Source organism: Streptomyces durmitorensis, assembly GCF_023498005.1.
In the GTDB taxonomy this organism is placed as follows: Bacteria; Actinomycetota; Actinomycetes; order Streptomycetales; family Streptomycetaceae; genus Streptomyces; species Streptomyces durmitorensis.
Genome location: NZ_CP097289.1, coordinates 6,380,459 through 6,609,744, shown reverse-complemented (window position 1 = coordinate 6,609,744; position 229,286 = coordinate 6,380,459). Strand labels below are relative to the sequence as shown.

General features: G+C 71.3%; 197 protein-coding genes, 4 tRNA genes, 1 other RNA gene, 5 pseudogenes and 1 riboswitch (2 of these 208 running past the window's edge). Of the genes and pseudogenes, 113 read left to right on the top strand and 94 right to left on the bottom strand.

The genetic code is table 11. The annotated features are described in order from the left end of the window. On the bottom strand, positions 1-2,597 hold the 5' portion of the coding sequence (locus tag M4V62_RS29465) for a DUF3320 domain-containing protein (RefSeq protein ID WP_249590214.1). The gene continues 4,555 nt to the left of window position 1, outside the view; only the first 2,597 of its 7,152 coding nucleotides appear in the window; its start codon is at positions 2,595-2,597; its stop codon lies off the left edge, out of view. A gap of 29 nt (positions 2,598-2,626) precedes the next feature. Here M4V62_RS29465 and M4V62_RS29460 point away from each other — a divergent pair, with 29 nt between their 5' ends. Then, positions 2,627-2,755 carry a DUF6408 family protein gene (locus M4V62_RS29460; protein ID WP_249590213.1) on the top strand — a complete coding sequence of 43 codons (129 nt, stop codon included), beginning with the start codon at positions 2,627-2,629 and terminating at the stop codon, positions 2,753-2,755. Between the two features lie 53 nt (positions 2,756-2,808). Here the strand turns inward: M4V62_RS29460 and M4V62_RS29455 are convergent, their stop codons facing one another. The 4 genes and pseudogenes from M4V62_RS29455 to M4V62_RS43950 all read right to left on the bottom strand — a co-directional run. After that, positions 2,809-4,926 (bottom strand): DUF2075 domain-containing protein, encoded by a 2,118-nt coding sequence (locus tag M4V62_RS29455; protein ID WP_249593067.1) that lies wholly within the window; start codon positions 4,924-4,926, stop codon positions 2,809-2,811. Between the two features lie 177 nt (positions 4,927-5,103). Further along, a complete protein-coding gene (locus M4V62_RS29450) occupies positions 5,104-7,014 on the bottom strand; it encodes a DUF2075 domain-containing protein (RefSeq protein ID WP_249590212.1) in 1,911 nt (636 codons plus the stop codon). Between the two features lie 599 nt (positions 7,015-7,613). Then, positions 7,614-8,023: RNase P RNA component class A (gene rnpB / locus M4V62_RS29445), an RNA gene on the bottom strand. Positions 8,024-8,096: 73 nt separating this feature from the next. After that, positions 8,097-8,318: pseudogene (locus tag M4V62_RS43950) on the bottom strand (EamA family transporter); the annotation flags it as partial. Between the two features lie 154 nt (positions 8,319-8,472). Between M4V62_RS43950 and M4V62_RS29440 the strand changes: the two are divergent. Together M4V62_RS29440 and M4V62_RS29435 are read left to right on the top strand one after the other, a co-directional pair. Beyond that, complete coding sequence (locus tag M4V62_RS29440; protein WP_249593066.1) at positions 8,473-9,297, top strand: MerR family transcriptional regulator; 825 nt, start codon at positions 8,473-8,475, stop codon at positions 9,295-9,297. Next, entirely contained in the window at positions 9,294-10,103 is an 810-nt protein-coding gene (locus M4V62_RS29435; RefSeq protein WP_249590211.1) for a hypothetical protein, read from the top strand. Before M4V62_RS29440 ends, M4V62_RS29435 begins: the two co-directional genes overlap by 4 nt. Here the strand turns inward: M4V62_RS29435 and M4V62_RS29430 are convergent. Next, the gene (locus M4V62_RS29430) at positions 10,054-11,496 is read right to left on the bottom strand and encodes an RNB domain-containing ribonuclease (RefSeq protein ID WP_249590210.1); all 1,443 of its coding nucleotides are present in this window, start codon (positions 11,494-11,496) and stop codon (positions 10,054-10,056) included. The two genes, M4V62_RS29435 and M4V62_RS29430, sit on opposite strands and share 50 nt — an antisense overlap. 642 nt (positions 11,497-12,138) lie before the next feature. Between M4V62_RS29430 and yaaA the strand changes: the two genes are divergently transcribed. Beyond that, positions 12,139-12,945 (top strand): peroxide stress protein YaaA, encoded by an 807-nt coding sequence (yaaA, locus tag M4V62_RS29425; RefSeq protein WP_249590209.1) that lies wholly within the window; start codon positions 12,139-12,141, stop codon positions 12,943-12,945. 78 nt (positions 12,946-13,023) lie between these two features. Further along, positions 13,024-13,662, top strand: coding sequence for a bifunctional 4-hydroxy-2-oxoglutarate aldolase/2-dehydro-3-deoxy-phosphogluconate aldolase (gene eda / locus M4V62_RS29420; protein WP_249590208.1), 639 nt, complete (start codon positions 13,024-13,026; stop codon positions 13,660-13,662). Positions 13,663-13,745: 83 nt separating this feature from the next. Here the strand turns inward: eda and M4V62_RS29415 are convergent, their stop codons facing one another. From M4V62_RS29415 to M4V62_RS29400, 4 genes are all read right to left on the bottom strand, one after another. Further along, on the bottom strand, positions 13,746-14,933 hold the full coding sequence (locus M4V62_RS29415) for a bifunctional RNase H/acid phosphatase (RefSeq protein ID WP_249590207.1): 1,188 nt from the start codon (positions 14,931-14,933) through the stop codon (positions 13,746-13,748). Positions 14,934-14,945: 12 nt separating this feature from the next. Further along, positions 14,946-15,689: a zinc ribbon domain-containing protein gene (locus tag M4V62_RS29410; RefSeq protein WP_249593065.1), complete on the bottom strand. Its 744-nt coding sequence runs from the start codon at positions 15,687-15,689 to the stop codon at positions 14,946-14,948. Further along, on the bottom strand, positions 15,686-16,537 hold the full coding sequence (locus M4V62_RS29405; RefSeq protein ID WP_249590206.1) for a Nif3-like dinuclear metal center hexameric protein: 852 nt from the start codon (positions 16,535-16,537) through the stop codon (positions 15,686-15,688). The genes M4V62_RS29410 and M4V62_RS29405 overlap by 4 nt, the downstream gene beginning before the upstream one ends. 207 nt (positions 16,538-16,744) lie before the next feature. Next, a complete protein-coding gene (locus M4V62_RS29400; RefSeq protein ID WP_249590205.1) occupies positions 16,745-17,797 on the bottom strand; it encodes an ABC transporter substrate-binding protein in 1,053 nt (350 codons plus the stop codon). Positions 17,798-18,018: 221 nt separating this feature from the next. Between M4V62_RS29400 and M4V62_RS29395 the strand changes: the two genes are divergently transcribed. Beyond that, positions 18,019-19,155 carry a hypothetical protein gene (locus tag M4V62_RS29395; protein WP_425575085.1) on the top strand — a complete coding sequence of 379 codons (1,137 nt, stop codon included), beginning with the start codon at positions 18,019-18,021 and terminating at the stop codon, positions 19,153-19,155. 363 nt (positions 19,156-19,518) lie between these two features. Here the strand turns inward: M4V62_RS29395 and M4V62_RS29390 are convergent, their stop codons facing one another. From M4V62_RS29390 to M4V62_RS29380, 3 genes are read right to left on the bottom strand one after another with little or no spacing between them, the layout of a single operon-like run. After that, positions 19,519-20,472, bottom strand: coding sequence for a 3-oxoacyl-ACP reductase (locus M4V62_RS29390; RefSeq protein ID WP_249590204.1), 954 nt, complete (start codon positions 20,470-20,472; stop codon positions 19,519-19,521). Positions 20,473-20,489: 17 nt separating this feature from the next. Continuing rightward, complete coding sequence (locus M4V62_RS29385; RefSeq protein ID WP_249590203.1) at positions 20,490-21,566, bottom strand: Zn-dependent alcohol dehydrogenase; 1,077 nt, start codon at positions 21,564-21,566, stop codon at positions 20,490-20,492. A gap of 56 nt (positions 21,567-21,622) precedes the next feature. Next, positions 21,623-22,486, bottom strand: a complete 864-nt coding sequence (locus M4V62_RS29380; RefSeq protein ID WP_249590202.1) for a MaoC/PaaZ C-terminal domain-containing protein — start codon at positions 22,484-22,486, stop codon at positions 21,623-21,625. Positions 22,487-22,762: 276 nt separating this feature from the next. On the opposite strand from M4V62_RS29380, the gene M4V62_RS29375 reads away from it, so the two are divergent. The 4 genes from M4V62_RS29375 (at position 22,763) to M4V62_RS29360 (ending at position 26,308) form a co-directional block, all read left to right on the top strand. After that, complete coding sequence (locus M4V62_RS29375; RefSeq protein ID WP_249590201.1) at positions 22,763-23,680, top strand: ABC transporter ATP-binding protein; 918 nt, start codon at positions 22,763-22,765, stop codon at positions 23,678-23,680. Then, positions 23,680-24,402 carry an ABC transporter permease gene (locus M4V62_RS29370; protein WP_249590200.1) on the top strand — a complete coding sequence of 241 codons (723 nt, stop codon included), beginning with the start codon at positions 23,680-23,682 and terminating at the stop codon, positions 24,400-24,402. The genes M4V62_RS29375 and M4V62_RS29370 overlap by 1 nt, the downstream gene beginning before the upstream one ends. A 74-nt stretch (positions 24,403-24,476) precedes the next feature. After that, a complete protein-coding gene (locus M4V62_RS29365; protein WP_425575083.1) occupies positions 24,477-25,706 on the top strand; it encodes a sensor histidine kinase in 1,230 nt (409 codons plus the stop codon). Next, positions 25,703-26,308: a response regulator transcription factor gene (locus tag M4V62_RS29360; RefSeq protein ID WP_249590199.1), complete on the top strand. Its 606-nt coding sequence runs from the start codon at positions 25,703-25,705 to the stop codon at positions 26,306-26,308. Before M4V62_RS29365 ends, M4V62_RS29360 begins: the two co-directional genes overlap by 4 nt. Positions 26,309-26,374: 66 nt before the next feature. Here the strand turns inward: M4V62_RS29360 and M4V62_RS29355 are convergent, their stop codons facing one another. The 3 genes from M4V62_RS29355 to M4V62_RS29345 all read right to left on the bottom strand — a co-directional run bounded on the left by M4V62_RS29355 (position 26,375) and on the right by M4V62_RS29345 (position 31,301). Beyond that, positions 26,375-27,811 (bottom strand): MFS transporter, encoded by a 1,437-nt coding sequence (locus M4V62_RS29355; RefSeq protein ID WP_249590198.1) that lies wholly within the window; start codon positions 27,809-27,811, stop codon positions 26,375-26,377. A gap of 94 nt (positions 27,812-27,905) precedes the next feature. After that, a complete protein-coding gene (locus tag M4V62_RS29350) occupies positions 27,906-29,096 on the bottom strand; it encodes a lipid-transfer protein (protein WP_249590197.1) in 1,191 nt (396 codons plus the stop codon). 21 nt (positions 29,097-29,117) lie between these two features. Further along, complete coding sequence (locus M4V62_RS29345; RefSeq protein ID WP_249590196.1) at positions 29,118-31,301, bottom strand: acyl-CoA dehydrogenase family protein; 2,184 nt, start codon at positions 31,299-31,301, stop codon at positions 29,118-29,120. A gap of 274 nt (positions 31,302-31,575) precedes the next feature. Between M4V62_RS29345 and M4V62_RS29340 the strand changes: the two genes are divergently transcribed. After that, positions 31,576-33,309, top strand: coding sequence for an MFS transporter (locus M4V62_RS29340; protein WP_249590195.1), 1,734 nt, complete (start codon positions 31,576-31,578; stop codon positions 33,307-33,309). Between the two features lie 133 nt (positions 33,310-33,442). On the opposite strand, the gene M4V62_RS29335 is transcribed toward M4V62_RS29340, so the two are convergent. Continuing rightward, positions 33,443-34,087 carry a CatB-related O-acetyltransferase gene (locus M4V62_RS29335; protein WP_249590194.1) on the bottom strand — a complete coding sequence of 215 codons (645 nt, stop codon included), beginning with the start codon at positions 34,085-34,087 and terminating at the stop codon, positions 33,443-33,445. Positions 34,088-34,203: 116 nt separating this feature from the next. On the opposite strand from M4V62_RS29335, the gene M4V62_RS29330 reads away from it, so the two are divergent. The 5 genes from M4V62_RS29330 (at position 34,204) to M4V62_RS29310 (ending at position 38,451) form a co-directional block, all read left to right on the top strand. Continuing rightward, a complete protein-coding gene (locus M4V62_RS29330; protein WP_249590193.1) occupies positions 34,204-34,860 on the top strand; it encodes a class I SAM-dependent methyltransferase in 657 nt (218 codons plus the stop codon). A gap of 44 nt (positions 34,861-34,904) precedes the next feature. Next, positions 34,905-35,171, top strand: coding sequence for a hypothetical protein (locus tag M4V62_RS29325; protein ID WP_249590192.1), 267 nt, complete (start codon positions 34,905-34,907; stop codon positions 35,169-35,171). A gap of 101 nt (positions 35,172-35,272) precedes the next feature. After that, entirely contained in the window at positions 35,273-36,280 is a 1,008-nt protein-coding gene (locus M4V62_RS29320; protein ID WP_249590191.1) for an N-acetylmuramoyl-L-alanine amidase, read from the top strand. Between the two features lie 170 nt (positions 36,281-36,450). Beyond that, complete coding sequence (locus tag M4V62_RS29315; protein WP_249590190.1) at positions 36,451-37,323, top strand: hypothetical protein; 873 nt, start codon at positions 36,451-36,453, stop codon at positions 37,321-37,323. 117 nt (positions 37,324-37,440) lie between these two features. Then, positions 37,441-38,451 carry an LLM class F420-dependent oxidoreductase gene (locus M4V62_RS29310; protein WP_249590189.1) on the top strand — a complete coding sequence of 337 codons (1,011 nt, stop codon included), beginning with the start codon at positions 37,441-37,443 and terminating at the stop codon, positions 38,449-38,451. A gap of 141 nt (positions 38,452-38,592) precedes the next feature. Here the strand turns inward: M4V62_RS29310 and M4V62_RS29305 are convergent, their stop codons facing one another. Further along, positions 38,593-39,138: a hypothetical protein gene (locus M4V62_RS29305; protein WP_249593062.1), complete on the bottom strand. Its 546-nt coding sequence runs from the start codon at positions 39,136-39,138 to the stop codon at positions 38,593-38,595. Positions 39,139-39,255: 117 nt separating this feature from the next. Here M4V62_RS29305 and M4V62_RS29300 point away from each other — a divergent pair, with 117 nt between their 5' ends. Then, the gene (locus tag M4V62_RS29300) at positions 39,256-39,546 is read left to right on the top strand and encodes a hypothetical protein (protein WP_249590188.1); all 291 of its coding nucleotides are present in this window, start codon (positions 39,256-39,258) and stop codon (positions 39,544-39,546) included. Here the strand turns inward: M4V62_RS29300 and M4V62_RS29295 are convergent. From M4V62_RS29295 to M4V62_RS29285, 3 genes are read right to left on the bottom strand one after another with little or no spacing between them, the layout of a single operon-like run. Further along, entirely contained in the window at positions 39,540-40,622 is a 1,083-nt protein-coding gene (locus M4V62_RS29295) for a prenyltransferase/squalene oxidase repeat-containing protein (protein WP_249590187.1), read from the bottom strand. The two genes, M4V62_RS29300 and M4V62_RS29295, sit on opposite strands and share 7 nt — an antisense overlap. After that, positions 40,619-41,362 carry a class I SAM-dependent methyltransferase gene (locus tag M4V62_RS29290; RefSeq protein ID WP_249590186.1) on the bottom strand — a complete coding sequence of 248 codons (744 nt, stop codon included), beginning with the start codon at positions 41,360-41,362 and terminating at the stop codon, positions 40,619-40,621. Before M4V62_RS29290 ends, M4V62_RS29295 begins: the two co-directional genes overlap by 4 nt. Continuing rightward, the gene (locus M4V62_RS29285) at positions 41,362-42,726 is read right to left on the bottom strand and encodes a glycosyltransferase family 4 protein (protein ID WP_249590185.1); all 1,365 of its coding nucleotides are present in this window, start codon (positions 42,724-42,726) and stop codon (positions 41,362-41,364) included. The genes M4V62_RS29290 and M4V62_RS29285 overlap by 1 nt, the downstream gene beginning before the upstream one ends. A 221-nt stretch (positions 42,727-42,947) precedes the next feature. On the opposite strand from M4V62_RS29285, the gene M4V62_RS29280 reads away from it, so the two are divergent. Together M4V62_RS29280 and M4V62_RS29275 are read left to right on the top strand one after the other, a co-directional pair. Continuing rightward, positions 42,948-43,583 (top strand): TetR family transcriptional regulator, encoded by a 636-nt coding sequence (locus tag M4V62_RS29280; RefSeq protein ID WP_249590184.1) that lies wholly within the window; start codon positions 42,948-42,950, stop codon positions 43,581-43,583. Between the two features lie 262 nt (positions 43,584-43,845). Further along, complete coding sequence (locus M4V62_RS29275; protein ID WP_249590183.1) at positions 43,846-44,454, top strand: response regulator transcription factor; 609 nt, start codon at positions 43,846-43,848, stop codon at positions 44,452-44,454. A gap of 315 nt (positions 44,455-44,769) precedes the next feature. On the opposite strand, the pseudogene M4V62_RS43945 reads toward M4V62_RS29275, so the two are convergent. The 6 genes and pseudogenes from M4V62_RS43945 to M4V62_RS29245 form a co-directional block, all read right to left on the bottom strand. Continuing rightward, positions 44,770-45,096: pseudogene (locus tag M4V62_RS43945) on the bottom strand (ATP-binding cassette domain-containing protein); the annotation flags it as partial. Between the two features lie 1,250 nt (positions 45,097-46,346). Next, positions 46,347-48,080: an ABC transporter ATP-binding protein gene (locus M4V62_RS29265; RefSeq protein ID WP_249590182.1), complete on the bottom strand. Its 1,734-nt coding sequence runs from the start codon at positions 48,078-48,080 to the stop codon at positions 46,347-46,349. A 155-nt stretch (positions 48,081-48,235) separates the two neighbouring features. Continuing rightward, positions 48,236-48,364 (bottom strand): SapB/AmfS family lanthipeptide, encoded by a 129-nt coding sequence (locus M4V62_RS29260; protein WP_249590181.1) that lies wholly within the window; start codon positions 48,362-48,364, stop codon positions 48,236-48,238. 44 nt (positions 48,365-48,408) lie between these two features. Further along, positions 48,409-51,099 (bottom strand): class III lanthionine synthetase LanKC, encoded by a 2,691-nt coding sequence (gene lanKC / locus M4V62_RS29255; RefSeq protein WP_249590180.1) that lies wholly within the window; start codon positions 51,097-51,099, stop codon positions 48,409-48,411. A 205-nt stretch (positions 51,100-51,304) separates the two neighbouring features. Continuing rightward, positions 51,305-51,538 carry a ferredoxin gene (locus M4V62_RS29250; protein ID WP_249590179.1) on the bottom strand — a complete coding sequence of 78 codons (234 nt, stop codon included), beginning with the start codon at positions 51,536-51,538 and terminating at the stop codon, positions 51,305-51,307. Continuing rightward, positions 51,538-53,004, bottom strand: coding sequence for an aldehyde dehydrogenase (locus M4V62_RS29245; RefSeq protein WP_249590178.1), 1,467 nt, complete (start codon positions 53,002-53,004; stop codon positions 51,538-51,540). Before M4V62_RS29245 ends, M4V62_RS29250 begins: the two co-directional genes overlap by 1 nt. Before the next feature lie 226 nt (positions 53,005-53,230). Between M4V62_RS29245 and M4V62_RS29240 the strand changes: the two genes are divergently transcribed. The 7 genes from M4V62_RS29240 (at position 53,231) to M4V62_RS29210 (ending at position 60,999) form a co-directional block, all read left to right on the top strand. Next, positions 53,231-54,280 (top strand): Strvi_7410 family MBL fold metallo-hydrolase, encoded by a 1,050-nt coding sequence (locus M4V62_RS29240; protein ID WP_249590177.1) that lies wholly within the window; start codon positions 53,231-53,233, stop codon positions 54,278-54,280. A gap of 102 nt (positions 54,281-54,382) precedes the next feature. Next, positions 54,383-54,452: riboswitch (cobalamin riboswitch) on the top strand. 144 nt (positions 54,453-54,596) lie between these two features. Further along, positions 54,597-55,817, top strand: coding sequence for an SCO2321 family membrane protein (locus M4V62_RS29235; protein ID WP_249590176.1), 1,221 nt, complete (start codon positions 54,597-54,599; stop codon positions 55,815-55,817). Beyond that, positions 55,814-56,503, top strand: coding sequence for an SCO2322 family protein (locus M4V62_RS29230; protein ID WP_249590175.1), 690 nt, complete (start codon positions 55,814-55,816; stop codon positions 56,501-56,503). Before M4V62_RS29235 ends, M4V62_RS29230 begins: the two co-directional genes overlap by 4 nt. Positions 56,504-56,511: 8 nt before the next feature. Next, positions 56,512-57,681, top strand: a complete 1,170-nt coding sequence (locus tag M4V62_RS29225; RefSeq protein ID WP_249590174.1) for an energy-coupling factor transporter transmembrane component T — start codon at positions 56,512-56,514, stop codon at positions 57,679-57,681. Continuing rightward, the gene (locus M4V62_RS29220; protein WP_249590173.1) at positions 57,678-59,366 is read left to right on the top strand and encodes an ABC transporter ATP-binding protein; all 1,689 of its coding nucleotides are present in this window, start codon (positions 57,678-57,680) and stop codon (positions 59,364-59,366) included. Before M4V62_RS29225 ends, M4V62_RS29220 begins: the two co-directional genes overlap by 4 nt. Next, positions 59,363-60,196, top strand: coding sequence for an ECF transporter S component (locus M4V62_RS29215; RefSeq protein ID WP_249590172.1), 834 nt, complete (start codon positions 59,363-59,365; stop codon positions 60,194-60,196). The genes M4V62_RS29220 and M4V62_RS29215 overlap by 4 nt, the downstream gene beginning before the upstream one ends. Before the next feature lie 347 nt (positions 60,197-60,543). Next, positions 60,544-60,999, top strand: a complete 456-nt coding sequence (locus tag M4V62_RS29210) for an aggregation-promoting factor C-terminal-like domain-containing protein (RefSeq protein ID WP_249590171.1) — start codon at positions 60,544-60,546, stop codon at positions 60,997-60,999. Positions 61,000-61,125: 126 nt separating this feature from the next. Here the strand turns inward: M4V62_RS29210 and M4V62_RS29205 are convergent, their stop codons facing one another. After that, complete coding sequence (locus tag M4V62_RS29205; protein WP_249590170.1) at positions 61,126-62,295, bottom strand: steroid 3-ketoacyl-CoA thiolase; 1,170 nt, start codon at positions 62,293-62,295, stop codon at positions 61,126-61,128. 304 nt (positions 62,296-62,599) lie between these two features. Here M4V62_RS29205 and M4V62_RS29200 point away from each other — a divergent pair, with 304 nt between their 5' ends. Then, positions 62,600-63,844 carry a cytochrome P450 gene (locus tag M4V62_RS29200; protein WP_249590169.1) on the top strand — a complete coding sequence of 415 codons (1,245 nt, stop codon included), beginning with the start codon at positions 62,600-62,602 and terminating at the stop codon, positions 63,842-63,844. Positions 63,845-64,036: 192 nt separating this feature from the next. Continuing rightward, positions 64,037-65,659 carry a hypothetical protein gene (locus tag M4V62_RS29195; protein WP_249590168.1) on the top strand — a complete coding sequence of 541 codons (1,623 nt, stop codon included), beginning with the start codon at positions 64,037-64,039 and terminating at the stop codon, positions 65,657-65,659. Here the strand turns inward: M4V62_RS29195 and M4V62_RS29190 are convergent. Continuing rightward, positions 65,613-67,673: a bifunctional glycosyltransferase 87/phosphatase PAP2 family protein gene (locus M4V62_RS29190; protein ID WP_249590167.1), complete on the bottom strand. Its 2,061-nt coding sequence runs from the start codon at positions 67,671-67,673 to the stop codon at positions 65,613-65,615. The genes M4V62_RS29195 and M4V62_RS29190 overlap by 47 nt on opposite strands. A 628-nt stretch (positions 67,674-68,301) precedes the next feature. Between M4V62_RS29190 and proP the strand changes: the two genes are divergently transcribed. Continuing rightward, on the top strand, positions 68,302-69,618 hold the full coding sequence (proP, locus tag M4V62_RS29185; protein ID WP_249590166.1) for a glycine betaine/L-proline transporter ProP: 1,317 nt from the start codon (positions 68,302-68,304) through the stop codon (positions 69,616-69,618). Positions 69,619-69,774: 156 nt separating this feature from the next. Here proP and M4V62_RS29180 read toward each other — a convergent pair whose 3' ends face one another. Then, entirely contained in the window at positions 69,775-70,908 is a 1,134-nt protein-coding gene (locus tag M4V62_RS29180) for a serpin family protein (protein ID WP_425575081.1), read from the bottom strand. A 135-nt stretch (positions 70,909-71,043) separates the two neighbouring features. Between M4V62_RS29180 and M4V62_RS29175 the strand changes: the two genes are divergently transcribed. Continuing rightward, positions 71,044-71,712: an O-methyltransferase gene (locus M4V62_RS29175; RefSeq protein ID WP_249590165.1), complete on the top strand. Its 669-nt coding sequence runs from the start codon at positions 71,044-71,046 to the stop codon at positions 71,710-71,712. Positions 71,713-71,745: 33 nt separating this feature from the next. Here M4V62_RS29175 and M4V62_RS29170 read toward each other — a convergent pair whose 3' ends face one another. Next, a complete protein-coding gene (locus tag M4V62_RS29170) occupies positions 71,746-72,141 on the bottom strand; it encodes an FHA domain-containing protein (protein WP_249590164.1) in 396 nt (131 codons plus the stop codon). Positions 72,142-72,324: 183 nt separating this feature from the next. Here M4V62_RS29170 and M4V62_RS29165 point away from each other — a divergent pair, with 183 nt between their 5' ends. Beyond that, positions 72,325-72,642 (top strand): antibiotic biosynthesis monooxygenase family protein, encoded by a 318-nt coding sequence (locus tag M4V62_RS29165; RefSeq protein ID WP_249590163.1) that lies wholly within the window; start codon positions 72,325-72,327, stop codon positions 72,640-72,642. A gap of 78 nt (positions 72,643-72,720) precedes the next feature. Here M4V62_RS29165 and M4V62_RS29160 read toward each other — a convergent pair whose 3' ends face one another. Next, complete coding sequence (locus M4V62_RS29160) at positions 72,721-73,581, bottom strand: SAVMC3_10250 family protein (RefSeq protein WP_249590162.1); 861 nt, start codon at positions 73,579-73,581, stop codon at positions 72,721-72,723. A 204-nt stretch (positions 73,582-73,785) separates the two neighbouring features. Between M4V62_RS29160 and M4V62_RS29155 the strand changes: the two genes are divergently transcribed. Both M4V62_RS29155 and M4V62_RS29150 read left to right on the top strand, forming a co-directional pair. Beyond that, complete coding sequence (locus M4V62_RS29155) at positions 73,786-74,424, top strand: LysE family translocator (RefSeq protein ID WP_249593060.1); 639 nt, start codon at positions 73,786-73,788, stop codon at positions 74,422-74,424. Positions 74,425-74,526: 102 nt separating this feature from the next. Then, complete coding sequence (locus tag M4V62_RS29150) at positions 74,527-75,075, top strand: GNAT family N-acetyltransferase (RefSeq protein WP_249593059.1); 549 nt, start codon at positions 74,527-74,529, stop codon at positions 75,073-75,075. 61 nt (positions 75,076-75,136) lie between these two features. Here M4V62_RS29150 and M4V62_RS29145 read toward each other — a convergent pair whose 3' ends face one another. After that, positions 75,137-77,206, bottom strand: a complete 2,070-nt coding sequence (locus M4V62_RS29145; protein ID WP_249590161.1) for an MDR family MFS transporter — start codon at positions 77,204-77,206, stop codon at positions 75,137-75,139. 133 nt (positions 77,207-77,339) lie between these two features. Here M4V62_RS29145 and M4V62_RS29140 point away from each other — a divergent pair, with 133 nt between their 5' ends. Then, positions 77,340-78,317, top strand: a complete 978-nt coding sequence (locus M4V62_RS29140) for a peptidoglycan-binding domain-containing protein (protein WP_249590160.1) — start codon at positions 77,340-77,342, stop codon at positions 78,315-78,317. Positions 78,318-78,348: 31 nt separating this feature from the next. On the opposite strand, the gene M4V62_RS29135 is transcribed toward M4V62_RS29140, so the two are convergent. Together M4V62_RS29135 and M4V62_RS29130 are read right to left on the bottom strand one after the other, a co-directional pair. Further along, complete coding sequence (locus M4V62_RS29135; RefSeq protein WP_249590159.1) at positions 78,349-79,014, bottom strand: HAD-IA family hydrolase; 666 nt, start codon at positions 79,012-79,014, stop codon at positions 78,349-78,351. Positions 79,015-79,285: 271 nt separating this feature from the next. Then, on the bottom strand, positions 79,286-79,864 hold the full coding sequence (locus M4V62_RS29130) for a TMEM165/GDT1 family protein (protein ID WP_249590158.1): 579 nt from the start codon (positions 79,862-79,864) through the stop codon (positions 79,286-79,288). A 513-nt stretch (positions 79,865-80,377) separates the two neighbouring features. Here M4V62_RS29130 and M4V62_RS29125 point away from each other — a divergent pair. From M4V62_RS29125 to M4V62_RS29110, 4 genes are all read left to right on the top strand, one after another. Continuing rightward, positions 80,378-81,025 carry an HNH endonuclease family protein gene (locus M4V62_RS29125; protein ID WP_249590157.1) on the top strand — a complete coding sequence of 216 codons (648 nt, stop codon included), beginning with the start codon at positions 80,378-80,380 and terminating at the stop codon, positions 81,023-81,025. Between the two features lie 121 nt (positions 81,026-81,146). Then, positions 81,147-82,823, top strand: coding sequence for an alkaline phosphatase D family protein (locus tag M4V62_RS29120; RefSeq protein ID WP_249590156.1), 1,677 nt, complete (start codon positions 81,147-81,149; stop codon positions 82,821-82,823). Between the two features lie 141 nt (positions 82,824-82,964). Further along, positions 82,965-84,989 carry an FAD/NAD(P)-binding protein gene (locus M4V62_RS29115; RefSeq protein ID WP_425575091.1) on the top strand — a complete coding sequence of 675 codons (2,025 nt, stop codon included), beginning with the start codon at positions 82,965-82,967 and terminating at the stop codon, positions 84,987-84,989. Between the two features lie 61 nt (positions 84,990-85,050). Next, positions 85,051-85,500, top strand: coding sequence for a DoxX family protein (locus M4V62_RS29110; RefSeq protein WP_249590154.1), 450 nt, complete (start codon positions 85,051-85,053; stop codon positions 85,498-85,500). Positions 85,501-85,600: 100 nt separating this feature from the next. Here M4V62_RS29110 and M4V62_RS29105 read toward each other — a convergent pair whose 3' ends face one another. Then, the gene (locus M4V62_RS29105) at positions 85,601-86,158 is read right to left on the bottom strand and encodes a superoxide dismutase family protein (RefSeq protein WP_249590153.1); all 558 of its coding nucleotides are present in this window, start codon (positions 86,156-86,158) and stop codon (positions 85,601-85,603) included. Between the two features lie 279 nt (positions 86,159-86,437). Here M4V62_RS29105 and M4V62_RS29100 point away from each other — a divergent pair, with 279 nt between their 5' ends. Continuing rightward, positions 86,438-87,100: a DedA family protein gene (locus tag M4V62_RS29100; protein ID WP_249590152.1), complete on the top strand. Its 663-nt coding sequence runs from the start codon at positions 86,438-86,440 to the stop codon at positions 87,098-87,100. Here M4V62_RS29100 and M4V62_RS29095 read toward each other — a convergent pair. Further along, a complete protein-coding gene (locus tag M4V62_RS29095; protein ID WP_249590151.1) occupies positions 87,097-87,366 on the bottom strand; it encodes a DUF2277 domain-containing protein in 270 nt (89 codons plus the stop codon). The genes M4V62_RS29100 and M4V62_RS29095 overlap by 4 nt on opposite strands. 172 nt (positions 87,367-87,538) lie before the next feature. Between M4V62_RS29095 and M4V62_RS29090 the strand changes: the two genes are divergently transcribed. The 5 genes from M4V62_RS29090 (at position 87,539) to M4V62_RS29070 (ending at position 89,728) form a co-directional block, all read left to right on the top strand. After that, the gene (locus M4V62_RS29090; protein WP_249590150.1) at positions 87,539-87,886 is read left to right on the top strand and encodes a hypothetical protein; all 348 of its coding nucleotides are present in this window, start codon (positions 87,539-87,541) and stop codon (positions 87,884-87,886) included. 40 nt (positions 87,887-87,926) lie between these two features. Next, positions 87,927-88,238 (top strand): hypothetical protein, encoded by a 312-nt coding sequence (locus M4V62_RS29085; RefSeq protein WP_249590149.1) that lies wholly within the window; start codon positions 87,927-87,929, stop codon positions 88,236-88,238. A gap of 138 nt (positions 88,239-88,376) precedes the next feature. After that, positions 88,377-88,763 carry a hypothetical protein gene (locus tag M4V62_RS29080; RefSeq protein ID WP_249590148.1) on the top strand — a complete coding sequence of 129 codons (387 nt, stop codon included), beginning with the start codon at positions 88,377-88,379 and terminating at the stop codon, positions 88,761-88,763. Positions 88,764-88,772: 9 nt separating this feature from the next. After that, entirely contained in the window at positions 88,773-89,345 is a 573-nt protein-coding gene (locus M4V62_RS29075) for a hypothetical protein (RefSeq protein WP_249590147.1), read from the top strand. Next, positions 89,345-89,728 (top strand): peptidase inhibitor family I36 protein, encoded by a 384-nt coding sequence (locus M4V62_RS29070; protein ID WP_249590146.1) that lies wholly within the window; start codon positions 89,345-89,347, stop codon positions 89,726-89,728. Before M4V62_RS29075 ends, M4V62_RS29070 begins: the two co-directional genes overlap by 1 nt. Before the next feature lie 88 nt (positions 89,729-89,816). Here the strand turns inward: M4V62_RS29070 and M4V62_RS29065 are convergent, their stop codons facing one another. Continuing rightward, positions 89,817-90,107, bottom strand: coding sequence for a hypothetical protein (locus M4V62_RS29065; RefSeq protein WP_249590145.1), 291 nt, complete (start codon positions 90,105-90,107; stop codon positions 89,817-89,819). Between the two features lie 245 nt (positions 90,108-90,352). Between M4V62_RS29065 and M4V62_RS29060 the strand changes: the two genes are divergently transcribed. From M4V62_RS29060 to M4V62_RS29040, 6 genes and pseudogenes are all read left to right on the top strand, one after another. After that, positions 90,353-90,424: transfer RNA gene (locus M4V62_RS29060), tRNA-Val, on the top strand. Between the two features lie 52 nt (positions 90,425-90,476). After that, a pseudogene (locus tag M4V62_RS44085) lies at positions 90,477-90,578 on the top strand (DUF4097 family beta strand repeat-containing protein); the annotation flags it as partial. Between the two features lie 77 nt (positions 90,579-90,655). After that, positions 90,656-92,164, top strand: coding sequence for a hypothetical protein (locus M4V62_RS29055; protein ID WP_425575077.1), 1,509 nt, complete (start codon positions 90,656-90,658; stop codon positions 92,162-92,164). A 97-nt stretch (positions 92,165-92,261) separates the two neighbouring features. Beyond that, entirely contained in the window at positions 92,262-92,858 is a 597-nt protein-coding gene (locus M4V62_RS29050; protein WP_249590143.1) for a DUF4383 domain-containing protein, read from the top strand. 36 nt (positions 92,859-92,894) lie between these two features. Continuing rightward, the gene (locus M4V62_RS29045; protein ID WP_249590142.1) at positions 92,895-93,551 is read left to right on the top strand and encodes a bifunctional 4-hydroxy-2-oxoglutarate aldolase/2-dehydro-3-deoxy-phosphogluconate aldolase; all 657 of its coding nucleotides are present in this window, start codon (positions 92,895-92,897) and stop codon (positions 93,549-93,551) included. After that, positions 93,548-94,528 carry a sugar kinase gene (locus tag M4V62_RS29040; protein WP_249590141.1) on the top strand — a complete coding sequence of 327 codons (981 nt, stop codon included), beginning with the start codon at positions 93,548-93,550 and terminating at the stop codon, positions 94,526-94,528. Before M4V62_RS29045 ends, M4V62_RS29040 begins: the two co-directional genes overlap by 4 nt. A 24-nt stretch (positions 94,529-94,552) precedes the next feature. Here M4V62_RS29040 and M4V62_RS29035 read toward each other — a convergent pair whose 3' ends face one another. The 4 genes from M4V62_RS29035 to M4V62_RS29020 form a co-directional block, all read right to left on the bottom strand. Further along, positions 94,553-94,774 (bottom strand): FmdB family zinc ribbon protein, encoded by a 222-nt coding sequence (locus M4V62_RS29035; protein ID WP_249590140.1) that lies wholly within the window; start codon positions 94,772-94,774, stop codon positions 94,553-94,555. Between the two features lie 34 nt (positions 94,775-94,808). Continuing rightward, positions 94,809-95,654, bottom strand: coding sequence for an HAD family hydrolase (locus tag M4V62_RS29030; RefSeq protein WP_249590139.1), 846 nt, complete (start codon positions 95,652-95,654; stop codon positions 94,809-94,811). Next, entirely contained in the window at positions 95,651-98,182 is a 2,532-nt protein-coding gene (locus tag M4V62_RS29025; protein ID WP_249590138.1) for a phosphoribosyltransferase, read from the bottom strand. The genes M4V62_RS29030 and M4V62_RS29025 overlap by 4 nt, the downstream gene beginning before the upstream one ends. A 68-nt stretch (positions 98,183-98,250) precedes the next feature. Then, positions 98,251-99,417 carry an HpcH/HpaI aldolase/citrate lyase family protein gene (locus M4V62_RS29020; RefSeq protein ID WP_249590137.1) on the bottom strand — a complete coding sequence of 389 codons (1,167 nt, stop codon included), beginning with the start codon at positions 99,415-99,417 and terminating at the stop codon, positions 98,251-98,253. 181 nt (positions 99,418-99,598) lie between these two features. Between M4V62_RS29020 and M4V62_RS29015 the strand changes: the two genes are divergently transcribed. Continuing rightward, positions 99,599-100,531, top strand: coding sequence for a TerD family protein (locus M4V62_RS29015; RefSeq protein WP_249590136.1), 933 nt, complete (start codon positions 99,599-99,601; stop codon positions 100,529-100,531). A gap of 126 nt (positions 100,532-100,657) precedes the next feature. On the opposite strand, the gene M4V62_RS29010 is transcribed toward M4V62_RS29015, so the two are convergent. From M4V62_RS29010 to M4V62_RS28985, 6 genes are all read right to left on the bottom strand, one after another. After that, complete coding sequence (locus M4V62_RS29010) at positions 100,658-101,401, bottom strand: TerD family protein (protein WP_249590135.1); 744 nt, start codon at positions 101,399-101,401, stop codon at positions 100,658-100,660. 147 nt (positions 101,402-101,548) lie between these two features. After that, complete coding sequence (locus M4V62_RS29005) at positions 101,549-102,700, bottom strand: DUF475 domain-containing protein (protein ID WP_249590134.1); 1,152 nt, start codon at positions 102,698-102,700, stop codon at positions 101,549-101,551. Between the two features lie 64 nt (positions 102,701-102,764). Next, the gene (locus M4V62_RS29000; protein ID WP_249593058.1) at positions 102,765-103,340 is read right to left on the bottom strand and encodes a TerD family protein; all 576 of its coding nucleotides are present in this window, start codon (positions 103,338-103,340) and stop codon (positions 102,765-102,767) included. Between the two features lie 150 nt (positions 103,341-103,490). Continuing rightward, a complete protein-coding gene (locus tag M4V62_RS28995) occupies positions 103,491-104,066 on the bottom strand; it encodes a TerD family protein (protein ID WP_249593057.1) in 576 nt (191 codons plus the stop codon). Positions 104,067-104,206: 140 nt separating this feature from the next. Continuing rightward, positions 104,207-104,665, bottom strand: coding sequence for a peroxiredoxin (locus M4V62_RS28990; protein ID WP_249590133.1), 459 nt, complete (start codon positions 104,663-104,665; stop codon positions 104,207-104,209). Positions 104,666-104,853: 188 nt separating this feature from the next. Further along, complete coding sequence (locus tag M4V62_RS28985; protein ID WP_249590132.1) at positions 104,854-105,291, bottom strand: DUF3052 domain-containing protein; 438 nt, start codon at positions 105,289-105,291, stop codon at positions 104,854-104,856. A 424-nt stretch (positions 105,292-105,715) separates the two neighbouring features. Here M4V62_RS28985 and aceE point away from each other — a divergent pair, with 424 nt between their 5' ends. Both aceE and M4V62_RS28975 read left to right on the top strand, forming a co-directional pair. Then, entirely contained in the window at positions 105,716-108,448 is a 2,733-nt protein-coding gene (aceE, locus tag M4V62_RS28980; RefSeq protein ID WP_249590131.1) for a pyruvate dehydrogenase (acetyl-transferring), homodimeric type, read from the top strand. A 102-nt stretch (positions 108,449-108,550) separates the two neighbouring features. Then, a complete protein-coding gene (locus tag M4V62_RS28975) occupies positions 108,551-109,447 on the top strand; it encodes a potassium channel family protein (RefSeq protein ID WP_249590130.1) in 897 nt (298 codons plus the stop codon). Here the strand turns inward: M4V62_RS28975 and M4V62_RS28970 are convergent. Continuing rightward, positions 109,428-109,844, bottom strand: a complete 417-nt coding sequence (locus tag M4V62_RS28970) for a peptidase inhibitor family I36 protein (RefSeq protein ID WP_249593056.1) — start codon at positions 109,842-109,844, stop codon at positions 109,428-109,430. The genes M4V62_RS28975 and M4V62_RS28970 overlap by 20 nt on opposite strands. 239 nt (positions 109,845-110,083) lie before the next feature. Then, complete coding sequence (locus M4V62_RS28965; protein WP_249590129.1) at positions 110,084-111,694, bottom strand: MFS transporter; 1,611 nt, start codon at positions 111,692-111,694, stop codon at positions 110,084-110,086. Between the two features lie 175 nt (positions 111,695-111,869). On the opposite strand from M4V62_RS28965, the gene M4V62_RS28960 reads away from it, so the two are divergent. The 7 genes from M4V62_RS28960 to M4V62_RS28930 all read left to right on the top strand — a co-directional run bounded on the left by M4V62_RS28960 (position 111,870) and on the right by M4V62_RS28930 (position 119,767). Beyond that, positions 111,870-112,514 carry a TetR/AcrR family transcriptional regulator gene (locus tag M4V62_RS28960; RefSeq protein WP_249593055.1) on the top strand — a complete coding sequence of 215 codons (645 nt, stop codon included), beginning with the start codon at positions 111,870-111,872 and terminating at the stop codon, positions 112,512-112,514. A 245-nt stretch (positions 112,515-112,759) separates the two neighbouring features. Further along, on the top strand, positions 112,760-113,971 hold the full coding sequence (locus tag M4V62_RS28955; protein ID WP_249590128.1) for an alpha/beta hydrolase: 1,212 nt from the start codon (positions 112,760-112,762) through the stop codon (positions 113,969-113,971). 66 nt (positions 113,972-114,037) lie between these two features. After that, a complete protein-coding gene (locus M4V62_RS28950) occupies positions 114,038-114,919 on the top strand; it encodes a DUF4429 domain-containing protein (protein WP_249593054.1) in 882 nt (293 codons plus the stop codon). A 208-nt stretch (positions 114,920-115,127) separates the two neighbouring features. Beyond that, positions 115,128-116,492, top strand: coding sequence for a sensor histidine kinase (locus M4V62_RS28945; RefSeq protein WP_249590127.1), 1,365 nt, complete (start codon positions 115,128-115,130; stop codon positions 116,490-116,492). Then, the gene (locus M4V62_RS28940; RefSeq protein WP_249590126.1) at positions 116,489-117,160 is read left to right on the top strand and encodes a response regulator; all 672 of its coding nucleotides are present in this window, start codon (positions 116,489-116,491) and stop codon (positions 117,158-117,160) included. Before M4V62_RS28945 ends, M4V62_RS28940 begins: the two co-directional genes overlap by 4 nt. 163 nt (positions 117,161-117,323) lie before the next feature. Next, positions 117,324-118,541 carry an alpha/beta hydrolase gene (locus M4V62_RS28935; RefSeq protein WP_249590125.1) on the top strand — a complete coding sequence of 406 codons (1,218 nt, stop codon included), beginning with the start codon at positions 117,324-117,326 and terminating at the stop codon, positions 118,539-118,541. Then, positions 118,538-119,767, top strand: coding sequence for an acyltransferase family protein (locus tag M4V62_RS28930; protein WP_249590124.1), 1,230 nt, complete (start codon positions 118,538-118,540; stop codon positions 119,765-119,767). Before M4V62_RS28935 ends, M4V62_RS28930 begins: the two co-directional genes overlap by 4 nt. A gap of 133 nt (positions 119,768-119,900) precedes the next feature. Here M4V62_RS28930 and M4V62_RS28925 read toward each other — a convergent pair whose 3' ends face one another. Both M4V62_RS28925 and M4V62_RS28920 read right to left on the bottom strand, forming a co-directional pair. Then, positions 119,901-120,842, bottom strand: a complete 942-nt coding sequence (locus M4V62_RS28925) for an aldo/keto reductase (protein WP_249593053.1) — start codon at positions 120,840-120,842, stop codon at positions 119,901-119,903. A gap of 164 nt (positions 120,843-121,006) precedes the next feature. Continuing rightward, a complete protein-coding gene (locus M4V62_RS28920) occupies positions 121,007-121,600 on the bottom strand; it encodes a MerR family transcriptional regulator (RefSeq protein WP_249590123.1) in 594 nt (197 codons plus the stop codon). A gap of 135 nt (positions 121,601-121,735) precedes the next feature. Between M4V62_RS28920 and M4V62_RS28915 the strand changes: the two genes are divergently transcribed. Together M4V62_RS28915 and M4V62_RS28910 are read left to right on the top strand one after the other, a co-directional pair. Further along, on the top strand, positions 121,736-122,224 hold the full coding sequence (locus tag M4V62_RS28915; protein ID WP_249590122.1) for a GNAT family N-acetyltransferase: 489 nt from the start codon (positions 121,736-121,738) through the stop codon (positions 122,222-122,224). Positions 122,225-122,243: 19 nt separating this feature from the next. Beyond that, complete coding sequence (locus M4V62_RS28910) at positions 122,244-123,059, top strand: serine hydrolase domain-containing protein (RefSeq protein ID WP_249590121.1); 816 nt, start codon at positions 122,244-122,246, stop codon at positions 123,057-123,059. A 163-nt stretch (positions 123,060-123,222) separates the two neighbouring features. On the opposite strand, the gene M4V62_RS28905 is transcribed toward M4V62_RS28910, so the two are convergent. Further along, positions 123,223-123,888, bottom strand: a complete 666-nt coding sequence (locus M4V62_RS28905) for a pirin family protein (RefSeq protein ID WP_249590120.1) — start codon at positions 123,886-123,888, stop codon at positions 123,223-123,225. Positions 123,889-124,073: 185 nt separating this feature from the next. On the opposite strand from M4V62_RS28905, the gene fasR reads away from it, so the two are divergent. The 5 genes from fasR to fabF all read left to right on the top strand — a co-directional run bounded on the left by fasR (position 124,074) and on the right by fabF (position 128,981). Continuing rightward, on the top strand, positions 124,074-125,213 hold the full coding sequence (gene fasR, locus M4V62_RS28900; RefSeq protein WP_249593052.1) for a fatty acid biosynthesis transcriptional regulator FasR: 1,140 nt from the start codon (positions 124,074-124,076) through the stop codon (positions 125,211-125,213). Positions 125,214-125,302: 89 nt separating this feature from the next. After that, positions 125,303-126,250, top strand: a complete 948-nt coding sequence (locus M4V62_RS28895; protein WP_249590119.1) for an ACP S-malonyltransferase — start codon at positions 125,303-125,305, stop codon at positions 126,248-126,250. Positions 126,251-126,267: 17 nt separating this feature from the next. Further along, positions 126,268-127,299, top strand: a complete 1,032-nt coding sequence (locus M4V62_RS28890) for a ketoacyl-ACP synthase III (protein WP_249590118.1) — start codon at positions 126,268-126,270, stop codon at positions 127,297-127,299. A 97-nt stretch (positions 127,300-127,396) separates the two neighbouring features. Continuing rightward, on the top strand, positions 127,397-127,648 hold the full coding sequence (locus tag M4V62_RS28885; RefSeq protein ID WP_249590117.1) for an acyl carrier protein: 252 nt from the start codon (positions 127,397-127,399) through the stop codon (positions 127,646-127,648). Between the two features lie 70 nt (positions 127,649-127,718). Next, positions 127,719-128,981, top strand: a complete 1,263-nt coding sequence (gene fabF / locus M4V62_RS28880) for a beta-ketoacyl-ACP synthase II (RefSeq protein WP_249590116.1) — start codon at positions 127,719-127,721, stop codon at positions 128,979-128,981. A 75-nt stretch (positions 128,982-129,056) separates the two neighbouring features. Here the strand turns inward: fabF and M4V62_RS28875 are convergent, their stop codons facing one another. Then, positions 129,057-129,551, bottom strand: a complete 495-nt coding sequence (locus M4V62_RS28875; RefSeq protein WP_249590115.1) for a DUF3145 domain-containing protein — start codon at positions 129,549-129,551, stop codon at positions 129,057-129,059. Between the two features lie 293 nt (positions 129,552-129,844). On the opposite strand from M4V62_RS28875, the gene M4V62_RS28870 reads away from it, so the two are divergent. Together M4V62_RS28870 and M4V62_RS28865 are read left to right on the top strand one after the other, a co-directional pair. Next, positions 129,845-130,756 (top strand): SGNH/GDSL hydrolase family protein, encoded by a 912-nt coding sequence (locus M4V62_RS28870; RefSeq protein WP_249590114.1) that lies wholly within the window; start codon positions 129,845-129,847, stop codon positions 130,754-130,756. A 39-nt stretch (positions 130,757-130,795) separates the two neighbouring features. Then, a complete protein-coding gene (locus tag M4V62_RS28865; RefSeq protein WP_249590113.1) occupies positions 130,796-131,782 on the top strand; it encodes an aldose epimerase family protein in 987 nt (328 codons plus the stop codon). Between the two features lie 33 nt (positions 131,783-131,815). On the opposite strand, the gene M4V62_RS28860 is transcribed toward M4V62_RS28865, so the two are convergent. Then, entirely contained in the window at positions 131,816-134,269 is a 2,454-nt protein-coding gene (locus tag M4V62_RS28860; protein WP_249590112.1) for a glycoside hydrolase family 3 protein, read from the bottom strand. A 164-nt stretch (positions 134,270-134,433) separates the two neighbouring features. Between M4V62_RS28860 and M4V62_RS28855 the strand changes: the two genes are divergently transcribed. After that, positions 134,434-135,048 (top strand): TetR/AcrR family transcriptional regulator, encoded by a 615-nt coding sequence (locus M4V62_RS28855; protein ID WP_249590111.1) that lies wholly within the window; start codon positions 134,434-134,436, stop codon positions 135,046-135,048. On the opposite strand, the gene M4V62_RS28850 is transcribed toward M4V62_RS28855, so the two are convergent. Both M4V62_RS28850 and M4V62_RS28845 read right to left on the bottom strand, forming a co-directional pair. Further along, positions 135,049-135,432, bottom strand: coding sequence for a RidA family protein (locus tag M4V62_RS28850; RefSeq protein WP_249590110.1), 384 nt, complete (start codon positions 135,430-135,432; stop codon positions 135,049-135,051). It abuts the gene before it with no gap. A 48-nt stretch (positions 135,433-135,480) separates the two neighbouring features. Beyond that, positions 135,481-136,314 (bottom strand): NAD(P)-dependent oxidoreductase, encoded by an 834-nt coding sequence (locus M4V62_RS28845; protein WP_249590109.1) that lies wholly within the window; start codon positions 136,312-136,314, stop codon positions 135,481-135,483. A gap of 49 nt (positions 136,315-136,363) precedes the next feature. On the opposite strand from M4V62_RS28845, the gene M4V62_RS28840 reads away from it, so the two are divergent. The 4 genes from M4V62_RS28840 (at position 136,364) to M4V62_RS28825 (ending at position 140,937) form a co-directional block, all read left to right on the top strand. Beyond that, positions 136,364-137,392, top strand: a complete 1,029-nt coding sequence (locus M4V62_RS28840) for a LysR family transcriptional regulator (RefSeq protein WP_425575076.1) — start codon at positions 136,364-136,366, stop codon at positions 137,390-137,392. Positions 137,393-137,477: 85 nt separating this feature from the next. Then, positions 137,478-138,608, top strand: a complete 1,131-nt coding sequence (locus M4V62_RS28835) for a glycoside hydrolase family 113 protein (RefSeq protein WP_249590108.1) — start codon at positions 137,478-137,480, stop codon at positions 138,606-138,608. 67 nt (positions 138,609-138,675) lie between these two features. Further along, a complete protein-coding gene (locus M4V62_RS28830) occupies positions 138,676-139,578 on the top strand; it encodes an aminoglycoside phosphotransferase family protein (RefSeq protein ID WP_249590107.1) in 903 nt (300 codons plus the stop codon). A gap of 60 nt (positions 139,579-139,638) precedes the next feature. Continuing rightward, positions 139,639-140,937, top strand: a complete 1,299-nt coding sequence (locus M4V62_RS28825; protein WP_430626882.1) for a pyroglutamyl-peptidase I — start codon at positions 139,639-139,641, stop codon at positions 140,935-140,937. On the opposite strand, the gene M4V62_RS28820 is transcribed toward M4V62_RS28825, so the two are convergent. Further along, positions 140,918-141,748, bottom strand: coding sequence for an EI24 domain-containing protein (locus M4V62_RS28820; protein ID WP_249590106.1), 831 nt, complete (start codon positions 141,746-141,748; stop codon positions 140,918-140,920). The two genes, M4V62_RS28825 and M4V62_RS28820, sit on opposite strands and share 20 nt — an antisense overlap. A 145-nt stretch (positions 141,749-141,893) precedes the next feature. Between M4V62_RS28820 and M4V62_RS28815 the strand changes: the two genes are divergently transcribed. After that, positions 141,894-144,497 carry a M14 family zinc carboxypeptidase gene (locus M4V62_RS28815; protein WP_249590105.1) on the top strand — a complete coding sequence of 868 codons (2,604 nt, stop codon included), beginning with the start codon at positions 141,894-141,896 and terminating at the stop codon, positions 144,495-144,497. A 31-nt stretch (positions 144,498-144,528) separates the two neighbouring features. Continuing rightward, positions 144,529-145,710, top strand: coding sequence for a serine hydrolase domain-containing protein (locus M4V62_RS28810; RefSeq protein ID WP_249590104.1), 1,182 nt, complete (start codon positions 144,529-144,531; stop codon positions 145,708-145,710). 75 nt (positions 145,711-145,785) lie between these two features. On the opposite strand, the gene M4V62_RS28805 is transcribed toward M4V62_RS28810, so the two are convergent. After that, entirely contained in the window at positions 145,786-146,214 is a 429-nt protein-coding gene (locus tag M4V62_RS28805) for an organic hydroperoxide resistance protein (protein ID WP_249590103.1), read from the bottom strand. Between the two features lie 115 nt (positions 146,215-146,329). Continuing rightward, positions 146,330-147,376 carry an NADP-dependent oxidoreductase gene (locus M4V62_RS28800; protein ID WP_249590102.1) on the bottom strand — a complete coding sequence of 349 codons (1,047 nt, stop codon included), beginning with the start codon at positions 147,374-147,376 and terminating at the stop codon, positions 146,330-146,332. Positions 147,377-147,504: 128 nt separating this feature from the next. Between M4V62_RS28800 and M4V62_RS28795 the strand changes: the two genes are divergently transcribed. Further along, entirely contained in the window at positions 147,505-147,954 is a 450-nt protein-coding gene (locus M4V62_RS28795; protein ID WP_249590101.1) for a MarR family winged helix-turn-helix transcriptional regulator, read from the top strand. A 25-nt stretch (positions 147,955-147,979) separates the two neighbouring features. On the opposite strand, the gene M4V62_RS28790 is transcribed toward M4V62_RS28795, so the two are convergent. The 4 genes from M4V62_RS28790 to M4V62_RS28775 form a co-directional block, all read right to left on the bottom strand. Next, complete coding sequence (locus M4V62_RS28790; RefSeq protein ID WP_249590100.1) at positions 147,980-148,684, bottom strand: SCO2400 family protein; 705 nt, start codon at positions 148,682-148,684, stop codon at positions 147,980-147,982. 167 nt (positions 148,685-148,851) lie between these two features. Then, entirely contained in the window at positions 148,852-149,700 is an 849-nt protein-coding gene (locus M4V62_RS28785; protein WP_249590099.1) for an SMP-30/gluconolactonase/LRE family protein, read from the bottom strand. A gap of 39 nt (positions 149,701-149,739) precedes the next feature. Beyond that, the gene (locus M4V62_RS28780) at positions 149,740-150,996 is read right to left on the bottom strand and encodes a PucR-like N-terminal domain-containing protein (RefSeq protein ID WP_425575090.1); all 1,257 of its coding nucleotides are present in this window, start codon (positions 150,994-150,996) and stop codon (positions 149,740-149,742) included. A gap of 69 nt (positions 150,997-151,065) precedes the next feature. Beyond that, positions 151,066-151,218, bottom strand: a complete 153-nt coding sequence (locus M4V62_RS28775) for a hypothetical protein (protein ID WP_249590098.1) — start codon at positions 151,216-151,218, stop codon at positions 151,066-151,068. Positions 151,219-151,408: 190 nt separating this feature from the next. Between M4V62_RS28775 and pgfA the strand changes: the two genes are divergently transcribed. From pgfA to M4V62_RS28720, 11 genes and pseudogenes are all read left to right on the top strand, one after another. Next, the gene (pgfA, locus tag M4V62_RS28770; protein ID WP_249590097.1) at positions 151,409-152,443 is read left to right on the top strand and encodes a cell envelope lipid trafficking protein PgfA; all 1,035 of its coding nucleotides are present in this window, start codon (positions 151,409-151,411) and stop codon (positions 152,441-152,443) included. Positions 152,444-152,651: 208 nt separating this feature from the next. Then, positions 152,652-153,809 (top strand): glycosyltransferase family 4 protein, encoded by a 1,158-nt coding sequence (locus M4V62_RS28765; RefSeq protein ID WP_249590096.1) that lies wholly within the window; start codon positions 152,652-152,654, stop codon positions 153,807-153,809. Between the two features lie 79 nt (positions 153,810-153,888). Then, positions 153,889-154,608 (top strand): class I SAM-dependent methyltransferase, encoded by a 720-nt coding sequence (locus M4V62_RS28760; protein WP_249590095.1) that lies wholly within the window; start codon positions 153,889-153,891, stop codon positions 154,606-154,608. Next, positions 154,605-159,149 (top strand): DUF3367 domain-containing protein, encoded by a 4,545-nt coding sequence (locus M4V62_RS28755; RefSeq protein WP_249593048.1) that lies wholly within the window; start codon positions 154,605-154,607, stop codon positions 159,147-159,149. The genes M4V62_RS28760 and M4V62_RS28755 overlap by 4 nt, the downstream gene beginning before the upstream one ends. Then, a pseudogene (locus M4V62_RS28750) lies at positions 159,146-159,547 on the top strand (condensation protein); the annotation flags it as partial. The gene M4V62_RS28755 and the pseudogene M4V62_RS28750, both read left to right, overlap by 4 nt. A 714-nt stretch (positions 159,548-160,261) precedes the next feature. Continuing rightward, a pseudogene (locus M4V62_RS28745) lies at positions 160,262-161,317 on the top strand (condensation protein); the annotation flags it as partial. Further along, positions 161,314-162,048 (top strand): class I SAM-dependent methyltransferase, encoded by a 735-nt coding sequence (locus M4V62_RS28740; RefSeq protein ID WP_249590094.1) that lies wholly within the window; start codon positions 161,314-161,316, stop codon positions 162,046-162,048. The pseudogene M4V62_RS28745 and the gene M4V62_RS28740, both read left to right, overlap by 4 nt. 15 nt (positions 162,049-162,063) lie before the next feature. After that, positions 162,064-162,969 carry a hypothetical protein gene (locus M4V62_RS28735; RefSeq protein WP_249593047.1) on the top strand — a complete coding sequence of 302 codons (906 nt, stop codon included), beginning with the start codon at positions 162,064-162,066 and terminating at the stop codon, positions 162,967-162,969. After that, entirely contained in the window at positions 162,969-163,196 is a 228-nt protein-coding gene (locus tag M4V62_RS28730) for a Trm112 family protein (protein ID WP_249590093.1), read from the top strand. Before M4V62_RS28735 ends, M4V62_RS28730 begins: the two co-directional genes overlap by 1 nt. Next, positions 163,193-164,032 carry an FkbM family methyltransferase gene (locus M4V62_RS28725; protein WP_249590092.1) on the top strand — a complete coding sequence of 280 codons (840 nt, stop codon included), beginning with the start codon at positions 163,193-163,195 and terminating at the stop codon, positions 164,030-164,032. Before M4V62_RS28730 ends, M4V62_RS28725 begins: the two co-directional genes overlap by 4 nt. After that, entirely contained in the window at positions 164,013-164,639 is a 627-nt protein-coding gene (locus tag M4V62_RS28720; RefSeq protein WP_249590091.1) for a hypothetical protein, read from the top strand. The genes M4V62_RS28725 and M4V62_RS28720 overlap by 20 nt, the downstream gene beginning before the upstream one ends. Here M4V62_RS28720 and M4V62_RS28715 read toward each other — a convergent pair. The 4 genes from M4V62_RS28715 to M4V62_RS28700 form a co-directional block, all read right to left on the bottom strand. Next, the gene (locus M4V62_RS28715; RefSeq protein WP_249590090.1) at positions 164,558-165,778 is read right to left on the bottom strand and encodes a Cmx/CmrA family chloramphenicol efflux MFS transporter; all 1,221 of its coding nucleotides are present in this window, start codon (positions 165,776-165,778) and stop codon (positions 164,558-164,560) included. The genes M4V62_RS28720 and M4V62_RS28715 overlap by 82 nt on opposite strands. A gap of 220 nt (positions 165,779-165,998) precedes the next feature. Further along, a complete protein-coding gene (locus M4V62_RS28710; protein WP_425575073.1) occupies positions 165,999-166,883 on the bottom strand; it encodes an ATP-grasp domain-containing protein in 885 nt (294 codons plus the stop codon). 103 nt (positions 166,884-166,986) lie between these two features. After that, the gene (locus M4V62_RS28705; protein WP_249590089.1) at positions 166,987-167,721 is read right to left on the bottom strand and encodes an HAD family hydrolase; all 735 of its coding nucleotides are present in this window, start codon (positions 167,719-167,721) and stop codon (positions 166,987-166,989) included. 186 nt (positions 167,722-167,907) lie between these two features. Then, the gene (locus M4V62_RS28700) at positions 167,908-168,204 is read right to left on the bottom strand and encodes a hypothetical protein (protein ID WP_249590088.1); all 297 of its coding nucleotides are present in this window, start codon (positions 168,202-168,204) and stop codon (positions 167,908-167,910) included. Positions 168,205-168,424: 220 nt separating this feature from the next. Here M4V62_RS28700 and M4V62_RS28695 point away from each other — a divergent pair, with 220 nt between their 5' ends. Next, on the top strand, positions 168,425-170,122 hold the full coding sequence (locus tag M4V62_RS28695) for a serine/threonine-protein kinase (protein WP_249590087.1): 1,698 nt from the start codon (positions 168,425-168,427) through the stop codon (positions 170,120-170,122). Between the two features lie 376 nt (positions 170,123-170,498). Here the strand turns inward: M4V62_RS28695 and M4V62_RS28690 are convergent, their stop codons facing one another. The 3 genes from M4V62_RS28690 to M4V62_RS28680 all read right to left on the bottom strand — a co-directional run bounded on the left by M4V62_RS28690 (position 170,499) and on the right by M4V62_RS28680 (position 178,026). Then, complete coding sequence (locus tag M4V62_RS28690) at positions 170,499-171,734, bottom strand: acyltransferase family protein (protein WP_249590086.1); 1,236 nt, start codon at positions 171,732-171,734, stop codon at positions 170,499-170,501. Then, positions 171,731-174,112 (bottom strand): glycosyltransferase, encoded by a 2,382-nt coding sequence (locus tag M4V62_RS28685; RefSeq protein WP_249590085.1) that lies wholly within the window; start codon positions 174,110-174,112, stop codon positions 171,731-171,733. Before M4V62_RS28685 ends, M4V62_RS28690 begins: the two co-directional genes overlap by 4 nt. A 194-nt stretch (positions 174,113-174,306) precedes the next feature. Continuing rightward, positions 174,307-178,026 (bottom strand): S8 family serine peptidase, encoded by a 3,720-nt coding sequence (locus M4V62_RS28680; protein WP_249590084.1) that lies wholly within the window; start codon positions 178,024-178,026, stop codon positions 174,307-174,309. Between the two features lie 233 nt (positions 178,027-178,259). On the opposite strand from M4V62_RS28680, the gene M4V62_RS28675 reads away from it, so the two are divergent. The 4 genes from M4V62_RS28675 (at position 178,260) to M4V62_RS28660 (ending at position 185,814) form a co-directional block, all read left to right on the top strand. Next, positions 178,260-178,628: a CU044_2847 family protein gene (locus M4V62_RS28675; protein ID WP_249590083.1), complete on the top strand. Its 369-nt coding sequence runs from the start codon at positions 178,260-178,262 to the stop codon at positions 178,626-178,628. Then, complete coding sequence (locus M4V62_RS28670) at positions 178,585-180,558, top strand: VMAP-C domain-containing protein (RefSeq protein WP_283779170.1); 1,974 nt, start codon at positions 178,585-178,587, stop codon at positions 180,556-180,558. The genes M4V62_RS28675 and M4V62_RS28670 overlap by 44 nt, the downstream gene beginning before the upstream one ends. Positions 180,559-180,656: 98 nt before the next feature. Continuing rightward, positions 180,657-181,673 (top strand): AAA family ATPase, encoded by a 1,017-nt coding sequence (locus M4V62_RS28665; RefSeq protein WP_249590081.1) that lies wholly within the window; start codon positions 180,657-180,659, stop codon positions 181,671-181,673. Continuing rightward, positions 181,663-185,814 carry an SAV_2336 N-terminal domain-related protein gene (locus M4V62_RS28660; protein WP_249590080.1) on the top strand — a complete coding sequence of 1,384 codons (4,152 nt, stop codon included), beginning with the start codon at positions 181,663-181,665 and terminating at the stop codon, positions 185,812-185,814. The genes M4V62_RS28665 and M4V62_RS28660 overlap by 11 nt, the downstream gene beginning before the upstream one ends. A gap of 12 nt (positions 185,815-185,826) precedes the next feature. On the opposite strand, the gene M4V62_RS28655 is transcribed toward M4V62_RS28660, so the two are convergent. Further along, complete coding sequence (locus M4V62_RS28655; protein ID WP_249593045.1) at positions 185,827-187,104, bottom strand: MFS transporter; 1,278 nt, start codon at positions 187,102-187,104, stop codon at positions 185,827-185,829. Between the two features lie 235 nt (positions 187,105-187,339). Between M4V62_RS28655 and M4V62_RS28650 the strand changes: the two genes are divergently transcribed. The 3 genes from M4V62_RS28650 to M4V62_RS28640 are packed head-to-tail and all read left to right on the top strand — an operon-like array spanning position 187,340 to position 190,290. Beyond that, positions 187,340-188,377: a rod shape-determining protein gene (locus M4V62_RS28650; protein ID WP_249590079.1), complete on the top strand. Its 1,038-nt coding sequence runs from the start codon at positions 187,340-187,342 to the stop codon at positions 188,375-188,377. 51 nt (positions 188,378-188,428) lie between these two features. Then, a complete protein-coding gene (locus M4V62_RS28645) occupies positions 188,429-188,695 on the top strand; it encodes a CBU_0592 family membrane protein (RefSeq protein WP_249590078.1) in 267 nt (88 codons plus the stop codon). Continuing rightward, positions 188,692-190,290, top strand: coding sequence for a GAF domain-containing protein (locus M4V62_RS28640; protein WP_249590077.1), 1,599 nt, complete (start codon positions 188,692-188,694; stop codon positions 190,288-190,290). Before M4V62_RS28645 ends, M4V62_RS28640 begins: the two co-directional genes overlap by 4 nt. 6 nt (positions 190,291-190,296) lie before the next feature. Here M4V62_RS28640 and M4V62_RS28635 read toward each other — a convergent pair whose 3' ends face one another. The 4 genes from M4V62_RS28635 to M4V62_RS28620 all read right to left on the bottom strand — a co-directional run bounded on the left by M4V62_RS28635 (position 190,297) and on the right by M4V62_RS28620 (position 192,949). After that, complete coding sequence (locus tag M4V62_RS28635) at positions 190,297-190,530, bottom strand: hypothetical protein (RefSeq protein ID WP_249590076.1); 234 nt, start codon at positions 190,528-190,530, stop codon at positions 190,297-190,299. Between the two features lie 67 nt (positions 190,531-190,597). Further along, positions 190,598-190,924: a CocE/NonD family hydrolase C-terminal non-catalytic domain-containing protein gene (locus tag M4V62_RS28630; RefSeq protein WP_249590075.1), complete on the bottom strand. Its 327-nt coding sequence runs from the start codon at positions 190,922-190,924 to the stop codon at positions 190,598-190,600. A 27-nt stretch (positions 190,925-190,951) separates the two neighbouring features. Then, entirely contained in the window at positions 190,952-191,977 is a 1,026-nt protein-coding gene (locus M4V62_RS28625; RefSeq protein ID WP_249590074.1) for an NADP-dependent oxidoreductase, read from the bottom strand. A 279-nt stretch (positions 191,978-192,256) separates the two neighbouring features. Further along, a complete protein-coding gene (locus M4V62_RS28620; protein ID WP_249590073.1) occupies positions 192,257-192,949 on the bottom strand; it encodes an SDR family oxidoreductase in 693 nt (230 codons plus the stop codon). A gap of 131 nt (positions 192,950-193,080) precedes the next feature. Here M4V62_RS28620 and M4V62_RS28615 point away from each other — a divergent pair, with 131 nt between their 5' ends. Further along, positions 193,081-193,641 (top strand): TetR/AcrR family transcriptional regulator, encoded by a 561-nt coding sequence (locus M4V62_RS28615; protein WP_249590072.1) that lies wholly within the window; start codon positions 193,081-193,083, stop codon positions 193,639-193,641. 283 nt (positions 193,642-193,924) lie between these two features. Here the strand turns inward: M4V62_RS28615 and M4V62_RS28610 are convergent, their stop codons facing one another. The 5 genes from M4V62_RS28610 to M4V62_RS28590 all read right to left on the bottom strand — a co-directional run bounded on the left by M4V62_RS28610 (position 193,925) and on the right by M4V62_RS28590 (position 195,346). Then, on the bottom strand, positions 193,925-194,332 hold the full coding sequence (locus M4V62_RS28610) for a PIN domain nuclease (RefSeq protein ID WP_249590071.1): 408 nt from the start codon (positions 194,330-194,332) through the stop codon (positions 193,925-193,927). Next, entirely contained in the window at positions 194,329-194,562 is a 234-nt protein-coding gene (locus tag M4V62_RS28605; protein ID WP_249590070.1) for a type II toxin-antitoxin system VapB family antitoxin, read from the bottom strand. Before M4V62_RS28605 ends, M4V62_RS28610 begins: the two co-directional genes overlap by 4 nt. A 384-nt stretch (positions 194,563-194,946) precedes the next feature. Next, positions 194,947-195,020: transfer RNA gene (locus M4V62_RS28600), tRNA-Ile, on the bottom strand. Positions 195,021-195,195: 175 nt separating this feature from the next. Continuing rightward, positions 195,196-195,268: transfer RNA gene (locus M4V62_RS28595), tRNA-Asn, on the bottom strand. A gap of 5 nt (positions 195,269-195,273) precedes the next feature. Then, positions 195,274-195,346, bottom strand: a tRNA-Asn gene (locus M4V62_RS28590). Between the two features lie 179 nt (positions 195,347-195,525). Here M4V62_RS28590 and M4V62_RS28585 point away from each other — a divergent pair. From M4V62_RS28585 to M4V62_RS28570, 4 genes are all read left to right on the top strand, one after another. Next, positions 195,526-195,828, top strand: a complete 303-nt coding sequence (locus M4V62_RS28585; protein WP_249590069.1) for a YtxH domain-containing protein — start codon at positions 195,526-195,528, stop codon at positions 195,826-195,828. A gap of 62 nt (positions 195,829-195,890) precedes the next feature. After that, positions 195,891-197,315, top strand: coding sequence for a xylulokinase (locus M4V62_RS28580; protein ID WP_249590068.1), 1,425 nt, complete (start codon positions 195,891-195,893; stop codon positions 197,313-197,315). 201 nt (positions 197,316-197,516) lie between these two features. Next, positions 197,517-199,250 (top strand): ABC transporter ATP-binding protein, encoded by a 1,734-nt coding sequence (locus tag M4V62_RS28575; protein WP_249590067.1) that lies wholly within the window; start codon positions 197,517-197,519, stop codon positions 199,248-199,250. Then, the gene (locus M4V62_RS28570) at positions 199,250-201,169 is read left to right on the top strand and encodes an ABC transporter ATP-binding protein (protein ID WP_249590066.1); all 1,920 of its coding nucleotides are present in this window, start codon (positions 199,250-199,252) and stop codon (positions 201,167-201,169) included. The genes M4V62_RS28575 and M4V62_RS28570 overlap by 1 nt, the downstream gene beginning before the upstream one ends. Before the next feature lie 5 nt (positions 201,170-201,174). Here M4V62_RS28570 and M4V62_RS28565 read toward each other — a convergent pair whose 3' ends face one another. From M4V62_RS28565 to M4V62_RS28545, 5 genes are all read right to left on the bottom strand, one after another. Next, a complete protein-coding gene (locus M4V62_RS28565; protein ID WP_249590065.1) occupies positions 201,175-202,494 on the bottom strand; it encodes an RNA polymerase sigma factor in 1,320 nt (439 codons plus the stop codon). A gap of 353 nt (positions 202,495-202,847) precedes the next feature. Then, positions 202,848-204,755: a DNA primase gene (gene dnaG, locus M4V62_RS28560; protein WP_249590064.1), complete on the bottom strand. Its 1,908-nt coding sequence runs from the start codon at positions 204,753-204,755 to the stop codon at positions 202,848-202,850. Between the two features lie 43 nt (positions 204,756-204,798). Continuing rightward, complete coding sequence (locus M4V62_RS28555; RefSeq protein WP_249590063.1) at positions 204,799-206,061, bottom strand: NAD(P)/FAD-dependent oxidoreductase; 1,263 nt, start codon at positions 206,059-206,061, stop codon at positions 204,799-204,801. A 129-nt stretch (positions 206,062-206,190) separates the two neighbouring features. Next, on the bottom strand, positions 206,191-207,504 hold the full coding sequence (locus M4V62_RS28550) for a deoxyguanosinetriphosphate triphosphohydrolase (protein WP_249590062.1): 1,314 nt from the start codon (positions 207,502-207,504) through the stop codon (positions 206,191-206,193). Between the two features lie 79 nt (positions 207,505-207,583). Continuing rightward, positions 207,584-208,519, bottom strand: a complete 936-nt coding sequence (locus tag M4V62_RS28545; protein ID WP_249590061.1) for a sirohydrochlorin chelatase — start codon at positions 208,517-208,519, stop codon at positions 207,584-207,586. Positions 208,520-208,811: 292 nt separating this feature from the next. Between M4V62_RS28545 and M4V62_RS28540 the strand changes: the two genes are divergently transcribed. Together M4V62_RS28540 and M4V62_RS28535 are read left to right on the top strand one after the other, a co-directional pair. Continuing rightward, entirely contained in the window at positions 208,812-209,423 is a 612-nt protein-coding gene (locus tag M4V62_RS28540; protein ID WP_425575088.1) for a SanA/YdcF family protein, read from the top strand. 738 nt (positions 209,424-210,161) lie between these two features. Then, positions 210,162-212,327 (top strand): molybdopterin oxidoreductase family protein, encoded by a 2,166-nt coding sequence (locus M4V62_RS28535; protein WP_249590060.1) that lies wholly within the window; start codon positions 210,162-210,164, stop codon positions 212,325-212,327. A 62-nt stretch (positions 212,328-212,389) separates the two neighbouring features. Here M4V62_RS28535 and M4V62_RS28530 read toward each other — a convergent pair whose 3' ends face one another. The 3 genes from M4V62_RS28530 to cutA all read right to left on the bottom strand — a co-directional run bounded on the left by M4V62_RS28530 (position 212,390) and on the right by cutA (position 213,688). Beyond that, positions 212,390-212,686, bottom strand: a complete 297-nt coding sequence (locus tag M4V62_RS28530; protein ID WP_249590059.1) for a DUF6355 family natural product biosynthesis protein — start codon at positions 212,684-212,686, stop codon at positions 212,390-212,392. A 211-nt stretch (positions 212,687-212,897) separates the two neighbouring features. Next, the gene (locus M4V62_RS28525) at positions 212,898-213,335 is read right to left on the bottom strand and encodes a gamma-glutamylcyclotransferase family protein (RefSeq protein ID WP_249590058.1); all 438 of its coding nucleotides are present in this window, start codon (positions 213,333-213,335) and stop codon (positions 212,898-212,900) included. Beyond that, positions 213,332-213,688: a divalent-cation tolerance protein CutA gene (gene cutA / locus M4V62_RS28520; protein WP_249590057.1), complete on the bottom strand. Its 357-nt coding sequence runs from the start codon at positions 213,686-213,688 to the stop codon at positions 213,332-213,334. The genes M4V62_RS28525 and cutA overlap by 4 nt, the downstream gene beginning before the upstream one ends. 129 nt (positions 213,689-213,817) lie before the next feature. Between cutA and M4V62_RS28515 the strand changes: the two genes are divergently transcribed. Both M4V62_RS28515 and M4V62_RS28510 read left to right on the top strand, forming a co-directional pair. Continuing rightward, positions 213,818-214,534 (top strand): hypothetical protein, encoded by a 717-nt coding sequence (locus tag M4V62_RS28515; RefSeq protein WP_249590056.1) that lies wholly within the window; start codon positions 213,818-213,820, stop codon positions 214,532-214,534. Beyond that, positions 214,531-215,826: a sensor histidine kinase gene (locus tag M4V62_RS28510; protein WP_249590055.1), complete on the top strand. Its 1,296-nt coding sequence runs from the start codon at positions 214,531-214,533 to the stop codon at positions 215,824-215,826. Before M4V62_RS28515 ends, M4V62_RS28510 begins: the two co-directional genes overlap by 4 nt. Before the next feature lie 62 nt (positions 215,827-215,888). On the opposite strand, the gene M4V62_RS28505 is transcribed toward M4V62_RS28510, so the two are convergent. Beyond that, entirely contained in the window at positions 215,889-216,545 is a 657-nt protein-coding gene (locus tag M4V62_RS28505) for an NADPH-dependent FMN reductase (RefSeq protein ID WP_249590054.1), read from the bottom strand. A gap of 620 nt (positions 216,546-217,165) precedes the next feature. Between M4V62_RS28505 and M4V62_RS28500 the strand changes: the two genes are divergently transcribed. The 3 genes from M4V62_RS28500 to M4V62_RS28490 all read left to right on the top strand — a co-directional run bounded on the left by M4V62_RS28500 (position 217,166) and on the right by M4V62_RS28490 (position 219,663). Next, entirely contained in the window at positions 217,166-217,951 is a 786-nt protein-coding gene (locus tag M4V62_RS28500) for an aminotransferase class IV family protein (protein WP_249590053.1), read from the top strand. 308 nt (positions 217,952-218,259) lie between these two features. After that, positions 218,260-218,820, top strand: coding sequence for a GVDTG sorting domain-containing protein (locus M4V62_RS28495; RefSeq protein ID WP_249590052.1), 561 nt, complete (start codon positions 218,260-218,262; stop codon positions 218,818-218,820). 126 nt (positions 218,821-218,946) lie between these two features. Continuing rightward, complete coding sequence (locus M4V62_RS28490; protein WP_249590051.1) at positions 218,947-219,663, top strand: class F sortase; 717 nt, start codon at positions 218,947-218,949, stop codon at positions 219,661-219,663. A gap of 84 nt (positions 219,664-219,747) precedes the next feature. Here the strand turns inward: M4V62_RS28490 and M4V62_RS28485 are convergent, their stop codons facing one another. From M4V62_RS28485 to M4V62_RS28475, 3 genes are all read right to left on the bottom strand, one after another. After that, positions 219,748-220,530 carry a sulfite exporter TauE/SafE family protein gene (locus tag M4V62_RS28485; RefSeq protein WP_249590050.1) on the bottom strand — a complete coding sequence of 261 codons (783 nt, stop codon included), beginning with the start codon at positions 220,528-220,530 and terminating at the stop codon, positions 219,748-219,750. A gap of 110 nt (positions 220,531-220,640) precedes the next feature. Then, entirely contained in the window at positions 220,641-220,832 is a 192-nt protein-coding gene (locus M4V62_RS28480; protein WP_249590049.1) for a hypothetical protein, read from the bottom strand. 41 nt (positions 220,833-220,873) lie between these two features. Beyond that, a complete protein-coding gene (locus M4V62_RS28475) occupies positions 220,874-222,364 on the bottom strand; it encodes a ferredoxin reductase family protein (RefSeq protein ID WP_249590048.1) in 1,491 nt (496 codons plus the stop codon). A 572-nt stretch (positions 222,365-222,936) separates the two neighbouring features. Between M4V62_RS28475 and M4V62_RS28470 the strand changes: the two genes are divergently transcribed. The 5 genes from M4V62_RS28470 to M4V62_RS28450 all read left to right on the top strand — a co-directional run bounded on the left by M4V62_RS28470 (position 222,937) and on the right by M4V62_RS28450 (position 228,632). Continuing rightward, positions 222,937-224,193: an NAD(P)/FAD-dependent oxidoreductase gene (locus tag M4V62_RS28470; RefSeq protein WP_249590047.1), complete on the top strand. Its 1,257-nt coding sequence runs from the start codon at positions 222,937-222,939 to the stop codon at positions 224,191-224,193. A gap of 1 nt (position 224,194) precedes the next feature. Then, complete coding sequence (nirB, locus tag M4V62_RS28465) at positions 224,195-226,804, top strand: nitrite reductase large subunit NirB (RefSeq protein WP_283779115.1); 2,610 nt, start codon at positions 224,195-224,197, stop codon at positions 226,802-226,804. Further along, the gene (gene nirD / locus M4V62_RS28460) at positions 226,801-227,124 is read left to right on the top strand and encodes a nitrite reductase small subunit NirD (protein WP_249590046.1); all 324 of its coding nucleotides are present in this window, start codon (positions 226,801-226,803) and stop codon (positions 227,122-227,124) included. Before nirB ends, nirD begins: the two co-directional genes overlap by 4 nt. Before the next feature lie 71 nt (positions 227,125-227,195). Further along, positions 227,196-227,780: a TetR/AcrR family transcriptional regulator gene (locus M4V62_RS28455; protein WP_249590045.1), complete on the top strand. Its 585-nt coding sequence runs from the start codon at positions 227,196-227,198 to the stop codon at positions 227,778-227,780. Positions 227,781-227,855: 75 nt separating this feature from the next. Further along, entirely contained in the window at positions 227,856-228,632 is a 777-nt protein-coding gene (locus tag M4V62_RS28450) for an SDR family NAD(P)-dependent oxidoreductase (RefSeq protein ID WP_249590044.1), read from the top strand. A 233-nt stretch (positions 228,633-228,865) separates the two neighbouring features. Here the strand turns inward: M4V62_RS28450 and M4V62_RS28445 are convergent, their stop codons facing one another. Beyond that, positions 228,866-229,286 carry the 3' portion of a hypothetical protein gene (locus M4V62_RS28445; protein ID WP_249590043.1) on the bottom strand. 146 nt of this gene lie beyond the right edge of the window, so only the last 421 of its 567 coding nucleotides appear in the window; the start codon falls outside the window, past its right edge — the gene reads right to left on this strand; the stop codon is at positions 228,866-228,868.

The window sequence follows — 229,286 nt, the reverse complement described above, 5'->3', positions numbered from 1 at the left end:
GTCGCGAGGGCTTGGGCGGAGACCACCTGGTTGCGTCGGGTGAAGAAGTCACTCAGCGCATCGGCGACGACCCCGACCGCCGCCTCCTCCGCCCGCACGGGACCTTCGGGGACCAGCCACTGCTCGGGAGGGCGGTGTTCGGTACCGGCCACGGCGATCACGTCACACAGATGGCGTGCTTCCTCGGGGCTGCTGGGGTGCGCGAGCCCGGTGCGGTGGCTGACGCGGGTCAGATTCTGCAGGGTCCGCTCCAGCACGCCGGCGGTCGCATCGAACTCCCCGGCGAACTGTCGCGCTCGCTCCTGCATGAGCTCGGTGAGGTCGAGGCCTCGCGGCGCCATCGCCGAGAGCGACTTCTCGGCCTCCCCCGGCTCAGCCGTCAGCCTGGTGGAAAGCTCCTGCCACCGCTCGCCCACCGTCGCCCGGACGGCGGTGCTCGTACGCTGCGCCTTGCGCAGTTCCGCAAGGAAGGCGTCGACCCGGTCGTCCACCTCGTCGGCAAAGGCATCCGTGGTCAGCCACTCTTCCGGCACGGGACTCCGCGTGTCGAGCAGCCGCAGGAGCGCAGCCAGACGGTCGATCCCGCTCTGGTCGGTGATGGGCGCACCATCAAGCGCGAGGTCCCGGTACCGGTCGACCGCTGTCGCGAGCGCGTCCCGCGCTGCCTGCGCCTGCTCAAGCACCGGACGTGGATGCGGCAGGCCGGCTCGCAGGCCGCGCCAGGGGAACGACGGGTCGGCGACCGCCTCCCAAGCATCGGAGATGGCTCTCGTCGCCTCGACGATCAGGCGGAGGTCCTCGGCACTGAGCGTCTCCGCGCGAAACGTCGCGCCTGCCCCCGTGGCCGGGTCGTCGCCATGGCTCAAATAAGCGACCGGCGCATCGGACAGGCGGCCGACTTGGCCGAGCACATCGTGCAGGGTTCGTTCCAGCGGGTCGCGGGCCTCGTTCATCGCTTCGGCATAAGCACTGAGCGCAAGGCGCAGTTCCCTGGCCTGCGCCAGGGCCTGCTGTGACAGTTGCGGTGCACGCGGCTCCTCCGCCAGGGCCCGACCCAGCTCCTGGGCCACCGCCTTACGGCTGGTGTTGTGGCTGTGGAGGGGCAATGCGTACGAGTCGAGTCCGACCGCCTTCAGCCGGGCGAGGACGACGTCGAGGGCCGCCGCCTTCTCACTGACGAACAGCACGCTCCGGCCCGCGTGCATCAGACCGGCGATCATGTTGGTGATGGTCTGGCTCTTGCCTGTGCCGGGCGGACCGTCCAGGACGAACGACTGTCCGGCCACGGCCGCGGCGACGGCCTGCCGCTGCGAGGCGTCGGCGTCGAGCACCAGCGGGCTGTCCTCGGGCGGGCTCAGTTCGTCGATCCGGTCGAGCTGGATCTCCTCGAAGTCGAAACGGTCGGAGGCCAGTCCGGAATGTGGGCCGAGTGCCATCGCCCGTATGAGGTCACTGCCGAGGACGCAGTCCTCGTTGTCCAGCAGGTCCTGATACATCGACTCCTTGTGGGAGGCGAAGAGTGCGAGCACCACACGCTCGGAGATCTGCCATCCGGCCTTGCCCGCCACCGCGGCTCGCGCGGCGGAGAGCACCGCCTGCAGGTCCGAGGGGCCCTGTTCGACGACCGGAGTCCAGTCGATGTGGAACTGCTGCAGCTTTACTTTCAGGGCCGGGTTGAGGCGCGGTTCCTCATCATCGCTCGCCTTGAGGCGGATCCGGCCGTTGCGCGTGCGCTCGACGACCACCGGCATAAGGATCAGGGGGGCGTCACTGGCTGTCTCCGCTCCGTCCTCGCGCCAGCGGAGCATGCCTACGCCGAGGTTGAGGGTCCACAGGCCATAGTCGTTGAAGAGCTGCGTCGCTTTGGCACGGAGACTGTTCAACGCGCGCAGGAGGGACGGCGCGGTGTTCTTCTGGGTGACGATTCCGTCAGTGCGGTCGCCCTTCTTCGCGAGGACCACATCGCCGGATCGCGAACCCTCGCCGGCCTCCGGCTCCTCGTCCGGGAGCGGCGCGAAGTCCCAACCACGGGCCAGCCCTTCGACAAGCTCCCGCGCGGATGGGTTGGCAATCTCCAGTGTCGCCGACTTGGTGTGGCGGAAATTGAGCAGCCGGTTGCGGCCGCTCAAGTCCACCAGCGATGTGCGCCAGCTCTCAAGCATCGCCTTGAGGCGATCGAGTTCCTGGCTGTCCCCGAAGCTAACCGAGTTCGTCACGCTGATCCCTGAGTTGTCGCTTCTGGGCCAACGGAGCACGGCGTCGGCGGCAGTCCCCTCTGCCACCAACGCAAAGCGCGGCCACCAACGTCCGTACTGTCCCGGTGGCCGCACAAGTCCCGCTGATCCCCCCTGGACGCGAATAATACGGTCAGCACACCAATGCGTGAAGCGATAGTTACGGAACGGTTCAATCGCTGCTACGGCATGCCCATCTGCAACAACTGGTGCATGTACTAACGTGGTTACCCGCTGCGCACCTTCCCGGAGGGTACGTCGACGGTGTTCCAGGTGCCGGTCCTCGGCGATGAGCGACGAGTGGTTTCCACCGCGTACGTACGCGGTGTGACTGCGGATGCCCGGTAGGGCGATCCCTGCCATTCCCAGCTCACGCTCTGGAGTGGAAACCGATGAATACCGTTGAGTACAAGCCTGCACGTCGCGACCGGTTTCGTCAGATTCTGGTCGACGTCACGGTAGGAGTCGCCATCAATCTGTTGGTGGCGGCCCTGATCGCGGCAGCACGCCTGGTCTTCTGACCGGCAGGTGGCGGGCCCGGGAGAGCCCGCCACCCCACACCCTGGCCCCCGTATCAGAAGAGACGCATCTCCCCGGGCGGGGTGTTCTCCTTCTGGCGCCTCCTGCGGCGGCGCTGTCCTCGGCCGGGTCGGGGCAGATGCGGCTGGCGAGCCTGCTCCGGCAGGTTCTCCCAGGTGGGTCGCAGACCGTGTAGCTGGACCTCGCCGACGAGTCGCTTCAGGTAATTCCGGGTCTCCTCATCCGTGGAGTAGAGCACGGTCGCCCGGCTCGCCCGGGTCATCAGCACGTGGTACGCGTGCCGTACGAGACGGGCGAACTCGTCGTCGTCCACGCTCTTCGGCTTCACCTTGGGATCGAACGATCCGGGAACGGCGACCCGCTTGACCTCCACCTCCTTGTCCACTCGCTCCTTGCCCCGACGGAACACCCAGCTGTCGCCCCGGCGCACCATGTCGTCGCCCATGATCACGCCGCACCAGTCCCACTCCAGTCCCTGCGCGGTGTACACACAGCCGATCTGGCCGAGGCCGTTCTCGTGCACAGACCAGATCTTGGAAGGCGGGACGGTCTTGTTCTCGCAGAAGGATTCGCTGTCCGCGTTCCACGGCCGGTGCCAATCACCGATCCGGACGTCGGGCTCGAGCCGCTTCTCCTTGCCCAAGGGCTTCGTCCAGGGCCAGCAGTATCCGGCGACCATGCGCGCGGACGCTCCCGCCACGGCCTCGGAGCGAATGATCCGCTCGAGCTCCTCCGGGCTGTCCACTACCTCAACGTGCATCAGCCCGTCCGGGGTCCACTGCTCCGGCTCCGCGTCCAACACCCCTAGCGCTCCACGCACCCAGCGGATGTAGGTGTCGCTGCCACCGCACCGGAACTGTTCCCACAAGGGGCAAGGGACCAGCTGGGCGCCGTAGCGCCGTGCAGCGTCCTCCACGAGAGCGGCGGTGCCGACCTCCTGCGGGCGCACTGACTGCCCCTCGTCCAGGAAGAACACCGTCAACCGGGAGGCATCGAGGAGTTCGTCCACCTGTGGCTTGGTGCCATAGTCCTCGGGATCCCAGAAGCGATTTGTGGAGCGATCGCGCAGGCGGTGGGCCTCGTCGCAGATCAGCACGTCCAGAGGCGGATCGGGCGGGGTGACGAAGTTGCTGAAGTAAGTGAAACTCTCCTTGAACTCCCGGTCGCCATAGCCGACATGCTCCTGCAGGGCGCCATTGAACGCTCTGCTGCCGCTCGCGTACTTGACCGTGCGGCCCTCCGCCTCCAGTTCGGCCTTGAGCTGGAGGCCGATGGCGCTCTTGCCGGTACCGGCACCGCCGGTGACGAGGAACACCACCCGTCGCTCGTCGGGGAGGAGCGCCGGCCGCTGTGGATCGGGGAGCACCTTGGCGGCAGTGTCGAGGATCTGGTCCGCGACCTTCTTCTGACGTCCACGCAGGGTGAAGACCGTGTCCTCGCCACTGGAGCGAATCATGGCGTCGAGCAGAGGGGTGTTACGCAGACCCATGCCCCGTAGCAGGATTTCGGCCGCCGAGTCGGCACCGTCGGCCGCGAAGCTGCTCCGCAGGTCCGACAGCAGCTGGGCGCGACGGTCACTCGTATAGACCCGGGCATAGGAACCGGTCGGCGCGTCCACGCCGACCAGTGGGAGCACCGAGGCGTCGGTGGCGTTGTGCAGATAGGCGAAGCCGCCACATTCGAAGTTCAGTCCGTGCAGCGGCCCTCTGCCACCCGTGAAAGCCGCGTGATACTCGCGCAGTTGCAGCGCAGGATGCTTCTTCTCTCCCATGCCGGGGACATGCACCAGTTCCGCGGTGGCTCGCTCCACCCTGGTCACCGTCGACCAACGCTTCAGCTCGACGAGTTGAACGGACAGCCCGCGCTCTTCGGGATGATGGCCCACGAGGACGACATCGATGAGCCGCGGATCCCCAGCGCGGTCTGCCTCGTCGAGGGTGGCAGCGCATTCGACGACCATCTCGACGTTCCCGCGGTCGGCGGCGACCAGATCCTCGGCAAGATGCACAAGGCTCTCCGCCCAGGCGGAGCGTTCGGTCAACGAAGCGTCGGTGTTGAGGAAGTGCTTCCACCTCGCGGCGAGATGGGGCACCATACGGCGTCTTGAATTCAGGGTCAGCAGATCCTGCGCTGCCAGTTTCAGCAGGAGCATGGACACGAGGTGGATCCCCCAGGGCACGAGTGACTCGTGCGGATGGGGGCATGTCCACGTGGGAAGCCCGTCGGACCGCAATGACACTTCGGATCTTAGGGAGTTGACGCTCCGCCGCGACGCACATGACACGTCGGTCGGCTGGAAGCACGGAGATCATGGCTGGATATCACGTGCTCATCGCCGCAGAAGGGGCCCCTCGACCGCGGCAGGCCGTGGCTCCGGTCGGGCAGACACCAATTCCCGCAGCTTTTCCCGCGTCTCCGGATCGGTCGAGTAGACGATCGTGCCGACCATGCCTCGAGTCAGCAGAACCTTGTACGTGTTCCGAATAAGACGGTCCACATCGGTGTCGGGTACGGACTTCTTGAAGACCGGGTCCTTGGAGGCGGAGCGGTCGGTGATCCAGCGGTTGCCCCGCCAAACCAAGTCCGGGCCGATGATGACGCCGGACCAGTCGTACTCGAACCCCTGGGCGGTGTAGACGCAGCCGATCTGCCGGAAGCCCGCGGGGTCGGTGGCCCACAGCGCGGACGGCGGCGCGCCGGAAACCGACCGGTCGCCGCGCAGATTCCAAGGCCGCTCCCAGCCCCCGATGACGACGTCGAGAGGCAGGGGGACGCCGGGCTTGGGCTCGGGAGACCACCGCCAGCAGTAGCCCGCAGACATCCGGGCACCGTATTTCTCGCCACGCCGGGCATCGAGGAACGCCTCCAGCTCTTCAGGGCTGTCGGCGACCAGTAATTGCATGCGGTCATCGGGCTCCCACCCGACCGGCCCACCGGGCTCCAGGCCGAGGAGTCGGACCACCCAGCGCAGGTAGGCGTCGCTACCTCCGCAGCGGAACTGGCTGTCCAGAGGAATGACATTGCAGTCAATGCCCCGTCTGGCCGCGGCCTCACGGATTTCGTCCACGGTGCCCATCTCACCGGGGCGCACCACTTGGTGCTCGTCGAGGAAGAAGACCGGTGCGTGGGCCACGTCGATGAGCTCGTCGATCTGTGCTCTGCCGGTCCGCAGTGCCGCGCGGGTGTAGCGGTTGGCGGACGTCTCGCGGATGCGGTGCGCCTCATCACAGATCAGAGCACCCAGGCTGTTCTTCTCCGTAGTCATGAAGCTGTTGAAGTACTTGAAGAGATCCTGGACTTCCCGCTTCCGGGAACCGGCCACCTTGCGCATCGTCTTGGTGAACGACTGCGAGCCAGTCGCGTGGACCGCGGCCACACCTCTTCGGTAGAGCTCGCCAAGCAGTTGGAGCGCGATCACGCTCTTCCCGGTTCCGGGGCCGCCGGTGACGATGACGACTTCCTTGTGGTCAGCGCGCTTCGCCCTCTCCACCGCGTTGAGCACCATGCGGTAGGCGACCTGCTGCTCGTCGAGGAGGACGAACTGCTGTCGCTCCCGCACCTCCTGGGCTGCCACGGACATCAGTTGCTTCGACGGTGCGGTGGCGCCCGCGAGCAGTTCATCGGCCGCGTGGGCGCCAGGGTGCTTGCCACTCAGCTTCGACCGGAGGTGGTCCAGGAACGCACCGCGACGCTCCCCCGTGAAGAGCCGTCCCCGCCCGTCGCGCTCGATCTCCCGCAACCCTGACACCCCGAACTCGGTGGAGTTGTGCAGGAAGGCCACTCCGTGGATCCGCTCGCCATGCTCGGCCACCGCGCCATTGAAGTTGACCAGGTACTCGCAGTATCGCCGCACCTGTTCGATCGGGTTGAGCACCGGATGCGCGTAGGCGTCGACATGACACAGGGTGGGGTCGTCCTCGTGCGGAGTCACCTGGCTCCACTGCTTCAGCTCGACCACAACGTAGGACGGCTCCTGCGTGACCGGGTGCAGGCCGGCGAGGACGACGTCGGCGCGCTTGCTGTTCAGCGGTAGCGCATACTCGAGCATGACCTCGACGTCGCCCAGGCCAGCGTCGTTGAGCGCGGCGGTCAGAATAGGGATGCTGCGCTCCCAGGAACGCGCCTCCGAGGTTCCGGGCTGGTAGCCGTGCATGTGAAGAAACTGGTCGGCAAGGTGTAGGAACAGCGAACCGTCGAGTGCCATGACGGCGACCGTTTTCGCGGACGCACGGAACAGCAAGGACTTCCCCCAGGCAGCACGAAGTGACTCGTGCGGGTGGGGGCATGTCCTTCGAGACTCCACCGGAGTGGAACGGAAGCCCGTCGGGCCGCGTTGGCGATGTGTCTGAGGGTACCTGGCGGTACTGCCGGTCGTATCGGTGGTCGGAGTAGCGGTAGCTGATGCCGTGCCCGGCCTCTCCTACCGACGCCCGGACCGGAGTGCACGGCCTCTGGCCGCTGGAGTCAGCGTCGTCAATCTCGGTGGCGTCCGTGTCATCCAGCGGATGCGGACGGTGTCGGGCTTTCTGAGCACGAGCTGCCGCTTCGGAACGGGAACCTCTGCCACTCGTCGGGCGCATCGCTCCGTCGGGGTGCGGGCGAACTCTGTCTCGTGGCGGGCCCGTCGCAGGCCACACCGACCTGGGCTACCTTGCCCTGCCTGAGCAGGGGAGAAGAGTTCGGTCCGCGAACGGCCAGCGCAGAGGCTTGCCTGCTCATCTACGTCAGGGACTTTTCAGGGCCTTCAGCGCTGCCCGAGGAACTCTCCACGGCCTAACGCAGCAAATGGGCCTCCGTCGCAGATCGGAACTCCATCCAAGGCAAAGCCGCAAGTGGCGGCAGACGAGTCGGGCTGTACGCCGGGTTCTGTCGCCCGGGCGCCTCGCGGCGGCCGGGGAGACGGCCATCCATCTAGGGTCCGCATTGCTGCGGACCTCGTGCGGTCTACCCGCGGACTCGGGCGGGCAGCCCTCGATCATCCGCGCAGGGTCCTGTTTCCAGGGCCCCTCTTGACCTTGCTCCAGGTGGGGTTTACCTAGCCGCCTGAGTCACCTCAGGCGCTGGTGGTCTCTTACACCACCGTTTCACCCTTACCGGAGACCGAAGTCCCCGGCGGTCTGTTTTCTGTGGCACTGTCCCGCGGGTCACCCCGGGTGGCCGTTAGCCACCACCTTGCCCTGTGGAGCCCGGACGTTCCTCGGGAAGAGCCCCTGGTGAGGGGAGCTTCACGCGGCCGTCCGCCCGGCTCGTCTGCCGTGCCGACCATGCTACCCGGCGTGTGCCGGAGCTCCGCCCCGCGGACGCCCCTGTCGCCAGGAACGAGCCCGCCAGGATGAGCGTGAAGGCCGCCACGATGCCCGCCGCCCGGGGTTCGGAGAGGAACACGACGCCTGCCGCCACCGCCACCGCCGGGTTCACGTAGGTGAAGACGACCGCGCGGGTCGGGCCCGCCTCCCGGATCAGTTCGAGGAAGACGACGAAGGCCAGGGCCGTGCAGATGACGCCGAGGCCCGCGAGGGAGGCAAGAGTGGCGGGGCCCGGCAGTGTCGTCTGCCAGGTCGCCGCCTCCGCGGGCCGCAGCCCCGCCTCCAGGAGTGCGCCCGCCCGGCGGGTCCCTCCGCGCCGTCGCTTGACCTTGCCGCAGCGTCAACGTTTCTACTGGCCTCATGAACGGGATGCGAACGGCCTCATGAACGGGATGCGGATCGGGGAGCTCGCCGGGATCGTCGGCGTCACCACGCGGGCCATCAGGCACTATCACCACCTCGGGCTGCTGCCCGAGCCCGAGCGGCGGTCCAACGGGTATCGGGAGTACGGCCTTCGGCACGCCGTCGTGCTCGCGCGGATCCGGCGGCTCACCGAGCTGGGGCTCGGGCTCGCCGAGGTGCGGGACGTGCTCGCGGACGACGCGGGGCGCGAGCTCGCCGAGGTGCTCGCGGAGCTGGACGCCGACCTCGCACGGCAGGAGGCCGCGATCCGTGAGCGGCGGGAGCGGCTGCGGGTGCTGCTCGACGACGCGGAGCGCGGGGTGCTGTCCGCCGAAGGGCCCGTATCGCCCGAACTCGGGGATTTCTTCGCCGAGTTGGCGCGCTCCACCGCCGGCCGCGACGGGCCCGAGTCCGCGATGGCCGCGAAGGACCGGGAGCTGCTCGCCCTGATCGACACCACCGCACCCCGGGAGGACCGGGACCGGCTCCTTGCCGCGATGCGCCCGGCCCTGACCACGCCGGGAGCGGTGGAGCGCGCGCACGAGGTGTACGCGCTGCTCGACGCGCTCGCCGACGCCGACCTCGCCGACCCGCGTACGGAAGCCGCCGTGGACGAGGCGGCCCGGGCGCTCGCCGACGCGCTGCCCGACTCCCTCCTGGAGGAGCTGGGCACGGAGGGCGTGCGGGCCGTGGCCGACGGGCTCGGCCGCGGCGAGGACCGGTTCCTCGAAGCCTTCTTCTCCGACTTCGCCCCCGCCCAGGCCGAAGCCGTACGCCGCGGGATGCGGCTGCTCGGCGAGCGGGGTGCCCGGTGAAGGGGCTTGTGCGGGGCCTCGCCTGGGTCGTCGTACCCGTCGAACTCGTCCTTGTCGTCTGCCTGTTGGCCGGGGCCTCGCTCCCCGCGGACGTACTCGTCGGCGTGGAAGCCGTCGCCCTGGTGCTGATCGCCGTCGAGGGTGTGGGGCTCGCCCTCATCTACCGGCGGGGCGGGCGCGCGGCGGTCAGGGACGTCGTGCCGGAGCCGGTGCGCAGGATCGTGGGGCACGAGCTGCGGGTGCTCGGCAGCCTCGCGCTGTGGGTGGCCCGGCGGCGGCACGGGGTGCGGGCGGGGGATCTCGCCTTCGGGCACGCCCGCGACCAGGCCGCGATGCTCTACGGCTTCGTCTTCGTCTGCGTGGTGGAGACCGTCGGGATGGCCGTGCTGCTGCGCGACTGGCCCGTGGCGCACGCGGTGATGCTCGTCGTCGACGTCTACACCGTGGTCCTGATCCTTGGCATCCACGCCGCCTCCGTGACCCGGCCGCACGTACTGACGAAAGACGCGCTCCGCGTACGTCAGGGCGCCCACCGGGACCTGCGGATACCGCTGGAGAGGATCGCCGCCGTGCGCGGTGAGCGGCGCTTCACGCACGAGGCCGCCGACGGGGTCATCGACCTGCCCGTCGGCTCGCAGACCTCCCTCACCCTGGAGCTGACGGAGCCCGTCACGGCGGTCGGATTCCTCGGCAAGCGGCGCCCGGTGACGACGGTGCGGCTGCACGCGGACGAGCCGGAGCGGCTCCTGAGCGCCCTCAGGCAGGCGCGAACCGCACCTTCGCCGTCCCCGGCTCCGCCTGCGTGAGCCGCACCCGCAGCCGCTCCCCCAGCGGAAGGCCGCCCGTGCCGCCCTCGATGCGGGCGACGATCGCGGGATCGGTCAACTGGACGGTTCCCGCGTCCGGTTCACTCTCCTGGACGTCCACCACCACGGCGTCGAAGAGCTCACCGACCCGGTCCTTGAGCAGCACCGCCTCGACGATGTCCACGCACTCGCGCTCCACGGTGTTGGCGCGCCGCGTCCCGTCCGCCATCTCCTTGGGCAGCTCGGGCAGCGCGGCGAGCACCCACTGCGGCGGCTCGTCCCCGGCGACCGCGGCAAGGCACAGCTCGGCGGCGTAGCGGTCGACGAGGCGGCGGAGCGGGGCCGTGCAGTGGGCGTAGGGCGCGGCGACGGCGGCATGCGTGGTGAGCTCGGGGACGTCGCCGCCGCTGAACACGGTGTATCCGGCGCCGCGCAGGAGCGTGGTGCACTCCTGGAGGAACGCGGCGTGGTGGGGCTCGTGCGGGTCGAGCGAGCGGACGAGCTCGGCGTACGGGACGTGGTGCGGCCAGTCGACCCGCAGGGCCTGCGCGGTGCGCCGGAGCCGGCCGACGGCGCCGTCGGGGGCGGTGGGCAGGGTGCGCAGGATGCCGGCGCCCGACCGGATCATCAGCTCCGCGGCTGCCATGCCGGTGAGGAGGGAGATCTGGGCGTTCCAGCCGTCGGCGGGCAGCGGGGCGCGGAAGTCGAGTGCGTACGCGCCGTCCCGCTCGACGATCTCCTGCTCGGGCACGTTGAGGGAGATGCCTCCCCGCTCGACCTCCAGTTGCTCGCGCAGCCGCCCGATGTCGCCGAGCAGCGCGAGGGCCTCCTCGGCGGTGCCGCCGTCGATGGCCCGCTGCACACCCTCGTAGTCGAGCTTGGCACGGCTGCGTACGAGGGCGCGGCGCACGTCGGTCGAGACGGCACGTCCCTCCCCGTCGAGGTCGATCGTCCAGAGCACCGCCGGGCAGTCCTGGCCCGGCAGCAGGCTGGCCGCGCCCTCGCTCAGCGAGGTGGGGTGCAGCGGCACCTTCTCGTCCGGGAAGTAGAGGGTGGTGACGCGCCGGTGGGCCTCCGTGTCGAGCGGCGCGCCCGGTGTGACGTACGCGGCGACGTCGGCGATGGCGTACCGCACCCGGAAGCCGCCGCCCTCGCGCCGGGACAGGTGCATCGCCTGGTCCAGGTCGACCGAGGTGGGCGGATCGATGGTGAAGAAGGGGATGTCGGTCGCGTCGTGCGCGGGGAGGCGGGGGTCGGCGACGGCCCGCTCCGCGTCGGCGAGGACATCCCCGGGGAAGGCCTCGGGAACGTCCAGCTTCGTACGCAGCTCACGCAGCGCGCCCCGCAACGGAGCTTCGGCTGCGCCGGTCACGCGGAGGTGGCGACGGGGCATGGACCGAGCGTAGGCCGCGGGGGGCGGGGCGGCACGGTGGGCGGGGCGGCGCGGGGGCGCGGCACGGGGGGCGGGGCGGGGGGCGGGGCGGCACGGTGGGCGGGGCGGCACGGGGGGCGGCGCGGCACGGGGGCGGCGCGGCACGGGGGCGGGGCGGCACGGTGGGCGGCGCGGCACCGGGGGGGGGCGGCGCGGCACGGGGGGGGGCGGGACGGCACGGGGGGGGCGGGACGGCACGGGGGGCGGGACGGCACGGTGGGGCGGGACGGTGCCGGTCCGTGTGTGGGTGCGGGGCCGCGCCGGTATGTCCGTCCTCGCTATCGTCCGGTGGCCGCGTTGTTGCTTCGGCACCGGAGTGCCGCGAACCGTGCTCCGGGCAGACATACCGGCACGTCCCCTCGCGCGCGCTCCCGACTGCAGCCAATCGTCGGTCGCTGCGGGGCAATCGGGCGGGTGGGCGGGAAAGCTCGTTCGTGCAGGAGCGGATGCGGGGTGACGGGCGGGTGGGTGGGAAGGGCATGTTCGCGCGCGGGGAAGGCTGCGGGGAGGACGGGCAGTGGCGGCGTGGGCGAAGCTGGGGCGCGGAGGCGATTACCCTGGCGCGGGGCCGCATCCCCTCCCGTGACCCTCCGAAGGAGACCCATGCTCGTCCTGCTGCCGCCCTCCGAAGGCAAGGCACCCTCCGGCCGCGGCGCCCCCCTGAAGCCGGAGTCGCTCTCCCTGCCGGTGCTCGCGGACGCGCGGCGGGCCGTGCTCGACGAGCTGGTCGAGCTCTGCGTGGCGGACGAGGACAAGGCCCGTGACGTACTCGGACTGAGTGAAGGTCTGCGCGGTGAGGTCGCCAAGAACACCGAGCTGCGGACTGCCGGCGCGCGCCCCGCGGGGGAGATCTACACCGGCGTCCTGTACGACGCCCTTGACCTCGCCTCCCTGGACGCCGCCGCCAAGCGCCGCGCGGCCCGCTCGCTGCTTGTCTTCTCCGGACTGTGGGGCGCCGTCGGCGTCACGGACCGCATCCCCTCCTACCGCTGCTCGATGGGCGTCAAGCTGCCGGGCCTCGGCGCGCTCGGCGCCTACTGGCGTACGCCGATGGCCTCGGCGATGCCCGAGGCGGCGGGCGACGGGCTGGTCCTCGACCTGCGTTCATCGGCGTACACGGCCGCCTGGAAGCCGAAGGGCGAGGTCGCGGACCGGACGGCGACGGTGCGGGTGCTGCACGCGCAGACCGACCCGGCGACCGGGGTCGAGAAGCGCTCCGTCGTCTCGCACTTCAACAAGGCGACGAAGGGCAGGATCGTCCGCTCTCTGCTGGAGACCGGCACGCAGCCGAAGGGCCCGGCGGAGCTGGTCGAGGCGCTGCGGGACCTCGGGCACGTGGTGGAGGCGCAGGCTCCGGCGAAGGCGGGCAAGGCGTGGGCGCTCGACGTGGTGGTGCGCGAGATCCACTGATCTGCGCCACGGGCCCGCCTGTTGCAGCATGCGCAACGCCCTTTGCGCATGCTGCGTACGCCGAGGCAGGATGCTCCCATGACTTCCCCCTCCGCCGCGGCCTCCGCCTCCGTGCTCGATCTCGCCCCCGTCGTCCCCGTAGTCGTGGTGGAGGACGTCGCCGACGCCGTGCCGCTGGCGCGCGCGCTGGTCGCGGGCGGGCTGCCCGCGATCGAGGTGACGCTGCGGACGCCCGCCGCGCTCGACGCGATCCGGGCCATCGCGGCGCAGGTGCCGGACGCGGTGGTCGGCGCGGGCACCGTCATCTCGGCCACGAATGTCGCTGACTCCGTGGACGCCGGGGCCCGCTTCCTGGTCAGCCCGGGGTGGACCGACACGCTGCTGGCGGCCATGAAGGCGTCCGGGGTGCCGTTCCTGCCGGGTGTCTCGACGACGTCCGAGGTCGTGGCGCTGATCGAGCGCGGCGTGCACGAGATGAAGTTCTTCCCGGCGGAGGCCGCGGGCGGAACCGCCTACCTCAAGTCGCTCGGCGGCCCGCTGCCGCAGGCCCGCTTCTGCCCGACGGGCGGCATCGGCCTCGCGTCCGCGCCGTCGTACCTCGCCCTGAAGAACGTCGGCTGCGTGGGCGGCAGTTGGATGCTGCCGGCTGACGCGGTCGCGGCGAAGGACTGGGGCCGCATCGAGGCCTTGGCCCGCGAGGCCGCCGCCCTGCGCTGACGCGGGCCCCGGGGCCTGACGCGAGTGCACCCCTGCGGGTGCGTCGTGGCTGAGCGCGCAGTTCCCCGCGCCCCTTCGGGCGCTTACCGCAGGTGTGACGTGTCGTTGAGCAGCCGTACGGACGCGTTGCCGTCCCCGTAGTACGCCACCGCCGAGACGGACGCGGCCGAGAGCTCCATGCGGAACAGGGACTCCGGCGGCGCGCCCAGCGCCAGGCGCACCAGCGTCTTGATCGGCGTGACGTGCGTGACCAGGAGGACCGTGCGGCCCGCGTACTCGGCGGCCAGACAGTCCCGCGCCGCCGACACCCGCTCGGCCACCGCGGCGAAGGACTCGCCGCCCGGCGGCGCCGCATCGGGCGAGGCGAGCCACGCGTTCAGCTCCTCGGGCTGGCGCGAACGCACCTCGCCGAAGGTCAGGCCCTCCCAGGCCCCGAAGTCCGTCTCGCGCAGCCCGTCCTCGATGCGTACGTCGAGGCCGAGGCGGGCGGCGACGGCCTGCGCGGTCTCCTGGCAGCGCTTCAGCGGCGAGGAGACGATCGCCTGGATCGTGCCCCGCGCGGCGAACGCCGCCGCCGCGCGTTCTGCCTGCTCCCGGCCCACGTCGGAGAGGGAGGGGTCGGAGCCTCCGCTGCCGGAGAACCGCTTCTGGGGGGTCAGCGCGGTCTCGCCGTGCCGCAGCAGCACGAAGGTCGCGGGGGCACCCAGGTCGGCGGCGCCCCAGCCGACGGGCGGCGCCTGCGCGGCCACGTTGCCCGCGGCCCGCACGTCCGCCCCCGCCGTGCCCGTCGTGCCCGTCGTGCCCGTCGGCGAAGCCATCGCGTCCAGCTCGGCCGTCGAATCCGACGCCGACCACTGCTCCCCGCGCTTGCCCGCGTCCATCGCCTCGTTGGCGAGACGGTCCGCGTGCTTGTTCTTCTCGCGCGGGATCCACTCGTACGTCACCTGGGACGACGGGAAGACCCGCGCGGCCTCGGCGGCGAGCGGCTTCATGTCCGGGTGCTTGATCTTCCAGCGGCCCGACATCTGCTCGACGACGAGCTTGGAGTCCATGCGGACATGGACCGTTGCGGCCGGGTCGAGCTCGTGTGCCGCCTTCAGGCCGGCCACGAGTCCCTTGTACTCGGCGACGTTGTTCGTCGCGACGCCGATGTACTCCGCGACCTCCCGCAGGGTCTCCCCCGTGGTCGCGTCGATGACGACCGAGCCGTAGCCCGCGGGTCCCGGGTTGCCCCGCGACCCGCCGTCGGCCTCGACGATGAACTCCCGCACGGCCACGGTCCCTTACAGACCCGACTCGGACGTGCGGACCAGGATGCGGCTGCAGTTCTCGCACCGCACGACCGTGTCGGGGGACGCCGCCTTCACTTCGTTGACCCCGGTGATGTCCAGCTCGATGCGGCAGCCCTCGCAGCGCCGCTGGTAGAGCTTGGCCGCGCCGATGCCGCCCTCCTTGACGCGGAGCTTGTCGTAGAGCTTGAGCAGGTCGGCCGGGACCGAACCGGCCACGACCTCGCGCTCCTTGGTGACCGTGGCGGCCTCGCCGTCGATCTCCTCGAAGGCCGCGTCACGACGGGCCGTCGCGTCGTCGATCTTCGACTGGACGGAGGAGACACGTTCCGCCAGCTCGGAGACGCGCTCCTGGGCGGACTCGCGGCGCTCCATGACCTCGAGGACCACGTCCTCCAGGTCGCCCTGGCGCTTGGCGAGCGAGGCGATCTCACGCTGGAGGTTCTCCAGGTCCTTGGGGGACGTCACGGCGCCGGAGTCCAGGCGCTGCTGGTCGCGGTTGGCGCGCTGGCGCACCTGGTCGACGTCCTGCTCCGCCTTGGTCTGCTCGCGGGAGCAGTCGCTCTCCTCGGTCGTCGACGCGACGTGCAGGTCACGCAGCTGCGTGAGGTCCTTGTTCAGCGATTCGATCTCGGCGTGCTCGGGCAGGGACTTCTTCCGGTGCGCCAGCTGCTGGAGGCGTACGTCGAGTGCCTGGACGTCGAGGAGTCGGATCTGGTCGGCGGGCGCGGCGTTCAGTTGGGGGCTCCTGTTGTGTCGGTATTCGAGGCCGCGTGGGCGGTCCAGGGGTCGGTGACCGTCTTGGAGACGTGGACGCGAAGTCCCCATCCGTGACGGTCGGAGATCTGATCGAGCTGCGCGGCGGCCAGTTCGCACCACGGCCACTCGGTGGCCCAGTGCGCGGCGTCGAGCAGCGCGAGCGGAGTCTGTGCGCGGGCCTCCGACACCGGGTGGTGGCGCAGGTCGGCGGTGAGGAAGGCGTCCACGCCGGACGCGCGTACGTCGTCGAAGAGGCTGTCGCCGGAGCCGCCGCTGACGGCGAGGGTGCGGATGAGCTGCTCCGGGTCGCCCGCGACCCGGATGCCCTGCGCGGTGGCGGGCAGCCGCTCGGCCGCGCGGGCGGCGAGTTCGCGGAGCGTCAGGGGGTGTTCGAGCTCGCAGATCCGGCCGAGGCCGCGGCGGCCGTGCGCGTCGGCCGGGTCCGGTACGAGAGGTCGGACGATCCGCAGGTCGAGCGCGCCCGCGAGGGCGTCGGAGACGCCCGGGTCGGCGCGGTCGGCGTTCGTGTGCGCGACGTGCAGCGCGACGTCGTTCTTGATCAGGTCGTGGACGACGCGGCCCTTGAAGGTGCCCGCCGAGACCGTCGTCGTGCCGCGCAGGTAGAGCGGGTGGTGGGTGACCAGGAGCTGGGCGCCCAGCTTCACCGCTTCGTCGACGATCTCCTGGACGGGGTCGACAGCGAAAAGGACCCGGGAGATCTCCGCTTCGGGGTCGCCGCAGACCGTGCCGACCGCGTCCCAGCTCTCGGCCAGTTCGGCGGGCCACAGGGCGTCGAGGGCGGCGATGACTTCAGACAGACGGGGCACGGGGAAAGGCTACCTTCCCGCTGCGCTCGGCATGTCGTACGTTACGCACCGCTACGGGCTGCTACTGAGCGCCCCGTAAGGGGAGCGGGGAACTGCGCGAGCAAGCGAGCAAGCGAGCAAGCAAGGAAAAGCCGCAGACGCATCTGCTCGGTGCTCGGCAGTCGCGTCTGCGGCTCTTCTGTGGCTGAGCGCGCTTCCCCGCGCCCCTTACGGGGCCAGGTCGGACCTGAGGTCGTCAAGGACCGAATTCGCCGCCGTCACGCCAAGACCCAGGTACCACGTCTCGTCCGGGACGTCCTTGGCCTGGCCCTTCTTCACCGCGTCCAGCTTCTTCCAGAGCGGGTTCTTCTCGGCGGCGGAGCGGCCGGTCTTCTTCGCGTCGCCGTAGACGCCGGTGAAGATCCAGTCCGCGTCGGCGTCGTCGATCTTCTCGGTGCTGATCTCCGTGGCGAGGTCGTTGACCTGCTGGTTCTTCGGGCGGGGCAGGCCGGTGTCGTCGAGGATCGTGCCGATGAAGGACGCCTTGGCGTAGAGGCGGACGCGGTCCGGCATGTAGCGGAGCATCGTGATCGTCGGCTTGTCGTCGCCGAGGTCCCGGCCCAGGGACCTCGCCTTCTCCTCGTACGCGGCGAGCTCCGTCTTCGCCTTGGCGGTCTTGTCGAGCGCGGCCGCGTTCAGGAGGTAGTTCTCCTTCCACGTGAAGCCGGGGCGGATGGAGAAGACGGTCGGGGCGATCTTGGCGAGCTGCGGGTAGAGCTTGGCGGCGCGCAGTTCGCTGCCGAGGATCAGGTCCGGCTTCAGGTTCGCGATGGCCTCCAGGTTGAGGGCGTTGATCGTGCCCACGTCCTTGGGGTCGCCCGCGTCCTTCTTCAGGTAGCCGGGGATGCCGTCGTCGCCCTCGGTGGGGGCGTAGCCGACGGGCTTGATGCCGAGCGAGACGACGTTGTCGAGCTCGCCGACGTCCAGGACCACGACCCGCTTGGGCTGCGCCTTGAGCTCGGTCTTGCCGCGGGCGTGCGTGATGGTGCGCGGGAAGACGCCGGCCTTGGCCGTGGTGCCCATCTTCGCGGTCTGCTCGGCGGCCTTGGAGAAGTCGTCGCCGCCCTGGGCGACGGCCTTGCTGCCGCTGCCGTTGTCGGACTTGCCGTCGCTGTCGCCGGACCCGCAGGCCGCGAGGGAGAGCGCGCCGGCCACGGCGAGGGCGAGGGCGGCGGTGGCGCGGTGGCGGCGGGGTCGTACGGACCGTACAGAGACGGACATCGGTGCTCCATGCTCCAGGGGGTGTGCCGCGGCGGCCGCTTCCGCAGGCCCGCGACCACTTAGGTTCGCCTTACTTTAAGCGCGCCCTCCCCACCCAGCACAACCACCCCCGACCCCTCAGGCGAATCGGTACTTCGCCACCCTTCTGTGTGAAGCGGGCAGCCACAGATGCCACGGCAGCGCGTGCGAAAACTAGCTTCGGGGCCCGGAGGTACCCCCACATGACAGCGCCCACGCTTGAGCCCGAACCCATGACCGCGCCGACGTCCCCGCCGATGCCCCCGCCGACGTCCCCGCCGATGTCCCGCCCGGCGCCCGCGACGCCCCCAGTGATCACCGCCAACGGCGCGTACGCGGCCCGGCTCGCCCACGACGGCGGTTCCTGGTTCCCCGAGCGCTGGACCCTCGACTCCCCGGAGCCGTACGCGGTGCCACTGCCCGGCAACCAGCCAGAGGAGCCCGGCACGGAGGTGCTCCCGATGGCCGACGGACGGGTCCTGATCCACCGCGTCGTCGACGGACGGCACACGTTCGCGCTCCTCTACCCGACGGGTCCGGAGACCGGCGAGGTGCCGCTCGGCGCCGTGGAGTGCGGGGAGTCACGGCTGACGCTCCTGGCGCCGTCACCGGTCGGCAGCCACGCGTACGCCCTCGCGGTGGGCGCGGGGTCGACGGCCCTGTGGATGGTGGCGGGCGGCGCCTTCGGGCCCGAGCACGTCGCCGAGATCCCCGGGCGCTGTTCGGGCGGGGTCTGGCTGGACGGCGATGGCCGGATGCTGGCCCTGGACCGGGAGTTGGGCGGCCGGGTCAAGGCGGTCGCCGTGGACCTGGAGCGGGGCGGCGAGGTGTCCCCCCTCCTCCAGATCGCCGACGAGAGCAACGACCGGCTGCTGCTCGCGGACGCCGACAGCGGACTGCTCCTGATCCGCTCGGACGCGCCGGGCCACGACCGGCTCGGCTGGGGCGTCCTCGGCGGTACGCGCCCGGTGCGTTTCCCCGAGTGCCTGCACCTGCCCGACCTCGCGGTGACGCCGTTCGCCATCCAGCCCGAGCAGACGCTGATGCCGGAGAGCTGCGCGGTGGCGCTGCGGATCGACGGGGCGGCGGGCAGCTGGCTCGGCCTGTGGCGCCCCACCGACCGGCGGCTGCATCAACTGGCGGCGCCGGAGGGGTGGTTGGCGGGCGCCGGGTGGTGGACGCGGGAGGGGGCGCTGCGGCTTCCGTATGTGACGGGGGCGGTGCCGTGCGGGGTCGCGGAGGCGGAATTGCCGGCTCCGGAGGCGCCGCCCGCGGTGGTTGCCGCGCGGCCTGTTCCGTTGCAGCAGGCACCCCTCACGGGGCGTACGGGCGTTGGTTAGACTCGCCCGGCCACATCGAACGATCTTCTTTACAGAGTTACCGGTTTACGGGGTGAGTGTGTTGATGAGAACCGAGATCAGTACGGAGACGGAGCGGAATCCCGAGCCGCGGGAGGCGGCGGGTACCAGCGGTGCGGGTAGGCATCGAGGGCCTGTGGCCGAGCATGATGAGGTGGCGGCGCCGCGGGGCCGCCATCGTCGGCAGGGCGACGGGAACTGATTTCTTTCCCCAACCCCGCCCCTTCCCGAGAACCCGCTGGCGCGGGGGCCTGCCTGGGGCTCTGCCCCAGACCCCGTACAAGATGGCCTCAAACGCCGGCCGGGCTGGATACATCCAGCCCGTCCGGCGTTTGAGGACAACCATCACCCCCGCTTCAGCCCGAGCACCTCCGCCGCCGCGAACGTCTCGTTAGCAGGCCGCCCCGCGTAGTAGGGGGACAGGACCCCGTCCAGCTCCTCGTACGTGAAGACGTCCTTCGCCGTGTCGAACTTCGCCGCCACCTTGGGGCGTTCGACCACCGCGACCATGCCGCCGTGGACCACCAGCAACTGGCCGTTGACCCCGGCGGCGGCAGGCGAGGCCAAGTAGCCCACCAGCGGCGCCACATGCTCGGGAGCGAGCGCGTCCAGTTCGCCCGCGTCCGGTTCCTGGAACCCCGCGAAGACGTCCTCCGTCATCCGTGTCCGCGCACGGGGGCAGATGACGTTCGCCGTCACCCCGTACTTGCCGAGCGCCAGCGCGCTCGACGTCGTCAGGCCGACGATGCCGCCCTTCGCCGCCGCGTAGTTCGGCTGGCCCGCCGAGCCCGCGAGGAACGCCTCCGACGACGTGTTGACGATCCGGCCGTACACCGGCTCCCCCGCCGCCTTGGACCGCTCACGCCAGTGCACGGACGCGAAGTGCGTCGTGTTGAAGTGGCCCTTGAGGTGGACGTGGATGACCGAGTCCCACTCGCTCTCGCTCATCGAGAAGATCATCCGGTCCCGCAGGATCCCCGCGTTGTTGACCAGGATGTCGAGCTTGCCGTACGTGTCGACCGCCAACTGGACGAGCCCGCGCGCCTGTTCGTGGTCCGCGACGTCGCCCAGGTGCGCGACCGCCTGCCCGCCCGCGGCCCGGATCTCGGCGGCGACCTCCTCGGCGGGCGTCGCGGACGCCTCGCCCGAGCCGTCGCGGCCCGTCTTTCCGAAGTCGTTGACGACGACGCTCGCGCCGAGCCGGGCGAGTTCGAGGGCCTCCGCACGGCCGAGCCCCCGGCCCGCGCCCGTCACGATCGCGGCCAAACCGTCCAGTGGCCGTGGCAATGGCTGTGCCATCAGGGATCGAAGTCCTCTCAGATCTCGATGCACGTACGCAGCGCGACGCCCGTACGCATCTGGTCAAGCGCTTCGTTGATCTCGGAGAGCGGCACCCGGTGGGTGATCAGGCTCTCCAGGTCGATCCGGCCCGCGCGCCACAGCGCGATGGCCCGCTCGTAGGACCGCAGGACGTCGCCGCCGCCGTACATGGACGGCAGGATCTTCTTCTCGTCGAAGAACAGCTCGAACATGTTCAGCTGGAGGTTGTCGTCCATGGCGCCCGCTCCGACGATGCACAGCGTGCCGCCGCGCCGCGTCGTCTCGTACGCGGTGCGGGCGGTGGCGGACTTGCCCACGACCTCGAAGACGTAGTCGAAGCCCTCGCCCGCGGTCACCCGCTGCTTGGCGTCGGCGAGTTCGTCAGGTGCGACCGCCTCCGTCGCGCCGAACCGCAGCGCGGCCTCGCGCCGGGACGCCACCGGGTCGACGGCGATGATCTGCGCCGCGCCCTTGAGCCGCGCGCCCTGGATCGCGGAGATGCCGACGCCGCCGCAGCCGATGACGGCGACCGACGAACCGGCCTCCACCTTCGCGGTGTTGATGGCCGCGCCCAGCCCCGTCGTCACCCCGCAGCCGATCAGGGCCGCGATGTCGAAGGGCACGTCGTCCGGGATCGGCACGGCGCAGCCCGCGTCGACCACGACCTCCTCGGCGAAGGTCCCCGTGCCGGCGAAGCCGAAGACATCGCCGTCCGGGCGCTTGAAGTTGGGGGTGCCCGCGTTCATGAAACCGGCCAGGCACAGCTGGCTCTGGCCGCGCTTGCACGCCGGACACGTGCCGCAGGCGGGCAGCCAGCACACCAGGACCCGGTCGCCCTGGCTGATGCCGCTCACGCCGTCGCCGACGTCGATGATCTCGCCCGCGCCCTCGTGACCGGGGATGAACGGCGCGGGCTGCGGCAGTACGCCGTTCATCGCGGAGACGTCGGAGTGGCACAGGCCGGTGGCCCGCACCCTGATCTTCACCTTGCCGGGGCCAAAACCCACCGTCTCGATGTCGTCGAGGACCTCGAGTTTGTCCTGGCCTGTCTCGTGCAGTACGGCTGCGCGCATGGTGCGGCTCCTCTCGTACGGAACTCAGGTCGTACGGAACTCAGGCCGTACGGAATTCAGGCGTGTTCGACGATCGTGTCGGCGAGGACCGGCGCGTCGTCCCGCTCGACCGCCGTCACCGCGACCTGGACGCGGCCCTCCGTCCCCTGAGGGCGCCACATCCGGATCCGCAGGGTCTCCCCGGGGAAGACGATCCCGGTGAAGCGCGTGCTGTAGCCGCGTACCCGCGACACGTCACCGCCGAGCACCGTGTCGACGACGGCCTTGAGCGTCATCCCGTAGGTGCACAGGCCGTGCAGGATCGGCCGGTCGAAGCCCGCGAGCTTGGCGAACTCGGGGTCGGCGTGCAGGGGGTTCCAGTCACCGGAGAGGCGGTAGAGCAGCGCCTGCTCCTCGCGGACCGGGCGCTCGACGGTCTTGTCGGGCTCGCCCTCCGGGGCCGGGACGCGGGTGGAAGGGCCGCGTTCGCCGCCGAATCCGCCTTCGCCGCGTACGAAGATCTGCGCGTCGCTGGTCCACAACGGCCCCTCACCGTCGGCCACTTCGGTGCGCAGGACGAGGATCGCGGCCTTGCCCTTGTCGTACACGGCGGCCACCTTGGAGGTGGTGACGGCCTTGCCCTTGACCGGGATCGGGCGGTGCAGCGTGATGCTCTGGCCGCCGTGCAGGACCGCGGCGAGGTTCACCTCGATGCCCGGTGACGAGAGCCCGCCGACGACGCCCATGCCCGCGCCCGCGACGGTGGCGAAGCTGGGCAGGACGTGCAGCTTCGACTCCAGGGTGTAGCGCAGCTCGTCGGGGTCGGTGGCGGGGACGCCCGCGCCGAGGCCCAGGTGGTAGAGCTGGATGTCCTTGTGATCCCAGGTGATCTCGGCCGACCTGGGCTCCGCGGCCAGTGCTTTCGCGGCGTCGATGGGCATGTGGTGGCAGCTCCTTGGCCGGTCTGAAGACCTCGGTGCGGCCGTCCGCACCGTCGGTCGCACCGAGGTCGCAACAGGGCCGGAAGGAGCCCGTTCTAGAACGCGTTCCAGTCCGGCGATCCCATGTATAGCCGAGCGTCCGGTAGTTGTGAAGACTCCTGACGTCACGTCAGATACTCCCGGTGCACCGCTGTTCAGGCGTGTGACATTTGTACCGGCCGAGTCCGTACAACCACATCTGCCGCCGCACCGCCCCGGGTTCGTAACGTCACAGCCATGACGAATTCAGTGCCCGCCGAGCGGGCCGTGGCGTTCTCCGGCGTGGTCAAGGCCTTCGGGCCGCTGCGCGCCGTCGACGGCGTCGACCTGGAGATCCTGCGTGGTGAGACCGTCGCCCTGCTCGGCCGCAACGGCGCGGGCAAGTCCACGGCGATCTCCCTCCTGCTCGGCCTCGACGCCCCCGACGCGGGCCGCGTCGAGCTCTTCGGCGGACCGCCCGCTGACGCCGTGCGCGCCGGGCACGTGGGCGCCATGCTCCAGGAGGGCCGCCTCGTCCCGCGCGTCACCGTGCGCGAGCTCGTCTCCTTCGTGGCCGGGCGCTATCCGGCGCCGCTGCCCGTCGGCGAGGCCCTCGCGCTCGCCGGGATCGAGGAGCTGGCCGGGCGGCGCGTCGACAAGCTGTCCGGGGGCCAGACGCAGCGGGTGCGGTTCGCCCTCGCCCTGGCCGGTACCCCCTCGCTGATCGTCCTCGACGAGCCGACCGCCGCTCTCGACGTGGAGGCGCGCCAGGCGTTCTGGGCGTCGATGCGTGCCTACGCGCGGCGCGGCCACACCGTCCTGTTCTCCACCCACTACCTGGAGGAGGCCGACCGGCACGCGGACCGCATCGTCGTCATGGACCACGGCCGGATCGTCGCCGACGGCACGGGCGAGCAGGTCAAGCGGTCCGCGGGCGGCAGCACCGTCTCCCTCGACCTGGCCGGGAGGGGCACGGAGGGTCTGACGCTGCTGCCCGGTGTGGTCGCCGTCGAGGTGCGCGGGGACCGGGCCCGGCTGCGTACGGAGGACTCGGACGCGACGGTGATCGCGCTCGCGCGGCTCGGTGCGATCCGCGGCCTCGAAGTCACGGCGGCCTCGCTCGACGAGGCGTTCCTGGCCCTGACCACCGCTCCTCTCACCCCGGAGGCCGTGTGATGTTCGCCTACCTCGGGCTCGAAGTGCGCAGAACGCTCCGCGACACCGGCTTCGTCATCGGCGGCATCGCACTCCCGGTGCTGATGTACCTGCTGTTCACCAACATCGGCGGCGGCTCGGACCACGAGCGGTGGAAGACGACGTCGATGATCGGCATGGCCGCGTACGGGGCCGTGATCGCCGCCCTGAACACCGGCACCGGCGTCGCCGAGGACAAGACGACCGGCTGGCTGCGGCAGCTGCGGGTGACGCCGATGACACCGCGCGAGGTCGTGACGGGCCGGGCCCTGACCGGTGCGGTGACCGTGCTCCCGGCGATCGTGGCGGTGTTCGCCGCGGGCGGCCTGGTCAACGGCGTACGCATGGCGGCCTGGCAGTGGGCGGCCGCCGCGGTGCTGCTCTGGCTCGGCTCGCTGCCCTTCACGATGCTGGGGCTCGGCAACGGGTACCGCCTGACCGCGCAGACCACGGGCGTGGTGAACACGGCCTGCAACCTGGGGCTCGCGGTGCTCGGCGGGCTCTGGTTCCCCGTCGACCTGTTCCCCGGCTGGCTGCGCACCCTGTCCGACTACACACCCACGCACCGCTTCGCGGAGCTCGGCACGTCCGTGACGGACGGCGGCGGCATCGCTTTCGGCACGGTCGCGGTGCTGATCGCCTGGCTGCTGGCGTTCGGTTCGTACGCTGTGACCTCGTACCGCCGGGCGGCGCGGACCGTATGACGACTCCGACTCCGACTCCGACTCAGACTCGGACTCCGACCCCGACGACGCGTCAGGGCACGACAGGAGAAGCGATGCCGGTGAACGGCTTCTGGCAGCGGCACACACGTCTCGCGGCCTGGAAACAGAGCAGCAGGGAGCAGCTCGCCGAGATGCGGGCGAAGGAGAAGTCCGGGCGGAGCAGGCCCGAGGACCTGGGTCCGCCCAACGGCTTCGCGATGCTGCCCTGGCTCCTGATGGGGATGGGCTCCTTCTCCAACCTCCTCCAGGGCAAGACGGGCAACCCCTGGCTCGCCGGCCTCGGGCTCCTCGTCTTCAACTCCCTTTACATCAACGTGGTGTTCCGCGCCTTCAACAAGCAGGCGCGGGAGGCGCGCGTCACCAAGCAGTCGCTGCTCGCGCTGACCGCGGTCACCTTCGCCCTCGCCATCGGCTACGGCGGCAGCTGGCTGATGTTCTTCCCGCTCCTCGGCCTGGCCACCGGATCAGTGCTGCGGGGCAGGCAGCTCGTTCCCGCGGGGTTCGCCCTGAGCATCTCGGCGGCGGTGGTCGGCGGGCTGCGGGAGGGATGGGACGCGGCGGGCATCGCGTACGGCACGTTCCTCTCCGTCATGGTGACGGCCGCGATCCTGGCCCTGGCCGAGACGGTCAAGGAACTGCGCACCACCCGCGAGGAGTTGGCCCGCACCGCCGTCGAGAAGGAACGGCTGCGCTTCTCGCGGGACCTGCACGACCTGCTCGGCCACACGCTCTCGGTGATCGTGGTCAAGGCGGAGGCCACGCGCCGCCTCGCCCCCCGCGACCTGGACGCGGCGCTCGGCCAGGTCGCCGACATCGAGTCCGTCGGCCGCCAGGCCCTGACCGAGATCCGCGAGGCGGTCACCGGCTACCGCGAGGGCAGCCTCGCCACGGAGCTCGACCGGGCCCGCGACCTCCTGGACGCGGCGGGCATCGAAGCGGTCGTACGCCAGTCGGGACCGCCGCTCGCCCCGCAGACGGCGGCGCTGCTCGGCTGGGTCGTCCGGGAGTCCGCCACGAACGTCGTACGCCACTCCAAGGCGACCCGCTGCGAGATCGAGGTGACGGGCACCGCCGAACGGACCCGACTCCTGATCACCGACGACGGCCGCGGCGTAGGCTCGACAGCGCCCGGCAGCGGGCTGAAAGGCCTGGCCGAACGCCTCGCGGCGGCGGGCGGCTCCCTGGAGTCGGGCCCCGCACCACGCGGCGGTTTCCGGGTCACCGCGGAGCTGCCGGTCACCGAGTTCAGCACCGGCCCCGTTGTGGAGGAGCGCACCCCATGATCAGAGTCCTGCTCGCCGAGGATCAGGGCATGATGCGGAGCGCGCTCGCGCTGCTGCTCGGCATGGAGCAGGACATCGAGGTCGTCGCGCAGGTCGGCGCGGGCGACGAGATCGTGGACGCGGCGCTGAACTCACGCCCCGACGTGGCGCTCCTCGACATCGAACTGCCGGGCCGCAGCGGGCTCGACGCGGCGGCGGACCTGCGCGACGAGTGCCCCGAGTGCCGGGTCCTCATCCTCACGACCTTCGGCAGGCCCGGCTATCTGCGCCGGGCGATGGAGGCGGGCGCGGTGGGCTTCCTGGTCAAGGACGGCCCGGTGGAGGACCTGGCGGAGGCGATCCGCCAGGCGCTGCGGGGCGAGACGGTGATCGACCCCGCCCTCGCGGCGGCGGCCCTGAGCGCGGGTCCCAGTCCGCTGACGACGCGCGAGGCGGACGTCCTGCGGGCCTCGGTGGACGGGGCGACGGTCTCCGACATCGCGGAGAAGCTGCACCTGTCGGAGTCGACGGTGCGGAACTATCTCTCGGCGGCGATCGGAAAGACGGGGACGCGGAACCGGATGGAGGCGGTACGGGAGGCCAGGCAGCGGGGTTGGCTCTGACTGGCCCCTGGGCCTTGAGCCCTGGGCCTCGCGCACCGTCGATCACCGGCTCCGCCGAGTTCGTCCTCAAACGCCGGACGGGCTGGAATTCCCGTCCCGCGGCATCCACAGCAGCAGCACCAGCACGCCCCCCAGCAGAATGAACCCACTGGTCCGGAACGCCAACGCGTACCCGGCCGTCAGCGCCTCCGGAGTGGTCGACCCGCCCATCCGCGACGCGGAGACCGTGGAGAGCACCGCGAGCCCCAGCGCACCGCCCATCGTCCGCGAGGTGTTGATCAGGCCGGAGACGAGCCCCGCGTCCCCGGGGTCCGCCCCGGACGTCCCGAGCGACGCCAGCGGCGTCGTGGCGAGCCCCGCGCCGAGCATCATCACGATGCCGGGCAGCATGATCGACGTGACGTAGCCGCCGTCCGCGGTCATCAGGGACTGCCAGCCGAAGCCCGCCGCCGCCACCAGGATCCCGAGCACGGAGACGTTCTTCGCGCCGAGGACCCGCATCAGCCGCGGCGCGAGCTTCGAGCCGACGACGACCGTCAGCGACGAGGGGATCAGCGCGAGGCCCGCCTTCAGCGCCGAGTAGCCGAGGACGTTCTGCGCGTACAGCGTCATGAAGAACCACATGGCGAACATGCCGCCGCCGCACACGAACATCGCCGCGTTCGCCGCCGAGACGGACCGCACCCGGAACAGCTTCAGCGGCATCAGCGGAACCTTCGTCCGCGCCTCGACCAGGAGGAAGAGGGCGAGCAGCGCCAGCCCCGCGGCCAGCGGCACCAGGGTCGCCGAAGCCGTCCAGCCCTCCTCCTCCGTCTGCACGATCCCGTACGCGAGCGTGGCGAGGCCCGCCGTCACAAGGACCGCGCCCGGCACATCGAGGCGGCGTGCCTCGCCGGCCCGGCTCTCGGTGAGCCAGGCCACGCCCGCGACGACGACCAGCGCGCCGATCGGCACGTTGATCAGGAGCACCCAGCGCCAGGAGAGCACGTCGGTGAGGACCCCTCCGACGAGGCCGCCCGCGGCGCCGCCGCCCGCGCCCACCGCAGACCAGGTCCCGATGGCCCGTATCCGCGCGGGCCCCTCGGGCACCGCCGAGGTGAGGATCGTCAGGGTCGAAGGGGCCAGGACCGCCGCGCCGAGCCCCTGCACGGCCCGCGCCACGAGCAGCTGCCACTCGGCCTGCGCGAGGCCGCCCGCGAGCGAGGCCACCGTGAAGAGCCCGAGCCCGACCAGGAACATTCGCTTGCGCCCGAAGAGGTCACCGGCCCGCCCGCCGAGCAGCATGAAACCGGCGAAGGCGATCGAGTACGCGTTGACCACCCACTGCAGTCCGACGGCGCTCATGCCCAGGTCGGAGCGCATGGACGGCAGCGCGGTGTTCACCACCGACACATCCAGGACGACCAGGAACTGCCCGGCGCAGGCGGCGAGGAGCACCGCCCACACCGGTGCGGACTTCCGCGGGGTCGCGGCTATGTAAGTGTCAGGGGGCGTTTGGACCATGACGGGCATGTTCTCAGGAATTGCGTTCCCCGTGCATCGGGGTTTCGACGCAGGAGGCCTCGGCCGCGGGTCCTAGGACTCCGGCCTCCTCCGACTACCCCTTCCGCAGCAGCGTCACCACCGCCGCTCCCCCCAGGCCGATGTTGTGCGCGAGCCCCACGCGCGCGCCCGCCACCTGCCGCGCCTTCGCCTCGCCCCTCAACTGCCAGGTGATCTCCGCCACTTGGGCGATTCCCGTCGCGCCGAGCGGATGCCCCTTGGAGATCAGGCCGCCCGACGGGTTCACCACCCAGCGCCCGCCGTACGTCGTCGCCCCGCTCTCGACGAGCTTGCCCGACTCCCCCGCCGCGCACATGCCAAGGGCCTCGTACGTCAGGAGCTCGTTGATGGAGAAGCAGTCGTGCAGCTCGACGACGTCGACGTCCTCGATGCCCAGGCCCGACTTCTCGTAGACCTCCCGCGCCGCCGCCCTCGACATCGGCTGCCCCACGACGTCGATGCACGAGCCCGATGCGAAGGACTCCCCGGTGTCCGTCGTCATCGCCTGCGCCGCGATCTCCACGGCCCGCTCCTGGAGGCCGTGCCGCTCCACGAAGCGCTCCGACACCACGACCGCCGCCGCCGAACCGTCCGACGTCGGCGAGCACTGCAGCTTGGTGAGCGGGCTGTGGATGGTCTTGGCGGCGAGGATCTCGTCGACCGTGTACTCGTCCTGGAACTGGGCGTACGGATTGTTCACCGAGTGCCGGTGGTTCTTGGCGCCCACCGCGGCGAGCTGCGCCGGTGTCGTGCCGTACAGCTCCATGTGCTCGCGTGCCGCGTCGCCGAAGATCTGGGCGGTGGGCGGGGTCATCTCGAAGCCGTGGCGTGCCGCCATCACGCCGTAGTGCCGGGCGACGGGAGACGTCTTGAAGTCCCCGCCGTCGGACCCTCCGCCCAGCGCGCCGCGCGCCATCTTCTCGAAGCCCAGCGCGAGCACGCAGTCGTTGATGCCGCCCTCGACGAACTGCCGCGCCATCATCAGCGCGGTCGAGGCGGTCGCGCAGTTGTTGTTCACGTTGTAGACGGGGACGCCGGTCAGGCCCAGTTCGTACACGGCCCGCTGTCCTGCCGTCGATGCCTGGAAGCAGTACCCGACCGGGACCTGCTCCACCTGCTCGTAGGAGATCCCGGCGTCGTCGAGCGCCTTGGTGCCCGCCTCCTTCGCCATGTCCCAGTACTGCCAGTCCCGCGTCTCGGGCTTCTCGAACTTTGTCATGCCGACGCCGACTATGTACGCCTTCACTGGCCAGCTCCTTCAGATGAATCAGATGATGGGGCGCGGCTCGGGGTCCCTCGGCAGGCCGAGGAGCCGCTCCGCGACGACGTTCAGCTGCACCTGCGTGGTCCCGCCCGCGATGGTCAGGCAGCGCGACATCAGGAAGCCGTGCAGCGCACGCTCCCCGGCGCCCTCGCGCACCGCGCCCGCCGGGCCGAGCAGTTCGAGTGCGAGCTCGGCGACCTTCTGCTGATGCGGGGTCTGCACGAGCTTGCGGACGGAGGCCCCGGCCCCCGGCTCCGCGCCCGCGACCTGCCGCATCGTCGTGCGCAGGCCGATGCAGGCGAGCGCGTGCGCCTCGGCCGCCAGCGCGCCGATCCGCGCGCGGTGCGCCCCGTCGAGCTCACCGGCGCGCGCGATGAGCGCTTCGAGCCCCGTGTCGAAGGTCAGCTGGTCGGCCATGTGGACGCGTTCGTTGCCGAGAGTGTGGCGCGCGACCCGCCAGCCGTCGTTCACCTCGCCGACGACCGCGTCGGCGGGCAGCAGGACGTCGTCGAAGTAGACCTCGTTGAAGAGGGAGTCCCCGGTGATCTCCTTCAGCGGGCGGATGTCGACGCCCTTGGCCCGCTTCATGTCGATGAGGAAGTACGTCAGGCCCTTGTGCTTGGGAGCCTCGGGGTCCGTACGGGCAAGCAGGATCCCGTGGTCGGCCCACTGCGCCGCGCTCGTCCACACCTTCTGCCCGTTGATCAGCCAGCCGTCCTCGACCCTTTCCGCCCTCGTCCGCAGCGACGCCAGGTCCGAACCCGCCCCGGGCTCGGAGAACAGCTGGCACCACAGCACCTCACCCCTGAGCGTCGGCGCCAGGAACCGCTCCCGCTGCTCGCCCGTCCCGAACGCGATGAGCGAGGGCACCACCCAGGTGGCGATCCCGAGATCGCTGACGCGCACCCCGGCGGCCGCCAACTCCTCCTGTACGGCGAGCTGTTGGACGGGGCCCGCGCCGAGCCCGTACGGCTCGGGCAGATGCGGCGCCGCATAGCCGGTCGGCGCGAGCGCCTTGCGGGCTGCGGCCGGGTCGAGCCCCCGGGCCTGCGCGATGCCCTCGCGCGCCTGCTCCCGGTACGCCTGCGCCTCCTGGGGCAGCTCCATCCGCAGCTCGCGCCGCGCCCCGCCCTCCGCGAGCCGCACCGCCCGCAGCCGGTGCGCGTCGCCGGTGCCGAGCAGCTGCCGGGCAACCAGGGACCTGCGCAGATACAGGTGCGCGTCGTGCTCCCAGGTGAAGCCGATGCCGCCGAGGAACTGGATGGCGTCCTTGGCGCAGGAGTACGCGGCGTCGAGCGCGCCACCGGCGGCGAGCGCGGCGACGAGGCCCCGCACCTCCGGGGGCTCACCGGCCGCCCGCGCCGCGTCCCATGCGAGCGCCCGCGCCTGTTCGAGGCGCACCAGCATGTCCGCGCAACCGTGCTTGACCGCCTGGAACTGCCCGATCGGCCGCCCGAACTGCTCGCGCACCTTGGCGTACTCGGTGGCGGTCTCAAGCGCCCAGGCCGCGACACCGCACGCGTCGGCGGCGTACACGGCGCACGCGAGATCCCGTACGAGCGCCGCGTCGACGTCGAGCACACGCCCGGCCGGGACCTCCACCCCGTCCGCCGTCACCTCGGCGGTGGGCCGCGTCGGATCGGCGCCCTCCTGCGTACGCACGGTCAGCTCGGCCGCGTCGACGGCGAGCCACACCGTTCCGCGCGCGGACTCCGCAGCCAGGATCAGGAGGTCGGCGTCCGCCCCGCAGAGCACGGGCGGCGCGGTGCCGTCGAGGACGCAGCCGTCCGCCACGGACACCGCGGTGAGCGTGCCCGCGCCGAGCGCGACGGCGCCGATCCGCGCGCCGGACGCCAGGTCGGCGGCGAGGTCCAGGGCTCCGGCCCTGTGCAGCACGATCGAGGCGAGGGAGCTCGCCAGGTAGGGCCCCGGGAGCGCGGCCCGCCCGGCCTCCTCCAGGGCGACGGCGAGGTCCACGAGGTCGCCGCCCCCGCCGCCGCACTCCTCGGGCAGGTGCACCGCGAGCAGCCCCTGCTCGGCGAGCCCGTCCCAGTGGGCGGGCCTGCCGCCGGTACCTGGCGGCGCGTCGAGCAGTTTGCGTATCTCCTCGGGCGGCATCGCGCGGGCGATCCAGCCGCGCACCGCCGACGCCAACTCCCGCTGTTCCTGCGTGATTCCGATGCCCATGCGCGTCCTCGCCGGTAGCAGCTTCCGGGACGGCGACAGACTAGAACACGTTCCAATCTGACGGAAGGTCAGATACGGGTCGGCTTCCTGGCCGACTTCACCACCGGCTTCACCGCCCGCCGCGGGCACCCACCCGTCCGCCCGTAAGCGCCCGGTTAACAACAGGTCAAGACTTCCCCTCGTACGACATCCGTCGGAATAGTCGCCCCAGGAAACAGGTTCGTATCCCACGTACCCCTGCCAGCCCTTGCACCGCCCCCGGAGGCCCCACGTAATGACGCAGTCGACGACCCACCAACGCGGCACCCGCGGAGTCGTCCCCGTACTCGCCTTCGCCGGCATCGTCGTCGCGGTGATGCAGACGCTCCTGGTGCCGGTCATCAAGGACCTGCCGACGCTGCTGAGCACCACGCCGTCGAACGCCACCTGGGTCATGACGGCGACCCTGCTCGCGGGCGCCGTCTCGACCCCGATCATGGGCCGCCTCGGCGACCTCTACGGCAAGCGCCGCATGCTCCTGACGAGCCTGGCCGTGATGGTCGTCGGATCCCTGATCTGCGGCTTCACCGACGACCTCGTCGTGATGATCGTCGGCCGCGCCCTCCAGGGCTTCGCGATGGGCGCCATCCCGCTCGGCATCGGCCTGATGCGCGACGAGCTGCCCCGCGAGAAGCTCGGCTCCGCGATGGCCCTGATGAGCTCGTCCATCGGCGTCGGCGGCGGCCTCGCGCTGCCGCTCGCGGCACTGACCGCGCAGCACGCCGACTGGCACGCCCTGTTCTTCGGCGCGGCGGGCCTCGGCGTCATATCGATGCTCCTGACCGTCCTCTTCGTGCCCGAGAGCACCGTGAAGGCCCAGGGCACGTTCGACGTGGCCGGCGCGCTCGGCCTCTCCGCGGGCCTGGTCCTCTTCCTCCTGCCCATCACCAAGGGCAGTGACTGGGGCTGGACCTCGGGCATGACGCTCGGCCTGTTCGGCGCGGCGGCGCTCGTCCTGGTCCTGTGGGGCGTGATGGAGCTGCGCCTCAAGGCGCCGCTGGTGGACCTGCGCACCACGGCCCGCCCCGCGGTCCTCTTCACCAACCTGGCCTCGATCATGGTCGGCGTCGCGTTCTACGCGATCTCCCTGGTGCTCCCCCAGCTCCTCCAGCTGCCGACCGCCACCGGCTACGGCCTCGGCCAGTCCATGGTCGTCGCGGGCCTGTGCGTGGCGCCGCTGGGCCTGACGATGATGTTCACGGCCCCGGTCTACGCCCGCCTTTCGGCGAAGTACGGCCCGAAGGTCACCCTCATCCTCGGCATGCTGATCATCGCGATCGGCTACGGCGCGGGCCTCGGCCTGATGAGCGCCGCCTGGCAGACGATCATCATCGCGGTCGTCGTCGGCGCGGGCATCGGCCTCGCCTACTCCTCGCTCCCCGCGCTGATCATCGGCGCGGTCGACCCTTCGGAGACGGGCGCGGCGAACGGCCTCAACACGTTGATGCGCTCGATCGGTACGTCGGTGTCGAGCGCCGTGATCGGCATGGTCCTCGCCAACACGGCGGACCACGTGGGCGGCGTCGCGATCCCCACGATGACGGGCTTCCGCACGTCCTTCCTGATCGCCACGGGGGCGGTGGCCCTGGGCCTCGTCCTCGCCCTGTTCCTCCCCTCCGCCCGCCGCTCCGTCAAGACCCAGCTCCGGGCCAGCAGCGAGGAGGACGCGAACCTGCGCGCCGCGACGGAGGCGCTGGCCGGTTTCCACGGCCGGGTACTGAGCCCCACCGGGGCGCCGGTCGCTCGGGCGAAGGTGACGCTGATCGACCGGCGGGGGCGCCAGGCGGGGGCGGCGCTCACGGATGAGGGCGGCCGCTATGCGCTTGCGGTGCCGGGCGACGGCTCGTACGTCCTCGCGGCAACGGCCGCCGGGCACGCGCCGCTGGCCTCGGCGGCGGCGCATGGCGGGGACGACCGGGCGGTGGAGATGGATCTGCTGCTGCCGGGTGGGAGTGAGGTGCTGGCGTAGGGGCAGTGCCCTGCAAGATGGCCTCAAACTCCGGCCGGGCTGGAACTATCCAGCCCGGCCGGAGTGTTTCAGCCCGTCCGGCGTTTGAGGACGAACTCGGCGAAGCCGGTGATGGCGGCCACCAAGGCTGCCGCTAGGCCCGCGGGGCGACCTTCTCAAGGTCATCGATGGTCCCGGACATCACGGTCCGGACATGCTCGGTGAGGTGCTCCGCAGGCCAGTCCCACCACGCCACAGCCAGCAGCCGCGCAACCTCGTCCTCGCTGTACCGAGTACGGATCAGCTTCGCGGGATTCCCCCCGACCACCCCGTAATCAGGCACGTCATCCACCACGACAGACCCAGAGGCGATGACCGCCCCGTGCCCGATCCGCACCCCGGGCATCACCATCACCCCGTACCCGAACCAGACATCGTTGCCGACAACGGTGTCCCCCCGCCCCGGCAACCCGCTGATCAGATCGAAGTGCTCGCTCCACGAACCGCCCATGATGGGGAACGGGAAGGTCGAGGGTCCGTCCATCCGGTGATTCGCGCCGTTCATGATGAACCGCACCCCCGTCCCGAACGCACAGAACTTCCCGATACGAAGCTTCTCGGGCCCGTAGTGGTAAAGGACGTTGCGCGCCTCGAAGGCCGTCGCGTCGTCCGGATCGTCGTAGTACGAGTACTCCCCCACCTCGATCAACGGAGACTTCACCAGCGGCTTCAGAAGCACGACACGCGGCTGGTCCGGAAAGGGATGCAGCACTGTCGGATCAGCCGGTACACGTTGCATGGACAAGCGCCTTCCACTCCTCATTTACGGCCCCGCCTCGGTCAACGGCCGGGCCATGCGGCAGCATAGGGCGGCCCGCAGAACGAACCCACCCCATTTCCGACCGGGAGAAACCCATGACGGCCGCCCCCCAGCCCAAGCCGGAGATTCTCGCCGCCTTCGAAGCGGCCAAGGGCTTCATGCCGGCCGGCGAGGGCCTCGCCCTGTACGCGGCGGCGGCCGAAGCGGCGGCGCTCGGACTCCCGCTCCTGGAGGTCGGGACGTACTGCGGCCGCTCCACCATCCTGCTCGCCGACGCCGCCCGCGAGGCAGGCGTCACCGCGATCACGGTGGACCACCACCGCGGCAGCGAGGAGCAGCAGCCGGGCTGGGAGTACCACGACCCGGAGACGGTCGACCCGGAGGTCGGCCGCATGGACACCCTCCCGACCTTCCGGCGCACGCTCCACCACGCGGGCCTGGAAGAGCACGTGATCGCGATCGTCGGGCGCTCGCCGCAGGTGGCGAAGGCGTGGGGCGGGGCACTGGGTCTCGTCTTCATCGACGGCGGCCACACGGACGAGCACGCGACCGGCGACTACGAGGGCTGGGCACCGCACATCGCCGATGGCGGCCTGCTCCTGATCCACGACGTCTTCCCGGACCCCGCCGACATCATGACGGGCCAGGCCCCGTACCGCGTCTACCTCAGGGCACTGGAGTCCGGCGCGTTCACCGAGGTCTCGGCAACCGAATCGCTGCGCGTCCTGCGGCGGACGGGACCGGGTATCTGACCTCGCATCACCCACGGGAACGGCTACACGAGCGGAGAACGGCTTTGAGCAGCGCATGGCTCATCTACAGCGGAGCCCTGGTGGTGCTCCTGTCCGCGGTCCTCATGATGTTCATGGGCAGACCGGTGACACCTGCCTGGCGTGACACGACATCGATGGCCTGCGGCGTCATCACCTTCGCGGTGGTCTGCGCGCTTGCCCTGCTCATCGGCGCACCGGCCCAGGTGGCCGTCTCGGGGGCATGCTTCTGGATGGCGGGTGCCATCACCGGCACGAACGCGGTGCGCGGCCGTATCGGCTCACCCGGCTGACGTCGCGCGCGGCCCGGCGCATCCGTGATCCACCGCTTCACGCCCGAGCACCACCCCCAGGGACACTGCGGAGCAAGTGAACGGCCCGTAAGGTGGCTGTCGTGTCGTACGTAGGTCCGGACAGCCAGCCCCCTCGCCCGCCCCGCCGTTTCAGCGGCGGCCCTCTCACCGTGACGCTCGCCGCGCTGGTGCCGACGTGCCTGGCGGGGTGGCTCATCTACGAGGCGACGAGCGGTCCCGGTGGGAGCGAGCCCCCGAGAACGCTCCCCTCCACGAGCCAGTCCGCGCAGGGTTCGGTGTCCGCCGTGCCGTCCCCCTCGAAGCCCGAGAAGGACGACAAGGGCGACGAGGACGACAAGGGCAAGGGGGAGGAAGCCGACGCCAAGCCGAGCACGACGAAGCCGCCGAAGTCGTCGAGCCGCCCCGCCGCATCCGGGCCTCTCAAGGGCAAGGTCGTCGTCGTCGACCCCGGCCACAACCTGGGCAACGGCAAGCACACGGCCGAGATCAACCGCCTGGTGAACGTCGGCACGCACCGCAAGGAGTGCGACACCACCGGCACCTCCACCAACAACGGTTACAGCGAGGCCCAGTTCACCCTCGACGTCTCGCGCCGTCTGCGCACGCTGCTGGAGAAGCAGGGCGCCACGGTCAAGTTCACCCAGGACGGCGACCCCCCCTGGGGCCCCTGCGTCGACGAGCGCGCCCGTATCGGCAACGACGCCCACGCGGACGCCGTCGTCTCCGTGCACGCCGACGGCTCGGCGGCGGGCAACCGCGGCTTCCACGTGATCCTGCCCGCGTCGGTGAAGTCCGGCGACGCGGACACCTCCAAGATCGTCGTACCGTCACGCGCCCTGGGCGAGCGCATCGCGGGCAAGTTCGTGAGCGCGACGGGCAGCGCCCCGTCCAATTACATCGGCGACGGCACGGGACTCGACGTACGCAAGGATCTGGGCGGCCTCAATCTCTCCACCGTCCCCAAGGTCTTCATCGAGTGCGGCAACATGCGGGACGCGAAGGACGAGGCGTTGGTCACCAGCGGCGCCTGGCGGCAGAAGGCCGCGCAGGGCATCTCCGACGGAATCGTGAGCTTTCTGCGCGGATAACGGGTTGGTCGGCCGGGGATAACGGGTCGGTACGTCTTTATGCCGAGCAGACACCCCACCCGTGTGAACGATAATGTCCTCCGTACGATGGGGGGCCATCCCCGCGCTCCGCGCCGCGACCTGGGGCGAGCGACGCCTCCACCGACGAGACGACTTACGAAGGACCTGAAGTGAATATCCGCTCTCTCACTCGAGGCGACGGCGTGGTGATCGGGGCAGCGGTGTTGCTCTTCATCGCATCGTTCCTCGACACCCTTGACGCCGACGGCGGCGACAGCGACAAGCTTCCCAACGCCTGGGAGAACGGCAACCTGCTGCTGAGCGTGTACCTGCTCGGGATCATCGGTGCCGCGCTCATCGTCGTGGGCCGTGCGCTCCCGCAGCCGCGCAAGGTCGCGGGCCTTGACCTCGGCCAGCTCGGTGTCGCCTTCACCATCGCCGCCGCTTGGAGCTCGCTCGGTGCGATCTTCGACGCCGACCAGTCCTACGGCTTCTTCTTCGACAGCAGCCTGGGCGGCGGCTCCAGCGGCCCCGAGGCCGGTATCGGCCTCATCCTCGGCCTGATCGCAGCCCTGGTCCTGGCCGCCGCCGCGGTCGCGACCGCGCTGGTGCCGGCCCTGAAGGCGCCGCTCATGGGCGCCCCGCGCCCCGTCACCCCCCAGCCCTACGGCGGCCAGCCGCAGGGTGGTTACGGGTACCCCGGTGCCCAGGGCCAGCCGCAGCAGGGTCAGCCCTACGGCGCCCAGCCCGGTCAGCCGCAGCAGGGTCAGCCCTACGGCGCCCAGCCGGGTCAGCCGCAGCCGGGGCAGCAGACGCCGCCTCCCGGGCAGGCGCAGGCCACCGGTGACTTCTCGCCGTTCTGGTTCGCCGTGCCGGTGCCGCGTCCGCTGTACGCGGAGGACGGCTCGCCCACGCCGATCGCCGAACTGGCGCCCGGCACCTGGTACTTGGCCGTCGAGCAGCGCGGTCCCGGCCTGGTGGCCCAGACGCAGGACGGCCGTCGTGGCGTGCTGCAGGACACCACGGGGATCCAGCGCGGCTGATCTCCGACGCATGACGCACCTCGCGGCCCCTCGCCCTTCCGGGCGGGGGGCCGTTGTCGTACAGTCGCCACCCTGCACTGAACTGACGGGGCGTCAGAACGGATCGAGGGGTTGCGCATGCGCCTGGGACTCGCACTCGGTTACTGGGGGCGCGGCCCCGACCCCGGGCACGTGGAGCTCGCCCAGGAGGCCGAGCGGCTCGGCTACGACTCCGTGTGGACGGCGGAGGCATGGGGCTCGGACGCCTTCACCCCGCTGACCTGGATCGCGGCGCAGACCTCGCGGATCAAGCTGGGTACGGCGGTCGTGCAGATGGCGGCGCGCTCGCCGGTGACGACCGCGATGCACGCGCTGACCCTGGACCACCTGTCCGGCGGGCGGATGATGCTCGGGCTCGGGCTGTCCGGGCCGCAGGTGGTGGAGGGGTGGTACGGGCGGGCGTTCCCCAAGTCGCCACTGACCGCCACGCGGGAGTACGTGGATGTCATCCGCCAAGTCCTGCGGCGGGAGGGGCCGGTGGCCCTGGAGGGCCGCTTCCACTCGCACCCTTACCGGGGCGATGACGGGAGCGGTCTGGGCAAGCCCCTGAAGCCGATCACGCATCCGCTGCGGGCGGATCTGCCGGTGCTTCTCGGCGCGGAGGGGCCGAAGAACATCGCGCAGACGGCGCGGATCGCGGACGGGTGGCTGCCGCTGTACTGGTCGCCGATGCGGGCCGATGTGTACAAGGCGTCGCTCGCGGATGCGCGGGAGGGATTCATGGTCGCGCCCATGGCGCGGGCGAAGGTCTGCGACGACGTGGCGGAGGGCTTGCTTCCGGTCAAGGCGATGCTGGGGTTCTATATCGGCGGAATGGGGCACTCCGCGCGAAACTTTCATGCGGATCTGATGGCGCGGATGGGGTTCGAGGAGGAGGCGCGGCGGATTCAGGAGCTGTTTCTGGCGGGGCGCCGGGAGGAGGCGGTCCTGGCGGTGCCGGATCAGTTCGCGGATGAGATCTCGCTGGTGGGCCCTCGGGCACGGATCGCGGAGCGGCTGGAGTTGTGGCGGAAGGGTCCGGTCACCGATCTGCTGGTCCTTGCCCCGGACGCGCAGACGCTGCGGGTGCTGGCGGAGCTGAACGGGTAGGGAGGGCGGTCCCTGCGGGGCTTTCCCCACTGCGCCTATTGGCGCGCTCCGCTCGCGGGCAGATTTCCAGCCCGTCCGGCGCTTGAGGACGAACTCGGCGGAGCCGGTGATTTGACGGTGCCCGAGGCTCCGGAGCCAGGCTCAGCCCTTTGCCAGCTCCCCCGCCGACGGCACCTTGTCCTTGACCTCTGCCCCCGCGCTGTTGCCCGCGTCCTTGACCGAGTTGATGACGTCGTCGAAGGAGTTCACGACCGAGTCCGTCGAGTCCCCCTTGCGAAGCTTCGAGGGGAGGCCCTTCAACGCGTCGATCCCGGCGGTCAGCGGAGCCACCGCCTTGGCCAGCGTCGGGTCGCCCTGAGCGTTCTTCGTCGCCGCCTTCAGGCGGTTGTAGGCGAGCGTCCCCGCGAGCCCGGCCTTGATCAGGGCGAACTTCCGCCCGTCGGCGCCCTTCTTGAACTTCCCCGCCCGGAAGGGCTTCACGATCCACTGGTAGGTCGCCCCGGCGGCGATCCCCGCGTTCGCCACGAACCGCGTCTTGGCGAACTTCTGCTTCTCCGCGGAGCTGGAGGCCGACGGAGCGGACGCCGCGTCGGCGTCGTCACCGCCGCACCCTGTCGTCCCCGCGAGCAGGGCCCCGCACAGCACAGGGGCGACGAGGGACCGGCGTACGGCCGCGGCGGAGAGCAACACGGGGACCTCCAGAAGTGGACAGCTCTCCCGGCAGCCTCACCCCGCCCGGCGGGACCCGCCACCTGGGCGAGTCCGTACGGGTTTCAGCCAAGCGCAGCCTGGTATACGGACCCCATGGCGACCAGAAGCGCACATGGCAGCACCGCAGCGAGGGTCATAGTCATCATCGCGGATGTGATGGCCATCATCCTCGCCCTGTGGATCCTGATGTACCTGTTGGACGCGAACCGCGCCAACGACCTCGTCCAGTTCGTCCACGACGTGGCCCGCTGGCTAGCCGGCTGGTCACACGATCTGTTCACCTTCGATGAGGCATGGGCCCGAGTCGTCTGCGGCTACGGCCTGGCGGCCATCGTCTACGTCTTCGCAGGCCACGCCATCGCAGGACGGCTCCGCCGCTACTGAGCCGTCCCGCAGCACTCCGGCGCGAGGCCCACCGGCAGGCGTTCTCCCGAGAACACCGCGCAGGTGGCCTCGTCGCCGCCGAGTGCCGCCACCGCGAGCAGCAGCGAGCCCGCCGTCCACGTCGTCAGTTCCTCGGGCCAGATCGCCTTGTCGTCGAAGACGTAGCCCGTCCAGTAGAGGCCTGACTCCGGGTCGCGCAGGTGCTGGATCGACTGGAGGATCTCCAGGGCACGGTCCGATTCACCCAACACCCAGAGGGCCAGGGCGAGTTCGGCGCTCTCGCCGCCCGTCACCCAGTTGTTGGGGATGACGCAGCGCACGCCGAGGTCCGGCACCACGAAGCGGTCCCAGCCGTCCTCCATGCGGGACTTGGCCTCCGCGCCCGTCAGCGCGCCGCCCAGGACCGGGTAGTACCAGTCCATCGAGTAGCGGTCCTTGTCCAGGAAGCGCTCGGGATGGCTGCGTATCGCATGGGCCAGCGCGCCCGTCGACAGCTCCCAGTCCGGCTGCGGCTCCTCGCGCTGCTCGGCGATCGCCAGGGCGCAGCGCAGCGCCTGGTGGATCGATGAACTGCCCGTCAGGAGTGCCTCGTCGACCGGCGCCCCGTCAGGCTCCCGCTTCCAGCCGATCTGACCGCCCGGCTGCTGGAGTTCGAGGACGAACTCCACCGCGGCCACCACCGTCGGCCACAGCCGGTCCAGGAAGGTGTCGTCGCCGGTCGAGAGGTAGTGGTGCCAGACGCCCACGGCGATGTACGCGCAGAAGTTCGTCTCGCGGCCCCGGTCCGCCACGTCGTGCGGATCCCCGTCGGCGTACGCCGCGTACCAGGATCCGTCCGGGTTCTGGTGCCGCGCAAGCCAGTCGTAGGCGCGGGCCGCCGCCGCGTGCTCGCCCGCCGCGTCCAGGGCCATGGCGGCCTCGGTGTGGTCCCAGGGGTCGAGATGGTGGCCGCGGAACCACGGGATCGCGCCGTCCTCGCGCTGGACCGCCAGAATCCCGCGGACCGTTCGCGTGGCCTGATCCGCCGTCAGGACGCCTGGCAGGACCAGGTGTTCCGTCCGCTCCGGGCTCGTCACGCTTCGGTCTTCGCGTCGGTCTTCGGCAGGTGCGGCTTCGTCGCGTACGCCACGAAACTCTTGCCCACGACCGGGTTGAGCAGCTGTTCCGCCACCTTCGTCGCCAGCGGCTTCTTCATGATGTCCCAGACCAGGAGCTTGTGGTACGCCCTGACCGGCAGCGCCTTGTCGTTGTCCACGCCGAACACGCACTTGAGCCACCAGTACGGCGCGTGCAGGGCGTGCGCGTGGTGCGTGCCGTACGGCTTCAGGCCCGCTTCCCGCATCCTGCCGAGCAGTTCGTCCGCCTTGTAGATGCGGATGTGGCCGCCCTCCACCTCGTGGTAGGCGTCCGACAGGGCCCAGCAGATCTTCTCCGGGCCGTAGCGCGGGACGGTCACCGCGATGCGGCCGCCCGGCTTCAGGACGCGGACCATCTCGGCGAGCACCCCCTTGTCGTCCGGGATGTGCTCCATCACCTCGGAGATGATCACGACGTCGAACGAGGCGTCCGGGAAGGGGAGGTTGAGCGCGTCGCCCTCCATCGCGGTGGCGGTCGCGCCCGCCGGTGCCTCGCCCGCCTCCTTCATCGCGGCGAACCACTTGGCGACCTCGCGGATCTCCTCGGCGTTCTGGTCGAGGGCCACCACCTGGGCCCCCCGCCGGTAACACTCGAAGGCGTGCCGGCCCGCGCCGCAGCCCAGGTCGAGGACGCGGTCGCCCGCGGCGAGCGGGAAGCGGGTGAAGTCGACGGTCAGCATCAGCGATGGCTCCCGGAGTACGTCGGGGTGGTGGCCGGGGGGCGGCCGGATTGCGGGGCCGCGTTTTTTCCGGCGATCGCCGCGCGGTACAGCTCTGCGGTGCCCTGGGCGGCGCGGGCCCAGGTGAACTTGGCGAGAACGCGCTCGCGTCCGGCCGCGCCGAGGCGGACCCGCAGCTCGCGGTCGCCGAGCAGCCGGCTCAGGCCCGCGGCGAGCGCGCCGGGGTCGGCAGGCGGCACGGCGAGGCAGGTCTCGCCGTCCGGGCCCGCGACCTCCGGGATCGCGCCGCCGGTCGTCGCGAGCAGCGGCGTACCCGTCGCCATCGCCTCGGCCGCGGGGAGCGAGAAGCCCTCGTAGAGAGAAGGGACGCAGGCGACCTCGGCCGAGCGGACGAGGTCCACGAGCTCTTCGTCGGTGATGCCCTTGACGAACTCGATGGCGCCTTCGAGGCCGTACTTCTCGATCGCCTGCGCCACAGGGCCGTCCTCGGCGCGCTTGCCGACGACGACGAGGTGGGCGGCGGGGTTCTCGGCGCGGACCTTGGCAAGCGCCTCGACGAGGTGGACGAGGCCCTTGAGCGGGACGTCGGCGCTGGACGTCGTGACGATCCTGCCCGGTACCTCGGGGACCGCCGGGTCCGGCGAGAAGAGGTCGGTGTCGGCGCCGATGTGCACGACGTTGATGCGGTCGTCGCGTACGCCGAGGTGGTCGATGATCTCCTGGCGCGAGGTGCCGGAGACGGTGAGCACGGAGGGCAGGCGGCGGGCCACGCGCTTCTGCATGCGGGTGAACGCGTACCAGCGGCGCACGGACATGCGGCGGCGCCAGTTGGGTGCCGCCTCCAGGTCGAGGCGGCGGTCCACGGTGATGGGGTGGTGAATCGTCGAGACGAGCGGGGCACCGAGGTCGCCCAACAGGCCGTAGCCGAGGGTCTGGTTGTCGTGCACGACGTCGAACTCGCCCCGCCTGGAACGCAGATGACGCCGGGCACGCAGGCTGAACGTCGCGGGCTCGGGGAAGCCGCCGGTCCACATCGTCGCCACTTCGAGCGCGTCGACCCAGTCGCGGTACTCGTCGCGCCCGGGTGTGCGGAAGGGGTCGGGCGAGCGGTAGAGGTCGAGGCTCGGGAGCTCGGTGAGCTTGAGGCCTTCGAGACCCTCATCCAGGACGGGGTAGGGCTGTGCGCCGATCACTTCGACGCTGTGGCCCAGGCGGGCCAGCTCGCGTGAGAGGTGACGTACGTAGACGCCTTGTCCCCCGCAGAACGGGTTTCCCTTGTACGTGAGGAGAGCGATGCGCAACGGACGGTCACCATCGGCGTCCGACCCCGTCCGGGGGCCCGCCTCCATGGCCTCAGCGGTCACTCTCGGCCCCCTTCTCCCTGCGGTTGTCCGCGAGGTTACGCCGGGACGGTAATCTAGAACAAGTTTCAGACTTGATCGCTGAATGATCGCTGAACGAGCTTTGAATCTACCGGCAGGTAGCCGCGCTGTAAGGCCCGGATCAGGTGATTCGCGCCACGGCGGGTGCCCTGCCATGCTGGCCCACCACATGACCGGACCCGCACGACGGAACAACGGGACATATGACAGCGGAAGCCAAGGCAGCGGAAGTCGCAGCAGCTGATCCGGCGTCGCCGCCCCTGACCGAGCGGCAGGAGGCGCGCCGGCGCCGCATCCTGCACGCGAGCGCCCAACTCGCGAGCAGGGGCGGGTTCGACGCGGTGCAGATGCGCGAGGTCGCCGAGTCCTCCAGCGTCGCCCTCGGCACGCTGTACCGCTACTTCCCCTCCAAGGTGCATCTCCTGGTCGCCACCATGCAGGACCAGCTGCAGCACATGCACACGACGATCCGTAAGCGTCCGCCCGCGGGCGAGACCCCGGCCGAGCGGTGCGCCGAGACGCTGATGCGGGCCTTCCGCGCCCTGCAGCGCGAGCCGCATCTGGCGGACGCGATGGTCAGGGCACTGACCTTCGCCGACCGCTCCGTGAGCCCCGAGGTGGACACGGTCTCGCGGCTGACCACGGCGATCATCCTGGACGCGATGGGCCTGGAGGACGCGCCGACCCCCGAGCAGCTCTCCGCGGTCCGGGTCATCGAGCACACCTGGCACTCCGCGCTGATCACCTGGCTCTCGGGCCGGGCCTCGATCGCACAGGTCAAGATCGACATCGAGATGGTGTGCCGCCTGATCGACCTGACGACTCCCGAGGCCTCGTAGCGCGTCGTCCGTCGCTCGCGGCCCGCCGCTCGCCGTACGTCACTCACGTCCCGTCGCGCATTGCCGGGGATCTCGCCGCTCGCAACCCCTCAATCGGTGCACGGGGGGCGCACACCCGCCTGGCAATTGCGCCCCTGAGCCTCTCCTGGTCCCGCTTGGCCAGTTCTCCGCGTCCGAATCCGCGGTCGGCGCCGTATGAATGGTCTACGTGCTGAATGAAGCGACGGGGCCCGAAGAATACGGGGACCTGGAGGAGCGAAACGTGATCCGGGTACTTCTCGTGCACGACGCCTGTCTGCTGCGGTCGGCTCTGGCGGAACGCCTCGCCCGCGAGCCGGACCTGGAGGTGTTCCATGCACCATGGCACAGCGCCCGCGACAGCATCGGCGCGGTGCGTCCCGACGTCTGCGTGGTCGATCCCGACGGCGACACGACCTACCCGTCCACCGAGTTCGGGGAGCAGTCCCACCCGGTGAACGGCGGGCTCGGCAGCCCGCTCCTCGTCCTGGTCTCCGGGAACCGGCCAGGGCTGCTCCGGCGCTGCATGGAGGCGGGCGCCCTGGGCTATGTGGACAAGGCGAGCCCGCCGGACCGGCTGCTCACCGGCATCAGACAGGTGGCGGGCGGACAGCGGTTCGTGGACGAGTCGCTGGGGTTCGGGTTCCTGAAGGCGGCTCAGATGCCGCTGACCCACCGGGAGTTACTGGTGCTCTCACTCGCCGCCGGCGGCGCGCCCGTCGCCGAGATCGCGCACCGTCTGCATCTGACCAACGGGACGGTGCGCAACTACATGGCCGCCATCACCCGCAAGACCGGGGCCCGCAACAGGATCGACGCCATACGCATCTCGCGCGTGGAGGGCTGGGTGTGACGCCCCGTTGGGTGATGTCCCATTGGGTGTCGTCTCGTTCACCGGGCCCCAGTTGCCGGAGAGCTCACGGTAGAGCGGGGAGGTCTTGAGGAGCTCCTCGTGGCTGCCGCACAGGGTGTACGTCCCGTCCATCACCAGGATCCGGTCGGCGCGGCGGGCCGAGCTGATGCGGTGGGCGATCACCACGAGGGTGCCGCCGGGCCGCGCCGCGAACGCCCGCTCGGCGCGGGCCTCCGCCACCGGGTCGAGGTGGCAGGTGGCCTCGTCGAGCAGGGCGAGGGGCGCGTACGAGACGTAGGCGCGGGTCAGCGCGATGAGCTGGCGCTCGCCCGCGGAGAGCGCGGCGGGGTCGACCGTGGCGTCGAGCCCACCGAGCCGCTCGATCACGCCGCTGAGCCCGACGGCCAGCGCGGCGGCCAGCAACTCCGCGTCGCCGACGGCGTCCACCCGCAGATACTCCAGGTTCTCCCGCACGGTCCCGCTGAAGACGTAGGCCTCCTGCGGGATCAACACCCGCCGCCCGACGGCCTCGTGCCCCCGCACGGACCGCCCGCCCACGCGGACGACACCCTCCCCGGGCTCGAAGAGCCCCGCCACGAGCCCGGCGAGCGTCGACTTCCCGATCCCGCTGGGTCCGACCACGGCCAGGTGGCCGCCCCGGGGGACGGTGAGCGACAGATCCCGTACGACGGGCTCGGCGAGGGGGCCGTAGGCGAAGGTGACGCAGGAGAGCTCAAGGGCGGGTGCGGGGCGCCCATCAGGGGCCGGCTGGGCCCCGGGAGCAACGCCGCCATCGTTCACCGAGTCGTCGCGAGCAGGCCGCGCGTCTTCCCGCCGCGCGAGGTCCGCGCGCCGCTCATCGCCACCCGCGACCGGATCGGGAGCGGCGGCTGCCGGGGCGCCGGCCGTCGGCGGGGTCCACGTCACGCGGCGCAGGACGATCGCCAGGCGGGAGCCGCTCGCGCCCAGGCCGTGGATCAGGTTGTGCAGGGCCGGGAGCAGGGCCTGGGTGACGTAGGCGATCGCCCCCACCAGGGCGCCCGGTGTCACTCCGCGGTCCAGGAGCCAGGGGGCCGTGACCAAGAGCAGGACGAGCGGCAGCTGGCCGCCGGTCGCGAGGGCGGCCGTGCGCAGGACGCCCCAGCGGGCGAGGGATCCGGCCGCCGCGTACTCCGCTGCGACACCCCGGTCCAGGTCCTCGGCCACGTCCTGCTCCGCGCCCGCGGCCGCGACGTCCCGCAACCCCGGTGAGACCGCGCCCAGTTGGGCCGCGATGCCCTCGTCGGCGACGAGGAACCTCTCCTGACGCCGGGCCAGCGGGCGCAGGCTCACCACGAACAGGGCGACACCGGCCACGAGCGGCGGCGCGACCACCAGGAGCAGGAGCGGCGCCAGCGAGAACAGACCGATCAGCGCGCCCGCCGCCGTGAAGACGAAGGAACGGGAGACGAGGACCAGGCCCGCGAACGTGTCCCTGGCGATCTCCACCTGCTGGGTCAGCCGGGACACGGAGGCCCCGTCCGCGTCCCGCAGCCCCCGGCCGACGACCTGCCGCACCAGGGTGTCCCGCAGCGGCTCCACCAGATCGGCGACGGCGCGGTACACCCGGCCCGTGCCGTACGCGGCCACGACCACACCGAGCCCTGCCGCGCCGAGCCATCCGAGGCCGACCGCCTCGCGCCCGGCGAGGAATCCGTCGTCCAGGGCGCGCGCGAGTGCGTATCCGGTGAGGAAGGTCTGCCCGGTCTCCAGGACAGACCAGAGCGCGAGCCGCAGCACCACCGGCCATCTGCGCCACAGGAAGCGGACGCCTCGGTGGTAGGTGCCCTGCGGGGCCGGGGACGGCTGCACGCGCTTCACCGGCGCCACGCGCCTGACGCGCCTCACGCGCCTCACGCGCCGAACACCTCCCGGTACTCCGGCCGCTCCCACAGCTCCGCATGCCTGCCCACCGCCCGGATCCGGCCGTCGTGCAGCCACGCCACCACGTCGGCGCGGGCCGCCGTCGCCGCGCGATGGGCGATGATCAGGCGGCTGCGGTGCGGGGTGTGGTGGAGCACGGCCTCGGCGATGTGGTGTTCGGTCACCGTGTCCAGGCTGGACATCGCGTCGTCCAGGATCAGGATCCGCCCTCCCCGCGCGAACGCCCGTGCAAGGCCGAGGCGTTGGGCCTCGCCTCCGGACAGCGGCGCCTGCCCGCAGGGCGTGGCGTAGCCGTCGGGGAGGCGGGTGATGAAGGGGTCGGCATGAGCGGCGCGGGCCGCCTCGCGGATGCGGGGCGGTGCCGGGCGCGGGGCTCCGAAGCCGATCGTGTCCTCCAGGGTGGTGCCCAGCAGCGCGGGCCGCTCGAAGGCGTAGCCGACCTCGCGGCGCAGCTCCTCGCGGCTGAGTGAACGCAAGGGCACGCCGTCGAGGCGTACGTCCCCTTCGTCGGGGTCGGCGAGCCGGCCCGCGACGGACGCGAGGAGCGACTTGCCCGCGCCGGAGCGCCCGACCACGGCGAGCGTGCCACCCGCGGGCACCGTCAGATCGACGCCGTCGAGCACGGTGCGTCCGCCGCGGGTCACCTTGATGCCGCGCAGCTCCAACAGGCCGTCTCCCGCAGGCAGTTCGTGTGTCCCGTACGAGGTCGCCGGTTCCGCGAGGATCTCGCCGAGACGGTGTGCCGCCGTCCTCGCCCGTGCGATGCCCCCCAGCTGTCCGACGAGCATGCCGATGCCGGTGGCGAGCACCGCGTACCGGGAGGCGGCCAGCAAGTCCCCCACGGTGATGTGGTGTTGGAGCAGCTGATGTCCGGCCACCGCGACGACCGCGAGCTGGAGGAGCGGTGCGACCGTGACGGCCTGGGCCTGGGAGCGGCCCTGGACCCGCCACATCCGGTGGCCGTGCCCGGAGAGTTCGGGCAGCTGCGCGAGGACGCGGGCCGCTTCCTTGTCCTCGGTGTGCGCGGCCGCGATGGTGCGGACGCCTCCGATCGCCTCGGACAGGCGGCCCGCGATGTCTCCCTGGACCCGCTGATAGCTCGCCACGCAGTCGGATGTGGCACGGGTGAACGCCCACAGGAGCAGGACGAGTACGGGGACTCCGGCGATGAACGCCACGGCGAGCCAGCCGTTGATCAGGGCGAGGGCCACCACGGCACCGACGGGCACGGCCAGGGCGGAGAGGAGCGCGGCGAAGGTGGCGGGCGCGATGCCCGCGTGTGCCGCGTTGTCGATGAGGCGTGCCACCAGGTCGCCGTGGGCGAAGCGTGCGGTGGTGCGCGGGCCGACGGCGAGCACATGGCGCACCACACGACCGCGCAGCCAGGCCGTGGTGCGGGCGTTGGTGGTTCCGGTGAGGACGCCGTCGAGGGCGTCGAGCAGGGCCATCGCGCCGATGAGCCCCGCGCACGCGAGGATCCAGCGGGTGGCGCCGCCCCCGCCTTGGCCGGTGGTGTGGCCGGTCAGGACGGCGTCCAGGGCGCGGCCGATCGCGAGCGGCAGGAGCAGGCTCCCTCCCGCGCCCCCGGCGGCGCACAGCACCAGGGCCGTGCAGCGGGCCGCGCTGTGGCGGGTCGCCGCGCGCAGCAGTCCCGCGTCGGAGGCGGGTGGCGGAGGACGGAGACGGGGGGTCGTGGTCGCCATGCGGTCCGGGTCCTCGCAGTCCTCGTGTCCGTGGCCGGATGTCCATGGCCGGATGTCCGTGACGGGGCGGCCGACGCCGGCGGACCCGGGCGGGCCCCCTCGAGAGGGCGCCGCCCGGGCCGTCAGATGCCGTACCGCTCATGCGCGCAAGCGCGTCACAGACAGATGACCAGGCTGACCTCGCTCCAGCACAGCAGCAGGCTGGCCGTGCTCTGGCCGCCGCCACCGCCGCCGCCACCGGTCATCTCGTCGGACTCCATGCTCTGCAGGTCGAGAAGCGCCATGATCTTCCCTCTCATTTGGGGACGTATTGTCCTTATGGGTGGTGTCACGACCCCGCTGCGTGGCGGGACCGGCTCTGGGGCTGCCGCCGGGGCGGCGGCAGGAAGGGGACGTGCGCCTCGCCGTCGCCGAGCGCGGCCGACAGGGCCACGAGGGCGCCCGCCGTGCCGGTGTTCAGGTCCATGGACAGGCGCATCATCTGGTTGCCGGGGAAGGCGAGTTGGCCCTCGTACGACATGGAGAACCAGCCGAGCGCCGCGATCTGCTCGGCGATGTCCTCGGGCTCGACGCCCGGCGCGGTGGTCCGGTTGAGGTGGAGCAGGAGTCCGGCCCGCCCCTGGTACAGGCCCGGCTGCACGCAGAAGCGTGAGCGCGCCGCGGCCAGGATGCCCGGCCGTGCCGCCTCGAACTCGGCGTCGTCCCGGTGCGCGAGGTAGTCGTCGATGACCATCCCGATGCCGACGCTCCCGTCGCCGAGGTACGGCATCGTGCGCCAGCCCTCGTCGACGCCGAGGCTGCCGTCCGGACGCGCCACGCACCGGGCCAGATCCGCGCGCAGGGCCCGCGCCGCGAGGTCGAGGAGCGCGGGGTCGCCGCTGCGCTCGTGGAGCCGCAGGAAGAGGAGTGCGGGGCCGGTGGCCCCGTGCAGCAGCCCGGCCCGCGGCCGCCCGCCCGGAGTGCTTTCGACGGCGAGCCGCTCACCGAGCAACTCCGCCGCCTTGAGCGCGTGTTGGGCGAGTTCCTCCTCGCCGGTGGTGTGGGCGAGGGCGTCGAGGGCGAGGCCGAGTCCGGCGAGGCCGCCCTGGAGGTCGGAGGAGAGCCGCTGCCAGTTCTCCTGGAGGACGAGCTCCATCAGGTCGAGGGCGCGGCCGTGGTGCCCGAGCCTGCCGAGTACGTGGGCGACGCCCGCGAGGCCGTCGTGCAGCCCCAGGGGGGTGCCGGGGCGGACGCGCTCGGTGTGCTTCAGGAGCCAGCGCTCACCCTCCTCGTAGCGCTCGGCGCCGCTCTCGTCGAGGGCGAGGAGCACTCCGGCCGCGCCGTGCGCGAGGCCGAGGCCGCCGCTGTCGGCGAACTGGGCGATGTCGCCGGGGAAGAGGCGGTCGTCGCGCTCGGGGGTGGCCGATGCGAGGATCGCCTTGACCATCGAGTCGCGGCTGTAGGGCCAGTCGGCCGGGTCGACGAACACCGTGGACGTGCTCGCCGCCGTGGTGGCGCCGGTCCCGCTCCGCTCCGGGCCGCCCCCGTCCAGGGCCATCGGCGCTCCCGCGTCGAGGACCGGCGCCTGCTCATCGGTGCCGCCGCGCTCGATCTCGGCCACCGCGTCGGCCAGGAACTCCGCCGGTACGTCCGGGAATTCGATGGCGATCATCTGGGCCAGATGCGCGGCCTTGCCCCGGTCGACGGCGAGCAGCGAGGTGACCGGCAGGAAGAGGGCGAGCCGCAGGCATGCGAGGGCGTAGCGGTCGACGCCCGTGCCGGTGCGGTCCGGCGGCGCGACGAATCCGGGGTGCGCCATGACCTGGCGTCCCGAGTCACCCACGGAGCCTGCCGCCTCGAAGTCGAGGAGGGACACGGTCTGTTCGTCGGGCGCGACCATGATGTTGAAGAGGTGGAGGTCGTTGAAGACGACGCCGCGCTCGTGCACGGCGGTGACGGCCTCCTCTACGCGGCGGTGCATGCGCAGCGCCCAGGCCGTGTAGTCGGCGATGTCCTTGGGGTCGGGCCTACTGACCAGGAGCGGATGCCGGTGGGCGAAGAAGGAGTTGAGGGTGGTGCCCTCGACGAAGTCCATGACCAGGAAGCGGTGGTCGCCGAGCAGGAACCAGTCCCGGACCTCGGGAGCGACACCGAGGCCCGACAGCTTGTCCAGGGCGGTCTTCTCGCGTTCGAGCCGGGCGACGGCGTCGGCGCCGTCGGCGGCGAGGCCCGCGTGCGGCCGGCCCTCCTTCAGGACGACCTTGCGGCCGTCGCGGGTGTCGGTTCCCGCGTAGACACCGCCGCCGTTGGAGAAGTGCAGGGCCTTCTCGATGCGGTACGGCAGGTCGCCGACGGTCGTCGTGTTGCGGGCGGCCAGCTGGGGTTCGAGGAACGCGGGCAGCGTCACCCACTCGGGCACCCGGAAGGCCGGGTCGCGGGAGTCGGGCACGAGCACGCCCCGGGCGTCCTCGATGGCGGGCACGAGCGTGCCCTTGCCGTTGTCGCACATGCGCCGCGTGAAGGCCCCGTATCTGACGTAGAGCGGCCCTTGTTCCCAGCGCAGGTCGGTCAGGATGTAGGGACCCTCGAAACCTTCGAGCAGCTTGCCCAACTCATTCAGGACAGCGTGCAGTTGCTCCTCGTCGGCCGGGTAGATCGTGGCGAATTTGCCACTGTTGTCGCGCCCCGCGTACTTGCTGTTGCGCAGGTGCAGGAGGTGGGCGGCGGGCACGAACTTGAAGGGGACGGAGCGCTCCACGCAGTAGTCCCAGATGATCGCGCCGATGCGGTCGGCGTTGCCCAGGGTCGCGGAGGCGTGGACCTTCCAGCCCTGCTGAGGGGCGGGGCGCGCCTCCCCTTCGGCGTCGACCGGGACGATCGAGAGCCAGTCCCCCGCACGCACCGAGCGCCAGCCGTCCGGGACGGCGCGCTCCGCCGTCGCGTACGGGGCAGCGGCGGCGGTGCCGCCCACGGACAAGCGGTCCGGAGTCTCGTAGAAGTACCTGTCGGCCAGACAGTAGACCTCGTACCGCTTGTCCACGGCGTCCCCTCCCCATGTCGTCTGGGTCAGAGAGTTCCAGGCCGCAAAGGGGACGGACAGTCACGGATGTCATCGATCGGGCATGCGGAACGCATGGGTAAAGTCCTGTTCGCACACGTTCGAGCGCACATAATGAACACAGGACCCACACAAACCGGTGCGGACGGCGTCACGGGAGTAAAGCCCGTTGCCGGTGCGAACTCCGCTACTCCTCCGGCGGAAAAACGACCTCCCCGCTGCCGGACAACGTGATGGTGATCGCCTCGACCGGGCACCCCTCGGCCGCTTCGAGCACCTTCTCGTTGGCGTCGGTCTCGGGGTCCGCGGGGTGCGACTGGCGGGCGGAGTCGAGCGCGAAGCCGCCCGGCGCCGTGATCACGCACATCCCGGAGCCGATGCAGACCGACCGGTCCACCTCGACGTGCCAGCGGTCACCCATCAGGCACCCGCCCCTTCGTAGCCCGCCGGGAGATGGATCATCTTGTGCTCGAAGTACTCGCCGTACCCCTCGGGCCCGAACTCCCGTCCCAGACCGGAGTTCTTGTAGCCGCCGAACGGGCCGAGCATGTCGAGGCTGAAGGTGTTCACGGAGTACGTCCCGGTGCGCACCCGCCGCGCGATGTCGATGCCGCGCTCCACGTCCGCCGTCCAGACGCTGCCGCTGAGCCCGTAGTCGGAGTCGTTGGCGATCTTCACTGCCTCGCTCTCGTCGCCGTACGGAAGAAGGCAGATGACCGGGCCGAAGATCTCCTCGCGGGCGACGCGCATCGAGTTGTCCACGCTGCCCAGGAGCGTCGGCTCGACGTACCAGCCGTCGTCGAGCCCGGCCGGACGGCCGCCGCCCGTCAGGATCTTGGCGCCTTCCTCCTGGCCGATGCGGATGTAGTCGAGCGAGCGCTGCTGCTGGCGCTGGGCGACGAGCGGGCCGAGTTCGGTCTCCGGGTCGAGCGGGTCGCCGATCTTGAGCGCGGAGGCCGCGGCGGCGAAGGCCTCGGCGAACTCGTCGTAGCGGGAGTGGGGCACGAGGATGCGGGTCTGGGCCACGCAGGCCTGGCCGTTGATCATCCAGGCGAAGGGGACGATGCCCGCTACCGCGGTCGCCGCGTCCGCGTCCGGCAGGATCACCGCGGCCGACTTGCCGCCCAACTCCAGGGTCACGCGCGTGAGATTGCGGGCCGCGACCTCCATGACGCGCTTGCCGGCGCCGACGGAGCCGGTGAAGGACACCTTGTCGATGCCGGGGTGCCCGACGAGGTACTCGCTCACCTCGCGGTCCGCCGAGATGATCGAGAGCACGCCCTTCGGCAGCCCCGCCTCGGTGGCGATGTCGGCGAGTATGTACGCGTCGAGCGGCGCCTCGGGCGAGGTCTTGAGGATCACCGGACACCCGGCGAGCAGCGCGGGCGCGAGCTTGGCCGCCGCGGTGAACTGGGGGACGTTCCACGGGACGACGGCCGCCACGACACCCACCGGCTCGCGCCGCACGAGGATCTTGCCGAGGGCTCCGTCGCGGGCTTCCTCGTACGTGAAGTTCTTGGCGACCGTGAGCGCCGAGTCCCAGACCATCATCGCGGCGAGGGCCTGCACCATGATGCTGGAGGTGTACGGGGTGCCGTTCTCGGAGCTGATGACACGGGCGATCTCCTCGTGCCGTACGGCGATCGCGTCCTTGATCCTGGTGATGACCTCGATCCGCTCGTCGAGCGTCATCCGGGGCCAGGGCCCCTCGTCGAACGCCTTGCGCGCGGTGGCGACGGCCCGGTCGACATCGGCGGGCGCGGCGTGCGGCACCCGCGCGAAGACCTGGCCGGTGTGCGGCGAGATCACCTCGATGACGTCCTTGCCGAGGGGGTCCACCAGCTCCCCGCCGATGAAAAGCTGTCCGTGTTCCACGAGCTCGGTCATGGCTGACTGCCTCCTGCGGGATTCCGCCTGCGCGGCACGCTTTCTGACACTGTTTCAGGACTGTGTTTCAGAACTGATACCAGTTCTAGTTCCAGTAGTCCACGGAGAGCAAGGTGCAAGTAGCCTGTCGAAACAGTCGACTTGGGCGATCATTGGAACTAGTTCTAGTTATGGTGGTGGGGGCCGTGGTCGTGGCCGCGCAGCCGACGAGAGATGAGGGCTCCCGATGACGCAGGTGACCGACCCGCAGGTGACCGAGCACGGCGGGGGCGTGTGGAGCATCAAGGTCCCGATCCCGGACAACCCCCTGGGCTTCACGCTCGTCCACCTCCTGGACACCGACGCAGGGCCGGTCCTCGTCGACACAGGCTGGGACGACCCCACGTCCTGGGACGCGCTCGCCACCGGCCTCGCCGCCTGCGGCACGTCCCCCGACGCGGTGCACGGCGTCGTCATCACCCACCACCACCCCGACCACCACGGCCTGTCGGCCAAGGTCCGCGAGGCGTCGGGCGCGTGGATCGCGATGCACGAGGCGGACGCGTCGGTCGTACGCCGCACGCGGTCCGGGCCGCCCGCGCGCTGGTTCGACTACATGGTGGAGAAGCTGACGGCCGCGGGCGCCCCCGCCGACCACCTGGGCCCCCTCATCGCCGCCCGGGACGCGGGCCGCGCGCCCCGCCTTCCCGGCATGGCCGCCGCGCTCCCCGACCGCGACATCACTCCGGGCGAGCTGCTCGAACTGCCGGGGCGCAGGCTCCGCGCGATCTGGACGCCCGGCCACACCCCGGGCCACGTCTGCCTGCACCTGGAGGAGGAGCACCCGGCGCGACTGCCCGGACACGGCCGCCTGTTCTCCGGCGACCATCTGCTCCCCGGGATCACCCCGCACATCGGCCTGTACGAGGACCCGGACGACGAGACCGTCACGGATCCGCTCGGCGACTACATCGACTCCCTTGAGCGCATCGGCCGCCTGGGGGTCGCCGAGGTGCTGCCCGCCCACCAGTACGCGTTCACGGACGCCCCGGCCCGCGTGCGGGAGATCCTGGCCCACCACGAGGAGCGCCTCACCGACCTGCTCGCCCTCCTCGCCGAGCCCCTCACGCCCTGGCAGCTCGCCGAGCAGATGGAGTGGAACCGCCCCTGGGCCGAGATCCGCTACGGCTCACGGAACATCGCCGTCTCCGAGGCCGAGGCCCATGTGCGGCGCCTGGTGAAGCTGGGGCGCGCGGAGGCGGTGGGCAACGATCCGGTGCGGTACCGGGCGGTGTGACCTCCGGCCGGGACGTGGGCCCCTCCTGCCGGGGGCCGGGCGCCCCGGGCCGCTCCCCCTACGGGCCGGTAGAGTGGCCCCGTCGTCATCATGCCCGTACGGGGGGAAGCCGGTGCGAATCCGGCGCTGACCCGCAGCCGTATACCGCGTCGAGCGGTGAGCCGGAATGCCCGGTACGAAGCGTGACCGGCTCGCGTCGTCGGAACCTCCGGCGACCGGCACCGTCGAGGTATACGGAGCCGGAGCCGCCCGGTGCCCGTGCCCGCTACGCGCCCGTGCTGCCCCGCTCCCCGCAGGGAGAGGCACCCGCCGCATCATGAACGTTCGCCGCAGCGCAGCGGTCCTGGCCGCCGTCGCCGTGTTCGGTTCGGCCGCCGCCCCGGCCGCCTTCGCGGAGAGTGCGTCACCGTCGCCCTCCGCCGCCCTTCCTTCCGGTCTGTACGGCGACGCGGACCCCAAGTTCGACGGGGTGTTCCGGCAGTCGTACGCCCTGCTCGCCCAGGACTCGGCCGGTGTGAAGCCCGCGGCGAAGTCCGTCGACTGGCTCACGGGCCAGCAGTGCGCGAGTGGTGGCTTCGCCGCGTACCGCGCCGACGCGGGCGAGCCGTGCGACTCCAAGACGATGTTCGACAGCAACGCGACGGCGTCCGCCGTGCAGGCGCTCGCCGCGCTCGGCGGTCAGGACAAGGCCGTCAAGAAGAGCGTCGGCTGGCTGAAGTCGGTGCAGAACAAGGACGGCGGCTGGGGCTACGGCCCCGGCATGGACTCCGACGCCAACTCCACCGGCATCGTGATCGGCGCACTGACCGCGGCGGGCGAGAAGCCGCAGTCGGTGAAGAACCAGGACGGCAAGTCCCCGTACGACGCGCTGCCCGCCCTCTCGATGAGCTGCGGCAAGGACGGCGGCGCCTTCGGCCTCGCCGACATGAAGACGGGCAAGCTCTTTCCGAACGCGGACGCCACGGCGGCCGGTGTCCTCGGCGCCCACGGCAAGGGCCTGATCGTGGACCCGGCCAATAAGGAGGCCGCCACTCCGAAGTGCGCGAAGGCGGACACCGCCGAGCAGGCTGCGGCGAACGGCACCGGTTACCTCCTGAAGACCCTCGCCAAGACCGACGACCACCTGATGTCGGCGTTGCCCGGCACCAAGGTCCCGCCGGACGTGGGCAACACCGCGGACTCCGTGCTCGCGCTCGCCGCGGCCGGCCAGCAGAAGCAGGCCGAGAAGTCGGCCCAGTGGCTGGCGAAGAACTCGGCCGAGTGGGCCAAGAAGTCAGGCCCCGCCGCCTACGCCCAGCTGATCTTCGCCGCCCACGCCGCGGGCATGGACCCGCGCGACTTCGGCGGCGCTGACCTGGTCAAGCAGCTCAACGCGCAGGGTCCGGCCCCGCAGGCGACCGACCAGGCCGCCGACGAGAAGAAGGACAGCGACGACGGCAGCGGCGTGAGCATCTGGTGGATCATCGGCGTCGGCATGGTCGCCGGTATCGGCATCGGCTTCCTGTACAGCGGCAACAAGAAGAAGCAGCAGCTGTGACGCGGGGTCGCGCGCGGTGCGGACGCCTGGTGATCGGGGCGCTTCTCGCCGCCCTGTTCGGTGTCCTCGCCGCCGCCCCCGCCCAGGCCGCCGGCTACCGCTACTGGTCCTTCTGGGACCGGGACGGCGCGAAGTGGGCGTACGCGAGTCAGGGGCCGAGCACCGCCCACCCCGACGACGGTGCCGTCCAGGGCTTCCGGTTCTCCGTGTCCGAGGACTCGAAGGACGCCGCGAAGCCGCGCGGCGCCGCGGACTTCGACGCCATCTGCGCCAAGACCCCCGCCAAGGACGACCGCAAGCGGATCGCCCTGGTCGTCGACTTCGGCACGCCGGGTGACGCCCCCGACGGCGAGAGTCCGCCGAAGCCGCGTACCGCCTGCGCGCAGGTGGCCGACGACGCGACGAGCGCGGACGCCCTTGCCGCGGTCGCCAAGCCGCTGCGCTACGACAGCAACGCCCTGCTGTGCGCCATCGCGGACTACCCGAAGTCGGGCTGCGGGGAGCAGGTCGCGGGCAACGGGCAGTCCGAGAAGGCGGAGAAGAAGCCGACCGCGGGCGAGTCGAGCGAGTCCGGCGAGGAGAAGGGCGACTCCGGTGGCCCCTCCGTCGGCCTGATCGCGGGCGTGGCCGCCATCGCCCTGCTCGGCGGTGCCGCCGTCTGGCAGGCACGCCGCCGACGCGGCTGACCCGCACGATGAACGATCACCCGAGCACCGCTCCCGGTGCGCTGCGGAGGCGTCTGGCCCCCGAGGCGCACCGGAGCAACGCGCTGCACCCGGGCGCCTGGTGGGTGTGGGCGCTCGGGCTCGGCGTCGCCGCGTCCCGGACCACCAATCCCCTGCTGCTCGGTCTCCTCATCGGGGTCGCGGGCTATGTCGTCGCGGCGCGCAGGACGTCCGCCCCGTGGGCCAGGTCGTACGGGGCCTTCGTGAAGCTGGGCCTCTTCGTGATCGCGATCCGGCTCGTCTTCGCCGTCGTCCTCGGCTCCCCCATCCCCGGCAGCCATGTCGTCGTGACGCTCCCCGAGGTGCCGCTGCCCGACTGGGCGAAGGGCGTGCGGATCGGGGGCCGGGTGACGGCCGAGGGACTGCTCTTCGCGCTCTACGACGGGGTGCGCCTGGCCGGTCTCCTCATCTGCGTCGGCGCCGCCAACGCCCTCGCAAGCCCGGCCCGGCTGCTCAAGTCGCTGCCGGGCGCGCTGTACGAGGTGGGGGTCGCGATCGTCGTCGCGATGACGTTCGCGCCGAACCTGATCATGGACGTGCAGCGGCTTCGTGCCGCGCGGCGCCTTCGCGGGCGCGCCGACAAGGGCATCCGGGGGCTGCTCCAGGTCGGGCTCCCGGTCCTCGAAGGCGCCCTTGAGCGGTCGGTGGCCCTGGCCGCCGCGATGGACGCGCGCGGCTTCGGCCGCAGCGCGCCGGTCCCCGCCGGGGTGCGCAGGACCACGGCCGTCCTGACTCTCGGCGGTCTGATGGGCGTCTGCGCGGGAACGTACGGCCTGCTCTCCGAGGGAGGCACGGGCTACGGCCTGCCGGTCCTGGCCGCCGGGCTCGTCGCCGCCCTCGCGGGGCTTCGCCTGGGCGGCCGGCGCTCCGTGCGCACCCGCTACCGCCCCGACCCCTGGGGCGTGCGCGCCTGGCTCGTCGCCGGGTCGGGCATCGCGGTGGCGGGCCTGATGATCTGGGCCGCCTCGTACGACGCGTCCGCCCTGCACCCCGGAATCGTGCCCCTGACGGCGCCGACGCTGCCGCTGTGGCCCGCCGCGGCGATCCTCATCGGCCTCCTGCCCGCCTTCGTGGCGCCGGTGCCCGCCGATTCCGCCGCTCCCGTTCCCGCCCCCGCTCGCACCAAGGAGCCCTCATGATCCGCTTCGAGGATGTCTCCGTGACGTACGTAGGGGTCGCGGAGCCCACCGTGCGCGGGGTCGATCTCGCCGTGCCCGAGGGCGAGTTGGTGCTCCTCGTCGGCCCTTCCGGGGTCGGCAAGTCGACGCTCCTCGGCACGGTGAGCGGGCTCGTGCCTCACTTCACCGGGGGCACGCTGCGGGGGCGGGTGACCGTGGCGGGGCGCGACACCCGTACGCACAAGCCGCGTGAACTCGCCGACGTCGTCGGCACGGTGGGCCAGGACCCGCTCTCGCACTTCGTGACGGACACGGTCGAGGACGAGCTCGCGTACGGGATGGAGTCGCTCGGACTCGCCCCCGAAGTGATGCGCCGCCGGGTCGAGGAGACCCTCGACCTGCTCGGCCTGGCCGATCTGCGCGACCGCCCCATCGCCACGCTCTCCGGCGGCCAGCAGCAGCGCGTCGCCATCGGCTCGGTGCTCACGCCGCACCCGCAGGTCCTCGTCCTCGACGAACCGACGTCGGCCCTGGACCCGGCCGCCGCCGAGGAGGTCCTCGCCGTACTGCAGCGGCTCGTCCACGACCTGGGCACGACGGTCCTGATGGCCGAGCACCGCCTGGAACGGGTCGTGCAGTACGCCGACCAGGTGCTGCTGCTCGGGGCGCCGGGCGAGGCTCCCGTGCTCGGGGATCCCGCCGCGCTGATGGCCGTCTCGCCGGTCTACCCGCCGGTGGTGGGCCTCGGCCGTCTCGCCGGCTGGTCACCGCTGCCGCTGACGGTGCGGGACGCGCGGCGCAGGGCGGGCGCGCTGCGGGAGCGCCTTGCGCTCGCCGGAGCCGCAGCCGGGCCGCGCGAGGAGGCCGGGGCTGTGCCTCCGGTGGCGGGCCGGCCGAGCCTCTTCCGACGTACGAAGCAGACCGACGCCCCGGAGGCGGCCGCCGCGAGCGTCTCCGGCCTTGCCGTCCGCCGGGGCCGGGTGGAGGCCCTGCGCCGCGTGGACCTCACCGTCCGCGCGGGCGAGACGGTGGCCCTGATGGGCCGCAACGGCGCCGGGAAGTCCACGCTCCTGTCGACCCTGGTGGGGCTGCTCGAACCGGCGGCCGGGTCGGTCCGCGTCGGCGGCGCGATCCCGCACCGCACGGGCCCCCGCGAACTGATCCGCCACGTGGGCCTGGTCCCGCAGGAACCGCGTGACCTCCTGTACGCGGACACCGTGGCCGCCGAGTGCGCGGCGGCGGACCACGACGCGTCGGCGGCGCCCGGCACCTGCCGCGCCCTGGTCACGGAGCTGCTCCCCGGCATCGCGGACGACACCCACCCCCGCGACCTCTCGGAGGGCCAGCGCCTCACCCTGGCCCTGGCGATCGTCCTGACGGCCCGCCCTCCCCTTCTCCTTCTTGACGAGCCGACCCGTGGCCTCGACTACGCGGCCAAGGCCCGTCTGGTCACGCTCCTGCGCGGTCTCGCCGCCGAGGGCCACGCGATCGTCCTGGCCACGCACGACGTGGAACTGGCGGCGGAACTGGCCCACCGGGTGGCGATCCTCGCCGACGGTGAGATCGTCGCGGACGGCCCGACCCCGGAGATCGTCGTCTCGTCCCCGTCCTTCGCCCCGCAGACCACCAAGATCCTGGCCCCGCAGCGGTGGCTGACGGTCACGGAGGTACGGGACGCGTTGGGTGCGGGAGGCGATACCGCGTGACCTCCTCTCCTGCCGCCCGTCAGGCCCGGCCCATCCGCCTGGGCCCGCGCTCCATCGGCGCCCTCGCGCTCGTCAGCGCGGTCGGTGTCGTGGCCTTCGGGTGGCCGCTCATCGCGGGCAGGGACTCGGGCCTGAGCGCGCACGCCCAGGACGCGCCCTGGCTGTTCGCGGCGCTGCTGCCGCTGCTGCTCGCCGTGGTCGTGGCGACCATCGCCGATGTCGGGCTCGACGCGAAGGCCATCGCGATGCTCGGGGTGCTCGCCGCCGCCGGGGCCGCGCTGCGGCCGCTGGGGGCGGGGACGGCCGGGATCGAGCCGATGTTCTTCCTCATGGTGCTCAGCGGGCGCGTGCTCGGACCCGGGTTCGGGTTCGTGCTCGGTGCGGTGTCGATGTTCGCCTCGGCGCTGCTCACCGGCGGTGTCGGGCCGTGGATGCCGTTCCAGATGCTGTCCATGGGGTGGGTCTGCATGGGCGCGGGGCTGCTGCCGGGCCCCGACACCCTGCGCGGGCGCGGCGAGCTGTGGCTCCTCGCCGCCTACGGGGCAATCTCGTCCGTCCTGTACGGCACCGTCATGAACCTTCAGGGCTGGCCCTACCTCGGCGGCCTCGCGACCGGCGTCTCCTTTGTGCCCGGCGATCCCGTCGGCGAGAACCTCGGCCGCTTCATCGCGTACTGCCTGGCGACCTCGCTCGGCTGGGACCTGCCCCGAGCCGTCGTCACCGTCCTGCTGAGCCTCGCTCTCGGTCCCGCCGTCCTGAAGGCGCTGCGCCGGGCCACGCGCCGGGCCGCCTTCGAGGCCCAGGTCACATTCGAGGGCCCGAAGGCGTAGCCAGCCGTCGGCTCTCCGTGACCGAAAGGGTCCCTTCGCGGTGAGGCGGCCCACAGGACCTTGGTCCTCTACTAGGCGGGGTCGTAGATCATTTGTCTTGACGCGGACGCGCCAATATGCGCCCTGACCTGGGGATTGAGAGCCACGTCACACGAAGGACCTTCCGCGCACATGCGACATCCACTAGTAAAAGGGGTCATTGCGGAGACGCGGCAGCCCTGTTTCTCTGGATCGAGTCGCACGGCGCCGACGGCCTCAGGGCCCAGGGCGCCGACGCATTCCACCCGCCACACTCCCGTGGCCCACGGCGTGCCCGCGACACCATGTCCCCCACGGAAGGTCACGCTTTGTCCGCCACGCTCCTGAGCCGCATCGCCACCCCGAAGAAGGCCCTCACCGGTGCCGCCCTGGCCGCCGCCACGACCGGCATGGTGCTCATGGCGGGTCCGGCCCAGGCCGCCGCCCCGACCGAGGCGAAGGCGGCCGCTCCGGCCGCCGCTCCCGCCGCGGCTCCTTCCTCGGCCCAGGCGATCGCGAAGAAGATGATCCCGGACGCCGCGCAGTACCAGGCGTTCAGCAAGATCGTCGAGCACGAGAGCCACTGGAACCACAAGGCGACGAACTCCTCCTCCGGCGCCTACGGCCTGGTCCAGGCCCTGCCCGCCTCGAAGATGGCTTCGGCGGGCTCGGACTGGAAGACCAACCCCGAGACCCAGATCAAGTGGGGCCTCGACTACATGAACGACCGCTACGGCAGCCCGACGGGCGCCTGGGCCCACTGGCAGGCCAACGGGTGGTACTGAGCCTCGGCTCTGCCGCCTGAACGAAGCTCTGCGCACCGCGCATCACCGGCTTCGCCGAGTTCGTCCTCAAACGCCGGACAGGCTGGAATTCCCAGCCTGTCCGGCGTTTTCGGCTTCCGCGGCGGCCTACAGCCGCTGAATGATCGTCCCCGTGGCCACGGCCCCACCCGCGCACATCGTGATCAGCGCGAACTCCTTGTCCCGGCGCTCCAGTTCATGCAGGGCGGTCGTGATGAGCCGAGCCCCGGTCGCCCCCACGGGATGCCCCAACGCAATCGCACCCCCGTTCACGTTCACCTTCTCCAGGTCCTGCTCGAAGACCTGCGCCCAGCTCAGGACCACCGAGGCGAAGGCTTCGTTGATCTCCACGAGGTCGATGTCCTTCAGGGACATCCCCGCCTTGCCCAGGACCGCCCGCGTCGCGTCGATCGGCCCGTCCAGATGGAAGTGCGGATCGGCGCCCACCAGGGCCTGCGCCACGATCCGCGCCCGCGGCTTCAGCTTCAGGGCCCGCGCCATCCGCTTCGACGCCCACATGATCGCCGCCGCGCCGTCCGAGATCTGCGAGGAGTTGCCCGCGGTGTGCACGGCGGTCGGCATCACCGGCTTGAGCCGCTCAAGACCCTCCATGGACGTGTCCCGCAGCCCTTCGTCCCGGTCGACGAGCCGCCACATGCCCTGCCCCGCGGCCTGCTCCTCCTCCGTCGTGGGGACCTGGACGGCGAACGTCTCGCGTTTGAAGCGCTCCTCGGCCCAGGCGGTGGCGGCGCGCTCCTGCGAGATGAGGCCGAGCGAGTCGACGTTCTCCCGCGTCAGACCCCGGTTGCGGGCGATCCGCTCGGCCGCCTCGAACTGGTTGGGCAGGTCGACGTTCCACTCCTCGGGGAAGGGCTTCCCAGGACCGTGCTTGGAGCCCGAGCCCAGCGGTACGCGCGACATCGCCTCGACGCCGCAGCTGATGCCGACGTCGATGACACCGGCGGCGACCATGTTGGCCACCATGTGGCTCGCCTGCTGCGACGAGCCGCACTGACAGTCCACCGTCGTCGCCGCGGTCTCGTACGGAAGGCCCATCGTGAGCCAGGCCGTGCGCGCGGGGTTCATGGACTGCTCCCCGGCGTGCGTCACCGTGCCGCCCACGATCTGTTCGACGCAGTCCGCGTGGATGCCCGTGCGGCCGAGGAGCTCGCGGTAGGTCTCGCCGAGCAGATAGGCGGGGTGGAGATTGGCGAGCGCGCCGCCGCGCTTGCCTATGGGGGTGCGTACGGCTTCGACGATGACAGGTTCCGCGGCCATGGGCGTCCTCTCCATCCACATCCCGCGGGAGTGTCCCGGCACCCGCGCGGAGAACTAGTACGCGTTCTAGTTCTGCATGCAGTCTGCTGAGCCCGACCCCACCGCCGCAAGGGGCTTGCACGCACCTTGCGCACTACCTGCACGAAAGCGGACCCGTCGCGGGCCTTGCCACTTGTAGAACCCGTTACTACCTTGCGGGGCATCTCCTGATGGACCGTCAGAACAGTCGGAACACAGAGCCACGCCCCAGCACCACGACTCAGCACCACGACTCACTACCGGAACTGAACTCCTGGAGTTGCCGATGCCCTGTCCAGCGCTGCCCGACGGGTTCGACTTCACCGACCCCGACCTGCTCCAAGAGCGCGTGCCCCTCCCGGAGTTCGCCCAGCTGCGGCAGACGGAACCGGTGCGCTGGATCGCCCAGCCGCCGCGCATCTCCGGCTTCGACGACTCGGGGTACTGGGCCGTCACGCGGCACGCGGACGTCAAGTACGTCTCCACGCACCCGGAGTTGTTCTCCTCGAACCTCAACACCGCGGTCATCCGGTTCAACGAGACGATCAGTCGGGACCAGATCGAGGTCCAGAAGATGATCATGTTGAACATGGACCCGCCCGAGCACACCCGGGTCCGCCAGATCGTGCAGCGCGGCTTCACGCCCCGCGCCATCCGCTCCCTGGAGGACGCCCTGCGCGACCGCGCGGGCTCCATCGTCGAGACGGCCCTGGCGAACGCCAAGGCCGACGGCTCCTTCGACTTCGTCACGAACGTCGCCGTCGAGCTCCCCCTCCAGGCCATCGCCGAGCTCATCGGCGTGCCCCAGGACGACCGGACGAAAATCTTCGACTGGTCCAACAAGATGGCGGCCTACGACGACCCCGAGTACGCGATCACCGAGGAGGTCGGCGCCGAGGCGGCCATGGAGATCGTCTCGTACGCGATGAACCTCGCCGCCGCCCGCAAGGAGTGCCCGGCCAAGGACATCGTCAGCCAGCTGGTGGCCGCCGAGGACGAGGGCAACCTCTCCTCCGACGAGTTCGGCTTCTTCGTCATCCTGCTCGCGGTGGCCGGAAACGAGACGACCCGCAACGCCATCACCCACGGCATGCACGCCTTCCTCACCCACCCCGAGCAGTGGGAGCTCTTCAAGCGCGAGCGCCCTCAGACCACCGCCGAGGAGATCGTGCGCTGGGCGACCCCCGTCGTCTCCTTCCAGCGCACCGCGACCCAGGACACCGAGCTCGGGGACGTGACGATCAGGAAGGGCGACCGCGTCGGGATCTTCTACTCCTCGGCCAACAACGACCCCGAAGTCTTCGACGAGCCAGGGAAGTTCGACATCACCCGCGACCCGAACCCGCACCTGGGCTTCGGCGGCGGAGGCCCGCACTTCTGCCTCGGCAAGTCGCTCGCGGTCCTGGAGATCAACCTCATCTTCAACGCGGTCGCGGACGCGCTGCCCGATCTGCGACTGGTCTCCGACCCCCGCAGGCTCCGCTCGGCCTGGCTGAACGGCGTCAAGGAACTGCAGGTCAGCACGGGCTGACCTGCTTGCCAGGGAGGCAGGGGCGACTCCCCCCTACGCCCTGCCCCTGCCTCCCCCTGGCGGCATCCGGGGCCAAGGCCGCATCCGGGTGGCATATCCGGCCAGGTGCGGTTCAAAGCCAACGTTTCCGTTGCGTTACGCGTCTTGAGAAGTAAACGTTGCCTCTCCAAGACTTCGAACGGAAACGGTGCCGTGGCCTCCGCCGGTTTCTCCCTCGCGCCATCGGGCAGCACGCCCACGGAGCGGAAGACCTCCCTCCGCGCCTTCTGCCGACGCCACCGGATCCCGCTCCTCGCCACCCTGCCCACGCTTCCGCTGTACGCGGTGTGGGCAGCGTGGCTCGCCACCGGCGGCGGCGACCTGGCGGCCCAGTACGCCTGGGCGCGCTTCGCCTCCGAGCACGGGGCCGCCGCGTACGGCCTGTTCTGGTACGGCGGCATGCACACCGCCAACTACTCCCTGATCTCGCCCTACTTGATGGCCGCCGTGGGCGTGAAGACGGTGACGGTGGTGTCGGGCGTCGCCGGTGCCTGGCTGGTCGCCGCGCTGGTCGAACGCACCGGGATGCGGCGCCCGCTGTGGCCCGCGGTGCTCGCCTCGCTCGCGGTGTGGTGCAACGTCGCATCGGGGCGCACGACGTTCGCGCTCGGCATCGCCTTCGGGTTCGCCGCGTGCCTGATGCTCGTGCGGGAGCGGCGCGTGGGGGCCGCCGTGGTGTGCGGGGCCCTTGCCGCCATGTCCAGTCCGGTGGCGGGGCTCTTCCTCGTGGTGGCGGGCGCCGCCTATTTCCTCGTACGCGACTCGGTGCGGGCCGCGGCGCTGATCGCGCCGCCGGTGCTTGTCGTGGGCGCGACCACCGTCCTTTTCCCGTTCACCGGCGAGCAGTTGATGCCGTTCGACCGGATCTTCCCGCCCGTGGTGTTCAGCCTGGCGCTCATCGTGGCGGCTCCGCGCGAGTGGCGGGTGCTGCGATGGGGGGCCGGTGTGTACGCGGCCGGGACGGTCCTGACGTATCTGATCCCCTCCCCGATCGGCACGAACGTGGAGCGCCTTGCCGAGCTGCTCGCGCCCGCGGCGCTGCTCGGCGCGCTCCTGATGCCCGCGCTGACCCGCGTACGCAAGGCCGTGCTCGTCGTCGCGCTCGTGCTGTCCACGGCCTGGGTCACGCAGAAGACGGCGGACGATCTGACGGTGTCGACGACCGTGCCGAAGTGGGCCGCCGACACCCAGGGCGTGGTCGCGGAGCTGGAGCGGCTCGGCGCCGACCGGGGGCGCGTGGAGGTGGTCCCGGCCCGCAACCACCGCGAGGCCACGGCGCTCGCCCCGTACGTGAACATGGCGCGCGGCTGGAACCGGCAGCTCGACATCGAGCGCGGCCGGCTCTTCTACGACGGGTCGTTCTCGGCCGCCACCTACCGGGCGTGGCTGGACAAGTGGGCGGTCGGCTATGTGGTGCTGCCCTCGGGCAAGCCCGACGGGTTCGCCGAGGACGAGGCGGCGCTCGTGGCGAGCGGCCCGAAGTGGCTCGAACCGGTGTGGCGGGACGCGCACTGGCGGGTGTTCCGGGTGAAGGACCCGGTGCCGATGGTCTCGAAGCCCGCGTCCGTCGTCCGCTCCACCGGCTCGGCCATGGTGGTCCGCGTCCCCACGAGCGAGCCGGTGACGCTGCGCCTGGTGTACTCGCCGTGGCTCCGGGCGGAGGGCGCCTGTCTGAAGCGGCAGGGCGACTTCACCCGGCTCACGGTGTCCGCCCCGGGGACGTACAGGATCAGCTCGGGGTACGGTCCTTCGCCGAGTCCTTCGTCATGTCGATGACCGGCTCCGAGCCCGTCGCCACCTTCAGGGTCCTGCTCACCCGGGGCCCGGCCAGGAGGTAGCCGATGCCGAAGCCCGCGCCGACGACGGTCGCGCCGCCCACCGCGTCCAGGACCCAGTGGTTCCCGGTGGCGACGATCGCGGAGACCGTGAACAGCGGGTGCAGCAGGCCGAGCGCCTTCATCCACCACTTCGGCGCGAGGGCCACGATGACCACACCGCACCACAGCGACCAGCCGAAGTGCAGCGAGGGCATCGCCGCGTACTGGTTGGTGAGCGCGGTCAGCGTGCCGTAGTCCGGCTGGGTGAAGTCCTGCACGCCGTGGACCGTGTCGATGAAGCCGAGGCCGGGCATCAGGCGGGGCGGGGCAAGGGGGTAGAGCCAGAACCCGACGAGCGCGAGGAGCGTCGCGAAGCCGAGCGCGGAGCGTGCCCAGCGGTAGTCGGCGGGGCGCCGGGCGTAGAGCACTCCGAGGACGGTCAGCGGCACCACGAAGTGGAACGACGTGTAGTAGAAGTTGAAGAACTCCTCGAGCCAGTCGACCTTCACCACCGCGTGGTTGACCCAGTGCTCGATGTCGATGTGCAGGAACTGCTCGATCGAGTAGATCTGCTCGCCGTGCTGCTCTGCGGTGGCCCGCCCGCCCGAGTTGGTGCCGCCCGTCGCGGCGAGCCGCGCCTGCTGGTAGGCGGAGTAGCCGACGCGGATCAGGAGCAGTTCGAGGAGCAGGTTCGGCCGGGTCGTGACCCGCCGCCAGAACGGGAACAGCGGCACCCAGCTCCAGCGCGCGGGCACGGGCTCGGCGTAGTCGGTGGGGATCGGCTCCTGGTACTGCGGGGCCGCGCGGGAGAGGAACGGCACGACGGTGGCGGCGGCGAGCGCGGCGATCAGCACGACGTTGTCGCGGATGGGCTCCACGACCGGCATGTTCGGCAGCATCATCTTGGCCGGAAGCGTCGACACCAGGACGACGGCAACCGGCCACATGTACCGGTCGGACTGCTTCTTGCCGGCCCGGCCGACCACCGCGAGCAGCACCCACAGGAGCTGGTGCTGCCAGGTCGTCGGCGACACCACGACCGCGACACAGCCGGTGATGGCGACGGCGAGCAGGAGCTGCCCGTCCTTGGCGTAGTGGACCGCACGGCGCAGGCCGAACCAGACGACGGCCGCGCTCAGGACGACGAAGAGGCCGATCTCAAGGGGACCTTCGAGGCCGAACCGGAGCAGCGCGCCGTGCAGCGACTGGTTGGCGACACCGTCCGGGCTCGCACCCAGACCTGCGCCCGCCAGGTGATGCACCCAGTACGCCCAGGAGTCGTGCGGCATCGCGGCCCAGGAGACGGCGGTGACGGCGAGGAAGGTGGCGCCGGCGGAGGCCGATGCGCGCCTGCGGCCGGTGAACCAGAACAGGGCGGCGAAGAGCAGGATGGTGGGCTGCAGCGCGGCCCCGATGCCGATGAGGATGCCGCTGGCCCGCTCCCCGCGGACCGCGAAGCACCCGAGCAGGACGAGCAGCACGGGAATGATGCTGGTCTGGCCGAGATACAGCGTGTTGCGCACCGGGAGCGACAGCATCAGGAGGCAGATCGCGATGGGCGCGGCGAGCAGCGAGGTGCGCCGGGAGACCGGCTGCGGCAGGGCACGGGCGGCGACCAGACCGAGGATCACGACCAGGATCAGCGTGCCGAACGTCCAGCCCCAGCCGAGCGCCTGTTCGGCCGCGCGGGAGAACGGCTTGAGCACGAGTCCGGCGAACGGGGTGCCGGTGAACTTGTCCGCGTCGTAGAAGGAGCCGTTCACGTGCAGGACGCCGTCCGGGCCGATCCAGGTCTCCAGGTCGGTGAGCCGCTCACCCTTCGGTGTACGCAGGACGACGGCCGCTTGCCGTACCGCGAGTACGGCGGCGATCAGCCAGAGGGCGACACGGACCGCCCCGATCCGCGCCTTCGGTGTGCCGGTCGTCCCGGTCCCAAAGGCATTTCCCGGTCCTCCGTGCTCAACGTTCGCCACTCGCCGTCGGCCCTCCCGCCCCGCTCGTCGTCTCTGCTCGGTCCCAACGTCCGGTCGGCTCCGGGAGTTCTCCGTCGGCCCCGAACTGTGCAGTCGGCTGCTCCGAGAGGTGCAGTCGGCTCCTGAGGGCTCGCGCCCTCGGATCAGGCCGCGCCCTCAGATGAGGCCGCGCCCTCAGATGAGACGCGCGCAACCCGCATTTCACCTGTCAGCCACACCGCTTTCTACCGGCTTTTGTGCAGACTTCCTAACCGCCGGTTTCGTCCCGGACACCGCCCGCTCTCCACGAACTGTCCACCACCCGTCCATGAGATGAGCGACCGGACCCCCTGCCGCGGTTCCCCGAACAAGGCGCGACATAGATCACAAGGGCACCTTCTCGCCACCGTCACAAGCGGAACCATTTGCCCTGGATAGCGGCACTTTACGAACGGCATGCGGTTGACCCGGCACCGAACGTAACGATGCCACCTACACCTATGGTCGTTCGCGGGCCGCCCCTCGCTGGGCGGCTCTGTCCTTGTCGTCAACCGAGAGGCAGGCGAGCGAACCCTTGCCGGCAGCCGCACCCGTCGCACCCGTAGCTCCGCAGACCCAGGCCCCTCCGTCCGCGCCCACCCCGGCGGACGTGACCGTCGTCGACCCGGCGCTGGTCAAGCGGGCGGTGAAGGCGGCCGCACTCGGCAACGCGATGGAGTGGTTCGACTTCGGCGTCTACAGCTACATCGCCGTGACGCTGGGCAAGGTCTTCTTCCCCTCGGGCAACCCCACGGCCCAGCTTCTCTCCACCTTCGGCGCCTTCGCCGCGGCGTTCCTGATCCGCCCGCTCGGCGGCATGGTCTTCGGCCCGCTCGGCGACCGCATCGGCCGCCAGAAGATCCTCGCCCTCACCATGATCATGATGGCGGCGGGCACGTTCGCGATCGGCCTGATCCCCTCCTACGCCTCCATCGGCGTGGGCGCCCCGATCCTGCTCCTGGTCGCGCGCCTGGTGCAGGGCTTCTCGACCGGCGGTGAGTACGCGGGTGCGTCCACCTTCATCGCCGAGTACGCCCCCGACAAGAAGCGGGACTTCCTCGGCAGCTGGCTGGAGTTCGGCACGCTGGCCGGTTACATCGGCGGCGCGGGCCTGGTCACGCTGATGACGGCGCTCCTGTCCACGGACGACCTGCTCTCCTGGGGCTGGCGCATCCCGTTCCTGATCGCGGGCCCGATGGGTCTGATCGGCCTCTACCTGCGGATGAAGCTGGAGGAGACCCCGGCGTTCGCGGCGGAGCTCAAGAAGGCGCACAAGGACGAGCAGTCCCGCCCGAAGGTGCGCCTGCGCGAGATGGTCACGGGCCAGTGGAAGTCGCTGCTCCTGTGCATGGGCCTGGTCCTGGTCTTCAACGTCACGGACTACATGCTGCTGTCGTACATGCCGAGCTATCTGACGAGCGAGCTCAAGTACGACGAGACGCACGGCCTCCTGGTCATCCTCGCCGTGATGGCGCTGATGATGTGCGCCCAGCCGTTCGCGGGCGCACTGACCGACCGGGTGGGCCGCCGCCCGGTGATCGCGGCGGGCTGCGCGGGCTTCCTGCTCCTCTCCGTCCCCGCCCTGCTCCTGATCCGCCAGGGCTCGCTCTGGGCGATCGGCCTGGGCATGGCGGCGCTCGGCCTGCTCCTGGTCTGCTTCACGGCCTCGATGCCGTCGACACTCCCCGCCCTCTTCCCGACCAAGGTCCGCTACGGCTCGCTCTCCATCGGCTTCAACATCTCCGTGTCGATCTTCGGAGGTACGACACCGCTGGTCGTGACGGCACTGATCGGAGCGACGGGCAACATGATGATGCCCGCGTACTACATGATGGCCGCGGCCGTGGTGGGCGGCGTCGCGGTGTGGTTCATGAGGGAAAGCGCGGGGCGTCCGCTGCCGGGTTCGCCGCCGGCGGTGGAAAAGTAGCCCGTCCGGCGCGTTTCAGCCCGTCCGGCGCTTGAGGACGAACTCGGCGAAGCCGGTGATGACGGCAACCAAGGCCCCTGCGCCGAGCGGCCCGCGGCGGAGCCGCCAATAGATGCAGCCGGGAAGGGGCGGGGTTGGGGACAAAACATCCCGCCCCTACCCCGGCACCCCCGCCTGCCAAGCAGTAAACAAGGGCACTTCCCCCGCCCCGTCCAGCACCACAACCCCGAACGGCCGGTTAAAGGCGATCCACTCGATCCGTCGAGGGACATACGCACCGCCAGGCGCCATCGGCACAGCAGTAACCGCCGCCGCCTCAACCCCCTCCTCCGCGACCTTCACCACCGCCTCCTGCACCACCTGCGATATCGCGAGCCGCTCCGGCGACATCCCGGAGAAGTCGGCTCCCTCGCCCATGGCCCACCGCACCCCCAGCGCGGCCAACTGCTCCGTCGCGTCGATCCGCGTACGCAAGGACATCCGCGGCACCGCCATGTTGATCTGCTCGGCGTCGATCCCGGTCCACCGCCCCTCCGGCGCCCAGGCGAGCGGCAGCACCTCGGCGGCCCCCGCCCCCGGCTCACCCAGCACGAACCGCACCCGCGCAGGCGCCCGCCCGCCCTCCGCCCGGCATTTCAGCTCGACGACGCTCGCGCCGCCCACCGTCCAGGCGCAGTTCAGCGGAACGGGCCGGTGCATGGTGGGCACCCGGTGCCGCACGCCGAGCGCGTCCGTGAAGTCCTGGTCCCGCGTGCCCGCCCCCTCGAAGGGGATCTCCCAACGCGCCTTGAGCGCAAGCGCGTTGACGAGAACGAGCAGCACATCCGGAGTGATCACCACCGGCAGCCGCTCGATCAGACCGCCCGTCGCCTCCCGGACCCACGCGTCGATGCCGTCCGGATCCATCGGCCCGAACCCCACGTCCGGCAGCGCCTCCCGATAGGCGCGGTACACCGGAACCCGGCTCCACACCCGGGTGGCGACGGCCACCGCGTCCGTGCCGGCCAGCGCCCGCGCGGCTCCCGTGACCACACCGGCGGCCTCCTCACCCGCGACGCCGAGCAACTCCCGCAGCTCCCCGGCGGTTTCCTCCCGCGCGCCCACCGCGACGGCGGCCAGCGCGAGCCACAGCCCGGCGGGCGAGCAGGCGAAGTCCCCCGCACCCGCGCCACCCCCTTGCCCCTGCCCCTGCTCCTCTCCCTCTCCCGGCGAAGCCATCAGCGGCAGCCACCGATCGGCAAGCCCCCGGATCGCCACCGCGGGCAACAACTGCCCGGTCCCGTACGTCATCCCAACCCCCCGCAGCTCACAGCCCGCGTCCCGCCAACACAGCCCGACCACCCCAGTATGCGAGTCCCCACTGACAATCGACCCCCGCCCCACTAACATCGTTAGCGAACCTAACGAACCCTCGGAAAGGCCCTCATGACCCAGCAGCAATGGACCGCGGTCGACACCTACTTCACCGATCTGCTCACCCCCAGCGACGAGGCCCTGACCGCGGCCCTGCACGACAGCGACGCGGCCGGTCTGCCGCAGATCAGCGTCGCGCCGAACCAGGGCAAGCTGCTCCAGCTCCTCGCCCAGATCCAGGGCGCGCACCGCATCCTCGAGATCGGCACGCTCGGCGGCTACAGCACGATCTGGCTGGCCCGCGCCCTGCCCGCGGACGGCCGCCTGATCACCCTGGAGTACTCCCCGGTCCACGCCGACGTGGCCCGAGGCAACCTCGCCCGCGCCGGCCTCGACAAGCTCACCGAGGTCCGGGTGGGCCCGGCCGTCGACTCGCTCGCCGCACTGGTGGCCGAGGACGCGGCCCCCTTCGACCTGGTCTTCATCGACGCGGACAAGGTCAACAACCCGCACTACGTGGAGTGGTCGCTCAAGCTCACCCGCCCCGGCAGCCTCATCATCATCGACAACGTCGTACGAAGCGGCGAGGTGGCCAACGCCGACAGCACCGACCCCGGCGTACTGGGCACGCGCAGCGCACTCGACATCATCGCCGGGCACCCGAAGTTGAGCGGCACGGCGCTGCAGACGGTGGGCACGAAGGGCTACGACGGCCTGGCACTGGCCCGCGTACTGGACTGAGCAGAAGCCCCCACCCCTCAGCCCTCTCCGCCCTCAACCCTCCACATAGAAGCCGACGTTGACGCTGCGAGGACCACCGGCCCGGTCCTGGACGACGACGTCACCGGACCCGCCCCGGGCCAGCGGCGCCGTTCCGCCGTACTCAAGAGGCGCCGCCACGCCGTCCACCGTGAGCCGCACCTCCGACGCGGGCTGGGGATGCGACCCGCGCAGCCAGGTGACGGTCCAACCCCCGTCGGTCCCGCAGCGGAACTCCAGATGGGTGCGCGAGACGAACAGCCAGTCATCGGGCGGCACAAGGCGGCAGCGGCCGGGATCACGCCCCACCCGCAGCACGGAACCCGGCGCGCTAGGGGCGTCGGCCATGAGCATGCCCGCCGTCGCCCCCTCGTCCGCCCCGGACAACAGGGCCATGGTCAGCTCCAGCACGTACGCCCCCACTCTCGACGACCGGACACGCACCCCGGAACGCACCCCGACCCGCTCCGCACCGCGCCGCCGCATCCTAAAGCGCCCCTCGCGCGAAAGCACGGGACCTTGGAACAATGGACGCATGACCGAGCGAACGCCACCCGGACCGAGCTCGTCGGGGGCATGCGCGAGGATGGGCGCATGAGCATCGTGAAGATCAATGTGCTGACCGTTCCCGCCGAGCAGCGGGAAACCCTTGAGAAGCGCTTCGCCTCCCGCGCCGGCGCCGTGGAGAACTCCGACGGCTTCGAGTGGTTTGAGCTTCTCCGCCCCATCGAGGGCACAGACGACTATCTCGTGTACACGCGGTGGCGTGACGAGGAGTCGTTCCAAGCGTGGATGGAAGGCCCGATGAAGCCGGCCCACCAGGGCGGCGGCGACCGTCCGAAGCCGGCGTCAAGCAGCGCCGCGGTGTGGTCTTTCGAGGTCGTGCAGCAGGCAGCGCCCAAGAGCCAGTAGCTCTCTCAGCGGTAGTCCATCGAAGGCGCTGCGATGTTTCGCGTCGTCCTGCACCATGAATGTGACGCTGCGGATTGGTTACGGCTCCATCATTCGCTCCACGTACAGCGGACTGGCCACCAGGTATTGTGTGAATTCTCGGCGAGGACGGCCGAGGTGAATGTGCGCTGACACGCGGGCGTACCCCTGGACCCACGAAGCTGTCTCGGGAATCACCTGCCGGTCGATGGAATGCACCAATTCCTCAACGCCGCGTTGGAGCTTCTCGCTTGGGCGCCGGGACTCGATAGAGTCGCTCAGGGGCAAGGTTGCCGTGAGGCTCAGCATGGGGTTTTGCGTGTCTCGCAATTCCCCCAGCAGTGATCTTGCCTCAACATTCGCCTCGAGGTTCGCGTCATGGAGTGCAGCCAGCCGAGCCATGAACCACGTTGGATCGCTTGGACTGCGCGAGTCCCGGAGCCCTTCGAGGAATGCATCGAACCTGGCTGCACTTTCTTGCCCTACCTCCTCCTGCGTGGGAAGGGAGGCATCAACTACTGCCGACTGGGCGGCAATGAGGTTTGTGATTGACCCATGCAGGAGAAGTCGGCAAGGGGAAGAGCGCGGGTAGCCCTGCTCGTACGCACCCTCTGGATCCACGAAGAGCAGTGCGCCCTTTCCCTCGGCAGGAATGTTGACATAGTTAAGTGGCGCCTCAAACCAAATCCACTGCCCCGCCTGATGTCGCGCTGTCTGAAACCACCGAGCGTTTAGTTCAATGTGTTCAACCACTCGTTCGAAGTGCTTGGCGCGCGCCTCGATCGGGTCAGTTGTTCGCGGTGACAGGTTCAACTCCCCGAGCGGCGTAACGATCTTGGCACTTTCAGGCCCTCGCCACCGTCGCGGCTTCGGCATGAACTGTTGCAGCTTGCTGTCAGACAAATAGATGAGCTCGCGCACGAGGTCTCCGGGGCTCGAAATTCTCCTCCGCCATGCCATAACTGTGCACGAGACGCCGACCCGTGTCAGGGCAAACTGAAAGCAGCGCCGGTGAGCCCGATGAAGTCGGCGCACCAGGGCGGCGGCGCGGCCGGCGGCGAGCGGCTGGGCCGGGCCCGGAAAAGCGATACCGGCGCGGCGCGCTCCCGTGGTGCGATGGGCCCCATGATGTCCACCGACCGGATACTCGCCTTCGCGGCCATGTCGTTCCTGCTGATCGTGATCCCCGGGCCCAGCGTCCTGTTCGTGATCGGGCGGGCACTGGCGCAGGGGCGTCGGGCCGCGTTGACCACCGTCGTGGGGAACACGATCGGCGCCTACGTCCTCGTCGTGGCCGTGGCCCTCGGAGTCGGGTCCGTCGTGGAGCGCTCGATCGTCGTCTTCACCGCCCTGAAGCTGCTCGGCGCCGCCTATCTCGTCTACCTCGGGGTCAAGGCGGTGCGCCAACGCGCCTCGCTGCACGCCGCGTTCACCGGTGAAGGCCCTGCGCACAGCGGGCTGCGTACGTTGTGGGAGGGGTTCGCGGTCGGTGTGGCCAACCCCAAGACCATCGTGTTCTTCGCCGCCGTGCTGCCGCAGTTCGTCGACCGGGAGCAGGGGCACGTCATGCTCCAGATGCTGGTGCTCGGGCTCGTCTTCAACGCCATCGCCGTGACCTGCGACAGCGTGTGGGGCCTGGTCGCGTCCACCGCGCGCGGCTGGTTCGCGCACTCGCCGCGGCGCCTTTCGATGATCGGCGGGGTCGGCGGGCTCACCATGATCGGGCTCGGCGTCAGTGTCGCCGCCACCGGGCGCAAGGACTGAGGCCGGGAGTGAAGGCCCTCAGGGCTTAATTCGCTTGCGGGCCACGGCAGTCGCGTCCCGAGAATGGCCTCCATGAGTAGTCACATGGGTCACATGGGTCACATGAGCCACGTCGAGAACAGTCCCGCAGAGACCGCCTCCTGGGCCGTCGCCCCCGAAGCCGTCGACTCCCCTGTCGCCTCGGCGCTCTGGCGCGCGTACTACACCGAGGTGAGCGACCGGTACTACCTCCTCCACGAGAAGCGCAGGACCGCGCCCGAGGAGCTGGAGCGCGAGATCGCGGCGGAGACCGGCGCCGACCTCCGCCCGCCCACCGGCGTACTCCTTGTCGCCCGGCATGAAGGCGAGCCCGCGGGGACCGCCGGGGTGCGGCTCATGGGCGACCTGAAGGGGACGAGTACCGCCGAGCTCAAGCGCGTCTTCCTCCGCGAGGACATGCGCGGCAAGGGCGGCGCCGCGCTGCTCCTCGCCGCCGCCGAGGACGCGGCCCGCGCGCTCGGTGCCGGGCAGCTCATCCTCGACACACGCCTCGATCTGGTCGAGGCCAGGGCGCTCTACGCACGGCACGGCTACGAGGAGAGCGAGCCGCTCACCGAGCGGATGTACGCCGAGTGCTGGTACGTCAAGAGGCTGGCCCCGGCGGCTGGTTGAGGGCCGTCGAGCGCGGACGTGAGGACACGCGAGCGCGGACGGAGCGGCGTTGCGGCGCCGCTCAGGCCGCAACGCCGCGCTGAGGAGGCCTGCCGTTGTACGGCCGTTCGGCGTCCGAGCCGCACATCTCGGCGCCCAGTTCCTCGACGAGCTTGACCAGGTCGGTGGGCCGGTCGGGGCCCCACCAGTCGCCGAGCAGCTCGGACAGGGATTCCTCGCGGGCCTTGGACAGCTTGGCGACCGCCGTACGGCCCTCGTCGGTCAGGGTCAGGCCCATGCCCTCCCGCCGGGCGAGACGGCGCTCCTCGACCTGGCGGGACGCCGCCGTGATCACGTGCAGCGGGACGGTGCTGCGCTCGGCGAGCGTCGCCGGTTCGACATGGCCGTGGCGGTGGATCCGCAGCAGGAGCCAGCTGGCCGCGGGCAGCAGGTCGTAGCCCGCGCGCTCGGTGATGCGCACATAGATCTCGCGGCGGCCCTCCCGCGTGCCGAGGACCGAGAGCGCCCTCGCCACCTCGTCGTACGACGAACGCTCCACGGGATTGCTGGCGAGCGTCTGCGTCGTGTCGGGCGCCGTGACCGAGCCCCGCAGCTTGTCCTCGCGCAGGAACCAGGCGAGGACGAAGGCGACGAGCGCCACCGGAGCCGCGTACAGGAAGACGTCCGTGATGGACGAGGCGTAGGCGTGCACGACGTCGGGGCGCACCGCCGCGGGGAGTTCGGCGATGCCCCGCGGGTCGGCCTTGAGGGAGTCCGCGCTGATGCCGGGCGGCAGCTCCTGTCCCGCGACGGCGTCGGAGAGCTTGGTGACGAGGCGGTTGGCGAAGATCGTGCCGAAGATGGCGACGCCGAACGAGGCGCCGATGGAGCGGAAGAACGTCGCGCCGGACGTGGCGACGCCCAGATCCCCGTACGGCACCGCGTTCTGCACGATGAGCACCAGGACCTGCATGACCAGGCCGAGCCCGAAGCCGAAGACGAAGAAGTAGGCGCTCATCTCGCCCGTGCTGCTGTTCTCGTTCAGCTGGTGGAGGAGGAGCAGGCCCAGGGCCGTGATGCCGGTGCCCGCGACCGGGAACACCTTCCAGCGGCCCGTACGGCTGACGATCTGGCCGGACCCGGTCGACGAGATCAGCATGCCGATCACCATCGGCAGCATGTGCACGCCCGACATCGTCGGCGAGACGCCCTGGACGACCTGGAGGAACGTCGGCAGATAGGTCATCGCGCCGAACATCGCGAAGCCGACCACGAAGCTGATGATCGCGGAGAGCGTGAACGTCCTGACCCGGAACAACTTCATCGGGATGACGGGTTCGGCCGCCTTGCGCTCGATGGACACGAAGGCCACGGCGAGCAGGACGCCGAGCACCGCGAGGCCGATGATCTGCGGCGATCCCCAGGCCCAGGTGGTGCCGCCGAGCGAGGCGACGAGGACGAGGCAGGTGGCGACGGCCGCGATCAGGAAGGTGCCGAGGTAGTCGATGGTGTGCTTCTGCGAGCGCACCGGGATGTGCAGGGCCGCGGCGATGACGACGAGGGCGACGACGCCGATGGGCAGGTTGATGTAGAAGACCCAGCGCCAGCTGAGGTGCTCGGTGAACAGGCCGCCGAGCAGCGGCCCGAGCACGCTCGTCACACCGAAGACCGCGCCGAACAGGCCCTGGTACTTGCCTCGTTCGCGCGGCGAGACGATGTCGCCGACGATCGCCATCGACAGGACCATCAGACCGCCGCCGCCGATGCCCTGGAGCGCGCGGAAGCCGATGAGCTGCGGCATGTTCTGCGCCATGCCGCAGAGGGCCGAGCTGACCAGGAAGATCACGATGGCCAGCTGGAACAGCTTCTTGCGGCCGTACTGGTCGCCCAGCTTGCCCCAGAGCGGCGTCGCCGCCGTCGCGGCGAGCAGATACGCCGTGACGACCCACGACAGGTGCTCCATGCCGCCGAGCTCGCTGACGATGGTGGGCAGCGCGGTCGAGACGATGGTCTGGTCGAGGGCGGCGAGCAGCATGCCCAGCAGCAGCGCGCCGATGGACACCAGTACACCGCCGTGCGCGTGCTCGTCCGGTGGCCCGGGGACGGGATCTGGCTCCGGCCCCGCGGGGCGGGCGCTGACGTCCTGCGTCATGGACACCTCCTGAGAGCTCCCGCGTCTCCCGCGGGGCCTCTCCCTCTCCATCCTGGTCCGTGCGACCCGTTATGGCCTGTTGAACCGGCGATCTGCATAATCGCTGGAGTTCTCTAGGGGTGGGGTACGAAGAGTGAGCAGCGCGGAGGAAAGACGTCCGGAAGGCGCCGATGGCGGCCGGGACGGTCAGCGATGTCCCGAATGCGGTACGTCGCGGGAGCCGGGCAGCGCGCCTGCCTGCGGCTGTACGGAGCGGGCGGCCGACGCGGCGCGGGACGCGAGGTCCGCGGACGCGGCCGCCGCGGAGGACTTCGATCCGCTCCGGATCCGTCCGTATGTGACGCTGCCGGAGCCGGGGCCCGCGGAGGGTTCTGCGCCCGAACCGGGGCCTTCTCCCGCGGCCGTTCTCCCGCCGGAGGCGGCGGCCCCACCGCGGTCGGCGGACGTGGGGCTCTTCGCGGCGGGCGCCGCGTCGCAGGACGGCCCGCTCCCGCCCCCGCTGCCGTACGACGACGGACCGGAACCGCGGCGCGGCCGCAAGGGCCTGTACGCGGGCGTGGGCGCGGCGGTGGCCGTGGTGGCCGTCGCGGTGCTCGCCACGTTCCTGCTCACGCCCGACAAGCCGCAACGGGACGAGGCGCTGCCGGACGCGCCGACGCACGCGGTGGACGCCCCGTCCGGCTCCGCCACGGAGTCGGAGCCGAGGACGGCCACCCCGTCGCGCTCCCGGTCCGCGACGGCCGAGGCGAGCCCGACCCCGTCCGCGCCTCCGTCCCCGTCCGCGTCCCGCACGGCGTCCGCGTCGGCCAAGCCGAGGACGACCCCGCCGCCGAGCCGCTCGACGGCACGGGCGACGGGTTCGGTGGAACCGGCCCCGCCGTCGGCCGACGGCGTCCTGAGGCGCGGCGACAGGGGCCCGGAGGTCAAGGAACTCCAGCAACGCCTGCGACAGCTGTACCTGTACATGGGCGAGCCCAACGGCAACTACAACACCCAGGTCGCGGACGCGGTGACCCGCTTCCAGTACGCCCGGGGGACGCAGGGGGACGGGCAGGGGGTCTACGGGAGGGAAACCCGGGCGGCCCTGGAGAGAGAAACGTCGGAGCCGTAGCGACCCGCGGGACGGGTCGGCGCGAGGCGGGTCAGCCGAACGTCAGCCGAAGCGCTCCACCGGCAACCGGCTCCACCCGAACCTGCGTCAAGTCGGCAACCTGCACAGTGGGCTCGAACTCCCCCGCCCGGGGGCCGACCCCGACGACCCGCATACCGGCCGCACGCCCCGCGGCGATCCCGGCCCCGGAGTCCTCGAAGACAACGCAGTCAGCAGGGTCGAACCCCAGCTCGGCAGCCCCCTTGAGGAACCCCTCGGGATCAGGCTTGCTCGCCCCCACGCTCTCCGCGGTGACCCGCACGGCGGGCAGCGGCAGCCCGGCCGCGGCCATCCGCCCCGTGGACAGCGGCACATCCGCGGACGTCACGAGCGCGTGCGGCAGCCCTTCGAGGGACGCGAGGAAAGCAGCGGCTCCCGGCACGGGAACGACACCCTCCATGTCCGCGGTCTCGGCGGCCAGCATCTCGCGGTTCTCCGCGTGGTTCTCCTCCATGGACCGCTCCGGCAGCAGCACCGCCATCGACGCGTATCCCTGCCGCCCGTGGACGACCTTGATGACCGCGTCGAAGTCGAGCCCGTACCGCTCGGACCAGCGCCGCCAGCAGCGCTCGACCACCGCGTCGGAGTTGACGAGAGTTCCGTCCATGTCGAGGAGGAGGGCCCGGGCGGTCAGAACAGAGGCGGTCTCAGCCGTCATCGACGTACTCCAGAACACAGAGGGAGATCCGCGGAGGAAGGACCGCGGAGGAAAGATCGCGGAGGAAAGATCAAGGCAGCTCCGCCCGCCGGTCAGGGAACACGGGCGGAGCCACTTTGTTTCTCCACGATACAAAAAGGGGCCACGAGACGCCAGCACCGCAGGTCACACCCCTAACAGGGCCCCGGCCAGACCTGGTCAGACCCGACCAGACCAACCAGACCGGCTAGACCGGCCAGTCCGCCCAGACCGGCCAGACGCCTCACGGCGCTCAGGCAATCGCCTCGTACAGGCTCCACACACCGAGCCCCGTCATCAGCAGCGCCGCGATCTTGGTGATGAGCGAGAGCGGCACCCGCTTCATCAGCGCCTTTCCGCCGACGATGCCGAGCCCGGCGACGGCCCACAGCGCCAGCACCGCGCCCAGACCCACGGAGAGCGGGTCGTCGTACCGCGCGGCCAGGTTCGCGGTCATGATCTGCGTCAGGTCGCCGAACTCCGCGACCAGGATCAGCATGAAGCCCGCCCCGGACACCTTCCAGAAGCTCTGGTCCTTGGGCTCGCGGACCTCTTCCTCGTCGTCGCCGCCCTTCAGGAGCAGCATCGCCGCGCCACCGAGGAAGAGCACACCGGTGAGCGCGTGAAGGAGTTGCTGCGGCAGGAGCGTCAGTACGCTGCCCGCCGCCACGGCGAGCACGACATGGACGACGAAGGCGGCGGCGACCCCGACGAAGACGTACGAGGCGCGGTAGCGCGTCCCGAGGACGAGCCCGGCCAGCGCTGTCTTGTCCGGGAGTTCGGCAAGGAAGACGACGCCGAACACGAGCGCCATCACGCTGATGCTGATCAAGGTTCCTCAATCGGTCGGGGCTGCCCCACCGAGAGCCATCTGTACCTCACGTACGACACCTCGGCACGGCAGCACACACGGACGTACACGGTCATGTACGTCGGGCACTGCTTGCCGAAGGTCTCGCTGGCCGACCACGTCGATGACGGGGCCTGCCTCCGGGCGCCGGCTCAGGCGAGCTGAGCAGTATGTCGACGGTCCGGCGAAGAGCTACTCCCCTTCTGCGCCATCCATCGTACGGGACGTCCACGCACCCCGGACCAGGGCCTTTCGGCCCCTCGGAAAAGTGATCCGGGCCACAACCCAGAGCCGCTCACAGGTGGCCGTCGGCACCCCCGCGGGCCCTCTCGTCCAACTTCCGCACAGATGACCGGACATGACACAGCGCCAGAACTCTTGAACTGACCACCTGATTGACGCGACCCTGTCACCTGACGCACATCCACAGGAAACCCCACCGCGTCAGCATGGCCGCCCCAACGGTCAACATCCCCCCACGACAAGGGAGTTCGTATGTCCGCTGTCTACGCGCGTCGACGCCTCGCCACTCTCACCGCCCTGACCGCCCTCGCCTCCGCGGCGGCCCTCCTCACCGGCGCCCCCGCCCAGGCCGCTCCCCCGGCCCCGGTCTCCGCCGCCACCGCCCGCACCTACCTCGGCCAGCTCACCGAGAAGGCCGAGGGCTCGTCCGACGGCTACAGCCGCGAGAAGTTCCCGCACTGGAAGACCCAGTCCGGCGCCTGCAACACCCGCGAGGTCGTCCTCAAGCGCGACGGCACGAACGTCCAGCAGGACTCCAGCTGCGCGGCCACGTCGGGCACCTGGAAGTCCCCGTACGACGGAGGCACCTGGACCGCGGCCTCGGACGTCGACATCGACCACGTCGTCCCGCTCTCCGAGGCCTGGAAGTCCGGCGCGAGCGGCTGGACCACCGCCCAGCGGGAAGGTTTCGCCAACGACCTGACCCGCCCCCAGCTGATCGCGGTCACCGACAACGTCAACCAGAGCAAGGGCGACCAGGACCCGGCCGAGTGGATGCCGCCCACCGCGTCGTACCACTGCTACTACGCCCGGATGTGGGTGGACGTGAAGCACCACTACAACATGACGGTGAACCCGGAGGAGAAGACCAAGCTGTCCTCGGTGCTCAGCGGCTGCTGAGGTCACCGGACTCTCCACGGCTGCCGAGGTCACGGGCCTGTAACCAGCGGGAATCCCCGGAACCTCCCCACCGGCCTCCGTCGTTCCGTACCGTACGGGGCGACGGAGGAGAGTGATCATCGTGGCACGGCTGCGCCTGGGTCCACTGCTGAGGTATGTCGACGGTTCGACGGCGACGGTCTGGGTCGAGGCCGACCGCCCGTGCACCGCCGAAGTGCGGTGCGCCGACGGCGCCAAGGGCACGGCGAACACGTTCCAGATCGCGGGCCATCACTACGCGCTCATCCCGGTCACGGGGCTGCGTCCGGGCTCCGAGACCGCGTACGAGGTGCGGCTCGGCGACAGCGGCGGCCCCGTGTGGCCGCTGCCGGACTCCCCCTTCCCGCCGAGCACCATCCGCACGCCGGGCGAGGGTGACGACGCGGAGCTCCGTGTCACCTTCGGGTCCTGCCGCTGGGCGGCGCCGCCGAGCGGGGAGCACGACCCCGTCGGGCCCGACGCCCTGGACACCCTCGCCGCCAGGATCGCCACCGGCACGGCCGCCGACCGCCCGGACGTGCTCCTCCTCCTGGGCGACCAGGTGTACGCGGACAACACCTCCGAGGCCACGCGCCGCTGGCTCGCGGCCCGCCGGAACCTGAACGACCCGCCGGGCGACCAGGTCGCGGACTACGAGGAGTACACCCACCTCTACTACGAATCGTGGCTCGACCCCGAGGTGCGGTGGCTGCTCTCCACCGTGCCCAGCTGCATGATCTTCGACGACCACGACGTCATAGACGACTGGAACACCAGCGAGGCCTGGCTGGCCGAGATGCGTGCGACGCCCTGGTGGCGCGAGCGCGTGCTGAGCGGCCTGATGTCGTACTGGGTCTACCAGCACCTCGGCAATCTGTCGCCCGCCGATCTTGAGCGCGACGAGCTGTACGCCACGCTGCGCACGACGCCGGACGGCACGGACGAGCTGCGCGCCTTCGCGTCCGCGTCGGACGCCGATCCCAGGGCGACCCGGTGGAGCTACCGCCGCGACTTCGGCCGCGTACGCCTGCTCATGGTCGACACCCGGGCGGCCCGCGTCCTGGACGAGCAGAACCGCGCGATGGTCGACCCGGAGGAGGCCCGCTGGCTGCGCGAGCAGGCCCTCGACGGCGCGGGCGGGGCGGGCGGCGCGGGCGGCGCGGGCGGCTGCGACCACCTCCTGGTCGGCACGTCGCTGCCCTGGCTGCTCCCGCACCTCATCCATGACGCCGAGGGCTGGAACGCCGCGCTGTGCCGTGGCGAGCGCGGCGAGCGCTGGGCCCGCTTCGGCGAGAACCTGCGCAGGCGCTCGGACCTGGAGCACTGGGCCGCGTTCCCCGCGTCCTTCGACGCGCTGACGGCCCTGATCGCGGAGGTGGGCACGGGTGCGGGCGCCCCCGCGACGGTGTGCGTGCTCTCCGGCGACGTCCACCACGCGTACATCGCGGAACCGACCTGGCCGGGCGGCGGCGGTCCCGACGCCCGCGTCCTGCAGCTGACGTGCTCCCCGGTCCACAACTCCATTCCCGCGTCGATAAAGCTGGGCTTCCACTTCGGCTGGAGCAGGGTGGGCCGGGCCCTCGGCCGCCGTTTCGTGCGGCACGGGCGTACGGAGCGGGCCGCCATCAATTGGCGCAAAACAGGCGGGCCTTGGTTCGGCAACCAGCTCATGACGCTGACGCTGCGGGGCCGTTCGGCGCAGGTGCGGCTGGATCAGGCGCAGGTCGTGAAGGGCGTGGGCGTACGGCTGCAAACGACTCAGGAGTCGCGGCTCTCATAGCCCCGCAGCTCTCGCATGACCCCCTTAATTCCCATAGCCGCGCAAAGGCGACCGGCGTCCGGATCGAGCCACGTGACACAGGCCACACCCGTCTGGTGATCCTCTGTTCCGGGGTTCGACTTCGGGGCTTCCGGCGGCATGATGAGGCGGACCGTCCGCTTCCATCGTCCCCTCCGATGCCCGGGAGTCACGCCCTTGTCCGCACCATCCGCAGCGACCGCACCGGAACATGACGTTGCTGTCGCCGTCGTCGGCGCGGGGCCCCGCGGCACGAGTGTCCTGGAACGCCTCTGTGCCTCGGCAGCCGAACTCCTGCCGCCGGGGGCACGGCTCACGGTCCACGTCGTCGATCCCTCTCCCCCGGGCCCCGGACGCGTCTGGCGGACCGCACAGCCGGCCGAGCTGCTCATGAACACGGTCGCCTCACAGGTGACCCTCTTCACCGACGAGAGCGTCGACTGCGCCGGGCCGATCCGGCCGGGGCCGAGCCTGTACGCGTGGGCCGCCGCGGGGCACGCGCCGGGGCTCGGCCCGGACGACTACCCGACCCGCGCCTGTTACGGCCGCTATCTGGAGTGGGTCTTCGCCGAGGTCCTGCGCCGGGCCCCCGGAACGGTCCGGGTCGAGGTGCACGCGGCGCGCGCCGTCCGCCTCGACTCCGCGGACGGCACGGGCGGCGGCGCCCAGTCCCTCGTACTGGACGACGGCCGTGAACTCTCCGGGCTCGGTGCCGTCGTCCTCGCGCAGGGCCACCTGCCCACGGTCAGCGACGAGGGGCAGGAACACCTCGCCGCGCACGCCGCGCTGCACGGCCTGCGCCACATACCGCCGGCCAACCCCGCCGACGTCGACCTCTCGGCCATCGCCCCCGGCGAGCGCGTCCTGCTGCGCGGACTCGGCCTGAACTTCTTCGACCACATGGCGCTCCTGACGCAGGGCCGCGGCGGACGCTTCACCCCGGCGCCGGGGGGCGGTCTGCGGTATCAGCCCTCGGGGCACGAGCCGAGGCTGTACGCGGGTTCGCGGCGCGGCATCCCCTACCAGGCGCGCGGCGACAACGCGAAGGGCGCGTACGGCCGGCACGAGCCGCTCGTCCTCACCCCCGACGTCATATCCCGCTTCCGCAAACGCGCGGACAGCGGTGACGCGCCGGACTTCCTCGACGAGATCTGGCCACTGGTCGCCAAAGAAGTGGAGACGGTCTATTACACGGCCCTCGTCCAACCCGCCGCACGGGCAAGAGAGTTCCAGGACGCCTTCCTCGCGGCGCCGCACCGAGGCACTCAAGAGGCCCTGATCCTGGACGAGTTCGGGATCCCCGAGGCCGCGCACTGGTCCTGGGACCGGCTCGCACGGCCGTACACAGGCCACATCTTCCGCTCCCCGGACGACTTCCGCGCCTGGCTGATCGCCTATCTGCGCGAGGACACCGCGCAGGCCGCGCTCGGCAATGTCGCGAGCCCGCTGAAGTCCGCCCTGGACGTGCTGCGCGACCTGCGCAACGAACTCCGCCTGATCCTCGACCACGGCGGCCTGACCGGCTCGTCCCGCCGCGAGCACCTGGACCGCTGGTACACACCGCTCAACGCCTTCCTCTCGATCGGCCCGCCCCGGCGCCGCATCGAGGAGATGACGGCCCTGGTCGAGGCGGGGGTCGTCGAGGTGCTCGGCCCGCGGCTCGCCGTGCGGCCCGGCCCCGACGGGACGTACCTCGCGCACTCCCCCGACGTACCGGGGTCGGATGTGTCCGTCACCACAGTCATCGAGGCCCGGCTCCCCGAACCGGACGTGCGGCGCACCGCGGACGAACTGCTCGGGCGGCTCCTGCGGACGGGCCAGTGCCGCGCCCACGTCGTCGACGGCTATGAAACCGGAGGCCTCGACGTATCACCCCGCCCGTATCACCTGATCGACCGTCAAGGTCGTTGCCAGGCAAGGAGGTTCGCGTTCGGAGTGCCGACGGAGGGCGTGCACTGGGTGACGGCTGCGGGCGCCAGGCCGGGCGTCGACTCGGTGACCCTGTCGGACGCGGACGCGGTGGCGCGGGCCGTACTCCGGACGGCGGCGAGGACGGGGGAGATCCCCTCCCCGAGGGGAGTGGTCCCGTCCGCGAGGGAAGCGGAATCGCCCGAATGGCCAGATGTTGAACTTGCAAGCATTGATTAGGTTCCCCTAACCTTGGGCCTCCGCTCGGTTACCGTCCCCGAAAAACCGAAGGAGACCCCCCATGACTGGACGTCTCAACAACGCCCAGCCCTACGCCCTCGGGCTTTTCCGCATAGTCATCGGCCTGCTCTTCGCCTGCCACGGCGCCGCCTCGCTCTTCGGCGTGCTCGGCGGCGCGATGGGCGGCGGCACGGTCGACGCGGGCACCTGGCCCGGCTGGTACGCGGCCGTCATCCAGCTGGTCGGCGGCGGCCTGGTCGCCCTCGGCCTCGGCACCCGCGCCGCCGCGTTCATCTCGTCGGGCTCGATGGCGTACGCCTACTTCAAGGTGCACCAGCCGGAGGCCCTGTGGCCGCTGCAGAACGGCGGAGAGGCCTCCGCGATCTTCTGCTGGGCCATGCTCCTGCTCGTCTTCACCGGCTCGGGCGCGCTCGGCCTCGACCGCCTCTTCGCCTCGCGCGGCGAGCGCGAGGACAAGGCGACTTCGGAGCGGACGCCGGTGGCCGCCTGACGCACCGGCGAGCGCGCACGCGCACCCGCCATGTTCCACGTGACGGCGCCCCCTCCCTCGTACGCGTACGAGGGAGGGGGCGCCGTCACGTTCGCGGACTTCAGCCCACGGGAGCGAACGGCACGGTGAAGCACGCCACCCGGTCACCCGCGCCGCCCTGCTCGCGGTGCAGGACGACGGATCCGGCCCCGCCCGGACGGAACTCCCAGTCATGGCGGGCGCTCGCCGCGCCCGAGCCGCCTCCGCCCGCGGTGAAGTCCAGCCAGACCTCGTTCTCCGGATTGACGTAGGCCGGGTCCTCCGAGGGCTGGACCGGGTCCACGCGGTGCTGGTAGTGCCCGCCCGCCGCGGCCGGGTCGGCGCCGCACTGCTTCTGGTGCACGTGCGCGCCGTACGCGTACCCCGGCTTCATCCCCTTCACCCGGACCTTGACCCTCATGTCGCCCGGCCTGCCGCGCTGCTCGACCTCGATCGAGGAACCGGCGGGGACGAGCTTCGTGTCGTACGTGATCGCCGACGAGGGGATGAAGGCAGCGGGCGGCGAGAACCGCGCCCCGACCCGCATCTCGTGACAAGGCGGCCCGTCCCCGCCCCCCACGCCACCGCCCGCTGCGAGCACCGCCGTCGCAACGGCCCCGGCGAGCATTCCTGCCACCATCGCCCCGCTCCTTCCGTACCGTCCGTTGACCCTGCTGGTGTTGACCTTGCTGGTGTCTCTGTTGGCTTGCTGGTGTCTCTGTTGGTACGGGACATCGGCGCCGTACGCCCCATCGAGCGCGGCAGGCGGGTGAACGTGATGTAGCGAACATATGAGCCCCCCGTGGATCTCCGGCGAAGAGCGCGGCGTACGCTGTACAGCTGTCACCAAGCCGCCCCTGCCGCTCCCCCGCGACGTCGCGGCAGTCACGTCGTCGACCGGGGAGTTCGGGGAATTTCGGTGCTTGAGAGTCTGGGCTCACTGACCAGCAGCCCATGGATCTACGCGGTAGTGGCACTTTCGGTGCTCTTCGACATCGTCGTGCCCGTACTGCCGAGCGGGGTCCTCGTCATCACGGCGGCCACGGCGGCCGCCGCAGCAGGCACGGCGGGCACGGGCGCGGGGAACGTCGCGCACGAGGTCCCCGACATCCTGATCCTCATGCTCTGCGCGGCCACCGCATCGGTCCTCGGCGACCTGGCCGTCTACCGCCTCGCCTGGCGCGGCGGCGAGCGCCTGGACCGCGCCATCGCTCGCTCGCGCCGCCTGACCACCGCGCAGGAACGACTCGGCACGGCGCTCGCCCGGGGCGGCGGCGTCCTGGTCGTCATCGCCCGCTTCGCCCCCGCGGGCCGCTCGATCGTCTCGCTCGCGGCGGGCGCGGCACACCGCAAGGTGCGCGAGTTCCTGCCCTGGTCGGCCCTCGCGGGCGTGGCCTGGGCCGGATACAGCGTCGCGCTCGGCTACTTCGGCGGACAGTGGCTCGGCGCTTCGTGGCTCGCCACGGGCGTCTCACTGCTCGCGCTGTTCGCGGCGGGCGCGGGCGCGGCCTTCCTGGTGCGACGGCCGCGTACGACGCCGGCGTCACCGGCGGCGACAGCGGCGACAGCGGCGGCCAGCTAGGCGGCCGGGGCTTCCGCGGCCGCCGGCTCTGCCCCGGGCTCGGCTGCGCGCGGCTTGGCCCCCCGCACCTCGATCCCGGCGAGCAGTTCGGCGGTGGCTTCGGCGACCGCGTCCACGGCGCGGTCGAAGACCTCGCGGTTGTGCGCGGCCGGGGCACGGAACCCCGAGACCTTGCGCACGTACTGGAGCGCGGCGGCCCGGATCTCCTCCTCGGTGGCGTCCTCGGGGATGGCGGGCGGACGGAGGGTCTTGATGCTGCGGCACATGCTTACAGCTTGCCGCGCGTGAGGCGCGGGCGTGAAGTCGTACCGGCGGAAGCGCCGGATCCTCCGGAGTCCCCCGAAGCCCCCCGGAGTCCCCCGAAGTCCCCCGAAGTTCACCCCACATCACGCGTGGCGGCTCTCGCCCTCGAAATTCGAACAGGAGTACCATTAGCGGGTGCCTGCAACCCCTGCATACGACTTCCCTGACGACCTCCTCGCGGGCCAGGAGGAACTGCACCAGGTCCGGGCCGAACTCCTGGCCCTCCTGAAGCGGCTCCCCTGGTCGGTCACGCCTCTGGACGGCTTCAGCGACGACCACGGCTGGCGCAAGGTGGAGCGACCCGCCTCCCCCGGCTGGACCCCGGACGAACAAGCGGAAGTGGAGAAACTCCGCGCGAGGGAAAGGGAGTTGGCGGTGTTCGTCACCTGCCATCGCTTCTGGGAACAGGTGACGGGCCCGGACGCCGTGGCGGCCCGCGCACGGCTCAAACACATCCACGAGAAATCCATTGACACCGGGTGACAGCGGGCGTTGACTCCAGCTACGCCAAGGAGGTGCTGCCATGAATGTTCTGTTGGTCGTCCTGCTCCTTGCACTGGTCGGCCTGGGTTTCAGCCAGCCACTTCTGTGGCTGGCCGCAGCGGCGCTCGTCTTTTTCATGGTCCAGCAGTACGACCGCGGGGGCTCGGGAAAGAGCAGCAGCGGAAGCAGCGCGGGCGGAAGTGGCGCAGGCGCCGGTGCCGGAGGCGGCGGTGGGGGCGGCGGAGGCGGAGGCGGCTTCCCCAAGACCTACCGCGACTACCGCATCCGCAAGGAACGCCAGGAGCGCTGGGACCGCAGGTACAAGCGCACGCACCCGGGCTCGGGCCGCTGAGCGGTGCGGCCGCCGCCGGGCGGCCGTGCCCCTCCGATACGACTAGTCATCATTCCGGGTGACACGGCGCTTACCTGCGCAAACGCTGGGGATTGAGGTCATGCACAACGCATCGACCACCCCCGGGAGCCCACGCGCATGCGCTTCAGAACCGCCGCAGTCACCGCCGCTTTCGCGGCCCTCCTGACCGCGGCCGCCCCCTCGGCCACCGCCGAGTCCCACACCACCGCGCCGCGTGCCGCGACGGCACCCGGCCAGGTCTGCTTCTGGTCCGAGCCAGGAATGATGGGCCACGCCTGGTGCTACGGCCCGCCCGGCTACGCGGAGGCCGAGAACGGCACGCAGCGCCACGCCTACTCCTTCGAGTCACGCGCCAACGGCAGTGTGTACGCCATCAGTTACGGCCCCGGAAGCGGCTGCGTCTACCGGGAGATCCGCAAGGACGACTACGACGAGAACTGGACGGCCTGGGCCAGAAAGCTGGACGGCGTCAGCCACGAAACCATGGGCTGCGAGCCGGGCTGACACAGGCACATGCCCCAGCACCCTCACCGCCCCCGCCGTCGGTCCCTGGCCGCCCTGCTCCTCACGCCCGCCCTCCTCCTGAGCGCGTGCGGCCAGGCGCCCACCCCTCGCCAGCTCCCACCGGACGACATCATCAGGTCGGCCCAACAGCAGCTGACGGACCGCTGCTTGAAGAGGCAGGGCCTGACTCCGCCACGCCCGCACAACGGCGCCGAGGCGAGACCCGGCGCGGGCGAAGCCTCGGTCCGCACGGCCCAAGTACGCACGGCTGCGGCCCTGTTCGGCACGGGCCGCACGGAGCTGTTCCTCGAACTCCCCACCGGCTACACCGTGCGCGCCCACACGGACGGCTGCCTCGCCGCGGCCCAGCGCACGCTCTACGGCGACCAACGGCGCTGGTTCCAGGTCTCGACGATCGCCAACAACCTCAAGCCGGAGGCGACCTACCGCCACCGCACCCTGGCATCGGTCCGCGCCGAGCACCGCGAGGAGCTCGCCGACTGGCGAACCCTGCGCGCACGGGCCCTGCATCGAGCCAAGGCGCAACTCAGCGCCGACCAACAGAAAGAGAAGCACGCCTGATGACCATCAAGCATAAATCCACGGCCCTGCTCGCCGCCACGCTCCTGGCCATCGGCACCGCGGTGACCACGTCGGCCGCGGCCCAGGCGGCCTCGTGCCCGAGCGGCCAGTTCTGCGCCTGGACGGACGCGGACTTCGGCGGCCAGCGCACCAACTGGTCGGGCGACGACCACGACTGGGAGGACCCCATCCAGGACGAGGACTCCTCCTGGGCCAACCACGGCATCTCGGGCCCCGGCATCAAGGACCACGTCCAGGTCTACGAGAACCCGGGCCTCGCCGGCTTCGGCACGGTCTGTCTGGCCCCCGGCCAGGAGATCGCGAGCCCGAGCGGCTGGGCCAACGACAGCGGTGACTCCCACACATGGAAGATGGAGTGCTGACTGCCCCCGCCCCCTACGGTGCACCCCTGCCCCCGGCCACGGGGTGCACCGCCCCCCCCCTGAACTCCGTCCCGCCGAATCAGCCGAATCAGCCGATCGGCATCCCCGCGGGAAGCCCACCGATCATCGAGGCCGGCCCCTGCACCGCGTCGTCGACCTTGGCCGTGGCAGAGGCGGGGTCCGCCTTCAGCTCGCCGTGGGCCGCATCGACGTCGACATCGCTGAGGGGGTTCTTCAGGTCCTGCGTCGCCTTCGCGGCGGAGTCCAGCATCTGCGTCTCCCCACCGGCGGGCGGCTGCGGCGCGGCGAACGCGGGAGACACGGCCCCCAGCGCGAGCCCGACGCCGACGACACCAGCAGCAGCCTTGACGATCTTCACGAGAAGAATCCCTTCCGGCAGGGCCCGACGGCAGCACGACGGTCGTGCGCCCGGAGCATCCACAGACCGGACACCCACACGGCCCTCACCGGATTCCCCAACTCCCCCGCGATCCCCGAGGTTCTGCCCGACCACCCGATCGATCACGGAAGTCCCCCACGCCGGACCCGGAACCCGGCCCTGGGGCCGCCCCCTATGGGTTTGCCGGGCGGGGCCACAGGCAAGGTAGGCTGTCGAAACATCCCGGGCGCGTAGCTCAGTGGTAGAGCGCTGCCCTTACAAGGCAGATGTCGGCGGTTCGAAACCGTCCGCGCCCACCCGGACGAAGACCCCCGGCCGATCACGGCCGGGGGTCTTCGGCGTGCGGCCGACGGAGCCGTGGATGTTTCCGTTCCCCGCGACCGTGGTAGTCCGCACCTCGTGTCCGCCCGCAGCGAAGACGGCAAAGTCACGGTGCGCAGCGCGAACTAACCGGCCCGTGTGTTCGTCATTAACCGGTGGGAGAATGTGACACCGGGCAAGGCGGATGACAGCACGGGAGAGGGATAGTGACGGCGACACCTTCGCAGCCGTACACACCGGACACGTCGAGCAAGCAAGTCATGCCGGATGAGGATGTACGTCGCTGCGGGAGCGTGCGGCCGTTTCCCTGCCCTGACAGCCGTCCGGACAACCGCCCGGACGACCGCCCGGACAGCCGTCCCCGCCGCCGAGACGGCCGACAGCCTCGCGGGACAGCCCTCCGTGATGCCGTGGCGCTCGCCCTTCTGCCCCTCCCCCTTCTTGCCCTCGCCCTCCCCGCCGCCTTCGCCGGCGGCGGCACCCGGCGGTGGTTCGGCGGGCGCGGGGAGAGCGTGCGGGCCGACGCCCAGGCCGCGAAGGACGCGGCGGCGGCTGCCTTCTACGAGTTGGACACCGCCCAGCGGGATCTGCGGATCTCCATCGAGACCATCGTCGCCGTCGACTCCACGCCCGCCGCGCAGCGGGCCGTCTCGGACTTCGAGGCCATCGGGCGGCGGATCGACGAGGCCAGCCGTCAGTACATCAGCGCGGTCGACGCGCACGACCTCGACCGTGATGACCTGGAGGCGTCCGTCGCCGCCCGCGCGCGCACGGAACTCACCGAGGCCAAGGGCGAGCTGGACAAGGCCAAGCAGGACCTGGACCGGTTCCAGCAGGGGCTCGGGCCGCTGCTCGACAAGGCGGAGACGCAGCTCGCCCGCCTCGCCCCCGCCGTCGAGCGCGCCCGGCAGACCCTCCTCGCCGCCAGCAACGCCCTCGACGCGGTGCGGGGCGCCGGGCTCAAGGCCGATGATCTGGCCGCCCGCCTCGCCGCCCTCGGGCCCGAGCTGACCAAGCTCAATCAAGGGGCAGGACAGCACGGCGTGCCGGAGACGCTCCAGCGCGCCGACCGCGTCCTGCGCGACGCCGAAGCCGTCCGCGCCGAGGCCGAGCGGCTGCCCGAGCGGGCCGCCGAGATAGACCGCCGTCTGGTGTCGCTGCGTACGCGCGCCCAGGCCCTGACCACCCGCAGCGGACAGGTCGACCCGGTCCTCAGCGAGCTGCGGCGGCGCTTCACGGCCGCCTGCTGGCAGGACCTCCAGCGCGTGCCCGACCAGGCCGCGGAGAACGTACGGCAGGCGGAGACCAAGCTCAAGGAGGCCAAGCAGGCGCGCGAGGAGCAGCGCTGGCCGGACGCCACATCGCTGCTCTCGACGGTCCGCGCCCTGCTGAACTCGACGGACGAGGCGGTCTCGGCCGCAGGCGACCGGCTCCAGCGGCTCAACGCGGTGGCGAAGGACCCCCAGCACGAGATCGAGCGCACCCGCTTCGCGATCCGTGACGCCCAGCGCCTGGCCATGGCGGGGCGCCAGACCCCGGAGCAGCGGCACGCGCGCCCGCTGGACGAGTCCGTGGCCCGCCTGGACCGCGCGGTGTCCTCCCTGGAAGGGCGCCACCCTGACTACTGGCACTTCCTGACCGAGACCGAGGCCGTGCGGCAGGCGGTGGGGCGCGTGGTCACCCAGATCCGGGAGGAGCGGGGGCAGGGGGCCTGAGGGCCTCGGTCCGTCCCTGGAGTGCGGTCCGCGGCTCGCGGGCGGATCCTGGAGTTACGTACAGAAGCGGCCTCCGCGCGCACCAAGGGAGGCGGACATGGCCACGCATGTACTTCACCCAGGGGCGAAGCGGCCCAGGCGGCGCGTCACACTGAACGAGCACCTGCCCGTCGACCACCGCCTCAGCACGGTCTACCGCGTCGGCGCGGGTCTCATGGGGCTCGTCCTGCTCGCGTTCGGCATCCTCGGCCTGATCGACAAGGTCGGCTTCTTCGACACCGGGGGCGACAAGGTCGCCGGTCTGAACACGAACGGCGCGCTCAGCGTCCTGTCGATCTGCGTGGGGCTGCTCCTGTTCGTCGGCATGGTGGTCGGCGGCAACTTCGCCTCGACGCTCAACATGGTCCTGGGCTGCGCCTTCATCCTCAGCGGCTTCGTGAACCTCGCCCTCCTGGACACCGGCCTCAACTTCCTCGCCTTCCGCATCCCGAACGTCCTGTTCAGCTTTGTGGTGGGCGTCCTGCTGATGATCTTCGGGATGTACGGCAGGGTCGGCTCGGCCCTGCCGCACGACAACCCCTACTGGCGGGCGCGCCACCCCGAGCACGAGCAGGTGCGGCACGCCGGGCACGGGCGGGGCCGTGGGGCTCACCCGCCGGAGCGGGCTCACCCCCCTGAGCAGGCGCAACCCTGAGCGGGCACGCCGAACGCCCTGTGCGAGCCTTGGGGCATGTCCGACCCCACCACAGCCCTCACCACCGCCTTCAGTGCGGCCCTGCGGACCCGGCGCCTGGTCGCCATCGTGCGCGGCACGGACGCGGAGGCGTCCTTCCGGACCGTCATGACGCTCGTCGAATCCGGTGTCCCGCTCGTCGAGGTCTCCCTCAGCGGCGCCGACGCACTGGGCGTCCTGCGCCGGGCGCGCACCGAGCTGGGCGAGGCGGCCTGGCTCGGCGCGGGCACGGTCCTCACCACGGACGACGCGCGGCGAGCCGCGGACGCCGGTGCCAATCTCATCGTGACGCCGGGCCTCGGCGCCGGGGTGGACGAGGCCCTGCGGCGTGAACTGCCCGTCGCCGCCGGGGTGTTGACCCCCACCGACGTGATCGCGGCGAGCGCGGCCGGCGCCACCGCGCTGAAGATCTTCCCCGCATCGACGATGGGCGGCCCCGCGTACCTCAAGGCGCTGCGGGCCCCCTTCCCCGACCTGCCCTTCGTGCCGGTGGGCGGCGTGGACGCGGCCGCCGCCGAGGAGTATCTGGCGCTCGGCGCGGTCGCCGTGGGCGTCGGCTCCCCGCTCATCGGGGACGCGGCGGACGGCGGCGACCTGGACGCGCTGCGCAAGCGCGCGGCGGAGTTCGTGGCGGTCGCGGGAGCCGGTCGATGAGCGGCGTCAGCGGCGCCGCCGATGTCCTGACCCTGGGCGAGACCATGGTCGCCCTGCGCGGCAGCGGACCGCTCAAGCTGGGCGGTTCGATGGACGTGTCCATCGCGGGCGCCGAGTCGAACGTGGCCATCGGCCTGGCGCGGCTCGGCCACGCGACGCGGTGGGCGGGTGCCGTCGGTGACGACGAGGCGGGCGAGCTGGTGCTTCGTACGCTGCGCGCCGAGGGGGTCGACGTCGGCGGCGTGACCCGCGATCCGGACGCGCCCACGGGTCTGATCCTCTTCGAGCCCCGGCTGCCCGAGGTGACCCGCGTGCACTACTACCGTGCGGGTTCCGCCGGTTCACGCCTCACGGCGGCCCCGGTCGAGCGCGCCTTCACCGCTCCCGGCGGCGCGCCCCGCGTCCTGCACCTCACCGGCATCACCCCGGCGCTCGGCCCGTCCGCCCTCGACGCGTGCCGCCGCGCCCTCGAACTGGCCCGGGAGCACCGCACGACGGTCTGCCTCGACGTCAACTTCCGCTCACGGCTGTGGAGCGACGAGGAGGCGGCCGGGGTGCTGCGCTCCTGGATTCCGTACGTCGACGTCCTCATCGCGTCGGACGACGAACTGCCGCTGTGCGTACCGGAGACCACAGCCGCCGGTGAGGCCTCCGCCCTGGCCGATGAGCTCCGCGCGCAGGGCGTCCGCGAGGTCGTGGTCAAGCTCGGCGCCGACGGGGCCACCGCGTACACCGGCGACGGCGAGCTGTACGCCCCCGCGCGCCCGGTGCGAGCGGTGGACGCCGTGGGCGCGGGGGACGCGTTCGTCGCCGGGTACCTGTCGGCGCTGCTCGACGGGGACGACGTGGCGAGACGTCTCGACCGGGCCGTGACCACGGGTGCCTTCGCCGTGGCGTCGCACGGGGACTGGGAAGGGGCGCCCACGCGGGCCGAGCTCGGGCTGCTGGGAGCTGGGCCCGGGACCGTGGTGCGCTAGCGGCGCCCTTGGGGAGCCTGTCGGTCAGCCGCAGCAGCCGCCGCCACAGCAGCCGCCTCCGCCGCCACCCGGGGCGGGGGCAGGGGCGGACGCCGAGGCCGAGCCGCCGACGGCGACCGTCGACAGCAGCTTCACCGTGTCCTCGTGCCCGGCGGGGCAGGCCGCGAGGGCGGCGGACTCGGCCATCGGGCGGCTCAGCTCAAAGGTGTCGCCACAGGAACGGCAGCGGTACTCGTATCGGGGCATGGGCCAAGGCTAGCGGCAGCGGACCGGCCGGAGGTCAGCCGTTGGCAGAACCATGGCGAAGGGACCCCCGGCCATGGCGCAGGAACCCCCGCAGGATCTCCTCCCCCGCCGCGACGCCCCGCTCCGGAAGGACCGTGAGCCCCGGCGCCGTCCAGCCGGTGTCGGCCAGCTCGCCGTGCCCCGGCCGCCACGAGCGGTCGGCGGCGAGCAGCAGATCGGCGTCGAGGAGCGAGTCTCCTGCGGCGAGGATCTCGTCCGCGTCGATGCGGCGCGCCACTTCCCGCACCGCCGCGCTCTTGGTCAGCGGCTTCGGCACGGCGTAGATCTTGCGGCCCTGCAGCGAGACGGTCCAGCCGCGGCCCTGCGCCCACTCGGCGAGCTCCTTGACCCACCCTTCCGGGAGCAGGGAGCGCTCGACGACCAGATAGGCGAAGAGGTCCTCGGCCACCCGCTCCTTGAGGAGCCAGGCCGGGTCGGCGGTGCGCACCATGTGCGCGCGGACCTCGTCGAGCGAGGCGCACTCGGCGGCGAGGCGGCGGCCGACGTCCGCACGCCACTCGGGGTCGGACACCCCGTCCACCAGCAGGTGTCCGCCGTTGGCGCAGATCGCGAACTTCGGTGCGGGGCCCGGCAGATGGATGCGGCCGTACTGTTCGCGCGTACGCGTGGTCGTCGGCACGAAGACCGTGGCGCGCCCCACCTCGTCGAGCAGCCCGGCGGCGGTCTCGGTGACGTACGACAGCGGCTTGCTCTCGTACACCTCGACGCAGAGCAGGCGCGGCGCGTCGGCGTCGGGCATGGTCAGGCCGAGGGCGGCGGCGGAGTAGATGAGGGTGCGGTCGAGGTCGCTGGCGACAAGCACCGTGCGGGAGGTACTCACTTCGCGGCCACCGCCTTGCCGTCCGTGCCGGTGGCTCCGCGGGTGAACTGAGGGTGGATCAGTCCGACGCAGGTGTAAGGGAGTTCGTCCACTTCCTCGACCGGTACGCCGCGCTGCTCCGCGAGGAGCCGTACGTGATCGAGGTCGGCCCCCGCTCCCGCGCGCGCCAGGATCTTCCAGGGGACGCGCCGCAGCAGCACGCGCGTCGTCTCGCCGACGCCCGGCTTGACCAGGTTCACGTCGTGGATCCCGTACTCCTCACTGATCCGCTCGACGGCGGCCCAGCCCTCCCAGGTCGGGGCGCGGTCCGCCGCGAGCAGCTCCTTGACCTGGGCGTCGACGGTGTCGGCCACCTCGTCGAAGCGGGCCGCGATGGCGTCGAGGAAGTCGAGGGAGACGTCGCCGTCGGCGAGTTCGCGGTAGAACTTCGCGCCGTGGAAGTCGTCGGGTCCGACCAGGTCCGCGCGCAGCACGGTGCGTGAAATCAGGCCGGACACCGTCGAGTTGAGGCAGGCCGAGGGGATGAGGAAGTCCTCGCGGGTGCCGTAGGTGCGCACGCATGAGCCGGGGTCGGCGAGCACGGCGATCTCCGGGTTGAAGCCGGTGGGACCACCGGCCTCCTCGAACTCCCGCACGGCGTCGGCAAGTTCACGTGTGATCGCCCCCTTGCCCGTCCAGCCGTCGACGAAGACGACGTCGGCCGTGTCGTGGTGGGCGGCGAGCCAGCGCAGCGCGTTGGCGTCGATGCCGCGGCCGCGCACGATCGACACGGCGTAGTGCGGCAGGTCGAGGCCGTGCCGGTGCTGTGCCCAGCGCCGCATCAGCACGCCGACGGGCGTGCCCGCGCGGGCCAGCGAGACGAGGACGGGGCGCGGTGGCCGTTCCGCGAGCACGGTCTCGGTGACGGTGCCGACGGCCTGCGCGATGCGGGCGGCGGAGGTGGCGAGGGCCGCGCGGAACAGCTCTTGGTACTGCGGGCTCGGCTGGTACTCGACGGGCAGCGATTCGGCGTAGTGCGCGCCACCGCTCTGTATCGCCTCCTCGCGCTCCTCGGTGGGCGCCTCCAGGCGCACGTCCGAGAGATCCTGGAGCAGCCAGCCGACGTCTTCGGCCGCGTACGAGGAGAAGGCGGGGCCGCGGAGGGGCTCGGGCAGCATGGAGGGCCTTTCGGGGTCGTGCTGAGGGGCGAGCTCAGGGGCTTGCTCGGGGACGTACGAGGGCACGACGGCGAGCAGCACCTGCGGGGCATGCGCGGCGAGCTGCGCCAACAGTCCTTCGGGGGCGTGGAGTTCGGGGCGGTCGCCCACGGAGTCGACCACTGCGACGATGGCGTCGAAGCCGCCGCCCGCGACGTTGTACGCGTACCGCTCGCCGGGTCCGTCGGCGGGGGCGTCGTGCGCGGGGAAGACGAGGCGGCTGCGGATGGCGTAACCGGGGTCGTCCACAGCGAGGACGGGTGAGCGGGTGGTGGTGGAGTAGCGCACGTCCGCGGTGCGGGCGGCGGCGTCGGTACCGGCGGCATCGGCATCAGCGTCGGCGGCGGCTTCGGCGGACAGACGCTTCTCCAGGGCCACGCCGAGGGCCAGCGGCGCGTACATCAGCTCTTCGAAGCCGAGCACGAGGACGCGGGCGGGACTCTGTGCGTCCGGAAGCAGCGCCTCCGCGATCCGGTCCGCCATCCCCGGCAGCGCCGCCTCGAGCGCCGCCCGGTGCTCGGGCGCGAAGCCGTGGCGTCCGCCGTCCGGCACTCCGGCGGGCCAGGCGAGGTCGACCCGGGTGACCGAGCCGCCCTCCCGGCGCGGGGCGGGGAGCGCCGAGGCCTCGTACTCCTCGACCAGCGCCTGGCCCTTCTCCAGGACCCCGTCCGGCAGGCTGACCGTGCCGGAGGCCATCGTGATCAGGTCGACCCGCGCGCCGATCTCCCGCGCGAAGTCGGCCAGGCGGCCCTGGTCCTGCGGGGAGCGCATGTCGACGAGCGCCACGATGACGTACCGCTCGCGCGGGAACAGCTCGTGCAGGGCGCGGATGGTGTTGAGGACCGTGTTCCCGGTGGAGAACTCGTCGTCGACGAGGACCAGCGGGCCGTCCCTGGTGAGTAGCCGGGGGTCCTCCGGGAGCAGCAGATGCGAGGTCGCGTGCGAGTGGGACTCCTCGAAGCCGCCCGCGCTGCGCACCGAGTCGACCGGGCGGCGCGTGGAGTGGAGGTAGGGCGCGAGGCCGATGCCGTCCGCGACGCAGTGGCCGAGGCCGGTGGCCGTCTCCGCGTAGCCGAGGACGACCGCGCGCCGGGCCTGGGCGTCGCCCAGGAGCGCGCGCGCCCGCACACCGAGGTCGTGCCCGGCCGCGTACACGACGGAGGGGCGCTGTGGCACGTGCTTGCCGAGGACGTTCGACACCAGGAGGTGCGCCCGCTTCGGGTTGCGGCGCAGGGCGAGGCCGAGCAGGTCGCTCAGCCCCGCGTCCCCGGCCAACTCCACGCCGAGCCGCTCGGCGACCCATGTCCCTGACCACACCACGTCGTCGTTCACAGTCCTCGCACAGTCCTTAGGTTCCTTACGTTCTTCGCCGTCGGCCGGAGAGCCCGGCGAGGCGGTGGTCAGCCGGAGAGCCCGGCGGTGAGCAGCTCCACGAAGCCGATGTCCTCGCGCGCGACGCCGAAGACCTCGGCGCGCTGGAGGGTCCGCTCGGCCCACGCGCGGTGCGGCTTCACCTCGTTCATCTTGTTCGTGTACGCCGAGCGCATGACCCCGCCGCCGCCCCGCTCCGGGCGCAGGATGTCCTCGGCGTCGCTGAACTCCTCGTGGCTGACGACCGAGAGCGCGTGCACGGGCAGGACGTGCGAGGGGTGGATGCAGGTCTTGCCGAGCAGGCCGTTGGCCCGGTCGAGCTCGATCTCGCGGAGCAGTCCGTCGATGTCGTGCTCGATGAGCGCCTGCCGCAGCTCCTCCGCCCTGCCCTCCAGGAAGGGGCTCCGGCGCAGCTGCGGCTTGAACATCCTCTCCTGGACGCGGAAGTACTCCCACACGGGCCCGGTCACGGTGAAGCCCGTGCCGTCGGCCCTGCCGAGGTGATTGACCACGTCGGCGATGACCGAGGCCACGATGTGGACGTCGTACGCCGTCATGTGCGGCGGCCTGCGCAGTCCGTACGCCGAGCAGAAGTCGGTGACACCGAGCCGCAGCGCGAGCACCCGCTCGCGGTACTTGTCGACGGTGCGGGCGATCCCGGCGAGGGTCTCGGCGCGGCTCTCCAGGTGCAGCAGCTCGGGCGATTCGAGGACGGGCATCGCGAAGAGCCGCCGACCGCTCGCGGCCTCCGCCACGGCGAGCGACTCCAGGAAGGCGACGCCGCGCTCCTCGGTGAACTTGGGCAGTACGAATCCGGACAACAGCCGGATGCTGGGTCCGAGGCGGTCGGCCAGGTCGGCTATCTGCTCGGGGGCCCGGACCCGGATGAACAGGAGCGGCGGCTGCGCGCCGTCCCGCTCCGCCAGGTCGGCGAACTGTCTGACCAGGTTCTCCTCGGCGCCGATGACCTCCGCGTCGTCGATCGAGTCCTCAAGACAGAGCACCATCGAGATCACGCCACGCCCGGCCTGTTTCAGGATGTCGTCGGCGAGGCGGGGGCGCGTGGCGGGGCTGTAGAGCGTGGCCCCCAGGGCGGCGGCGAGCAGGCGCGGGGAGGAGTCCGCAGTGAAGGTACACGGCTCCCGATGGAAGAGACGCTGTCGCACCTCTGGGGCTATATGCCCGAAATGACGCATGATTTCCCCTGTACTCGTCGGCGCGATCCGACGTGATGTGGCCGGTAATAGTACGTAGGGACGGGTGTCAAGGGTTCCCCATGGGCATGAAATTCAGGTAACCCGGCCATGTCAGACACACAGGCCACACACCGTCACCCCCGCGTTGTCCCGTCCAGGACCGGGAAGGCAGGATGACCGCATGACGCACGCGATGTTGAAGGGGTCGAACGTCCCGCTCGAAGCCACGGCCGTCCGCGCAGTGCTGCGCTGGACCCCCGGGCAGGGCGTCCCGGACGTCGACGCGTCGGCTCTGCTCCTCGGCGCCGACGGCCGCGTGCGGTCCGACGAGGACTTCGTCTTCTACAACCAGCCGCGCCACCCCTCGGGCAAGGTCTGGCGGCTCGGCAAGAAGCGCGTCTCCCAGGGACTCTCCGAGGGCCTGACCGACACGATCCAGACGGATCTCGCGGGCCTGGATCCCGCCGTGAGCCGCGTCCTGCTGGTCGCCTCCGCCGACAACATCGCCTTCGAGAACGTACGCGCGCTGCGCATCCTGTTGTACGACGCCGGCGCGGGCGAGGCCGAACCGCTTGCGTACTTCGACATCACCCCGCAGACGGGCGCCGAGACCTCCCTGATCTGCGGCGAGCTCTACCGGCGCGGTGACGTCTGGAAGTTCCGCGCCCTGGGTGAGGGATATCTGAACGGCCTGGAGGGTCTGGCCGGCGACTTCGGCATCTCCGTGGACGAGTCGGAGGCGGTGCCCGAGCCGACGACCGAGGCCTCGCTCCCGCAGCCGTACCCCCAGCGCCAGCCGCTGCCCGAACCGGCCACGCAGGCTCAGGTCACGCCGACCCCGGCCACGCAGGCTCAGGTCACGCCGACCCCGGCCACGCAGGCTCCGGCTCCGCAGCCCTTCCCCGCACCGGCCCCGCAGCCTTCGTACGGCTACCCTCCCGAGCCCCCGCGCCACCAGCCCGCCCCGCAGCCGTCCTACGGCTACCCGCAGCACGCGCCCGCCCACGCGGCGCCGGTCCCGCAGCCCAGTTACGGCTATCCGCAGCCCGTGGCCGCGATGCCCGACCCGAACTTCCGGCTGCCGCCCCAGGGGCCGCAGTTCCTCGCACGCTGAGGGCTCGGGGACCAGGACGATCCCGGGGCCGGGACCGGGACCGGGGCTGGGACCGGGGCCGGGGCTGGGACCGGGGCCGGGACCGAGGCCACGTCGAGTCTGGAGTGAGGACACCGCGCGGCCCGCTCAGGTGCCGCCGACCTTCGACTTGTAGCCACGGCCCCACTGCAGCCCCCAGCCGTACAGCCGGTCGAGTTCGGCCTGGAAGCCGTACACGAACTTCACCTCGCGGCGCACGATCAGCTCGTCCTTGACGTTCTCCAGCGTGAATATCGCGCAGGAGCGGGCCTGCGGCTGGCGCTCGTCCAGGTCGATCTCGATCCGCGGGCCGTTGCTGGGGTAGAGCGTCACCTTGGCGTGCGTGCGGTCGAAGGCCGGCGTCTGGTCGTAGATGTAGGCGAAGAACAGCAGCCGCTTGATCGACTCGCGCTGGTCGAGGTTCACGTAGATCGTCTCGCCGGACGGCGAGCCGAACCGGTCGTCGCCGCTGAGCTTCACGAACGGCGGGCCGTTCAGGTCACCGAAGAAGCTGCCCAGCGGCTGCACGACGCCCTTGGCGCCGTCCACCGTCTCGTACAGACAGCCGAGGTCGAGGTCCACGTTGACCACGCCCTGGGTGTGCGCCTGCACCACGTCCGGCTGGAACATCTTGAAGGGGTGGCGCAGCAGGCCGCCGCCCTTGGGCTTGCCGATGATGTCGGACGTACGCATCTGCCAGGAGAGGTTGACCCGGAGGTTGCCGGTGGCCGCGCCCTGTTTGTTGAGCGAGACCGTCGGGTGCCGCTTGGTGAGTTCGATGGAGTTGGTCGCGGCGCTGCCCGACTCGTAGTCCATCGAGCGCCCACGCCAAAGACCGTCCCAGAAGGACATCGCCGCCCCCAATAAATGCCGGAGCCCCATGGGCCCGTTACGAATGCCACGGGGCGGCCAGGAGGACTCGTCCTCGCTGGCCGCCCCGTTCAGAAGCGTTCCTCACTCGGCCCCGGGTCACACGCCGGGAACGCGTCGGACCCGAAGTCACACGCCGGAAGAGACCTCGGTCTTCTCACCCGATGAGCCCGAGTCGTTTCCTTCGGCCTGTGCCAGCGCCTTGTTGCGGCGCACGGACGACCAGAAGGACCAGGCGATCAGGACGACGCCGACGAGGCCGGTGATGACCTCGTGGATCTCGTACTGGATCGTGACGATCAGGATCACGGCGAGGGCGCCGATGGCGTAGTGCGCGCCGTGCTCCAGGTAGACGTAGTCGTCGAGGGTGCCCTGGCGGACCAGGTAGACGGTGAGCGAACGGACGTACATCGCGCCGATGCCCAGGCCGAGCGCCATCAGGACGATGTCGTTGGTGATGGCGAAGGCGCCGATGACGCCGTCGAAGGAGAACGACGCGTCCAGGACCTCGAGGTAGAGGAACATGAAGAACGCGGCCTTGCCGGCCATGACGACGGCAGGAACCTTCTTGCCGCTCTTCCTGGCCTCTTCCTCCTGCTCGTGCTCGCGTTCCTCCTCTTCCTCGAGTTTGTTCTCGAAGAAGCCCGACAGACCGCCCACCACGAGATAGGTGATGAGGCCGGCGACGCCGGAGAGAAGCACCGTCTCGGCCTTGTTCACATGCGCGCCACCGTGCTGGTGGGCCTGGGTGGCGACGGTCATCGCGGAGATCATCAGCACGATGAGCGCGATGCAGGCCGACAGCATGTCGATCTTGCCGAGCTTGGCCAGCGGGCGCTCCAGCCAGCCGAGCCACTTGATGTCACGGTCCTCGAAAATGAAGTCGAGGAAGATCATCAACAGGAACATGCCACCGAACGCGGCGATCGACGGGTGAGCGTCGGTCACCAGCTGCTGGTAACGGTCCTTGTCGTTGAGCGCGAGCCGCACGGCCTCGATGGGGCCGATCTTGGCGCTGATGGCCACGATCGCGACGGGGAACACGAGCCGCATGCCGAAGACGGCGATCAGCACACCGATGGTGAGGAAGATTTTCTGCCAGAAGGCACTCATCTTCTTCAGGATCCCGGCGTTGACCACCGCGTTGTCGAAGGACAGCGAGATCTCGAGGATGGACAGGATCGCCACGATCCCGAAACCTGTCCACCCCCCGTAGAACACCGCCGCGACCAGGCCGAGCGCGGTAACCGCGAACGACCAGCCGAAGGTTTTCAGAAGCACTGGCTACCCAATCGTGTGTGTACGGGCTCCCGTTTAGCGGTCTCCCCCGCGCCGGTCCCCAGCTTTACGAAACATTGACCCCGAAGTCTAGAGCGATGCCCCGCAGTCCAGACGCGTACCCCTGCCCAACGGCGCGGAACTTCCATTCGCCGCCGTAGCGATACACCTCTCCGAAGATCATCGCAGTCTCCGTGGAGGCGTCCTCGGAGAGGTCGTAGCGCGCGAGCTCCTGGTGGTCGGCTTGGTTGACCACACGGATGAAAGCGTTGCTGACCTGGCCGAACGCCTGGCCACGATTGTCCGCGTCATGGATCGAGACCGGGAAGACGATCTTGTCGCAGGTGGCGGGCACCTTGGAGAGGTCGATCAGGAGCGACTCGTCGTCCCCGTCACCCTCACCCGTGAGGTTGTCGCCGGTGTGTTCGACAGAGCCGTCCGGGCTCTTGAGGTTGTTGTAGAAGACGAACCACTCGTCGCCGAGAATCCGGCCCGAGTTGCACATCAGCGCGCTGGCGTCGAGGTCGAAGGGTGCTCCGGTGGTGGAGCGCGCGTCCCAGCCGAGGCCGATCAGGACCTGTGTGAGGTTCGGTGCGGCCTTGGAGAGGGAGACATTGCCTCCCTTGGCGAGCGTGACGCCCATGATGTGGTCCTCCCCGTGGTTCGAGAGCAAGAATTCCCTGGGCTCCCCTGGGTGGTCGGGAGCGGGTCCGGGAGCAAGAGTGTTGAGCGCGTCCGGCGCCGCACTCGTGGTGTGCGGCGCCGGACGACAAGGCGGAGGGTGTTGCTCGGCTCAGACGTTGACGCCGAAGTCCTGCGCGATGCCGCGCAGGCCCGAGGCGTAGCCCTGGCCGACGGCGCGGAACTTCCACTCCGCTCCGTTGCGGTACAGCTCGCCGAAGACCATCGCCGTCTCCGTCGAGGCGTCCTCGGAGAGGTCGTACCGCGCGATCTCCGCGCCGCCCGCCTGGTTCACGACGCGGATGAACGCGTTGCGGACCTGGCCGAACGACTGCTGGCGGGTCTCGGCGTCGTAGATCGAAACCGGGAAGACGATCTTGTCCACGTCGGCCGGAACCGTCGCCAGGTTGACCTTGATCGCCTCGTCGTCGCCCTCGCCCTCACCGGTGGTGTTGTCACCGGTGTGCTCGACGGATCCGTCCGGGCTCTTCAGGTTGTTGAAGAACACGAAGTTGCCGTCGCTGCTGACCTTGCCCTCGGCGTTGGTCAGGATGGCGCTGGCGTCGAGGTCGAAGTCCGTACCGGTGGTGGTACGGACATCCCAGCCCAGGCCGACCAGAACCGCGGTCAGGCCGGGGGCCTCCTTGCTCAGCGATACGTTGCCGCCCTTGCTGAGGCTGACTCCCACAAGTCCTCCCAAATTGATGTCCAGGGGCGGGGAGCCCCAGTCGTGCTTTGCCATCGGATCAACGAGTGGATCCTAGTGACCGGTTCCCGGCCGCCACAGGCTCTGCACCCGAAGAATCACAGGGTGTCACCCCTGAGGAATCACAGGGTGTCGAGCGCCTTGACGTACTCGTCGAGGTCGCGGGCGTCCGGCAGACCGTTGACGACAGTCCAGCGCACCACGCCCTCCTTGTCGATGATGAAGGTGCCGCGCACCGCGCAGCCCTTCTCCTCATCGAAGACCTCGTACGCACGCGACGCCTCACCGTGCGGCCAGAAATCGGAGAGCAGCGGGTACTCCAGGCCCTCCTGCTCGGCGAAGACGCGCAGCGTGTGGATGGAGTCGTTGGACACCGCGAGCAACTGTGTGTCGTCGTTGACGAACTTGGGCAGCTCGTCGCGCAGCGCGCAGAGCTCGCCCGTGCACACGCCGGTGAACGCGAACGGGTAGAAGAGCAGCACCACGTTCTTCTCGCCGCGGAAGTCCGACAGCTTCACGGCACGGCCGTGGTTGTCCTTCAGCTCGAAGTCCGGCGCTTTGGTGCCGACCGCGATCGCCATGAGTACGCATCCCTTCGATGGGGCTGTTCGGGTGACGACCACCCTACGCAACGGGCGTTTCGTCCGATCACCCCGCAGGGCGGGACTTTCCCCGCGGCCCGCGCGCACGCATGAGCCCCCACCGGCATGCGTCGGTGGGGGCTCACAGCGATTGGCTCAGTCGACTTCCTGCTGCCTGAGCGGCAGCTTCACCGCTTCTTGGCTGCCGCCTTCGGCGTGACCAGACGGCTGCCCGTCCAGTCCTTGCCCGCGCTGATGCTCTTGGTCTGAGCGAGGCCTGCGGTCTGGGCTGCTTCGTTGATGTCGCTCGCCTCGACGTAGCCGTCGCGGCCGGTCTTCGGCGTCATCAGCCAGAGGTCGCCGCCCTCTTCGATCAGCTGGGTGGCGTCAACCAGCGCATCCGTCAGGTCGCCGTCGTCCTCGCGGAACCACAGCACTACAGCGTCAGCAGTGTCGTCGTAGTCCTCATCGACGAGCTCGCTGCCGATCACCCCTTCAATGGCCTCGCGGAGCTCCTGATCGACATCGTCGTCGTAGCCGATCTCCTGGACCACCTGCTCGGGCTGGAAACCCAGCCTCGCGGCAGGGTTGGTCCGCTCCTCCGCGTGGTCCGCGGTCGCGCTCACGGCTTGCCTCCTGATCATGTTTTCGGGAATGCCTTCATCCACGCGCGTGCGCGGGACATTGGCGGTAGTCCACACGGGCGGACCGGATCGCGCAAGTACCCGGCCGTCAAGACCGCTGAAACGGTGACGTTCCCGGCCGTGTCGCCGCAACTCAAGGCCCACCTGCCAGATCCTTCTCCGCTCGCACTTCGCTCGTACTTCGCTCGTACGACGCCGATCGGAACTGAGGTCCGAACGGCCTTACGAACCGGCTAGGCAGGATGGGCGTATCGTTGCGATTTGGTCGAGCCTACCCCAGGGCCGCCGGGCGGAGGCCTCGGTTACCTCTCAGTAGAGATGACGATTCCGCCCACGCGGTACACGATGGGGAACGTCTCACAGCCAGGCAGAACCCAGGCGAAAGCCCCAACAGCGAAGGAACAGCGTGGCTTCCGGATCCGATCGCAACCCGATCATCATTGGCGGCCTGCCGAGTCAGGTCCCGGACTTCGATCCCGAAGAGACCCAGGAGTGGCTCGACTCCCTCGATGCCGCGGTCGACGAACGCGGCCGCGAGCGGGCCCGCTACCTGATGCTCCGGCTCATCGAACGTGCGCGCGAGAAGCGTGTGGCTGTGCCCGAGATGCGCAGCACGGACTACGTCAACACGATCGCCACCAAGGACGAGCCGTTCTTCCCCGGCAACGAGGAGATCGAGCGCAAGGTCCTGAACGCGACCCGCTGGAACGCCGCGGTGATGGTGTCGCGCGCCCAGCGTCCCGGCATCGGGGTCGGCGGTCACATCGCCACCTTCGCCTCGTCGGCCTCGCTCTACGACGTGGGCTTCAACCACTTCTTCCGTGGCAAGGACGAGGGCGACGGCGGCGACCAGATCTTCTTCCAGGGGCACGCGTCCCCCGGTATCTACGCCCGCGCCTTCCTCCTGGACCGGCTCTCCGAGCAGCAGCTCGACGCGTTCCGCCAGGAGAAGTCGAAGGCACCGAACGGGCTCTCGTCCTACCCGCACCCGCGTCTGATGCCGGACTTCTGGGAGTTCCCGACCGTCTCCATGGGCCTCGGCCCGCTCGGCGCGATCTTCCAGGCGCGGATGAACCGCTACATGGAGGCGCGCGGCATCGCCGACACCTCCAAGTCGCACGTCTGGGCCTACCTCGGCGACGGCGAGATGGACGAGCCCGAGTCGCTCGGCCAGCTCTCCATCGCCGCCCGCGAGGGCCTGGACAACCTGACCTTCGTCGTCAACTGCAACCTCCAGCGCCTCGATGGCCCGGTGCGCGGCAACGGCAAGATCATCCAGGAGCTGGAGTCGCAGTTCCGCGGCGCCGGCTGGAACGTCATCAAGCTGGTCTGGGACCGCAGTTGGGACCCGCTGCTCGCGCAGGACCGCGACGGCGTCCTGGTCAACCGGCTCAACACGACGCCCGACGGCCAGTTCCAGACGTACGCGACCGAGACCGGCTCGTACATCCGCGAGCACTTCTTCGGCGACGACCACCGCCTGCGCGCCATGGTCGAGAACATGTCCGACGAGCAGATCCTGCACCTGGGCCGCGGCGGCCACGACCACAAGAAGGTCTACGCGGCGTACGCGGCCGCCAAGGCCCACAAGGGCCAGCCGACCGTCATCCTGGCGCAGACGGTCAAGGGCTGGACCCTCGGCCCGAACTTCGAGGGCCGCAACGCCACGCACCAGATGAAGAAGCTGACGGCCGACGACCTCAAGGGCTTCCGCGACCGTCTGCACATCCCGATCACGGACAAGGAGCTGGAGGGCGGCGCCCCGCCGTACTACCACCCCGGCCGTGACTCGGAAGAGATCCAGTACATGCACGACCGCCGCCAGGGCCTCGGCGGTTATGTCCCGACCCGAGTGGTCCGCTCGAAGCCCCTCCAGCTTCCCGAGGACAAGACGTACGCGACCGCGAAGAAGGGTTCGGGCCAGCAGTCGATCGCCACCACCATGGCGTTCGTCCGCATCCTGAAGGACCTCATGCGGGACAAGGAGATCGGCAAGCGCTTCGTGCTGATCGCCCCCGACGAGTACCGCACCTTCGGCATGGACGCCTTCTTCCCGAGCGCGAAGATCTACAACCCGCTCGGCCAGCAGTACGAGGCCGTCGACCGCGAGCTGCTCCTGGCCTACAAGGAGTCCCCGACCGGCCAGATGCTGCACGACGGCATCTCGGAGGCAGGCTGCACGGCGTCCCTCATCGCCGCGGGCTCGGCCTACGCCACCCACGGCGAACCCCTGATCCCGGTCTACGTCTTCTACTCGATGTTCGGTTTCCAGCGCACCGGCGACCAGTTCTGGCAGATGGCCGACCAGCTGGCCCGCGGCTTCGTCCTCGGCGCCACCGCCGGCCGCACGACACTGACCGGCGAGGGCCTCCAGCACGCGGACGGCCACTCGCAGCTGCTCGCCTCGACCAACCCGGGCTGCGTCGCCTACGACCCGGCCTTCGGCTACGAGATCGCGCACATCGTCAAGGACGGCCTGCGCCGGATGTACGGCCCCGACAGCGAGGACGTCTTCTACTACCTCACCGTCTACAACGAGCCGATCCAGCACCCGGCCGAGCCCGCCGATGTGGACGTCGACGGCATCCTCAAGGGCATCCACCGCTTCAAGGCGGGCGAGCAGGGCGCCATCCCGGCGCAGATCCTCGCCTCCGGTGTCGCGGTCCCGTGGGCGGTCGAGGCCCAGCAGATCCTCGCTTCGGAGTGGAACGTCAAGGCGGACGTCTGGTCGGCGACCTCCTGGAACGAACTGCGCCGCGAGGCGGTAGACGTGGAGCGCCACAACCTCCTGCACCCCGAGGAGGAGCAGCGCGTCCCGTACGTGACGCAGAAGCTCTCCGGCGCCGAGGGCCCGTTCGTGGCCGTCTCCGACTGGATGCGGAGCGTCCCCGACCAGATCTCCCGCTGGGTCCCCGGCACGTACCAGTCCCTGGGCGCCGACGGCTTCGGCTTCGCGGACACCCGCGGTGCTGCCCGCCGCTTCTTCCACATCGACGCGCAGTCGATCGTGGTCGGTGTGCTGACCGAGCTGGCCCGCGAGGGCAAGGTCGACCGCTCCGTACTGAAGCAGGCCATCGACCGCTACCAGCTCCTGGACGTCACGGCGGCCGACCCGGGCGCCGCTGGGGGCGACGCCTAGCCCTGCGGGGCGGGCCTGAGCGATTCCTGTAGCACGTAGGTCGTTCGGAGGGCGGTGGGGCAGTGGCTCCCGCCGCCCTCCGGCGTTTCATACGATGCGCGCATGGAAGCGCCCATAAAGCACCCACCGGCACAGCTCCATTGGGAGCGACGCACCCAACGTCCGCTCCTCGTGCTCGCGGTGGCCTTCGCCATCGCCTACGCCGTGCCCATCGTGGTGCCCGACGCGAGCAAGAGCGTCGCGACCACCTGCACGGCGGTGGAGTGGATCGTCTGGGCGTCGTTCGCCACGGACTACCTCGTACGCCTCTACCTCACCGACCACCGCAAGCAGTTCGTCCGCTCGCACTGGCTCGACCTCTGCGCTGTCCTCCTCCCCATGCTGCAGCCGCTGCGGTTGCTGCGGCTCGTCTCGACTCTGCTGCTGGTCGGGCGCCGGGCCCGGATGGCGTCTCAGATTCAGCTGACGACCTATGTCGCCGGGGCCGTCGTGGGCCTCCTCATGTTCGGTTCGCTGGCCGTCCTTTCGGTGGAGCGGGAGTCACCGAACGGCAATATCAAGACCCTTGGCGACGCGGTGTGGTGGTCCTTCACCACGATGACCACCGTCGGCTACGGAGATCACGCGCCGACGACCGGGCTCGGCCGCATCCTCGCGGTCGGCCTGATGCTCTCGGGCATCGCGCTTCTTGGTGTGGTCACCGCCAATATCGCGGCCTGGTTCATCTCGCGCTTCGACCGGGACGATGTCGAGGAGCGGCGCCAGACCGCGGCGATCGAGGCGCTGACGACGGAGGTTCGAGCGCTGCGGGCTCAGGTGACGGCGCTGTCGGGCGGGGTACCTCAGCCGGCGTCTGCTGAGGTACCGCGATCGGAACCGGCTGAGGTTCCGCGACCGCCGTCGGAGGAGATTCCGCGGTCGGCGCCGCAGGAGATTCCGCGGTCGGCGCCGGCCCCGGAAGGTCCTCCTGTGCCTCCGGTCAGTTCTCCCAGACCTTGAACGCCCGCACGCGATAAGGCGATTCGGGGAGCCAGGTGCCGCCACCTGGATACGTGTCGAACTCGCCGGTCTCGCCGCACTCCGCGGATTGATACGTGGTGACCGGACGGCCCGTGCGATTGGCGAGGGCTTGAGCGCTGCCCCCCTCCGGCAGCGCTACACAGCTCTCGATGTCGATCTCGGACAGCTCATACGTCTGCCGGGCGCCCTTGAACTCCGCCTTCTCCCATAGACAGAGCTCCCCCGGCCCGCAACCGGCGAGCGTGGGTGGTGCGGCGGCCCCCGCATGCTTCGCGGGTGTCGCGAGATCGGCCTGTGGGGACAGTGTCGTGGCACCGGCCTGTGAGGGGGCAAGGATCACCGTGGCGAGCGCGGCTGCGGCAAACGTCGTGGGCATGGTCGTACGCATCTGCTTCAACTCCCGTGTCGTGTGGATCACTTGTCAGAACTGTGACCCACTCGCTAGCTCCGTCGGAAGGGGTACGGATGTGCGTCACCCAGATAGGCGAAAGCCCCCCAGTTGGACCCTGAGGGGCTTTCCCTGATGCGTGCGCGCCAGGCAGATGCTTGCTCGACGTACGCGTTAGATATGTCCGGAAATGCCTTTTGGTGGCCCGGAATCCAGAACGCCTTCGGCTAGATGTGTCCGACTCCGGCGCCCGCCTCGGCATTGGCGCCCCGCTTGGTCAACGTGGCGACCAGGGCCGCGACGACCGCGACGACACCGGCGACGGTGAAGGCCAGCCCCATGCCGGACACGAACGTGTCGTGCGCGACGGAGGTGATCGCCTCGGCGACCGGCTCCGGCGCCTTCGGCGGGACCGGCGCCCCGCCCATCTCGACCGCGGCGGACGCCTGGTCGAGCTGCTCCGGCGTCATGGGCGGGAGCTTGGCGTCGGCCCAGTTCGCAGGGAGGTCCTTGTCGACCCGGGCGGCCATCACCGCGCCGAGAACCGCCGTGCCGAGCGCGCCGCCGACCTGCATGCCGGCCTGCTGGAGACCGCCTGCCACGCCGGACAGCTCCAACGGGGCGTTGCCGACGATGACCTCGGTGGCTCCCACCATCACGGGCGCGAGGCCGAGGCCCATCATGCCGAGCCAGAGCGACATCGGCAGCGTCGCGGTGTCCGTCGTCATCGTGGACATGCCGAACATCGCGACGGCGGTGGCCACCATGCCGCCGACGAGCGGGACGCGTGGGCCGAACTTGGTGATGAGCGCACCGGCGATCGGCGAGGACACGATCATCATGGCTGTCAGCGGCAGGAGGTGCAGTCCGCTGTCGACCGGGCTCATGCCATGCACGTTCTGCAGGTAGAAGGTGACGAAGAACAGCCCGCCCATGAAGGCGAAGGCCATGAGGACCATCAGGACCGTGCCTGCGGACAGCGGTACGGACCTGAACATGCCCAGCGGGATGAGCGGTTCCTTGACCTTCGTCTCCCAGAAGGCGAAGAGCGCGAAGAGCACCACCGCGCCCGCGAGGAACAGCAGCGTCCTCGTCCCGCCCCAGCCCCACTCCGAGCCCTTGATGAGGGCCAGGATCAGCGCGAACATGCCGCCCGACAGCAGGACGATGCCGGGTATGTCGAAGGACTTCGGCGCGTTCTCCGCGCGGTGGTCCTTGAGGATCACCAGGCCGAGGACGAGAGCGATGACGCCGACGGGCACGTTGATGAAGAACACCGACTGCCAGCTGACGTGCTCGACGAGCAGGCCGCCGACGATGGGGCCGCCCGCGGTCGATGCGCCGATGACCATGCCCCAGATGCCGATGGCCATGTTCAGCTTCTCGGCGGGGAAGGTGGCGCGCAGCAGGCCGAGCGCGGCCGGCATCAGGAGGGCTCCGAAGAGGCCCTGGAGCACGCGGAAGGTGACGACCAGGCCGACGCTGCTGGAGAACCCGATCGCGCCGGAGGCCACGGCGAAGCCCGCCACGCCGATCAGGAAGGTCTGCCGGTGGCCGAACCGGTCACCGAGCTTGCCGGCGGTGATCAGCGCGACGGCGAGCGCGAGGAGGTAGCCGTTGGTGATCCACTGGACACCGGCCATCGTGGTGCCGAGGTCCTTCGCGATGGCCGGGTTGGCGATCGCCACGATGGTGCCGTCCAGGGCGACCATCATCACGCCGATCGCGACGGAGAAGAGCGTCAGCCAAGGGTGGCCGCGGAGCCCCTTGGCCGGGGTCGGAGCGGACGATGGCTCCGGCGCCTTGTCCGCCTTGTCGACGGTGATCTGACTAGTCATGCATCGAGGCTAGTGTCAGTCGCTGACAGTTGACAAACTGTTTCACAAGTCGGTAACTGTCACGTAGCTCACAGATATGGTGAGCTGGTCAGAACGGCGGAAAGAGGGACATGGCGTGAGGACCGGGCAGCGAGCGGCGGGCCCCGCGAAGCCGCGGGCCGAGGCCTCTGGAGACATCTCCGGCGAGCCCTCCCGGCCCGGACTGCGCGAGCGCAAGAAGCAGCGCACCCGTGACGCACTTCTGCGCGCGGCGCTCGAGCTCTTCACGACCAAGGGGTACGAGGAGACGACGGTCGACGAGATCGCCGAAGCCGTCGACGTCTCCCAGCGCACGTTCTTCCGCTACTTCACCAACAAGGAGGAGACCGCCTTCGCCGTGCAGGAGATGGTGGAGCAGCGGTTCGTGGAGACATTGCGCGAACGCCCCGCAGACGAAACGCCGTTCGTCGCCCTGCGCGGAGCCGTGATCGGCGCCTGGGACGCGATGGGCCGGTCCATCGAAGAGGTGGTCCCCGTCGAACTCCACATGCGCACCTATCAGATGATCGAGTCCACCCCTTCCCTGCTCGCCGCCCACCTGCGCCGCTCCATCGAGATGGAGGAAGAGATCGCGCGAGTGATCGCCGAGCGCGAGGGGCTCGACCTGGACACGGACCCCCGACCACGCGTGGTGGTGGCCGCGTTCAGCGGAGTGATGCGCGTGACCGGGCGGCTCTGGGGTGCGGGCGAGGACTCGAGCGTGGAGTCGATCCGCGCGATCACCGAGACGTATCTCGACCACCTGGGACCCGCGTTGGCGGAGAACTGGCGCGCAGAGTGACGGTGCGCGCACTCCGTGTCGGACTGCGGAGCAGATCAACCCGTCGAACAAATCAACACGCTGAGTGACTGATTGATGCGCCGTCAGTAACGGCGCGCTCCGAGTGCGCTGCGCGCATGCTCCGCCTACGGAGTGTGATGAAAGTGCTCAGAGTGCGCCCGCTTTGCCTCAATTACCCCACAGGAAACGTGATCTGTCTCACCCGGTGCACGGTAGGCATCACGATTCTCCTAGGGTGTTCCGTAGTGACTTCCTTCGACTCCTCCCCTCAACTCAGCGCCTGGCGCGCACTGCTTGCGCTCGCCGTGGTGTTCGTCATGCTGGCGACCACGGGCTGGACCGCGGTGCGCCACCACAAGGACGCCGCATCGCCGCTCGCGGCCTCGCTCTCCGCCTGGGAGCAAGGGCACATCAACGGACGGGCCCTGCCCGACGCCACTGCCCCGGCCGGCAAGCTCGCTCACTTCTTCGCCTCGCTCAGCGCGCAACAGCGCACCCGACTCGCCACCCGCTATCCCCTTGCGGTAGGCAACATGAACGGTGCCCCTGTAGAGCTGCGATATCGCGCGAACCACATCGCCCTTGATCAGGCGCGCAAGACCGAGCGAAAGCGCATGCACGACAACCGGCTCTCCCCTCTCGGGCAGCAGGAGGCGGAGCGCAGAATGAAGCGCTTCGGCGTGATGATGCATCCGGGTCGGCAGGTCCTGTCCTTCGACCCCATGGGGTCGGGTCGTATCGCCGAGGTCTTCGGAGACCTCGACCAGGCGTCCCGGGTGTCAGTCGTCGTGCCCGGAGTGGACACGAACCTGCTGACCTTCGAGCGGACGAACCGCAAGTACTCGGCGCCTGTCGGCATGGCCAAGGCCCTGTACCGCGCGGAGCACTCGGCGAGCCCACGCGCGCGTACCGCCGTGATCGCCTGGGCCGACTACACCGCGCCCATCGGCCTCGGTGTGGACGCGGCCACGTCCATGCGCGCGGATGAGGGCGCGATCCGGCTCAATTCATTGGTGCGCGGGCTTCCGGGGCACTCGCCTGTCGCGCTGTACTGCCACAGCTACGGCTCCGTTGTGTGTGGGGTCGCGGCACGACAGCTGCCCTCCCGCGTCTCCGACATCGCGGTCGCGGGCAGCCCCGGCATGCGCGCCGACACGGCGTCGCAGCTGGGCACCGGTGCCCGGATCTGGGCCACCAGGGACGGCGACGACTGGATCCAGGATGTGCCAAACATGGAGGTCGGCGGGCTCGGCCACGGTGCCGACCCCGTCTCCCGGGACTTCGGAGCGCGGGTGCTGTCCGCACGGGGCGCGATCGGCCACACCGGCTATTTCGAGCCGGGCACGGAGAGCCTCAGCAACTTCGCCGACATCGGCACTGGTTCGTACCGCTCAGTGCGGTGTGCGAGCGGGGATGACGCGTGCCGGAAGGAATTTTCCGGCACGACAGTGGCCTGACGCGCGTAGAAATCGACAAAACAGCGGCACGCCGCAGGAGGGACGGAGGCGCGCGTGCCGCCTACGATGAGCCGCATGGGTGACGTACTGGCCGGATTTCATGCCGCCTGGGAGTTCGAGTCCGACTCCGTGCTCATCCGCTTCGAACGGGGGATCCGCACGCCGAAGCTCCTTCAGGCGCTCGGCGAACGCCGCATCCCGCACGAGGCGATCGCAGCGGTGACACTTACTCCCGGCAAGCGAGGGACGGTCGTCCTGCACGCCGTGCCGAGACCGGGGGCGGATCCTCTGATGGAGGCGGCCGCGGGCCAGCTCAAGGACGGCTGCGACCCGTACCGGCTCGTGCTGCCCGCCGAGCGCGAGACGCTCGCCGAGTACTACGCGGACGAGCTGCGGGCCCAGCTCACTCAGGATGACTGCGGGCCTCCGGACCGCTACCTGGTCGCCGCACCGGAGACTCCGCTGCAGTTCAAGGCGTACGACGGGAAGGCGTCCTTCGACGGCAAGTCGGTGGCCTTCCGGTGGTTCTGGACGGGTGCCTCGTCGGCCAAGTGGAAAGCCGGCGATCAGAGTTTCCTGGTCACGGACCTGAGCGGCGTCGAATGGCGCTCCCCCGAGGTCTTCGAGGGCCATCTCCGGCTGCTGCGCCGTGAGACCCCGCTCGCCCAGCCCGCACAGGCGGACCAGGACCCCGCGGCCGTCGTCTTCGGCCTCGGGTACGGCCCGGTGCACGAATCGCTGCCTTTCGCGGCGTCGGTGCTCGCCGCGGTGCGGGCGTCGGGTCCGGCCCTGACGCCCGGCACGGTCCCGGGCACCGCCCCGGTGACCCGCCGCGACCCGGCGGACATCGCGGAACGCATCCGGCACCTCGGTGAGCTGCACCAGGCGGGCCTGCTCACGGACGAGGAATTCACCACGAAGAAGGCTGAGCTGCTGGCGGAGCTGTGACCTGGGCCGGGCGGGGCAGAGCGCGGGCTGGGGCTGAGGCTGGGGCTGGCGAGCCGTGGTCCGCGGTCAGGGGCATGGGTCATGGGTCATGGGTCATGGGTCATACCTGGGTATCGCGAGAAGCCCGGTTCCTACCCGGGTATGAGGTGCAGGTCAGCTCCGCGGTACGACGGCGCACGGCGTGCGTCATGTCTACGCTGATCAGGCCATGAGCAGCTCATCGACACCACCGGACCAGGATCCCCGCACACCGGCCGCCGAGCCGGACAGGCGTGGGGTCACCCTTCAGCGTGCGGCCGCGGGCGTCCGCGAAGGGCTCGGCAGGGCAGGGACCTTCCTCTCGACGCCCGCGGGGCGGACCGAGCCTCTCCTCGCCCGTGCACCCAAGCGCTGGATGCGGCTGATGCCCATCATCGCCGCGCTGGGCTTCGTCGCGACACTCATCCCTGTCACCACCCAGGTGCTGACGAACGACTACGGGGTGAACGGCGGTCTGGCGGGCGCCTTGGGCGTCGCCCAGGCCGCACCGCTGCTGCTGGCGGTCAGCCGTCCGTTGGCCGCCTGGTGCATCCTGATCGTCGCGGATGTCATCGGGGCGATCGTGACGCTGTCCATGGGCCACGACCGGCCCGCCCCCTGGACAGCCATGATCATCGTGGGTTACGTGGTCGTGTGCCTCCTGCTGTCCTTGCGCGAGAGCCGCCGCACGCTCCTGGGCATCTGGCTCGTCACGGTCGTCGTGAGCCTCGTCCTCGGTGCGTTCCGCGACGACGGCGGCCAGGACACCAGCGTGCTGCTGATCGTGCTGAGCGGTGTCGCGCTGCTGCTCGGCGCCTTGCTCCGTGAGCGTGGCGACGCACAGCGCAGACTCATCGAGCAGGAGACCATCAGCGAGGCCGAGCGCGCCCAGCGCACCCTCCTTGAAGAACGGGCCCGCATCGCCCGGGAGTTGCACGATGTCGTTGCCCACCACATGTCGGTGATCACGGTGCAGGCGGACTCCGCGCCCTACCGCCTCGACGGCCTTCCGGACGCGGCACGTGAGGAGTTCGGGAGCATCGCGGCCAGCGCCCGTGAGTCCCTCACCGAGATGCGGCGGCTGCTCGCGGTGCTGCGCAGTGAGGACACACCGGGTGAGCGGTCCCCGCAGCCCGGGCTCAGCAGGCTGCCGCATCTGGTGGAAGCGACGGTGCGCGCCGGCATACCGATCGATCTGTCCCGCCCCGAACTGTCCGTGCTCACACAGCTGGCCGACGTCACACCGGCCGTCGACCTTTCCGCGTACCGCATCGTCCAGGAAGCCCTGTCGAACGTGATGCGGCACGCGCCGGGAGCGCACACCACCATCACCGTGACCCTGGACGAAGAGCATCTGCTGATTCTCGTGGTCAACGGCCCACCCACCGAGACACCCGACTCGTTGGAGCACAGCGGCACAGGTCACGGACTCGTCGGCATGCGCGAACGCGTACGGTTGGTCGGCGGCACGGTCGACGCCGGGCCGCTGCCCGACGGTGGCTTCCGTGTGGCGGCCCAACTGCCCCTCCTGAAAAAGGACTCCGGAACCGCATGACCATCCGCGTGATCATCGTCGATGACCAGAACATGGTGCGGGCCGGGTTCGCCGCACTCCTTGCGGCCCAGAGCGACATCGACGTCGTGGGCGAGGCGCCGAACGGCAAGGTCGGAGTCGACGTCAGCCGCAAAACCCATCCCGATGTCGTCCTGATGGACGTCCGGATGCCGGAGATGGACGGACTCGTCGCGGCACGCGCCCTGTTGGACCCACCGCCCGGGGTGGTGCACGTGCCGAAGGTCCTGATGCTCACCACCTTCGACGTGGACGACTATGTGTACGAGGCGCTGCGCGCCGGAGCCTCGGGCTTTCTCCTCAAGGACGCCCCGCCCGCCGATCTGATCTCGGCGGTACGCGTGGTGGCGGCGGGCGACGCGCTGCTCGCTCCGTCGGTGACGCGCCGCCTGATCACGGACTTCGCCAAGCAGCGGCCACGCAATGACCAGTCGCTGCGGCTGAACGGCCTGACCCCGCGTGAGACCGAGGTATTGGTGCTCATCGCACGCGGCCTCTCCAACCAGGAGATCGCCGAGCACCTGGTACTCGCCGAGCAGACGGTGAAGACCCACATCGGCAAGGTCCTCTCCAAGTTGGACCTGCGGGACCGCGCACAGGCCGTGATCTTCGCCTACGAGTCCGGTCTGATCACGCCCGGAGAGCAGTAGACCCCTCGCTCAATCCCTCACTCCTATACCGCGGTATGAGGTCCACATACCCCGGTATCACCTGCGAGTTGGCTCCCCAGTGTGAGGTGCCGCCGGGCACCGTCTCCCTACTTTTCCCCTCGTCACGCCGGAGCGTGCCACGAGATGGGGAGGGAGACGGGCCATGCGCCTTCGTTCTTGGAAAGCCCGCAGGAGCTGGAAGACCCGCAGCAAGCGGACGCTGATCGCCGCGGCGCTCACGACGACGATCGTGGCCGGCACGGCCGGTTGGGCCGTCGGCAACGAACAGCAGCCGCTCACGGGCCCGCCACCGGGCACGCAGGCCTGGCGCGCGGACCATACGTGGGGGGTTCGGCTGCCGGATCCGGCGACCGCCTCCCCCGCCCGAGTCGCCGCGTTCTTCGACTCGTTGAGCGAGGCGCAGCAGCACAGCCTGGCCACCCGGCACCCCTCGGTCGTCGGCAATCTGGACGGCGCCCCGACCGCCCTGCGGTTCGAGGCCAACTCCCTTTCCCTGAAAGCCGAGCGCGCCCGCGAGCGGGCCCGCCTGAGCGACCCGAGCCTCACCCTGCAGGACCACGAGCGGGCCCGCTCTCTCGTCACGCGTTACGAACAGCTCCTCGCACCCGATCGCCAGATACTCGCCTTCGATCCGCGCGGCAGAGGACAAGTGGCTGCGGTATACGGGGACTTGACGGGCGCCAAGCACGTATCCGTTGTCGTGCCGGGATCCGACATAGATCTGAGCACCTTCGACCGCTCGACCGACGAGTACGGCACACCGGCCGGGATGGCACGCTCCCTGCACGCCGCGGCGGGCAACGACACAGCCGTGGTGGCCTGGGTCGGATACACCACTCCGGTCGGCCTCGGCCCCGACGCCGCGACGGGACGGCTCGCGCAGGCCGGCGCGCCCCGACTCGCCCGGTTTGTGCAGGGCCTGACAGCCTCAGGCACCCCACGCCCCGCGGTGTTCTGCCACAGCTACGGCTCCGTGGTGTGCGGCTTGGCGGCTCCACAACTGACGGCGTCCGACCTGGTGGTGCTCGGCTCCCCCGGCATGCGTGCGGACAGCGTGGCCGATCTGCACACCTCCGCCCGCGTCTGGGCGGCCAAGGACGACAGCGACTGGATCGGTGACGTGCCGAACGTCGAGCTGTTCGGCCTCGGCCATGGCGAGGACCCGGCCGACCCCGCATTCGGCGCCCGACGGGTTCCCGCGGAGCGAGCCGAGGGCCACACCGGCTACTTCGCCCCGGGGACGGATTCCCTCAAGGCCTTCGCCTCCATCGCGGAGCCCACTGCCCACGGCACACCGGACAACGGCACCGCCCTGGCTGCGCCTGCCGCCGACGCCCGCCCGATCGGAGAGCGGCCATGAGCCTCACCCCGCTGACCACCCTGCGCAGCACGGCGTCGGCGATCGACGCCAAGACACCCGCACATCGCGACCGGGCCATAGACGGGCTGCGTGCGCTCGCCCTGCTCGCCGTGCCGACCGGACACTGGCTGCTCGGCGGATTCACCCTCGATGCGGGCGGCGCGCTACACAATGCCAGTCCCCTGGCTTCGTTCGGATTCTTCGCGCCGCTGAGCTGGGTGCTGCAGATGCTCGGCATCTTCTTCCTGGTCGGCGGCTATGCCTCCGTCCTTTCGTATCGCCGGGCGGCGGCGCGCGGCGAGTCCACGGGGCGTTGGCTTCGCGGGCGGGTGGCGCGACTCGGTCGTCCGGTCCTCGGGGTGACCGCCGTCTGGGCCGCGTTGATCCCTGTGCTGTACGCGATGGGGGTGCCGGGCACGACACTGCGCACGGGGTCCACGCTGGTGATACAGCCGCTGTGGTTCGTCGGGATCTATGCGGTGATCACCGCGCTCACCCCATGGTGTATCAGGGCGGCCGAGCGACTCGGTGCCTGGGCCGCGGCGCCGCTGCTCGGCTCGGTCGCCGTCGTCGACTTCCTGCGCTACGGCCCGTTCGGGGACACCATGCCGTCCTGGCTGAGCCTGTTGAATCTGCTGCCCGGCTGGATGTTCGCCTATCAACTGGGCGTCAGCTGGGGCGAGAAGAAGCTGAGCAGGCGCGGTGCGTGGCTGCTGCTCGTCGGAGGGACGGCCCTCTTCGCCGCACTGCTGCTCGTCCTCCACTATCCGGCGTCGATGGTCGGCGTCCCGGGTGAGGCGCGGACGAATTCGCATCCCCCGTCGCTGCTGGTCCTGGCGCTGGCCGCCGCGCAGAGCGGTGCGGCGATCCTGTTGCGCGAGCGGATCGGCAAGTTGCTGCGCAGGCCAGCCCTGTGGGCACCGGTCGTCGTGATCAACCTGTCGGCGATGACGATCCTGTGCTGGCACCAGACGGCGATGCTCGCAGCGGCCGTGCCCGGCTCGTTCCTCGGCGGCACGGTGCCCGGGTTGACGGCGGGCCCTGACACCTGGGGCTGGATAGCCGCCCGGATCGCCTGGCTTCCGGTCTTCGGGGCGCTCCTGCTGCTGATAGGCCGCTACACCCGCGGCTTCGAGGCTCCGTGGAAGCGGGCCACGTATGCGCGCCGGGCACTCACCAGCCTCCTGGCGGCGGGGTTCGCGGTCTTCGCGCTGGGGCTGGCGTGAACAGCTGGGGCTGGCGTGAACAGCGGAAGCGTGTGGGCGCCTCCCCCATGGCCCCACGCCCCCACGCCCCCCCCGCCCCACCCTGCGGAGCGAGCCGGCAGTCCTCTGCTCGTTCCTCCCTACTCGCTACTCGTTACTCGCGGCCCGCCGAAGTGAAGGTCATGTCGGCGTAGCGGTCGCCTGCGACCTGGGCGGCGATGGGGTCCAGCAGGGCCAGTTCGGAGGAGGTGAGTTCGAGGCGGGTGGCCGCGGTGTTCTCCTCGACGCGGTTGCGCTTGCGGGTGCCGGGGATGGGGACGACGGCCAGTCCGTGGGCCTGGGCCTGCTGTTGGACCCAGGCGAGGGCGACCTGGCCCAGGCTCGCTCCATGGGCTTCGGCGACAGTACGGACGGGCTCGAGGAGGGCGGCGTTGGCGGCGGCGTTGTCGCCGGTGAAGCGGGGCTGCTGGCGTCGGAAGTCGCCCTCGCCGAGCTCCTTGTCGGCGCTGACGAACGAGCCGGTGAGGAAGCCGCGGCCGAGCGGGGAGTAGGGGACGAGGGCGACACCGAGTTCGGCGGCGGCGGGGACCACGCCCTGCTCGATGTCACGGCTGAAGAGCGACCACTCCGACTGGAGGGCGGCGATGGGGTGGACGGCTTGGGCGGCGCGGAGTTCGGGGCCGGTGACCTCGCTGAGGCCGAGGTGCTTGACCTTGCCCGCGGCGACCAGCTCGGCCATCACGCCGACGGTTTCCTCGATCGGCACCCCCGGGCTGCGGCGGTGCATGTAGTAGAGGTCGATGACGTCCACGCCGAGGCGTTGGAGGCTGGCGTCGATGCAGGCGCGGATGTACGCGGGGTCGTTGTTGATGATCCGCTTGGTCGAGTCGTTCGGGTCGACGGCCAGGGCGAACTTGGTGGCGAGCACGACCTCGTCACGGTGTGCCTTGAGGAAGGGAGAGAGGAACTTCTCGTTCTCACCGGCGGCGTAGGCGTCGGCGGTGTCGTAGAAGGTGACGCCCAGTTCGAGGGCTCGCTCCAGGGTCGCCCGGGCCTCATCGGCGTCGGTGGGGCCGTAGGCGAAGCTCATGCCCATGCAGCCGAGTCCCTGGACGCCGACCTCCGGGCCGTCCGTCCCGAGCTGCACCTTCGCGATCGGGGCAGGGGTCGTACCGGCTGTGCCCGCGGTGCCCGCTGTGCCGGTCGTCGCAGCCGGCTCGGGGGTCTGGGGGGTCTTCGGCGTCTCTGCGGTCATCGGTTTCAGAGCCTCTCCGACGCCGGGCGGGCGTCAGCGTAAAAGTTGATCTTGTAGTCGAGCACGGCGAGCGTGTCCTGGAGCTCCGATATGCGGGTGCGGACGTCGCGGCGGGTCTGTTCAAGGAGTTCGTGGCGCTCGGTGAAGGTGTGATCGCCCTCGCGCACCAGCTCGGCGTAGCGGACCATGTCCGCCACCGGCATGCCGGTCAGGCGGAGCTTGCCGACGAAGGTGAGCCAGTCCAGATCGCGGTTGCGGTAGCGGCGCTGGCCCGTGTGGGAGCGGTCGATGTGGGGCATCAGGCCGATCCGCTCGTACCAGCGCAGGGTGTGTGCGGTCAGGCCGATGAAGGCGACGACCTCGCTGATCGTGTAGTGGTCCTGCCCGCTCGGGCGGGGGTGCGCGGTGGGTGCCGAGGCGCAGGCATCCGCCTTGGTGTCGGCACTGTCGGCACTGTCGGCACTGTCGGTGCTGTCGGTGCTGTCGACGCTCTCGGCAACGCCAGGGGTACTCGCGGTACCGGCGACACCGGCGGGCGCTGCGGTTGCGGCCTGTGAGGGGGCCTGTGTGCGGGCGGTCTCGGTCTCCATCACCGTCATGACCACCACGCTAGAACCTTGGAGTGCGCTCTAAGCAAGCAGAACCGGGAGGAAATCCGGGAGGAAGTATGTGACGGAAGCAAACCCTGGGAAAATCGGAGGACGCTGCTTCGTGTGGTGACTACGGTGCCGATCATGAGTGTTGTGCGTCGTGCCACGCCAGACGATGTCGAGGAACTGATCAGGCTGCGGCAGGTGATGATCGACTCGGTGTTCGCCACCGGCTCGGCGGCCGCCACGGAGTCCGACACCAGCTGGCATGCCGAGTCCCTTCAGGTCCTGCGGGACAAACTGGCCGATCCGGAGGGTGATTTCGCCGCCTTCGTCGTCGACCGGCCCGGTCGGCCCGGGAAGCTCGCGGCGCTGGTGGTGGGGACGCTGGAGTACCGCATCGGGCGGGCGGGCAATCCGCGGGGCGCCACGGGGTGCGTGTTCAGCGTCGCCACCGATCCGGATCAGCGGCGGCGGGGGTATGCGCGGGCCTGTATGGAGGTACTCCTTGACTGGTTCCGGGAGCGTGGTGCGGGGAGCGTCGATCTCAATGCGTCGGCGGAGGCGGAGCCGTTGTACGCCTCGCTCGGCTTCGTCCGCAAGCCCGACCCCTCGATGCGGTTGAGCCTGTAGGGCGCTTAGGCTCGTACGTATGCAGAGCCTGGCGTTGATCGAGAACTGGCCGGTCCCCACCGCTGCCGCCGCCGTCGTCCGCGCGGACGGCACGGTCGTCGGGACGCACGGACCCACCGCGCACCGTTTCGCGCTCGCTTCGGTGACCAAGCCGCTGGCGGCGTACGCGGTGCTCGTGGCGTACGAAGAGGGGGCCGTCGAGCTCGATGAGCCCGCCGGGCCCGAGGGGTCGACCGTGCGGCACCTCCTTGCGCACACCAGCGGCCTTGCGTTCGACGAGCACCGGGTGACGGCACCTGCCGGGACGCGGCGGCTGTACTCGAACGCGGGGTTCGAGGTGCTCGGGGATCATGTCGCCAAGGCGACGGACATTCCCTTCGGGGAGTATCTGCGGCAGGCCGTGCTCGAGCCGTTGGGGATGGGGGCCACCTCGCTCGACGGGGGCGCTTCGCCCGCCAAGGACGGGGTCTCCACGGTCGATGACCTGGTGAAGTTCGCCGCCGAGGTGCAGGCGCCACGGTTGCTCGATCCGCGGACGGTGGCGGAGGCGATGTCCGTGGTGCATCCGGGGCTCAAGGGTGTGCTTCCCGGGTACGGGCATCAGAGTCCCAACGACTGGGGTCTCGGGTTCGAGATTCGGGACTCCAAGTCGCCGCACTGGACGGGGAGTTCGTCGTCGCCTCGGACGTTCGGGCACTTCGGGCAGGCCGGGACGTTCCTCTGGGTCGATCCCGACGCGGGGGCGGCGTGTGTCGCTCTGGCGGATCGGGCGTTCGGGCCGTGGGCCGTCGAGGCGTGGCCTCCGTTCACGGACGCGGTGCTCGCCGAGCTCTGAGGCGGCGTTCTCGGTGGCCTCGCGGGCCCCGGCCTCGCGTCGCACCCCGCAGCACGGATACCGCAAGGAGCATCTCCGCAGCCCGGCGGTGGCGGGGTGCCGCCGCTGTGCCCACCCGTGCCGCCCCAGCGGCACGACTGCCCACAGCGGGGTGCCGCTTCCCTCAGCCCTCCGCCATCTCCCACACCAGCATCTCCGCCGCGCCCTCCTCCGTGGCCACCGCCTCCAGGCCCTCCGCAGCCGTGATCCGGGCCGCGTCCCCCGCGGCCAACTGCTCGCCGCCCAGGCGCACTTCACCACGTACCACGTGGACGTACGCGAAGGGTGCGTCCGGGATCGCGGTGCGCTCGCCCGCGCCGAGGCGGCGGACGTGCAGGAGCGCGCCCGCCGCGGGGACCGCGTACGGAGTCGAGTCCGCGATGCCGTGGACCACCTCGTAGGACGGTTCTCCGCCGGGCTTCAGGGGGGACAGCCACATCTGGACGAAGACCAAGGGGGCATCGCCGTCGTTGCGTTCCACATGGCGGACACCGCCGGCCGCGCTCAGGTGCTGGACGTCCCCGGGGCCCACGACCGAAGCGTGCCCGGCCGAGTCGCGGTGGGTCAGCTCGCCCTGCGCCACCCAGGTCACGATCTCGGTGTGGCTGTGCGGGTGTTCGTCGAAGCCCGCGCCGGGTGCGAGACGCTCTTCGTTGCAGGCCAGGACCGCGCCGAAGCGGAGGTTGTCCGGGTCGTAGTGCGGCCCGAAGGAGAAGGCGTGGAAGGTCTCGATACCGGCACCGGGCTCCCCGCCGCGGTACCGATCGCCGGAGCGCCGTACATCAATCACACACCCCACGTTAGACCCGGCACCGCACGCCCCCGTCCCGATAAGGCAGTCTTGTCCCCGTGCCCGAACCCTCTGCGAACGAAGCCCGCCCGGACGCCCATCAGGCAGCCCACGAGGAAGCCGCGCGCCACGAGGAGGCCGCCCGTCAGGACGCGCACCGGAAGGCCCACGCGCACTCAGCCACGCTGAAGCGCCTGGAGCAGTCGGCCGGCAGCCTCGCGGCGCAGGCCATCGCGCGCATGGACGAGACGCTGTCCTGGTACCGGGCGATGCCTCCGGAGAACCGCTCCTGGATCGGCCTGGTGGCGCAGGCCGGCATCGCCGCCTTCACCGAGTGGTTCCGCCATCCCGACGCTCCCCAGGCCATCTCCACCGACGTCTTCGGCACCGCCCCGCGCGAGCTGACCAGGGCGATCACCCTGCGCCAGACCGTCGAGATGGTGCGTACGACGATCGAGGTGATGGAGTCCGCGGTCGACGAGATCGCGGCCCCCGGAGACGAGTCCATCCTCCGCGAGGCGCTCCTCGTGTACGCCCGCGAGATCGCCTTCGCCACCGCGCAGGTCTACGCGCAGGCCGCCGAGGCACGCGGTGCCTGGGACGCCCGTCTGGAATCGCTCGTCGTGAACGCCGTGCTCTCCGGGGAGGCCGACGAAGGCGCGGTGAGCCGGGCCGCCGCGCTCGGCTGGAACTCCCCCGAGCACGTCTGTGTCGTCCTGGGCACCGCGCCCGACGGCGACAGCGAGCTCACCGTCGAAGCCATCCGCCGCGCCGCCCGGCACGCCAAGCTCCAGGTCCTGACCGGGGTGCTCGGCGACCGCCTGGTCGTCATCGCGGGCGGCAGCGACAATCCGCTGCAGGTCGCGAAGGGTCTGATCGGTCCGTACGCGGCCGGTCCCGTCGTCGCCGGACCCATCGTCCCCGACCTGCTCGCCGCCACCCGGTCCGCGCAGGCCGCGGCCGCCGGACTCAAGGCGTGCGCCGCCTGGCAGGACGCTCCGCGTCCCGTCCTCGCGGACGATCTCCTGCCGGAGCGCGCGATCGCGAGCGATCCGGCCGCGCGCGACCAGTTGGTGGAGGAGATCTACAGACCACTGGAGGAAGCGGGCTCCGCGCTCCTGGAGACTCTCAGCGTCTATCTGGAACAGGCCAGCAGCCTCGAAGGCGCCGCCCGGATGCTCTTCGTGCACCCCAACACCGTGCGCTACCGGCTGCGACGTGTGACTGACGTCACCGGCTGGTCGCCATCGGACGTACGCTCCGCATTCACGCTGCGGATCGCGCTGATCCTGGGGCGTCTGGCCGACGGGGATCTCCAACCGTAGGATTTTGTCGAGCCCCTACAATTCCCCCAGCGGTTCTTCGTCCCTGTCCCCACGGGCGGCTTGCACCGTCCACAAGAGAGAGTGTGAGAGTGCTCGTACTCGTCGCTCCCGGCCAAGGCGCTCAGACGCCCGGCTTCCTGACTCCCTGGCTCGAACTCCCCGGCGCGGCCGACCGCCTCGGGGCGTGGTCGGACGCCATCGGCCTCGACCTCGCCCACTACGGCACGCAGGCCGACGCGGACGAGATCCGCGACACCGCCGTGGCCCAGCCGCTCCTTGTGGCCGCCGGTCTGCTCTCCGCCGCGGCACTCGGTGACGCCCTGGCAGCGAACAAGCCCGGCGCGGTCGCGGGACACAGCGTCGGCGAGATCACCGCGGCCGTGTATGCCGGTGTGCTCAGCGACGACGCCGCGCTCCGCCTCGTCCGCACCCGGGGTCTGGCCATGGCCGACGCCGCGGCGATCACGGAGACCGGCATGGCGGCGCTGCTCGGCGGCGACCCCGAGATCACCGTCCCGCACCTGGAGAAGCTCGGCCTGACGCCGGCGAACGTGAACGGCGCGGGGCAGATCGTCGCCGCGGGCACCGCGGAGCAGATCGCGGCGCTCGCCGAGGACAAGCCCGAAGGCGTCCGCCGCGTCGTACCGTTGAAGGTGGCCGGCGCGTTCCACACGCACCACATGGCTCCCGCGGTCGCCACGCTCGAAGAGGCCGCCAAGGCCCTCGACCCGGCCGACCCGGAGCTGACGTACGTCTCGAACCGCGACGGCCAGGCCCTGACGACCGGCTCGGACGTCCTGTCCCGCCTGGTCGGCCAGGTGGCCAACCCGGTGCGCTGGGACCTGTGCATGGAGACGTTCAAGGAACTGGGCGCCACGGCGATGATCGAGCTGTGCCCCGGTGGCACGCTGACCGGTCTCGCCAAGCGCGCTCTGCCCGGCGTCCGGACGGTGGCCCTCAAGACACCCGACGATCTCGAAGCCGCATCTGAGCTCATCGCCGACACCGCATCCGCCGCCGACGCGGCGGGTGCCTGAGAAGGAGCCAGGAGAGCATGTCGAAGATCAAGCCCAGTAAGGGCGCCCCGTACGCGCGCATCATGGGTGTCGGCGGCTACCGCCCGACCCGTGTCGTGCCCAACGAGGTGATCCTCGAGACGATCGACTCGTCCGACGAGTGGATCCGCTCCCGCTCCGGCATCGCGACCCGCCACTGGGCCTCCGACGAGGAGACCGTGGCCGCGATGTCCGTCGAGGCGTCCGGCAAGGCGATCGCCGACGCGGGCATCACTCCGGAGCAGATCGGCGCGGTCGTCGTGTCGACCGTCTCGCACTTCAAGCAGACCCCCGCCATCGCGACCGAGATCGCGGACAAGATCGGCGCGGGCAAGCCCGCCGCGTTCGACATCTCCGCCGGCTGCGCGGGGTTCGGCTACGGCCTGACCCTCGCCAAGGGCATGATCGTCGACGGTTCCGCGGAGTACGTCCTGGTCATCGGCGTCGAGCGGCTGAGCGACCTCACCGACCTGGAGGACCGCGCGACGGCCTTCCTGTTCGGCGACGGCGCGGGCGCCGTGATCGTCGGCCCGTCCAAGGAGCCGCACATCGGCCCCACCGTCTGGGGCAGCGAGGGCGACAAGTCCGAGACCATCAAGCAGACCGTGGCGTGGAACGAGTTCCACGTCGGCGATGTCTCGAAGCTGCCGCTCGACAGCGAGGGCAACATCAAGTTCCCTGCGATCACGCAGGAGGGCCAGGCGGTCTTCCGCTGGGCCGTGTTCGAGATGGCAAAGGTCGCCCAGCAGGCGCTGGACGCGGCCGGGATCACCGCGGACGACCTGGATGTCTTCATTCCGCATCAGGCCAACGAGCGGATCATCGACTCGATGGTGAAGACTCTGAAACTGCCGGAACACGTCACGGTCGCCCGTGATGTGCGCACCACCGGCAACACGTCGGCAGCCTCGATTCCGCTCGCGATGGAGCGGCTTCTGGCCACCGGCGAGGCGAAGAGCGGCGACACCGCGCTCGTCATCGGCTTCGGGGCGGGTCTCGTGTACGCCGCCACGGTCGTTACCCTCCCCTAGGCATCACGTCCGGATCATCCGATCCGTACGGCATCAACCAACCTGCCGCTGCCGCGGCGGGCGCCACACCCTCTGGATACATAGAAGGAGCGCCAACATGGCCGCCACTCAGGAAGAGATCGTCGCCGGTCTCGCCGAGATCGTGAACGAGATCGCCGGCATCCCGGTCGAGGACGTCCAGCTGGACAAGTCCTTCACCGACGACCTGGACGTCGACTCGCTGTCCATGGTCGAGGTCGTCGTCGCCGCCGAAGAGCGCTTCGACGTCAAGATCCCGGACGACGACGTCAAGAACCTCAAGACGGTCGGCGACGCGACCAGCTACATCCTCAAGCACCAGGCCGCCTGACCAGGCTGCTCTGCTGTCGCCACCCGGCGGTGGCGCCGCTGATCCCCTCAACACCGTGGAGAAATTTCCTGTGAACTCGACCAATCGCACCGTGGTCGTCACCGGTATCGGCGCAACCACACCGCTGGGTGGCGACGCAGCCTCGACCTGGGAAGGCCTGCTCGCGGGCCGTTCCGGTGTCAGTCTTCTCGAACAGGACTGGGCGGCCGAGCTTCCGGTCCGCATCGCGGGCCAGATCGCGGTCGAGCCCGGCGAGGTCATTCCGCGTCCGCAGGCCCGCAAGCTGGACCGTTCGGCGCAGTTCGCGCTGATCGCGGCCAAGGAGGCCTGGGCCGACGCGGGGTACACCGCGAAGGCGGGCGAGGACACATCCGTCGACCCCGACCGCCTCGGCGCGGTCATCGCCTCCGGCATCGGCGGCGTGACCACCCTGCTCGACCAGTACGACGTGCTCAAGGAGAAGGGCGTACGCCGCGTCTCCCCGCACACCGTGCCGATGCTGATGCCCAACTCCCCGGCGGCCAACGTCGGCATCGAGCTGGGCGCCCACGCGGGCGTGCACACCCCCGTCTCGGCGTGCGCCTCGGGCGCCGAGGCCATCGGCTACGCGATCGAGATGATCCGCACCGGCCGCGCCGACGTCGTCGTCGCGGGTGGCACGGAGGCGGCGATCCACCCGCTGCCGATCGTCGCGTTCGGCAACATGATGGCGATGTCCAAGAACAACGACGACCCGCAGGGCGCCTCGCGCCCCTACGACGTCGACCGCAACGGCTTCGTGCTCGGCGAGGGCGCAGGCGTGATCGTCCTCGAGTCCGAGGAGCACGCCAAGGCCCGCGGCGCGAAGATCTACGCGGAGGCCGTCGGCCAGGGCATCTCGGCCGACGCCCACCACATCACGCAGCCCGAGCCGTCCGGCAACGGCATCGCGGCGGCGCTGCAGAACCTCATCGACACGACGGACCTCAAGCCCGCCGAGATCGTGCACGTGAACGCGCACGCGACCTCGACGCCGCAGGGTGACGTCGCCGAGATCAAGGCGCTGCGCAAGGCGTTCGGCCACGATGTCGACCACATGGCGATCTCCAGCACGAAGTCGATGACCGGTCACCTGCTCGGTGGCGCGGGCGGCGTGGAGACCGTGGCCACGGTCCTCGCGCTGAAGAACCGCATCGCCCCGCCGACGATCAACATCGAGAACCTCGACCCCGAGGTCGACGCGGACGTCATCCGCGACGAGGCCCGCGCACTGCCCGAAGGCAGGATCGCGGCGCTGAACGACTCGTTCGGCTTCGGCGGCCACAACGTGGTGCTCGCGTTCCGGACCGTCTGAACCGGCCGCAGGCAACCGAACCGCAGGTAACCGAAGGGGCCCCCACCGTCTGGTGGGGGCCCCTTCGCGTACGCATCACACGACTTGGTGCAACCACCGCACCGGAGCGCCCTCACCCGCGTACCGGAAGGGCTCCAGCTCGTCGTCCCAGGGCTTGCCGAGCAGCTTGGCGAGCTCGGCCTCCAGGTTGCTCTCGCCGCCCTTGGAGCGGGCCAGGGCGGCGCGCAGGCGGTCCTCCGGGATCAGGATGTCGCCGTGGATTCCGGTGACCGCGTGGAAGATGCCGAGCTCGGGTGTGGCGCTGTACCGCTCGCCCTCGGCCGTGGGGCACGGCTCCGACGTGACCTCGAAGCGCAGCAGCTGCCAGCCGCGCAGGGCGGAGGCGAGCTTGGACGCCGTGCCCACAGAACCGCGCCAGGAGAACTCGGATCTCCAGCTGCCGGGCGCCGCGGGCTGTCTGATCCAGTCGAGGTTGACGCGCGCGCCGAGTACGCCCGCGACTGCCCATTCGACGTGCGGACACAGCGCGCGCGGTGCGGAGTGCACGTACAGAACTCCACGTGTCGTCACCGGGACCTCCAGTGTGGGTCGAGGTTCGCCTTCCCCAGCGGCCTCGCGCCCGTGCCGAGCGTTGTGGCCCCGCATTCGGGAAACTCCCGAAAACGGGACAGATGTGACGTGATGTAATTTAGCGGAACCGAAAGCGCAGGGTGCCACTGGGTGGCGAGGCTACCGTGCGGCGGAACAAGGAGTGTGACGTACCGTCGGTCCCAAGGCCAGGAATCACCCACCATTCACTCGCAGGGGCGCCGAAACGGCGCGGTCGGCCTAGGACGGGCTACGACAACAGAGGGGACCTGGGGATGCGGAACCGAAGGCACCGCCCGCGTGCCGCCGTCGCCATCGCGACGGCGGTTCTTCTCGGCGCCACCGCGCTCACCGCGTGCGACGCCTCCGGCGGCGACTCCCCCGCACCCAAGGGACCATCGGCGCACGACAAACCGTCCCCCAAGCCCACCCCGACCTGGGACACGGATCCGAACTCCCTGGCGGCCGTCGGCGACTCGATCACCCGCGGCTTCGACGCCTGCTCGGTCCTTGCCGACTGCCCCGAGGCGTCCTGGGCGACCGGCACGGACTCCGAGGTGCGCAGCCTCGCCACGCGCCTGCTCGGCAAGGAGCGGGCCGCCACGCACAGCTGGAACTACGCCAAGACCGGCGCCCGCATGACGGATCTCCCCGGGCAGGTCGAGCAGGCCGCTCTCAAGCGCCCCGAGCTGATCACGGTGATGGCGGGCGCGAACGACGCCTGCCGCCCCTCGGCGGATTCCATGACCCCGGTCGCCGAGTTCCGCGCCGACTTCGAGGAGGCGATGCGCACGCTGCGGCGCGAGCTTCCCAAGACCCAGGTGTACGTCACCTCCGTGCCGGACCTGAAGCGACTCTGGTCCCAGGGGCGCACCAACGCCCTTGGCAAGCAGATCTGGAAGCTGGGCATCTGCGCCTCGATGCTGGCGGACCCGGACGACCTGGACGCCTCGGCGACGCAGCGGCGGGCCACGGTGCAAGGCCGCGTGGTGGCGTACAACGACGTGCTCAAGGACGTGTGCGCGAAGGACCTGCGCTGCCGGTACGACGGCGGGGCGGTCTTCGACTACCGCTTCGACGGCGACCAGTTGAGCCACTGGGACTGGTTCCACCCCAGCAAGAACGGCCAGTCGCGGCTCGCGGAGCTGGCCTACCGGCAGGTGAAGGCCAAGGACCCCGGGGCCTGAGGTCCCGGCGGCCCGGCGGCCCGGCGTAGGGTCGCGATCATGCGCAGTGAACTCTTCGGGACGCTCCCCGACGGCACGCCCGTCCATCGCTGGACCCTGGAAAGGGGCGGGGTGCGCGTACGCGTCCTGACGTACGGCGGGATCATCCAGTCGGCGGAAGTTCCTGACCGGTCGGGGCGGCGCGAGCCTGTGGCCCTCGGCTTCGACGACCTCCAGAGCTACCTCGATCATCCCGGTCCGTACTTCGGGGCGCTGGTGGGCCGGTACGCGAACCGCATCGCGGGCGGTGAGTTCACGCTCGACGGCCGGACCCACCGCCTGGAGCGGAACAACGAGCCGAACGCGCTGCACGGCGGCGTCTCCGGTTTCGACAAGCGGGTGTGGGACGCGGCGGAGGTCGAGCACGGGGTGCGGCTGTCCCGGGTGAGCCCGGACGGCGAGGAGGGGTACCCCGGGCGGCTCGCGGTGTCGGCGACGTACACGCTGGACGAGGCGGGCGCGCTGCGGATCGCGTACGAGGCGACGACCGACGCTCCGACGGTCGTGAACCTCACCAACCACACGTACTGGAACCTCGCCGGGGCCGGGAGCGGCAGCGCGGGCGGGCACGAGCTGCGGATCGACGCGGAGCGTCTCACGCCGACGGACGGGGCGCAGATTCCCACGGGGGCGTACGAGGAGGTCGCCGGGACGCGTTTCGACTTCCGGACGGCGCGGAAGGTCGGGGCCGGGATCGACCACAACTACGTGCTGGACAAGGGCGCCACCGCGCGGCCGGCCGAGGTGGCGGAGCTGAGCGACCCGGCGTCCGGGCGCGTGCTGACCGTCGCCACGACGGAGCCCGGCCTCCAGCTGTACACGGCGGACCACTTCGAGGAGCCGCTGCCGTTCGGGCCGGGTGACGGGATCGCCCTGGAGACACAGCACTTCCCCGACTCCCCCAACCGGCCGGAGTTTCCGGGGACGGTGCTGCGGCCGGGTGGGGTGTACGCGTCGGAGACGGTGTACGGCTTCTCGGTTCGCTGAGCGCCGAGCGCCCGAGCGCCCGAGCACCGAGGATCAGACGGCGATCGTCTCGCTCAGCCTGCGGTCGGCGATGGAGCGGCCCGCCTGCACCTCGTACGAACCGGCTTGGTGGGCCCAGGTGTTGGTGGACTCGTCCCAGATCTCGAAGGCGCGGCGCGGGAGTTCGATCCGCACCTCCACGCTCTCGCCGGGCGCGGCCTCGGCCCCCGCGAAGCCCGCGAGCCAGCGAGCCGGGCGGTCGCCGTCGTTCGCGGCCGGGGCGAGATAGACCTGGACGACCTCGCGGCCCGCGCGGGGGCCGGAGTTGCGCACGCGGACCGTGGCCGTCGTGCCCTCCACGACGAGGGACTCGTACGTCCAGTCGGTGTAGCCGAGGCCGTGGCCGAAGGCGTAGACAGGAGTGACCTGCGCCTTCTCCCAGGCGCGGTAGCCGATGAACACGCCCTCGGTGTAGGCGAGTTCGCCCTCGGTCGGGCCGACCCGGGTGACCGGGGCGTCCGCCAGGGCGCCCCAGGTCGTGGGCAGCCGTCCGCCCGGCTCCCGCGCGCCGAGCAGCACGTCGGCGAGTGCGGCGCCGCCCTCCTGCCCCGGGAACCAGCCGAGCAGCACCGCAGCGACGTCCTCGCGCCACGGAAGCTCCACCGGGGAGCCGGAGTTGACGACCACGACCGTACGGGGATTGGCCGCGGCGACCGCGCGCACCAGCTCGTCCTGGCGGCCGGGGAGCCGCAGGTCCTGCCGGTCGAAGCCCTCGGACTCGACCCGCTCGGTGGTGGCGACGACCACGACCGCGGTGTCGGCGCCGCGTGCCGCGTCGACGGCCTCCGCGATCAGCTCGTCGGGGTCGCGCCGCGGCCCGAGGTGCACGAAGGAGAACACGACGCCGGGCAGCGGGGCCTCGTACGTCCTGTCGAGCGGGTGGCGCAGGGAGACCTCGACGGTCTCGCCCGCCGTCAGGCGCACCTTGGCGCGCTCGACCGGTGAGCCGAAGAACGCCTCGAAGGGGTCGGACCCGGCGCCCATCACCTCGGAGCCGTCGAAGACGACCTCGCCGGCGACGGTGAGCGTGAAGTCGCCAAGACCGCGCGTGCCGAAGGAGTGCTCGCCGCTCTCGCGCGGCGTGAACGTGCCGACGACCTCGATGGAGGCCATCGTCTCGTGGGTGACGCCGTCGGGCAGGTCGTCGCCGATCCACTGGACCTGGCCGGAGGGGAGGTTGCCCTCGCCCAGGACGTTGCCCTCGTCGTCGCGGCAGACGGCGCGCAGCGTGAACCCCTTGTCGGCGGGGGCGAGTTCGTCGCTCGGGTCGGCGCCGACGGCGTACGTCAGGGTGTCCTCGCCGAGAGCCGCCGTCAGGCCGTCCAGCGGGGAGATCACGCGCGCGGGGAAGACGGTGGCGGAGCCGCCGCCCAGGACGCGGGCGTCGCGCGCGGCGGCGCCGATGAGCGCGACGGAGGCGGCGGGGCCCAGCGGCAGCACGTCGTTCTCATTGCGCACGAGGACGAAGGCGCGGCGGGCGATCTCGCGGGCGAGCGCCTCGCCGTCGATCTCGGCGGGGACATCGGCGACCACGGGCTCGGCGCCTTCGAGGATGCCGACGCGGGCGGCCAGGCGCAGGACGTTGCGCACGGCGTCGTCGACCGTGGACTCCTTGACCTGGCCGGCGCGCACCGCATCGGCGAGCACCTCGCCGTACACGGTCCGCGGTCCCGGCATGGCGGCGTCGAGGCCGCCCTCGATGGTGCCGGTGGTGGAGCGGGCGGCCATCCAGTCGGAGACGTTGAAGCCGTCGAAGCCCCATTCGCCGCGCAGGACCTCGTTCACCAGGTAGCGGTGCTCGGTCATCGTCGAGCCGTTGACCTGGTTGTACGCGGTCATGATGCCCCAGGGGTGGGCGTTGGTGACGATCGCCTCGAAGGGCGCGAGGTACAGCTCGCGCAGGGCACGCGCGCCGACCTTGTTGTCGACGGTGAAGCGGTCGGTCTCGGCGTCGTTCGCGACGAAGTGCTTGACGGTCGTGCCGACGCCGCCCGCCTGCACGCCCTGGACGTAGCCGGTGCCGATGACGCCGGTCAGATACGGGTCCTCGCTGTACGCCTCGAAGTGCCGGCCGCCCAGCGGCGAGCGGTGCAGGTTGACGGTGGGCGCGAGGAGGACGTGGACACCCTTGCGGCGGGCCTCCTGGGCGAGGAGGGTGCCCGCGCGGCGGGCGAGGTCCTGGTCCCAGGTGGCGGCGAGCGCGGTCGGGGACGGCAGGGCGATGGAGGGGTCGTCGGCGGTCCAGCGGGTGCCGCGCACGCCGATCGGGCCGTCCGACATCACCAGGGGCGCAAGTCCGATCTCGGGCAGCGCGTGCAGCGACCACATGTCACGCCCGCCGAGCAGCCGGGCCTTGGCGTCCAGATCGAGCGCGGCGAGCGCGGCCTGGACGACCCCCTCGCGCGCCTGGTCGGCCTGCGTGGCTCCGGGGCCCTGGGTTCCCGCCATGGCGGTACCTCCTCGTTGAAGTCCGTTCCGTACGTTGCCTCCATCCTGCCTCGGCTACCTGTAGACCGGTAGGTTTCGTGATCTGGACGTTACATTGGTGGGAGCATGACGTACGGTCGTCCCGCGAGCAGGACCGAGAACGAGAACGTGAAAGGGCAGACGCGATGGCGCCCAAGGCCAAGGCCACGAGCAGGGCCAGGAGCGAGGAGCGGCGCGCGGAGATCCTCCGGGCCGCCCTGGAGGTGATCGCCGAGCGCGGCTACCGGGGCGCGAGCCTGGGCGCCGTCGCCGAGCGGGTCGGCCTGACCCAGCAGGGCCTGCTGCACTACTTCCCGACCAAGGAGGCGCTCCTGGTCGCCGTCCTGGAGGCCCGCGACCAGTGGGACGCCGTACCGGCGAACGACATCCGCCTCGACCTGCTCGGCTCGCTCGTCGAGTACAACGCGATGCGCCCCGGCATCATCCAGACCTTCTCCGCGCTGCTCGGCGAGAGCGTCACGGACGGCCACCCGGCGCGCGGCTACTTCACCGAACGGTACGGATCGGTGCGGGAGAAGTTCGCGGCGGTCCTGCGCGTGGAGTACGGGGACCGGCTGCCGGGCGGCCTCACTCCGGAGGCGGCGGCGCCGCTGCTCGTCGCGGTGATGGACGGGCTCCAGTACCAGTGGCTCCTGGACCCCGAATCGGTGGACATGGCGGGGGCGTTCAGGGACTTCCTGGGGCTGCTGGGCGACAGCGGCGGCGGCAGCAGCAGCGACAGCGGCAGCGGCAGCGAGTGATCAGGTGGCCCGGACGGCCGCCACGACGTCGATCTCGATGAGCGCCTCAGGCCGGAAGAGCCGGGGCACCTCGACCGTGGTGCTGGTGGGCGGCGTCGCGGTCAGGTAGCCGGTGCGTACAGCGGCGTATGCGGGGAGGTCGCCGAGGTCCGTCATGAACGTACGGATGTTGATGACGTCGTCGAGCGTCGCACCGTGCGCCGCGAGCAGGGCGGACAGGGCCTCGAAGATCCCCCGGCTCTGAGCGGCGACGCCGTCGCCTTCGGCGATCTGGCCCGAGAGGTACAACAGGGCGCCGCCGCCCTCCATGTCGACCCGGGCGACCTGGGAGTAAGGGCCCAGGGGCTGGGGCGCGGACGCGGGGTTGTCGATGGTGATGTTCATGGTGCGGGGTGCTCCTCCACTGTCAGGCCGGGTCCAGTGCATGCCGGGTCACGGCTTCGGCTTCCGGGCGTCGTCGCGGGAACGGATGTGGGCGACCGCCCGCGCGATGTCCTCGTGCACGACGTCCGGGTCGGCGGCGGCCGCCTCGTAGTGGGCCAGCACTGCCTCCATCGCCGGGAGTTCGGTGACGCCCGTCGCCAGCGCCACGTCCTTCACGGCGAGGTCGCTGCCGAAGTGCACGTCCGTGGCGAAGGCGCGGCCCACCGCACCCCCGAGCGGCCCTCCCGCCAGCGCCGCCTTGGCCGTCTCCTCGTCGAGGCCCAGCGCGTCCGCCAGCTTCATCGCCTCGGCCACGAGGGCCACACCCCCGATGACGGCCGTGTTGACGACGAGCTTCAGCGCGGCCCCCGAACCGAGCGGTCCCGTACGCGTCACCGGACCGAAGCGGGCGAGGACCCGCTCGGCCCCGTCCGCATCGCCACCGGCGAGAATACCGAGCCGCCCCGACGCGGCCTTGTCCGTGCTCCCCATGACGGGCGCGTCGACGAGGGTCACGCCGTCCGGCACCCTCGCCCCCAACTCCCGTACGACATCGGGTCCGACGGTGGACATCTCCGCCCAGTGGGTTCCCGGCCGCAGCTCGGGCACGATGGCGTCGGCGACGGCACGCACCGCGTCGGGGCCCGCGAGCATGGTGATGACGACATCGGCGTCACGCACGGCCTCGGCGGGGTCGGTGGCGAGCCGGGCCCCCGCCGCCACCAGCGGATCCGCCTTCCCGGCGGTCCGGTTCCAGACCGTCAACGGATGTCCTGCCGCGAGCAGTTGGCGGGCCATCGGCGTGCCCATGTGCCCCAGTCCAAGAAACGCGATCTTCTCCATGCGTCCGACGCTAGGCCCGGCCACGGGATGCGACAAGCGAGTGTCTAGCATGCGAGCCATGCCTTCTCCGCATACCGCACGGATGGCCCAGGCCCCGCGAGCCGAGGCGCCGACGCCCCAGGCCCCGACACTGCCCGAGCTCTCCACCGTCTGGCTCCGTGCCTTCCTGGACGTCGCGCGGCACGGCTCCTTCACCGTGGCCGCCCGCGGGCTCGGCTGGACGCAGTCCGCCGTCTCGCGCCAGATCTCCTCGCTGGAGGCGGCCCTCGGCGGCGCCCCGCTCTTCGACCGGCTGCCGAGGGGCGTACGCCTGACCGCCCACGGCCGCACCCTCCTGCCGTACGCCGAGGAGATGGTGGCCCGACTCAGCGCCATGCAACGGGAGTTGACGGCACTGCGGGACCTGACCGGTGGGAGCCTGCGCTTCGGGGCGTTCGCGACGGCCGACGCGGCGCTCGTGCCACGGGCCATCGCGGCGTTCCGCGCGCGGCACCCCGGCGTGACGCTCACCCGCGAGGAGGGGCTTACGCCCAGGCTGCTCGCGCGCCTCGGGGACGGCGATCTCGACCTGGCGATCGTCTCCTCGACGGGCGGGGCGCTGAGCGGCGGCGACATGGCGGCGTACGCACTGCATCACCTCCTGGACGAGGGGCTGTACGTCGCCGTCCCCGCGGACCACCCGCTGGCTGGCAGCGCGTCCGTCCGTCTGTCCCAACTCGCCTCGGAGGACTGGATATCCGGCAGCGCGCAGGCCGAGGGGACCCTCCTGGAGGAGGCGCACCGGCACGGTTTCCGCCCGAGGGTCGCCCATGTCGTCGCCGAGTGGACCGCCAAGCAGGGCTATGTGGCCGCCGGTCTCGGCGTGACCCTGGTGCCCGCGCTGGCCGCCGATTCGGTCCGCCCGGACATCGCCCTGGTCCCGGTCCGCGACGAGGACGCTCCGCCGCGTGCCGTGTACGCGGCGACGGCGCGGGGCCGGGCGGCGGCGCCGGCCGTAGGCCCGTTCCTGGAGGCGCTGCGCGCGACTCAAGTCGCCCGCGGGGGCGGTGCGTTGCCACCAAAGTCGCCCGCGCCGTAGACCGACGGCGGTCGAGGCGCGGTGGCGGCGCTGGCAAGACTGGGCCCACCGTGCGGACCGTACGGACGGACACAGGGGAGGCACCGTGGCGAGTGGCGGGATCGACCGGGCGCGGTTTCTGGCCGGGGCGGGGGCCGTGGGCGTCGCGGCGGCGGCAGGGGGGCTCCTGGCGGCGGCACCCGCCGTCGCCACCGGCCGCCGGACGGGCGGGCTCACGTATCGGGGCGTCTGCTACGAGGTCGGCGCGGGCGAGACACCCGCGACCGGCTGGAACGCGGCCCGCATGCGCGAGGACATGTGCGCGATCCAGGAACGGCTGCACGCCACCACCGTCTCCGTCTTCGGCGACGGCGTCGAGCGGCTCGGCGCGAGTGCGACGGAGGCCGCCGAACGCGGACTGCACGTGTGGCTCCAGCCGCGCCTGGCCGACCGCCCCGAGCGGGAGATCCTCGACCACATCGCGGAGACCGGCCGGCACGCCGAGCGGCTGCGGCGGCAGGGCGCGGCGGTCCAGCTGAGTGTGGGCTGCGAGTTCGTGCTGTTCGTGCCAGGGATCGTGCCCGGCGACAGCGCCGTGGAGCGGATCGAGAACATCACCAAGGGGAACTTCGACCCCGTGCTGATGCAGCGGCGCCTGAAGCGGTTCATCGGGCGGGCGGCCGCGGTCGGCAGGTCCGTCTTCGGGGGCGGTCTGACGTACGGGGCCGCCGAGGGGGACGAGGTCGACTGGGGTCTGTTCGACGTCGTGAGCGTCAACTACTACGGGTATCACCGCAGTCGGGCAGGGTACGTCCGTGACCTGGCGCCCTGTCGGCGCTGGGGGAAGCCCGTCGCGATCACCGAGTTCGGCACGTGCACGTTCCGGGGCGCGCCGGAGCAGGGCGGCATGGGGTGGGACGTCGTCGACTACACGAAGGAGCCGCCCCAGATCAAGGACGGGCTCGTCCGCAGCGAGCGGACCCAGGCCGCGTACCTCACCGACGTACTGGACGTCTTCGAGTCGATGGACCTCTACTCCGCGACGCTCTACAACTTCGTCAGTCCCGACGCCCCGCACAGGCCGGACCCGCGCCACGACCTCGACATGGCGAGCTACAGCATCGTGAAGACGATCGAGGAGGGGCCTTCAGGCCGCTGGCACTGGGAGCCGAAGGAGGCGTTCCACGCGGTGGCCGAACACTACGGGCGCGCGGCACGGCACGCGGAATCCGGTTGACCTGACGCGCCCCCGCCAGCTTCGATCAGCGTCGGCCCACACTTCCCCGCCGCCCCGGAAGGCCCGCATGTCCCCCGCCAAGATGCACGCCGACGAAGCCGACATCGACACGCCCCTCGTACGCCGGCTGCTCGCCGCGCAGTTCCCCGAGTGGGCCGGCCTCAAGGTCGAGCCCGTCGAATCGAACGGCACCGTCAACGCCATCTACCGCCTCGGCGACGACATGGCCGTCCGGCTCCCCCGCATCGAGGGCGGCGTGGAGGACGTACAGCGCGAGATGCTTCTTCTGCCGCGGCTCGCGCCCTCGTTGCCCCTCGCCATCCCCGCGCCGCTCGGAGAGGGCGAGCCCGGGGAGGGGTTCGCCTGGCCCTGGTACGTCTACCGCTGGCTGGAGGGCGAGAATCCGGTCGTCGGCGGCCTGGACGAACCCGGCCTGTTCGCCGCCGACCTGGCGGAGTTCGTCATGGCACTGCAACGCGTCGATCCCGCTGACGCGCCTCGCGCGTACCGCAGCGGGCCCCTCGCACGCCGGGACGCCGATACCCGCGAGGCCATCGCGCGGCTCCACGGCGTCATCGACACCGATGCCGCCACCGCCGCCTGGGAGGCCGCCCTGCGCGCGCCCGGCTGGGACGGGCCGCCGGTGTGGGTCCACGCCGACCTCCAGCCCGGGAACCTGCTCACCGCCGACGGGCGGCTCAGCGCCGTCATCGACTTCGGGTGCATGGGGCACGGCGAACCCGCCGTCGACCTGATCACCGCGTGGAGCCTCCTGACGGCCGATGTACGGGAGACCTTCCGCGCCGCCCTGGGCGTCGACGACGCGACGTGGGCACGGGGGCGCGGCTGGGCCCTGTCCATCGCGCTCATCGAGCTGCCGTACTACCGGACGAGGAACGCCACCATCGCGAGGATCGCGCGCCACGTGATCGGCGAGATCCTCGCGGATCACGCAGCCGTGAACTGCTAGCGGGCGCCGCCTTCCTGCCGGAATACTGCGATCACCCCCACCGGCCACGGAAGGACTCCCGTGTCACTCAAGCCAACTGGATCCCCTCGGTTCACCGCGCTCGGCGTCACCCTCCTGCTGTCCCTCGCCGCCGTGCCCGCGGCGGCGGCCACCGCACCGGCCGACGCACCGGCCGCCGCACCGGCCGCCACCACCGAGGAGCAGCGACTCGACCGGGCCGCGCCGCAGGAGATCCTGCGGCGCAGCGGATTCGACACCGTGGCCCCGCAGTTCGCGCGGGCCCTCGAACGCGCCCACTCGTACGGCGAGGCCAAACGCATCGTCGAACGGCAGGGAGAGGCCCTGTGGCGGCGTGCCGTCGACCGGGCCCAGGGGCGGGGTCCCGCGGGCGGGAACGACGAAGCCCTGAGCCGGGACGACGACCGGCCGTTGTACTGGGCCCGGCTCGGCATGACGCGGGAGCTCCGGCAGTGGGAGCCGACCCGTTTCGGGGTGAGCGAGGCCCGGCACAGCCGTCTCATACGGGCGTTGGAGGACGCCTCGCGCGGGCACGACTCCATCCGCTACCCGAAGAAGGACCGCGCGGGCCACCGCCTCAAGCGCATCCTCGTCACCGGCTTCGACCCGTTCACGCTCGACCGGGACGTCCGCATCAGCAACCCGTCCGGCGCCACCGCACTCGCGCTCGACGGCACCGTCATCGAGACCGCCGACGGGCCCGCCCGCGTGGAGACCGCCGTCTTCCCCGTCCGCTGGGACGACTTCGCGCAGGGGACGGTCGAGCGCACCCTGCGCGCCCACCTCCCCCGCGTCGACCTCTTCACCACCATCAGCCAGGGCCGCGCGGGCCGCTTCGACATCGAGCGGACCAACGGGGCCTGGCGGGGCGGCTTCCCTGACAACGAGAACCTCTCGCGCACGGAGACGGTCCCGGTCGACGACCCGGCCTCGCAGCCCCAGTGGACGTCCACGACCCTCCCGTACAAGGAGATCGTGAGCGCCCAGACCGGCCGCTTCCCCGTGTACGACAACACCTCGGTGACCGAGATCCCGGCGGGCCAGAGTGCTCCCGTGGTCCGTCCCGACGGGCCCACCGCAGGGTCGACGGCCCGCGAGGGCGGCGGCGGCAACTACCTGTCGAACGAGATCGCCTACCGTGCGACGCTGCTCCGCGACCGGCTCGGGCTGCACGACCGGCTGCCCGGCGGCCATGTGCACACGCCGATCCTCCAGTTCGGGGCGGGCAACACGGATCCGGCCACGGGGAAGATCACCGATCCGGAGTTCGTGCGCAACCGGCTCGACATCATCGCGCAGGTGAAGAAGATCCTGACGACGGCTATGGACGCCCGCCGGTAGCGGACGCCTGCCCGCCGGGACCGGAGGCATCGGCCGAACCGGCCGCCGGTCCCCGCGGGTCGTCGTCCGGCCCGTCCTCGCCGATCAGTTCCCGCGCCATCAGCGTCGCGCCCGCGACCGCCCCCGGCATCAGGAACACCGCGACGAACGGGACCAGGAAGGCCACGGCGAGCGGGGTGCCGAAGCCCCACGCCAGCTGCCTGCGGCCGCGCAGCAGCGCGAGCCGTTCGCGGGCCTCGACGCCACGGCGCTGGAGCGCCACCGCCGTCAGCTCCTCGACGAGGAAGAAGCCCGTCACGCAGAAGCCGACCACCGGGACCACGGTCTGGCCGACGACCGGGATGAAGCCGAGGGCGAAGAGCAGGATGCCCCAGACGGCGGCCCGCAGGACGATGCGGAGGCTGTCGCGCGCGGAGATCCACAGTTCGCGCCAGAGCGGCAGGCCCGACTCGGGGGCGAACCCGGCGACGGAGATGTCGACCTTCTCCGACAGCGACTCGTAGAAGGGCTGGCCCACCAGGAGCGTCACCGCCGTGAAGGTGATCACCGAGAGGAGGAGTGCGAGCGCGAAGAGCAGCGCCGTGAGGAAGCCGCGGAACAGGCCGGTCCACGGAGAGGACCAGTCGTCCGCGAACGGCGTGGCCCAGCCGACGAAGTCCGTGCCCCACAGGGCGAGCGCGACGAGCGCGGCCGCGTAGAGAAGCAGGGTGATGAGGCCGGGCAGCAGGCCGACTCCGTACTGCTTGCCGTGCTGGGCGACCCAGCGCTGGCCCTTCATCAAGTAGCCGAAGCCTCGTCCCAGATCACGCATGCCGCACACCCTATCCGCCGGTCGCGACCTGCGGTCCACGGGACGCTTGGGGCGCAAGGCCCTCTTGTTGCGCGGGGGTTGAACCGGTAGACCACGCGTACTGACTTCTCTCCAGCTCTCCATCCGCTTTCTTCCGGAGGTACGTATGGGCATATCCCGGCCATCCAGACCCGTTCTGCTCACCACCCTCGTCTCGGCGGGCGCCCTTGTCCTCACCGCTCTCGCCCCCGGCAGCGCGACCGCCGACCCGAGTCCGGGCGGCCGCGACATCCTCCGCGAGGGCTCGCCCCTCAGCAGTACGGAACGGGCCGCGAAGGCTCCGGAGAGCGCCGCGGACCGGGCCCTGGGAGCCGCGGACAGCCCCGGCCTAGACTCCGGTCTCGGCAAGGACCGCGGCTATCCCCGCGAACAGAAGCTGACGCCACCCCCCGTCAATCCGGACGACAAGTCGATAAAGCTGGGCCTGGCCCCCTATCACTCCGTAGCCCCCAGGCTGAATGACATCCAGGGCGTCGGCGACCGCGTCAGCGTGGAGATCGCGGGCCGTTCGGCGGGCGGGCACCAGCTCTATCTGGTGACGGTCACCTCTCCCGAGTCCGCCAAGGAGACCGCACGCCAGGAGCGGATGCGCGACCTCATCGAGAACGCGCCGGGCGCGGCCGCGAAGGATCCGGCGGTCAAGTCCTCGTACAAGACGCCGGTCTTCATCAACAACAACATCCACGGCAACGAGTGGGAGGGCACGGACGCCGCCCTCAAGCTCATCGAGAAGCTCGCGAAGGCCAAGGACGGCGAGACGCGGGACCTGCTGGCCCACAACCGGCTGTACTTCAACGTCACGGCCAACCCCGACGGCCGCATCGCGGGCACCCGCCCCAACGCCAACGGCTTCGACCTCAACCGCGACTTCATCACCGCCTCGCAGCCCGAGGTCCGCGCGATGCGGCAGATCGCCATCGACAAGCAGCCCGCGGTCATGATCGACCTGCACGGGTACGTCAACGGCACGCTGATCGAGCCGACGACTCCCCCGCACGGCGAGAACTACGAGTACGACCTCTTCCTCAAGAACACCTACGCCAACGCCCTCGGCATGGAAGCCGCGGTCAACGGCCTCGGCTACACCCCCGAGAAGGACGGCGTGGAGCCCGCGATCATCCCCTTCCGCGACCAGGAAGAGGGCTGGGACGACTGGCCGCCGATCTTCACCCCGCAGTACATGCCGTTCCACGGCGCGGTCGCGGCGCACACCATCGAGTTCCCGATGACGGTCAACAACGACGAGTACGACGACCTCTCGGTGCCTGAGCTGCGGCGGCGGTCCGCGATCAACGTGGACATCGCGGGAGCCGCGATGACGGCCACGCTCGACTACACGCACAAGCACCGGACTTCGGTGATCGCCGATCAGATCGAGACGTTCCGGCGGGGCGCGACGGGCGCCGCGCAGGTGCCGGTCTCGCCGGAGACCGTGCCCGGGGTGCCGGGCATCGGCCCGGAGGACGTCTACACGACCGACTTCCCCCGTGCGTACGTGATCCCGCGGGGCAAGGAGAAGGGCGAGCGCGGCCAGCGCTCGGCCGCGGCGGCCTCGCGGCTCGTGGAGCACCTGCTCGACAACGACGTCCAAGTGCGGCGCGCGACAAGGGACTTCCGCCTCGGCGGGACCTCGTACGCCGAGGGTTCGTACGTCGTCGACATGCGTCAGCCCAAGCGCGGGCTCGCCAATGTGATGCTCGCCGACGGACGCGACATCAGCGACAAGGTCTCCACCATGTACGACATCTCGGGGTGGAGCCTCGGGCGGCTGTGGGGCGCGACGGTGGACCAGGTGAAGGGCGGCTCGCTGTCCGGCGTGCGCACGCGCGTCGTGGACACCTCGTCGCGGGTCGGTCATGTCGCCTCACGCGGGGATCTTCGGCTGCGGCTCGACGACGCGCGGGAGGTGTCGGCACTCAACTGGCTGCTGGCGCGGGGGACTTCCGTGCGGCGGGCCGACGACGGGAGCGTGATCCTGCCGTCGGCGGCGCGGGGTGCGGCGGTCGTCGCGGCGAGGAAGTACGACGTCGCCTTCGACGCGACCAAGGCGAAGGGCGGCGCTGTCGTGCGTCCCACGCGGGTCGCGGCGGCTGTCACTCCCGGTGAGCTGTTCGCTCTGCGGGAGATGAACTTCGACGTGGTGCCGGTTTCGACGGATGTCCTCAACGGCGGTTTCGACTGGAAGAAGTCGGGCGTGGGCGCGCTGTTCGTGTCGGCGGGGCTTTCGTACGGGGAGCTGAACGCCGGGGCCCGAGCCGGGCTCGACGACTTCCTCGCGGGTGGGGGTGGCCTTGTCGGGCGTGGTGCGGAGGGGGCCGCGTTGAACTCCGACGCGAAGTTGCTTTCCGTTGAGGCGGTCTCCGGGAACGGGGACGCTAATGGTGTGGTGCGGGTCGTGAATTCCGGCGGCCCTGTTACTGGGGGTGCGCCTTCGCATTCGTTCGTCTACGCGCCCATGTGGTTCAAGGGGCTTGGGAGTGGTGTGCGGGTGGAGCAGTCGTATGGGGGCGGGAATCCGTTGCTGTCCGGGCACTGGCGCGCTGGCGAGGGCGGCGCCGGTGGGCCCTCTGATGCCGCGGGGCAGGCTTCTGTCGTGAGTGGGGCTGCTGCGGGGTCGCGTGTCGTTCTCTTCGGCACCGAGCCGCTGTTCCGGGACCACCCGAAGGGGGCTTTCCCGCAGGTGGGGCGGGCTTTGTTGAGTGTGAGCTGAGGTTGGGGGCGGGGTTGGGGAGGGAGAACGCATGACACGTGAGATCAGGATCCAAGGCACCACCGCAGCCGGATACGAAGCCGTGCGGGACGCGTTCACCGCCCTGCTCGCCGGGGAGAAGCCCGATCATGCCGCTCAACTCGCCGCGTACGTCAGGGGAAAGCAGGTCGTCGACCTGTGGGTGGGGCCGGACACCGACGGCACCACCCTCTTCGGGGTGTACTCGTCCACGAAGGGCGCGGCCCACCTCGTCATGGCCTTGCTCGTCCAGGACGGCACCCTGGACCTGGATCGCGAAGTGGCCCACTACTGGCCGGAGTTCGCCGCCGAGGGCAAGGGGCGCATCACCCTCCGGGAGCTCCTCTCGCACCGCGCGGGCATCGTCGGCGCCGACAGCGGCTTCAGCCCCGATGAGGTCGCGGACGACCGCGCCATCGCCGCCCGCCTCGCGGCCCAGCGGCCCTACTGGCGCCCCGGCACCGCCTTCGGCTACCACGCGTTCTCCATCGGCGCGCTGGCCGGTGAGGTCGTGTTCCGGGCCACCGGGCAGACACTGCAGGAGGTGTACGAGGAGCGGGTCCGCGCCCCGTACGGTCTCGACTTCCACCTCGGGCTCCCCGAAGCGCTCGAACCCCGCTTCCGCTCCGTACTGCCGATGATCCCGTCCGCCACGGAGCAGGCCTTCCTCGACGCGCAGCCGCCGCAGCCGCACACCCTGAACTCCATCGCCTTCAACCGCAACGGCGCACACCCCACCGGCCTCCAGGCGCTCCCCAACTCCCGTCTGGTGCGCGCCAAGGGGCCCGCCTCCGTCGGCGGTGTCGCCTCCGCGCGCGGTCTCGCCGGGATGTACGCGGCGGCGGTCAGCGGGCTCGACGGGCGGGATCCGCTCCTGAAGGCGGACACCGTGGCCGAGTTCGGGCAGATCCATTCCAACGGGTACGACCTGGTGACGCAGGCCCACAAGTCGTTCGGGGTGGGGTTCCAGAGCACCGCCGAAGCCGGGTATCCGTTCCTCGGCGCGGGGTCCATCGGACACAAGGGCGTGGGCGGCTCGCAGGCGTTCGCCGATCCGCGCAGCGGACTCGCCTACGGCTATACGCGGCGCCGGTTTCCCTTCCCCGGTGGACCGCCCCCGGAGGACGAGCCTCTCGTGCGGGCCATCCACACAGCCCTCCACGCGGCTATCCACACAACCGCCGTGAGCTGCTGAGCGGCCGGACCACGTGACGGAGGGCCGCACCCCTTTCCGGGGTGCGGCCCTCCGTCACGTACGCGAACGCGCTGGTCAGGCGACCGCGAGCTCCACCTTGACGTTGCCGCGCGTGGCGCTCGAGTACGGGCACACCTGGTGCGCCTTCTCGATCAGGGCCTGCGCGGTGGCCGCGTCCACGTTCGGGATGGAGGCGGTGATCGCGACCTCCAGGCCGAAGCCGCCGGCCTCGGTCTGGCCTATGCCGACCTTGGCGGTGACGGTCGAGCCGGAGATGTCGGCGTTCTCCTTGCGGGCGACCACGCCGAGCGCGCCCTGGAAGCAGGCGCTGTAGCCGGCCGCGAAGAGCTGCTCGGGGTTGGTGCCGGCGCCGCTGCCGCCCATCTCCTTCGGCGGGTTGACGACGACGTCGAGCTTGCCGTCATCGGTGGCGACGCGGCCGTCACGGCCGTTCTCGGCGGTGGCGACGGCGGTGTACTTGACGTCGATCTGCTGGATGGACATAAGTGCCGGTTCCTCCTGAGATGTTCCGCGATGCGCGCCCACAGTCGCGACAATGTGGAATCACTTTATCGGATGCCGGAAAACCATCCGGCGCCAAGCCTCGTATGCCCGCGCCTCAGACCAGGGAAACGATCATCTTTCCCGTGTTCTCGCCGCGCAGCATGCCGAGGAACGCCTCGACGCCGTTCTCGACGCCCTCGACGAACGTCTCGTTGTACTTGAGCTCACCGGAGCGGATCCACGCGCCGACCTCGGCCACGAACTGCGGCTGAAGCGCCTCGTGGTCCCCGACGAGCACGCCCTGGAGGCGCAGGCGCTTGCCGATGATCATGGCCATGTTGCGCGGGCCCGGCGTCGGCTCGGTGTCGTTGTAGGCGGCGATCATGCCGCAGATGGTGGCGCGGCCGTGCACGTTCATGCGGCTGATGGCGGCTTCGAGGTGCTCGCCGCCCACGTTGTCGAAGTAGACGTCGATGCCGTCGGGGGCCGCCTCCTTCAGCTGCTCCACGACCGGGCGCGGGTCCTTGTAGTTGAACGCGGCGTCGAAGCCGTACTCCTCGACGAGGAGCTTGACCTTCTCGTCCGAGCCCGCGGAGCCGATGACGCGCGACGCACCCTTGAGCTTGGCCATCTGACCGACCTGGGCGCCGACGGCACCCGCTGCGCCGGAGACGAAGACCGCGTCGCCCTCCTTGAAGGAGGCGACCTCGAAGAGGCCCGCGTACGCCGTCAGACCCGTCATGCCGAGCACGCCGAGGTACGCCGAGAGCGGCGCGGCGCTGCCGTCCACCTTGGTGGCGTGCTTGGCGGGGAGGGTCGCGTACTCGCGCCAGCCGCCGAAGTGCAGGACGTGGTCGCCCACCGCGTAGCCCTCGGCGTTCGAGGCGATGATCTCGCCGACCGCACCGCCCTGCATGGGCTCGTCGAGCTGGAAGGGCGGGGTGTACGACTTCACGTCGTTCATCCGGCCGCGCATGTACGGGTCCACGGAGAAGTGCAGGTTGCGGACCAGGACCTGGCCGTCGGCCGGGGCGGCGACCGGGGCCTCGCGCAGCGCGAAGTCCTCCGGGACCGGCCAGCCGTGCGGGCGGCGCACGAGGTGCCATTCGCGGCTGACGGCGGGGAGCTGCTGGGACCCGGGGGCCTCGGGGGTGACGGACATGCGGTCGTCCTCCTGCTGCTTCAGGCCGCTGTCTCCAGCGGGCCACTGTTGCGGAAATGCTTCACGTTGTGAAACAACCATGCTCCTACATATTTCATGATGTCAAGTATCGGGGTAGCCTGGAACGCATGGCCACCACCAGCTCCCGCACCCCGCGCACCGATCCCCTGACGCTCGAAGTCGTCGAGCTCATCGGCACGGTCGTCGCGCGTTACTACGAGGAGTACGACGCCGCGGCGGGCAAGCACGCCCTCACGGGTGCGCAGGCACGTGTCCTGGGGCTGCTCTCCCTGGAACCGCTGCCCATGCGGCGCATAGCGCAGAAGCTGAAGTGTGAGCCGTCGAACATCACGGGGATCATCGACCGCCTTGAGTCGCGCGGGCTCGTCGAGCGGCGGCCCGATCCGGCCGACCGCCGGGTGAAGCTCGCGGCGCCGACCGATGAGGGCCTGACGGTCGCCCGCAGTCTGCGCGATTCGCTGGACTTCGCGCGGGAGCCGCTGGCCGAGCTCTCCCGCGAGGAGCGGCTCTCGCTGCGCGGGCTGCTGCGCAGGATGATCGGCGAGGACGCGGGCTGACCCTCGCCCCACCGTCCGTCGAAGGCTAGGTGCACCACCACAGGAAGCGGTCGCACGTCTCCGAGGGCTCCGGCTCAGGCGTCGGATCCGGCTGCTGCGTGCTCGGCGGGGGCGTGGGGCGAGTGGTCCCGGGGTTGTCCGGAGCATCGGGAGTGTCCGGAGTGTCCGGCGCCGAGGTCGTGGCCGGGGCCGCGGAATCGGGGTCCTTGTCGGCCGCGTCCGCGTCCGCCTTCTCGGCGTCCTTGGCCTTCTTCGCCTCCTTGGCCGCCTTGGCCGCCTTGTCCTTCGCTGACTTTGACGCCGATGCCGAAGGCGCCGCCGACGTGGCCGCGGTGGACTCGGCGCCCGTCGCCGGGCCGCTGTCCGGGTCGGTGGGCTTCCGTGACGCGGGGCCGCCCGCTCCCCCGTCCGGCGACGACGCCGCCGTCGGTTCGTCCGACGGGCCCTCGATGCCGAGCTCGGCCAGGCTCAGACCACCGGCGGCGAGCGCGAGCCCCGCGGTGATCAGCAGGACCTTGCGGCGTCTGCGCCGGTGGGCCCGGCGGCCACGCTCCCGGCGGCGGCCCCTGCCACGCGGCGCCACGTCGTCGTGCTCCCGCTCGGCACCCTCCGGCTCGTCCTGTGCGGCGACCGCCTCCGCGTACTCACGGCAGGCTTCGGCCGGGGTTCCGCACCCCGGGCAGGCCAGGGCGCCGTTGAGGTGCCTGTGGCACGGGTGGCAGTAGTCCATGAGGCATGGAGGCTAAGTGAGCCGCGGGGAACAGAGGAAGCCGCTGCCGTGAAGGTTGTGTGCGGAATCGAATGTTCCAGCCGCGCCGGCTTCCCCTATGGGGCAAACCGCCTGTTCCACGCCCGGCACGAGGCCTCAACGCCCGGCACGAGGCCTCGACGGATGTCCTAACCGGCGAACGCCGCCTGTTCCACGCCCTGCCCGGCGTCCGGCACCACGAGCACAGAGCCGGACAAGGGGTGCGGCGCCTCAAGTCCCGTGGAAGCGGAGGTGATGTAGAGGTCCCGCAGGCCGGGGCCGCCGAAGGCGCACGCGGTCGGGCGGACCACCGGGAGCTCGATCACCCGGTCCAGGGCGCCGGAGGGGGTGTAGCGGCGGACGGCGGCGCCGTCCCACAGCGCGACCCAGACGCAGCCGTCGGCGTCGACGGTGAGGCCGTCGGGGTATCCGGCACCGTCCTCGATCGTCACCAAGGGGCGCCTGGAGAGCGGGAGTTGGCCGTCGCCCAGGTCCAGTACGTCGATGCGCCGGGTCAGGGTGTCGATGTAGTACAGGGAGCGGCCGTCGGGGCTCCACCCCACGCCGTTGCTGACGGACACGTCGTCGTACACCTCGGTCGCGGTGCCGTCGCCGGTCAGCCGGATCAGGTTGCCGCCGCCCGCTCCCTCGTCGTAGCGCATCGTGCCCGCCCAGAGCGCGCCGTCGGGCGCGACCGCCGCGTCGTTGCCCCGACGGCCCGGCACGACCTCGCGGTGCAGCCAGCGGAAGGCGCCGCCGTCGGCCACGGAGTCGTAGAGGCCCACGCCGTCCCGCAGGTTCACCACCAGGCCGCCGCCCGCGCGCGGCTTCGCGGCGCCGACGTGCTGCTCGGTGGCCAGGACCGAGCGGTGCCCGGTCGACGGGTCGTACGTGTGGACGCGTGAGCTCAGGATGTCGACCCAGATGAGCCGCCGGGCGGCGGCATCCCAGGTGGGACCCTCGCCGAGTGCTGCCTGCGCGCGTACCGCTATGTCCATTGCGGCAGGCTACCCGTACGGCTGTCCGAACGTCTGCGGTCAGCCCACCCGTCCGAGCTCTCCTCGCAACCGCCTTGCCCTGAGCACCAGTTCCAGCTCGAAGCGGCGGTCCGGGTCGTCGACCTCGTCGCCCCACAGCTCCCTGATCTGCCGCAGGCGGTAGCGCACCGTCTGCGGGTGCACCCCGAGCCGTGCCGCGACCTCCGGCGCTCCGCCCCGCGTCTCCAGCCAGGCGAGCAGGGTCTCGGCGAGGCGGCGGCCGTGCGCCGGGCCGCAGTGCGCGAGCGGGGCGAGGCAGCGGCGGGCCAAGTCCTCGATGAGCTCCTCGGGCTGGAGCAGGACCAGGGCCTCGGTGTGCTCGGTGCAGTGCAGGACCTCGCCGGAGGGGAGAAGGCCGCGTTCCATCAGGCGGACGGCGGCCTCCGCCCAGCGCAGCGACTTCGCGGCGTCGGCGAGCGGTACGGGCGGGCCGATCGCGCCGGACCAGCCCGTCATGGCGCGCCGCAGGAGTTCGGGGCGCCCGGCGGCGTCCGGGTCGGGGACGACCATGCGGGGCTGTTCGGTCTCCATGTCGAGCAGGACGCCCTGGCCGACGGCGGGCGCCACGGCTTCGCGCGCGGGGCGAAGGAGCACGCCGACGGCGACCCGCTCGGGCAGCTGCCAGCCGACGCGGGCGGCCCGTTCGTCGAGCGCGCTGCGGGCGCCGGGCTGCCGGGACCCGGAGTGCGAACCGGAACCGGAACCCGAACCGGAACCGGAATCCGCCGGTGCTCCCGCCCCGGACTCCCCGCGGCGTTCGGAGAGCAGCAGCTCCATCAACTTCCGCTGAAGGCGCAGCCGTTCACCGGCCTGCCGGGCCGCCGCCTCGGCGTATCCGCGGACGGACTGGTCGACCAGGCCGTCCAGGTACTCGAAGCCGGACTCGGCGAGTTCGTACATGGCCGGTGGCGGGATCTCGATCTGCTGGCCGATCTCGGCCAGGCGGCGCCAGGCGAGCCGTACGCCGAGGCGGTAGATCGCCTGGAGCGAGTCGAGGCTGCGGCCGTGCAGGCCCTCGCCCCTGCCGAATTCCTGGAAGACCTCAAGGGGGTAGCACGGGCGCCCGCCCTCGGCGGCCGCGATCTGCTGGACGAAGCCCTCCAGGGCGCGGCGTATGCCGATGAGCGCCATGGGTTCGCCCGAGTCGTCGAGGACGACGGGCAGGCCGGGGTACTCCGAGCGGATCTGCCGCAGGATGTCCTGCGCCAGGGCGGGCACCTCGTCCAGGGCGAGCGCGGCGAACCGGCGCACTTGCATGGGCGGTACGTCGCGCCAGGCCGAGCGGACGGAAAGTGACCCCTGGCTCTCGGTCACGGGCACGGCCACTCACTGTCCCCGCGGGGCAGTCTCGTAATGCACGAGGGGGGTGTTGGGTTGTTCCGGGGTCGCGTTCAGGAGCGCGACGACGCCGAACGCGGCGGCCACGGCGAGTGCCGCGGCGGCTACGACGGTCAGACCGGCGGCGAGCAATCGGTGCATGTCAGGGTCAGCCTCTCTGCTGGAGGTCGTCCCCACCCAGGTCGCGCGGATGTCGTGCGCACAGTCCCTCACCGGCCCCACCCGGCAGGTGCACAGTTTCATCAACGCATTGACACTTCGTCAAGGGTCCGCCTAGCGTTCCGGCCCCTACGGCTCGGTAACACTTCTCACCCGCCCCCAGGAGTGCCGGATGCGCCGCACAGCCTCGCCCCTCTCGCTGATCCTCCTCGGACTCGGCGTTTTTCTGCTCGTCCTGGCCCCGATGCTCGCGTGGTACGTCGAGCCACGGGCGAAACGCACGCCTGTCGACATCGACACGACCACCGTGTTCAAGGGCAAAGGGAGCTATTTCGACACCGAGAAGATCAAGACGGTGCACGGCAAGAACCTCACGGTCACGCGCCAGGTGCGCGGTGACGTCGACGACAGCACCAGCGAGCACGCCGTCTGGGACGTGGTCACGTCCGTCGATCCGGACAAGTCCCTGCCGGCCTCGGACCCGCACGATTCGCTCCAGTTCACGCAGGAGCGCTGGGTCACCGACCGCGAGACCAACAAGCCGGTGCACTGCTGCGACGAGAAGCCGTACTTCGAGGGCGAGGCCTACCTCAAGTTCCCCTTCGACGTGGAACGGCGTTCCTACGTCTGGTGGGACAACACCCTCGGCGCGACCGTTCCGCTGACCTTCCGGGGCACGAAGAAGATCCAGGGCTACGAGGGCTACCGCTTCACCGCCAAGGTGAAGCCCGCCAAGACCGGGACCCGCCTCGTGCCGGGCCGCCTGGTGGGGCAGCCCAAGCGCAGCAACGTGATCGCCGAGGAGTGGTACTCCAACCACGGCGTCGAGCTGGTCGCCGACAAGCGCACCGGCCGGATCATCTACGCGGCGATCGGCCCCCGCAAGACGCTGCGCGCGCCCGGCTCGGACAAGGACGCGACGGTGCTGCTTGAGAGCAAGCGCATCGCGTTCACCGAGAAGACCCAGAAGGCGCAGGTCGAGCTCGCGGACGACGACAGCAGCCGGCTGAAGCTCCTGGGCGAGACGCTGCCGGTCGGGACGGGTGTGCTGGGTGCGCTGCTGGCCATCGCGGGAGGCGTTCTCGTCCTGCGCGGACGGCGTTCCGACAGTGGGGCACAAGGGCCCGGAGGGCCGGGTTCCGCGGCGGAGCCGAGCGGTCCGAATAGCGATACGTCACCAACCGCCCTGCAACCCACCACGATGTGATGAGACGTCAGCAGTTGAAACCCCGAAAGTTGTCACTTCGGTGAGTAGCCGCGTCGAACACGGCGGCGAAAACTAACGACCCCACCCCAGCACAGTCCCCGCACCGCCCCCGCACAGCCAGAGCACAGCACCTCCGCAAGCGACCCCCGAACGGTGCAACCCCCCATAGCGACCTCACGGTTCCGCACCCTGACGAGTTGGAGCACGCATGCCCCAGCACGTGCCTTCTCCGCTGCGCGACGCCGCCCCCCGGGTCGCGCAACGGCTCCCGGCACTTCCCCCGCAGCCGAGCCGGATCGTTTTTCTCGCCCGGCGCGACCTCGGAAACCCGGCCGCGGGCGGATCCGAACTGCTCGTCGACCGACTGGCCGACGGACTGAGCAAGCTCGGCCATGAGGTCACCCTCCTGTGCGGGGGCCCTGCCGCCTTCCGCGACTACCGCGTCGTGTCGGCCGGCGGAGACCTCGGGCACTATCTGCGCTCGCGCTCCGCCTTCACCCGGCAGGTCGGCGACTGCGACCTCCTTGTCGAGGTCTGCAACGGCATGCCGTACCTGGCGCCGCTGTGGCACCGCGGGCCCACGCTGTGCCTGGTCAACCACGTCCACACCGATCTGTGGGGGATGCGCTTCCAGGGCGCGCTCGCCCCCGCGGCCCGGCTCGGCCGAAGACTCGAACACTGGTCGCTCTCCGGTGCCCAGCGCGGCAATCTCCTGGTGGCCGTCTCGCCGTCGACGGCCACCGCCCTGCGCGCGATAGGCGTCGAGCGTGAGCGAATACGCATAGTCCACAACGGGGTCGAGGAGCCGGGCCCGCTCCACCCCCGCTCGGACGAGCCTTTGTTCCTGGCGATGGGACGGCTCGTCGAGTACAAGCGCATCGATCTGCTCCTTCGCCTCTGGGAGCGCGTCAGACCCGTCACCGGAGGACGTCTGGTGATCGTGGGCGACGGGCCCGAGCGGCAGCGGCTGCAGCAACTCGCCGGTCCTGGCGTGGAGTTCAAGGGCCATGTCTCCGAGGCCGAGAAGCACCGGCTGCTCTGCGAGGCGTGGATGCTGCTTCATCCCTCCGCCGTGGAGGGCTGGGGCCTGGTCATCACCGAGGCGGCGACCCGCTCGACCCCGGCGATCGGCTTCGACGTACCGGGTGTGCGTGACTCCATCGAGGACGGCGTGACCGGGCTGCTCGCCCGGGGCGAGAGTTCCTTCGCCGCCGCCTGGTGCACCCTGGCGCTGAGCTCCGAGCGCCGCGAGACCTTTGGCAAGGCGGCGGGCGAACGGGCGACCGGTTACCGGTGGGCGAATTCCGTACGTGAGTTTCAAGCCGTGGCCGCAGAAGCCGTGGCGTCGGGCATCGGTGCGCCATGAGTGTCCCGGCAGCGCGGCGTGCGCTTTCTTCTCCCGCCCACCCGACCGTTTGCCCCGCGGCAGAAAGTGGCTCAAGGGCATGAGAGATCCTTCGCTGCGGCGCTCGCTCACCCTCTTCCGGGCCTTCCTGCGCGAGCAGCAAGAGCCCGAGCGGTGTTACACCCTGCTCGCCCGTGACGCCGCCGACCAGGTCGAGGCCTATGGACCGGTCAAGGGCCGTGTCGTCGTCGATGTCGGCGGTGGCGGCGGCTACTTCACCGAGGAGTTCCGGCGGCGCGGCGCGCAGAGTTTCCTCTTCGAGCCGGACCCGGCCGAGCTGGGCGCCAAGCCGCCGGAGGGTTCGGTCGTCGCCGACGGCTACCTGCTCCCGCTGGCGGACGGCGTCGCCGATGTCACTTTCTCCTCCAACGTCCTCGAGCACGTGGACGATCCGCAGACGTTCCTCAGCGAGATGGTGCGGGTGACCAGGCCGGGTGGTCTGATCTACGTCTCCTTCACCAACTGGTACTCGCCGTGGGGCGGCCACGAGTGGGCGCCCTGGCACTACCTGGGCGGCGCCCGTGGGCGCGCCCGCTATGAACGACGTACCGGTAAAGCAGCCAAACACACGCTCGGCGAGAACCTCTTCGCTCACCACGTCGGCCCGACCCTGCGCCAAGTGCGGGCGAGGGAAGACGTGTCCGTCGTGTCCGCACGGTCCCGCTACTGGCCGTTCTGGGCCAGTGGCATCACCAAAGTGCCGGGTGTACGCGAGTTCGCCACCTGGAATCTCCTCCTCATCCTCAGGCGGTGTCCATGACCACGGTCCAGGCCCCACCCCCGGCGGCAGTCCGGCCAACGGCTGACGCCCCCGAACCCGGCAGAGGTCCGCGCTCCAAGCGCTGGCTCCTCGGGTTCTGGGCCGTGGTCTTCGTCCTCTTCCTGGCCGTGAAGCCGGGGCGGATGACGTTCGACACCAAGCTGGGGGTCGCCGTCGACCCCTGGCAGTTCCTCTCCGACCTGGGCCAGCTCTGGCACGACCGGGGCGGCTTCGGCGGGATCCAGGACCAGTACGTCGGCTATACGTGGCCGATGCTGCCGTTCTACGGCCTGGCGGATCTCGTCCAGCTGCCCGTGTGGCTCGCGGAGCGGCTCTGGCTCTCGCTGATCGTGGCCACCGCGTTCTGGGGTGCGCTGCGGCTCGCCGAGCGGCTGCGGATCGGCAGCAGTTCGAGCCGGCTGATCGGCGCGGTGGCGTACGCCCTGTGGCCGACGTTCACGGTCGTCGTCGGGTCGACGTCGGCGGCGGCACTGCCCGGCGCCCTGCTGCCGTGGGTGCTGCTCCCGCTGACGAACGACCGGATCAGCGCGCGCTCGGCGGCCCTGCGCTCGGCGCTCGTCATCCCCTTCATGGGCGGCGTGAACGCGGCGGCGACGCTGGCGTCCCTCCTTCCGGTGGGCCTGTATCTCCTGTCGAGACCGAACGGCCCGCGCAAGCGGAAGCTGATCACCTGGTGGGTGCCCGGCGTCATCCTCGCCACCGCCTGGTGGGTGGTGCCGCTGTTGATGCTCGGCATCTACGGCGAGAACTTCCTTCCGTACGTGGAGAATTCGGCCACCACGACCGGCACGATGTCGGCCACGGAGACGCTGCGCGGCGCCGGCAACTGGGTCGCGTACCTGCACTTCGGCGAGGCATGGCTGCCCGCGGGGTGGACGGTCGCGACGTCCGTGATCGTCGTCGTCTGCTCGGCGCTCGCCGCCGCTCTCGGCCTCGCCGGGCTCGCGCGGCGCGATCTGCCGGAGCGGCGCTGGCTGGTCCTGACCGTGCTCTCGGTCGTCCTGATCACGCTCGCCGGGTACGGCGGCGCGTTCGGGGCGCCCTTCCACGAGACGGTGCAGTCGTGGCTGAACGGCGGGCTCGTCCCCTTCCGCAACATCTACAAGTTCCAGACGGGCCTCGCGCTCGCCCTTGTCTTCGGTCTGATGCATCTCGTGGGCGTGGCCGCGCAGTCGCGCGGGGCGCGGCCGGTGCGCGGGCGCAAGTTCGCCCCGCTGATCGCCGCCCTGCTGGTCCTTCCGGGGCTCGCCTTCCCTTACTTGAACGGCTCGATCCTCCAGCCCGGTTCGTTCCAGAAGCTGCCCAACTACTGGGAGGCGACGGGCGACTGGCTGAAGAAGTACTCCCCCGACTCCCGCGCGCTCGTGGTGCCCGCCACCGCGCACGGCATCTACACCTGGGGCTCGCCCATCGACCAGCCCCTCGACGTGCTCGCCGAGTCGCGCTGGGCGCAGCGGGACTACGTCCCGTTCGGCACGCCCGGCAACCGGCGCGCGATGGACGCGGTGGAGCAGGCGCTCACGACGGGCGGCGCGGTCCCCGGTCTGCGCGACTACCTGACGCGCGCGGGCCTGTACTACGTCGTCGTACGCAATGACCTCGACCCCGACCAGATCGGGAACGTGCCCACCGCGACCGTGAAGCGGACCCTGGAGGAGTCGGGCTTCGACCGTGTCACCGGCTTCGGTCCGACAGAGACCGGCGGAACGATCCCCAAGGACACGCCCCTCCAGGTCGAGGGCCTCTACCCGCGCGAGCGCGCGGTGGAGATCTACGCCCCGAGCTCGGGCGCCGAGCGGCCGGGGCAGGCCGGGATCAAGCCGGTCTCCAACACGGCCGTGGTGAGCGGCGGCCCCGAATCGCTGCTCCAGCTGTCCGCCGACCCCTCGATGCGCGACCGCCCCTCCGTCCTGACGGGCGACAACCACCCGGGCGTCGGAACTCCCGGCCTGCAGGCGGTCGGTGACGGACTTCGCCGGGCCGACACGCGCTTCGGCCTGGTCAACTCCAACACCTCCTATACGTACACACCGGGCGAACGCAACGCGAGCGACGCCGTCCAGGACGCGGGCAAGAAGCCCCACCAGATCCTCCCGACCAAGGGGATCGAGCACCAGACGACGGCGGTGCTGCGCGGCGCGAAGTCCGTGACGGCGTCGAGCTACGGCAACTGGCTCTTCCACCTGCCGCAGTACGACCCCGTGAACGCCTTCGACGGCAACCCCGCCACTTCGTGGGCCGAGGGCAGCCCCGGAAAGCCGAAGGGCGCCTGGATCAAGGCGGAGTTCAGGTCCAAGGAGTCCATCCCCGCCTCGATCCGGGTCATCCCGCTGCCGCAGGAGGGCGTGCGGGCCGCGCCGACGCGGGTGAAGGTGGAGACGGAGCAGGGCAGCCGCACGAGTTCGCTCCAGCCCAACGGCATGCGGCAGAGCGTCAAGGCCCCTGCCGGTGATTCCAGCTGGCTGAAGGTCACCATCCTCGACGCGCAGATCGGCCACGAGGGCCTGACGGGCGCGGGGTTCTCGGAGATCACCGTGCCGGGTGTGCGCGTGACGAAGCTGCTCCAGCTGCCCAAGGACACCGGGTCCGACGCCAGTCGGGAAGGGGCCGCGGGCGCCGACGCGACGACGTACTCGATGCACCGCTCCTCGGACCCGAGCGCGCTGTCGCCGGTCAACTCCGAGGCGGGGCTGCACCGCCGCTTCGAGACTCCGGCCGAGGCCGAGTACGAGGTGAGTGCGAGCGCGGTCGCCGTGCCGGGGTCCGATCTTGACAAGCTGCTCTACAAGGTGGCTCCGGAGCAGAAGGACCAGATCGTCGCGAGCGCCGACTCCACGTCGAAGCTCGGCGGCAGCCTGTCGCCGCGCAACCTCACGGACGGCGATCTGACGACGGCCTGGATCGCCGGTGACAGTCCGGTGGTCCATCTGAAGTGGAAGGGCAAGCAGCCGATCGGTGAGATCGTCCTTCCGGCGGCGGGCGGGCTCTCGACGCGCCCCGAGAAGATCGAGATCAGCTCGCCGGACGGTGCGGCGGTCGCCGGGGTCGACGAGAACGGCAACGCGCGGTTCTCTCCGATCACCACGGACGAGCTGACCGTCACGATCACCGAGACCGCGCCCCTGACGGTCCACAACCCGGTGGCGGACGACGACCTGCAACTGCCGGTGGGCCTCACCGAGGTCTACGTCCCGGCCCTGGACAAGTACCGGACGAAGCAGCCCGCGGCCTCGGAGAAGTTCGAACTCGCCTGCGGGGAAGGCCCGGAGCTCGCCGTCGACGGCAAGCTGTACGCGACGAGCGCCAAGGGTTCCGTACGGGATCTGGTCGAGCGGCGGCCCATCGAGGTGACGCTCTGCTCGCGCGGCACGGAGAACACGAAGGTCTCCCTCGGCTCCGGCGAGCACACCGTCGAGGCCGGGGACGCGGGTCCGCTCACCCTCATGGACGTCTCGCTGACGCAGGGGACGCCGGGCACGATCGACGAGGAGTCCCGTTCCCTGAACATCAAGGACTGGCTCGGCGACCGGCGCGAGATCGCGGTGGGCGCGGGCGCGGCCTCCTATCTCTCGACGTACGAGAACGTCAACGACGGCTGGAAGGCGACGCTCAACGGCAAGGAGCTGTCGTCCGTACGCCTCGACGGCTGGCAGCAGGGCTTCCTGGTCCCCGAGGGCGAGGGCGGCACGGTCAAGCTGAGTTACGAGCCGTCGCGGATCTACGAGATCGGCCTGATCGGCGGCGGTGTCGCCGTCCTGGCCCTGCTCGCCCTGGTCCTGATCCGGCGCCGCGAGCCGAACCCGGACGGTCCCGACCTGGCGCCGCCCGCGCCCGGTCTGATCCTGGGCACGGTGGCGCTGACGCTGGTGGCCGCGGTGATCGCGGGCTGGTTCGCGCTGCTCGTGCCGGCGCTGGCCCTCCTCGCGTGGCGCCGTCACGCGCTGCTCGTCCCGCTCGCCTTCGTGGCGATGGCCGGGGCGGGGATCGTGGCGGCGGTGGGAGCTGGTGAGCCGACGACGTCGGACGCGGGCGCGTTCAGCCCGGCCGCCCAACTCCTGGCGCTCATCGCTCTGTTCGCGGCGCTGGTGAGCGTGCGGGGTGCCGCCGCGGAGGAACCGGCGGCGTACGGATCCGGGGACACGGGTGGAGGTGGCGAGGCCGCCCCCTGGGGTCCGCCTCCGCACCAGCCGCCTGCGCACCAGCCGCCGCCCGCGGCTCCTCCGGTGGCGCCTCAGCCGCTGGGTCCCGACCGGGATCTGGGGACGACGCCGCTGCCGCGCAGGAAGCGCGGGGAGAACGAGCCGGGCGGCCCCGGCAGCGGCCAGGACGGTGGCGCGCCGCAGGCGGCCACCAGCTCCACCATCTCCGCCAGGGGCCCCGCGTCCGCCCAGCCGGAACCGGCACCGTCGGGCACGCGGACCGCGCGGACCACGCGCTTCAGGCGGCGCAGGCCAAGGTCGGAGGAGGGGCTCGCGGGAGCCGCGGCGCCCTCCGCCCCCGGGGAGGACACGGAACGATGACCGCACTCGATCACCCGGCACGTCACGCGGACGGACCCGAACGGCCCCCGGAGCGCGTGCCGTTCCCCGTCGTCGACGAGGTCGCCCGGCACTGCCTCCAGGAGGAGGAGCCGGAGACGGTACACATCGAGGTCCACCTGCCGGGCACCCCGGACCCGGCCCGCCTGAAGGCCGCGTTCAACGAGGCCCTGCGCCGCCACCCGCGCATCCTGATGCGGGAGGCGCGGGGGCCTTGGTACCGCCGCCGCTACGAGTGGGAACTGACGGCGGATCCGGACGTGGAGGTCGTGACGTTCCCGTCCGCGGAACGGGACGCCCTGAAGAAGGCCCGCGTCCGCTCCCTGTCCGAGGCCCCACCCCTGTCGGCCTCACCCCCGATCCGCTTGGAGGTGATCGCCGCCTCCGGCGGGGGTGACGGCGGGGGCAGTGCGCATACCCACGCCGAGCGCGTCACTCCGGGCAGCGCAGCCGCCCCGACCTCGCCCGGCGCGGGTGACGCACTCGCCTCGGGCGACAACCCGGCGGTCGCCGAGTCGAGCGGAGCCACCGCAAGCGCAGAGGCGGGCACGGCCGACTCCAGCAGCCTCGGTGTCCCCAACACCCCGGGAACCACCCACACGGAAGGCACCCAGCCTGTCCCCGGCAGCACAGGCGGCACGACGGGTGCGGGTGGCGCGGCGGGTGCGGGCGGCACGACGGGTGCAGGCAGCACAGCAGGTGCAGGCAGCACGACGGGTGCGGGCGGCACGACGGGTGCAGGCGGCACGGCAGGTGCGGGCGGCACGACGGGTGCAGGCGGCACAGCAGGTGCAGGCAGCACGACGGGTGCAGGCAGCACAGCAGGTGCAGGCAGCACGACGGGTGCAGGCAGCACAGCAGGTGCAGGCAGCACAGCAGGTGCAGGCAGCACAGCAGGTGCAGGCAGCACAGCAGGTGCAGGCAGCACGACGGGTGCAGGCAGCACAGCAGGTGCAGGCAGCACGACGGGTGCAGGCAGCACAGCAGGTGCAGGCAGCACGACGGGTGCAGGCAGCACAGCAGGTGCAGGCAGCACAGCGGGTGCGGGCGGCACAGCGGGTGCGGGCGGCACAGCGGGTGCGGGCGGCGCGGCGGGTGCGGGTGGCGCGGTGAATGCCGCTGCCTCCGGCGCCTTGGGGAGCACTGGCACCGGAGGCACCCCGCCCAGCTCAGGGCGCCCCGCCAGCGAAAGGCGCCCCGCCAGCAGCAGCAGCGTCCTTTTCCTCACCATCAACCACACCGCCCTCGACGGCCCCGCCTGCCTCCGCGTCCTCGCCACCGCCGCCGAGCTGTACGGCGGGCAGGACAACTCCCCCGCCGCGCCCCCGCTGCGTACGCCCTCGCCCTCCGCTCCCGAGCGTGCCGAGGACGTCGGCGACGCGCCCTCCGGGTGGGCTCCTCCCGCCCGCGTCTCGCGCGGCACCCCCGAGCCCTCCCCCGGCAACGGCATGCTCGTCGCCGAGTTCTCCGTGCCGCGGCGGCCCAAGGGGGCGCCGTTCACCGTGAACGATCAGCTCATGGTGGCGACCGCGCTGATGATCGCGCACTGGAACCGGGAGCACGGGGCCCGGCCCAAGCCGTTCCGGATCACCATGCCCGTCGACGACCGGACCCGGGACATGGACATGCCCATCGGGAACGGCACGCGGCTCGTCGAAGTGCCTTTCAGCGCGGCCGAGTTGACCTCCGAGGACTGGGGGCCGCAGGACATCGGCGCACTCCTGCGCCGCACCGCCGACCGCACCCGCGCCCTCAAGGCCCTCCCCCGGCCCCAACTCGGCCGTGGGGCAGCCCTGCTGACCTCGCCCGTCCTGCCCGTCACCCTCAGAGCCGCCGTCACGCGCGGCCTGCGCAGAGCCGCAGCGCCCTGGACCTCCACCACGCTGCTCAGCAACATCGGGCGCGTTCCGTACTCCCTCGACTTCGGTGACGCGGGACGCGCGCACGCCGTCTGGTTCTCCGCCCCCGCCCGTCTGCCACGCGGCCTGACCGTGACCACGGCGTCCACCGCGGGCCGCCTGCACGTGGCCCTGCGCTGGTCGAAGTCCCTGCTCAGCAGCGGTGACGGAGCCCATCTGCGCGACCTCTTCGAGCACTACCTCCACGCCACGGAGCACACGGAGCACACGGAGGAGGGGACCACGCCGTGACCAGTACCAGCACCGCACCCCGCGACCTGCGGGACTTCTACGAGGACCCCTCCGTCCCCGTCGCCTCCGGCGACGCCCGCAGCCTGCGCCAGGCCCGGATGCTCGCCGACGCCATCGGCCCCGCCACCGCCCGCACCTCCGTCGTCCTCGACATCGGCTGCGGCGACGGCACCGCGGCGGCGGCCGCCGCCCCGTTCCTCGCGGGGCATCGCGTCGTCGGCGTCGACTGGTCCCAGGACGCCCTCAAGCGGGCGCACGCGCACCTGCCGTACGTCGTGCGCGGTGAACTCACCGACGGCGGGCTGCCGTTCGGCGACGGTTCCGCCGACGCCGTCCTCTTCAGCGAGGTCATCGAGCATCTCGTCGATCCCGACAGCGCTCTCGACGAACTGCGCAGAGTGCTCAGGCCAGGGGGGCATCTGATGCTGTCCACACCCAACCTCGCCGCCTGGTACAACCGCGGCCTCCTGCTCGCCGGGGTGCAGCCCGTCTTCTCCGAGGTCAGTCTGCGCGGCATCCACGGGAGGCCGGGGAGCGAAGTCGTGGGGCATCTGCGGCTCTACACCGCCCGCGCGCTGCGGGAGTTCGTCGCCGCGTCCGGCTTCGAGGTGGTGCGCCTCGCCGGCGCGCCCTTCCACGGCGTACCGCGTCCGCTGCGCGCCCTGGACCGGCTCGCCTGCGCCGTGCCGAGCGCCTCGTCGATCCTGCTGCTGCACGCCCGAAGGACGTAAGGCATGTGGTGGGGTGTGGCCGCGGCCCTCCTTGCGAACGTCCTCTACAGCACCGGGTTCGTCCTGGAGAAACGTGCCCTCACCGCGATGCCCTCCGTCAGCGTGCGCAGTCCGGCACGGCTGCTGCGGCAGGTGATCTCGAGCCCGCTGTGGATCGGCGGATCGCTCGCGCTCGCCGCCGGGTTCGGCGCGCAACTCGCCGTCTACCGGACGCTGCCGATCGCCGCCGCGCAGGGCATCTTCGTCTCCGGGCTCGTGCTCCTGCTGCTGCTCTCCTCCGTGCTGCTCGGGGAGCAGACGTCGGGGCGCGAGCGGTACGCCGTCGGGGCCATCCTCCTCGCGCTGCTCATGGTCGTCCTCTCGCTGAGCGAGGAGGCCGACACCGTGAGCCGCAGCGCGCCCGTGCCGCTCGTCCTCACGGTCTGTCTGCCCTCGCTCGCGGCGGGGGTCCTGCTCTACGGATCGGCCGAGCGGCGGGCCAGGCACCGGCACCGGCTGCCGACGACCGGGGTCGAGTACGGCGTCGCCGTCGGGCTCCTCTACGGCGTCAGCTCGCTCGCCATCAAGGGCGTGTCCAGCTATCTGACCACGGACGAACTCGGCTCGGCCCTGCTCGACCTGCTGCGCTCCCCGTATCCGTATCTCCTGCTGTTCACCGGCGCGTTCGGCCTGGTCATGTCCCAGGCGGCACTGCAGCGCTGCCGGGCCTCTCTCATAGTCCCCGTGTGCACGACGGTTACCGCGCTCTTCACCGCGGTACTCGGGACCCTGGCGTTCGGCGAGCCGCTGCCCGAGGAGCCGCTGCGGCTCGCCCTGCGGATCGCGGGCACGGCGCTCGCGGTGTCCGTGCTCCTCGCCATGCCCAAGCACGACGCGCCACCGCCTCAACCGACGCCCCCGACCAAGGAGTTGACGAGCTGATGAACCCCGAAGACCCGCTTCTGAAGATCCTGGCCTGTCCGCTGGACAAAGGGCCGCTGCATCTCCTGGAGCCCGCGGAACCCCTCGTACCGCAAGAGGTCCTCTACAACCCGCGCCTGCGCCGCCGCTACCCGATCGTCGACGGCATACCGCAGCTGCTGCCCTCCTCGGGAGAGCAGATGTCGGAGGACGAGCACGAGCAGCTCCTGAAGCGGATCTCCCCGTGACGGGGCCCGAAAGGTCCGTCGCCAAGCCCCACAAGACCGTGGCCGCCCGCCTCGCCCCGCACCTGCCCGCCCGGCTGATCGCCTCCCTGGCCCGCCTCGTCTACCCCCGCTTCGAACCGGAGCTTGCCCGCCTCTCCGACCTCTGCCCGCGCGGCTGCTCCACCGCGGTGGACGTCGGCGGCTGGTACGGCCCCTGGTCGCGCCGCCTGGCCTCGCGTGCGCGCCGCGTGGTGACCGTGGAGCCCGTCCCGCATCTGGCCAGGCTCCTTGAGACCTCCACGCCGGGCAACGTCCGGGTGGTCCAGGCCGCCGCCACCGACCGCCCCGGCACGGCCAGGCTCTGGCTGCCGCAGGGCGACCGCGGGGACCGCGGGGTCTCCTCGCTCATCCGCAGGGACATCCACGCCAAGGCGGTCGAGGTGCCCTGCCTCACCCTGGACGGGCTCGGCCTGCGTGACGTCGACTTCATCAAGATCGACGTGGACGGCAACGAACTGCCGGTCCTGCACGGCGCCCACGATCTGCTCAAACGTGACCGGCCCGCCCTCTTCATCGAGCTGGAGTCCCGCATCCAGCCGATCAGGCCGATCATCGAGCTGCTCACCCGCCACCACGGCTACCAGGGCTGGGTCCTGCCCCACGACACGTGGCTGCCGCTGGCCGGCTTCGACCTGGAGGCGCACCAGAACGACACGTCGTACGTCGTGTCGCAGGGGCTGCTGCGCAGGGTGCTCACTCCGCGCAGACCCCGGTACGTCAACTCGGTGCTCTTCCTTCCCGAAGGGCGCCGCCCGGGAGCCGCGGTGGTGCGCGACCATGGAGCGCATGTCCGCTAGCTCCGCCCACGGCCCCACGCCATCGGGCCCGTTCACCCCTCTCGACTTCCAGCTGGTCCTGTTGCGCCGCATGGCCGACCACAATCCGGACCTGGTGGAGGCGGCCCGCCACGAGCTCGGCGTCTCCATCGCGCAGATGCGCGAGGCCAACCGCCGCTGGCAGGCGATGAGCCGCTCCGCCCGCTCGCGCGGCGCGGTCTCCCGCTACCGCTCGGTGCTCGGCGCCCCCGAGGCCACCGTGCCCCGCCGGATCGGTGACCTGGAGTGCGAGGCCCTGGTGTGGCCGGTGCCGCTCTGGCAGGACCTGCGCTTCGAGGTCCTGCGCGCACCGAACGGCGCGGTGTGGAACGAGTGGCTGATCCGCGCGCCCGGCGCCCAGGGGCCGACGCTCCATACGCTGGACGACCTCACCCCCTGGTCGTGCACGGTGGACGAGGCCGCCCGCGCGTTCGCCCCGGCCCGCCCGATGGAGGGCACGGCGCCCACGCGCTGGCGGCTCGCCTTCACCGCGCCGGACGGGTCCGGTCAGCCGCGGCGCTGCGTCGCGGAGTTCACCTGGGGGCTGCTGCAACGGCTCTCGCTGCCGGACTCCCCCGGCGGCGGCTGACGCCTGCGCAGGAGTGCCGCCGCCCCCACCATGAGCGCCATCGTCACCAGGAGCGCGCTCACCCACAGCGGCGAGCGGTGGCCGAGCCCCGCCGAGAGGGCGATGCCGCCGCCCACGGGGCCGATCGCGGCGCCCACGTTCAGCGCGGCCGTGGCGAAGCCGCCCGCGAGCGTGGGGGCGCCGGTCGCCGCGTACAGCGCCTGGGTGATCAGCGCGGAGCCGACGCCGAAGGACAGCGCGCCCTGGACGAGGACGAGCACGACGGCCACCACCGGATTCCCGGCGGTCAGCGCGAACAGCACCCACCCGGCGAGCAGCGCCACCGCGCCCGTGAGCAGGAACGGCACGGGCCGCGCGTCGGCGAACCGCCCGGCGGCCGTGACCCCGATGAACGACCCCACGCCGAAGAGCGCGAGCAGCGCGGGCACCCAACTCTCCGAGAAACCGGTGACGTTGGTGATCACCGGCGAGAGATAGGTGAACGTGCAGAAGGTCGCGCCGTTCACCAGCGCCCCCAGGAGCAGAGTCACCAGGAGGCGCGGTGCACGCAGCGACCGCAGCTCTCCGCGCGCGCCGGCCCCCGCGATGTCGGGCGCACCGGCGGGCACGGACCGCAGGATGGCGATGAGGGCGGGCACCGAGACCAGGGCCACCGCCCAGAAAGCGGACCGCCACCCCCAGAACTGGCCGAGGAGCGCGCCGCCGGGCACGCCCGCGACACAGGCGAGGGTGACGCCGCCGAGCAGCACGGACGTGGCCCGCCCCTTGGCGTTCGGCTCGACCATGCCGATGGCGGCAACCAGGGCCACGGCGAGGAACCCGGCGTTGGCGAGCGCACCGACGACCCGGGTCGCGAGCAGCACGGCGAAGCTGTCCGTCAGCGCTCCGACGACATGGACGAGCAGAAAGGTGACCAGGAAGGCGAGCAGCGCGGTCCTGCGCGGCCACCGGCGGCCGACGACGGCCATCAACGGCGCACCGACGATCATCCCCACGGCGAAGGCCGAGGTCAGGATGCCCGCGGTCGAGAGGGACACATCGAGGTCGGCGGCGATGTCAGGGCCGAGACCGGAGAGCATGAACTCGGATGTGCCTTGCGCGAAGACGGCAAGGCCGAGCATGTAGAGAGCAAAGGGCATGAGAAGACTCCGCACCCACGTCAGGGGTCGACAAGGCGGCGGCTCAGCCGTGCGGCTGCCGCGCCAAGGAGAAAAGGGGGATGTCGGTCCGCGCTTCGGCGATGGATCCGGTGACGTGAGAGAGGGCCACCGGACATGCCGGCCGGTGGCTAGAGTCTGTCGGACTCGGGACTGGACATGGCCGCAGGCTAATCAGGCCGCACGCGCCACGTCCACCCGATTAACTCGCGGCGGTCAGTATCTCCTCGGTCACGGCTGCCAGCGAGGCCTGGTGCAGGAAGAGGAAGAGGTTCGGCTCGACGAGTTCGAGCTCCATGACGCAGGGCGCGCCGCCGTCCGCGTCGTCGACGAGGTCCACGCGCGCGTACAGCAGCTCGGGCGAGCCCGGGACGGCGGCCAACGCCCGCTCGGCGAGGTCGAGTTCGGCGGGGGTCGGCTGCCACGGGCGCAGGTCGGGGTGCGGCATCTTCTCGTCGTCGTACGCGGTGCCGGGCGCGAGCACCGCGCCCTTCTGTATGGCGTGCAGGAACCGCCCGCCGACGTAGACGAGCGCGCGCTCGCCGGTCTCGTCGATGCGCGGCATGTAGGGCTGCACCATCGCGGTGAGGCCCTCGCCGTGCATGCGCTCGATGTGCGCGGCGGCGGCGTCGTACGCGCCCTTCTCGTACCGGGCGGCGTAGCGCGCGCCCGCACCGGACGTGGGCTTGACGACGAACTCGCCGTCGTCCGGTATCTCCACGGTGTCGCCGGGCGCCAGATAGCGGGTCGGCACGACGGGAATCCCGGCCGTCGCGAGGTCCTCCAGGTACCGCTTGTCGGTGTTCCACCGCACCACGGACGCCGGATTGGCCAGGACGGTGAGCCGCGCGACACGGCCCGCCCAGGCCACGAACTCGGTGACGCGCTCGCTGTAGTCCCAGGCGGACCGGATGACGACGAGGTCGAAGCCCTCCCAGTCGACCCGCGGGTCGTCCCAGGACACGGTGGCGACGTCCGCGCCCGCCGCGCCGAGCGAACGTGCCAGCTCGGGGAGGTCACGGTCGAGGCCGGTCTCCAGCTGGGGCCTGCTGGTGACCAGGGCGATCGTGGGGCGGTCGGGTGACACGGAGGCCTCCAGGGTTCGATGATCCGCCCCGCAGGCTAACAACTTCTCGACGTGCTCCCGACAAGGCCCTTGCCCAGGTCAGCGCGGCGGTGCGGCGCCGCGATCAGTGGGGCCCCTCGACGAGACGGAGCACGGCCCGCAGCCCCCGCACCGCCCCCGGCGCCGCACCCCCCGGCAGCACATAGGCCCGCAGCCCGGCGCTCGCGGCCCCGCCGTCCTTGGCGGGGTGGTCGCCGACCATGAGGGTGTCGGCGGGGGCCACGCCCAACTCCGCGCAGGCGTGGCCGAAGAGCCGCGGGTCGGGCTTCTCCGTGTCGTGTTCGTACGAGTGGACCCAGCTGCCGAACCAGCGGTCGAGGCCGTGCCGGGCGAACGTCGGCCGCAGATCCCAGCCGACGTCGCTGACCACCCCGAGCGCGATGCCGCGCGCGTCGAGCTCGGCCAGGGTGCGCTCGGCGTCCACGTACGGCAACCAGTGCTCGGGGGAACGGAGTTGGTCGTAGAGAACGCTGGCGAAGGGGGCGAGCGCGGGAGCCGAGGCGTACCACGTGGTGAACGCGTGGCGGTGGGCCGTGGACGAGACGTCGCGTGCGTGCTGGGCCTCGATCACGGCAGGGTCCGAGAGGCCCGCCTCAAGGGAGGTGAGGATGGCGTCCATCTCCCGCTCGCCCACTGGGCCGGGCAGTGCGGCGCGGATGCGGTCCTCGTACGACCGGACCTGGAACAGCGTCCCGGAGAAGTCGAAGAGCACCGCCCTGGGGCGCGTCACCGGGGCGGGGGCCACGGCGCGGAGCGGGCCCTCGGGGCCGGAGACGGGCGGGAGCTGGGGAGTTGGCATGGGATCTCCCTATCGGCCGCCGCGTAAGGCCGCGATGAGGGTCGGCGCGGCACGACGCGGCACGACCCCGGACACGCGGCGCCTCGCGGGGTGCGAGGCGCCGGTGCCGGTACCGCGTCCGCCCGGGGAGGACGCGGTGAACTCGGTGAACTCGGTGGAGCCGGTGGAGCCGGAAGGCCACAGGCCTCAGAGGATGAAGACGCTCTGCGCCGTCTCCGTGTGGTACGTCTCGCCCGGATAGACGAGCCACTCGACCTGGCCGGTGCAGCCGGGGCCGGAGTGCACCTCCGCGATCGCATCCGTTTCGTTGGTCACCGAGGACGGGAACCAGTCGATGGGGTAGCAGCCGCTCGGGTCCTTGTGTTCCTGGCCGTTGACGATCAGGACACCCTCCGCCGCGTACGCCGAGCCCGGCACCCCGATCGCCAGGCTCGCGGCGGCCGCGAGCGCCCCCAGGGTCACGGCCATGCGTCGTCGCATCATGGTGAGATCTCCATCCACCGTGCGGACCGCTCCCGACGCGACCCGCTGGAGTCACCCACAGTATGCGATCAGACACTCCACGTATCCGGCGCGCGGAGGCACCTGCCCCCGACACGTGCGCCGTTCACTTCCCTTCACCGCTCGGTCACGCCACTCGCGCACCACGGTCACCAATCGGCCCAACTGGGCTATGTGCAACGGGAGTTCGTATGATGCGGCCATGGCAAGTCACGGGGATCTCATAGCGGGGCGCTACCGCATCACGACGCCGCTCGGGCGCGGCGGCATGGGCACGGTCTGGCGAGCGGAGGACGATCTCCTGGGCCGCGCCGTCGCGGTGAAGGAGCTGCACGTCGACGCGGGGCGGTCGGCCGCCGACGCGGCGGCCCTGCGCGAACGCACCCTGCGCGAGGCGCGCTCGGTCGCGCAGGTGAAGCACCCCGGCATCCTGGTCCTGCACGACGTCGTCCAGCACGCCGAGCAGCCCTGGCTCGTGATGGAGCTGATCGACGGCCGCTCGCTCGCCGACCGGATGTCCCTGGAGGGACCGGTCCCGCCCGCCGAGGCCGCCCGTATCGGCCTCGCCCTGATCGCCGCGCTGCGAGCCGCGCACACCGGCGGGGTGCTGCACCGTGACCTCAAGCCCGCGAACGTACTCCTGGAGGCGGGCACGGAGCGCGTGGTGCTCTCCGACTTCGGGATCGCGCAGGTCGCCGGGCAGACGACGCTCACGGAGACGGGCGCGTTCGTCGGTTCGCCCGAGTACACCGCCCCGGAGCGCATGTCGGGCAAGCGCACGGGCCCGGAGTCCGATCTCTGGTCGCTGGGTGTGCTGCTCTGCGCCGCCGTGGAGGGCGAGTCGCCGTTCCACCGCGACTCGGTGGCGGGGGTCCTGCACGCCGTCGTCATGGACGAGATCAGGATCCCGGACTCGGCGGGACCGCTGACTCCCGTCGTACGCGGCCTCCTCGAACGGGATCCCGAGCGGCGGCTGGGCGCCGACGAGGCCGAGCAGGCGCTGCGGGGCTTCCTGGTGGAGGAGCGGATGCCCACCGTGCCCCGCACACCGGTGCCCTCCGAGCCCGCGCGGCCTTCCCCGCCCGACGAGGCGATCGTGCTCGGCTCCGCCCCGGCACCGGCCGCGCGCCCCCGGATCCGTACGGCTCTCCTGGCCGGCGCGCTGGTCGCCGCGCTCGCGGCGGGCGGCACCGGCACCTGGCTCATGACCCGGGACGACTCCGGTACGAGGTCGGAGGCGAAGGGAGGCGGCGGCGCCGCGGACGAGGTGCGCGAGAAGCAGGAGACCGAGGAGCCGGGCAAGAAGCCGTCCAAGAGCGCCGACAAGCCGAAGAACCCCGGCAGGAACGGCAAGAAGAGCCCCGCCGCCCCCAAGCCTTCCCCGGAAGGCACCGGCAAGGCCACCCCAGCGGGCACGGCCGCCCCCGCCGAGCCGGACGAGCCCGCCGACGACCCGGCCCCCGCGGGCTACCGGACGGTCTCCGACCCGACCGGCTTCACGATGGTGACGCCCACCGGCTTCGCCCGCTCGTCCGAACCACCCCGCGTCTTCTACAACTCGGCGGACGACGCCTTCCGCATCGGCGTCCACCCCCAGCCCCTGGACCCAGAAGGGCCGCTCGCGGTGATGCGGCAGGCGCACAAGGACGGCCCTTCGGACTACCCCGGCTACCGCGACGGCTCGGTCCGGGAGACCACGCACAACGGCCACCCCGCGGCCGTCTGGGAGTTCACCTGGGACGGCGGCTCCGGCGACGGCGGGCCGCGCCGCACCTTCGACCTGAGCTGGGACGAGGGCGGCAAGATGTACGACCTGTGGGTCTCCGCGCCCGCCGGGCAGGCGGCGAAGGGCGAGCGTCACTTCGTCGAGGCGCACCGGTCCTTCACGCGGACGGGCTGACGGACCGCTTCGAAAATGCGAACAGGGGAGCAGTTGTTCCCTGGAACAGGTGACCGTCGCGCCAGGGATTGCATGTGACGCATGTGATTGACGATGATTACGGAACGCAAGCAACGGGCTGCAGACCGTAGTTGCCGCGTTCCCGGTCCATGTCCCATACGAGGACCGGCAGTTGAAAGATCCTGAGCACGTCCCACAAGGAGAAGCACCACCATGAACATCATCACTGACGTCGTCGCCGGTATCGCCCACTTCCTCGGCTGGCTGGTCTGACGTCACCCGTAGTTCCCGCAGCGACGCCGTCTCCCCCGTCCCACGGGGAGGCGGCGTCGCCGCGTGCGGCAGGCGCCTGAAGGCGTCAGCGCGTCGGAAGGCGTCAGCGCGTCGGATCCGGATAGAAGTCCCGCGCCGCTCCCCTGCCGTCCTTCGCCTTGCCGAGCAGGCTCCCCGGATACTCCACGAGCCAGTAGCTCGCCGTCCCGACCGCCAGGGCGACGGCGAGGACGATCAGCGCGGCGAACGGGAAGCCCGCCTGACCGGTCGGCACGAGGCCGGACTTGATGAGCTGGAGCATCACCGGCTCGTGCCAGATGTAGAGGCTGTAGCTGATGAGCCCGACCGCCGTCACCCAGCGCGCCCTCAACAGGCCGTGCCAGCACACCTGTTCACGCGCGCGGACGTGCAGCGTGGCGTAGAGCAGCGCGAACCACAGCAGGGCCGCGATCGGGTGGTAGAAGGTGTGGGCGAAGTTCTCGGCTTCGGAGAGGTACGACAGGGCGTAGAGCCCCGCGAGCGCCACCACCGCGAGAGGCACCGTCGCCCGCGCGCTCAACTTGCCCCGCTCGCCGAGCGCCACGAGCAGCACCGCGAGCGCCATGCCCGCGGCGAATCCCCCGAAGCGGGCCTGCGGACCGAAGTACACCGGCCAGTCGGTGTGCGGCACCCCGACGACGTAGTGCGCGACGGAGATCCAGACCAGCGGCAGCACGAAGAGCGCCGCACACCCCGACAGGCACACGGCGACCCGCGCCCGCCGCGTCGCAAGCCCCCGGCACACCCGCACCGCGAGCGGCCCGAGCGCGACGAGCGCCAGGTAGAAGGCGACCTCGAGGGAGAGGGACCAGGTGGGCCCCAGGGTGTAGAAGATCCGCTCCTGGTCGAAGACGTGCGTGAAGGTGAGGTGCCCGACCAGGTCGCGCCAGTCGCCCGGCAGCGTCGGATTGCGGCTCGCCCAGACGACGAGCACCGCCAGGAAGTACAGCGGCAGGATCCGGATCGCCCGCCGGAAGAGGAAGGTCTTCCCCGTACGGATCGAGCCTCCGTCGATGGCCGCGCGGGCGTACGACAGCGTGAGCAGATACGCGGACATCACGAAGAAGAGGTCGATCACCTCCAGCGAGACCAGCGCGCCGACCCACGGGCTCTCGACCGGTGGGTGCGCCCCCGCGGCGTCGTACGTGTAGTACTCCTGCCACACGTGGAAGAGGACCGTGCTCAGGGCGGCGAGGCCGCGGAATCCCTGGAGTTCGAGCGCGCGCCCGCGGGAGGCGGGAGGCGCGGGAGCCGCCGCCTCGGACACCCCGGCGGGCCGCGCGACGGTCAGCGTGCTCATGCCCGCACCGCCGGGTCCGCGACCACCCCTGGTTCGGTGGCGGCGCGCGGCGTGACCCGCCACTGCCGGTCGCCGAGCGCCTCCTTCAGATGCGCCTGGCGCGCCACCATGTTCTTGAAGTGGCTGTAGAAGAACGTCGACACGAACAGATAGCGCCAGAACCACGCCTTGCGGCGCCGCAGTTCGGGCACCGCGAGCCGCCACGCGAAGGCCGCCTGCACCACCCCGGCCGACATGGTGAACGCCGCCGCCGTCAGGCAGACGGGCACCGCCCAGTCCAGGCGGTCGGCGCCGCCCGCGCGCCAGGCCGCGTGCACCAGGATCGGCAGGATCTGGAGCGTGAGCCACGGCTGGACCTCGCGCCAGCCGAGCAGCGCGAAGAGGCCCGCCTTCTGCCTGCGCGAGTACACCGGGGAGCGCAGCGCGCCCCACAGGTGCCGCAGCGAGACCTGGAGCCAGCCCTGCGCCCAGCGCGAGCGCTGGTTCCACAGCGGGCGAAGGAGCGTCGGCGCCAGCTCGCGCGAGATGAGCGTGCGGTCCATGGCGAACCGCGCGCCTTCGTTCAGGGCGCGCAGGGTGGAGTCGATGTCCTCGGTCAGCATCGAGCCGTGCATCCGGGTCCTCGCGAGCAGATCCGTGCGCCAGAAGCCGTTCGAACCGCCGAAGACCCCGAAGCCGTACATCCTGGTCCGTCCGGGATGACTGACCGCGTAGATCGTCTCGAACTCGACGCCGACCGTCCTCGCGACCCACGAGCTGTCGCCGTTGCGGATCACGCAGTGGCCCTGGACGACGTCGTAGCCGTTGGACAGCCAGTCCCACGCGTGCCGGAAGGCGTTCGGGGCGGGGTGGTGGTCGGCGTCGAAGATGCCGACGAACTCGCCGTGCACCCGCGTGACCGCCGCGTTGATGTTCTGCGCCTTGGACGTGCTCCCGGCCACCGGGAGCAGCACGAGGCGCGGATCGCGGACCGCCATGTCGCGCAGGGTGTCCTCGACGGGCAGCGGGTGCGGGGTGTTGTACGCGAGGACGATCTCCAGGTCGCCGGGGTAGTCGAGCCGCAGGAACGACTCGACGGTGTCGACGATCGTCGCCGCCTCGTTCGGCAGATAGGCGGCGATGACGGCGCTCGCGGACGGATAGGGCTGGCCAGGACGCTCGGGCCTGGGCGTCGCGTCCAGCGAGAACAGGCACTCCAGCATGATGAGCAGCGCGGAGAGCACGAGCCCCGCCACCACCACCCAGTACGCGAACCCGGCCGCGTCCCAGCCCAGTTCGTACGCCTGCTGGTAGAGCACGAACGGCACGCCCACGCCGAGCACCAGCGGAAGCACCGGGGACAGCAGCCGGGCCGTCCAGGTGAGCAGCGCCCGCAGGCCTGCGCGGGCCCGGCGGTGGCCGTGCGGGGCGCTCGTGCGCATCCACGGCTCGTAGCGGACGGGGCGCAGGTCCCGGTGGCGCACGGCCTCGGACACGGCGTCGCGCGCGTGCTCGGCCGCCCGGGTGTGGTCGGCGTACTCGGCGAGCGGGGTCCAGCCGACGGCCGGGGTGAGCCGGACGTTCTCGTCGGCGACGACGAAGCGCGTCCCGGCCACGGACACGGCGAACTCCCGCAGGCTCCGGGTCGCGGTCTCCTCGTCGACACCGGGCATGAGCACGAGGAGCTGCCCGGCCTCGTCCCAGCCGAGCCGGTCGCACACGCCGCCGAGGCGTTCTGCGACACCCGCCAACCGCTCGGCGACCTCGCGCCGCACACGCGGCCCGAGCCATGTCTCCAGGGCCGCCATCTCGGCGACGCCGACGACGGCGAGGACGCCGCCGCGCCGTGCGGCGGACGGGCGGCTGAGCTCGCGGTCGAGTTCGTCCATGAAGTGCGGCCCCGAGTAGAGGCCGGTGCGCGGATCGCGCAGCAGGTTCTCCACCGGGACCGGCACGCGGTGCAGTTTGGCCGCTATCCGCGCCGACAGCTCGCGCGGGTCGCAGGCCTCCGGCAGGCAGTCGTCGGCGCCGTGCCGCAGCAGATCGGCGACGGTGGCGGGGGCCGGGGTTCGGGCCGCCGTGACCATGAGCAGCGGAAGTGCCTGCCCTGCCGGGTCGGCGCGGACCTCGCGGATGACGTCGAGGCCCTGGCCCCGGCCGTCGGGGCCGTCGTCGAGGGCCACGATCGCGTCCGGTGGCGCCTGCCTGACCTGGCGGTGCACGTCGCCGGGGACGGCGTGGGTGACGTCGTACCCGGTGAGTCGCAGGGTTCGGGTGAGCAGTTCACGGCTCGGGCCCGGTGAGCCGACGGCCAGGATGTGGCCGCCGGTCGGTGGTGCGGAGGAAGGATTCGGTGACGTGGAGGAAAGGTGCGGTGTCAGCACCGGTGTGACGGACATCTATGTGGTCCCATCCTGTTCGGATTGTGGGGGGAGGACCGCTTGGTTTTCGATGGTTCTCGTTGAGCCGCCAACTAGCACTGAAACAGGGGCCAATCGGTCACATCAGCCTCAACGATCACTGTGACACCGCACCTTCACTGACGTAACGCTCTGATTACGTCCCCGTGTAGGGAGCGAGCAGAGCCGGTCCGCTACCGCACCCCCACCGCCCGCACGATGTCCTGCGTCACCGCCCCGCCCCGGTCATCACTCGCCGAGGCCCGCAGCGAGATGAACTCGGCGGAGGCGGGCACCTTCAGCTTCCCGTCCCAGGCAGCCTTACTGCCGTCCCGGTCCAGGCCGACGCCCTTCCAGCTCTTCCCGTCGTCGTACGAGACCTCCAGCTTGCCGCCGCCGATGGACCCCTTCTCCACCGCTCCCTCGACATACTCGGAGAAGATCCCGATGTCCACGGACCGCCCGCCCCGGACATCACCCGCGAGGTCCGTGTCCACGTCGAACCCGAGGTTCAGCAGGGGCAGGAAGGTCTTGCGGTCGCCCGCCGTCTCCTTCGACTCGAAGGTCCACTCCGAGTGGCCCTTCGTGGCGAGCCTCCACCGATCGGGATCCAGCGTCGTGTCCGTCACGACCTTGTACGTCGTCAGCGCCGGGCTCGCGTCCCACACGTACGCACCCGAACTCTGCCGCCGGTCGACCAGCTCGCCGTCCGCGTACACCTCGGTGAACTGCGTCATCGAGTCGTCGTTCCACACGTCGCCGAACCCGGTGTGATCGGGACCGGAGTCACCCCACCCGGGCACGTTGAACTCCAGCGTGTTCCCGTAGCGCTGCTGCCCCCAGCCCAGGCCCGTCCCCAGCCACGGGTGCCACACGGGCTTGAACCAGTCCAGCTCGCCGTGCCTGCCGCCCCGGTAACTGACCAGACCGCTCCGCTCCTCCAGCGCGCCGGGCCCGACCGACACCGACTCGTGCCAGAGCTGGCCCGTGCCCGTGGAGGCGTAGTCCGTCCGCTCGACCGGGTAGTCGATCTTCTCCTGGAAGCCGATCCCGACGGTGAAGGTGTCCGTCAGCGAATAGCGGAACTCGCCGCCCGCCACCGGCTTCACCGCGTGGAACTTCGTGTCCAGGACCGCGAGTTCACGCTTCGACGGCTCGTACGTCAGATCCCTGGGCACCGCCCCCTTGTGGCCCTCCGACACGTCGTAGACGTACGGCGTGCGCGACGTCGCGGTGGTCTCCACCGACTTCCCCGCCTTCGCCGCCGCGAGCAGCCGCGCGCCGTCCGCCGCGTCGACCGTGCCGATCTGAAGCGGCCGGTCCGCGTTGTCGTCGGTGCCGAACCACGCGTTGAGCCGCCCTGGCACGTCGTCGGTCACGAACAGGGCCTTGACGCCCGCGTCCTGAGCCGCCTGACCGAGCTGATCAGGCGTCACATCCGATGCGGCGGACCGCCGCACGACGACGGCCTTGCCCTGCACGTCCTTGCCCGCGTAGTCGGCCGCCGTGCCGCCGCCCGCATCCACGATCCGCAGCTTGCTCCGGCCGTCGGTCACCGTGCCGCCGGGCTGCGCGACCACCTGGCCGAGGCCCTTCACGTCCAGGGTCGGCTTGCCCAGGCGCCAGACGGTGCGGTACTCGAAGCTGCCGTCGGACACCTTGGCGGTGGGTGCGGCGAAGATGCTGTCGTACTTGACGGGCACCTGGACCGCGCCCATCAGCTCGGCGCCGTTCGCCTTCCGGTCGTACTCCATCAGGAGCTGGCGGGTCTCCGTCCGCTTGCCGACGTCCACCCCGACCTCGCGCAACGTGCGGCCGTCCAGGGTGACTTCACGATCCTGGTCGAGGACGATCTCGGGCGCGGCGAGGAAGCCGAGGCCGAGGGAGTCCTTGCCCTTGCTGCCGCGCACGTCGAGGAAAGAGGAGAGGGCGTACGTTCCCGGCTTCAGACGCAGCTCAAGGGTGCCGGATTCACCGACCTGCGCCTGGACGGGGTCGACCTGCTCGGCGAGGCGCTGGAACACCAGGCCGGCTCCGGTCGCCGCGCCGTCACGGTCCTTCACGTGGACGGTGAGCGTGTACCGCTCCTCCTCCTTGACCAGCCCGAACGCGGTGTGCGCGACCGGCTTCCCGGCGGCGCTCGCGACGATGCGGCCACTGGTGTTGCCGACGGGCGCCTTCGCGCCGTCACCCGTGACCGTGGTCGACGCGGTGCCGTGCGCGGGCACGGTGAGCGTCTTGTCGGCGAGGGTGGCGACACCCTCCGCCGCGCCTTCGGCGGCGAGGCTCAACTCCACCGCCGCATCGGATGAGTTGGTGTAGGTCACCGTCTTCGTGACGGGCTTGTTGTCCCCGTACGGCCAGGAGTAGAAGCCGAGGTCGGCGCTCCCGCTCGCGGTGACCTGCGCGTCGACGGCATCGGGCACACTGACGCGACCGGCGCCCAACTCATAGGCGGAAGCGTCCAGTTGCTCGGAGGTCGACATCAGCGCGTCCTTGAGGCGCGCACCGCTCCAGTCCGGGTGCTTCTCGGCGAGCAGGGCGGCCACGCCCGCGACGTGCGGGGTCGCCATCGACGTACCGCTCATCTCGGTGTAGAAGCCCTCGCCGTCGACGAGCTGCGAGCGGGCGGCGAGGATGTCCACGCCCGGCGCCGACAGGTCGGGCTTGAGTGCCTGGTCCCCGATGCGCGGGCCCTGGCTGGTGAAGTACGCGGCCCGGTCGGCGGAGTCGACGGCGCCGATGGTCAGCGCGGAGTCTGCGGCGCCGGGCGAGCCGATCGAGGAGGGGGCGCCGGTGTTGCCCGCGGCGATGACGAAGAGGGCGCCGGTGTCCTTGGAGAGGGTGTTGACGGCGGCGGCCATCGGGTCGGTGCCGTCGCTCGCCTCCTGCGAACCGAGGCTCATCGACACGACCTTGGCGCCGACGTCCTTGGCCGCCCACTCCATTCCGGCGATGATCTGCGACTCGCTGCCGGAGCCCTCGTCGCTGAGCACCTTGCCGACGGAGAGTGCGGCGCCGGGCGCCACGCCCTTCTCCTTGTCGGCCTCGGACTCGGCGCCGCTGCCGCCGACGGTCGAGGTCACATGGGTGCCGTGGCCGTTGCGGTCGGCGACCTCCTCGCCCGGGATGAAGCTCTTCGTGACGTCCACGCGATCCTTGAGACCGGGGTGGGAGAGATCAACACCCGTGTCGAGGACGGCGACCTTCACGCCCTTGCCGGTGAGCCCGGCCTCCCAGGCCTCGGGGGTGCCGATCTGCTCGTTGCTCTGCGCCATGTCGGCCTCGACCCGGCCGTCGAGCCAGATCTTGCCGATGCCGTCGGCAAGGCGACCGGAGCCCGAACCAGCCCTGGCCCCCGATGACTTCGAGGAATCCGACGTCACGTCACGCCAGAACGCCCCGGGCCCGTCGGCCTTCACCGCCACACCGCCCACGCTCGGCAGCGCGCGCACCTTGTCGGCGCCGCGGGGCGTCGCAGCGCCCGCGTCGCGCCGCGCGCTCTTGTCGTACGTGACGATGAGCGGCAGCGCGCCGCCCTTCTCGTCCCCGAGCCCCTGGCGCATCAGCTCCGTCACGTCGAAGAGCCGCTTGTCGAGGGTGCCCGCGCTCAGATAGGGCCGCGCCTCGTCCGGTACGACGGTGATGCGGTCGCCCGCGATCTCGCTGCGCACCGCTCCGGTGGCCCCTGCGGGCCGGTCGACGGTGACGGTCTTCTTGCCGCCGCCGAGTTCCGTGACGGTGACCTTGTCGCCGGTCACCAGGGTGACCGTGTGGGCGGCGCGGGCCGCGGGGGTGGCCTGCGGCACGCCGGAAGGAGCCGCGGTGGCGGCCTGCCCTGCCGGCAGCAGCGCGAACGCGAGGCCGACGGCCGGCAGCAGCCTCGCTCTTCGCCACGCGGGGGATCGGGTCATGGGTGCCCTCTCTTCGTCGGACCCGGGCGGGGGTGGTTCCCGGGTGCTGCGAAGAGTGTCGGGGGGCTTGTGTTGCCGGGGTGTTGACGGGTGCTGGCGGGAAACCGCCAGGGCACCTTCCCGCCAGCCCCACACGTACGGCTCCGTTACCCGGGACTCGGATGACAGCCGCAAGGACCTTCCGCGACAATGCAGTTGGCAAGCGGTGAGGCACGGGCACGACGGGGGCGTTGATGGACGATCTGGTGGAGTTCACGACCGACGACGGCGCGCACGTCGTCATGGCGGACGTGGAGGACACGCACGGCTCGCACCTCATCTCCCGCGGCGAAGGCCCCTCCCGTGCGGTCCGCACCTTCGAGGAGTCACTCGCCGGGGCACGCGCCGCCGCCGAGTCGGCACTGCGGGTGTTCCGCGACGGCAGCCTGCGCCCGGACTCGGTGGAGATCGAGTTCGGCGTGCGGATGTCGGCGGAGGCAGGGGCGGTGATCGTGAAGGGCACGGCGGAGGGCCACCTGGTGGTACGCCTCGCGTGGACCCCGGACGGGCCGGAGGCGGCTGCCTCCGAAGCCGACGCGACCCGCGGTCGGCAGCGCTCATGAGGGGACGTGCCGGTATGTCCGCCCGGAGCACGGCTCCCGACACTCCCCCGCCGCAGCAACCCCACGGCCACCGGACGATGGCGAGGACGGACATACCGGCACGGCCCCGCCCCCAAGACGGACCAGCACCGCAGCACACACCACCCGCACCCACTCCCACCCCATGAACAGCGCATCGTGGCATGCCCGCATCCGGTGCGGGAGCGAGGTCGGGGCCGGGTTCCTGGTGTCCGAGCGGCACGTCCTGACCTGTGCGCACGTCGTCCGCGGCAGCGGCACCGCGCCCGTCACCGTCTCCTTCCCGCACCGCGACGACCTCGGCGAGGTGACCGCCGCCGTCGGCGCGCACGGCGGCTGGGACGGGCGCGGTGACGACCTCGGCGACCTCGCCGTCCTGGAGCTGGAGCACGCGGTGCCGGTGCGGCCCGCCGAGTTCGCGGCCCCGGAGGACGCGTACGCCGAACCGCGCCCCCGGCTCCTCGTCTACGGATTCCCCAAGGGCTACCGCGAGGGCACCCTCGCCGAGTACCGCGCCACCGCCGCCCAGCGGATCGCCGACGAGTGGGTCCAGCTGGAGGCGTGGAGCGCCCACGGGCAGCCCCTGGCCCCGGGGTTCAGCGGCGCGGCGGTCACCCTCGCGGACAGCAACCGGGTCGTGGGCATGGTGTCGGCGGCCACCCGCGCGACCAGCGGCGTACGCAACGGACGCATGCTGCCCACCTCCGTCATGGCCCGCTACTGGCCCCCGCTCGGCGACCTGGTCCCCACCCCCGGCCACCACCGGGCGGCGAAGGAACGGCTGCGCGCCCTGGTGGACCGGGCCGCGGGCACCGGCGTCGCCCGCGACCCGGAGCGGCTGTACCGCGACGCGGTGGGTCCGTTCGGACCGCCCGTGCCGCCGGAGGGCTTCGGCTCGCTCTGGTCGGCGGCCTGGTACGTACTCTCGGAGGTCGAGGAGCCGGACGCGGTGACGCGCCTCGCCGACCGCCTCGCGGGCCTGCTCGAAGCGCCCGCGACGCCCGCACCGTCGCCGCCCGGCGAGTGCGGTGAGCCAGGTGCATCCGGTGAACCCGGTGAGCCCGGAGAGCCCCGGGAGTTACCCGTCTGGTCCCCCATCCTCATCGAGATCGACCACAGCGGCGCGGGCGACGACCAGCTCCTGGTCGAGGTGTCCGCGTACCGCGAGGGCCTGCGCCACCCCGTCGGCTCGCACACCGTGGCCGCCGGACACGTCCGGCGGTACGTCCAGGAGCGCGTCGACGACGCCTTCTCCCATCTCACCCCTGGTACGGACGAGTTGCTGGCCTTCGTGCTGCCCCGCGCGCTGCTCAACTGGCCGGTGGCCCAGTGGGAGTGCGGCGCGGACGACCCGACCCCGCTCGGCTGCTCGTACCCCCTGGTCGTGACCGACCGGTCGCGCCGCAAGGGCGGTCTGCGCCACCGCCTCGCCCGCAAGTGGGAGCACCTGGACGAGCGCCCCACGACCGTCCTGCACCGCGTCGAGTGCGGCACCCAGGAGAAGCCGAACAAGCTGAGGTTCCGGCTGCGGCGCGACGGCGCGGATCTGGCGGGGTTCGCGGCGCCGCCACGCGCCGGGCGCGCCGGGCCCGACGCCGACGTGACGCACTTCGACGTCTCGCTCACCGCGCCGGTGCCGGTGCTCGTGTGGCCGCGCACGGGCTGCGACGACTCCGACCACCACACGACCGACGAGGGCTGCGCGGGCTCCGACTTCCTCGACCGCATGGCCGCCCACGTCGATGGCCACCCACCGGCCGAACTGCCCCGCACCATCCTGACGTTGAGGGAGAGCGCCGAGGCGTCGGACGAGCCGGACACGCACTGGGCGAGGGACGTCCAGCTCCTCTGGGACGACCCGCGCTGCTTCCCCGACGCACCCGCGGCCCACCGCCACTCCCCCGTCGCCTGAGCCCGGCGTACGCACACCCGACACACGAGACCGACGCACAAGACCGACGCACGAGACCAACGCACGAGACCGACTCAAGGAAACGGAGAGGCCCGATCATGTCCCTGTGGCCCGTCTACACCGGCACGAACGAGCCCCACGACGGGATCACCCGGCTGCCTCCGCCCCCGCCCTGGCGCGCCTTCGACGGCGGCCCGGTCCTTCAGACCCCCACGGACGACGGCTCGGCGACCTCCCCGGACCGCGTGCACCGCGCGCACACCTACCGGGCCACGGAGACCTGCGTCCAACTGGTCAACGCCGCCCTGTACTTGCGGCGCCCGCTCCTGGTGACGGGCCCTCCGGGCAGCGGCAAGTCGAGCCTGGCGTACGCGGTGGCACGGGAGTTGGGACTCGGCCCGGTCCTGCGCTGGAACATCACGAGCCGCAGCGCCCTGCACGACGGCCTCTACCAGTACGACCCGCTCTCCCGCCTGTACGCGGCGGGCCGCTCCCCGAAGGCGAGGGCGCCGCGGGACGGCGCGGGCGTCGAGGACCACCTCCGCCTCGGCCCGCTGGGCACCGCGCTCCTCCCCTACGACCGCCCCCGCGCCCTCCTCATCGACGAGATCGACAAGAGCGACCTGGACCTGCCCAACGACCTCCTGAACATCCTGGAGGAGGGCCAGTACGAGATCCCCGAGCTGGTACGGATCGCCAAGCACACCCCCAGGGCGGACCTCCTGGCCGACGGTTCGGACGACCCGGTGACCGTCGAGCGCGGCCGGGTGCGCTGCCGGGCCTTCCCCTTCGTCGTCCTCACCAGCAACGGCGAGCGCGAGTTCCCGCCCGCGTTCCTGCGCCGCTGCGTCACGCTGCGGCTGCGCCAGCCGCGCGACGAGCACCTGGAGGAGATCGTCAGGGCCCACCTCGGCGAGCCCGACGCCTACGCCCGCACCCTCATCGCCCGCTTCCTGGAACGCGGCACGGGCGGCGAGCTGGCCACCGACCAACTCCTCAACGCGATCTACCTGACCGGCGCGGCGGGCATCGACACGGCCTCGCGGGACGAGCTCGCGCGGCAGCTGATGCCGTATCTGACGCAGGCGGCGGATCCGGGCCCCGATGCGCTCTGACGACTCTGCCGCGCCCCGGGGCCCTGTCGCGCGGCTGGCCGATCTCCTGGCGGAGGCGGCGGACGGCTCACGCCCGACATCGATCGAGCTGGCCGAACTGCTGTGGCTGGCGGGCCAGATGGACGATGACGCACCGGCACCGCAGGACGCCTCCGCCGCCCTGCCGCTGACGCCACCCACACCGCGGCCGGTGAGCCCGTCACCGCCGGACCCCGCGGCCGAACCGGCTCCTCCACCCCCGCCGGACGACCGGGTAGAGCTTCGGCTGCCCACCCCGGCGGGCGTGAACGCGGACACGGGCGCGGGCGCGGGCGCCTCGACGGCATCGGCCGGGCCGGGGAGCCCGCCGAGCACCCCCGGCTCACGAGCCGGGTCCGGCCACACCCCTGTCCGGGTCCCCGTCCCGCCGATGGTGACGCACCCCCTCACCCTGCAACGCGCCCTGCGCCCCCTGAAGCGCCGCGTCCCCTCCCCGGTGGGCCAGGTCATCGACGAGGAGGCCACGGCCCACCGCATCGCCCGCCTGGGCGGCCACCCGCGAAGCTGGCTGCCGGTCCTGCGCCCCGCCGACGAGCGCTGGCTGCGCCTGTGCCTGGTGCACGACACGGGCCCGACCATGCCGATCTGGCGCCCCCTGGTCCACGAACTCCACACGGCGCTCGCCCAGTCCGGCATCTTCCGCACGGTGGAGCTGCACCGCGCGGAGCCGGACGGGACGGTCCCGCCCCAGGCGGCCCACGCGCCCGCCACGGGCCGCACGGTCACCCTCGTGATCAGCGACTGCATGGGCCCGCAGTGGCGGCAGGGCGATGCGGGCACTCGCTGGTACCGCACGCTGCGCCGCTGGGCGGCACAGATGCCGGTGGCTGTGATCCAGCCACTCCCGGAACGCCTCTGGCGCACCACGGCTCTGCCCACGACCCCGGGGACGCTTTCCTCCCCGCACCCCGCGGCACCTTCCGGCGCCCTCACCTTCACGCCGTACGCCGCCGACGGTCCGGACGGGCCACCGCCCGCCGGGGCGGTACCGGTCCCGGTCCTCGAACCCTCCGGTACGTGGCTGTCGCACTGGGCCGCGCTGGTGGCGGACGCGGGTGGGGGGCTGCTGCCGGGGGCGGTGGGGTGGCTGGACCACGCCCCGCCTCCCCCGTCCCTCGACGCCGACGCCTCGGACATCACGGACCTCACCCCCGAGGGCCTCGTACTGCGCTTCCGCTCCACGGCCTCACCCGAGGCGTTCCGCCTGGCGGGCCATCTGGCGGTGGGCGAGCCGCAGTTGCCGGTGATGCGGCTCGTCCAGGCGGCGGTGGAGGAGCGTCCGCGGCCGCAGCATCTGGCGGAGGTGATCCTGAGCGGGATGCTGGCTTCGGGCGGGGGCGCCGGGGCGTACGCATTCCGGCCCGAAGTAAGGGAGTTGCTGCTGCGTACACTGCCGCGTACCGCGCGGGGGCGTACGCGGGAGCTGCTGGCCCGGGTGGGCGGGCTGATCGACGAGCGGGCGGGGGTGGCGCCGGGGGTGCTGCGGGCGGTGGCGCCTTCCGCTGGCGGAGGCGCCGGGCCGCGGACTCCGGTGGGCGAGCCGTTCGCGACGGTCACGCGGGAGAGTGCGCGGCAGTTGGGCGGGGGTGCGGAGGCCGGGCTGTTCGGCGGCCGGTACCGGCTGCTGGAACAGATCGGGCGGAACAACGGCACTTGGCGGGCAGAGGACGTCCGCCTGCCTGGGAGCACCGTGGTGGTGAAGCAGTACCCGGAGTTGCGGCCGCACGCCTCGGAGTGGGGGGACCGGCTCGTCGAGTTCCGTCACGAGAACGTGGCGCCCGTCGTCGACCACGGCATCGACCGCACGTCCGGTCGCCCGATGCCTTACCTGGTCACGGAGTTCGTGCCGGGTGCCGGCCTGCAGTCTCTTCTCTCGCAGTACCGGTCCGGCCTCCGTGTCTCCCACCTCCTGACCGTGCTCCCGCAGTTGGCGGCTGCTGTCAAGGCACTGAACGACGGCGGGCTGACGCTCCGGACGCTCCTCGCGTCGCACGTCATCGTCACGTCCCGCGGCCTGGTCCTGGCCGCCGACTTCGCCGACGACACACTCCACGAGCCGGATCGCCGGGCCAACCTCATCGCACTCGCCGACCTGGTCGCCCAGATGAGCCCGTATCCCCAGGCAGGGGATCTCCGGGCGAGCACGATCAAGGACACGCTGACTTCGGCCGTCCAGGAACTGCGTTCCGGCAGCCCGGACGTCCAGAGCCGCGGCCTCGGCCGACTCATCCACCTCACCTCCCCTGTGGACCGCTCCCGCTTCTACTCCGTCCTCGGTCCTCTCCGCGTCACCCGGCAGGGCCACCTCCTCACCGTCGAGGAGCCGGAGCAGCAGGCGTTGGTGTGCATGCTCCTGCTCAAGCGTGGCCGGACCGTGCCGTACGCCGAACTGACCGAGGGAATCTGGGGCCCGACCATCTCCCCACGCGCGGAAGGCGACCTGCGCAACTGTGCCCACCTCCTCGCCAACATCCTGGCCCCCGACCCCCTGGTAGCCGACGACGTCGGCTACGCCCTGCCGCTGCCGTCCGGCCCCGACGTCGTCGACCTGTTCCACTGCCAGCGGCTCGCCGCCGAGGCCCAGGACGCCCGCTTCGCCGGTGACTTCACCCGCGCCCGCGAGCTGGTCAACTCCGCCCTGGAGCTGTGGCGCGGCACCCCCCTGGACGGCGTCCCCGGCCCGGCGGCCGTCGCCGCCCGCGCCGACATCGGCCGCCTGCGGCAGTCCCTCCTCCAGACACACCTGGAGCTGAACCGCGAGCTCGGCGCGACCGAGCAGGAGCAGGCCGAACTCGACGAGCTGCTCCGCGAGTTCCCCCACACCGAGGACGAGGAGCTGGTCCCCCACGAGGAACTGCCCAGCGACCAGCTGGACGACCTCGGTGTCCACCGGGAGACCGCGGACGACCAGCCGGTCACCCCGTCGACCAGCATCACCTTCGAGTACCTGGCCCGCCCGGCGGGACGCCAGGAGGACGTACGGCAGAAACTGGGCCGGGAGATCTCCCACCTCCTCATCCGGGGCGGCATCGGCCCCGACCGGTTCGAGATGCGCGCCGGTCCGCATGGCTGGGAGGTGGTCGTGGACCCCGAGGTGCACGTCCTGCACGTGCTGACCGCGACGGTCGACGAACTCCCGGCCGCCCTGGGCGCCTTCCCCGTGCTCGGGCTCGGGGTCGCCCTCACCCACGAGCCGGACCCGACGGTCTCGGCGCCCACGTTCCCCTCCGGGCTGCGCCATCTGCTCGGGCGCGACAGCAGGCGCGCCGTCGTGATCGTCTCCAGCGACCTGCACGAGCGGCTCAACCGCTCGGGCCACCTGCGACACCGGTTCCAGGCGGTGCCGCAGTCCGACGACTGGTACTGCGAGGTCACCACCGAGCCGCCCCCCGCCCCAGTGCCCAGCTCCGTCGAATCCGTCCTCCTCTGCTTCGACGGAACCCTCGCCCAGCTCTACTCGGCACAGTCCGCCCGCCACGCCGCCGGCGCCCTCACCGCCCTGATCGCCGATCAGCGGGACCCCGAGGACGCGCTGGCCGGCACCCCCCTCCTGTCCGAGCCCCGCCCGGCGGGCGGCACGGCGGGCCGCATCCACCCCATGGACGTGCTGCGCGCCTTCGCCGGGCGCGGCACGCTCTCCCAGGAGCTGCACACGCGGCTTGAGGAGATCGAGATGCAGGCCGCGCTCACCGCGAAGCCGCCGCCCCACGTCGCGAACCTCCTGCACACCCTGGCCAGGCCCGAGGAGACCCTCCGCCTGGCCATCGTCACCGACACCTCGCCGCGCGCCGTGACGGCGTACCTGGGCGCCAAGGGGCTCCACCTCCCCGGAGCCGGGATCCACGGCCGTACGCCGGATCTCACCCTCCTGATGCCTGACCCCGACTGTCCGCGCCGCGCGGTGGAGCAGTTGGGCACCCGGGCGGACCGGTGCGTCATGGTCGGTTCCTCAGCAGCGGAGGCGGCCGCCGCCCGGAGCCTGCGGATCGCCTTCATCGGGTACGCACCGAGCCGAACGGCCCGCGAGCGCCTCGCCGCCGCCGGGGCGCGGACGACGGTGAGCGATCTGTCGCTGCTCGTCGACCTGCTCCACGACCGGTGAACTCCCGCGCGGCTACGCCTCCGGCGCCCTCGCGTCGTACCGGGCGAACCTCCGCCACTTCAGCGCCAGAAGCCCCACAGCGACGACACACGCGACCCCACCGCCCACCACCGCCCACCCGGGCGACGCCAGATCCCCCACCGACCCCGCGACGAAGTCCCCGAGGCGAGGCCCGCCCGCCACCACCACGATGAAGACCCCTTGGAGCCGCCCCCGCATCTCGTCCGGCACCGCCGCCTGCAACATCGTGCTGCGGAACACCATCGAGATGGTGTCCGCACAGCCCGCGAGCGCGAGGAAGAACAGCCCGAGCCACAGGTTCCGCGTGAGGCCGAAGACGGCGATGGCCGTCCCCCAGCCGGCGACCGCGAGGAGGATCGCGAGGCCGTGCCGCCGGATCCGCCCCAGCCACCCGGAGAACACGCTGCCAAGGAGCGCCCCCACCGCGGGAGCCGCGACCAGCAGGCCCACCGACTTCGCGTCGCCCCCGAACCACACCACCGCCACCGCGGGGAACAGCGCCCTGGGGTGCGCGAGCACCATCGCGCACATGTCCGTGAAGAACGTCATCCGCAGGTTCGGCCGCGTGGCCAGGAACCGCAGCCCTTCGAGCACCGAGGCCCGCTTCCTGCGAACCCCCTCCTCCGCTCCCTCGGGCCGCATCGCCGGCAGCCGCCACATCGCGTACAGCGCCGCGGAGAAGGCCACCGCGTCCACCGTGTACGCCGCCTGATAGCCCCACAGGCCGACGACGAGTCCGCCCAGCATGGGGCCGAGCATCGTGCCCCCTGTCGTCGTGATCGAGGACAGGGCGTTGGCCGCGGGCAGCTGCTCCGGCGGCAGGAGCCGCGGGATCATCGACGAGCGCGCCGGCGAGTTCAGCGCCCCGCAGACCGCCTGCAACGCGACCACGGAGTACAGGAACCACACGTGGTGGAAGCCCGCGAACGCGACCACGGCGAGCGCGACGGAGAGCCCGCAGGAGCCGATCGACGAGTAGAGGCCCAGCTTCCGCCGGTCCACCGTGTCCGCGATCGCGCCCCCGTACAGGCCGAAGACCACCAGAGGGACCAGGGAGAAGAGCCCCACCAGGCCGACGGAGAAGCTGGAGTGCGTGATGTCGTAGACCTGGAGGGAGACCGCGAGGGCGGTCATCGCCTGGCCGGTCCAGGAGATCGTGTTGCCGACCCAGAGACGGCGGTAGTCGACGGACGTACGCAAAGGCGTCAGATCGGCGAGTATCCGCCTTTTCGTGACGGGCCCTTGGGGCTCCACTGGTAGCGGGGACAGCGGGGGGTCGCCGGCGGCTTCGGGTATCCGGGGGCCGTCGGCTTCGTCTTCTTCCGGGGGCGTATGCGTCACACGGGATGCTAACTGCGCCGCCCGAGATGCGATCAAGACCACCCGTACGGCGGCACCCCGCCCGGCTCAGCCCAACGCGCGCGCCGCCCGCGGCCACCGCACGATGCGAGATGGGACCGTCGTCCGACGGTCCGTACGGTCTGCGCTCTCGGGAGGATCTGCCATGACCGTCAGTCTGGAGCAGTTGCGCCGCTGCCACATCGCCGTCGACCTCGGGGCCGCGAGGACCCGGGTGTTCGTGAAGGGCGCGGGTCTCGTCGTCGACGAACCGAGCGCCGCCGCCGTGAACACGCGGACGGGCGCGCTCATCGCGGTCGGCCAGTTCGCCGAGCAGATGACGGGACGTACGCCGGGCTACATCCGGGTCGTACGGCCGGTCTCCGGCGGCACCGTCGTCGACATCGAGATGGCCCAGCGCATGCTGCGCCACCTCCTCGGCGAGAAGCTCCGCCGCACCCTGCGCCGCAAGCCGCGCCTGCGCGCCGCCGCCTGCACGCCGCACGACGCGGACCCCCTGGCCCAGCGCGCCGCCGTCGAGACGATGGTCGGGCTCGGGGCACGCAGGGTCGAGCTGGTGGACACGCTGATCGCGGCCGCGGTCGGCTGCGGGCTTCCCGTGGAGCGGCCGGAAGCGACCATGATCCTGGTGTGCGGTGCCGCGACCACCCAGGTCGCGGTGTTGTCGCTCGGTTCGATCGTCACCGCCCAGCGGATCCCGGTCGGCGGCGAGGCCATCGACCACGCGATCGTCCAGCACCTGCGCCACCACCACGAGCTGATGCTGCCGAGCCAGTCGGTACGCCCCCTTCAGCTGGCCCTGCGCGGCAACGGCCTCACGCCGCACGGTCCCGAGTCGACCGAGATCCACGGCCGCGACGTCGCCACGGGGCTGGCCCGCTCGGTGCACGTCGACACCGCCGCCGTCCGCGACGCGATCCACACCCCGCTCACCGCCGTGCTCGACGGCATCGGCAAGGTGCTGCGGGACTGCCCGCCCGATCTGGTGGCCGACCTGGCCGACCGCGGGATCATGATGGTCGGCGGCAGCGCGCTGCTCCCGGGGCTCGACCAGATGCTGCGGGACGCGACGGGGATGCCGGTGGCGATCGCCGAGCGGCCCGACGTGTGTGCCGTGCTCGGGCTCGGGGCGATGCTGGAGGGCAAGATCCAGCCTCTGGTCCTCGACCCGCTGTCCGGCTGATCCCGGCCCTCCCCCGCTGATCCCGGCACCACCCCGCGGAAGTGCGCCCGTATGTCGATGACCGTGCAGCTGATCGGCTCCGCGCTGATCCTGCTCGCCTTCGTCCTCGCCCAGGCGGGCAGGCTCGGCACGGGCACCTGGTCCTACCTCTGGCTGAACTTCGTCGGGTCGGGGCTCACCGCGGGCGATGCTCTCTATGAACGGCAGTGGGGATTTCTGCTCCTGGAGGGTGCGTGGATGGTGGTCTCGTCGCTGAGCCTGGTCACGAAGGCGCGGGGCAGCGGCCTCGGCAGGGACACGGGCGGCCGGGCCCGATGAACGGCGACGACCTGCCCCTCCCCCTTGTCCCCCTCCTGGACGCGGTGCTCGGCGTCGGCTCGGACCTCGAACTGCACGCCACGCTCCAGCACATCGTTCAGAGCGCGGCCGAGCTGACCGGTGCGCGGTACGGCGCGCTCGGCGTCATCGACCCCGGGCACGGCAAGCTGACCGATCTGTTCACGGCGGGCCTGACCCAGGCCGAGCGGGACCGCATCGGCCCCCTGCCCGACGGCCACTCAGGGCTCCTCGGCACCCTGATCCGCGAGCCGAGGCCGCTGCTCCTGGACGACCTCACCACGGACCCGCGCTCGTGCGGGGTACCGCCGGGCCACCCGGAGATGCACAGCTTCCTGGGCGTCCCGGTGCACGTCCACGACGAGGCGTTCGGCAATCTCTACCTCACCGAGAAGCGCGAGGGCCGCTTCACGGACGAGGACCTGCAACTGCTCCGCATCCTCGCGAGCCAGGCGGGGATCGCGATCGGCAACGCCCGCCTGTACGAGGCGGCCAGACAGCGGGAGCGGTGGATCGACGGCGCGGCCGCGGTCACCACGGCCCTGCTCACCGGCGAACCGGCGGCCGACGCGCTGATGACGGTCGCCGAGCAGGCCCGGATCCTCGCGAACGCCTCCGCGGGGGTGATCCTTCAGCCCACGGAGCAGGGCGGCATGCGGATCGTCGCTGCGGCCACGGAGGAGGAGGCCGCCGAGCCCGCGAGCGGGACCCCGGCCCATCCGCACGACCTCCAGGACGACCTCATCGGCACCACCATCGAGCCCGGCAGCGCGGTGCTTGAGCAACTGCTCGGGGGCGAGCCGGTGTTCATCGAGGACTCAGCGACCGATCCCCGGATGACCACGCACGTGCGGTCCAACTTCGGGCCGAGCCTGATGCTGCCGCTGCAGGCGGGCGGCCGGCTCATCGGGACGCTCGCGCTGCCGCGCCGCAGGGGCGAGCGCGCCTACACCTCCGTGGAGCGGCTGCTCGCCACCCAGTTCGCCTCGCAGGCCGCGCTCGCCCTCGTCCTGGCGGACGCCCAGCAGAGCCGGCAGCGCCTCGCGGTGTTCGAGGACCGTGACCGCATCGCCCGCGATCTGCACGACCTCGTCGTCCAGCGGCTCTTCGCCACCGGAATGATGCTGGAGTCGACGCGGAGCAGGGACCGCTCGCCCCAGGTCGAGTCGACGCTCGACCAGGCCGTGGACGAGCTGGAGTCCACCATCCAGGAGGTCCGTACGGCGATCTTCGCGCTCCAGCAGCCGCCCGCCGACGCCCCGACCACGTTCCGCGGCAAGGTGCTGCGCGAGACGGCGGGCGCGGCGGCGGTCGTCGGCGTACAGCCCTCGGTGCACTTCACCGGCGCCGTCGACGCCCGCGTCACGGACCCGGCGGCGGGTCACCTCCTCGCCGCCCTGCGCCGCGCACTGGCCACCGCGTCACGCCGCCCCGACGTCACCCGCATCGAGGTGGCGGTGGACGCACGGGCGACGCTGCCGGACGGCCGGACGGGGGTGCGCCTGACGGTCTACGACGACGGCACGACGGACGGCGTCGGATCGGGCACGACCACCACCTGGCAGGCCCCTCTCTAGACCGCCCTAGGCCGCCTCGTACTGGTGGGCACGGCCACCGCGCCACATCACCCACGCCGGATCGTCGAGAAGCCCCCCGGCGTCCGGCAGCCCCGCCTGACGCAGGAACTCGACCACGTCGGCGTCCGCGTGCGCGAGGCCGAAGATCTGTCCACGGACCGTCACACGGCGGCCTCCGGTGCCCGACGGCGGATGCACGACCACGGGCGCGGCAGCCGTGGACCCGGCCTGCGCGCTCAACGACGCTTCCGTGACTGCATGTACCAAGCTGCGGCGAGGCCGATGACCACCAGGACGATCAATATCTTCATGAGGCCCTGCTGCCCCGGATCCCGCAGCTGAAGCTCGCACGTCGCCGCGGAGAGGCGGGCGGGGAGGTCAGCGCTGTGCCTGGGGCAGTCCCTTGTTCGGTCAGCGGTCGATGACCGAACAGGAAGACGTTCGAGGTGACCGACATGGGAACGGTGACTTCGTAGACCTCGCCGGGGGTCATCAGCTCGGGCTCGGACAGGCTGTTGCGGTAGCGCAGCCGCAGTATTCCGTCGCACAGGTTGATCGCGCGGCCGTCGGGGAACACATCGACGGGCTTGGCGGTGATGTCACGACGATGCGGCGGTTGGGCGCCGTGACCCATGTGGTCGGACGCGGGCGGACTACGGATTCAGCCATGGTTGGTCACCGCTTTCGGGTCGGTGGTGACCAGGACCTTGCCGCGGGTGCCGCCGGCGAGCGCCTCGGCGAGAGCCCGCGGGGTCTGGCCGAAAGGGAGCGCCCGGTCGATGACCGGGCGCAGCACCCCGTCGTCGACCAGCCCGGCGACCTGGCGCAGCGCGGCGCTGTCGGGCGTGATGAACAGGAATCTGTAGGTGACCCCGAGCGCGCGTGCCCGGCGTCGGGTACGGGCACTCAGGGCTCGGACGGCGAGCCGGACGACGGGGTTGACGCCGACGCGCCGCGCGAAGGCCGGGTCGGGCGGGCCCGTGATGCCGATGACGGTGCCGCCGGGGCGCAGCACACCGAGGGAAGCTTGCAGCGTGGCTCCGCCCTGGGTGTCGAGGACGAGGTCGACGGGCGTGTTCGCGAGGCTCCGCGCGAGGTCGTCGCGGCGGTAGTCGATGACGATGTCGGCACCGAGCTCTCGGGCGGCTTCGATGTTCGCCGTCGAGACGGTGGTGGCGACGGTGCAGCCCAGGTGCCTGGCGAGCTGGATCGCGACCGATCCCACGCCACCGGTCCCGCCATGGATGAGGACGGTCTGGCCCTTCTTCACCTTGCCCATCTCGACGAGGGCCTGCCAGGCCGTGAGCGCGACGACTGGCAGCCCCGCGGCCTCGACCAGGCTCACCGACCGGGGTACGGGTGCCATCGTGGCGGCGTCGACCGCGACGAACTCGGAGAAGGTGCCCGTGGCCGCCAAGTCGACATAGCCGTACACGTGGTCGCCCACGGCGATGTCGCGTACCGCGGAGCCGGTCTCGACGACCTCGCCGGAGAGCTCACCGCCCATGACTTTGGGCAGCCGGAACGGGAAGATCGCCTTGAACTCGCCGGAGCGGACCCGCTCGTCGGCATGGTTGACGCCCGACGCGACCATGCGCACGAGCACCTCATGGGGGGCGGGGACCGGTACGGGCATCTCGACCTCCCGCAAGGGGGAGCCGTACCTCTCGAGGACGAAGGCCTTCATGGAGCACTCCTGGCAAAGCGTTTCTGGGGGTCGGGTGTCTCGGCGGCGTATCTCGGCGGCGCGCATCCCGGACGGCCGCCGTACTTCTCGATCTGGTTTGTGTTGTTTGCCGACTGCGGCGCGGGCGTGCCGTGCCCTGTGCCGCGTTCACCCCTCAAGCCACGGGCACGACCGGGGCGATCATGCGGTCGGCGGAGATCAGCCTCCCGGTCAGTTGACGCATGAGATGTCCTTGCATGAGGGGTGAGAAGGCGTCGCGCCGGGGTGCAGGGGCGAGCGTCAGTCCGCGTTCGGCTGGGGTGCCGCGGACAGGCTCTGCTTGACGTACCGGCTGGTCTCGTCGGCGAGGATCTCGGGCAGGCCGGTCTCGATGCCGTACAGCGCCTGGGCCGCGACGTCGACGGCGGCGACCTTCTGATCGGCGGGCACGCCGGCGGCCATGTCGGTGTCCATGTAACCGACGTGCAGCGCCGAGACGGTGATCCCGCGCGGTGCCAGCTCCTCACGGGTCGCGTCGCTCAGCGCCCAAGCGGCTGCCTTCGAAGCCGCGTAGGAGCCGAGCCCGGCCGGGTGGAACCAGGACAGGGCGGACAGGACGTTGAGTACGGCGCCGCCACCGTTGCCCTCGATGACCGGGGCGAAGGCGCGGGTCGCGGCGAGCGGGCCGAAGAAGTTGGTCTCCATCTCCCGGCGCACCGCTTCCAGATCGCCGCCGACCAGCGTCGCGCCGGTGGAGATGCCCGCGTTGTTGATCAGCAGTGTCGCGTCGGACGCCACGCGGGCGGCCTCCTGTATCGACGCCTCGTCCGTGACGTCAAGCCGCAGCGGGACGACGCCCGGCACATCGACCGTCTCGGGGCGTCGGGCCGCGCCGTACACCTTCGCCCCGCGCTCCACGAGCTGAGCGGCCAAGTGCCGCCCAAGCCCCCGGTTGGCGCCGGTGACGACCGCGACCGCGTTCTTCAGTTCCATGCTGGCTCCTGGTCCTGGCGGGCACCGTCGGCCACCCGCAGCGAATTAGATTATGCATCCAATCTAAACACGGGACTATGATAGATGCCAGTCGACATCCAAAAAGGCTGAGGTTCACGTGGGAGGTGGTCATGGGCCGCGTATCGCAGGCACAGGCGGAGGAAAATCGCAGGCGGGTGGTGGACACAGCATCCCGCCTGTTCCGCGAGCAGGGCACGCACGTCAGCGTCACCGACCTGATGAAGGCGGCCGGTCTGACCCACGGCGGCTTCTACAAGCAGTTCGCCTCCAAGGAGGCGCTGGTCGACGAGGCCACCACCCACGCCTTCACCGAACTCGCCCAGCGCTACAGCGCCGGGCTTGAGCAGCACGACGGGCAGCGCGAGGCCGCCCAACAGGCGCTGATCGACACCTACCTCTCCGTCGAGCACCGCGACGGCCCGGCGGACGGCTGCCCGGTCGCCGCGCTCGCCACCGACATCGCGCGCGAAGGCCGGGGGCGCGAGGCCGGTCGCGTCTACACCCAGGGCGTGGCCGACTTTGCCGATTTCCTCGCCACCGACGACCAGGACGGCATCGCGCGCCTCTGCACCCTTTTCGGCGCGCTGGTCCTGTCCCGGGCCACCAAGGGCTCCCCGCTCTCCGAAGAGATCCTCGCCGCCGCGCACGCAGCCTTGACGGAAACCGGCTGATCAAGGGCGCGGTACGACGGGTGCCCGTCGAGCGCACTCGTGGCGCCGGGCGCCCACGGCCGGGCGGAGGTGACGGGAGAAGGCCGGCGCCTGGCGCATCGGCTTCACTGTGCGTCAGTCATCGGTCAGTTCCGGGCCACACGCCCGTGAAGTGGTAATTGCGCAGCCGACATCAACGTGTCAACAAGACTGCGATCTGCTCCCGGATGTCACGCACCCGGCCTGCCCCGCCACGCCCGACGCGACCGCCCAACAAAGTCCCAGGTGCCCCCTCTGGACAGCGTCAAGCGCGTACGTCCCGCTGCTGCAATTCCTTGAGTGCCGCCGCCACTGTGGCGAAGTCGTTGTCTACGTGGAGCACCGTGTGACCGTGATGGGTCGCTGTCGCACACACCAAGAGATCGATCGCTCCGGCGGCGCGGTGCTGCCCTTGCTGGGTGAGCTTGTACTGCGCGGTCTCCACCCAGCGCCACGCGTTCTTGGGAACCGGTGAGAACTGGCAGAGAGCATCCAGTTCTTCGGCCAACTCGTCGCGGTGGGCCGGGCTGGTGGCCGAGTAGAGGAACTCCGCCCGCGTGGGTTCGCAGATATGGAACACGCCCGCGGCGATGTGCCCTTCCCAGGGCAGCAACGCCCCCGGCGTGCGGAAGAGGTGCCAGAGGGCGGAGGTGTCGAGGAGGTAGGTGATCACTCGAAGGCTGCCTGCCGGGCGCGCTTGGCAGCTGCATGCGCCGCAGCCGCGGCCTCGAACTCGCCCCGCTCACCTCGCGCGGCCAGCTTTTCGGCGGCCTCCAGCCGCTTGATGCGCGCCACGTAGTCCCGCAGAGCCCCGTTGACCGTCTCTTTCTTCGTCGAGACACCCATGAGCCGCATCGCCTCGGCCAGCGCCTCGTCATCGAGATCAACCTGAGTAACAGACATACCAGCCACTCCTCACCACGCGTCCACGATGTACATAACTACGATACATCACCAACATTGCCTGGCGGGGGCCTATCACGCACGAAGTAGGCGCGACCCGACCGCCGAGAGGCAACCGCAAACTACGGACACCACACCCCTGGCGGTAACCATCGTGCGCGACCTGCGGGCACTCGCCGCCGCCCGCTCCCCCGCTGATCAGAAACAGGCGCCATGAAATTGAGGATCCATACGGGGACTACGCCCGCTGAGCGCCCTTGATCCTTAGCCTTCGGGCCGGCAGGGAGCCAGCTAGCGATCACTCGAACGTCACCCCGATGAGACGCACCCAGAGGTTTGCGCTGTTGACGCAGGTGGAATCGTTCCTGCGCCCCAGCGCTTCGGTGGGGCGGGTGGGACTCGAACCCACGGCCGACGGATTATGAGTCCGCTGCTCTAACCGGCTGAGCTACCGCCCCTAACGGCGCGTCGCGCACATTTGTGCGCGCCGTCTGCCGCAGCATAGCCGCTCATACGATCTCCTGCTTCGGATGGTCGGCATCGCTCGACCATGAGGACCGCAAGGCCGCCCTCATGGTTCCACCAGGCACGAAAAAGGACCCTTGAGGGCAATCTCAAGGGTCCTTCTCACAGCTCTCCCGACTGGACTCGAACCAGTAACCTGCCGGTTAACAGCCGGCTGCTCTGCCAATTGAGCTACAGGAGACCGAGCTCCCCCGACTGGACTCGAACCAGTAACCTGCCGGTTAACAGCCGGCTGCTCTGCCAATTGAGCTACAGGGGATCGTCTCGTTGCATCGAACGCAGCTACCTGGGAACTCTCCAGGCGGCGGGCGGTCGCTGCGACACATACATTAGCGCAAGCAGGGGGGTGCTCCGCCAATCGGTATCCCCCCACCGCCGACGCAGAGCAGCAGACGGGCGACAGACGCTCGACGCCGACGCAAGGGAAGGGTGGCAGCCATGCGCTACCGGCTCACATTCGTGGCTGGAGTGGCTCTCGGGTACGTGCTCGGTACGCGGGCCGGACGTGAGCGCTACGAGAAGCTGAAGAAGTCCGCTCGTGAGTTCGCGCAGAACCCGGCCGTGCGCAACACCGTGGAGTCTGCGACGCAGCAGGGACGCGACGTGGCGGGCAAGGCCTTCCACTCCGTGTCCGAGAAGGTGGGGGACCGGGTTCCCGACTCGGTGGCCGACCGGGTGCGGTCGCTGCGCGAGCGCGGCCAGGGCGGCGGCGAGGACGACTGGGGCACCAGTAATACGTAGCCGGGACCGCTCCTGGGAGCTGAGGTACGGCAGACGTCGCGCGGTGCGGCAGAATTCCAGGCATGGGGATAGTCGCAGGGTTGGACAGTTCGCCCGATTTCACGCGCATCGTGGTCTGTGACGCGGACACGGGCGCCGTACTCAAGCAGGGCTATGCCCCGCATCCGACGGAGGGCCCCGATGGAGCGGGCCGTCCGTCCGACGTGGATCCGCAGGCCTGGCTGCTCTCGCTCGGCGAGGCGGCGGGCGGCGGACTGCTCGAAGGCGTGCTGGCCATCGGCGTCTCCGCGCAGCAGAACGCGGTCGTCCCCCTGGACCAGCACGGCAACACCGTGCGGCCCGCGCTCGTCGGCAACGACCGGCGGGCGCAGGTCGCCGCCGCCGATCTGATCGACGGGCTCGGCAGCCGCGAGGCCTGGGCACAGGCCGTGGGCTGCGTCCCGCAGGCGGCACACCCCGTGACGAAGCTGCGCTGGCTGGCCAAGAGCGAGCCGGAGTCGGCCCAGCGCGTCGCCTCCCTCATGCAGGCGCACGACTGGCTGGTGTGGCAGCTCCTCGGCCGGCCCGCGCGGCGCACGACCGACCGCGGCGGAGCATCCGGGACCGGCTACTGGTCGGCGGCGACGAGTTCGTACCGCCCCGATCTGGTCGAGCTCGCGCTCGGGCACCAGGCGATGCTGCCCGAGGTGATCGGCCCCGCCGAGGCCGCGGGCACGACGCCCGAGGGGCTGCTGATCTCCGCGGGGACCGGCGAGACGATGGCGGCGGCGTTCGGGCTCGGGGTCCAGCAGGGCGACGCGGTCGTCTCGTTGGGGGCTTCGGGGTCCGTGATGGCCGTGCACCACGAGGCGCTCGTCGACCCGAGCGGGATCATCACCTCGCTCGCGGACGCCACCGGGATGCATCTGCCGGTGGTGCACACGCTGAACGCGGTGCGGGTGCTGCGCGGCGCCGCCGAGATGCTCGGGGTTCCCGACCTCGAAGGGCTCTCCGATCTGGCCATGAAGTCGACGCCGGGTGCGCACGGGCTCGTACTCCTGCCGTATCTGGAGGGTGAGAAAACGCCGAATCTGCCGCACGCGGCGGGCACCCTGACCGGGCTTCGGCGCGAGTCGATGCGGCCCGAGCATCTGGCGCGGGCGGCCTTCGAGGGCATGCTGTGCGGGCTCGGGGACGCGCTCGACGTACTGCGGGGCCGTGGCGTGGAAGTACGCCGGGTCTTCCTGCTCGGCGCGGCGGCGGAGCTGCCCGCGGTGCAGGCGGCGGCGCCGATGCTGTTCGGCACGCAGGTCGTGGTGCCGCAGCCCGCGGACTACGCGGCGATCGGCGCGGCGCGCCAGGCCGCCTGGGCGCTGAACGGTCAACTGCCTTACTGGCAGGGGGCGTCCGCACAGGTCTTCGAGCCGGGTGACGAACAGGCCGTGGGACAGGCGGTGCGCCAGCAGTACCGAACGGTGCGGGAGCAGTCACATCCGGGGGCGCTCTAAGCGCCCGAAGGGGTGCGGGGAACTGCGTGCTCAGCCACAACGAACCCACAGGCAACCACCAAGCGGGGCACACCCCACTTCTTGACCCAGGCAAACTTTTTACCGGGTCATGGCTTAATCGGTTGCACGCACCCGGGTGCGGTATCGGAGTATGGGGGCGCCCACGCCAGAAACCCCGCCCACGCCTCTCGAAGAGACCCCGTGCTCATACGACTCCTGCGGGCCCATCTGGGTCCGTACAAGAAGCCCATCGCCTTGCTGGTGCTGCTGCAGTTCCTGCAGACCTGCGCTTCGCTCTACCTGCCCACGCTCAACGCCGACATCATCGACGAGGGTGTCGTGAAGGGCGACACGGGCTACATCCTGTCGTTCGGCGGCGTGATGATCGCCGTCACCGTCGCCCAGGTCGTCTGCAACGTAGGCGCCGTCTATTACGGCGCCCGCACCGCGTCGGCTCTCGGCCGCGACGTGCGGGCCGCCGTCTTCGACCGCGTGCAGTCGTTCTCCGCACGGGAGTTGGGGCAGTTCGGCGCCCCCTCCCTGATCACCCGGACCACGAACGACGTCCAGCAGGTGCAGATGCTGGTCCTGATGTCGTTCACGCTGATGGTGTCGGCGCCGATCATGTGCGTCGGCGGCATCGTCATGGCCCTCGGTCTCGACGTACCGCTCTCGGGTGTCCTCGTCGCCGTCGTGCCCGTCCTCGCGATCTGCGTGAGCCTGATCGTGAAACGCCTTCGGCCTCTCTTCCGCACCATGCAGGTGCGTCTGGACACCGTGAACCGCGTGCTGCGCGAGCAGATCACCGGCAACCGCGTCATCCGCGCCTTCGTCCGCGACGCGTACGAGAAGGACCGCTTCCGGAAGGCCAACGCCGAGCTGACCGACGTATCGCTCGGCACCGGCAAGCTGCTCGCCCTGATGTTCCCGATCGTGATGACCGTCGTGAACGTCTCGTCGATCGCCGTGGTGTGGTTCGGCGCGCACCGCATCGACAGCGGCGGCATGCAGATCGGGGCGCTCACCGCGTTCCTCGCGTATCTGATGCAGATCGTGATGTCCGTGATGATGGCCACCTTCATGTTCATGATGGTGCCGCGCGCCGAGGTCTGCGCCGAGCGCATCGAGGAGGTCCTGGACACCGAGAGCAGCGTGGTGCCCCCGGCCTCCCCCGTGACGGAGCTGCGGCGCCACGGCCACCTGGAGATCCGCGACGCGGGCTTCCGCTACCCCGGCGCCGAGGAGCCCGTCCTGAAGGCCATCGACCTCGTCGCGCGGCCCGGCGAGACGACCGCCGTGATCGGGTCGACGGGCAGCGGCAAGTCGACGCTGCTCAGCCTCGTGCCGCGGCTCATCGACACCACCGAGGGCGAGGTCCTGGTGGACGGCGTGCCCGTGCACACCATCGAGCCCGCGCTGCTCGCGCGGACCGTGGGCCTGGTGCCGCAGAAGCCGTACCTCTTCGCCGGCACGGTCGCCACCAACCTCCGCTACGGAAACCCGAACGCGACGGACGATGACCTCTGGCACGCGCTCGACGTCGCCCAGGCCAAGGGCTTCGTCGAGAGCCTGGAGGAGGGCCTGAACGCGCCCATCTCGCAGGGCGGCACGAACGTCTCCGGCGGTCAGCGCCAGCGGCTCGCCATCGCGCGGACCCTGGTGCAGCGCCCCGAGATCTACCTCTTCGACGACTCCTTCTCGGCCCTGGACTACGCCACGGACGCCGCCCTGCGGGCCGCGCTCGGCCGCGAGACCGCCGAGGCGACCGTCGTGATCGTCGCCCAGCGCGTGTCGACGATCAGGGACGCCGACCGCATCGTCGTCCTGGACGAGGGCCGGGTCGTGGGGACGGGACGCCATCACGAGCTGATGGAGAGCAATGAGACCTACCGGGAGATCGTGCTCTCCCAGCTGACGGAAGCGGAGGCCGCGTAATGGCCGGCCATGGCGGACAGATGATGGGGCCGGACTCCCGGTCCATGGACTTCAAGGGGTCGGGCAAGCGGCTCCTGGCGCAGTTCAGGCCCGAGCGCACCACGATGTACGGGATGCTCGCCGCCGGGGTGCTCAGCGTGGCGCTCACCGTGCTCGGCCCGAAGATACTCGGCAAGGCGACCGACCTGCTCTTCGCGGGCATCGTCGGCCGTGACATGCCGGACGGCGTCACCAAGGACCAGGCCATCGAGAGCCTGCGCGACAAGGGCGACGGCGGCATGGCGGACATGCTCTCCGGGGTCGACTTCACGCCGGGCGAGGGCATCGACTTCGGCGCCGTGGGCGAGGTGCTGCTGCTCGCGCTCGGGGTCTTCCTGATCGCGGGCCTTCTGATGGCGGTGTCGACGCGTCTTTCCAACCGCGCCATCAACAGGACCGTCTTCCACATGCGCGGCGACGTCCAGGAGAAGCTGTCGCGGCTTCCGCTGTCGTACTTCGACAAGCGGCAGCGCGGCGAGGTGCTCAGCCGGGCGACGAACGACCTCGACAACATCGGCCAGACCCTCCAGCAGACCATGGGCCAGCTGGTGAACTCACTGCTCACCATCGTCGGCGTACTGGTGATGATGTTCTACGTCTCGCCGCTGCTCGCCCTGGTGGCGCTGGTGACCGTGCCGCTGTCGTTCTTCGTGGCGACGAAGGTCGGCAAGCGGTCGCAGCCGCAGTTCGTGCAGCAGTGGAAGTCCACCGGCAAGCTCAACGCGCACATCGAGGAGATGTACACCGGGCACAACCTGGTGAAGGTCTTCGGGCGCCAGGAGGAGTCGGCGAAGGCCTTCGCCGAGCAGAACGACGCGCTGTACGAGGCCGGGTTCAAGGCGCAGTTCAACAGCGGGGCCATGCAGCCGCTGATGTTCTTCATGTCGAACCTCAACTACGTCCTGGTGGCCGTGGTGGGCGGCCTGCGGGTCGCGTCCGGCGCACTGTCGATCGGTGACGTGCAGGCCTTCATCCAGTACTCGCGGCAGTTCTCGATGCCGCTCACGCAGGTCGCTTCGATGGCGAACCTGGTGCAGTCCGGTGTCGCGTCGGCCGAGCGGATCTTCGAGCTGCTCGACGCTCAGGAGCAGGAGGCCGACCCGGTGCCGGGGCTGCGTCCCGACCAGCTGCGCGGTCGGGTCGAGATGGACCATGTGTCCTTCCGCTACGAGAAGGACAAGCCGCTCATCGAGGACCTGTCCCTGAAGGTCGAGCCCGGTCACACGGTGGCGATCGTCGGGCCGACCGGCGCGGGCAAGACCACACTGGTCAATCTGCTGATGCGGTTCTACGAGGTCACCGGCGGGCGCATCACCCTCGACGGCGTCGACATAGCGCAGATGTCGCGCGACGAACTGCGGTCGGGCATCGGCATGGTGCTCCAGGACACCTGGCTGTTCGGCGGCACGATCGCGGAGAACATCGCGTACGGAGCGGCCAAGGACGTCACCCGCGAGCAGATCGAGGAGGCGGCGCGGGCGGCCCACGCCGACCGCTTCTGCCGCACGCTGCCCGACGGCTACGACACGGTGATCGACGACGACGGCACGGGCGTGAGCGCGGGCGAGAAGCAGCTGATCACGATCGCGCGGGCGTTCCTGTCCGACCCGGTGATCCTGGTCCTCGACGAGGCGACGAGCTCGGTCGACACCCGCACGGAGGTGCTCATCCAGAAGGCGATGGCGCGGCTCGCCCACGGGCGGACCTCGTTCGTCATCGCGCACCGGCTCTCCACGATCCGGGACGCGGACACCATCCTGGTGATGGAGGACGGCGCGATCGTCGAGCAGGGCACGCACGACGCGCTCCTTGCCGCGGAGGGCGCGTACGCGCGTCTGTACGCGGCTCAGTTCGCGCAGGCCGTGGCGGAGGTCGACTAGGCCGGCTAGTCGAGGTAGCCCCGCAGCTGGTCCGCGAAGGCGTGGTCCCGCAGCTTGTTGAGGGTCTTGGACTCGATCTGGCGGATGCGTTCGCGGGTCACGCCGAAGATCCGGCCTATCTCCTCCAGGGTGCGGGGCCTGCCGTCCGCGAGGCCGTAGCGCAGCTGGACCACCTTGCGTTCGCGCTCGCCGAGCGTGGAGAGGACCGCCTCCAGGTGCTCGCGCAGGAGGAGGAAGGCCGCCGACTCGACGGGGCTCGTCGCGTCGCCGTCCTCGATGAGGTCGCCGAGCGCGACGTCGTCCTCCTCGCCGACGGGCGCGTGCAGCGACACCGGTTCCTGGGCCAGGCGCAGGACTTCGCTGACCCGCTCGGGCGCCAGGTCCAGGTGGGCGGCGACCTCTTCGGGGGTCGGTTCGTAGCCCCGCTCCTGGAGCATGCGGCGCTGGACGCGGACGACGCGGTTGATCAGCTCGACGACGTGCACGGGGACGCGGATGGTGCGGGCCTGGTCGGCGAGGGCCCGCGACATCGCCTGGCGGATCCACCAGGTCGCGTACGTGGAGAATTTGTAGCCGCGTGCGTAGTCGAACTTCTCGACTGCCCTGATCAGGCCCAGGTTTCCCTCCTGGACGAGGTCGAGCATGGTCAGGCCGCGGCCTACGTAGCGCTTGGCGACGGAGACGACCAGGCGGAGGTTGGCCTCGATCAGGCGGCGCTTGGCCATCCGGCCCACCACGACCAACTTGTCGAGGTCGAGGGCGAGTTGGGAGTCCAGGTCGGAGGCGAGGCGCAGCTTCTCCTCGGCGAAGAGACCGGCCTCGACGCCGCGCGCGAGTTCCACTTCCTCCGCCGCCGTGAGCAGGGGGATGCGGCCGATCTCGCGCAGGTACTGGCGGAACAGGTCGGACGACGGGCCGCCGGTGTCGGCGCGGCCGCGGGGGACGGGCTGGGGCAGCTCGCTGCTGTCCGGTTCGAGCGCCTCCGGTGCGTCCGGGGGTTCGGGGACCGCTTCCGCTTCGGGGCTTTCGGGACCCGCCTCCGGGTGCCGTGCGGCGCGGCTCTGCGATGGCACGGCCGCGATGACGTCCGCATCCGCCGCAGCCTCCGCTTCCGCGGCAACGGCGGTCTCGGTCTGGGTGAGGGTCTGGGTCTGCACGGGGGCGACCTCCATGATGATCGCTGCTGAGGCGTGCGGCAGCGGTTCAGCGGGATCGGCTTCGACGGCCTCGCCGCTGTCCGTCCCGAACACGATGTGTGGAATCGCGGGTGTACCGGATCCGCATCCGCTGTCTGCGGGCCGGCCGCGCTCCGAGGACTCAGGCACCGCAACCCAGTGTGGGGTACGACACACGGCCGCCACGAGGGGCGTGCGGTGACTTTTTGAGTCCGGTCCGTGACCGCGTGGTTACCCGACGGGTAACCAGCCGGGCGCTGTGCGAACCTCAGGTGCCGCTGCGGGTGGGGCGCGACCCCTGCCCGGGGCGAGCCCGAGGGCGGGTTCGGGATGGACCCGAGCCGCCCCCGCCCCTATCGGCAATCGGACGGGCCGCGGGGCAATCGGGCGGGTGGGCGGGAAGGTCTGTTCGACCAGGGGCGGATGTGGGGTGATCGCCCCGCTGCCGAGGGGTCGCGTTCAGACACCGCGGGGCGAGGTGTCGGCCGCCCCCGAGCGGGAGCTCAGAGCGCGTCCGCGCCGCGCTCGCGCAGTGCCCTGCCGTACTGCTGGAGGACCCACAACTCGTTCTGGACAGCCGCCAGTTGTGCGGGATCCCCCTGTGCGCTCAGGCGCGCGAGACTGCCCTGGACGTCGCGGATGCGGCGATCGACGGCGCGCAGCCTGACCTGGACGAGCTGGGTGCCCGCATAGATCTCGTCCACCGATCTGCGCAGGATCGCCTCGACGGCCAGCTCGGTGACCATCGCGCGGACCGTGTCGTCCGGCGCCGCGTCCAGGACGCGGGCGAGGTAGGCCTGCGGCTCGGGGATGCCCGCCTCGGCGCCGCCCGCCTCCTCGACGCACTGGCGCACCGCCGCGTACGGCGGCGCGGTGAACTCGTCCACTCCGTACGCGTCGAAGGCCGGGGAGACCAACTCCGGGCGCTGGAGTGCCAGTTTGAGCAGCTCGCGCTCGGTGCGGTGGGCGGGGCTGCGCAGGGTGAGCGCGGGGCCCGAGGGCGCGGACGGTGCCGCGGCCGCGTACTGCTGGTCCTGGCGCGTGCGCTGCTGCTGCGGGGCCGGGCCCCTGCCGCCGCGGTCGCGGGCCCAGCGCGCCAGCTGGGCGACGCGCTTGACCACGAACTGGGTGTCCATGATGCCGAGCATCCCGGCGAGCTGGACGGCCACTTCGTGCTGTGCGCCGCTGTTCTTGATGCGGGCCACGACCGGCGCCGCCTCGTCCAGGGCGGCGGCGCGGCCGGCGGGGGTCTCCAGGTCGTACCGCCCGACGATCTGGCGCAGCGCGAACTCGAAGAGCGGCGTGCGGGGTTCGACGAGGTCGGCGACCGCCGCGTCCCCCTTGGCCAGGCGCAGCTCGCAGGGGTCCATGCCCTCGGGCGCGATGGCGATGTACGTCTCGGCGGCGAACTTCTGGTCGTCCTCGAAGGCGCGCAGGGCGGCCTTCTGGCCTGCCGCGTCGCCGTCGAAGGTGAAGATCACCCGCGCCGAGCCGTTGTCCATCAGGAGGCGGCGCAGGATCTTGATGTGGTCGCCGCCGAAGGCGGTGCCGCAGGTCGCGATGGCGGTGGTGACACCGGCGAGGTGGCAGGCCATGACGTCCGTGTACCCCTCGACGACGACCGCGCGGGAGGTCTTGGCGATCTCCTTCTTGGCGAGGTCGACGCCGTAGAGCACCTGGCCCTTCTTGTAGATCGGCGTCTCGGGGGTGTTGAGGTACTTCGGGCCGTTGTCGTCCTCGCGCAGGCGGCGCGCGCCGAAGCCGACGACCTCGCCGCTGATGTCGCGGATCGGCCACATCAGACGGCCGCGGAAGCGGTCGATGGGGCCGCGGCGGCCCTCCTGGGAGATGCCGGAGAGGACGAGCTCCTTGTCGCTGAAGCCCTTGCCGCGCAGGAACCGGGTGAGGTGGTCCCAGCCCGCGGGGCTGTAGCCCACGCCGAAGTGCGCGGCGGCGGCCTGGTCGAAGCCGCGCTCGGCCAGGAACTTCCGGCCGATCTCCGCCTCGGGGCTCTCCAGCTGGTCGATGTAGAACTGCGCGGCGATCTTGTGGGCCTCGACGAGGCGGATGCGCTCCCCGCGCTGGTTCGAGGGGTTGTACCCGCCCTCTTCGTACCGCAGCGTGATGCCCGCCTGGGCGGCGAGGCGCTCGACCGTCTCCGAGAAGGTGAGGTGGTCGATCTTCATCACGAAGGCGATCGTGTCGCCGCCTTCCTGGCAGCCGAAGCAGTGGAAAAGACCCTTGCTCGGGCTGACCTGGAAGGACGGTGACTTCTCGTCGTGGAAGGGGCACAGGCCCTTGAGGTTGCCTCCACCCGCGTTCCGCAGCTGGAGGTAGTCGGAGACCACGGCGTCGATCGGGACCGCGTCCCGAACCGCCTTCACGTCGTCGTCGTTGATCCTGCCTGCCACGTAGGAATACTACGACCCGGCTGTGACACTCCAGCCCGGCCGGTCACTGCAGCAGCGACTCCAAGGGGATGGACGGGTCCGAGAGGGAGTCGGCGGACGGCCGCGCACCCGAGGAGATCAGCTTCTGGATGGTGTCCGTGACGTCCCACACATTCACGTTCATCCCCGCGAGGACCCGTCCCTCGCTCAGCCAGAAGGCGATGAACTCCCGCTTCCCGGCGTCGCCGCGGATCACCACCTGGTCGTACGTCCCCGGGGGCGCCCATCCCGAATACTCCAGGCCCACGTCGTACTGGTCGGAGAAGAAGTACGGCACCCGGTCGTACGTCACTTCATGGCCGAGCATCGCGCGCGCCGCGGCCGGGCCACCGTTGAGCGCGTTCGCCCAGTGCTCCACCCGCAGCCTCATGTCGTAGAACGGGTGGTGGACAGCGGCCACGTCGCCCGCCGCGAAGATGTCCGGGTCCGAGGTCCGCAGGGAGGTGTCGACCACGATGCCGCCGCCCTGCGCGCGGTCGGCGAGTTCAAGACCGGCGGACTCGGCGAGCGCGGTGCGCGGGGCGGCGCCGATCGCGGCGAGCACGTCGTGCGCCGGGTGCTCCTCGCCGTCGTCCGTGCGGGCAGCGAGGACCAGGCCGTCCTGGCCCGCGATCTCGGTGAGCGTGGCGCCGAAGTGGAAGCGCACGCCGTGCTCGGCGTGCAGGTCGGTGAACATCTGGCCGATCTCGGGGCCGAGGACCGCGTGCAGGGGCGTGGCCTGGGGCTCCACGACGGTGACCTCCGCGCCGTACGTCCGCGCGGCCGCGGCGACCTCCAGGCCGATCCAGCCCGCTCCGGCGATCACCAGGTGGCCGTTGTCGCGGCCGAGAGTGGCCAGAACCTGACGCAGCCGGTCGGCGTGCGCGAGGCGGCGCAGGTGGTGCACGCCCACCAGGCCGGTGCCGGGGACGTCGAGGCGGCGCGGCTCGGCGCCGGTGGCCAGGAGGAGTTTGTCGTAGTGGATGACGGCACGGTCGCCGAGGTGGACGGCCTTGGCGACGCGGTCGATGGAGACGACGGTCTGGCCGAGATGCAGCTCCACGTCCGCCTGTGCGTACCAGGCGGGTTCGTGGACGAAGACGCTGTCGCGCTCCTCCTTGCCCAGGAGATATCCCTTCGACAGGGGTGGGCGCTCGTACGGGTGGTCGCGTTCGTCGCCGATGAGGATCACCCGGCCGGTGAAGCCCTCGGACCGGAATGTCTCGGCCGCTTTCGCGCCCGCGAGACCTCCTCCGACAATGACGAACGTCTGATCCGCGTCGACCACTTGATGCCTCCTCAAAGCCTTGCCGTCACGGGGGAGCGTCCCGCACGCAGCGTGATGGGGGAAGGGGTTGCGAACCGATCCGGCCAGTTTTCGTCACGCCCCGTGGTCGATCGGTTCATTCCGCATATGTCAGGGGTGTCTTGCCGTGAGCCGCGCGTGCAGGGAACGGGCGGCGGCGTCCGTGAGCGACGCGATCTGGTCGACGACCACGCGCAGCGCCGCGCGGTCGTCGGCCGCGGTGTCGTACAGCGCGCGGAACTGCGGGTCGAGCCCTTCGGGGGCGCGTGCCGTGAGCGCCTCGGCCAGCTCGGCGACGACGATCCGCTGGTCGGCGCGGAGCCGCTCCTGGGCGGGGCGCTGCATCACGTACCGGTCGGCGACGGCCTTGAGGACCGCGCACTCGTGGCGGGCCTGGCGCGGGACGACGAGCTCGGCGGCGTACCGCGTGAGCGGGCCCGTGCCGTACCGCAGGCGCGTGGCGGTCTCGGCGGCCAGGCAGAAGTGGCCGATGAGCTGGCTGGTGGCGTCCTTCAGGCGGCCCTGGGCGATGGCGGAGCCGTCGTACCCATGTGGCCACCACTCCTGTTCCAGGAGGCGGTCGAGGGCCTCGGAGAGCTCTTCGGGATCGGTGTCCGCCGGTACGTACCGGCCGATGGCGACGGCGAAGATGTCCTGGCGCTCGGGCTCGGCGTGCAGCAGGTTCGGGTCGAGGTGCCCGGCGTGCAGGCCGTCCTCGATGTCGTGCACCGAGTACGCGACGTCGTCCGACCAGTCCATGACCTGGGCCTCGAAGCAGATGCGGCGGCTCGGGGCCTCCTTGCGGACCCAGTCGAAGACCGGCCGGTCGTCTTCGTAGACCCCGAACTTGGGGGAATCGGGGTCGGTGGGGTGAGCGCCGCGCGGCCAGGGGTACTTGGTGGCGGCGTCCAGGGCGGCGCGGGTCAGATTCAGCCCCACGCTGACCAGTTCGTCCGTCTGCTCACTTCTTACGAAGCGCTTCGGTTCGATGCGGGTGAGCAGGCGCAAGGACTGGGCGTTGCCCTCGAAACCGCCGCAGCTCTCGGCGACTTCGTTCAGCGCCTGCTCGCCGTTGTGCCCGAAGGGCGGGTGGCCCATGTCGTGGGAGAGGCAGGCGGTCTCGACCAGGTCGGGGTCGCAGCCGAGGGCGGCGCCGAGCTCGCGGCCGACCTGGGCGCACTCCAGGGAGTGCGTCAGACGGGTGCGCGCGCTGGCGTCCCACGCTTCGTTGCTGCGCGTGCCGGGCGTGACCACCTGGGTCTTTCCTGCGAGGCGGCGCAGCGCGGAGGAGTGCAGGACGCGCGCGCGGTCCCGCTGGAAGGCGGTGCGCCCCGGCCGTTTGTCCGGCTCGGTGGCCCATCGCTCGACGGCGGCCTTGTCGTAGGCCGCCTCGTGGTCGTACGCGTGCGGTGCAGTGCCTTCCATGCACCGACAGTAGACGCAAGCAGTGACAAAGAGGGCTTCAGGGCCTCTCGGTGGCCGACGGACAACGGTCGGCCGGAGGTCACGCGGACGTCAGCTGACGGGGCGAAACCTGCGGGGCGCTCGCGCGTGCCGTGTCGTAGCGGTGCAGGAGGAGGCGGGCCATCGCCTGGTGGGCGCCGAGCGGGGCCGACGCGATCCCGGGGGCGGTGTCGGCGCACTGCGTGGCGAAGCGGCCCGGCGCCGTGAAGTACGAGGCCACGGCGGTGCGGTGGCGGCCGCGGGCGGCGAGGGCGCGCACCGCGGCGGGCACGCTCAGCGCGGAGGCCGTGGTCGTCGACGCGTACGCGGGCACCACCGGTACGCCGAGCCGCCGGGCGAGGAGGTCCGCCGTGCGCCGGGTGTCCGTGGCGGAGTCCGGGTCGCGGGAGCCCGCGGCGGCCAGGACCACTCCGGCGGCGCGCCGGTCCGCCTCGCCGAGCCGGGTGGGCCAGCCCGCTTCGACGAGCCGGTCGTGCAGCGCGTCGACGATCAGGGGGTGCGGGCCGAGCGGGGCGGCGACCCGCGTCTCGAGGTGCGGGGCGTCGGCGGCGGCCTCGGGGATGTCGTGCTTGACGTGGTAGCCGCGGCCGAGCAGCAGCGGCACGAGGACGGCGGAGCCGGTCGCCCCGGCGAGGGTGTCGGTGAGCAGCGGCTCGTTCAGCTCGATGTGGCCGAGGCGCACGGTGAGCCCGGGGCGCAGCTCACGGACCCGTTCGACGAGCGCCGTGACGGTGGCGAGGGCGCGGGGGTCACGGCTGCCGTGACCGACCACGACGAGGGCGGGCGCCGGTGCGGTGCGTGGGGCGGTGCGAGGTGCGGTGCGGGGTGCGGTGCGGGGTGCGGTTCGGCGCCTGCCGTCGAGCGACACGAGGGTGAGCTGGCTGCCGAGCTGGCTGGTGATCCGGTCCATGATTTGCGCCGTACTTTCGAGAGGGGTGCTGCCGGACTCGTCGCGAAGAGGGTTCGACGGCGTCATGGACCGAGGATGGCCGCGCCACGTTGCCGTCGCGTTGCGCGCCGGTGACGGGCCCTTTCGGCCTGGCTCACCGGCGGCGGCCCGGCGTTGTCAGCGCGGTCGCTTACCGTTGTCCACAGTGATCGGATCGGGGGGATCCGGCATCGGGGCACGGGGGATCGGGATGGAGCGGCCGGGGTGGATGCGTCCGGGGTGGCTGCGACCTGGGTGGAAGCGTCCGGCGTGGAAGCGTCCGGCGTGGCTGCGGCTGCCGCGCACGCGGCGGGGGCAGCGGCGGGCCGTGCAGGTCTTCATGGCCGTCTGCGTGGTGGCGCTGCTGCCCGCGACCTGGCTGTTCGTGACGACGGAAGGGCGGCTGCACACGACGGCTGACGTGCCGCGCACGCGGGTCGCCGTCGTCTTCGGCGCCGGGCTGTGGAAGGGCGAGCCGTCGCCGTATCTCGCGCACCGCCTCGACGCGGCGGCCGAGCTGTACGAGGCGGGGCGGATCGAGGTCGTGCTCGTCACCGGCGACAACAGCCGCGAGGAGTACGACGAGCCGGACGCCATGCGCGCCTATCTCACCGAGCGCGGTGTGCCGGGCCGGCGGATCGTCAGTGACTACGCGGGCTTCGACACGTGGGACTCCTGCGTGCGCGCCAAGAAGGTGTTCGGCGTCGACCGGGCGGTGCTGATCAGCCAGGGCTTCCACATACGCAGGGCCGTCGCGCTCTGCCGCGCGGCGGGCGTCTCGTCGTACGGCGTCGGGGTCGACGCCAAGCACGACGCGACCTGGTACTACGGCGGTGCGCGGGAGGTGTTCGCGGCGGGCAAGGCGGCGTTGGACTCGGCGTTTCGACCGGATCCGCGGTTCCTCGGGCCCCGGGAGCCCGGCGTGGACCGGGCGTTGGCGGCACCTCGCTGAGGGGTCTGGCCCCTGGGCCTTGAGCGGGGGCGCGTCTGCCTTCTTGCGTTCGTCCGCCGGGTGCGGGTCGTGGTCCGTCCTCGCGCCGTTCCCCGCGCCCCTGGCGGGACGCGTCTGCCCGATCCCGCTCGTCCGCCGGGTGCCGGTGGTGGTCCCTTCTCGCGCCCCCTGACGGGACGCGTCTGCCCGATCCCGCTCGTCCGCCGGGTGCCGGTCGTGGTCCGTCCTCGCGCCGTTCCCCGCGCCCCTGACGGGGCGCGTCTGCCCGAGCCCGCTCGGCCGCCGGGTGCCGGGCGTGGTCCGTCCTCGCGCCGTTCCCCGCGCCCCCTGACGGGACGCGTCTGCCCAAACCCGCTCGGCCGCCGGGTGCCGGTCGTGGTCCGTCCTCGCGCCGTTCCCCGCGCCCCTGACGGGACGCGTCTGCCCGAGCCCGCTCCGCCGCCGAGTGCCGGGCGTGGTCCCTTCTCGCGCCGTTCCCCGCGCCCCCTGACGGGACGCGTCTGCCCAAACCCGCTCCGCCGCCGGGTGCCGGTCGTGGTCCCTTCTCGCGCCGTTCCCCGCGCCCCCTGACGGGACGCGTCTGCCCGGTCCCGCTCGGCCGCCGGGTGCGGGGCGTGGTCCCTTCTCGCGCCGCTGGCGGGGCTCACAGTGGGGTGGGGGGCTTGCTGAGGTCGGGTTACCGCGTGTGTAACGCGATCGCGTCGGGGCGCGTAACAAGCCCGGCGGATGCTGGGCCGCATGCACACCGAGGCGATACCGACCCACTGTCCGTACTGCGCGCTGCAATGCGGGATGGGCCTGGCCACAGGGCCCGGCGGGGTGGAGGTCGTGGAGCGTCCCGAGTTCCCCGTCAACGGGGGCGCGCTGTGCGGCAAGGGCCGCACAGCGCCCGCTGTGCTCTCCTCCCGGGTGCGCCTGACCGAGCCACTCGTCCGATCCCACGCCACGGGCCGGCTCGAACCGGCCACCTGGGAGGAGGCCGTCGGCCGGGTCGCCGAGGGGCTGTCCCGCACGCGTACGGAGCATGGCGCGGACGCCTGCGGGGTGTTCGGCGGCGGGGGTCTCACCAACGAGAAGGCGTACGCCCTGGGGAAGTTCGCGCGGGTGGCGCTCGGCACGTCGCAGATCGACTACAACGGCCGGTTCTGCATGTCGTCGGCGGCAGCGGCGGGCCAGCGGGCCTTCGGACTCGACCGCGGCCTGCCGTTCCCCCTTGAGGACATCCCGCGCACCGGCTGTGTGATCCTCGTCGGCTCGAACCTCGCCGAGACGATGCCGCCCGCGCTGCGGTACCTGACGGAGCTGAGGGCGAACGGCGGGAAACTGATCGTCATCGACCCGCGCAGGACCCGCACCGCCGAGCAGGCCGACCTCCATCTGGCACCGCGCCCCGGCACCGACCTCGCCCTCGCGCTCGGCCTGCTGCACCTGGTGGTGGCCGAGGGCCGGACGGACGAGGCGTTCATCGAGGAGCGCACCAGCGGCTGGCAGGAGGCGCGGGCGGCGGCGATGGCGCACTGGCCGGAGTACGTGGAGCGGATCAGCGGCGTCCCCGTGCCCCAACTCCGGGACGCGGCGCGGATGTTCTGCGACGCCGGGGCCGCGATGGTGCTCACCGCGCGCGGGCCCGAGCAGCAGTCCAAGGGGACGGACACGGTGGGCGCCTGGATCAACCTCTGCCTCGCGACGGGCAACGCGGGCCGCCCCCTCGCCGGGTACGGCTGCCTGACCGGGCAGGGCAACGGCCAGGGCGGACGCGAACACGGCCAGAAGGCCGACCAGTTGCCCGGCTACCGCAAGCTGACGGACCCGGCGGCACGGGCGCATGTGGCGGGGGTGTGGGGCGTGGACCCCGACTCGCTCCCCGGCCCGGGGCGCTCCGCGTACGAGCTGCTCGACGCGCTCGGCGGTGACATCAAGGCCCTGCTCCTGATGGGCTCCAACCCGGTCGTCTCCGCACCGCGCGCCGCGCACGTGGAGGAGCGGATTCGGTCGCTCGACTTCCTGGCCGTCGCGGATGTGGTGCTCTCCGAGACGGCCCAACTGGCCGATGTCGTCCTGCCGGTGACGCAGTGGGCCGAGGAGACGGGGACGGTGACGAACCTGGAGGGGCGGGTGCTGCTGCGCCGCCGGGCGGTGAGCGCGCCCGACGGCGTACGGAGCGACCTGGACGTGCTCCACGGCCTCGCCGCCCACCTCGGCCACGGCAAGGGCTTCCCGACGGACCCGGAGGAGGTCTTCGAGGAGCTGCGCCGGGCGAGCGCGGGCGGGGCGGCGGACTACTCGGGGATCTCGTACGCGCGGCTGACGGAGGGGAACGGCGAGGGGGTGTTCTGGCCCTGCCCCGCGCAGGGCGACGAGGCGGACGCTGCGCGGGGCGACGAAGCGGACGCTGCGCAGGGCGACGAGGCGGACACCGCGCGGGACGACGAGGCGGACACCGCGCACCCAGGCACTCCCCGCCTCTTCCTCGACCGGTTCGCCACCGAGGACGGGCGGGCGCGGTTCGTGCCGGTGGTGCACCGGAGCGCGGCCGAGGAGCCGGACGCGGAGTATCCCGTGCTCCTGACCACGGGGCGGGTCCTCGCGCAGTACCAGTCGGGGGCCCAGACGCGCCGCGTCGACGAGCTCAACTCCGCCGCTCCCGGGCCCTTCGTGGAGCTGCATCCGCGGCTCGCCGCGCGACTGAAGGTCGAGGAGGGCGAGCCGGTGACCGTCGTCTCGCGGCGCGGGAAGGCCGTGGCCCCGGCGCGCATCACGAGCACGATCCGCTCCGACACCGTCTTCATGCCGTTCCACTGGCCGGGCGAGGGCCGGGCCAACTCCCTGACCAATCCCGCACTTGACCCCGTGTCGCGGATGCCGGAGTTCAAGGTGTGCGCGGTGCGGCTGGAGCGGGCCTGACGGCCGGACGTGGCTGCGGGCCGGGGGTTCGCCCCCGGCCCGCGGTCATGCGCGTACGAGAATCAGCAGGTGCGTCCGACGTAGTGCGCGCCCTGGATCTTGCTCGCGGAACCCAGCCAGTGGTTGCCCGGACCCACACAGCGCTCGTAGTCGGGGGCGAGGGCGACCCGCACCTGGATGACCACGTTCGAGCCGTCGCTCGTGCAGTGGTTGTAGAAGGCGTCGCTGCCGGTCTCGTAGAACCCGCAGGGGTTCATGACGGCGGTCGGGGCGTGAGCGGACGCGGCGGCCGCCACGGGGAGGCCGAGAGTGAGGGCTACGGCGCCGACGAGGGCCGGCAGCGAACGGCGAAGGCTCATGGGGCAACTCCTGCTGAGGACGTGGTGCTCACGCACCGACTCGCGCACCGACTGGTGCACACGGAGAGTGTCACAGCCGCCACTCTCCGCGATCATGCGGTTCGCCCGCGTCGCTCGCACGGGTGACGGAGTCCACCGGATCGAGTGCGCAGGCGTTTGAGCTGCGAAATCCGCGCCACGGCCCGGCTCTCGGCGCCCGCGCCCGAACCGCTCACCGCCGCGGCCTCGACGACGCCCAGTCCCCTCCCCCGATCGCCGTCCCCGAAGCGCGCAGCCTCGCCGCCACCCCGGGCGCCGCCACGTACACCCACGCCCGCGCCGTCGCCCCGTCCAGGAGGGCCACCTCGCGCACCACGCGCTCGTACAGGTTGCGGGGGTCGCCCGGCGCGTACTCCTCCAGTACGTCGAGATCGGCGAGGAGCCGCTCGTACGCGGACGGCCGTGCGGTGATCAACTCGCCGCGCACCGGGCCGCCTTCGGGCTCCTCCACCAGGTACGGGTAGCCGGGCCCTTCGTAGAGGACCGCCCCCGCGAGCCGGGCCGGCTCCTCCGTCGTGACGCTGCCGCGCAAGAAGGCGTCGTGGTTCGGCTCCCCCGGCCGCAGCGTTCCGTAGACGAAGAACGGCAGCCGGTCCGCCTGCCGCGTCACTCGGCCGTCTCCCGCTCCACCCACTCCAGGTACGCCGCGCTCCCCCGCACGACCGGCGTCGCGATGATCTCGGGGGTGTCGTAGTCGTGGGCCTCGGTGAGCCAGGCCTCCAGCGCCTCGTACCGCGAGGCGGCCGTCTTGAACAGCACCTGCCACTCCCGCGCCTCCTCGACGGCGCCCTCCCACCGGTAGACGGAGACGACGGGCCCGGCGATCTGCGCGCACGCGGCGACCCGCGCCGCCACCGCGCCGCTCGCGAGATCCTCCGCCTTCCGGGCGGTGTCGGTCGTGGTCAGGACGGTGAGCACCGCGGCCTGTTCGGCTCCGGATCCGGCTTCGTACGTGGAGGTCATGCACCGATTCTCGCAAGGGCCACCGGACAGGCCGAAGGTCCCGATCTCGGCGTTTCCGCCCTGCTTGCCCCTGGCTGTTACACAACCTCCCGCTTTCCGTGATGGACGCTTCCTACCGTCGGTAGAGCCATGAACCTCACCTGCCCCCACCGCCGCCTCCTGCGCCGCGCCGCCGTCCTCACCGCCACGGCGGCCGTCGTACTGGCCGGATGCGGCAGCGTGGACGGGCTCGGCGCCGGTGAGCCCGCGCCGTCCGTGTCCGTGCAGCCGCGCCCCGAACCGCTCTGGCCCGCCTGGTCCAGTACGTCGTCCAAGGCGCCCGGCGCCGACGCCGCCACCCACCAGCCGCCCCCGGAACCCCTGGAGGGGCTGCCGAAGCTGGGCAAGGGCGGGCTCGGCAAGGAGGACTTCCGCGACGTCCTGCGGGCCGACCCGCGGATGAAGCCGCTCGCCGACCGCGGCGAGATCGACCGCCCCGGCCGGGCCGGGCTCAGGCCGCCGCTCCTTGCGGACCTGACGGGCGACGGGCGGCCCGAGCTGCTCGTGGCCGCCGACACGGAGAGCGGACGGAGCGTCCTCACCGTCTACAAGGAGCACGACGGCCGCGTCTTCCCGGTCCTCTTCACTTCCGGGAAGCGCATGAGCATCGAGAGGCTCGGCCCGGACCTGCTGGTGCGCAGCCCCTGCGCGGACGGCGGCGACCAGGCCGTGCGCTTCCACTGGGACGGCGTACGGATGTCCACGGTGAGCGACATCAAGAACTACAAGAAGACGCCGGGCGCAGACGGCTCGCCGTCGCCGCAATCCACCACGGAGCCCTCGGGCGGCACGGACGGACAGAGGTGAAGGGAATCGCCCGGCGAGCGCGCGGCGCGCTCAACGCCCTCGGTCTGCGCTGGAAGATCGCCGCGCTGCTCGCCCTCGGCTGCGCGGTCGTCGCGGTCGCCATCGGGATCCTCGTCCACCAGGCGCGCCTCGAGCAGGTCTCCACGGGCGCCAGGTCCGGGGCCACCGCGCAGCTGGTGCGGGTGCGCCAGCTGTACGAGCTGACGGGGCAGGTCGACACCGCAGGCGACGACGGCACGGAGGCCGCCATCGACGCGCCCGGCCTGCCCGCGTCGCTGCGGTCCGCCGCCCTGGACGGGCAGCGGACCACGTACCTCGACATGGGCGCCGCCGATCCCGTCGTGTGGGCGGCGCGCCCGGTCGGCGACCATGTGCTCTCCGTCCGCGAGCCGCTGGCCCAACAGGCCGCCGAGATGGCCGAGTTCGACCAGCAGCTGGTGGTCTCGGGCGCCGTCGTGGTCATCCTCGCGGCGCTCGGCGGCGCCGCGCTGGCCAGCCGCCTCAGCCGTGAGCTGCGGACCGCCGCGGCCACCGCGCGCCGCATCAGCCAGGGCGATCTGGACGCCCGTATCGACCATCCGCGACCGCCGGGCGGCCGCGACGGCAGGCGCGGAAAGGACGAGGTGGCCGAACTGGCCGCCGCCGTCGACACGATGGCCGCGTCCCTGCAACAGCGCATCGAGGCCGAGCAGCGCTTCACCGCGGATGTCGCCCACGAGCTGCGCACGCCGCTCACCGGTCTGCACACCGCGGCCGAGCTGCTTCCGCAGAGCCGCCCCACGGAGCTCGTGCGCGACCGGGTCCTCGCCCTGCGCACCCTCACCGAGGATCTGCTCGAAGTGGCGCGGCTCGACGCGGAGGTGGAGCGGCCCGACCTGGACGCGCATCCCCTCGGCACGCTGACCGAGGGGATCGTGCAGCGTGCGGGGTGCCCGGTGCGGTTCGTGGCCGCGTGCGGCCTCGACGACACGCTCGTACGCACCGACGCGCGCCGCCTGGAGCGGATCATCGCCAACCTCGTCGCCAACGCCCGCAGGCACGGCGCCGGTTCGGTCGACGTGCGGGTGGCCGGACCCGTGGTCACGGTCAGCGACCAGGGGCCCGGCTTCCCCGAGCACCTCCTGAAGGACGGCCCGCAGCGCTTCCAGACCGGCGCCCGCGAGCGCGGCCAGGGCACGGGCCTCGGCCTGACGATCGCGTTCGGCCAGGCGCAGGTCATCGGCGCGCGGGTGGAGCTGCGCAACGCGGAGGGCGGCGGCGCGGTGGCGTCGGTGCACCTGCCGGAGGCCTAGGGTCTCTCGTTTGGATCAGGCCGGGCTCGCGGGGTCTGGCACCCCGCATGCCGGGCCGGATCTCAACTGCCGTAAGGGCGGACTTCCTTGGCGCTGCGCAGCGCCCACGCCCACCAGTGGAGCTGGTCGAGCATCGACTTGGCCGCGGCGTTCGCGGCCGTCGGGTCCTTGTGGGTGCCGTCGTCGGCGAAGAGCCCGCCCGCGTTGTGGAAGGAGACGGTGTCGCGGATCGTCATGGTGTGCAGCTCGGCGAAGACCGGACGCAGGTGCTCGACCGCGCGCAGACCGCCGGAGAGGCCTCCGTAGGAGACGAAGGCGAGGGGCTTGGCCTGCCATTCGGCGTTGTGCCAGTCGATGAGGCTCTTGAGGGACGCGGGGTAGGAGTGGTTGTACTCGGGGGTGAGGACCACGAAGGCGTCGGCGGCGGCCAGCTTCGGGGTGACCTTGCCCAGCTCGGCGAGCGTCTCGGGCGACGGGTTGAAGGAGAGCGCGGTCGGCAGATGGGATTCGGCCAGGTCGATGACGTCCACCTCGAAGTCCGCGTGCTCGCGGATCCGGGTCAGCAGCCACTCGGCGACGATCGGTCCGAAACGGCCCTCGCGGTTGCTTCCGATGATGACGGCGACGCGAAGGGGTGTGGCGGGCGTGGCAGATGCGGCGAACGGGGCGGTGGACGTAGTGGTGGACGGGGAATCAGCGGCAGTCGCGTTCTGGGTCATGGGGAGAGCCTCGTTGCTCAACCTAGGTTGAGGTCAAGCGGCTCCTTCGGCGAGTTCGACGGGTTCGGCGCGCGACTGCCGTCCGGCTGTGGCTCGGTGCCGCGCGGCTGTCGTCCGGCTGTGGCTCGGTGCCGCGCGGCTGCCGCCCGGCTTTCGTGTGATTGCCGCGCGCCTTGCGCCCGGCTGCCGCCCGGCTTTCGTCCGGCTTTCGTCCGGCTGCCGTCCGGTGCCGCGTAGCTGCCGTCCGGCTGTCGTGCGACTGTCCCGCGGCTGCCGTCCGGCTTTCGCCCGGCTTTCGTCCGGCTGCCCCTCGACTGCCGTCCGGCTGTGGCTCGGTGCCGCGCGGCTGCCGTCCGGCTGTCGCTCGGTTCCGCGCGGCTGCCGCCCGGCTTTCGTGTGACTGCCGCGCGCCTTGCGCCCGGCTGCCGCCCGGCTTTCGTCCGCCTTTCGCTCGGCTGCCCCTCGACTGCCGTCCGGCTGTCGCACGGCGCCGCGCGGCTGCCGTCCAGCTTTCGTGTGACTGCCTCGTCCGGCTGCTGTTCCGTTGTCGCCACCGCCCTCGTCCGCCGCTCCCCCGCCCCCCCCCACTCGCCCTCGCCCCACGTCGTACCGTGAAGCCCATGACAACTCCCGCGCCTCTGCAGCGCCTTGAGATCGACGGCCGGGCCGCCACCGCCGACCGACTGCTGTGGCCCGCTCTCGGCGGGGTCGGGCACTTCACCGCGATGCAGGTCAGGGGCGGCGCGACACGCGGGCTCGCGCTGCATCTGGCCCGGCTCGACGCGGCCACGCGCGAGCTCTTCGACCGGGAGCTCGACGGCGAACACGTCCGCGCACTCATCCGGCACGTGCTCCGCGACGACATCGCCGACGCTTCCGTACGCGTCCATGTCCACGCACCCGAGGGCGAGCCGTCCGTGACGGTCACCGTCCGGGCGCCGGGCGGGGTGTCCGAGAGCCCGCAGGCCCTGCGGTCCGTCCCCTACCAGCGGCCCTTCCCGCACATCAAGCACCTGGGCGGCTTCGGGCAGGCCCGCCACGGGGAGCTCGCACGGCGCGCGGGCTTCGACGACGCCCTGCTCACCGGGCCCGACGGGACGATCAGCGAGGGCGCCGTCACGAACATCGCCTTCTACGACGGCTCCGGGATCGTCTGGCCCGACGCGCCCTGCCTGACCGGCATCACGATGCAGCTGCTCGAACCGCGGCTCGCGGCCGCCGGGCTGCCCACGCGCCGGGCCCCGGTCACGCTCGCGGACCTCTCGTCGTACGCGGCCGCCTTCGTCACGAACGCGCGGGGCATCGCGCCGGTGCGGCGGATCGACGCCACGGAGTTCGCGGTCGACGAGAAGCTGATGGGAACGCTGGCGGGGCTCTACGCCGACGTTCCGTGGGACGCGGTCTGAGGCGGACTCAGGTCCGGGCCGGGGTCCGGCGGGCGCCCGGGAAAGGCCCCGCCGGGATCGCGGGTCACCCATTCACAGGCGCCGTGCACCCCCTTCGGATACTTCTCGGCGACACGCCGGGTGACCTGCTGGAATGTTCCCGTCGAAGTGTCAGGAGCCGCTCCACCACAGAGTTTCTGACAGACCTTCAGGAGGCGTGCGCCGCCGAGTGCCACTTACCTCGGTAGAGCGGGGTTCGACCGACGCAGCGGCACTTGGGGGTGCCGCGGGCCGTGCCCCTCTGAAGGTCCCTCGGAGGAGCAAGCACGATGCGCAAAGCCCGCCTGCTGACCACTGCCGCGCTCGCCGTCGCATCGGCGGGCCTCCTGTCGCCCCCCGCGGCTGCCGCGGTACTCGCCGCCGGGGGCGGCCTGGAGATCCATCCCGCCACGGTCATGCCCGGCTCCACGGTCACCGTGAGCACCTCCGCGTGCGGCGGCGGAGGAACCGCTTCGGGCGATGCCAGCGCGGTGGGCGCGGGCACGTTCACGCTCGCGCCGAGCACGGACGAGGACCACGAGCAGAACGCGACCGGCCAGTTCAAGGTGCCGCCGTCGGCTCAGCCCGGCACCTACGAGATCGTCGCGAAGTGCTCCGGCTCCGGCGCGGACGGCAAGCAGGTCGCGGGCGATCTGTCCGTGACGATCACCTCCACCGCCGCCGCACGTGAGCAGCAGCAGGTGGCTCCGAAGGGACATGTGAAGACGGGGGTCGGTGGCGCTCTGGGCCCCGATCCCGTGCAGACCGCGGCGGGTGTGGCGGCGCTTGCCGTCGCCGCCGCGGGCGGTACCTGGCTCCTGCATCGCCGGGCGAGAGGCGACAGGATCTGACGGACACCCTCCGCTGTCCACCGGTACCGCCAGCCCCCTCCCTCTCCGGGTCCGCCTGTCCCTCGTGGATCCGGAGAGGGAAGCGGGGACCGGCCTCCCCGAACCCTGAGGGGGACGAGTCGAGTGATGCACAGGAACAGCCCGAGCAGGAACAGCCCTGACCCGGGGAGCCCCGCCGCCGGGGACCCCGGCGGGAAGCCCGGCCGGAAGCCCGCCCGGAGGAAGACCGTCAACTCCGCCATAGCCGCGGTCACCGTCCTTGCCCTGTGCTCCGGGGCGTGGCTGCTGCACAACGGCACCGCGTCCCATCCCCCGCCCCAGCCGTCCGCCGCGCAGGCCGCGTCGGCGCATCCCCCTTCCGGCCGCGCGTCGGCCGCCGCGGCGCTCCCCCCGTCCCCGCCCGACCGGATCCGGATCCCCGCGATCCGGGTCGACGCCCCCCTCATGGGGCTCGGACTCACGCGGCAGGGCAGTCTCGACGTACCGCCTCCGAAGCGGACGAACCTCGCGGGCTGGTACGAGTCGGGGACGACGCCGGGCGAGAGCGGCACCGCCATCGTGGCGGGGCACGTCGACAACGCCGACGGGCCGTCCGTCTTCTACGACCTGGGCGGCCTGACCCGGGGCCGCACCATCGAGATCGAACGCAGGGACGGCAGCGTGGCCGTGTTCACGGTCGACGCGAACGAGGTCTACGACGCGAAGGACTTCCCGGACGAGAAGGTGTACGGGGCTGCGGACCGGCCGGAGCTGCGCGTGATCACGTGCGGCGGCAGCTATTCGAGGAAGACGGGCTACCAGGGCAATGTGGTGGTGTTCGCGCACCTGACGAGCGTGCGCTGACGGACGCGTGCGGGCAGGGGCCGCCGAGAGGTGCCGACGAGAGGTGTGCCCGCGAGATGTGTGCCCGCGAGATGTGCTGGCTCCTCAGGCGAGCCACTGTTCGTACGCCATCTTCGCGACGAGGGCGAACACGGTCGTGAGCAGCACGACGCGGACGAATCCGCTGCCCTTCTTCAGGGCGGTGTGGGCGCCGAACATGCCGCCCGCGAGGTTGAAGACGGCCATCAGAGCGGCCAGTTGCCACAGGACCGCGCCCTGCCAGGCGAACATCGCGAGGGCGCCCGCGTTCGTGCAGCAGTTGACGATCTTGGCCGTCGCGGAGGCGGACACCAGGTCGAGGTGGAGTACGGCGGTCAGCGCGAGGACCAGGAAGGTGCCGGTGCCGGGTCCGATGAGGCCGTCGTAGAACCCGATGCCGAGGCCCGCGAGGCCGATGGCGGCGAGGATGCGCTTGGGCGATGCGGGCTCGGCGGAGGGCGCGGTGCCGAAGGCGGGCCGGAAGATGACGAAGGCACCGACCCCGAGCAGCACCACCATGATCACGGGCTTGAGCACCTCGGTGCTCATGCCGGCGGCGAAGAAGGCGCCGCCCATCGACCCGGCGAGCGCGGCGAGCCCGATCCGTACGGCGGTGGGCACGTCGACGGGCGTCTTCCTCACGTACGTCACCGCGGCGCCGGTCGTGCCGACGATGGCGACGGCCTTGTTCGTCCCGAGGGCGTGCGCGGCCGGGGTCGAGCCGGGAAGTCCGAGCAGCAGGGCGGGCAGGAGGAGCAGGCCGCCACCGCCCACCACCGCGTCGATCCAGCCGGCCGCGAGGGCGGCCACGCAGAGGACGACGACGGTGGTCAGAGATATGTCGGGCATGATCGCGACCTTATGGAGGGGGTGATCACGCCGTCCATGAAATCCGGGAGAGTTGAGGGTCTTCAGAGGTTTCCTCCTCAGGGGGCCGCCTGAGGTGCCGGGACCCCCGCTCAGGGAGCCGCCTGAGGTGCCGGGACCCCCGCCGGTGCGCGGTCGGGAGCGGGCGGCGACGCCGGTTCGACGGTGAGCGCGAGGACCGTGGCGACCAGCGCGCTCGCTCCGGCGAGGCCCGTCGCCAGCTTGCGGCGGGCCTGCAGGGTGGGGCCCTGGGCCGGGCCCACGGGTTTGCGATGACGTCCCATATCGGCCTGTAATCCCCTCTCAGAAGGTGGTCAGAAGGCGGTCAGAAGGTGAAGCACTCGGCGTGGATGCGCTCGTCGGGCACCCCGGCCCGTACGAGCGCGGCGGTGGCGGAGGCGGCCATCCCGGGCGGCCCGCACAGATACACGTCGTGCTCGGCGAGGTCGGGGATGAGGTTGCGCAGGGCCTGCGGGGAAATGGGGTCTCCCCTGCTCGAACGAAGTTGAGAGCTTGGGGAAGGGTCGAAGGACGCGTCGGAACGGCCGAGCAGATAGTGCAGCCCCGCTCCCCTGCTCCGGGCGATCTCCTCCAGCTCGTCGCGCAGCACGAGCTGCTCGGCGCTGCCTGCCCGGTAGAGCAGGGTGATGTCCCCCGGCCCACCCGGCAGCGTCTCGAACAACGCCCGCATCGGGGTGATCCCGACCCCGCCCGCGAGCAGCAGCACCTTCCTCTTCGTACGGCGATGCGCGGTGAGCGCCCCGAAGGGGCCCGTGGCGAGCACCCGCGTCCCCGGCTTCAGCCGCCGCATCCGCCGCGTGTGGTCGCCGATGGCCTTCACGGTGATCCGCAGGGTGTCGTCGCGCACCGGCGCGGAGAGCGAGAACGGCAGCGCGGTGCGCCAGAGCCTGCGCCGCAGGAAGCGCCAGCGGAAGAACTGTCCGGGTTCGGCCCGCAGCTCGTCGAGGCCGATGCCCTGCATCACGACCGACACGACACCGGGCCCTTCGTCGCGTACGTCGATGACGCGCAGGCTGTGCTTCAGCGCCTGCCGCACGGGGACGACGACGCGGTACCAGACGAGCAGGACCGCCACCGTGGCGTGCAGCATCGACCACATCCACACCGTCAGGATGCTGCCCGCCACGTCCGGCCCCGCGAGCTGGTGCACGAAGGCGAGCGCCGCGGCGAGGAAGGTCAGCAGATGCACGGCCCGCCATGTCTCGTGCGGGACGCGGCGCCGCATCGCGCGGGCCGATGTGACGCCGACGGCCATGAGCAGGGCGGTGCCGACGACGGCGAGGGCGAGCCCCGGATAGCCGAGCAGGCCGAGGGCGGCGCTGAGGAGGTCGGTGTCGGCGTGGGCGGCGTATCCGCACAGGGCGAGCAGGGCATGGCCCAGACACAGGGTGAGGACGTAGCGGCCGCCGAGGGCGTGCAGCCGCGCGAGCCGGTCGGCGCCCACGCCGTGCTCGACGGCGGGGACGCGGGCCATCAGGAAGAGCATGACGAGAACGCCGTACCCGGCGAGCAGTCCGGTGAGGTGGGCGCCGGTCGCGAAGAGCACGTCGAGCCGGGCCGAGGGTTCGGCCTGCACGGCCCAGAGCGCGGTGACGGCGAGGGTTCCGGCGAGGATTCCGTTGCGCAGGGCGGTGGGGGTGACGCGGGCAGGGGGAACTGGGGTGGCGGCGCGGGGCCGCGGGGGCCGCGGGGGATGCGCGGGCATGGGCGGAACCTGCGGTCCCTCCGTCTGGCGCAGGTACGCGGAGAGCGCGGGATACGCGGCAAGTCGGGAGTCGGCTACCTCGGTGGTCACCGCCGCAGACTAGGCGCGGGGCGGGGGCAAAAGTGGCTGGTCAGGGGGTTACTGCTGATCCTTAAGGTGGGCTTGAGGGTCGGCTCAACGGGGGTTAAGTCCGGGCGGGTCCGCCTTGGAGCGGGGAGGAGCTGGTCCGGGTGCGGGGCGGGACGCTGCCGACTGCGGGGGCGTGTGTGCTGCGGGGCTGGTTCGCCTGTGGGGGCGGGGCCGTGCCGGTATGTCCGTCCTCGCTATCGTCCGGTGGCTGCGGGGCTGCTGCGCTACTGGAGCGCAGGGAACCGTGCTCCGGGCAGACATACCGGCACGTCCCCTCACGAGCGCTCCCGACTACCGGGTAATGGGCGGGTGGGCGGGAAAGCAAGTTCGTCCGGGGGCGGATGCGGGGTGAACGGGCGGGTGGGTGGGAGAGGCTCGTTCGGCCGGAGGCGGATGCGGGGTAAGGACCGCGGCCTCGCAAGGCCCCCGGCCAGACCCCTCACACCCCGCCCCGGCGCCCGCTGAGGGCAGCGTTCCCGCCGGGAAACAGTCAGGATGCGGCCGGGTAACACCGCCCCCGCACTCTGCCGTACATGACCTCTTCGACCCCGGGCACCCAGAGCCCGCACTCACGCGTGGTGGTGATCGGCGGCGGCCTCGCCGGTGTCCGCCTCGCCCAGCGGCTCGGAGGCTCCGGCGACGTCACCCTCATCGGGGAGGAGCCGCACGCACCGTACAACCGCGTGCTCCTCGCCGACGTCCTCTCCGGGCGCCTCGGCCCCGAGGTCATCGGCCTGCCGCCCGTACCCGGCGAGTTCCTCCGCACCCGCGCCGTCCGCGTGGACCGCGCGGACCGGATCGTGCACTGCGCGGACGGCAGCGTCGTCCCGTACGGCACCCTCGTCCTCGCGACCGGCTCCAACCCCGTACTGCCGCCCCTGCGCGGTCTCTTCGAGCCCGGTGCCGCAGACCTGCCGCGCGGCGTGCACGCCTTCCGGACAATGGACGACTGCCTCGCCCTGTCCGAGGCCGTCGTACCCGGCACCCGCGTCGTCGTCATCGGCGGCGGGCTGCTCGGCGTATCCGCCGCCCGCGCGCTCGCCGTCCGCGGCGCCCAGGTCGTCCTCACCCAGCAGGGCGACCGGCTCATGGAGCGCCAGCTCGACCCGGCAGCCAGCGCGCTGGTCCACCGGCACCTCACCGAACTCGGGGTGGAAGTGCACACCGAGTGCCGCGTACGCGGGGTGCGCCAGACCGGCGGGGCCATCCGCTCGGTGGAGCTCGCCGACGGCTACGTACTCGGCACCGACCTCACCGTCCTCGCCTGCGGGGTCCGCCCCCGCACGGGGCTCGCGCAGGCCGCGGGCCTTGACGTACGCCGCGGCATCGTCGTGGACGACGAGCTGCGCACCTCCGACCCGCACATCCGCGCCATCGGCGACTGCGCCGAGCACTCCGGCGAGGCCCGCTGCCTCGCGGCCCCCGCGCTGGAACAGGCCGACGCCCTCGCGGACGCCCTGATCTCCCCGCAGGACGCGCGCCCCTACTCCGGCACCCGAGCCCTCACCCGCCTCACCCTGCACAACGGAAGCCCCGGCTCCGCTCCCCTGGACCTGGCGGCCTTCGGCGACCCCGAGCACCGGCCCGACGACGACGTCGTCCAGCTCGCGGACGCCACCCGTGGCACGTACCGCAAGGTCGTCGTGCGCGATGACCGGCTCGTCGGCGGCGTACTGCTCGGCGAGCTCACCGCCGTCGGCGCGCTCGCCCGCGCCTGGGAGGCCGACGACCTGCTGCCCGACGACGGCAGCCCCCTGCTCCACCTGCTCACCCAAGACGGAGGCCTCTGAGATGCCCATGGACACCCGCCGCCACAGCGCGCACGACAACACCATCGTGCTGGTCGGGCACGGCATGGTCGGCCAGCGCTTCCTGGAGGCCATCGCCGCACGCGGCCTCACCGCAACGCACCGCGTGGTCGTCCTGTGCGAGGAGCCCCGGCCCGCCTACGACCGCGTACAGCTCACCTCGTACTTCGCGGGCCGCACGCCCGACGAACTCTCACTCACAGACCCGGAGTTCATCGAGAAGCACGGCATCGAGCTCTACGTCGGCGACCCCGCGGAGACCGTCGACCGCGACGCGAAGACCGTCACCGCGCGCTCCGGACAGACCTTCGCCTACGACACCCTCGTCCTGGCCACCGGCTCCTTCCCCTTTGTGCCGCCGGTGCCCGGCAAGGACACCACCGGGTGTTTCGTCTACCGCACGATCGAGGACCTGCTCGCCATCGAGGAGTACGCGAAGACGTACGCCACGACCGGCGCCGTCGTCGGCGGCGGGCTGCTCGGCCTGGAGGCGGCGGGCGCGCTGCGCGGGCTCGGACTCGACACGCACGTCGTGGAGTTCGCGCCGCGGCTGATGCCGGTGCAGGTCGACGAAGGCGGCGGCGCGGCGCTCCTGCGCACCATCACCGGCATGGGCCTGTCCGTGCACACGGGCGTCGGCACCCAGGAGATCGTCGCCACGGACGGTGCCGTCAGCGGGATGAAGCTGTCGGACGGGAGTGAACTCGCCACTGATCTGGTCGTGTTCTCCGCCGGTGTCCGGCCCCGCGATCAACTCGCCCGTGAGAGCGGCCTTTCGGTGGGCGAGCGCGGCGGCATCACCGTCGACGAGCAGTGCCGCACCAGCGACCCGGCCGTGTACGCGATCGGCGAGTGCGCCCAGGCCTCGGACGGCCGGGTGTACGGGCTCGTCGCGCCCGGCTACGACATGGCCGAGACCGTGGCCGCCGCGATCGCCACGGAGGAGTCGAGCTTCACCGGCGCCGACATGTCGACCAAGCTGAAGCTCCTGGGCGTGGACGTCGCCTCCTTCGGCGACGCGCACGGCGCGACCCCGGACTGCCTGGACGTCGTCTACTCCGACTCGCGCTCGGGAACGTACAAGAAGCTGGTCATCGGCGCGGGCGGCGAGCTGCTCGGCGGCGTTCTGGTCGGCGACGCGGAGGCGTACGGCGTGCTGCGGCCGATGACGGGCAGCGTGCCGCCGGTCTCGCCGGAGCAGCTGGTGCTGCCCGCGGGCGCGGGCGGCCCGGTGTCGATCGGCCCGTCCTCGCTGCCGGACTCCGCGGTCATCTGCTCCTGCCACAACGTCACCAAGGGCACGATCCGCGGCGCCGTCACCGAGCACAGCTGCACGACCGTGCCCGAGGTCAAGAAGTGCACCAAGGCCGGTACGGGCTGCGGCAGTTGTGTGAAAGTGCTCGGCATGCTCGTCAACGACGAGCTGGAGGCGTCGGGCGTCGAGGTCGACAAGGGCCTGTGCGGCTGCTTCGGCCAGACCCGCCAGGAGCTGTACGAGATCGTCCACACCCTGGGCATCACCTCCTACCGGCAGCTCCTGGACTCCCACGGCCGCGAGTCCGCCCGCGGCACCGAGGGCTGCGAGACCTGCAAGCCGGCGGTCGGTTCGATCATCGCCTCGCTGGCCCCGACGATCGGCGCCGACGGGTACGTGCTCGAAGGCGAGCAGGCCTCCCTCCAGGACACGAACGATCACTTCCTCGCCAACCTCCAGAAGAACGGCTCCTACTCGGTCGTGCCGCGCATCCCCGGCGGCGAGATCACCCCGGACAAGCTGATCGTGATCGGCGAGGTGGCACGGGACTTCGGGCTCTACACGAAGATCACCGGTGGCCAGCGCATCGACATGTTCGGCGCGCGCGTCGAGCAACTGCCGCTGATCTGGACGCGGTTGGTGGACGCGGGCTTCGAGTCGGGTCACGCGTACGGGAAGTCCCTTCGCACGGTGAAGTCCTGCGTCGGGCAGACCTGGTGCCGTTACGGCGTCCAGGACTCGGTCCGGATGGCGATCGACCTGGAGCTGCGCTACCGGGGCCTGCGCTCCCCGCACAAGCTGAAGTCGGCCGTCTCCGGCTGCGCCCGCGAGTGCGCGGAGGCCCAGTCCAAGGACTTCGGCGTGATCGCCACGTCCAGCGGCTGGAACCTGTACGTGGGCGGCAACGGCGGCGCGACCCCGCGCCACGCCGACCTGCTCGCGCAGGATCTGTCCGACGCCGAACTGGTGCGCCTCATCGACCGGTTCCTGATGTTCTACATCCGTACGGCCGACCGTCTTGAGCGCACATCGACCTGGCTGGAGCGGATCGAGGGCGGCCTCGACCACGTACGCGATGTGGTCGTCCACGACTCGCTCGGTCTCTGCGCCGAGCTGGAGGCCCTGATGGCCGACCACGTCGCGCACTACCGCGACGAGTGGTCCGAGACCATCAACGACCCCGAGCGTCTGGCCCGGTTCGTGTCCTTCGTGAACGCGCCGGACGTCCCCGACCCGACCGTGAGCTTCGTCCCGGAGCGGGACCAGATCAAGCCGGACCTGCCCCTCCTCACCATCGGCTCCCGCCCCCGCGACCTGGAAGGTGCTGCATCCCGATGAGCATTCAACTCCGCCTGAAGGACGACTGGTTCGAGGTCTGCGACCGCGCGCACCTCCAGCCGGGACGCGGCATCGCCGCGCTGCTCCCCGACGGCCGCCAGGCCGCGCTCTTCATCGACCGCACGGGCCGTGCGTACGCGATCGACAACCGCGACCCGTTCACGGGCGCCGCGGTGCTCTCGCGCGGCCTGCTCGGCGCGGCGGCCGGCCGCCCGTTCGTCGCCTCGCCCCTCCTCAAGCAGCGCTTCGACCTGGAGACGGGGCGGTGCCTGGACGACGACTCGGTGACGGTGGAGACGCACGTCGTCCGCCTCGCCTGACCGAAGCCACTACTGAGTCTGACCGAAGTCACTACTTGACCGACCGTTCCAGTATTGCTTAATCTCTCCTCGTGGCCAGGACCAAGGAATTCGATCCGGACGCCGCGCTCCAGTCGGCCCTAGAGCTGTTCTGGCGGCGCGGCTACGAGGCGACGTCGATGGCGGACCTCGTCGAAGCTCTCGGCATCGGACGGGCCAGCATCTACGCGACGTTCGGCAACAAGCACGAGCTGTATCTGAAGGCGCTGGCGCGGTACGCCGAGTTCCAGAATCCGCGCCTGCTCGCCGAGCTCTCCCAGCCGGGCCCCGCACTGCCCGCCGTCCGCGCGGTGGTACGCCGCTTCGGAGGCGAGGCGGCCTCCGACGAAGGGCGCCTGAACGGCTGTTTCATCACCAACACGGCGGCCGAACTGGGCCCCCACGACGAGTCGGCCGCCCGTTGCGTCGAGCGCAACTGGGAGCACATGGAGACGCTGCTGCACTCCGCGCTCGTCCGCGCCCAGGCCCAGGGCGAGCTCCCGGAAGGCCGCGATCCGCTCGCACTCGCGCGCATGCTCCTGACCCTGATGCAGGGGCTGCGCGTGGTCGGCAAGGCGTCGAAGGATCCGGCGCGGGTGCGGGACGCGACGGAGCAGGCGCTGAGCCTGCTGGACTGATCCCACCCCTGCCGCCCCTGGCCTCTTTTTTCATGCCCTCATACTGAACCGATCGTTCAAGAAAAGAGCTCTGTCATGACTTCAGCACCGCGCACCCGTTTCGCCGGCCGCACGGCCCTCGTCACCGGCGGCGGCTCCGGCCTCGGCCGTGCCATGGCGCTCGCCTTCGCCGCGGAGGGCGCGAACGTCGTCGTCGCCGGGCGCACCGAAGGCCCGCTCAAGGAGACCGTGGGGCTCATCGAGGACGCCGGCGGCACCGCACTCGCCGTCACCGCCGACGTCTCGCGCTCCACCGACCTCGCGACGCTCGTCGGCGCCACCGTCGAGCGGTTCGGCTCCCTGGACGTGGCCGTCAACAACGCGGGCGTCCTGCGCGCCGGGCAGCCGGTCGCGGAGCTGCCCGAGGAGGAGTGGCGCACGATGCTCGACATCAACGTCACCGGCGTACTGCTCGCCCTCCAGGCCGAGGTGCGGCAGATGCGCACGCAGCCCGGCGGCGGGGCCATCGTCAACATCTCCTCCACGCTGGGCGCCCACATCAGCGTTCCGGGCACCGTCGGCTACGGCGCCACCAAGGCGGCCGTCTCCGCGCTGACCAAGGGGGCCGCCGCCGAGTACATCGGGGAGGGGATACGGATCAACGCCGTGAGCCCCGGCTCCTCCGACACCAGCATGTCGCTGCGCCAGGGCGAGAGCCCTGCCGAGCGCACGGAGCGCATGAAGACCTCGACGCCGCTGGGCCGGGTCTCGACGACGTCGGAGGTCGCGGCCGCCGTGCTGTACCTCGCGTCGGACGAATCGGCGTCGGTGGTGGGCGCGGATCTGGTGATCGACGGGGGCGCCGCGGCCTGAGCGGGACTCGATGAGGAACAGGCGTGCGCCCAACCAGAGGGAGCTGTGTCATGACGGGCTGGAACGCGGGCTGTGTCACCGCCCGCGAACTCGCCCGCCGTGGCGCAGCTCGACCTCGGGGATCTGGGCTCGGTACGGGAGTTCTCGGAGTCGTACGACCGTGCGGAGCCGGTGATCAGCGGCGACGAAGGCCCCGCTGGGACAGTCACCTGGCCCCGCGGGGACAGCCGCCCCTACCGCAGCCCCGACACCTCGAAGACCCCCTTGGCCACATCCCCGTCAAGCCGGGCCGAGAGCCGCCCAAGGACCTCGGAGCCGGTCCGCAGCAGCCCCCGCTCCCGCGCATCCCCCGCCCCCACCTCCAACCGGTGCAACAACAGCGGATTCTCCACCAGCACCCGGGATTCCACCTCCACCCGATTCCCGAGCGAGTCACACAGCACGAGCCGCGCCGCGACCCCCTCGCTGTACCGCACGGCGGTCAGCAGTCCCGTACAGACGTGCCGATGCCGCAGCAGCCCCCGCACGGCGAGCCACCCCGGCCCCACCGTCACCCGCACCGGATGCAGGATCAGATAGAGCAGCCCCGAAAGCCCCGCCCACAGCACACCCCGCAGCACGTCCAACGTGCCGTTGGCCAGGTCGATCAGGACA

What these genes read in the sequence shown, in the direction of transcription:
- M4V62_RS29460 (WP_249590213.1), top strand. Translation starts at nt 2,627, where the DNA reads ATGAATACCGTTGAGTACAAGCCTGCACGTCGCGACCGGTTTCGTCAG.
- M4V62_RS29455 (WP_249593067.1), bottom strand. Translation starts at nt 4,926, where the DNA reads ATGCTCCTGCTGAAACTGGCAGCGCAGGATCTGCTGACCCTGAATTCA.
- M4V62_RS29440 (WP_249593066.1), top strand. Translation starts at nt 8,473, where the DNA reads ATGCGGATCGGGGAGCTCGCCGGGATCGTCGGCGTCACCACGCGGGCC.
- M4V62_RS29430 (WP_249590210.1), bottom strand. Translation starts at nt 11,496, where the DNA reads ATGCCCCGTCGCCACCTCCGCGTGACCGGCGCAGCCGAAGCTCCGTTG.
- yaaA (WP_249590209.1), top strand. Translation starts at nt 12,139, where the DNA reads ATGCTCGTCCTGCTGCCGCCCTCCGAAGGCAAGGCACCCTCCGGCCGC.
- eda (WP_249590208.1), top strand. Translation starts at nt 13,024, where the DNA reads ATGACTTCCCCCTCCGCCGCGGCCTCCGCCTCCGTGCTCGATCTCGCC.
- M4V62_RS29400 (WP_249590205.1), bottom strand. Translation starts at nt 17,797, where the DNA reads ATGTCCGTCTCTGTACGGTCCGTACGACCCCGCCGCCACCGCGCCACC.
- M4V62_RS29395 (WP_425575085.1), top strand. Translation starts at nt 18,019, where the DNA reads ATGACAGCGCCCACGCTTGAGCCCGAACCCATGACCGCGCCGACGTCC.
- M4V62_RS29390 (WP_249590204.1), bottom strand. Translation starts at nt 20,472, where the DNA reads ATGGCACAGCCATTGCCACGGCCACTGGACGGTTTGGCCGCGATCGTG.
- M4V62_RS29385 (WP_249590203.1), bottom strand. Translation starts at nt 21,566, where the DNA reads ATGCGCGCAGCCGTACTGCACGAGACAGGCCAGGACAAACTCGAGGTC.
- M4V62_RS29380 (WP_249590202.1), bottom strand. Translation starts at nt 22,486, where the DNA reads ATGCCCATCGACGCCGCGAAAGCACTGGCCGCGGAGCCCAGGTCGGCC.
- M4V62_RS29375 (WP_249590201.1), top strand. Translation starts at nt 22,763, where the DNA reads ATGACGAATTCAGTGCCCGCCGAGCGGGCCGTGGCGTTCTCCGGCGTG.
- M4V62_RS29370 (WP_249590200.1), top strand. Translation starts at nt 23,680, where the DNA reads ATGTTCGCCTACCTCGGGCTCGAAGTGCGCAGAACGCTCCGCGACACC.
- M4V62_RS29365 (WP_425575083.1), top strand. Translation starts at nt 24,477, where the DNA reads ATGCCGGTGAACGGCTTCTGGCAGCGGCACACACGTCTCGCGGCCTGG.
- M4V62_RS29360 (WP_249590199.1), top strand. Translation starts at nt 25,703, where the DNA reads ATGATCAGAGTCCTGCTCGCCGAGGATCAGGGCATGATGCGGAGCGCG.
- M4V62_RS29355 (WP_249590198.1), bottom strand. Translation starts at nt 27,811, where the DNA reads ATGGTCCAAACGCCCCCTGACACTTACATAGCCGCGACCCCGCGGAAG.
- M4V62_RS29345 (WP_249590196.1), bottom strand. Translation starts at nt 31,301, where the DNA reads ATGGGCATCGGAATCACGCAGGAACAGCGGGAGTTGGCGTCGGCGGTG.
- M4V62_RS29340 (WP_249590195.1), top strand. Translation starts at nt 31,576, where the DNA reads ATGACGCAGTCGACGACCCACCAACGCGGCACCCGCGGAGTCGTCCCC.
- M4V62_RS29335 (WP_249590194.1), bottom strand. Translation starts at nt 34,087, where the DNA reads ATGCAACGTGTACCGGCTGATCCGACAGTGCTGCATCCCTTTCCGGAC.
- M4V62_RS29330 (WP_249590193.1), top strand. Translation starts at nt 34,204, where the DNA reads ATGACGGCCGCCCCCCAGCCCAAGCCGGAGATTCTCGCCGCCTTCGAA.
- M4V62_RS29310 (WP_249590189.1), top strand. Translation starts at nt 37,441, where the DNA reads ATGCGCCTGGGACTCGCACTCGGTTACTGGGGGCGCGGCCCCGACCCC.
- M4V62_RS29300 (WP_249590188.1), top strand. Translation starts at nt 39,256, where the DNA reads ATGGCGACCAGAAGCGCACATGGCAGCACCGCAGCGAGGGTCATAGTC.
- M4V62_RS29290 (WP_249590186.1), bottom strand. Translation starts at nt 41,362, where the DNA reads ATGCTGACCGTCGACTTCACCCGCTTCCCGCTCGCCGCGGGCGACCGC.
- M4V62_RS29280 (WP_249590184.1), top strand. Translation starts at nt 42,948, where the DNA reads ATGACAGCGGAAGCCAAGGCAGCGGAAGTCGCAGCAGCTGATCCGGCG.
- M4V62_RS29265 (WP_249590182.1), bottom strand. Translation starts at nt 48,080, where the DNA reads ATGGCGACCACGACCCCCCGTCTCCGTCCTCCGCCACCCGCCTCCGAC.
- M4V62_RS29260 (WP_249590181.1), bottom strand. Translation starts at nt 48,364, where the DNA reads ATGGCGCTTCTCGACCTGCAGAGCATGGAGTCCGACGAGATGACCGGT.
- M4V62_RS29250 (WP_249590179.1), bottom strand. Translation starts at nt 51,538, where the DNA reads ATGGGTGACCGCTGGCACGTCGAGGTGGACCGGTCGGTCTGCATCGGC.
- M4V62_RS29245 (WP_249590178.1), bottom strand. Translation starts at nt 53,004, where the DNA reads ATGACCGAGCTCGTGGAACACGGACAGCTTTTCATCGGCGGGGAGCTG.
- M4V62_RS29240 (WP_249590177.1), top strand. Translation starts at nt 53,231, where the DNA reads ATGACGCAGGTGACCGACCCGCAGGTGACCGAGCACGGCGGGGGCGTG.
- M4V62_RS29235 (WP_249590176.1), top strand. Translation starts at nt 54,597, where the DNA reads ATGAACGTTCGCCGCAGCGCAGCGGTCCTGGCCGCCGTCGCCGTGTTC.
- M4V62_RS29225 (WP_249590174.1), top strand. Translation starts at nt 56,512, where the DNA reads ATGAACGATCACCCGAGCACCGCTCCCGGTGCGCTGCGGAGGCGTCTG.
- M4V62_RS29220 (WP_249590173.1), top strand. Translation starts at nt 57,678, where the DNA reads ATGATCCGCTTCGAGGATGTCTCCGTGACGTACGTAGGGGTCGCGGAG.
- M4V62_RS29205 (WP_249590170.1), bottom strand. Translation starts at nt 62,295, where the DNA reads ATGGCCGCGGAACCTGTCATCGTCGAAGCCGTACGCACCCCCATAGGC.
- M4V62_RS29200 (WP_249590169.1), top strand. Translation starts at nt 62,600, where the DNA reads ATGCCCTGTCCAGCGCTGCCCGACGGGTTCGACTTCACCGACCCCGAC.
- M4V62_RS29180 (WP_425575081.1), bottom strand. Translation starts at nt 70,908, where the DNA reads ATGACGTACGGGACCGGGCAGTTGTTGCCCGCGGTGGCGATCCGGGGG.
- M4V62_RS29175 (WP_249590165.1), top strand. Translation starts at nt 71,044, where the DNA reads ATGACCCAGCAGCAATGGACCGCGGTCGACACCTACTTCACCGATCTG.
- M4V62_RS29165 (WP_249590163.1), top strand. Translation starts at nt 72,325, where the DNA reads ATGAGCATCGTGAAGATCAATGTGCTGACCGTTCCCGCCGAGCAGCGG.
- M4V62_RS29155 (WP_249593060.1), top strand. Translation starts at nt 73,786, where the DNA reads ATGATGTCCACCGACCGGATACTCGCCTTCGCGGCCATGTCGTTCCTG.
- M4V62_RS29150 (WP_249593059.1), top strand. Translation starts at nt 74,527, where the DNA reads ATGAGCCACGTCGAGAACAGTCCCGCAGAGACCGCCTCCTGGGCCGTC.
- M4V62_RS29145 (WP_249590161.1), bottom strand. Translation starts at nt 77,206, where the DNA reads ATGACGCAGGACGTCAGCGCCCGCCCCGCGGGGCCGGAGCCAGATCCC.
- M4V62_RS29135 (WP_249590159.1), bottom strand. Translation starts at nt 79,014, where the DNA reads ATGACGGCTGAGACCGCCTCTGTTCTGACCGCCCGGGCCCTCCTCCTC.
- M4V62_RS29125 (WP_249590157.1), top strand. Translation starts at nt 80,378, where the DNA reads ATGTCCGCTGTCTACGCGCGTCGACGCCTCGCCACTCTCACCGCCCTG.
- M4V62_RS29115 (WP_425575091.1), top strand. Translation starts at nt 82,965, where the DNA reads ATGAGGCGGACCGTCCGCTTCCATCGTCCCCTCCGATGCCCGGGAGTC.
- M4V62_RS29110 (WP_249590154.1), top strand. Translation starts at nt 85,051, where the DNA reads ATGACTGGACGTCTCAACAACGCCCAGCCCTACGCCCTCGGGCTTTTC.
- M4V62_RS29105 (WP_249590153.1), bottom strand. Translation starts at nt 86,158, where the DNA reads ATGGTGGCAGGAATGCTCGCCGGGGCCGTTGCGACGGCGGTGCTCGCA.
- M4V62_RS29095 (WP_249590151.1), bottom strand. Translation starts at nt 87,366, where the DNA reads ATGTGCCGCAGCATCAAGACCCTCCGTCCGCCCGCCATCCCCGAGGAC.
- M4V62_RS29085 (WP_249590149.1), top strand. Translation starts at nt 87,927, where the DNA reads ATGAATGTTCTGTTGGTCGTCCTGCTCCTTGCACTGGTCGGCCTGGGT.
- M4V62_RS29080 (WP_249590148.1), top strand. Translation starts at nt 88,377, where the DNA reads ATGCGCTTCAGAACCGCCGCAGTCACCGCCGCTTTCGCGGCCCTCCTG.
- M4V62_RS29075 (WP_249590147.1), top strand. Translation starts at nt 88,773, where the DNA reads ATGCCCCAGCACCCTCACCGCCCCCGCCGTCGGTCCCTGGCCGCCCTG.
- M4V62_RS29070 (WP_249590146.1), top strand. Translation starts at nt 89,345, where the DNA reads ATGACCATCAAGCATAAATCCACGGCCCTGCTCGCCGCCACGCTCCTG.
- M4V62_RS29050 (WP_249590143.1), top strand. Translation starts at nt 92,262, where the DNA reads ATGGCCACGCATGTACTTCACCCAGGGGCGAAGCGGCCCAGGCGGCGC.
- M4V62_RS29045 (WP_249590142.1), top strand. Translation starts at nt 92,895, where the DNA reads ATGTCCGACCCCACCACAGCCCTCACCACCGCCTTCAGTGCGGCCCTG.
- M4V62_RS29040 (WP_249590141.1), top strand. Translation starts at nt 93,548, where the DNA reads ATGAGCGGCGTCAGCGGCGCCGCCGATGTCCTGACCCTGGGCGAGACC.
- M4V62_RS29035 (WP_249590140.1), bottom strand. Translation starts at nt 94,774, where the DNA reads ATGCCCCGATACGAGTACCGCTGCCGTTCCTGTGGCGACACCTTTGAG.
- M4V62_RS29020 (WP_249590137.1), bottom strand. Translation starts at nt 99,417, where the DNA reads ATGCGTCATTTCGGGCATATAGCCCCAGAGGTGCGACAGCGTCTCTTC.
- M4V62_RS29015 (WP_249590136.1), top strand. Translation starts at nt 99,599, where the DNA reads ATGACGCACGCGATGTTGAAGGGGTCGAACGTCCCGCTCGAAGCCACG.
- M4V62_RS29010 (WP_249590135.1), bottom strand. Translation starts at nt 101,401, where the DNA reads ATGTCCTTCTGGGACGGTCTTTGGCGTGGGCGCTCGATGGACTACGAG.
- M4V62_RS29000 (WP_249593058.1), bottom strand. Translation starts at nt 103,340, where the DNA reads ATGGGCGTCACGCTCGCCAAGGGAGGCAATGTCTCCCTCTCCAAGGCC.
- M4V62_RS28990 (WP_249590133.1), bottom strand. Translation starts at nt 104,665, where the DNA reads ATGGCGATCGCGGTCGGCACCAAAGCGCCGGACTTCGAGCTGAAGGAC.
- M4V62_RS28975 (WP_249590130.1), top strand. Translation starts at nt 108,551, where the DNA reads ATGGAAGCGCCCATAAAGCACCCACCGGCACAGCTCCATTGGGAGCGA.
- M4V62_RS28970 (WP_249593056.1), bottom strand. Translation starts at nt 109,844, where the DNA reads ATGCCCACGACGTTTGCCGCAGCCGCGCTCGCCACGGTGATCCTTGCC.
- M4V62_RS28965 (WP_249590129.1), bottom strand. Translation starts at nt 111,694, where the DNA reads ATGACTAGTCAGATCACCGTCGACAAGGCGGACAAGGCGCCGGAGCCA.
- M4V62_RS28950 (WP_249593054.1), top strand. Translation starts at nt 114,038, where the DNA reads ATGAGCCGCATGGGTGACGTACTGGCCGGATTTCATGCCGCCTGGGAG.
- M4V62_RS28945 (WP_249590127.1), top strand. Translation starts at nt 115,128, where the DNA reads ATGAGCAGCTCATCGACACCACCGGACCAGGATCCCCGCACACCGGCC.
- M4V62_RS28940 (WP_249590126.1), top strand. Translation starts at nt 116,489, where the DNA reads ATGACCATCCGCGTGATCATCGTCGATGACCAGAACATGGTGCGGGCC.
- M4V62_RS28935 (WP_249590125.1), top strand. Translation starts at nt 117,324, where the DNA reads ATGCGCCTTCGTTCTTGGAAAGCCCGCAGGAGCTGGAAGACCCGCAGC.
- M4V62_RS28930 (WP_249590124.1), top strand. Translation starts at nt 118,538, where the DNA reads ATGAGCCTCACCCCGCTGACCACCCTGCGCAGCACGGCGTCGGCGATC.
- M4V62_RS28925 (WP_249593053.1), bottom strand. Translation starts at nt 120,842, where the DNA reads ATGGGCATGAGCTTCGCCTACGGCCCCACCGACGCCGATGAGGCCCGG.
- M4V62_RS28920 (WP_249590123.1), bottom strand. Translation starts at nt 121,600, where the DNA reads ATGACGGTGATGGAGACCGAGACCGCCCGCACACAGGCCCCCTCACAG.
- M4V62_RS28915 (WP_249590122.1), top strand. Translation starts at nt 121,736, where the DNA reads ATGAGTGTTGTGCGTCGTGCCACGCCAGACGATGTCGAGGAACTGATC.
- M4V62_RS28910 (WP_249590121.1), top strand. Translation starts at nt 122,244, where the DNA reads ATGCAGAGCCTGGCGTTGATCGAGAACTGGCCGGTCCCCACCGCTGCC.
- M4V62_RS28890 (WP_249590118.1), top strand. Translation starts at nt 126,268, where the DNA reads ATGTCGAAGATCAAGCCCAGTAAGGGCGCCCCGTACGCGCGCATCATG.
- M4V62_RS28885 (WP_249590117.1), top strand. Translation starts at nt 127,397, where the DNA reads ATGGCCGCCACTCAGGAAGAGATCGTCGCCGGTCTCGCCGAGATCGTG.
- M4V62_RS28870 (WP_249590114.1), top strand. Translation starts at nt 129,845, where the DNA reads ATGCGGAACCGAAGGCACCGCCCGCGTGCCGCCGTCGCCATCGCGACG.
- M4V62_RS28865 (WP_249590113.1), top strand. Translation starts at nt 130,796, where the DNA reads ATGCGCAGTGAACTCTTCGGGACGCTCCCCGACGGCACGCCCGTCCAT.
- M4V62_RS28860 (WP_249590112.1), bottom strand. Translation starts at nt 134,269, where the DNA reads ATGGCGGGAACCCAGGGCCCCGGAGCCACGCAGGCCGACCAGGCGCGC.
- M4V62_RS28855 (WP_249590111.1), top strand. Translation starts at nt 134,434, where the DNA reads ATGGCGCCCAAGGCCAAGGCCACGAGCAGGGCCAGGAGCGAGGAGCGG.
- M4V62_RS28850 (WP_249590110.1), bottom strand. Translation starts at nt 135,432, where the DNA reads ATGAACATCACCATCGACAACCCCGCGTCCGCGCCCCAGCCCCTGGGC.
- M4V62_RS28845 (WP_249590109.1), bottom strand. Translation starts at nt 136,314, where the DNA reads ATGGAGAAGATCGCGTTTCTTGGACTGGGGCACATGGGCACGCCGATG.
- M4V62_RS28840 (WP_425575076.1), top strand. Translation starts at nt 136,364, where the DNA reads ATGCGAGCCATGCCTTCTCCGCATACCGCACGGATGGCCCAGGCCCCG.
- M4V62_RS28830 (WP_249590107.1), top strand. Translation starts at nt 138,676, where the DNA reads ATGTCCCCCGCCAAGATGCACGCCGACGAAGCCGACATCGACACGCCC.
- M4V62_RS28820 (WP_249590106.1), bottom strand. Translation starts at nt 141,748, where the DNA reads ATGCGTGATCTGGGACGAGGCTTCGGCTACTTGATGAAGGGCCAGCGC.
- M4V62_RS28815 (WP_249590105.1), top strand. Translation starts at nt 141,894, where the DNA reads ATGGGCATATCCCGGCCATCCAGACCCGTTCTGCTCACCACCCTCGTC.
- M4V62_RS28810 (WP_249590104.1), top strand. Translation starts at nt 144,529, where the DNA reads ATGACACGTGAGATCAGGATCCAAGGCACCACCGCAGCCGGATACGAA.
- M4V62_RS28805 (WP_249590103.1), bottom strand. Translation starts at nt 146,214, where the DNA reads ATGTCCATCCAGCAGATCGACGTCAAGTACACCGCCGTCGCCACCGCC.
- M4V62_RS28800 (WP_249590102.1), bottom strand. Translation starts at nt 147,376, where the DNA reads ATGTCCGTCACCCCCGAGGCCCCCGGGTCCCAGCAGCTCCCCGCCGTC.
- M4V62_RS28795 (WP_249590101.1), top strand. Translation starts at nt 147,505, where the DNA reads ATGGCCACCACCAGCTCCCGCACCCCGCGCACCGATCCCCTGACGCTC.
- M4V62_RS28790 (WP_249590100.1), bottom strand. Translation starts at nt 148,684, where the DNA reads ATGGACTACTGCCACCCGTGCCACAGGCACCTCAACGGCGCCCTGGCC.
- M4V62_RS28785 (WP_249590099.1), bottom strand. Translation starts at nt 149,700, where the DNA reads ATGGACATAGCGGTACGCGCGCAGGCAGCACTCGGCGAGGGTCCCACC.
- M4V62_RS28780 (WP_425575090.1), bottom strand. Translation starts at nt 150,996, where the DNA reads ATGCAAGTGCGCCGGTTCGCCGCGCTCGCCCTGGACGAGGTGCCCGCC.
- M4V62_RS28775 (WP_249590098.1), bottom strand. Translation starts at nt 151,218, where the DNA reads ATGCACCGATTGCTCGCCGCCGGTCTGACCGTCGTAGCCGCCGCGGCA.
- pgfA (WP_249590097.1), top strand. Translation starts at nt 151,409, where the DNA reads ATGCGCCGCACAGCCTCGCCCCTCTCGCTGATCCTCCTCGGACTCGGC.
- M4V62_RS28765 (WP_249590096.1), top strand. Translation starts at nt 152,652, where the DNA reads ATGCCCCAGCACGTGCCTTCTCCGCTGCGCGACGCCGCCCCCCGGGTC.
- M4V62_RS28760 (WP_249590095.1), top strand. Translation starts at nt 153,889, where the DNA reads ATGAGAGATCCTTCGCTGCGGCGCTCGCTCACCCTCTTCCGGGCCTTC.
- M4V62_RS28755 (WP_249593048.1), top strand. Translation starts at nt 154,605, where the DNA reads ATGACCACGGTCCAGGCCCCACCCCCGGCGGCAGTCCGGCCAACGGCT.
- M4V62_RS28730 (WP_249590093.1), top strand. Translation starts at nt 162,969, where the DNA reads ATGAACCCCGAAGACCCGCTTCTGAAGATCCTGGCCTGTCCGCTGGAC.
- M4V62_RS28720 (WP_249590091.1), top strand. Translation starts at nt 164,013, where the DNA reads ATGGAGCGCATGTCCGCTAGCTCCGCCCACGGCCCCACGCCATCGGGC.
- M4V62_RS28715 (WP_249590090.1), bottom strand. Translation starts at nt 165,778, where the DNA reads ATGCCCTTTGCTCTCTACATGCTCGGCCTTGCCGTCTTCGCGCAAGGC.
- M4V62_RS28705 (WP_249590089.1), bottom strand. Translation starts at nt 167,721, where the DNA reads ATGCCAACTCCCCAGCTCCCGCCCGTCTCCGGCCCCGAGGGCCCGCTC.
- M4V62_RS28700 (WP_249590088.1), bottom strand. Translation starts at nt 168,204, where the DNA reads ATGATGCGACGACGCATGGCCGTGACCCTGGGGGCGCTCGCGGCCGCC.
- M4V62_RS28695 (WP_249590087.1), top strand. Translation starts at nt 168,425, where the DNA reads ATGGCAAGTCACGGGGATCTCATAGCGGGGCGCTACCGCATCACGACG.
- M4V62_RS28690 (WP_249590086.1), bottom strand. Translation starts at nt 171,734, where the DNA reads ATGAGCACGCTGACCGTCGCGCGGCCCGCCGGGGTGTCCGAGGCGGCG.
- M4V62_RS28685 (WP_249590085.1), bottom strand. Translation starts at nt 174,112, where the DNA reads ATGTCCGTCACACCGGTGCTGACACCGCACCTTTCCTCCACGTCACCG.
- M4V62_RS28680 (WP_249590084.1), bottom strand. Translation starts at nt 178,026, where the DNA reads ATGACCCGATCCCCCGCGTGGCGAAGAGCGAGGCTGCTGCCGGCCGTC.
- M4V62_RS28675 (WP_249590083.1), top strand. Translation starts at nt 178,260, where the DNA reads ATGGACGATCTGGTGGAGTTCACGACCGACGACGGCGCGCACGTCGTC.
- M4V62_RS28665 (WP_249590081.1), top strand. Translation starts at nt 180,657, where the DNA reads ATGTCCCTGTGGCCCGTCTACACCGGCACGAACGAGCCCCACGACGGG.
- M4V62_RS28660 (WP_249590080.1), top strand. Translation starts at nt 181,663, where the DNA reads ATGCGCTCTGACGACTCTGCCGCGCCCCGGGGCCCTGTCGCGCGGCTG.
- M4V62_RS28650 (WP_249590079.1), top strand. Translation starts at nt 187,340, where the DNA reads ATGACCGTCAGTCTGGAGCAGTTGCGCCGCTGCCACATCGCCGTCGAC.
- M4V62_RS28645 (WP_249590078.1), top strand. Translation starts at nt 188,429, where the DNA reads ATGTCGATGACCGTGCAGCTGATCGGCTCCGCGCTGATCCTGCTCGCC.
- M4V62_RS28640 (WP_249590077.1), top strand. Translation starts at nt 188,692, where the DNA reads ATGAACGGCGACGACCTGCCCCTCCCCCTTGTCCCCCTCCTGGACGCG.
- M4V62_RS28630 (WP_249590075.1), bottom strand. Translation starts at nt 190,924, where the DNA reads ATGGGTCACGGCGCCCAACCGCCGCATCGTCGTGACATCACCGCCAAG.
- M4V62_RS28625 (WP_249590074.1), bottom strand. Translation starts at nt 191,977, where the DNA reads ATGAAGGCCTTCGTCCTCGAGAGGTACGGCTCCCCCTTGCGGGAGGTC.
- M4V62_RS28620 (WP_249590073.1), bottom strand. Translation starts at nt 192,949, where the DNA reads ATGGAACTGAAGAACGCGGTCGCGGTCGTCACCGGCGCCAACCGGGGG.
- M4V62_RS28615 (WP_249590072.1), top strand. Translation starts at nt 193,081, where the DNA reads ATGGGCCGCGTATCGCAGGCACAGGCGGAGGAAAATCGCAGGCGGGTG.
- M4V62_RS28605 (WP_249590070.1), bottom strand. Translation starts at nt 194,562, where the DNA reads ATGTCTGTTACTCAGGTTGATCTCGATGACGAGGCGCTGGCCGAGGCG.
- M4V62_RS28585 (WP_249590069.1), top strand. Translation starts at nt 195,526, where the DNA reads ATGCGCTACCGGCTCACATTCGTGGCTGGAGTGGCTCTCGGGTACGTG.
- M4V62_RS28580 (WP_249590068.1), top strand. Translation starts at nt 195,891, where the DNA reads ATGGGGATAGTCGCAGGGTTGGACAGTTCGCCCGATTTCACGCGCATC.
- M4V62_RS28570 (WP_249590066.1), top strand. Translation starts at nt 199,250, where the DNA reads ATGGCCGGCCATGGCGGACAGATGATGGGGCCGGACTCCCGGTCCATG.
- M4V62_RS28550 (WP_249590062.1), bottom strand. Translation starts at nt 207,504, where the DNA reads ATGGAAGGCACTGCACCGCACGCGTACGACCACGAGGCGGCCTACGAC.
- M4V62_RS28545 (WP_249590061.1), bottom strand. Translation starts at nt 208,519, where the DNA reads ATGACGCCGTCGAACCCTCTTCGCGACGAGTCCGGCAGCACCCCTCTC.
- M4V62_RS28540 (WP_425575088.1), top strand. Translation starts at nt 208,812, where the DNA reads ATGGCCGTCTGCGTGGTGGCGCTGCTGCCCGCGACCTGGCTGTTCGTG.
- M4V62_RS28535 (WP_249590060.1), top strand. Translation starts at nt 210,162, where the DNA reads ATGCACACCGAGGCGATACCGACCCACTGTCCGTACTGCGCGCTGCAA.
- M4V62_RS28530 (WP_249590059.1), bottom strand. Translation starts at nt 212,686, where the DNA reads ATGAGCCTTCGCCGTTCGCTGCCGGCCCTCGTCGGCGCCGTAGCCCTC.
- cutA (WP_249590057.1), bottom strand. Translation starts at nt 213,688, where the DNA reads ATGACCTCCACGTACGAAGCCGGATCCGGAGCCGAACAGGCCGCGGTG.
- M4V62_RS28515 (WP_249590056.1), top strand. Translation starts at nt 213,818, where the DNA reads ATGAACCTCACCTGCCCCCACCGCCGCCTCCTGCGCCGCGCCGCCGTC.
- M4V62_RS28505 (WP_249590054.1), bottom strand. Translation starts at nt 216,545, where the DNA reads ATGACCCAGAACGCGACTGCCGCTGATTCCCCGTCCACCACTACGTCC.
- M4V62_RS28500 (WP_249590053.1), top strand. Translation starts at nt 217,166, where the DNA reads ATGACAACTCCCGCGCCTCTGCAGCGCCTTGAGATCGACGGCCGGGCC.
- M4V62_RS28495 (WP_249590052.1), top strand. Translation starts at nt 218,260, where the DNA reads ATGCGCAAAGCCCGCCTGCTGACCACTGCCGCGCTCGCCGTCGCATCG.
- M4V62_RS28490 (WP_249590051.1), top strand. Translation starts at nt 218,947, where the DNA reads ATGCACAGGAACAGCCCGAGCAGGAACAGCCCTGACCCGGGGAGCCCC.
- M4V62_RS28485 (WP_249590050.1), bottom strand. Translation starts at nt 220,530, where the DNA reads ATGCCCGACATATCTCTGACCACCGTCGTCGTCCTCTGCGTGGCCGCC.
- M4V62_RS28480 (WP_249590049.1), bottom strand. Translation starts at nt 220,832, where the DNA reads ATGGGACGTCATCGCAAACCCGTGGGCCCGGCCCAGGGCCCCACCCTG.
- M4V62_RS28470 (WP_249590047.1), top strand. Translation starts at nt 222,937, where the DNA reads ATGACCTCTTCGACCCCGGGCACCCAGAGCCCGCACTCACGCGTGGTG.
- nirB (WP_283779115.1), top strand. Translation starts at nt 224,195, where the DNA reads ATGCCCATGGACACCCGCCGCCACAGCGCGCACGACAACACCATCGTG.
- nirD (WP_249590046.1), top strand. Translation starts at nt 226,801, where the DNA reads ATGAGCATTCAACTCCGCCTGAAGGACGACTGGTTCGAGGTCTGCGAC.
- M4V62_RS28450 (WP_249590044.1), top strand. Translation starts at nt 227,856, where the DNA reads ATGACTTCAGCACCGCGCACCCGTTTCGCCGGCCGCACGGCCCTCGTC.